This is a genomic window from Streptomyces sp. NPDC007025 (assembly GCF_042869455.1).
Taxonomy (GTDB): domain Bacteria; phylum Actinomycetota; class Actinomycetes; order Streptomycetales; family Streptomycetaceae; genus Streptomyces.
Window position 1 is genome coordinate 165,902 of the sequence record NZ_JBIAFT010000006.1, and the last position, 230,686, is coordinate 396,587.

General features: G+C 72.6%; 190 protein-coding genes, 3 tRNA genes, 2 pseudogenes and 2 riboswitches. Of the genes and pseudogenes, 141 read left to right on the forward strand and 54 right to left on the reverse strand.

Translation table 11 applies throughout. The features are described 5' to 3' along the window. The 10 genes from ACFYMO_RS13730 to ACFYMO_RS13775 form a co-directional block, all read left to right on the forward strand. A partial coding sequence (locus ACFYMO_RS13730) for a hypothetical protein (RefSeq protein ID WP_388546326.1) occupies positions 1–1,039 on the forward strand: 1,039 nt, incomplete at its 5' end. After that, positions 1,039–8,640, forward strand: a complete 7,602-nt coding sequence (locus ACFYMO_RS13735) for an SDR family NAD(P)-dependent oxidoreductase (RefSeq protein ID WP_388546329.1) — start codon at positions 1,039–1,041, stop codon at positions 8,638–8,640. The genes ACFYMO_RS13730 and ACFYMO_RS13735, both read left to right, overlap by 1 nt. Positions 8,641–8,657: 17 nt before the next feature. After that, positions 8,658–12,215 (forward strand): beta-ketoacyl synthase N-terminal-like domain-containing protein, encoded by a 3,558-nt coding sequence (locus ACFYMO_RS13740; RefSeq protein ID WP_388546331.1) that lies wholly within the window; start codon positions 8,658–8,660, stop codon positions 12,213–12,215. Between the two features lie 50 nt (positions 12,216–12,265). Continuing rightward, the gene (locus ACFYMO_RS13745) at positions 12,266–18,286 is read left to right on the forward strand and encodes an amino acid adenylation domain-containing protein (protein ID WP_366770309.1); all 6,021 of its coding nucleotides are present in this window, start codon (positions 12,266–12,268) and stop codon (positions 18,284–18,286) included. Continuing rightward, positions 18,283–21,789, forward strand: a complete 3,507-nt coding sequence (gene fabD / locus ACFYMO_RS13750) for an ACP S-malonyltransferase (RefSeq protein WP_366770308.1) — start codon at positions 18,283–18,285, stop codon at positions 21,787–21,789. Before ACFYMO_RS13745 ends, fabD begins: the two co-directional genes overlap by 4 nt. A 51-nt stretch (positions 21,790–21,840) precedes the next feature. Then, positions 21,841–23,928: an acyltransferase domain-containing protein gene (locus tag ACFYMO_RS13755; protein WP_366770307.1), complete on the forward strand. Its 2,088-nt coding sequence runs from the start codon at positions 21,841–21,843 to the stop codon at positions 23,926–23,928. Positions 23,929–23,990: 62 nt separating this feature from the next. After that, positions 23,991–24,827 (forward strand): 3-hydroxyacyl-CoA dehydrogenase family protein, encoded by an 837-nt coding sequence (locus tag ACFYMO_RS13760; protein ID WP_388546582.1) that lies wholly within the window; start codon positions 23,991–23,993, stop codon positions 24,825–24,827. After that, a complete protein-coding gene (locus ACFYMO_RS13765; protein WP_366770306.1) occupies positions 24,824–25,129 on the forward strand; it encodes an acyl carrier protein in 306 nt (101 codons plus the stop codon). Before ACFYMO_RS13760 ends, ACFYMO_RS13765 begins: the two co-directional genes overlap by 4 nt. After that, positions 25,122–26,273: an acyl-CoA dehydrogenase family protein gene (locus ACFYMO_RS13770; protein ID WP_366770305.1), complete on the forward strand. Its 1,152-nt coding sequence runs from the start codon at positions 25,122–25,124 to the stop codon at positions 26,271–26,273. Before ACFYMO_RS13765 ends, ACFYMO_RS13770 begins: the two co-directional genes overlap by 8 nt. 40 nt (positions 26,274–26,313) lie before the next feature. Then, positions 26,314–27,411, forward strand: a complete 1,098-nt coding sequence (locus tag ACFYMO_RS13775; protein ID WP_388546334.1) for an HAD-IIIC family phosphatase — start codon at positions 26,314–26,316, stop codon at positions 27,409–27,411. 208 nt (positions 27,412–27,619) lie between these two features. On the opposite strand, the gene ACFYMO_RS13780 is transcribed toward ACFYMO_RS13775, so the two are convergent. Further along, positions 27,620–28,288, reverse strand: coding sequence for a class I SAM-dependent methyltransferase (locus tag ACFYMO_RS13780; protein WP_366770303.1), 669 nt, complete (start codon positions 28,286–28,288; stop codon positions 27,620–27,622). 265 nt (positions 28,289–28,553) lie between these two features. Between ACFYMO_RS13780 and ACFYMO_RS13785 the strand changes: the two genes are divergently transcribed. The 3 genes from ACFYMO_RS13785 to ACFYMO_RS13795 all read left to right on the forward strand — a co-directional run bounded on the left by ACFYMO_RS13785 (position 28,554) and on the right by ACFYMO_RS13795 (position 33,117). Further along, positions 28,554–29,405: an ion channel gene (locus tag ACFYMO_RS13785; RefSeq protein ID WP_366770302.1), complete on the forward strand. Its 852-nt coding sequence runs from the start codon at positions 28,554–28,556 to the stop codon at positions 29,403–29,405. A 178-nt stretch (positions 29,406–29,583) separates the two neighbouring features. After that, on the forward strand, positions 29,584–30,669 hold the full coding sequence (locus tag ACFYMO_RS13790) for a cation diffusion facilitator family transporter (RefSeq protein WP_388546336.1): 1,086 nt from the start codon (positions 29,584–29,586) through the stop codon (positions 30,667–30,669). A gap of 171 nt (positions 30,670–30,840) precedes the next feature. Next, positions 30,841–33,117, forward strand: a complete 2,277-nt coding sequence (locus ACFYMO_RS13795) for an MMPL family transporter (RefSeq protein WP_388546339.1) — start codon at positions 30,841–30,843, stop codon at positions 33,115–33,117. A gap of 52 nt (positions 33,118–33,169) precedes the next feature. Here ACFYMO_RS13795 and ACFYMO_RS13800 read toward each other — a convergent pair whose 3' ends face one another. After that, positions 33,170–34,060 (reverse strand): LysR family transcriptional regulator, encoded by an 891-nt coding sequence (locus ACFYMO_RS13800; protein ID WP_366770325.1) that lies wholly within the window; start codon positions 34,058–34,060, stop codon positions 33,170–33,172. 77 nt (positions 34,061–34,137) lie between these two features. On the opposite strand from ACFYMO_RS13800, the gene ACFYMO_RS13805 reads away from it, so the two are divergent. The 3 genes from ACFYMO_RS13805 to ACFYMO_RS13815 all read left to right on the forward strand — a co-directional run bounded on the left by ACFYMO_RS13805 (position 34,138) and on the right by ACFYMO_RS13815 (position 37,599). Then, a complete protein-coding gene (locus tag ACFYMO_RS13805; protein ID WP_366770299.1) occupies positions 34,138–35,172 on the forward strand; it encodes an EamA family transporter in 1,035 nt (344 codons plus the stop codon). After that, on the forward strand, positions 35,169–35,840 hold the full coding sequence (locus ACFYMO_RS13810) for an NAD(P)H-binding protein (RefSeq protein ID WP_366770298.1): 672 nt from the start codon (positions 35,169–35,171) through the stop codon (positions 35,838–35,840). Before ACFYMO_RS13805 ends, ACFYMO_RS13810 begins: the two co-directional genes overlap by 4 nt. 178 nt (positions 35,841–36,018) lie before the next feature. Then, positions 36,019–37,599, forward strand: coding sequence for a sigma-70 family RNA polymerase sigma factor (locus tag ACFYMO_RS13815; protein WP_388546342.1), 1,581 nt, complete (start codon positions 36,019–36,021; stop codon positions 37,597–37,599). 247 nt (positions 37,600–37,846) lie between these two features. On the opposite strand, the gene ACFYMO_RS13820 is transcribed toward ACFYMO_RS13815, so the two are convergent. Beyond that, positions 37,847–38,230, reverse strand: coding sequence for a DNA-binding protein (locus ACFYMO_RS13820; protein ID WP_388546345.1), 384 nt, complete (start codon positions 38,228–38,230; stop codon positions 37,847–37,849). Between ACFYMO_RS13820 and ACFYMO_RS13825 the strand changes: the two genes are divergently transcribed. Further along, entirely contained in the window at positions 38,229–38,999 is a 771-nt protein-coding gene (locus ACFYMO_RS13825; protein WP_388546348.1) for a LysR family transcriptional regulator, read from the forward strand. The two genes, ACFYMO_RS13820 and ACFYMO_RS13825, sit on opposite strands and share 2 nt — an antisense overlap. A 259-nt stretch (positions 39,000–39,258) precedes the next feature. Here ACFYMO_RS13825 and ACFYMO_RS13830 read toward each other — a convergent pair whose 3' ends face one another. The 4 genes from ACFYMO_RS13830 to gcvT form a co-directional block, all read right to left on the reverse strand. Further along, the gene (locus ACFYMO_RS13830; protein ID WP_366770294.1) at positions 39,259–40,641 is read right to left on the reverse strand and encodes an L-serine ammonia-lyase; all 1,383 of its coding nucleotides are present in this window, start codon (positions 40,639–40,641) and stop codon (positions 39,259–39,261) included. A gap of 133 nt (positions 40,642–40,774) precedes the next feature. Beyond that, positions 40,775–42,049 (reverse strand): serine hydroxymethyltransferase, encoded by a 1,275-nt coding sequence (gene glyA / locus ACFYMO_RS13835; RefSeq protein ID WP_388546352.1) that lies wholly within the window; start codon positions 42,047–42,049, stop codon positions 40,775–40,777. Positions 42,050–42,116: 67 nt separating this feature from the next. Next, positions 42,117–42,497, reverse strand: coding sequence for a glycine cleavage system protein GcvH (gene gcvH / locus ACFYMO_RS13840; RefSeq protein WP_388546355.1), 381 nt, complete (start codon positions 42,495–42,497; stop codon positions 42,117–42,119). A gap of 93 nt (positions 42,498–42,590) precedes the next feature. Beyond that, positions 42,591–43,718: a glycine cleavage system aminomethyltransferase GcvT gene (gene gcvT / locus ACFYMO_RS13845; RefSeq protein WP_366770292.1), complete on the reverse strand. Its 1,128-nt coding sequence runs from the start codon at positions 43,716–43,718 to the stop codon at positions 42,591–42,593. 182 nt (positions 43,719–43,900) lie between these two features. Beyond that, positions 43,901–44,012, reverse strand: a riboswitch (glycine riboswitch). A gap of 152 nt (positions 44,013–44,164) precedes the next feature. Here gcvT and ACFYMO_RS13850 point away from each other — a divergent pair. Further along, on the forward strand, positions 44,165–45,004 hold the full coding sequence (locus ACFYMO_RS13850; protein WP_366770291.1) for an AAA family ATPase: 840 nt from the start codon (positions 44,165–44,167) through the stop codon (positions 45,002–45,004). On the opposite strand, the gene ACFYMO_RS13855 is transcribed toward ACFYMO_RS13850, so the two are convergent. Beyond that, positions 44,982–45,527, reverse strand: a complete 546-nt coding sequence (locus tag ACFYMO_RS13855; protein ID WP_366770290.1) for a hypothetical protein — start codon at positions 45,525–45,527, stop codon at positions 44,982–44,984. The genes ACFYMO_RS13850 and ACFYMO_RS13855 overlap by 23 nt on opposite strands. Before the next feature lie 180 nt (positions 45,528–45,707). On the opposite strand from ACFYMO_RS13855, the gene ACFYMO_RS13860 reads away from it, so the two are divergent. The 11 genes from ACFYMO_RS13860 to ACFYMO_RS13910 all read left to right on the forward strand — a co-directional run bounded on the left by ACFYMO_RS13860 (position 45,708) and on the right by ACFYMO_RS13910 (position 57,799). After that, a complete protein-coding gene (locus tag ACFYMO_RS13860; protein ID WP_366770289.1) occupies positions 45,708–46,505 on the forward strand; it encodes an enhanced serine sensitivity protein SseB C-terminal domain-containing protein in 798 nt (265 codons plus the stop codon). Positions 46,506–46,700: 195 nt separating this feature from the next. Beyond that, positions 46,701–47,492, forward strand: coding sequence for an enhanced serine sensitivity protein SseB C-terminal domain-containing protein (locus ACFYMO_RS13865; protein WP_366770288.1), 792 nt, complete (start codon positions 46,701–46,703; stop codon positions 47,490–47,492). Positions 47,493–47,808: 316 nt separating this feature from the next. Next, positions 47,809–48,807 carry an ABC transporter permease gene (locus tag ACFYMO_RS13870; protein ID WP_366770287.1) on the forward strand — a complete coding sequence of 333 codons (999 nt, stop codon included), beginning with the start codon at positions 47,809–47,811 and terminating at the stop codon, positions 48,805–48,807. A gap of 68 nt (positions 48,808–48,875) precedes the next feature. After that, on the forward strand, positions 48,876–50,627 hold the full coding sequence (locus tag ACFYMO_RS13875; RefSeq protein WP_366770286.1) for an ABC transporter substrate-binding protein: 1,752 nt from the start codon (positions 48,876–48,878) through the stop codon (positions 50,625–50,627). Positions 50,628–50,786: 159 nt separating this feature from the next. Beyond that, positions 50,787–51,785 carry an ABC transporter permease gene (locus ACFYMO_RS13880; RefSeq protein ID WP_366770285.1) on the forward strand — a complete coding sequence of 333 codons (999 nt, stop codon included), beginning with the start codon at positions 50,787–50,789 and terminating at the stop codon, positions 51,783–51,785. Further along, positions 51,782–53,005: an ABC transporter ATP-binding protein gene (locus ACFYMO_RS13885; protein ID WP_366770284.1), complete on the forward strand. Its 1,224-nt coding sequence runs from the start codon at positions 51,782–51,784 to the stop codon at positions 53,003–53,005. The genes ACFYMO_RS13880 and ACFYMO_RS13885 overlap by 4 nt, the downstream gene beginning before the upstream one ends. Before the next feature lie 26 nt (positions 53,006–53,031). Next, positions 53,032–54,138: a dipeptide ABC transporter ATP-binding protein gene (locus tag ACFYMO_RS13890; RefSeq protein WP_366770324.1), complete on the forward strand. Its 1,107-nt coding sequence runs from the start codon at positions 53,032–53,034 to the stop codon at positions 54,136–54,138. A 119-nt stretch (positions 54,139–54,257) separates the two neighbouring features. Beyond that, on the forward strand, positions 54,258–54,953 hold the full coding sequence (locus ACFYMO_RS13895) for a trimeric intracellular cation channel family protein (RefSeq protein WP_366770283.1): 696 nt from the start codon (positions 54,258–54,260) through the stop codon (positions 54,951–54,953). Between the two features lie 23 nt (positions 54,954–54,976). After that, on the forward strand, positions 54,977–55,831 hold the full coding sequence (locus ACFYMO_RS13900; RefSeq protein ID WP_366770282.1) for a thioesterase family protein: 855 nt from the start codon (positions 54,977–54,979) through the stop codon (positions 55,829–55,831). 119 nt (positions 55,832–55,950) lie between these two features. After that, the gene (locus ACFYMO_RS13905) at positions 55,951–56,427 is read left to right on the forward strand and encodes a DNA starvation/stationary phase protection protein (protein ID WP_366770281.1); all 477 of its coding nucleotides are present in this window, start codon (positions 55,951–55,953) and stop codon (positions 56,425–56,427) included. A 184-nt stretch (positions 56,428–56,611) separates the two neighbouring features. Continuing rightward, positions 56,612–57,799, forward strand: coding sequence for a cysteine desulfurase family protein (locus tag ACFYMO_RS13910; protein WP_366770280.1), 1,188 nt, complete (start codon positions 56,612–56,614; stop codon positions 57,797–57,799). 49 nt (positions 57,800–57,848) lie between these two features. Here ACFYMO_RS13910 and ACFYMO_RS13915 read toward each other — a convergent pair whose 3' ends face one another. After that, positions 57,849–58,649 carry a peptidoglycan recognition family protein gene (locus tag ACFYMO_RS13915; protein WP_366770279.1) on the reverse strand — a complete coding sequence of 267 codons (801 nt, stop codon included), beginning with the start codon at positions 58,647–58,649 and terminating at the stop codon, positions 57,849–57,851. 55 nt (positions 58,650–58,704) lie between these two features. Here ACFYMO_RS13915 and mnmA point away from each other — a divergent pair, with 55 nt between their 5' ends. Beyond that, positions 58,705–59,847 carry a tRNA 2-thiouridine(34) synthase MnmA gene (gene mnmA / locus ACFYMO_RS13920; RefSeq protein ID WP_366770278.1) on the forward strand — a complete coding sequence of 381 codons (1,143 nt, stop codon included), beginning with the start codon at positions 58,705–58,707 and terminating at the stop codon, positions 59,845–59,847. Positions 59,848–59,931: 84 nt separating this feature from the next. Here mnmA and ACFYMO_RS13925 read toward each other — a convergent pair whose 3' ends face one another. Beyond that, positions 59,932–60,456 carry a TIGR00730 family Rossman fold protein gene (locus tag ACFYMO_RS13925; RefSeq protein ID WP_366770323.1) on the reverse strand — a complete coding sequence of 175 codons (525 nt, stop codon included), beginning with the start codon at positions 60,454–60,456 and terminating at the stop codon, positions 59,932–59,934. Between the two features lie 221 nt (positions 60,457–60,677). Here ACFYMO_RS13925 and ACFYMO_RS13930 point away from each other — a divergent pair, with 221 nt between their 5' ends. After that, entirely contained in the window at positions 60,678–61,073 is a 396-nt protein-coding gene (locus tag ACFYMO_RS13930; RefSeq protein WP_366770277.1) for a hypothetical protein, read from the forward strand. 96 nt (positions 61,074–61,169) lie between these two features. Here ACFYMO_RS13930 and ACFYMO_RS13935 read toward each other — a convergent pair whose 3' ends face one another. After that, positions 61,170–62,681, reverse strand: coding sequence for a methyltransferase domain-containing protein (locus ACFYMO_RS13935; RefSeq protein ID WP_388546367.1), 1,512 nt, complete (start codon positions 62,679–62,681; stop codon positions 61,170–61,172). Positions 62,682–63,171: 490 nt separating this feature from the next. Here ACFYMO_RS13935 and ACFYMO_RS13940 point away from each other — a divergent pair, with 490 nt between their 5' ends. The 5 genes from ACFYMO_RS13940 to ACFYMO_RS13960 all read left to right on the forward strand — a co-directional run bounded on the left by ACFYMO_RS13940 (position 63,172) and on the right by ACFYMO_RS13960 (position 70,825). Then, the gene (locus ACFYMO_RS13940; protein ID WP_276477698.1) at positions 63,172–64,203 is read left to right on the forward strand and encodes a rod shape-determining protein; all 1,032 of its coding nucleotides are present in this window, start codon (positions 63,172–63,174) and stop codon (positions 64,201–64,203) included. Between the two features lie 112 nt (positions 64,204–64,315). Beyond that, positions 64,316–65,005: an SDR family oxidoreductase gene (locus ACFYMO_RS13945; protein WP_366770275.1), complete on the forward strand. Its 690-nt coding sequence runs from the start codon at positions 64,316–64,318 to the stop codon at positions 65,003–65,005. A gap of 79 nt (positions 65,006–65,084) precedes the next feature. Next, a complete protein-coding gene (locus ACFYMO_RS13950) occupies positions 65,085–66,071 on the forward strand; it encodes a methionine synthase (RefSeq protein WP_366770322.1) in 987 nt (328 codons plus the stop codon). 14 nt (positions 66,072–66,085) lie between these two features. Then, positions 66,086–68,293: an NAD-dependent DNA ligase LigA gene (gene ligA, locus ACFYMO_RS13955; RefSeq protein ID WP_366770274.1), complete on the forward strand. Its 2,208-nt coding sequence runs from the start codon at positions 66,086–66,088 to the stop codon at positions 68,291–68,293. A gap of 294 nt (positions 68,294–68,587) precedes the next feature. Next, positions 68,588–70,825 carry a bifunctional diguanylate cyclase/phosphodiesterase gene (locus ACFYMO_RS13960; RefSeq protein ID WP_366770273.1) on the forward strand — a complete coding sequence of 746 codons (2,238 nt, stop codon included), beginning with the start codon at positions 68,588–68,590 and terminating at the stop codon, positions 70,823–70,825. A 19-nt stretch (positions 70,826–70,844) separates the two neighbouring features. On the opposite strand, the gene ACFYMO_RS13965 is transcribed toward ACFYMO_RS13960, so the two are convergent. Genes ACFYMO_RS13965 through ACFYMO_RS13985 form a run of 5 tightly spaced genes read right to left on the reverse strand, consistent with a single transcriptional unit; the run spans position 70,845 to position 74,728 of the window. Next, the gene (locus tag ACFYMO_RS13965; RefSeq protein WP_388546372.1) at positions 70,845–71,933 is read right to left on the reverse strand and encodes a serine hydrolase domain-containing protein; all 1,089 of its coding nucleotides are present in this window, start codon (positions 71,931–71,933) and stop codon (positions 70,845–70,847) included. After that, entirely contained in the window at positions 71,930–72,865 is a 936-nt protein-coding gene (locus ACFYMO_RS13970; protein ID WP_366770271.1) for a DUF6895 family protein, read from the reverse strand. Before ACFYMO_RS13970 ends, ACFYMO_RS13965 begins: the two co-directional genes overlap by 4 nt. After that, positions 72,862–73,824, reverse strand: a complete 963-nt coding sequence (locus ACFYMO_RS13975; RefSeq protein ID WP_388546374.1) for a DUF6895 family protein — start codon at positions 73,822–73,824, stop codon at positions 72,862–72,864. The genes ACFYMO_RS13970 and ACFYMO_RS13975 overlap by 4 nt, the downstream gene beginning before the upstream one ends. After that, the gene (locus ACFYMO_RS13980; protein WP_366770269.1) at positions 73,821–74,525 is read right to left on the reverse strand and encodes a hypothetical protein; all 705 of its coding nucleotides are present in this window, start codon (positions 74,523–74,525) and stop codon (positions 73,821–73,823) included. Before ACFYMO_RS13980 ends, ACFYMO_RS13975 begins: the two co-directional genes overlap by 4 nt. 17 nt (positions 74,526–74,542) lie before the next feature. Next, complete coding sequence (locus ACFYMO_RS13985) at positions 74,543–74,728, reverse strand: hypothetical protein (RefSeq protein WP_366770268.1); 186 nt, start codon at positions 74,726–74,728, stop codon at positions 74,543–74,545. Positions 74,729–74,967: 239 nt separating this feature from the next. Between ACFYMO_RS13985 and gatC the strand changes: the two genes are divergently transcribed. The 4 genes from gatC to gatB are packed head-to-tail and all read left to right on the forward strand — an operon-like array spanning position 74,968 to position 78,542. Continuing rightward, positions 74,968–75,264 (forward strand): Asp-tRNA(Asn)/Glu-tRNA(Gln) amidotransferase subunit GatC, encoded by a 297-nt coding sequence (gene gatC / locus ACFYMO_RS13990; RefSeq protein WP_019355978.1) that lies wholly within the window; start codon positions 74,968–74,970, stop codon positions 75,262–75,264. Positions 75,265–75,269: 5 nt separating this feature from the next. Next, entirely contained in the window at positions 75,270–76,766 is a 1,497-nt protein-coding gene (gene gatA, locus ACFYMO_RS13995) for an Asp-tRNA(Asn)/Glu-tRNA(Gln) amidotransferase subunit GatA (protein ID WP_366770267.1), read from the forward strand. Continuing rightward, positions 76,763–77,008, forward strand: coding sequence for a hypothetical protein (locus tag ACFYMO_RS14000; RefSeq protein ID WP_366770266.1), 246 nt, complete (start codon positions 76,763–76,765; stop codon positions 77,006–77,008). Before gatA ends, ACFYMO_RS14000 begins: the two co-directional genes overlap by 4 nt. Before the next feature lie 25 nt (positions 77,009–77,033). Continuing rightward, entirely contained in the window at positions 77,034–78,542 is a 1,509-nt protein-coding gene (gene gatB, locus ACFYMO_RS14005) for an Asp-tRNA(Asn)/Glu-tRNA(Gln) amidotransferase subunit GatB (protein WP_366770265.1), read from the forward strand. Between the two features lie 106 nt (positions 78,543–78,648). Here the strand turns inward: gatB and ACFYMO_RS14010 are convergent, their stop codons facing one another. Then, on the reverse strand, positions 78,649–79,620 hold the full coding sequence (locus ACFYMO_RS14010) for an MBL fold metallo-hydrolase (RefSeq protein ID WP_366770264.1): 972 nt from the start codon (positions 79,618–79,620) through the stop codon (positions 78,649–78,651). 205 nt (positions 79,621–79,825) lie between these two features. On the opposite strand from ACFYMO_RS14010, the gene ACFYMO_RS14015 reads away from it, so the two are divergent. Next, positions 79,826–80,257, forward strand: coding sequence for a DoxX family protein (locus ACFYMO_RS14015; RefSeq protein WP_366770263.1), 432 nt, complete (start codon positions 79,826–79,828; stop codon positions 80,255–80,257). A gap of 13 nt (positions 80,258–80,270) precedes the next feature. Here the strand turns inward: ACFYMO_RS14015 and ACFYMO_RS14020 are convergent, their stop codons facing one another. Together ACFYMO_RS14020 and ACFYMO_RS14025 are read right to left on the reverse strand one after the other, a co-directional pair. Further along, positions 80,271–80,483, reverse strand: coding sequence for a DUF397 domain-containing protein (locus ACFYMO_RS14020; RefSeq protein ID WP_388546381.1), 213 nt, complete (start codon positions 80,481–80,483; stop codon positions 80,271–80,273). Further along, on the reverse strand, positions 80,480–80,689 hold the full coding sequence (locus tag ACFYMO_RS14025; RefSeq protein ID WP_366770260.1) for a Scr1 family TA system antitoxin-like transcriptional regulator: 210 nt from the start codon (positions 80,687–80,689) through the stop codon (positions 80,480–80,482). The genes ACFYMO_RS14020 and ACFYMO_RS14025 overlap by 4 nt, the downstream gene beginning before the upstream one ends. Positions 80,690–80,708: 19 nt before the next feature. Between ACFYMO_RS14025 and ACFYMO_RS14030 the strand changes: the two genes are divergently transcribed. The 3 genes from ACFYMO_RS14030 to ACFYMO_RS14040 all read left to right on the forward strand — a co-directional run bounded on the left by ACFYMO_RS14030 (position 80,709) and on the right by ACFYMO_RS14040 (position 81,980). Continuing rightward, positions 80,709–81,293 carry an AAA family ATPase gene (locus ACFYMO_RS14030; RefSeq protein ID WP_366770259.1) on the forward strand — a complete coding sequence of 195 codons (585 nt, stop codon included), beginning with the start codon at positions 80,709–80,711 and terminating at the stop codon, positions 81,291–81,293. Between the two features lie 114 nt (positions 81,294–81,407). Further along, positions 81,408–81,596, forward strand: coding sequence for a hypothetical protein (locus ACFYMO_RS14035; RefSeq protein WP_388546384.1), 189 nt, complete (start codon positions 81,408–81,410; stop codon positions 81,594–81,596). A gap of 225 nt (positions 81,597–81,821) precedes the next feature. Beyond that, positions 81,822–81,980: a hypothetical protein gene (locus ACFYMO_RS14040; RefSeq protein WP_366770257.1), complete on the forward strand. Its 159-nt coding sequence runs from the start codon at positions 81,822–81,824 to the stop codon at positions 81,978–81,980. A 24-nt stretch (positions 81,981–82,004) separates the two neighbouring features. Here ACFYMO_RS14040 and ACFYMO_RS14045 read toward each other — a convergent pair whose 3' ends face one another. Genes ACFYMO_RS14045 through ACFYMO_RS14055 form a run of 3 tightly spaced genes read right to left on the reverse strand, consistent with a single transcriptional unit; the run spans position 82,005 to position 85,229 of the window. Further along, positions 82,005–82,757 carry an AIM24 family protein gene (locus ACFYMO_RS14045; RefSeq protein ID WP_366770256.1) on the reverse strand — a complete coding sequence of 251 codons (753 nt, stop codon included), beginning with the start codon at positions 82,755–82,757 and terminating at the stop codon, positions 82,005–82,007. Between the two features lie 18 nt (positions 82,758–82,775). After that, on the reverse strand, positions 82,776–83,462 hold the full coding sequence (locus ACFYMO_RS14050) for an AIM24 family protein (protein ID WP_366770255.1): 687 nt from the start codon (positions 83,460–83,462) through the stop codon (positions 82,776–82,778). A 12-nt stretch (positions 83,463–83,474) separates the two neighbouring features. Further along, the gene (locus tag ACFYMO_RS14055; RefSeq protein ID WP_388546388.1) at positions 83,475–85,229 is read right to left on the reverse strand and encodes a TerD family protein; all 1,755 of its coding nucleotides are present in this window, start codon (positions 85,227–85,229) and stop codon (positions 83,475–83,477) included. A 479-nt stretch (positions 85,230–85,708) separates the two neighbouring features. Here ACFYMO_RS14055 and ACFYMO_RS14060 point away from each other — a divergent pair, with 479 nt between their 5' ends. From ACFYMO_RS14060 to ACFYMO_RS14075, 4 genes are all read left to right on the forward strand, one after another. Next, a complete protein-coding gene (locus tag ACFYMO_RS14060) occupies positions 85,709–87,997 on the forward strand; it encodes an MMPL family transporter (RefSeq protein ID WP_388546391.1) in 2,289 nt (762 codons plus the stop codon). After that, positions 87,954–88,736, forward strand: coding sequence for a hypothetical protein (locus tag ACFYMO_RS14065; protein WP_388546394.1), 783 nt, complete (start codon positions 87,954–87,956; stop codon positions 88,734–88,736). Before ACFYMO_RS14060 ends, ACFYMO_RS14065 begins: the two co-directional genes overlap by 44 nt. Positions 88,737–89,057: 321 nt before the next feature. Further along, positions 89,058–89,252, forward strand: a complete 195-nt coding sequence (locus tag ACFYMO_RS14070) for a hypothetical protein (RefSeq protein ID WP_366770251.1) — start codon at positions 89,058–89,060, stop codon at positions 89,250–89,252. Between the two features lie 148 nt (positions 89,253–89,400). Then, positions 89,401–92,643: an AAA family ATPase gene (locus ACFYMO_RS14075; RefSeq protein ID WP_388546397.1), complete on the forward strand. Its 3,243-nt coding sequence runs from the start codon at positions 89,401–89,403 to the stop codon at positions 92,641–92,643. Positions 92,644–92,698: 55 nt separating this feature from the next. On the opposite strand, the pseudogene ACFYMO_RS14080 reads toward ACFYMO_RS14075, so the two are convergent. The 3 genes and pseudogenes from ACFYMO_RS14080 to ACFYMO_RS14090 form a co-directional block, all read right to left on the reverse strand. Further along, positions 92,699–92,785: pseudogene (locus tag ACFYMO_RS14080) on the reverse strand (DUF6191 domain-containing protein); the annotation flags it as partial. Between the two features lie 10 nt (positions 92,786–92,795). Further along, entirely contained in the window at positions 92,796–93,953 is a 1,158-nt protein-coding gene (locus ACFYMO_RS14085; protein ID WP_388546400.1) for a PQQ-dependent sugar dehydrogenase, read from the reverse strand. 169 nt (positions 93,954–94,122) lie between these two features. Beyond that, positions 94,123–95,118 carry an aldo/keto reductase gene (locus tag ACFYMO_RS14090; RefSeq protein ID WP_366770248.1) on the reverse strand — a complete coding sequence of 332 codons (996 nt, stop codon included), beginning with the start codon at positions 95,116–95,118 and terminating at the stop codon, positions 94,123–94,125. 232 nt (positions 95,119–95,350) lie between these two features. On the opposite strand from ACFYMO_RS14090, the gene ACFYMO_RS14095 reads away from it, so the two are divergent. The 6 genes from ACFYMO_RS14095 to serA all read left to right on the forward strand — a co-directional run bounded on the left by ACFYMO_RS14095 (position 95,351) and on the right by serA (position 105,724). Beyond that, positions 95,351–96,328, forward strand: coding sequence for a 2-hydroxyacid dehydrogenase (locus ACFYMO_RS14095; RefSeq protein WP_366770247.1), 978 nt, complete (start codon positions 95,351–95,353; stop codon positions 96,326–96,328). Between the two features lie 339 nt (positions 96,329–96,667). Continuing rightward, positions 96,668–99,979, forward strand: coding sequence for an EAL domain-containing protein (locus ACFYMO_RS14100; protein ID WP_388546403.1), 3,312 nt, complete (start codon positions 96,668–96,670; stop codon positions 99,977–99,979). Between the two features lie 264 nt (positions 99,980–100,243). Beyond that, entirely contained in the window at positions 100,244–102,106 is a 1,863-nt protein-coding gene (locus ACFYMO_RS14105) for an acetolactate synthase large subunit (protein ID WP_366770245.1), read from the forward strand. Between the two features lie 30 nt (positions 102,107–102,136). Continuing rightward, positions 102,137–102,661, forward strand: coding sequence for an acetolactate synthase small subunit (gene ilvN, locus ACFYMO_RS14110; RefSeq protein ID WP_019355759.1), 525 nt, complete (start codon positions 102,137–102,139; stop codon positions 102,659–102,661). Positions 102,662–102,740: 79 nt separating this feature from the next. After that, positions 102,741–103,739: a ketol-acid reductoisomerase gene (ilvC, locus tag ACFYMO_RS14115; RefSeq protein WP_360690131.1), complete on the forward strand. Its 999-nt coding sequence runs from the start codon at positions 102,741–102,743 to the stop codon at positions 103,737–103,739. A 395-nt stretch (positions 103,740–104,134) separates the two neighbouring features. Further along, complete coding sequence (serA, locus tag ACFYMO_RS14120) at positions 104,135–105,724, forward strand: phosphoglycerate dehydrogenase (protein WP_075002453.1); 1,590 nt, start codon at positions 104,135–104,137, stop codon at positions 105,722–105,724. A gap of 178 nt (positions 105,725–105,902) precedes the next feature. On the opposite strand, the gene ACFYMO_RS14125 is transcribed toward serA, so the two are convergent. Then, positions 105,903–106,082, reverse strand: coding sequence for a hypothetical protein (locus ACFYMO_RS14125; RefSeq protein ID WP_366770244.1), 180 nt, complete (start codon positions 106,080–106,082; stop codon positions 105,903–105,905). A gap of 239 nt (positions 106,083–106,321) precedes the next feature. Here ACFYMO_RS14125 and ACFYMO_RS14130 point away from each other — a divergent pair, with 239 nt between their 5' ends. Beyond that, entirely contained in the window at positions 106,322–106,456 is a 135-nt protein-coding gene (locus tag ACFYMO_RS14130) for a hypothetical protein (RefSeq protein WP_366770243.1), read from the forward strand. A gap of 438 nt (positions 106,457–106,894) precedes the next feature. Here the strand turns inward: ACFYMO_RS14130 and ACFYMO_RS14135 are convergent, their stop codons facing one another. Further along, a complete protein-coding gene (locus tag ACFYMO_RS14135; protein WP_366770242.1) occupies positions 106,895–108,127 on the reverse strand; it encodes a helix-turn-helix domain-containing protein in 1,233 nt (410 codons plus the stop codon). Between the two features lie 252 nt (positions 108,128–108,379). Here ACFYMO_RS14135 and ACFYMO_RS14140 point away from each other — a divergent pair, with 252 nt between their 5' ends. The 3 genes from ACFYMO_RS14140 to ACFYMO_RS14150 all read left to right on the forward strand — a co-directional run bounded on the left by ACFYMO_RS14140 (position 108,380) and on the right by ACFYMO_RS14150 (position 111,493). Beyond that, complete coding sequence (locus tag ACFYMO_RS14140) at positions 108,380–109,306, forward strand: proline dehydrogenase family protein (RefSeq protein ID WP_366770241.1); 927 nt, start codon at positions 108,380–108,382, stop codon at positions 109,304–109,306. A gap of 68 nt (positions 109,307–109,374) precedes the next feature. Continuing rightward, the gene (gene pruA / locus ACFYMO_RS14145) at positions 109,375–111,006 is read left to right on the forward strand and encodes an L-glutamate gamma-semialdehyde dehydrogenase (RefSeq protein WP_366770240.1); all 1,632 of its coding nucleotides are present in this window, start codon (positions 109,375–109,377) and stop codon (positions 111,004–111,006) included. A gap of 358 nt (positions 111,007–111,364) precedes the next feature. Further along, complete coding sequence (locus ACFYMO_RS14150) at positions 111,365–111,493, forward strand: hypothetical protein (RefSeq protein ID WP_019355765.1); 129 nt, start codon at positions 111,365–111,367, stop codon at positions 111,491–111,493. Positions 111,494–111,599: 106 nt separating this feature from the next. Here ACFYMO_RS14150 and ACFYMO_RS14155 read toward each other — a convergent pair whose 3' ends face one another. Next, complete coding sequence (locus ACFYMO_RS14155) at positions 111,600–113,216, reverse strand: purple acid phosphatase family protein (RefSeq protein ID WP_388546409.1); 1,617 nt, start codon at positions 113,214–113,216, stop codon at positions 111,600–111,602. 150 nt (positions 113,217–113,366) lie between these two features. On the opposite strand from ACFYMO_RS14155, the gene ACFYMO_RS14160 reads away from it, so the two are divergent. The 4 genes from ACFYMO_RS14160 to cimA all read left to right on the forward strand — a co-directional run bounded on the left by ACFYMO_RS14160 (position 113,367) and on the right by cimA (position 119,698). Continuing rightward, entirely contained in the window at positions 113,367–114,434 is a 1,068-nt protein-coding gene (locus tag ACFYMO_RS14160) for a 3-isopropylmalate dehydrogenase (protein ID WP_366770238.1), read from the forward strand. A 356-nt stretch (positions 114,435–114,790) separates the two neighbouring features. Continuing rightward, positions 114,791–115,897: a branched-chain amino acid aminotransferase gene (locus ACFYMO_RS14165; RefSeq protein WP_366770237.1), complete on the forward strand. Its 1,107-nt coding sequence runs from the start codon at positions 114,791–114,793 to the stop codon at positions 115,895–115,897. A gap of 166 nt (positions 115,898–116,063) precedes the next feature. Next, complete coding sequence (locus ACFYMO_RS14170) at positions 116,064–117,710, forward strand: alkaline phosphatase D family protein (protein WP_388546412.1); 1,647 nt, start codon at positions 116,064–116,066, stop codon at positions 117,708–117,710. Positions 117,711–118,039: 329 nt separating this feature from the next. Beyond that, on the forward strand, positions 118,040–119,698 hold the full coding sequence (gene cimA / locus ACFYMO_RS14175; RefSeq protein WP_388546415.1) for a citramalate synthase: 1,659 nt from the start codon (positions 118,040–118,042) through the stop codon (positions 119,696–119,698). Positions 119,699–119,717: 19 nt separating this feature from the next. Here cimA and ACFYMO_RS14180 read toward each other — a convergent pair whose 3' ends face one another. From ACFYMO_RS14180 to ureA, 4 genes are all read right to left on the reverse strand, one after another. Then, positions 119,718–120,356 (reverse strand): TetR/AcrR family transcriptional regulator, encoded by a 639-nt coding sequence (locus tag ACFYMO_RS14180; protein ID WP_019355771.1) that lies wholly within the window; start codon positions 120,354–120,356, stop codon positions 119,718–119,720. A 134-nt stretch (positions 120,357–120,490) separates the two neighbouring features. After that, positions 120,491–121,528, reverse strand: a complete 1,038-nt coding sequence (locus tag ACFYMO_RS14185) for an agmatine deiminase family protein (RefSeq protein ID WP_366770234.1) — start codon at positions 121,526–121,528, stop codon at positions 120,491–120,493. Between the two features lie 115 nt (positions 121,529–121,643). Beyond that, on the reverse strand, positions 121,644–123,365 hold the full coding sequence (locus ACFYMO_RS14190) for an urease subunit alpha (RefSeq protein ID WP_388546419.1): 1,722 nt from the start codon (positions 123,363–123,365) through the stop codon (positions 121,644–121,646). Next, a complete protein-coding gene (ureA, locus tag ACFYMO_RS14195) occupies positions 123,362–124,165 on the reverse strand; it encodes an urease subunit gamma (protein WP_366770232.1) in 804 nt (267 codons plus the stop codon). The genes ACFYMO_RS14190 and ureA overlap by 4 nt, the downstream gene beginning before the upstream one ends. Before the next feature lie 182 nt (positions 124,166–124,347). Here ureA and ACFYMO_RS14200 point away from each other — a divergent pair, with 182 nt between their 5' ends. From ACFYMO_RS14200 to ACFYMO_RS14210, 3 genes are all read left to right on the forward strand, one after another. Beyond that, a complete protein-coding gene (locus ACFYMO_RS14200) occupies positions 124,348–125,838 on the forward strand; it encodes a cytosine permease (protein ID WP_388546422.1) in 1,491 nt (496 codons plus the stop codon). A gap of 236 nt (positions 125,839–126,074) precedes the next feature. Then, on the forward strand, positions 126,075–127,697 hold the full coding sequence (locus ACFYMO_RS14205) for an acyl-CoA carboxylase subunit beta (RefSeq protein WP_366770230.1): 1,623 nt from the start codon (positions 126,075–126,077) through the stop codon (positions 127,695–127,697). 74 nt (positions 127,698–127,771) lie between these two features. After that, positions 127,772–128,026: an acyl-CoA carboxylase epsilon subunit gene (locus ACFYMO_RS14210; protein WP_366770229.1), complete on the forward strand. Its 255-nt coding sequence runs from the start codon at positions 127,772–127,774 to the stop codon at positions 128,024–128,026. 138 nt (positions 128,027–128,164) lie between these two features. On the opposite strand, the gene ACFYMO_RS14215 is transcribed toward ACFYMO_RS14210, so the two are convergent. Continuing rightward, positions 128,165–128,380, reverse strand: a complete 216-nt coding sequence (locus ACFYMO_RS14215; RefSeq protein ID WP_366770228.1) for a hypothetical protein — start codon at positions 128,378–128,380, stop codon at positions 128,165–128,167. 564 nt (positions 128,381–128,944) lie between these two features. Here ACFYMO_RS14215 and ACFYMO_RS14220 point away from each other — a divergent pair. From ACFYMO_RS14220 to ACFYMO_RS14280, 13 genes are all read left to right on the forward strand, one after another. After that, the gene (locus tag ACFYMO_RS14220; protein ID WP_388546426.1) at positions 128,945–132,709 is read left to right on the forward strand and encodes a nitrate- and nitrite sensing domain-containing protein; all 3,765 of its coding nucleotides are present in this window, start codon (positions 128,945–128,947) and stop codon (positions 132,707–132,709) included. Positions 132,710–132,718: 9 nt separating this feature from the next. After that, positions 132,719–133,132, forward strand: a complete 414-nt coding sequence (locus ACFYMO_RS14225; RefSeq protein ID WP_026004490.1) for a roadblock/LC7 domain-containing protein — start codon at positions 132,719–132,721, stop codon at positions 133,130–133,132. Positions 133,133–133,199: 67 nt separating this feature from the next. Beyond that, positions 133,200–133,613 (forward strand): DUF742 domain-containing protein, encoded by a 414-nt coding sequence (locus ACFYMO_RS14230; protein ID WP_019355780.1) that lies wholly within the window; start codon positions 133,200–133,202, stop codon positions 133,611–133,613. 49 nt (positions 133,614–133,662) lie between these two features. Further along, positions 133,663–134,265, forward strand: coding sequence for an ATP/GTP-binding protein (locus ACFYMO_RS14235; protein WP_388546429.1), 603 nt, complete (start codon positions 133,663–133,665; stop codon positions 134,263–134,265). A 365-nt stretch (positions 134,266–134,630) separates the two neighbouring features. After that, positions 134,631–137,813 (forward strand): nitrate- and nitrite sensing domain-containing protein, encoded by a 3,183-nt coding sequence (locus ACFYMO_RS14240; RefSeq protein ID WP_388546432.1) that lies wholly within the window; start codon positions 134,631–134,633, stop codon positions 137,811–137,813. 10 nt (positions 137,814–137,823) lie between these two features. Further along, positions 137,824–138,237, forward strand: a complete 414-nt coding sequence (locus tag ACFYMO_RS14245; protein WP_037785233.1) for a roadblock/LC7 domain-containing protein — start codon at positions 137,824–137,826, stop codon at positions 138,235–138,237. 94 nt (positions 138,238–138,331) lie between these two features. Next, entirely contained in the window at positions 138,332–139,051 is a 720-nt protein-coding gene (locus ACFYMO_RS14250) for a DUF742 domain-containing protein (RefSeq protein WP_366770224.1), read from the forward strand. Further along, a complete protein-coding gene (locus ACFYMO_RS14255; protein ID WP_026004493.1) occupies positions 139,032–139,628 on the forward strand; it encodes an ATP/GTP-binding protein in 597 nt (198 codons plus the stop codon). The genes ACFYMO_RS14250 and ACFYMO_RS14255 overlap by 20 nt, the downstream gene beginning before the upstream one ends. Before the next feature lie 211 nt (positions 139,629–139,839). Further along, positions 139,840–140,622: a fumarylacetoacetate hydrolase family protein gene (locus ACFYMO_RS14260; protein WP_366770223.1), complete on the forward strand. Its 783-nt coding sequence runs from the start codon at positions 139,840–139,842 to the stop codon at positions 140,620–140,622. Beyond that, positions 140,615–142,102: a glutamate--tRNA ligase gene (gene gltX, locus ACFYMO_RS14265; RefSeq protein ID WP_366770222.1), complete on the forward strand. Its 1,488-nt coding sequence runs from the start codon at positions 140,615–140,617 to the stop codon at positions 142,100–142,102. The genes ACFYMO_RS14260 and gltX overlap by 8 nt, the downstream gene beginning before the upstream one ends. A gap of 164 nt (positions 142,103–142,266) precedes the next feature. Continuing rightward, positions 142,267–142,338: transfer RNA gene (locus tag ACFYMO_RS14270), tRNA-Gln, on the forward strand. 47 nt (positions 142,339–142,385) lie between these two features. Continuing rightward, positions 142,386–142,458 (forward strand) — tRNA-Glu (locus ACFYMO_RS14275). Positions 142,459–142,504: 46 nt separating this feature from the next. Beyond that, positions 142,505–142,577, forward strand: a tRNA-Glu gene (locus ACFYMO_RS14280). 85 nt (positions 142,578–142,662) lie between these two features. Here the strand turns inward: ACFYMO_RS14280 and ACFYMO_RS14285 are convergent. Next, on the reverse strand, positions 142,663–143,319 hold the full coding sequence (locus tag ACFYMO_RS14285; protein WP_366770221.1) for a MerR family transcriptional regulator: 657 nt from the start codon (positions 143,317–143,319) through the stop codon (positions 142,663–142,665). A 105-nt stretch (positions 143,320–143,424) separates the two neighbouring features. Here ACFYMO_RS14285 and ACFYMO_RS14290 point away from each other — a divergent pair, with 105 nt between their 5' ends. Further along, positions 143,425–143,922, forward strand: a complete 498-nt coding sequence (locus ACFYMO_RS14290) for a DUF4188 domain-containing protein (protein WP_366770220.1) — start codon at positions 143,425–143,427, stop codon at positions 143,920–143,922. 59 nt (positions 143,923–143,981) lie between these two features. Here the strand turns inward: ACFYMO_RS14290 and ndgR are convergent, their stop codons facing one another. After that, positions 143,982–144,704: an IclR family transcriptional regulator NdgR gene (gene ndgR / locus ACFYMO_RS14295; protein ID WP_019355790.1), complete on the reverse strand. Its 723-nt coding sequence runs from the start codon at positions 144,702–144,704 to the stop codon at positions 143,982–143,984. A 166-nt stretch (positions 144,705–144,870) separates the two neighbouring features. Here ndgR and leuC point away from each other — a divergent pair, with 166 nt between their 5' ends. The 4 genes from leuC (at position 144,871) to ACFYMO_RS14315 (ending at position 148,363) form a co-directional block, all read left to right on the forward strand. Further along, positions 144,871–146,295, forward strand: a complete 1,425-nt coding sequence (gene leuC / locus ACFYMO_RS14300) for a 3-isopropylmalate dehydratase large subunit (RefSeq protein WP_366770219.1) — start codon at positions 144,871–144,873, stop codon at positions 146,293–146,295. A 30-nt stretch (positions 146,296–146,325) separates the two neighbouring features. Beyond that, on the forward strand, positions 146,326–146,919 hold the full coding sequence (gene leuD / locus ACFYMO_RS14305) for a 3-isopropylmalate dehydratase small subunit (RefSeq protein ID WP_366770218.1): 594 nt from the start codon (positions 146,326–146,328) through the stop codon (positions 146,917–146,919). Positions 146,920–147,330: 411 nt separating this feature from the next. Next, a complete protein-coding gene (locus tag ACFYMO_RS14310; protein WP_388546439.1) occupies positions 147,331–147,585 on the forward strand; it encodes a hypothetical protein in 255 nt (84 codons plus the stop codon). Positions 147,586–147,709: 124 nt separating this feature from the next. After that, entirely contained in the window at positions 147,710–148,363 is a 654-nt protein-coding gene (locus ACFYMO_RS14315; protein WP_366770216.1) for an HU family DNA-binding protein, read from the forward strand. Between the two features lie 692 nt (positions 148,364–149,055). On the opposite strand, the gene ACFYMO_RS14320 is transcribed toward ACFYMO_RS14315, so the two are convergent. Further along, complete coding sequence (locus tag ACFYMO_RS14320; protein WP_019355795.1) at positions 149,056–149,259, reverse strand: hypothetical protein; 204 nt, start codon at positions 149,257–149,259, stop codon at positions 149,056–149,058. Positions 149,260–149,268: 9 nt separating this feature from the next. Beyond that, entirely contained in the window at positions 149,269–149,940 is a 672-nt protein-coding gene (gene cofC, locus ACFYMO_RS14325; RefSeq protein WP_366770215.1) for a 2-phospho-L-lactate guanylyltransferase, read from the reverse strand. Between the two features lie 250 nt (positions 149,941–150,190). Here cofC and ACFYMO_RS14330 point away from each other — a divergent pair, with 250 nt between their 5' ends. The 3 genes from ACFYMO_RS14330 to ACFYMO_RS14340 all read left to right on the forward strand — a co-directional run bounded on the left by ACFYMO_RS14330 (position 150,191) and on the right by ACFYMO_RS14340 (position 153,307). Next, complete coding sequence (locus ACFYMO_RS14330; RefSeq protein ID WP_366770214.1) at positions 150,191–151,042, forward strand: lysophospholipid acyltransferase family protein; 852 nt, start codon at positions 150,191–150,193, stop codon at positions 151,040–151,042. Continuing rightward, positions 151,039–152,073, forward strand: a complete 1,035-nt coding sequence (locus ACFYMO_RS14335; RefSeq protein WP_366770213.1) for an NAD(P)H-dependent glycerol-3-phosphate dehydrogenase — start codon at positions 151,039–151,041, stop codon at positions 152,071–152,073. Before ACFYMO_RS14330 ends, ACFYMO_RS14335 begins: the two co-directional genes overlap by 4 nt. Before the next feature lie 97 nt (positions 152,074–152,170). After that, positions 152,171–153,307, forward strand: a complete 1,137-nt coding sequence (locus tag ACFYMO_RS14340) for a D-alanine--D-alanine ligase family protein (protein ID WP_366770212.1) — start codon at positions 152,171–152,173, stop codon at positions 153,305–153,307. Between the two features lie 69 nt (positions 153,308–153,376). On the opposite strand, the gene ACFYMO_RS14345 is transcribed toward ACFYMO_RS14340, so the two are convergent. Both ACFYMO_RS14345 and ACFYMO_RS14350 read right to left on the reverse strand, forming a co-directional pair. Continuing rightward, positions 153,377–153,907, reverse strand: coding sequence for a DUF3515 domain-containing protein (locus ACFYMO_RS14345; protein ID WP_366770321.1), 531 nt, complete (start codon positions 153,905–153,907; stop codon positions 153,377–153,379). Between the two features lie 25 nt (positions 153,908–153,932). Then, complete coding sequence (locus tag ACFYMO_RS14350) at positions 153,933–154,166, reverse strand: Lrp/AsnC family transcriptional regulator (RefSeq protein WP_019355801.1); 234 nt, start codon at positions 154,164–154,166, stop codon at positions 153,933–153,935. Between the two features lie 295 nt (positions 154,167–154,461). Here ACFYMO_RS14350 and ACFYMO_RS14355 point away from each other — a divergent pair, with 295 nt between their 5' ends. Together ACFYMO_RS14355 and thiD are read left to right on the forward strand one after the other, a co-directional pair. Then, positions 154,462–155,430 (forward strand): thiamine-phosphate kinase, encoded by a 969-nt coding sequence (locus ACFYMO_RS14355; protein WP_366770320.1) that lies wholly within the window; start codon positions 154,462–154,464, stop codon positions 155,428–155,430. Between the two features lie 13 nt (positions 155,431–155,443). Then, positions 155,444–156,262: a bifunctional hydroxymethylpyrimidine kinase/phosphomethylpyrimidine kinase gene (thiD, locus tag ACFYMO_RS14360; protein WP_388546446.1), complete on the forward strand. Its 819-nt coding sequence runs from the start codon at positions 155,444–155,446 to the stop codon at positions 156,260–156,262. 246 nt (positions 156,263–156,508) lie between these two features. Here the strand turns inward: thiD and rpmB are convergent, their stop codons facing one another. Further along, positions 156,509–156,694: a 50S ribosomal protein L28 gene (gene rpmB / locus ACFYMO_RS14365; RefSeq protein ID WP_016470082.1), complete on the reverse strand. Its 186-nt coding sequence runs from the start codon at positions 156,692–156,694 to the stop codon at positions 156,509–156,511. A 307-nt stretch (positions 156,695–157,001) separates the two neighbouring features. Between rpmB and ACFYMO_RS14370 the strand changes: the two genes are divergently transcribed. The 9 genes from ACFYMO_RS14370 (at position 157,002) to mutM (ending at position 166,333) form a co-directional block, all read left to right on the forward strand. Next, the gene (locus ACFYMO_RS14370) at positions 157,002–158,696 is read left to right on the forward strand and encodes a DAK2 domain-containing protein (protein ID WP_388546450.1); all 1,695 of its coding nucleotides are present in this window, start codon (positions 157,002–157,004) and stop codon (positions 158,694–158,696) included. 147 nt (positions 158,697–158,843) lie between these two features. Then, the gene (gene recG, locus ACFYMO_RS14375) at positions 158,844–161,048 is read left to right on the forward strand and encodes an ATP-dependent DNA helicase RecG (RefSeq protein WP_388546588.1); all 2,205 of its coding nucleotides are present in this window, start codon (positions 158,844–158,846) and stop codon (positions 161,046–161,048) included. A 75-nt stretch (positions 161,049–161,123) separates the two neighbouring features. Beyond that, positions 161,124–161,723 (forward strand): 16S rRNA (guanine(966)-N(2))-methyltransferase RsmD, encoded by a 600-nt coding sequence (gene rsmD / locus ACFYMO_RS14380; protein WP_366770208.1) that lies wholly within the window; start codon positions 161,124–161,126, stop codon positions 161,721–161,723. Between the two features lie 53 nt (positions 161,724–161,776). After that, complete coding sequence (gene coaD / locus ACFYMO_RS14385) at positions 161,777–162,256, forward strand: pantetheine-phosphate adenylyltransferase (protein ID WP_366770207.1); 480 nt, start codon at positions 161,777–161,779, stop codon at positions 162,254–162,256. Positions 162,257–162,403: 147 nt separating this feature from the next. Next, the gene (locus ACFYMO_RS14390) at positions 162,404–163,495 is read left to right on the forward strand and encodes a cell division initiation protein (RefSeq protein ID WP_366770206.1); all 1,092 of its coding nucleotides are present in this window, start codon (positions 162,404–162,406) and stop codon (positions 163,493–163,495) included. Positions 163,496–163,696: 201 nt separating this feature from the next. Beyond that, positions 163,697–164,254 carry a DUF177 domain-containing protein gene (locus ACFYMO_RS14395; protein ID WP_019355810.1) on the forward strand — a complete coding sequence of 186 codons (558 nt, stop codon included), beginning with the start codon at positions 163,697–163,699 and terminating at the stop codon, positions 164,252–164,254. Positions 164,255–164,256: 2 nt separating this feature from the next. Beyond that, on the forward strand, positions 164,257–164,430 hold the full coding sequence (gene rpmF / locus ACFYMO_RS14400; RefSeq protein WP_016470089.1) for a 50S ribosomal protein L32: 174 nt from the start codon (positions 164,257–164,259) through the stop codon (positions 164,428–164,430). Positions 164,431–164,449: 19 nt separating this feature from the next. Continuing rightward, positions 164,450–165,346, forward strand: a complete 897-nt coding sequence (rnc, locus tag ACFYMO_RS14405; RefSeq protein WP_366770319.1) for a ribonuclease III — start codon at positions 164,450–164,452, stop codon at positions 165,344–165,346. 99 nt (positions 165,347–165,445) lie between these two features. Next, positions 165,446–166,333, forward strand: a complete 888-nt coding sequence (mutM, locus tag ACFYMO_RS14410) for a bifunctional DNA-formamidopyrimidine glycosylase/DNA-(apurinic or apyrimidinic site) lyase (RefSeq protein WP_366770205.1) — start codon at positions 165,446–165,448, stop codon at positions 166,331–166,333. A gap of 126 nt (positions 166,334–166,459) precedes the next feature. Here the strand turns inward: mutM and ACFYMO_RS14415 are convergent, their stop codons facing one another. The 3 genes from ACFYMO_RS14415 to ACFYMO_RS14425 form a co-directional block, all read right to left on the reverse strand. After that, positions 166,460–166,792 carry a hypothetical protein gene (locus ACFYMO_RS14415; protein WP_366770204.1) on the reverse strand — a complete coding sequence of 111 codons (333 nt, stop codon included), beginning with the start codon at positions 166,790–166,792 and terminating at the stop codon, positions 166,460–166,462. A gap of 2,049 nt (positions 166,793–168,841) precedes the next feature. Then, positions 168,842–170,089: an XRE family transcriptional regulator gene (locus ACFYMO_RS14420; RefSeq protein WP_388546456.1), complete on the reverse strand. Its 1,248-nt coding sequence runs from the start codon at positions 170,087–170,089 to the stop codon at positions 168,842–168,844. Positions 170,090–170,248: 159 nt separating this feature from the next. Next, positions 170,249–170,584 (reverse strand): GntR family transcriptional regulator, encoded by a 336-nt coding sequence (locus tag ACFYMO_RS14425; RefSeq protein ID WP_388546458.1) that lies wholly within the window; start codon positions 170,582–170,584, stop codon positions 170,249–170,251. 339 nt (positions 170,585–170,923) lie between these two features. Here ACFYMO_RS14425 and ACFYMO_RS14430 point away from each other — a divergent pair, with 339 nt between their 5' ends. The 4 genes from ACFYMO_RS14430 to ACFYMO_RS14445 all read left to right on the forward strand — a co-directional run bounded on the left by ACFYMO_RS14430 (position 170,924) and on the right by ACFYMO_RS14445 (position 174,169). Beyond that, a complete protein-coding gene (locus ACFYMO_RS14430) occupies positions 170,924–171,697 on the forward strand; it encodes a sigma factor-like helix-turn-helix DNA-binding protein (RefSeq protein WP_388546461.1) in 774 nt (257 codons plus the stop codon). After that, on the forward strand, positions 171,694–172,482 hold the full coding sequence (locus tag ACFYMO_RS14435) for a hypothetical protein (protein WP_388546464.1): 789 nt from the start codon (positions 171,694–171,696) through the stop codon (positions 172,480–172,482). Before ACFYMO_RS14430 ends, ACFYMO_RS14435 begins: the two co-directional genes overlap by 4 nt. 133 nt (positions 172,483–172,615) lie before the next feature. Beyond that, a complete protein-coding gene (locus tag ACFYMO_RS14440) occupies positions 172,616–172,840 on the forward strand; it encodes a helix-turn-helix domain-containing protein (protein WP_388546467.1) in 225 nt (74 codons plus the stop codon). A 90-nt stretch (positions 172,841–172,930) separates the two neighbouring features. Then, a complete protein-coding gene (locus ACFYMO_RS14445) occupies positions 172,931–174,169 on the forward strand; it encodes a tyrosine-type recombinase/integrase (RefSeq protein ID WP_388546470.1) in 1,239 nt (412 codons plus the stop codon). 21 nt (positions 174,170–174,190) lie between these two features. Here the strand turns inward: ACFYMO_RS14445 and ACFYMO_RS14450 are convergent, their stop codons facing one another. Next, positions 174,191–174,955: a CAP domain-containing protein gene (locus ACFYMO_RS14450; protein ID WP_366770203.1), complete on the reverse strand. Its 765-nt coding sequence runs from the start codon at positions 174,953–174,955 to the stop codon at positions 174,191–174,193. A gap of 349 nt (positions 174,956–175,304) precedes the next feature. Between ACFYMO_RS14450 and ACFYMO_RS14455 the strand changes: the two genes are divergently transcribed. From ACFYMO_RS14455 to ACFYMO_RS14470, 4 genes are all read left to right on the forward strand, one after another. After that, positions 175,305–175,637, forward strand: coding sequence for an acylphosphatase (locus ACFYMO_RS14455; RefSeq protein ID WP_366770318.1), 333 nt, complete (start codon positions 175,305–175,307; stop codon positions 175,635–175,637). Between the two features lie 311 nt (positions 175,638–175,948). Beyond that, the gene (locus ACFYMO_RS14460) at positions 175,949–176,155 is read left to right on the forward strand and encodes a hypothetical protein (RefSeq protein WP_366770202.1); all 207 of its coding nucleotides are present in this window, start codon (positions 175,949–175,951) and stop codon (positions 176,153–176,155) included. 252 nt (positions 176,156–176,407) lie between these two features. Further along, positions 176,408–179,986 carry a chromosome segregation protein SMC gene (smc, locus tag ACFYMO_RS14465; protein WP_388546473.1) on the forward strand — a complete coding sequence of 1,193 codons (3,579 nt, stop codon included), beginning with the start codon at positions 176,408–176,410 and terminating at the stop codon, positions 179,984–179,986. A gap of 237 nt (positions 179,987–180,223) precedes the next feature. Next, positions 180,224–181,663, forward strand: coding sequence for a sugar porter family MFS transporter (locus ACFYMO_RS14470; protein ID WP_366770200.1), 1,440 nt, complete (start codon positions 180,224–180,226; stop codon positions 181,661–181,663). Here ACFYMO_RS14470 and ACFYMO_RS14475 read toward each other — a convergent pair. Next, entirely contained in the window at positions 181,614–182,054 is a 441-nt protein-coding gene (locus tag ACFYMO_RS14475; protein ID WP_366770199.1) for an LLM class flavin-dependent oxidoreductase, read from the reverse strand. The two genes, ACFYMO_RS14470 and ACFYMO_RS14475, sit on opposite strands and share 50 nt — an antisense overlap. 113 nt (positions 182,055–182,167) lie before the next feature. Between ACFYMO_RS14475 and ftsY the strand changes: the two genes are divergently transcribed. Beyond that, complete coding sequence (gene ftsY / locus ACFYMO_RS14480) at positions 182,168–183,400, forward strand: signal recognition particle-docking protein FtsY (protein WP_388546477.1); 1,233 nt, start codon at positions 182,168–182,170, stop codon at positions 183,398–183,400. Between the two features lie 136 nt (positions 183,401–183,536). Here ftsY and ACFYMO_RS14485 read toward each other — a convergent pair whose 3' ends face one another. Beyond that, complete coding sequence (locus ACFYMO_RS14485; RefSeq protein WP_366770197.1) at positions 183,537–184,268, reverse strand: bifunctional DNA primase/polymerase; 732 nt, start codon at positions 184,266–184,268, stop codon at positions 183,537–183,539. Positions 184,269–184,618: 350 nt separating this feature from the next. Between ACFYMO_RS14485 and ACFYMO_RS14490 the strand changes: the two genes are divergently transcribed. The 22 genes from ACFYMO_RS14490 (at position 184,619) to ACFYMO_RS14595 (ending at position 206,934) form a co-directional block, all read left to right on the forward strand. Further along, positions 184,619–186,187, forward strand: a complete 1,569-nt coding sequence (locus ACFYMO_RS14490) for a hypothetical protein (RefSeq protein ID WP_366770196.1) — start codon at positions 184,619–184,621, stop codon at positions 186,185–186,187. A 260-nt stretch (positions 186,188–186,447) separates the two neighbouring features. After that, positions 186,448–187,773: an ammonium transporter gene (locus ACFYMO_RS14495; protein WP_366770195.1), complete on the forward strand. Its 1,326-nt coding sequence runs from the start codon at positions 186,448–186,450 to the stop codon at positions 187,771–187,773. Beyond that, positions 187,770–188,108: a P-II family nitrogen regulator gene (locus ACFYMO_RS14500; RefSeq protein WP_019355823.1), complete on the forward strand. Its 339-nt coding sequence runs from the start codon at positions 187,770–187,772 to the stop codon at positions 188,106–188,108. Before ACFYMO_RS14495 ends, ACFYMO_RS14500 begins: the two co-directional genes overlap by 4 nt. A gap of 140 nt (positions 188,109–188,248) precedes the next feature. Next, complete coding sequence (locus ACFYMO_RS14505; RefSeq protein WP_388546592.1) at positions 188,249–190,789, forward strand: [protein-PII] uridylyltransferase; 2,541 nt, start codon at positions 188,249–188,251, stop codon at positions 190,787–190,789. Positions 190,790–190,913: 124 nt separating this feature from the next. Then, on the forward strand, positions 190,914–192,464 hold the full coding sequence (gene ffh / locus ACFYMO_RS14510; RefSeq protein ID WP_366770193.1) for a signal recognition particle protein: 1,551 nt from the start codon (positions 190,914–190,916) through the stop codon (positions 192,462–192,464). Positions 192,465–192,496: 32 nt separating this feature from the next. Continuing rightward, a complete protein-coding gene (locus ACFYMO_RS14515; RefSeq protein WP_366770192.1) occupies positions 192,497–193,018 on the forward strand; it encodes a GNAT family N-acetyltransferase in 522 nt (173 codons plus the stop codon). A gap of 198 nt (positions 193,019–193,216) precedes the next feature. Then, positions 193,217–193,885 carry a hypothetical protein gene (locus ACFYMO_RS14520; protein ID WP_366770191.1) on the forward strand — a complete coding sequence of 223 codons (669 nt, stop codon included), beginning with the start codon at positions 193,217–193,219 and terminating at the stop codon, positions 193,883–193,885. A gap of 252 nt (positions 193,886–194,137) precedes the next feature. After that, complete coding sequence (rpsP, locus tag ACFYMO_RS14525; RefSeq protein WP_360297278.1) at positions 194,138–194,590, forward strand: 30S ribosomal protein S16; 453 nt, start codon at positions 194,138–194,140, stop codon at positions 194,588–194,590. A 2-nt stretch (positions 194,591–194,592) separates the two neighbouring features. Further along, complete coding sequence (locus ACFYMO_RS14530; RefSeq protein ID WP_276477624.1) at positions 194,593–194,832, forward strand: RNA-binding protein; 240 nt, start codon at positions 194,593–194,595, stop codon at positions 194,830–194,832. A 142-nt stretch (positions 194,833–194,974) separates the two neighbouring features. Next, entirely contained in the window at positions 194,975–195,598 is a 624-nt protein-coding gene (gene rimM / locus ACFYMO_RS14535) for a ribosome maturation factor RimM (protein WP_366770190.1), read from the forward strand. Next, entirely contained in the window at positions 195,595–196,524 is a 930-nt protein-coding gene (trmD, locus tag ACFYMO_RS14540; RefSeq protein WP_366770189.1) for a tRNA (guanosine(37)-N1)-methyltransferase TrmD, read from the forward strand. The genes rimM and trmD overlap by 4 nt, the downstream gene beginning before the upstream one ends. Before the next feature lie 209 nt (positions 196,525–196,733). Beyond that, entirely contained in the window at positions 196,734–197,084 is a 351-nt protein-coding gene (rplS, locus tag ACFYMO_RS14545; protein WP_075002508.1) for a 50S ribosomal protein L19, read from the forward strand. 44 nt (positions 197,085–197,128) lie between these two features. After that, positions 197,129–197,845, forward strand: a complete 717-nt coding sequence (gene lepB / locus ACFYMO_RS14550) for a signal peptidase I (protein WP_388546488.1) — start codon at positions 197,129–197,131, stop codon at positions 197,843–197,845. Between the two features lie 487 nt (positions 197,846–198,332). Further along, a complete protein-coding gene (lepB, locus tag ACFYMO_RS14555; protein WP_366770317.1) occupies positions 198,333–199,322 on the forward strand; it encodes a signal peptidase I in 990 nt (329 codons plus the stop codon). Then, positions 199,216–200,280 (forward strand): signal peptidase I, encoded by a 1,065-nt coding sequence (lepB, locus tag ACFYMO_RS14560; RefSeq protein ID WP_388546595.1) that lies wholly within the window; start codon positions 199,216–199,218, stop codon positions 200,278–200,280. The genes lepB (ACFYMO_RS14555) and lepB (ACFYMO_RS14560) overlap by 107 nt, the downstream gene beginning before the upstream one ends. A gap of 86 nt (positions 200,281–200,366) precedes the next feature. Continuing rightward, entirely contained in the window at positions 200,367–201,104 is a 738-nt protein-coding gene (gene lepB / locus ACFYMO_RS14565) for a signal peptidase I (protein WP_366770185.1), read from the forward strand. Positions 201,105–201,143: 39 nt separating this feature from the next. Next, complete coding sequence (locus tag ACFYMO_RS14570) at positions 201,144–201,467, forward strand: DUF2469 domain-containing protein (protein WP_019355837.1); 324 nt, start codon at positions 201,144–201,146, stop codon at positions 201,465–201,467. A gap of 352 nt (positions 201,468–201,819) precedes the next feature. Next, on the forward strand, positions 201,820–202,221 hold the full coding sequence (locus tag ACFYMO_RS14575; protein ID WP_366770184.1) for a YraN family protein: 402 nt from the start codon (positions 201,820–201,822) through the stop codon (positions 202,219–202,221). Continuing rightward, positions 202,221–203,834 (forward strand): YifB family Mg chelatase-like AAA ATPase, encoded by a 1,614-nt coding sequence (locus tag ACFYMO_RS14580; RefSeq protein WP_366770182.1) that lies wholly within the window; start codon positions 202,221–202,223, stop codon positions 203,832–203,834. The genes ACFYMO_RS14575 and ACFYMO_RS14580 overlap by 1 nt, the downstream gene beginning before the upstream one ends. After that, complete coding sequence (gene dprA / locus ACFYMO_RS14585) at positions 203,831–205,147, forward strand: DNA-processing protein DprA (protein ID WP_366770181.1); 1,317 nt, start codon at positions 203,831–203,833, stop codon at positions 205,145–205,147. Before ACFYMO_RS14580 ends, dprA begins: the two co-directional genes overlap by 4 nt. 295 nt (positions 205,148–205,442) lie before the next feature. Next, the gene (gene whiG / locus ACFYMO_RS14590; protein WP_388546493.1) at positions 205,443–206,294 is read left to right on the forward strand and encodes an RNA polymerase sigma factor WhiG; all 852 of its coding nucleotides are present in this window, start codon (positions 205,443–205,445) and stop codon (positions 206,292–206,294) included. A 100-nt stretch (positions 206,295–206,394) separates the two neighbouring features. Continuing rightward, on the forward strand, positions 206,395–206,934 hold the full coding sequence (locus ACFYMO_RS14595) for a helix-turn-helix domain-containing protein (RefSeq protein ID WP_366770316.1): 540 nt from the start codon (positions 206,395–206,397) through the stop codon (positions 206,932–206,934). A gap of 385 nt (positions 206,935–207,319) precedes the next feature. Here the strand turns inward: ACFYMO_RS14595 and ACFYMO_RS14600 are convergent. Next, a pseudogene (locus tag ACFYMO_RS14600) lies at positions 207,320–207,961 on the reverse strand (peptidoglycan DD-metalloendopeptidase family protein); the annotation flags it as partial. Between the two features lie 503 nt (positions 207,962–208,464). On the opposite strand from ACFYMO_RS14600, the gene rpsB reads away from it, so the two are divergent. The 9 genes from rpsB to ACFYMO_RS14645 all read left to right on the forward strand — a co-directional run bounded on the left by rpsB (position 208,465) and on the right by ACFYMO_RS14645 (position 218,781). Then, a complete protein-coding gene (rpsB, locus tag ACFYMO_RS14605; RefSeq protein WP_366770179.1) occupies positions 208,465–209,382 on the forward strand; it encodes a 30S ribosomal protein S2 in 918 nt (305 codons plus the stop codon). A gap of 147 nt (positions 209,383–209,529) precedes the next feature. Further along, positions 209,530–210,366, forward strand: coding sequence for a translation elongation factor Ts (tsf, locus tag ACFYMO_RS14610; RefSeq protein WP_366770178.1), 837 nt, complete (start codon positions 209,530–209,532; stop codon positions 210,364–210,366). Between the two features lie 196 nt (positions 210,367–210,562). After that, on the forward strand, positions 210,563–211,318 hold the full coding sequence (gene pyrH / locus ACFYMO_RS14615; RefSeq protein ID WP_366770177.1) for a UMP kinase: 756 nt from the start codon (positions 210,563–210,565) through the stop codon (positions 211,316–211,318). Positions 211,319–211,577: 259 nt separating this feature from the next. Then, entirely contained in the window at positions 211,578–212,135 is a 558-nt protein-coding gene (frr, locus tag ACFYMO_RS14620; protein WP_366770176.1) for a ribosome recycling factor, read from the forward strand. Positions 212,136–212,173: 38 nt separating this feature from the next. Further along, positions 212,174–213,355, forward strand: a complete 1,182-nt coding sequence (locus ACFYMO_RS14625) for a phosphatidate cytidylyltransferase (protein ID WP_388546497.1) — start codon at positions 212,174–212,176, stop codon at positions 213,353–213,355. Positions 213,356–213,564: 209 nt separating this feature from the next. Continuing rightward, positions 213,565–214,671, forward strand: coding sequence for a 23S rRNA (adenine(2503)-C(2))-methyltransferase RlmN (gene rlmN, locus ACFYMO_RS14630; protein WP_366774894.1), 1,107 nt, complete (start codon positions 213,565–213,567; stop codon positions 214,669–214,671). Between the two features lie 51 nt (positions 214,672–214,722). Then, a riboswitch (TPP riboswitch) is annotated at positions 214,723–214,839 on the forward strand. Further along, positions 214,835–215,911, forward strand: a complete 1,077-nt coding sequence (locus tag ACFYMO_RS14635) for a thiamine ABC transporter substrate-binding protein (protein WP_366774893.1) — start codon at positions 214,835–214,837, stop codon at positions 215,909–215,911. (Overlaps the previous riboswitch by 5 nt.) A gap of 140 nt (positions 215,912–216,051) precedes the next feature. Then, positions 216,052–217,662, forward strand: coding sequence for an ABC transporter permease (locus ACFYMO_RS14640; RefSeq protein WP_388546599.1), 1,611 nt, complete (start codon positions 216,052–216,054; stop codon positions 217,660–217,662). Beyond that, positions 217,663–218,781: an ABC transporter ATP-binding protein gene (locus tag ACFYMO_RS14645; RefSeq protein WP_388546501.1), complete on the forward strand. Its 1,119-nt coding sequence runs from the start codon at positions 217,663–217,665 to the stop codon at positions 218,779–218,781. 12 nt (positions 218,782–218,793) lie between these two features. On the opposite strand, the gene ACFYMO_RS14650 is transcribed toward ACFYMO_RS14645, so the two are convergent. The 4 genes from ACFYMO_RS14650 to ACFYMO_RS14665 form a co-directional block, all read right to left on the reverse strand. Continuing rightward, complete coding sequence (locus ACFYMO_RS14650) at positions 218,794–220,032, reverse strand: hypothetical protein (RefSeq protein WP_366774891.1); 1,239 nt, start codon at positions 220,030–220,032, stop codon at positions 218,794–218,796. Further along, entirely contained in the window at positions 220,014–220,793 is a 780-nt protein-coding gene (locus tag ACFYMO_RS14655) for an ATP-binding cassette domain-containing protein (protein ID WP_366774890.1), read from the reverse strand. The genes ACFYMO_RS14650 and ACFYMO_RS14655 overlap by 19 nt, the downstream gene beginning before the upstream one ends. 140 nt (positions 220,794–220,933) lie before the next feature. Further along, complete coding sequence (locus ACFYMO_RS14660) at positions 220,934–222,313, reverse strand: aspartate aminotransferase family protein (protein WP_388546505.1); 1,380 nt, start codon at positions 222,311–222,313, stop codon at positions 220,934–220,936. Continuing rightward, positions 222,298–222,786: an Lrp/AsnC family transcriptional regulator gene (locus ACFYMO_RS14665; RefSeq protein ID WP_086022648.1), complete on the reverse strand. Its 489-nt coding sequence runs from the start codon at positions 222,784–222,786 to the stop codon at positions 222,298–222,300. Before ACFYMO_RS14665 ends, ACFYMO_RS14660 begins: the two co-directional genes overlap by 16 nt. A gap of 171 nt (positions 222,787–222,957) precedes the next feature. Between ACFYMO_RS14665 and ACFYMO_RS14670 the strand changes: the two genes are divergently transcribed. Next, on the forward strand, positions 222,958–224,391 hold the full coding sequence (locus ACFYMO_RS14670) for a gamma-aminobutyraldehyde dehydrogenase (RefSeq protein ID WP_366774888.1): 1,434 nt from the start codon (positions 222,958–222,960) through the stop codon (positions 224,389–224,391). A 127-nt stretch (positions 224,392–224,518) separates the two neighbouring features. Here the strand turns inward: ACFYMO_RS14670 and ACFYMO_RS14675 are convergent, their stop codons facing one another. The 3 genes from ACFYMO_RS14675 to ACFYMO_RS14685 all read right to left on the reverse strand — a co-directional run bounded on the left by ACFYMO_RS14675 (position 224,519) and on the right by ACFYMO_RS14685 (position 226,734). Continuing rightward, complete coding sequence (locus ACFYMO_RS14675) at positions 224,519–224,875, reverse strand: zinc-ribbon domain-containing protein (protein WP_388546508.1); 357 nt, start codon at positions 224,873–224,875, stop codon at positions 224,519–224,521. 72 nt (positions 224,876–224,947) lie between these two features. Then, positions 224,948–225,700 carry a glycerophosphodiester phosphodiesterase gene (locus ACFYMO_RS14680; protein ID WP_366774082.1) on the reverse strand — a complete coding sequence of 251 codons (753 nt, stop codon included), beginning with the start codon at positions 225,698–225,700 and terminating at the stop codon, positions 224,948–224,950. Next, positions 225,697–226,734 (reverse strand): adenosine deaminase, encoded by a 1,038-nt coding sequence (locus ACFYMO_RS14685; RefSeq protein WP_366774081.1) that lies wholly within the window; start codon positions 226,732–226,734, stop codon positions 225,697–225,699. Before ACFYMO_RS14685 ends, ACFYMO_RS14680 begins: the two co-directional genes overlap by 4 nt. A gap of 118 nt (positions 226,735–226,852) precedes the next feature. Here ACFYMO_RS14685 and ACFYMO_RS14690 point away from each other — a divergent pair, with 118 nt between their 5' ends. The 3 genes from ACFYMO_RS14690 to ACFYMO_RS14700 all read left to right on the forward strand — a co-directional run bounded on the left by ACFYMO_RS14690 (position 226,853) and on the right by ACFYMO_RS14700 (position 230,677). After that, positions 226,853–227,512, forward strand: coding sequence for a DUF4190 domain-containing protein (locus ACFYMO_RS14690; protein WP_366774080.1), 660 nt, complete (start codon positions 226,853–226,855; stop codon positions 227,510–227,512). Positions 227,513–227,822: 310 nt separating this feature from the next. Continuing rightward, positions 227,823–229,346 carry an aminobutyraldehyde dehydrogenase gene (locus tag ACFYMO_RS14695; protein WP_388546512.1) on the forward strand — a complete coding sequence of 508 codons (1,524 nt, stop codon included), beginning with the start codon at positions 227,823–227,825 and terminating at the stop codon, positions 229,344–229,346. Positions 229,347–229,435: 89 nt separating this feature from the next. Beyond that, positions 229,436–230,677: a spermidine/putrescine ABC transporter substrate-binding protein gene (locus ACFYMO_RS14700; RefSeq protein ID WP_366774078.1), complete on the forward strand. Its 1,242-nt coding sequence runs from the start codon at positions 229,436–229,438 to the stop codon at positions 230,675–230,677. Positions 230,678–230,686: the final 9 nt, after the last annotated feature.

Below are 230,686 nucleotides of genomic sequence, written 5' to 3' on the forward strand. Positions count from 1 at the left end.
GCGTACGCGGGTGAATCACCGGATCGCGGAGGTGTTTCCGGATGCGTCGCGGACGTTGTTGTTCGAGTTCGGCTGTGTGGCCGAGGTCGCCGAGAGTCTCGCGGCGGACTTCCCCGCCGACAGCAGCGCACTCCCCGGCAGCCCGGCCGGCGTCGCCCCCGCGGTGCCCGGCCCCCCGGCACCGCCCGCCGAGCCGGTACCCGAGTGGCCCGCCGAACCGGCCTGGGCCGCGCCGTTCCCCGCCCGCGAGATCGGGTTCTCCGCCAGCCGGGTGCTGCTCCACCCGGAGGCCGACCCCGACGACACCCAACTGGTCCGCGAGCACCAGGCCGAACTGCTCGACGTACTGCTCCGTGGCGAAGACCTCGACCGGGTAGGCGGCCTGTTCGACCTGCACGGCGCACAGGGCGCCGCCGGACTGCGCCTCGCGGCCCGCCACCCCGCCCTGCGGGTGCACATCCGCACCGCCGACCCGGCGCAGGCCGAGGCCGCGGCCCGGGCGGCCAAGGAGCACGGCCTCGACACGAGGGTCACCGTCGCGCACACCGATCCCGCGACCGGGCACGAGGTGGCGCTGGGCCTCGAGGGCAGCCATCTGGTCGCCGACAAGGCCGGGTACCTGGCCGGGATCGCCGCCGCACTGCCGGAAGGCGGCAGGCTGCTGCTGGCCGATTTCCTGGCCGTCGGCAGCGAGCGGGCCGACCCTGGGCTGGGCATCCGGCTCCCGACCCCGGAGCAGTGGGCCGACCACCTCGCCGACGCCGGGTTCGTGCTCGACGACGCGGTCGACGCGAGCGCCCGCGTCGGGCACTTCCTCGCCGACTTCGACGTCGACCAGCACACCGCCGGTCTCGACCCCCGGGCCAAGGACCGGTGGCGGTTCCACACCGACCTGGCCGTGCCGCTGGAGCGCGGTACGGCGGCGTATCTGCTGCTGCGGCTGCGCAAGGACAGCACGGCCGGACCGGCGGCCGGGCGCGCGGGCAACCGCGCCCGGATCGCCGCGGCCACCCCCTACGCCGAGGCGGTGACCCGTTGATGAATACGCCGACGACGGCAACGACCGAGCAGGGCCGGCGTCCGGCCGAGCACGCGCAGCGGCTGCACACCGCGGCCCGGAACGCGCTCGCCGGAGCCGACCCCGGCGCCGGACTCGCGGTGCAGCGCGGCACCGACGCGCTGACCCTGCTGGCCCGGCGGATGCTGGCCGGGGCACTCCGGCGGATGGGCGCCTTCACCGCGCCGGGCGAGGGCGGCACGCCGGACGAACTGGCCGCGGCGCTCGGGGTGGTCGACCAGCACCGACGGCTGTTCGAGGCGCTGCTGGACATCCTCGTCACGGCCGGCACGCTGCGCAGGGAGGGTGAGCGGCTGGTCGCCGCCTACCCGCTGCGCGAGCTCTCCCACGCCGAGTCGGACGCCATGGTCGCCGGGCTGGTGGCCGAGTTCCCCACCGCGGAGCCCACCGTCCGGCTGCTGCGCAGCTGCCTGGACGCCTACCCGGAGGTGCTGACCGGGCGCCGTCCCGCCGCCGAGGTGCTCTTCCCCGACGGTGCCGGAGCCGAGCCGCCCGGCGCCGCTCCGGGCGGCACCCCGGACAGCGGTGACGTCGTGGCCGCGGTGGCCGCTGAGGCCGTCCGCACCCGGTTGGAGACGGCGACGTCCGTCTCGGTCGTCGAACTGGGCTCCGGCAGCGGTGCGACGGCCGCCCGGACGCTGCCCGCGCTGGCACCCTTCGGCGACCGGCTGCGCTACGCGTACACCGACCCCTCCTCCCGGTTCACCGAGCACGGCAGGCAGCGCTTCGGTCACCAGTACGGCTTCACCGACTTCACCGTCCACGACGTCGCCGTCGCCGCCGCGACCCCGGAACTGCCCGCCGGGGGCGCCGATGTGCTGCTCGCCGCGAACGTGCTGCACGCCGCCGCCGACCCGGACGCGGCCCTGGCCAACGCCGCGGCGCTGCTCCGCCCCGGGGGCGCGCTGGTGCTGACCGAGGCCGTCTCGGCGCCCGAACCCTCGATCATGCTCTTCGGGCTGACCGCCGAGTGGTGGCCGCAACCGGGCGCGCAGCGGGCTCGGCTGCCCCATGCGCCGCTGCTTCCGGCCGACGCCTGGCGCGCCGCGCTGGCCGCGGCCGGGTTCGAGGAGATCCGCGTCCATCCGCTGCCCCCCGGAGTGGACGAGGACGACGCGCCGGAGGCGGTCCTGGTCGCCCTGCGGGGCGCGCCCGCCGCGCCGGCCGCAGCTTCGTCCGCGCCTCCGGCGGCTGCCGCGGCGCCCGCCTCCGCCGCGGGCACGGCGTCCGCCGCGCCCGCTCCCGCGCCGCGGCCCGCCGACGACGCCGGGCCGGCCGAACCGGACACGGCGGAGCCGGTCGCGATCGTCGGACTGAGCGTGCGCTTCCCCGGGGCGCCCGACCTGCGCAGCTACTGGGACCTGGTCACCGCCAACCGCAGCGCCATCGGCGAGATCCCGGCCCGGCGCTGGGACTGGCGGCAGTACTACACCCCCGACCCGCAGGGCATGGAGGTCATCAGCAAGAGCCACTCCAGGTGGGGCGGGTTCCTGGAGGACTTCGACCAGTTCGACGCCGAGTTCTTCGGGATGTCCGAGCAGGAGGCCCGGAACACCGACCCCCAGCAGCGGATCTTCCTCCAGGAGTGCTGGAAGGCGATGGAGGACGCCGGGTACTGCCCGCACGCCCTCGACGCCAAGGTCCGCCGGGCGACCGGGGTGTTCGCGGGCGCCTCCAAGCTGGGCTTCGACCGGCTCGGCGCGGACCGCGGGGTCGACCTGCCGCGCACCTCGTTCGGCGACATGGTCAACCGTGTCTCCTACCAGCTCGATCTCGGCGGGCCCAGCAAACCGGTGGACACCGCGTGCTCCTCGGCGCTGGTCGCGCTGCACGAGGCCGTGCAGAGCCTGCGTACCGGCGAGTGCGCGATGGCCCTGGTCGGCGGTGTGAACCTGTATCTGCACCCCTCCACCTACGCCGAGCTGGGCGCCGTGAAGATGCTGTCGAACCGGCCGGAGTGCCCGGCCTTCGGGATCGGCGGCAACGGCATCGTGCCCGGCGAGGGCGTCGGCGTCGTGGTGCTCAAGCGGCTGGCCGACGCGCGGCGCGACAACGACCATGTGCGCGCGGTCGTCCGCGGCAGCGCGGTCAACCACAACGGGCGCACCGTCGGCTTCACCAGCCCCAGCCCCAAGCGGCAGGCCGATGTCATCACGGCCGCGCTGCGGCGGGCGGGCGTGGACGGCGACACGGTGAGCTACCTGGAGACCACCGTCAACGGCACGGAGATCGGCGACGCGGTCGAGATGACCGCGGTCACCCAGGCGTTCGGCGGCCGGGAGGGGGCCTCGGGCCGCTTCCGGCTCGGCTCGGTCAAGCCCAACATCGGCCACGGCGAAGCATCCTCCGGCATGGCGCAGCTCTCCAAGGTGGTGCTGGCGCTCACCGAGCGCACCCTGCCCCCGACCCGGCTGCCCCAGGAGATCAACCCCGCGATCGACCGCGACAAACTGCCCTTCGAACTGTCGGATCAGCCGGTTCCCTGGGACCCGCCGCAGGTGCACGGCAGGACGCAGGTGCGGCGGGCCGGGATCACCGGGATCGGCGCGGGCGGCGCCAACGCGCACATCGTCGTCGAGGAGGCCCCCGAGGCCGAGGTCCGGCGGAGCGCGGGACCGGCCCTGTTCGTGCTCTCGGCGCGCACCCCGCAGCAGCTCGCCGACTCGGTCGGGAACTGGGCCGGCTTCCTGCGCCGCAACCCGGACCTGGACCTGGCGCGGGTCGCCTGGACCAGCCAGGTCGGCCGGGAGCCGATGCGGTTCCGGCTGGCCGTGGTGGCCGAGGAGCTGACGGAGGTGCTGGACGCGCTGGAGCGGTGGCGTGCGGGCGACACCGCCGCCGTGCTCACCGGGGAGGCCAAGCGCCCCGCGTCCGCCGTCCGCGCCGAGCGCGCCAAGGGCAGGCCGCTGCCGGAGCTGGCCCGGGTGTGGGCCGAAGGCGGCATGCTCGCCTGGAGTTCGCTGTATCCGCAGGGCACGCCGCTGCGGCTGGGCGGGCTGCCCACCTACCCCTTCGCCACCACCGGCTACTGGACCGACCCTCCGGCCGTCGCCGACCCCCCGGCCATCGCCCCGCCTGCCGCTGCCCCGGAGGCCTCCCCGGCGCCGGCACCCGCTGCACCCCCTGCCCCTGCCCCGGCGGCCAGGCCCACGGCCGCACCCCCGGCACCGGCACCGGCACCCGTACCGTCCCCGGTACCGGCAGGAGCCGGTGCCGCCGCCCGGCCCGCGGCACCGGCCCCCGCACCGGTCGGCGCAGCAACCCCCGCACCGGCCGCCGCGCAGGGGGACGCCGCCCGGCACCCGCTGCTCGATCTCGCCGCAGCGGCCACCGGCTCGGACGGCACGCTGACCGTCACCGGCAGCGTCTCCCAGGCCGCCCAGCCATGGCTCGGCGACCATCTCGTCAACGGCCGGGTGCTGCTGGCCGGCACCGCCCTGGTGGACATGGTCGGACGCGCGGGCGAGACCGTGGACACCGCCCGGATCACGGAGCTGACCCTGCACGCACCGCTCGACCTGACCGGCGGGCAGGAGACCGCCGTACGGCTCGTGCTCGCGCCCCCGGCCGCGGACGGCACGCGCACCGTCGAGGTGACCTCGCGGCCCGCGGGCGCCGCCGCGAACCGGCCGTGGTCCCGGCACGCCACCGGCACGCTGGCCCCGCTCCGCGGCACACCCGACTTCGACCTGGTCCAGTGGCCGCCGCCGGGAGCCGAGCCGCTTCCCGTCGCGGACTACTACGCCGCCATGGACGCCGCCGGGTACACCTACGGCCCGGCGTTCCAGAGCCTGCGCGCGGTATGGGCGCGCGGAACCGAGGTGTTCGCCGAGGTCGAACTGCCCGCGGCCGAGGCCGCCGAGGCCGGGCGCTACGGCGTGCACCCGGCGCTCCTGGACTCGGCGCTGCACGCGATGGGCTTCGGCACCTGGACGGAGGGCGGGGGCGGGCTGCTGCCGTTCGCCTGGACGGGGATGTCGGTCCACAGCCCCGGGGCCGGAGGCCGGGCCCGCGCACGGCTGACCGGAGTCGACGGCTCCGGTGTCGCGCTGCAACTCGCCGACGGCGACGGGAAGCCCGTCGCACAGCTCGACTGCCTGGTACTGCGCTCGGCCACCGGCGAGCGCCCCGACCCGGCCCGGGACGCGCTGCTCACCCTCGCATGGGAGCCGCTGCCGCAGACGGCGGCCCCGGCCGCGGGCGGCGGCCCGTCCACCGGCACCTGGTCGCTGCTCGGCCCCGACCCCTACGGCATCGGCCAGGTGGTCCGGACCGCCGAGCGCGGCGAGTTCGCCGTCCTGTCGCTGCAGGGCCCCGGCGACCTGCCGGTCACCGGCGAGGCGCTCGTGCCCGCCGCGCACGAGGCCACCGGCGCACTGCTGGACACCGTCCGGGACTGGCTGACCGACCCGGCCAACCGCGGCCGCCGGCTGGTCGTGCTGACCAGGGGCGCGATCGCCGTCGAGCCGGGGGAGCCGGTGCCCGACCTGGCGAACGCGCCCGCCTGGGGCCTGCTGCGGGCCGCGCAGTCGGAGTTCCAGCGCCGGCTCGTGCTGGTCGACCTGGACCGGTACGCGCCGGTCGCCGACGTCCCCGCGGCGATCGAGACGGCGCTCGCCGCCGACGAGTTCCACCTCGCGCTGCGCGGCGGCCGGGTGCTGGTGCCGCGGCTGGTGCGCGCCGCCGACGACCCGGGCCTGGAGGTGCCCCGCACCCCGGCCTGGCGGCTGGACTCCACGGCGCCCGGCACCCTGGAGAACCTGGCGCTGGTACCCGCCCCGGACGCCGCCCGGCCGCTCGCCGCCGGACAGGTACGGGTCGCCGTCCGCGCCGCCGCGCTCAACTTCCGCGACGTGCTGGGTGCGCTCGGCATGTACCCCGGCGACCTGGTGCTCGGCGCCGAGGGCGCCGGTGTGGTCACCGAGGTCGGCCCCGGCGTCACCGGACTGGCCGTCGGCGACCGGGTGTTCGGGCTGCTGCCCGGCGGCATCGGACCGGTCTGTGTGACCGACGCGCGGACCGTGCGGCACATCCCGGCCGGCTGGACCTGGGCGGAGGCCGCCTCCGCACCCGTGGCGTACCTGACCGCCTACTACGGACTGGTCGAGCTGGCCGGACTGCGGGCCGGTGAGTCGGTGCTGGTGCACGCCGCCGCGGGCGGGGTGGGCAGCGCCGCGGTGCGGCTCGCCGACCATCTGGGCGCCGACGTGTTCGCCACGGCGGCGCCCGCCAAGCACGCCGAGGTGCGGGCCATGGGCGTGCCCGCCTCGCTGATCCGCTCCTCGCGCGACACCGGCTACGCCGCCGCGTTCGCGACCGAGAGCAGCAACCGCGGCGTGGACGTCGTCCTCAACTCGCTGACCGGCGAGCACATCGACGCCTCGCTGCGACTGCTGCCCCGCGGCGGGCGGTTCGTCGAGATGGGCAAGACCGACATCCGGCCCGCCGAGGACGTCGAGTCGAGCCATCCGGGCGTCCGCTACCAGGCGTTCGACCTCGTCGAGGCGGGACCGGAGCGGATCGGCGCCATGTTCGACGCGCTGCTGCCGCTGTTCGAGCGCGGCGTGCTGCCGCCGCCGACCCGCACCGTGCTCGACGTCCGCCGCGCCCGGGACGCGATGCGCACCATGAGCCGGGGCAGGCACATCGGCCGGATCGTGCTCACCATCCCCCGTACCTTCGCACCCGGCGGCACCGTCCTCGTCGCGGGCGGCACCGGCACGCTGGGCTCGGTGATCGCGCGGAATCTGGTCACCGCGCACGGTGTGCGGCACCTGGTGCTCGCCTCCCGGCGCGGCGACGCCGCGCCCGGCGCCCGCGAACTGGCCGCCGAACTCACCGCGCTGGGGGCCGAGGTCCGGCTGGCGCGCTGCGACGCGACCGTCCGGGACCAAGTGGCCGAGGTGCTGGCCGGGATCCCCGCCGAGCACCCGCTCACCGGTGTGGTGCAGGCGGTCGGGGCGCTGGACGACGGCATGCTGGCCGGCCAGACCCGCGCCCGGCTCGCGCCCGTGCTGCGGGCCAAGCTGGACGCGGCCGTCGTGCTGGACGAGCTGACCCGCGCGGCCGACCCGGACGTCTTCGTGACCTTCTCCGGAGCCGCCGGGGTGCTCGGCAACCCGGGGCAGTCCAACTACGCGGCCGCCAACGCGTTCCTGGACGCGCTGGCCCGGCGCCGCCGCACCGACGGGGTGCCGGGACTCTCCGTCGCGTTCGGGCTGTGGGCCAGCGTCAGCGACCTCACCCGGGACCTGCTGGAGGACGAGCGGGCCACCGCCATGATGGTCCGCAGCGGCTTCCGGATGCTGTCCGACCAGGAGGGCGCGACCCTGTTCGACGCGGCCGTGGCCGGGCCGGCGGAGCTGGCCGTGCCGATGCGGCTGGACCTCGCGGCGCTGCGCGCCGCTCCCGTGCACCCGGTGCTGCGCAGCCTGGTACGCCGGGACACCGCGGCCCCGGCCGCCGGCCCCGGGGCGCCCCCCGCCGCCGGTACGGCAACACCCGGGACCGCCGGGACTGAAGGGTCCGCGGGCACGGCACCGCCGCCGAGCGCCGACGATCCGGCGTCCGGCACCGGACCCGCGGCAGGCGCCCCGGCGGCGGACACCGGTGCCGGCAGCCCGGCCGCCACGTCCGGTACCGGCGCCCCCGGACCGCTGCTGGAACAGCTCGCCAACGCCGCGCCGGACCGGCGCCGGGCTCCGCTGCTGGAGCTGGTCGCCCAGGAGGTCGCGGCGGTCCTGCCCGGCTTCGAGCCCGAACACATCGAGGCGGACAGCGGATTCGCCGAGCTCGGATTCGACTCGCTGACCGCGGTGGAGCTGCGCAACCGGCTCGACCAGGCGACGGGTCTGCGGCTGCCGGTGACCCTGGTCTTCGACCAGGCGACGGCGGGCGCCCTGGCCGGCCATCTGCTGGGGCTGCTGGCCGACCGGATACCCGCCACCGCCACCGCCGCCGCCCCGCACTCCGCCCGCGGCACAGCAGAGGCGGGCGGGGACTCCTGGGCCGCGCTGCTGGCCCCGGAGAACCTCGCCGCGGTGGGCGCGATCGCCGACGTGGGCGGCGGCGGAGGCGAACAGCTCGCCGCACTCGCCGCCGAGCAGGGCACGGCGGTGCTGCACTCCGTACCCGCGAGCCCCGATGACGCCCTGCCCGGCACCTACGACCTGGTGGTCGCCCTGGGCCGGCTGGTGACCGTACGCCGCAAGCGGGACCTGCTCGCCCGGATCGACGCCGCACTGATCGACGGCGGCCGGATGCTGCTCGCCGACCACGTCGGCACGCTGCGCGGCGACCTCGACGACCGGTCCGCCGGGGTGCTGGTGCCCAGCATCGACTCGTGGGTGTCGCTGCTGGGCTCGGCCCGCCTGGTCGTCGAGCGGCTCACCGCACCGCCCGCCGTGCTCGACCCGCTGCTGGAGCAGGACGGGCTCGCCGAGCCGTCCCGCCGCGGGTGGACCCGCCCGGTGCTGCTGCGGCTGCGCAAGGCGGCAGCGACGGCCGCGGAGGACAGGGACCGGGCCAACCACCGCGCACTGACCGAGTGGGCAGGCGCCTGAAACCGGGAGGGAGAGACATGTCCGAGATTGTGCGCGTGGTCGAGGAGGCCGCGGCCAAACTGAATCTGACCACCGTCGCGGGACTGGACCTGGCCAGGTCGGTTTCGCTGGTCGAGGCGATCAACACGGAGCTGGGGACGAACCTCTCCAGCGGGGTGGTCGCCGACCACCCCGACATCGGCCGGCTCGCCGCACACGTGGAGTCGGTGCTGGCCGCGCAGGGCCCCAAGGAGGAGGTGGCGATCGTCGGGCTGCACTGCCGGACCGGCGGTGCCGCCGGTCCGGAGGAGTTCTGGGACCTGGTGCGGGAGGGCCGCGACGTCACCCGGGAGATCGACGACCCGGTGGCGGTGCGGATGTTCCAGGAGGCGTTCCCCGGTGCGGCGCTGCCCCGCTACGGAGCGATGCCGGACACCGACGCGTTCGACCCGGGGTTCTTCCGGATCGCGCCCACCGAGGCCGCGGCCATGGACGCGGCCCAGCGCGTGCTGCTGGAGTCCAGCTACCACGCGCTGGAGGACGCCGCGATCGACGCCGCCACCCTGCGCGGGCAGCGGGTGGGCACCGTCGTGGGCACCACCGGGCTGGCGCCGCAGGCCGAGTACAACGCGCACTCCCTGCTCGGCTCCGACACCAGCGTGATGGTCTCCCGGCTGGCCTACCACCTCGATCTGGTCGGCCCGGCCCTGGCGATGGACACCGCGTGCTCCTCGTCGCTGGTGGCCCTGGACCTGGCCGCCCGGCTGCTGCTGTCCGACGAGGCCGACCTGGTACTCGCGGGCGGCGTGTACACGGCCAACCACCCGGGTGTGTTCCTCACCATGCAGAGCCTGGGCACCGTCTCGGGCACCCGCAGGTGCCGGCCCTTCGACGCGGCCGCCGACGGCATGCTGGTCGGGGAGGGCGTGGGCATGCTCGTCCTCAAGCGGCTGTCCGACGCGCTGCGGGACAACGACCGGGTGCACGGCGTGATCCGGGCGAGCGGCACCAACCAGGACGGCCGCACCTCCGGCATCACGGCCCCCAGCACCCAGGCGCAGGCCGGACTGCTGCGCGGGGTGCTGAACCGCAGCGGCGTCGCGGCGGAGGACCTCGGCTACTTCGAGGCGCACGGCACCGGCACCACGCTGGGCGACCCCATCGAGATCGCAGGCATCACCTCCGCCTTCGACGGGCTCACCGACCGCACCGGGTACTGCCCGATCGGCTCGGTGAAGGCCAACATCGGCCACACCATGGGCGCCGCCGGCGTGCTCGGCGTCATTAAGGTGCTGCTGAGCATGCGGGCCGGAGTGGTGCCGCCCGCGGCGAACTTCAGCACACCCAGCCCGCACATCGACTTCTCCGCGGCGCCGGTCCGGGTGGCCACCGAGGAGTCCGGGTGGGCGCCGGGACCGGACGGCCGCCGGCACGCCGCGGTCAGCTCCTTCGGCTACAGCGGCACCAACGCGCACCTGGTCCTCTCCGACCTTCCGGCTCCCGCGCGGCCGCAGGCCACCCGCCCCGGCCGGCATCTGGTGCCGCTCTCGGCGCGCAGCGAGGAGCGGCTGCGGGCCAAGGCCGCCGAGCTGGCCACCGCGCTGCGCGGCCCGCTGGCCGGTGCGGATCTGGCCGATGTGGCCTACACCCTCCAGGTCGGGCGGGAGGCGATGGCGCAACGGGCGGCCGTGGTCGCGGACTCCACCGCCGAGCTGGCCGACCGGCTGGAGGGGATCGCGGCGGGGGAGAGCACCGAACCGCAGGACCCGGCCCCGCCGCTGGCCGAGCCCGCCGCGCAGTGGGCGGCGGGGGAGCCGGTGGCCTGGGCGCGGTTGCACCTGGGCGCGGCGCCGCGCCGGATCGGGCTGCCGGGCTACCCGTTCGAGCGCCTCCGCTACCCGCACGTGTGGGCCGACGGCACCCCCATCGAACGCCCCACCGACGGCTCGGCACCGATGTCCCCGGCCGCCTCGGCCGGCAGCGTCCGCGGCGGGGGTTCCGCGCAGCCCGCCGAATCCGTCGAGGAGACCGCGCCCGGAGTGCCGTCGGTGCTGCCGGAGCTGGACGCCGCGGCGGCCGCGCATCTCGCGGAGCACCCGGACCGCACCAGTCTGCGGGCCGCGCTGGAGGCCGAGGAGCTGGCGGACGAGCTGGCCGCGCTGTGCGAGCAGCTGCTCCTGGCGTCGCTGCGCCGGATGGGGGTCTTCGCCGCGGCGGGGGAGCGGTACACCGTCCAGGAGCTGATCGGGCGGCTCGGCGTGGTGGCCGAGCACCACCGGCAACTCGCCGGGCTGGTGCGGATCCTGGTCGACGCCGGGCACCTCGCCGAGGACGGCGACGGTTTCGTCACCACCGAGCGGTGCGCGGCGACCTCCCTCCAGTGGGAGGAGACCGAGGTGGACCGCCTCACCGGCGGGCTGCTGGAGCGCAGGCCGGAGATGGCGGGCTTCGCCAAGCTGCTCACCACCTGCCTGGACGCCTATCCGGACGTGCTCACCGGCAAGCGCAAGGCGCACGAGGTGCTGTTCCCCGACGGCTCCTTCACCGCGGTCGAGGGCGTCTACCACAGCGACCAGGACGCCAACGCGCTCGTCGCCCGGCTGGTCGCCGACTACACGGCCGCCCGGCTGGAGCGCGACCCCCAGGTGCCGGTGGCGGTCCTGGAGGTGGGGGCGGGCACCGGAGGCACCACGGCCTCGGTGCTGCCCGCGCTGTCCCCGCACCGCGACCGGGTGCGCTACACCTACACCGACATCTCCCGCGGCTTCACCCGCTACGGGGCCGACCGCTACGGCAGCGAGCACGACTTCCTGGACACCGCCGTGCTGGACATCGAACGTCCGGCGGCGGCACAGGGGTTCGCCGGGGGCGAGTACGACGTGGTGCTGGCCACCAACGTCCTGCACGCCACCGCGCGCATCGACCGCACGCTGGCCAACGCGCGGTCCCTGCTGCGGCCCGGCGGCATCCTCATCCTGCTGGAGGTCACCCGGGTGCAGCCGTTCCCGACCCTGACCTTCGGGCTGATGCCGGGCTGGTGGTCGTTCGAGGACACCCGGCTGCCGAACGGGCCGCTGCTCAGCGCCCCGATGTGGCGGCAGGCGCTGGAGCGGGCCGGACTGGGCTCGGTACGGGCCTACTCGCTGCTGGCCACCCGCGAGGACCGGGCGCTGGAGTCGGTGCTGTTGGCCGAGAACGCCGGTGCCACCGACGCCGCCGCACCGGTCGAGGCGGTCGCGCCCGCGGCGGCCGCGTCGGACCGGCGCGCCGCGCCGGTTCCGGCACCGGACGGCGGCGGGGCCGCACCGGCCGGCGCCGAGGGCGGCGCGCTGGAGGCCATGGTGGCCGAGGCGGTCGCCGAGGTGCTCGGACTGGCCTCGGTGGCACCGGCGGACGACTTCCACGAGCTGGGCGGCGACTCGATCCTCGCCACGCAGGTCATCTCGCGGCTGCGGGACCACTTCCCGATCGAACTCGACCTCGGTGGCCTGTTCGAGGCCGGAACCGTCGCCGCGATGGCCCGGCTCGTGGAGACCGAACTGGTCGACCGGATCGACGAACTCCCCGACAGCGTCGTCGCCGACATGCTCGCCTGACCCGCGCCCCGGCCCCCACCCCACCGAACACGGCAGAAGGAGCACTCCCCATGTCATTGGACGAGAAGGCCGGCGCGGGCAGCGATCGGCTGTCGCCGCAGAAGCGGGCGCTGCTGGCCAAGCTGGCCGGGGGCCGTCGGCAGCCGGGGTCCGCGGCGGGCGGCGGCATCCCCCGGCGCGATCCGGGGGTCCGGCCCCCGCTGTCGTTCGCGCAGCGCAGGCTGTGGTTCCTCGACCAGATGGTGCCCGGCAGCCCCGCCTACAACGTGGTGATGACCTTCGCCATCAGCGGCCCGCTGCGCCCGGATCTGATCGGCCGCGCGGTGGACGAGATCGTGCGCCGGCACGAGGCGCTGCGCACCACGCTGCCGGACGAGGACGGCGAGCCGTGGCAGCGGGTGGCCGAGGAGCTGACCGTGCCGGTCGTCACGCACGACCTGCGCGCGGAGCCCGAGCGGCTGGACGACCGGGTCGCCGAACTCGCCCGGGAGCCGTTCGACCTGGCGGAGGGGCCGCTGCTGCGGGTCGTGCTCTTCCGGCTGGCCGAGGAGCGCTGGGTCGTCTTCCTCAACGCCCACCACGTGGTCGTCGACGGATGGTCGCTGGGGCTGTTCTGGGAGGAGCTGCTGACCCTCTACGACGCCTACGACGCGGGCCGGCCGTCCCCTTTCAAGGAACTGCCGATCCAGTACCCGGACTTCGCGCTCTGGCAGCGGGAGCACCTGAGCGGCGAACGGCTGGAGAACCAGCTCTCCTACTGGCGTGAGCGGCTCTCCGGCATCACCGAGCACCTGGAACTGCCCTTCGACCGGCCCCGCCCCGCCGTGCAGAACTTCGAGGGCGGCGACGCCGAACTGGTCTTCCCCGGCACGGTGCGCGACGGGCTCCAGGTGCTGGCCCGCGAGCAGGGCGTCGGCCTGTACACGGTGCTGCTGGCGGCGCTCCAGGCACTGCTGCACCGCTGGACTGGGCAGCACGACATCCCGGTGGGCTCCCCGGTCACCAACCGCACCCACACCGACGTCGAGCCGCTGATCGGGTTCTTCGTCAACACCCTGGTGCACCGCACCCAGGTCAGCGGTGAGCAGACCTTCGCCGATCTGGTGGCCGCGGTGCAGGAGGGCGCATCCGGCGCGCAGCGCAACCAGGAGGTCCCGTTCGAGGCGATCGTGGAGGATCTGCGGCCCGAGCGCTACCTCAGCCAGAACCCGCTCTTCCAGGTCTGCTTCAACTTCCTGCCGGCGCGGCCGCTGCGCTCCCCGGCCGGACTGACCGTGGAGCGCATCTCCGGCGTGCGCAACTCCACCTCCAAGTTCGACCTGTGGATCAGCATCGTCGACCGCAACGACGACCTGCTGGTGGAGGTCGAGTACAACTCCGCGGTGTTCGACCACGACACCGTCGACCGGCTGCTGGCCGCCTACCGCACCGTGCTGGAGGCCGTGGGGCGCGACGCCGGCACCACCATCGCCCGGCTGCCGGTGATGACCGACCAGGAGCGGGCCCGGATCGAGGGCGAGTGGGGCCCGCGGTCCGAGACCGTTCCCGTGCCCGCCGAGCTGGCCCACGAGCAGTTCGCCGAACACGCCCGCCGTACCCCCGAGGCGGTGGCGGTACGGCACGAGGGCACCAGCTTCACCTACCGCGAGATCGACGAGCAGTCCGACGCCCTGGCCCGCGTCCTGCGCGACCGGGGCGTGGGGCGCGGCACGCTGGTGGCGCTGGCCACCGAGCGGTCACCGGAGCTGGTCTCCGGCGTGCTGGGCATCCTCAAGGCGGGCGGCGCCTATGTGCCGATCGATCCGGCCTACCCCGCCGAGCGGATCCGGTATCTGCTCGACGACAGCAAGGCGCGGATCGTGGTCACCCAACGGCATCTGACCGACCGCCTCGCGGCCGGTGGAGCCGCGGTGGTGACCGTCGAGGGCCATCCGCCCGCGGAGGCACCGGGGCGGCTGCCCGGCGCGGGGCCGCAGGATCCGGCGTACGTCATCTACACCTCGGGCTCCACCGGGAGGCCCAAGGGCGTGCAGGTCAGCCACGCCAACCTCACCCGGCTGTTCGCGGCGACCGACCACTGGTTCGGGTTCGGTCCGCAGGACATCTGGTCCCTGTTCCACTCCGCGAGCTTCGACATGTCGGTGTGGGAGCTGTTCGGCGCGCTCACCCACGGCGGCACCCTCGTCGTCGTCCCCTACGCCGTCACCCGCTCGCCGGAGGACTTCCTCCGGCTGCTGCGGGAGGAGCGGGTCACCGTCCTCAACCAGACACCGCTGGCCTTCCGGCACCTGACCGCGGCCGAGGAGGCGGCGCCGCCGGGTGAACTGGCCCTGCGCGTGGTGACCTTCGGCGGCGAGGCGCTGGATGTACCGGGGCTGCGCTCGTGGTTCGACCGGCACGGCGACCGGCAGCCCCGGCTGGTCAACATGTACGGCATCACCGAGACCACCGTGCACGTCACCTACCGCGAGATCACCCGGGCCGACCTGGAGTGGGCCTCGTCCGGGTCGCCCATCGGCGTCCCCATGCCCGACCTGTCGGCGCGGGTGCTGGACGGCTACGGCGAGCCCAGCCCGATCGGGGTGCGCGGCGAGCTGTACGTGGGCGGCAACGGGGTGACCCTGGGCTATCTGGACCGCCCGGAGCTGAACGCCGAGCGGTTCGTCGAGGGCCCCGGCGGGCGCGAGTACCGCTCCGGCGACCTGGTGCGCTGGCTGCCCGGTGGCGAACTGGAGTACATCGGCCGCGCCGACCAGCAGGTCAAGATCCGCGGCCACCGGGTGGAGCTGGGCGAGGTCGGCGCGGCGCTCGCCGAGCACCGTGGAGTGCGGGATGCCGTCGTCCTGCCCGATGCGGACGGCAGCCGGCTGGTCGCCTATGTGATCCCGCAGCGGGACGCCGATGCCGAGGCCGACGCCGACCCCGGCACCGAAGCCGACGGGACCACCGACGCCACCGCCGGGGCCGGCGAACGCGGCGTGGAGTGGCGCGAGGTGTTCGACCGGGTCTACGACGAGGGCCCGGCCGTCGAACCGGGCTTCGACATCCGCGGCTGGACCAGCAGTTACACCGGCGAGCCGCTGTCCCCGATGGACATGTGGGAGTGGACGACCAGCACGGTCGACCGCGTGCTGGAGCTGGGCCCGGAGCGGGTGCTGGAGATCGGCTGCGGTACCGGGCTGCTGCTGTCCCGGATCGCCCCGCACTGTGCCGAGTACCACGGCACCGACATGTCCGCGACGGCCGTCCGGAACCTGCGCGAGACCGTGGTCGAGCCACGGCCCGACCTGTCGGGCGTCGAGCTGCACGTGCTGCCCGCCCACGACCTGACCGCGTTCGCAGCCGGACAGTTCGACACCGTCGTCATCAACTCGGTGGTCCAGTACTTCCCGGACCCGGCCTATCTGCGCGAAGTGATCGCGGGGGCGCTGCGGGTCGTCGCCGACGGCGGCACGGTGTTCGTCGGCGACGTACGCGCGCTCCAGGTGTTCGACACCTTCCACGCCGACGTGGAGCTGCGCCGCGCCGACGCCGCACCCGGCGCCGCCCAGGCGCGGACCCGGATCCGGCACGCCGCCGCGCAGGACCGCGAACTCGTCCTGGACCCGGCCTTCTTCGAACTGCTGCGCCGCGACCATCCCGGGATCAGCCGGGTCGAGACGCAGCTGCGGCGCGGCGAGCGGGACAACGAGATGAACCGCTACCGCTACGACGCCGTCCTGCACACCGGCGCCCCGGTGGCCCAGCAGGTGCCCGACACCGTGCTCGACTGGACGGCGGACGGGACCACCCTCGCCTCCGTCGAGGAGCTGATCCGCACCCGCGACCCGGAGGCGGTCGCGGTGCGCGGCGTGCCCAACGCGCGGCTGGCCGACATCGCCGCGGCGCGGGCCGCGCTCGACCGGGCCGGCCCCGAGGACCCCGCCCCCGCACTGCCCGCCGACGGCGCCGGGCCCGCCGACGGCGACGCGGTGCACCCGGAGCGCTGGTGGCGGCTGGCCGGACGGCTCGGCCGCACCGCCCGGCTCAGCTGGACGCCGGGTGCCGCCGACGGCCGCTACACAGTCCTGCTCGCCACTCCCGGTACGGCCCGGCAGTGGGTCGCCGACCTGCCCGCCGAACACGTCCGCGCGGAGGACACCTCGACGGACCCGGCGTTCGCCAACACCGCCGCGGCGCTCCTGCCGCAACTGCGTGCGCACCTGAAGGACCGGCTGCCCGACTACATGGTGCCCTCGTCGTACGTGCCGCTGACCCGCTTCCCGATCAACGCCAACGGCAAGCTGGACCGTACCGCTCTCCCCGAGCCGCTGCCCGAGCTGGCCGACGACGCCGAGGACGTGGTCGAACCCGCCACCGGGACCGAGCGCGCGCTCGCCGAGATCTGGCAGGAGGTGCTGGGCGCCGGCCGGGTCGGTGCGGGAAGCAACTTCTTCCAGCTGGGCGGCGACTCGATCCACACCATCCGGGTCGTCACGGCCGCCCGCAAGCGCGGCATCGAACTCACCCCGCAGATGCTCTTCCAGCACGGCACCCTGGGCGAACTGGCCGCCGCCGTCAACGCGGACGCCGAACCGGACGGAGCCGAGCCCGCCGGACCGGACCACGTCCCCTCCGCCGGCCGCGACCCGTCCGCCGACGTGCTGGACCGGCTGCGCGCCGATCCCGCCGTCGAGGCCGTCCACCCGCTGGCGCCGTTCCAGTCATGGGCGCTGCGCACCCTGCTCGCCCACCCCACCACCGGCGCCTTCCAGGTGCACCGGCTCACCCCCATGCCGCGCGGCACGGTGGACCCGGAGGTGTTCAGCGCGGCGGCGACCGAACTGGCCCGCGCCCACGAAGCGCTGCGCACCTCCTTCGTCTGGGAGGGCGTCGAGGAGCCGATGCAGGTCGTGCACCGCGAACCCCGGGTCGAGTCCGAGTACGCCGACTGGCGGGGGCTGTCCCCCGGCGAGCAGGACGCGGAGCTGGAGCGCCACCTGGCGGCCGACCGGGAGCGCGGGGTCGACCCCGCGGTACCCGGGGGGCTGCGCTACTTCGTCGCCGACCTCGACGAGGAGCACTGCCTGATGGTGACCAGCCTCAGCTACCTGTGCCTGGACGGCTGGTCCTACGACATCATCGCCCGCCAGTTCGACGCGGTGATCGCCGATCTGACGGCGGGGCGGACCCCGGCACCCGAGACCGGTCTGCGCTTCGCCGACTTCGTCGCCCACACCCGGGAACGCGACCGGGCGGCCGAGGCTGAGCACTGGCGCCGCGCCCTGGCCGGGCTGCGCGAACCGGTCGCGCTGGCGCCCCGCGTCCCCGGCAACCGGGTGGGCGCCGAGGAGGGCTACGGCCGCCAGTGGATCAGCCTTCCCGACGACCTGGCCACCGGACTGCGCGCACTGGTCCCGGAACGGAAGACCACGCTCAACACCCTCTTCCAGGCCGGATGGGCGCTCACCGTCGGCGCCTTCACCGGAGACGGCGACCGGGCCGACGTCGCGCACGGCATGCTGCTCAACGGCCGCTCCGCCGCGCTGGAGGGGCTGGAGACCATGGTCGGTCCCACGCTGAACATCCTGCCGCTGCGCACCCGGATCGACGGAGCCGAACCCCTCCCGGAGCTCCTGCGCCGGGTGATGGCCGACATGGCGGAGGTCGGGGCGCACGAGTACACCGTGCTCGACGAGGCCCTTGCGCACGGCGAACTGCCGCCCGGGCAACTGCCCTGCGAGAGCTACCTGGTCTTCCAGAACGTCGGGATCGACACCTCCGAGCGGTTCCCCCCGGGGTACTACGTGACCCGGATGGGCTTCCCGCTGCGGGTCGACGTCTTCCCGACCAGCACCATGACCCTGCACATGTCCTACTACCGGGATCTGTTCACCGACGAGACCGTTCGCTTCCTCCTGGGTGCCTACGCGGAGGTCATGCGGGCCCTGCTGGACGCCGGGGAAGGCCCGGTGCGCGACCTGCTGGCCGCGGCGCGCCGCGCCACGGCCCCGGCCGGCCCGGTCTCCGGCTTCCGGGAGGGGCGCTTCGTGATCAAGGACGTCCTCGCGCTCGCCGGAGGTGCGCAGTGAGCACCCCGACCGTCTTCATGTTCTCCGGCCAGGGCTCCCAGCACTTCGGGATGGGCGAGAGCCTCTACCACCAGGAGCCGGTCTTCCGCACCGAACTGGACCGGCTCGACACGATGGTCGCCGAACTGCTCGGCCGCTCGGTGGTGGCCCAGCTCTACCACGGCGGCCGGGTGGGGGAGCCGTTCACCGACACCCTGGTCACCCATCCGGCGATCGTGATGATCGAGCTGGCCGCGGTCGAACTGCTGCGCGCCGACGGCATCGTGCCCGATCTGCTCCTCGGGTCGAGCCTGGGCGAGTTCACCTCGGCCGCGGTCTCCGGCGTGCTCACCGTCCCGGAGTGCCTGCGGCTGGTCGTCGAGCAGGCCAGGGCGCTGGAAGGGCTGCCCTCCGGCGGGATGCTCGCCGTGCTCGCCGACCCCGGCCTGCACGCCCGGATGCCCGAACTGCGGGATCACACCGACCTGGCCGCGCGCAACGGTCCCGAGCACTTCGTGGTCTCCGGGGCCGCGGACGGACTGGCCGCGGCCGAGGCGGCGCTGCGCGCGGCGGAGGTCCCCTGCCAGCGCGTCTCGGTCGAGTACGCCTTCCACTCGCGGCTGCTGGACGCCCGCCGGGCCGCCTGCCAGGAGCTGCTGGGAGGCCTGGAGCTGCGGGAGCCGCGCATCCCCCTCGTCTCCTGCGCCACCGGGGAGCCGGTGGCACGCCCGACGGCCGAGCACTACTGGCAGGTGGTGTCCGGTCCGATCGAGTTCGAACGCGCCGTCCGCGGCCTGGAGCGGACCGGCCCGCACCGCTACCTCGACCTGGGCCCCTCCAGCACCCTGCACAACCTGACCACCGCGCTGCTGGGCCCCGCGCGGGGCCGCTCGTATCCGCTGCTGAGCATCTTCGGCCACGACAGCCGGCAACTCGCCAAGGTGCGGGACACCTTCCGGCCCGCGCCCGGCGCCGCGCCGCGGGCCGTCCGGCCCGCCCCGCCCGTCCGGCCCGCCCCGCCTCCGGCGGAAGGAGCTTCCATGCAGGTCGCCAAGGTCTACGGGTTCCCGGGACAGGGCTCCCAGTCCCAGGGCATGGGAGCCGAGCTGTTCGACCGGTTCCCCGCCGAGACCGCCGCCGCCGACGCCGTCCTCGGCTACTCCGTCCGCGAGCTGTGCGAGCACAACCCGCAAGGGCGGCTCCGGCAGACCGAGTACACCCAGCCCGCGCTCTACACCGTCTCGGCGCTCGCCTATCTGGCACGTCTGGCGGACGATCCGGTCCCGCCGGACTACCTGGTGGGGCACAGTCTGGGCGAGTACGCGGCGCTGTTCGCCGCCGGAGTCTTCGACTTCGAGACCGGACTGCGCATGGTCGCCCGCCGCGGGGAGCTGATGGGACAGGTCGCCACCGGCTCGATGGCCGCCGTCGTCGGCTGTGACCTGCCGGCCGTCGAGTCGCTGATCGCCGGGATCGACGACGTCCACATCGCCAACATCAACGCCGCCGACCAGATCGTGCTGGCCGGCTCCGACAGCGGCCTGGACGCCGTCAAGCCGCTGGCCGAGGCGGCCGGGGCGCGCTACGGCAGGCTGCGGGTGGGCGGCGCGCTGCACTCCCCGTTCGTCTCCGAAGCCGCCGAGGAGTTCCGCCGGTTCCTCGCCGGCCTCCCGCTGAGGGAACCGCGGATCCCGGTGATCGCCAACGTCGACGCCCGGCCGCACGACGCGGCGGGACTCGTCCACCGGCTCACCCGGCAGATGGACCACCCCGTCCGCTGGCTCGACTCGGTCCGGTATCTGCGGCAGCGCGGCCCGTTCGAATTCGTCGAGCTGGGCCCGGGCCGGGTGCTGCGCAACCTGGTGGCCCGGATCGAGAAGCAGGCGTCCGCGGAGGCGCCGGGGGCGGATTCGGCCGCGGCCGGTCCGCCCGCGGCTGGTCCCTCCGCGGCGGCGGAGCCCGCCGGTCCCCCGCACGAGCCCGCTCGCGCAGCCCCGGCGGACGGTTCGCGGGACGCCTTCGTGCCCGCCGGGAAGTCCGGGGCCGCTTCGCTCGCCGAGGCGGCGGCTCCGGCACCGGGGCCGGGGCCGGGTGCCCGGGCTCCGCAACCGGCGGCTCCGGCCCTCGCAACGACCGCTCGGGCCCCGGAACCGGCGGGCGCCGGCCCCGGGCCGAGTGGAGCCGGACCGGCGGCCGGTCCGGCGGCGCAGGCCGCGCCGCGGAGCACGGCCGGGTGGGCGGACCCGGACGGGACCGCGGAGTTCACCGGTCTCGGCGCCGCCTCGTTCCGCGAGCGCTACGGACTGCGGCACGCCTGCGTCGCGGGCTCGATGTACGGCGGGGTCTCGGGTCCGGAACTGCTCTCCCGGCTCGCCAAGTCGGGTGGTATGGGCTTCTACGGCGCGGGCGGCCTCACCCCGGCCGAGGTGGAGAGCGGACTCGGCACGGTGGTCGCCGGGCTCGGCCGGGACAACCCCTACGGCGCCGCGCTGCCCTATCAGCAGGCCGACCCCGAGCGGGAGATGGCGCTCGCGGAACTGTATCTGCGGCTGGGGGTACGGGTGGTGGAGGCGTCCGGCCATCTGGAGATCACCCCCGCGCTGGTGAAGTTCCGGCTCAAGGGCGGAGCGGTGCTGGCGAAGGTCAACCGCACCGACCTGGCGGAGCAGTTGCTCTCGCCCGCCCCGGCGGACGTGGTGCGGCACCTGCGCGAGTACGGTCACCTCACCGAGGAGGAGGCGGCCGCTGCGGGCTCGGTCCCCGTCGCGACGGATCTGGTGGTCGAGGCCGGCGCCGGATGGCTGAGCAGCCCGGCGAGCGTGGCCACCGTGCTGCCCTCGGTCCTGCGGCTGCGCGACCGGCTGTCGGCCGGTGCCCGGCAGCGGGTGCATGTGGGCGCGGCAGGCGGGATCGGTACGCCGGAGGCGGCTGCCGCCGCGCTGTTCATGGGCGCGGAGTTCCTGCTGACGGGTTCGGTCAACCAGTGCACCGTCGAGGCGGCCACCAGCCCGCACACCAAGGACATCCTGCAGGGCCTGTCCGTGCACGACGTGGACGACGCGCCCTGGCCCGAGATGTTCGAGCTGGGAGTGCGGAACACCGTCGTCCGCAAGGGGGTGTTCTACCCGGCCAAGGCGGCGAAGCTGCACCAGCTCTGGCGCGCCCACGACCGCTGGCAGGACATCGACTCCGGCACCCGGGACGAGATCGAGCGGCGGTATCTGCGCCGCCCGTTCGCCGAGGTGCTCGCCGAGGTCGGGCCGGGCGGCAGTCCCAAGCAGGACATGGCCGCGGTCTTCCGGAGCTACCTCGTCCAGGGGCTGGCCCTGGCGCGGCAGGGCGACGCCACCCGGAAGGTCGACTACCACATCCCCTGCGGCCCCGCGATGGGTGCCTTCAACGACTGGGTGCGGGGCACCGAACTCGAACCCTGGCAGCGGCGCAACATCGATACGATTACCGAACATCTGCTCGGCGGCACAGCGGAGTTGCTCGACGCGCGACGGCGCGAGCCCGTCCGCTGACCGGCCGCCGGTCCCGGTGCGGCGGTTCCGTTCTCCCGGAGGTTTCCCGTAGTGAGTTTCGTGCTGTCACCCGTACCCGAGGGCACCGCGGAGGGCGGCGACCCGATCGCGGTCCTCGGGGTGTCCGGTGCGCCGGACGCGTTCCGGGGCGCCGTCCCGGCCGCCGCCGGTCCCGGACCCGCGGCGCCGGGCCGACCGGATCCCGGGGCGACCGCGGTGTTCCTGGAGGGGTCGGCCGGCGGCGCCGAGGCGGACCCGGTGCCGGGCGCGCCGGTCGAACGCCTGCCGGCCGGGGATCCCCCGCTGTGCAACGCCGTCGCGGCGGCGCTCTCCTGGCTGCGCGACGGCGCCGCGCGAACCGCCGTGGCCGGTACCGCCGCGCGGCCGGGCGGCCGGCTGCTGCTCAGGCGCCTGGCCGACGCGCGGGCCGCCGGGGAGCCGGTCCTGTGCCTGCTCGAACTCGCCACCGGCAGCGACGCCGGGCCCGGGGTCACCGAACTGCTCGCCGCCGTACGGCGGTTCCAGAAGCCGACGTCGGTCGCCACCACCCGTCTCGCCCCGACCGCGGTTGCGGAGCGGCCGACCGCCGCCCCGGAGCGGACTGCCACCGCCCCGGACCGGCCCGCCCCCGAACCGGGCCAGCCCGCCCGCGTCCGGGACCGGCCCGCGCTGAGTGGTGCGGTGCCCTGGCCGGTGTCCGGCCGCTCGGAGACCGGGATGCGGACCGAGGCGCGGCTGCTCGCCGCGCATCTTCGCGAGCGCCCCGAACTGGACGGCCACGACGTCGCACACGCCCTGGCGACCGGCCGGGGCGCCGCCGGGCACCGCGGGGTCGCGGTGGGCGCGGACCGCGAGGAACTGCTGGCCGGACTCGACGCGCTGGCCGCCGGGCACGACCACCAGGGCGTGGTGTGCGGCACCGCGCGGCCGGCCGGCGGCGTGGTGATGATGTTCCCCGGAGCCGGGGGCCAGTGGCGCGGCATGGGCGGCGGGCTGTGGGACAGCTCCCCGGCGTTCCGGGAGAGTGTCCTGGCCTGCGCGGAGGCGTTCGCACCGTACGTGGACTGGTCCTTGGTCGACGTGGTGCGCGGCCGCCGCGGCGCGGCCTCGCTGAACCGGGTCGAGGTGGTGCAGCCCGCGCTGTTCACCGTCACGGTGTCGCTCGCCGCTGTCTGGCGGTCCTTCGGGGTGGTACCGGCGGCCGTACTGGGGCACTCCCAGGGCGAGATCGCCGCGGCCCATGTCGCGGGCGCGCTCCCGCTGCCGGACGCCGCCCGCGTGGTCGCCGCGCGCAGCCGGCTCATCGCCGGGGCGCTGGCGGGCAAGGGCGCCATGCTGTCCGTGCCGCTGCCCGCCGCGCAGGTCCGCGAACGGCTGGCGGAACTCGGCGGCGGGCTCGCCGTGGCGGCCGTCAACGGACCGGCCACCACCAGCGTGGCCGGCAGTCCGGACGCGATCGAGGAGCTGTTCGCGCGACTCGTGGACGAGGGCGTCCGGGTGGCCCGCATCGTCTCGGACTTCGCCTCCCACTCGGCGCAGGTCGAAGCGATCCACGGCCCCCTGCTCGACGAGGTGGGGCCCCTTCGGCACCACGCCACCGACACCCTGCTCTGCTCGACGGTGACCGGCCGCGTCCTGGACCCCGCCGCGCTCGACACCGAGTACTGGTACCAGAACCTGCGCCGGACGGTGGAGTTCGACAGCGCGGTGCGGACCCTGCTGAGCCTGGGATTCAGCACCTTCGTCGAGCCCTCCGCCCATCCGCTGCTGACCGCCCCGGTGGCGGACATCGCCGCGGACACCGGGACCGATGTCCGGGCCGTCGGCTCGCTGCGGATGGGGGAGAGCACGGCGCAGCGGATGCTCACCTCCCTGGCCGAGGCCCAGGTGGCCGGGGTGCCGGTCGACTGGGGGAGCGCCTGCGCCTCCCGCGGCCGGATCGAGCTGCCCACCGGACCGCTGCCGGCGCCATCCGGGCACCGGACCGCCGCGGACGGAGCGGACGCCGTCCCCGGGGCGGCTGGGCCGGCCGCGCCGGGCGCGGCCGGGGACGGGTTCTGGCGCGCGGTGGACCGCGGGGATCTGGCGGGCGCCCTCGGGGTCGTACTGCCCGCACTGAGCTGGTCGAACGGCTCATGACCGGACCGGATGTGACACTCCATGGAGGTGTGGTGTCGGAAGAACGGACCAACCACAGGCTGATGATCCTGGGAGCCGGGGTGATGGGCGTCGGTATCGCGGCGCTGGGCATCGGCTCCGGACTCCCGGTCACCCTCGTCGACGTCGACGAGGCCCGGCTCGAACAGGCGCGGCGGCGGATCCGCCGGGAACTGAAGCTGGCCCGGCTGATGGGGGCGCTGCCGGATGCCGCCGCACCCGGCGAACTGGCCACCACCACCGCGGCGAAGGACGGCGCGGCGGCCACCGCCGTCATCGAGGCGGTCACCGAACTGGCCGAGGTGAAGGCCGCCGCGCTGGCCGAGGTCTCCGCGCTGGTCGGCCCCGGGACCCCGGTGGTCTCCAACACCTCGTCCATCCCGATCGACGAACTCGCCGCGTCCGTGGCCCGGCCGCAGGAGTTCCTCGGCACCCACTTCATGAACCCGCCCTACCTGATCCCCACCGTCGAGGTGATCCGCGGCGGGCGGACCGGTGACCCGGCCGAAGCGGCGCTCGTCTCGCTGCTGACCGCGCTGGGCCGCACCCCGCTGGTGGTGGCCGACACCCCGGGCTTCGTGACCAGCAGGGTGCTGCACCCCATGATCAACGACGCGATCCGGACGGTACGCGAAGGCACCGCGCCCCCCGAGACGGTGGACGCGCTCTTCGAGAGCGGCCTCGGCCACCGCACCGGGCCGCTGCGCACCGCCGACCTGATCGGTCTGGACAACCTCGCCGACTCGCTGCGAGTCCTCCACGAGAGGACCGGAGACCCGGGCTGCGAGCCGGATCAGCTCCTGCTGGACAAGGTCCGGGCAGGCGACTTCGGCCGGAAGACCGGCCGCGGCTTCTACGACTACGGAGGGAACCCGTCATGACCACCACGCCCGAGCCGACCGCCGACGTCATCGCCGAGCGGATCTCCCGGTTCCTGGAGGAGCGCACCAAGACCTCCTTCGCGGTGGACACCGACGTGTTCGCCTCCGGCGGGGTCAACTCGCTCTTCGCCATGGAACTCGTGGTCTTCCTCGAAGAGGCGTTCGATGTCGAGATCGCGGGCAGCGACCTGCGGCTGGACAACATGCGCACGGTGACGGCCATGACCGCGCTCGTCCAGCGGCTGCGCGCCGAGGACGCAGCGGAGACCGGGGACGCCGGGGACGGAGCGGCGCGTGGCTGACGGAACGGCCGCCGCCGGCCCGGCGACCGGCCCCGCGGCGGAAGCGGACCGGCTCCGGGCCGTCGCCGCCGAACTGGTCGACGACACCTCCGCCGACGCCTGGGACCGGGCCGGACGCATCCCCGAGGAGGTCGTCCGCACAGCCGGCGCGCAGGGGCTGATGTCCGCGCAGATCCCCCGGCGCTACGGCGGCCCCGGGCTGAGCAGCGCCGAGAACGGCGAGCTGACCGCGTTCGTCGGCAGCCGGTGCAGCTCCCTGCGCAGTCTGATGACCTCCCAGGGGATGGCCGCCTGGACCGTCCAGCGGCTCGGCGAACGGCGGCAGCGCGGGGCGCTGCTGCCTCGCCTGGCGGGCGGTGAGCAGGCCGCCGTCGCCTTCAGCGAACCGGAGGCGGGCAGCGACCTGTCCGCCATGGCCACCCGCATCGAACCGGACGGCGACAGCGTGGTGGTGACCGGCGAGAAGGTCTGGATCACCGCTGCCTGCTACGCGGACCTGCTCGTCCTCTTCGGCCGGTACGGCGACGGCGCCGCCGCGGTCGTGGTGCCCGCGACGGCTCCCGGCGTCACGGTGGAACGGGTGCCCGAGCCCATGGGCTGCCGGGCCGCCGGGCACGCCCATCTGCGACTGGACGGGGTGCGGGTGCCCGCGGGCGACGTGCTCGGCGGTGCCGGGCAGTCCACCGAACTGCTGGTCGGCACCGCGCTCTCCTACGGCCGGATGTCCGTCGCCTGGGGCTGCGTCGGCATCCTGCGCGGCTGCCTGGCCGCGGTCGCCCGGCACGCCCGCACCCGGCACCAGTTCGGCAAGCCGCTGGCCGGACACCAACTCGTCGCCCGGCACGTGGCCGAACTGCTGGCCGCCGAGCAGACGGCGACCCGGGCGTGCGCGCACGCCGGCCACTGCTGGGACACCCGCTCCCCGGAGATGGTGTCGGCCACGGTGCTCGCAAAGTACGTGAGCTCCCGGCAGGCGGCGGCAGGCGCCGCCACCGCGGTCCAGGTCCTGGCCTCGGCGGGCGCCCGGGACGGCCATCCGGTCGCCCGGGCCTACCGGGACGCCAAGCTGATGGAGATCATCGAGGGCAGCAGCGAGATCTGCGAACTGCTGCTGGCCGAACACGCGTTGAGCGTCTACACCTGAGGAGCCCGGCTCCCGCAACCACCCGAGAGGACACCGGACGGTGAGCGAACACACGACCACGGTGAAGTGCCTGGTCTGGGATCTGGACAACACGCTGTGGCAGGGCACCCTGTCCGAGGACGCCGAGGTGCGGCTCGCCGAGGAGATCCGCGCGGTCGTCGTCGAACTCGACGCGCGCGGCATCCTGCAGGCCGTGGCCAGCAAGAACGATCACGAACCCGCCTGGGCCAGGCTGGAGGAGCTGGGGGTCGCCGAGTACTTCGTGCTCGCCTCCATCGGCTGGGGACCGAAGTCGGAGTCGGTGCACTCGATCGCCGACCAGCTCAACTTCGCCCCGCGCACCCTCGCCTTCATCGACGACCAGCCCGCCGAACGCGCCGAGGTCGAGTTCCACCTGCCCGAGGTCCGCTGCTACCCGGCCGAGCGGGCCGCCGACCTCCTCTCGCTGCCCGAGTTCACCCCGGCCACCAGGACGGTCGACTCCGGAAAGCGCCGTGCGATGTACCGGGCGAACTTCCGCCGGGACGCCGAACGCGCCGAGTTCACCGGCCCCGACGAGGAGTTCCTGCGCACCCTCGGCCTGGATCTGCAGATCTTCCGCGCGACGCCCGTCGAACTCAGCAGGGTGGAGGAGCTGACCCTGCGCACCAGCCAGATGAACGCCACCGGTGTGCACTACTCCGACGAAGCCCTGCGCGCACTCCTCGCCGACGACGACCACGAGGTGCTCGTCGCCACCCTCTCCGACCGGTTCGGCACCCACGGCGCGATCGGCGTCCTGCTGCTGGAGCGGCACTCGGCGGCCTGGCATCTGAAGCTGCTGGCCACCTCCTGCCGGGTGGTCTCCTTCGGCGTCGGCACGGCGGTGCTGAACTGGCTGGCGACCGAGGCGGCCACCGCGGGGGTCCACCTGCTGGCCGACTTCCGGCGCACCGACCGCAACCGCATGATGGAGGTCGCCTACCGGTTCGCCGGCTTCGACGACCAGGAGTGCGACTGCCGCACCCCGCTGCCCGCCGCCGGAGCCGAGGGAGTGCAGCGGCTCCATCTGGTGGCCGAGCACCGCGACCCGCCGAGCACCATGCGGCTGACCGCACCGTCGCTGGCCGCCCCCGTCCTGGAGCAGGCCGCGGACTGACCCCACGCCCGGGCCGGGAGGCCCGGCCCGGGCGCAGCGTCCACCGCCGAGGTGGAGGCGCGTCACCCGGCGCTCGGGCAGTGGTGGCCCCTCGACCGGCGCGAGCTACCCGGTCGCCGACCGATCCGGGCCGGGTGACCGGGCCTCCTGGGCGGTCGGGGCGCGCCGGCGGGCGGCGAGAGGCCGGCCCCACTCGGCAAACAGCCGCCTAGGCATCCTTCTTGCGGGCCAGGGTGATCCCGTCGGCGACGGGCAGCACGACGGGCTCCACCCGGTCGTCGGAGCGGAGGAGTTCGTTCACCTCGCGGATGGCGACCGTGTCCGGGTCGTCGGCCGCCGGGTCGACGACCCGGCCGAAGAAGAGGGTGTTGTCGAGCACCAGCAGCCCGCCCGGCCGGACCAGTTCGAGGGACGCCTCGTAGTAGGCGGGATAGCTCTTCTTGTCGGCGTCGATGAAGACGAGGTCGATGCTTCCGCCGCCGTCCTCCTGCCGCAGCCGGGCCAGTGTCTCGTGCGCGTCGCCGAGCCGGAGGTCGATCCGGTCGGCCACCCCTGCGCGTTCCCAGAACCCGGCGGCGATGTCCGTCCACTTCCTGTTGACCTCGCACGTGGTCAGCCTGCCCCCCTCGGGGAGGGCGCGCGCCATGCACAGCGTGCTGTACCCGGTGAAGGTGCCGATCTCCAGCACGGTCGACGCACCGGTCAACCGGATCAGCAGCGACAGGAACCGGGCCTCGGCGGCCGGCACCTGCATCGCGGTTCCCCCGGGCAGCTCGGCGGTCAACTCGCGCAGCGCGCCCAGCACCTCGTCCTCGGGGCGGGAGACGGACTCGATGTAGGCGAGCAGTTCCTCGGTGGCAGCTATCTGAGTGGCCATGCCCTCAACGTAGCCTCCCCCGCCCCTCAACACGCCGTACAGCACCCGACTCGCCCCCGCCTCTCCCGCTCTCCCGCCGCCGAGCCGATTCCCGCTCCCGGCCCACCGCGTCCGGCCGCGACGTCCGGCCGCGGGGGGTCGGCCCGCGGGGGCCGACGCTGCGGACGGGGGACCGGACCCCGGAGAGCGACAGGCCGGGGCCGGGCCCCGGGACGGGCGGGCACCAGCCGCCGGCCGCGCTGCGGGCCTGGGTATCGTGCGCGTGATGAACGAGCGCACGGACACCTCGGAGCCGACAGCATTCCCGGCCGACAAGGCTTCCCCGGAGCCCCCGGAGCCGCTGCCGGTGGTCGACGTGCTGCTGATGGGCGTGGTGCTGGTCTTCCTCGCGGCGTACGCGTGGCCGATCCTGCAGCCGGACCTGAGCCCTCGGTGGCGGACCGCCTGCACCTGGGCGAGCTGGATCACCTGGGGCCTCTTCGCCCTCGACTACGTGGTCCGGCTGGTGCGGGCCGTGGACCGCTGGGTCTACTTCAAGCGCAACCTCTTCGCCCTGGCGACGGTGGTCCTGCCGTTCTTCCGGCCGCTGCGGATGCTGCGGCTGCTGACCGTGATGAGCGTGCTCAACCGCCGGGCCTCCGTCTCGCTGCGCGGCCAGGTCACCACCTATGCCGCCGGAGCCACCGGGCTGCTGATGTTCTGCGGGGCGCTGGCCGTGCTGGATGCCGAGCGCGGCGTCGAAGGGGCCACCATCGACAGCTTTCCCGACGCGGTCTGGTGGGCCTTCGCCACCGTGACCACGGTCGGCTACGGGGACTACTCCCCGGTCACCACGACCGGCCGGCTGGTGGCCGTGCTGCTGATGATCGCCGGGATCGCGGTGCTCGGTGTGGTCTCCGCCTCCCTCGCCTCCTGGTTCATCGAACGCGTCTCGTCGGCCGGCACGGAGGAGCGGACCGCGACCCGCCAGGAGATCCACGAGCTGACCGAGGTGATCCGCGCCCAGCAGCGCCAGCTGGAGGAGCAGCGGGCCCTGCTCGGCTCCGTGGGACGGCAGTCCTCGGGGACGGACCCTTCCCCGGCGCAGGACGGGCCGGGAGCGCCCCGGACCGGCTGATCCGTGGCAGGTCCGGGGCGTGCCGGGCCGCCCCGGTCGGCGGAGCGGAAATACCGCGCGGCGGCGGCCGGTGCTGATACTGGTGGGTGGCGCGGAGGCTGTGCCCGGAGCCGCGGGGTCGCCCATCCCGCCCGCTTCCCCGGCTCCGTACCGCGGCGAGCGCTCTGGAGGCACGCGAGTGCAGGACCACGACCCTTCGACTTCCGGCGCGCAGGCCGGCGGCGGACGCCGGGAACCCGGACGCCAGGACCATGGACACCGGGACGACGGACACGCACACGGGGTGCGCGCGGACGCCGATCGCCGCTGGCTGGCGGGCGCGCTGACGCTGATCGTCGTCTTCATGGCCGCCGAGGTCGTCGTCGGTCTCGCGGCCGGTTCGCTGGCGCTGCTCTCCGACGCGGCGCACATGCTCACCGACGCGGCCTCCCTCGTGCTGGCGCTGGTGGCGATGCGGCTGGCCGCCCGGCCCGCACGCGGCGGCTACACCTTCGGTCTGAAACGCGCCGAGATCCTCTCCGCGCAGGCCAACGGCCTCACGCTGGTGCTGCTGGCGGTCTGGCTCGGCTACGAGGCCGTCCGCCGGCTGATCCGGCCGCCGGATGTCGAGGGCGGCTGGGTCCTGGTGACGGCGCTGGCCGGGATCGCGGTCAACGTCGCCGCCACGTGGTGCGTCTCGCGGGCCAACCGGACCTCGCTCAACGTCGAAGGGGCCTTCCAGCACCTCCTCAACGACCTCTACGCGTTCCTCGGCACAGCGGTGGCCGGACTGATCGTGCTGACCACCGGGTTCGCTCGCGCGGACGCGCTGGCCTCCCTGGCGGTGGTCGCGCTGATGCTCCGGGCGGGCGGCGGACTCATCCGCGCCTCCGGGAGGATCTTCCTCGAAGCGGCCCCCGCGGGCATCGACCCGGCCACGGTCGGCGACCGCATGGCGGCGGCCGACCAGGTCGCCGAGGTCCACGACCTGCACATCTGGCAGATCACCTCCAACCGCCCGGCCCTCTCCGCCCACGTCCTGGTCGTCCCGGACGGGGACTGCCACGGGGTGCGCCGCGCCCTCCAGCGGCAGCTGAGCGAGGACTGGGGCATCACGCACACCACGCTGCAGGTGGATCACCTCGGTGAGGGCGACAGCGGCGCACTCCTCCAGATCGACGACTCTCCCGGGGCTCCGCGCGAGGGCGGACACGGCACCGGGGGCGCACCCGGCACCGAGGACGCCCACGGGCCCACCCACCGGACCGGCGAACCCCCGCACTGACCCCGCGCGCCACCGCCCGCGCCCCTCCGCCGTCGCCCCGCCCCGCTCGTCCCGGATCCCCGGCGCGTGTCGCACTGCGGCAGGCCACCCGGTTCGTCCTATGTTCCCAGCAACCAGCAGGCTCGAACTGTCCGCGCCGCCGGGCGGCGGGCGCACCAACCGGGAGCACACATGGTCTCGCCTGGCGGCAAGGGCGGCACGGCACCGGAGGCCGCGGGCGCGGGTCGGCTGCGCAGGCTGGGCGAGTGGTGCGCGCGGCACTGCGTCCTGGTCCTGGTGCTGTGGCTGGCCGCCCTGGGCGGACTGCAAGCTCTGAAGGCCACCGTCGGCGGGACCTACTCGGACGACTTCACGGTCTCCAGCGCGCAGTCGCAGCAGGGGCTCCGGGTACTGGGCAGGGCCGACCCGGGCGCGGCCGGCGTCGCCGCGGACGTCGTGCTGCACTCCACGGGGCCCTCGCTCACCGCCAGTGCGGACGAGATCGACAGCGCGGCCGGCTCGCTCCGGAAGCTGCCGCACGTGCTGTCCGTGCAGAACCCGCTGCCCGCAACCGCGGAGTCGAAGCCCACCGGCGCGCTCTCCTCGAACGGCCGCACCGGCTATCTGACCGTCCGCTTCGACACCAACCCGACCACGCTGGACTCCTCGTACCTCGACGGCGTCGACAGCGCCGTGGCACCGCTGCGGAAGGCGGGTGTCGAGGTCCAGTACGGCGGCCCGCTCGGCGAGCTGGCCCGGCCCCAGGCCGACGACGTCCGCAGCGAGGCCATCGGCTTCGCCGTGGCGGTGGTGGTGCTCCTGGCGGGCTTCGGCAGCGTCCTCGCCGCCGGTGTCCCGCTGGTCGTCGCGCTGGTCGGCGTCCTGGTCGGGCTCGGGTGCCTGGGCCTGGTGGCGCGCGCCGCCGCCTTCGCCGACGTGGCCCCGACGCTGGCGACGATGATCGGCATCGGTGTCGGGATCGACTACGCGCTCTTCCTGCTCACCCGGCACCGGCAGACCCTGCTCGACGGGACCGACCCGGTGCGTGCCGCCGGCCGGGCCGTGGCCACCAGCGGCCACGCGGTGGTGGTCTCGGGCTGCACGGTCGTCGTCGCCCTCGCCGGGCTGTACGCCTCCCGGGTGTCGTTCATCGGGAAGCTCGGGCTGGCGGCCGGGATCACGGTCGTCAGCGCGGTCGCCGGGGCCCTCACCCTGCTGCCGGCGCTGCTCGGCCTGGTCGGCGGCCGCATCGACCGCTACCGGGTGCGCACCCCCGTCGCCGAGGGCAGCGGCGCCCCCGGGGGCGCGGACGGCGCGCGGGCGGCGGGCGGCTGGCACCGGTACGCGCAGCGGGTCGAACGGCGGCCCTGGTGGTTCCTGCTCGGCGGGATCGTGGTCGTCGCGGTGCTGGCGGTCCCGGTGTTCTCGATGCGGCTGTCGCACATCGACGACGGTGCGGACCCGCCAGGGTTCACCGACAAGAAGGCCTACGACCTCCTCTCCTCGGGCTTCGGCCCGGGGGAGAACGGCACGCTGACCGTCGTCGTCGACCAGAGCGCGGTACCCGGCGGCGACCGCGCCGCGCTCTCCGACAGCGTGCGCAAGGCCCTCGACGGCACCTCCGGCACGGCGCGGGTCACCCCGCCGGAGCCCGCCGGGAACGGCGACGCCCTGACCGCCACCGTCGTCCCCCGCGGCGGACCGCAGGACGCCTCCACCACCCGGCTGTTCGACGAGCTGAAGGACGAGGTGCTGCCCCGGGCCGTGCGGGGATATCCCGCGCACACCTACCTGAGCGGTACGACAGCCGCGCAGCTCGACTTCGTCCAGCTCGTCTCCGGCCGGCTCCCGCTCATCATCGGGGTGGTCGTCGCGCTCGCCCTGGTCATCATCCTGATCGTGTTCCGCGGCGTCCTCGTCGCCGTCAAGGCGGCCGTCCTCAACCTGCTGTCGATCGGCGCCTCCTACGGCGTCCTGGTCGCCGTCTTCCAGTGGGGCTGGGGCGGTCCGGCGCTGGGCGTCTCGGGCACGGTCCCCATCGAGAGCTACGTCCCGATGATGATGTTCGCCATCGTCTTCGGGCTGAGCATGGACTACGAGGTCTTCCTGCTCTCCCGGGTGCGGGCCGCGTGGGAGCGCACCGGGGACAGCAGGGGGAGCGTGGCCCACGGGCTGGAGCGCACCGCCCGGGTCATCACCTGCGCCGCACTGATCATGGCCAGCGTGTTCGCCGCGTTCATCCTCACGGACAACATCGTGGTCAAGATGATGGGCCTCGGACTGGCCGTCAGCGTGCTCATCGACGCCACGATCGTGCGGCTGCTGCTCGTACCCGCGGTGCTGACGCTGCTCGGGCGGCGGGCCTGGTGGCTCCCCGCCTGGCTGGACCGGCTGCTGCCGCGGATGGAGCCCGAGGGTGAGCCGGAAGCGGCGCCGGGCCCGGGCTCGCGGGGGAGTGCCGGGTGCTGAACCGCGGATCCCGCGGGTGCGCAGGCCCGTACGGGCGGCTGCCCGCGGACCGTCAGCTCCACGGCCCGGCCCCGAGGACGTCGAGCAGCGCGCGGGTGGCCGGGCTGGGGTTGAACCGGCTCCACGCCAGATACTCGACGCGGCGCGGCCCCTCGACCACGGGGACCAGCGCCAGTTGCGGGTCGTCGGCGACCAGCGGCCGCACGAACGCCGACGGCAGCAGTGCGATCCCGAGCCCGCGGGCGATGAGCTGGGTGATCAGCTCGGCCACGCCCGCCTCGTACGCGATGTCCCGGGCCAGCCCCGCGGCGGCGAACGCCTGGTCGGTCTGGGCGCGGCCGGGCGAGCCGTCCCGGAAGTCCACGAACGTCTCGTCCGCGAGTTCGGGCAGGGTGACGCGGGAGGCGCCCGCCAGCCGGTGCCCGGACGGCAGCACCAGCACGTGTTCGTCGTGGTCGAGCACGAGGGTCTCCACACCGGCCGGCTGTTCGCCCTCCGGCAGGCCGAGGAAGACGATGTCCAGCTCGCCCTTCCGCACCGCGGCCGCCAACTCGTCGCTGCTGCCCGCCTCCAGGCTCACCCGCACCTCCGGATAGCGGGCCCGGTAGCGCTGGAGGAGTTCGGGCACGTCGACGGCGGCGGTGGTCCGGATCATGCCGACCGCGAGACGGCCGCGGACCGACCCGCCCGCCGCGGCGGCGTCGGCGACCGCGCGGTCGGCCGCCGCCAGGCACTCGCGCGCGCCGACGAGGAAGGCCGCCCCGGCACCGGTCAGTTCGGTACGGCGGCTGGACCGGGCGAACAGCGTGACGCCCAGTTCCCGTTCGAGTCCGGCGATCCGGTGGCTGAGTGAGGACTGCACCACACGGCATCGCTCGGCGGCGCGGGTGAAGTTGCGGGTCTCGGCGAGAGCGACGACGTACCGGAGCTGCTGGAGGTCCATTCGGCAATCGTTATGCTTCATGGCTGTCATCGCAACCATGCTTTGGATGCATGACCAGCCGGGTCGACACTCCTCGTATGAACACTCCTGCCGAGGTGTCGCCGGGGGCGCCGCCCCCCTCCGCGCAGCGGGCGGCAACCGTCGCGCTGACCGCGCTCGCCCCCGCTTCCTGGGGCACCACCTACGTCGTGACAACGGAACTGCTGCCCCCCGGCCACCCGTTGTTCGCCGGGCTGCTGCGCGCCCTGCCCGCCGGGCTGCTCGCCCTGGCCCTCACCCGGGTGCTCCCGCGCGGGCACTGGTGGTGGAAGGCCGTCGTCCTCGGCACCCTCAACATCGGCGCCCTGCCGCTGCTGTTCGTGGCGGCCGAACGCCTCCCCGGCGGTGTGGCCGCCACGCTGGGCGCCGCCCAGCCGCTGCTCGTCGCCGCGGCGGGAATCGCCGTGCTCCGCGAACGGCCGACGCTGTGGCGGCTGGCCTGGGGCCTGCTCGGCGTGCTCGGTGTCGCCCTCGTCGTGCTCGGTCCGCAGGCCCGCCTGGACCCCGTCGGAGTGCTCTCCGGGCTCGGACACACCACCGCCATGGCCGGCGGCGTCGTCCTCACCAAACGCTGGGGGCGGCCCCCCGGCGTCGGCCCCATGGCGCTGGCCGGCTGGCAGTTGGCGGTCGGCGGCCTGCTGCTGCTCCCGCTCACCCTCGCCGTCGAGGGGGTGCCCGAGCGGATCGACGCCGGAGCCGTCGCCGGCTACCTGTGGCTCGGCAGCATGGGCGGACTGATCGCCTACGCACTGTGGTTCCGTGGCATCGCCACCCTGCCGGTCAGCGCGTCGGCGCCGCTGGTGCTGCTCTCCCCGCTGGTCGCGACCGTCATCGGCCTGGTGATGGGCGAGTCGCTGAGCCTGCCGCAGACCGGTGGCTTCGTCCTCGCCCTGATCGCTATGCTCGCGGCCCAGTTCGCGCCCGCCGACCTGTTCGGCCGCCGCCCCCGCGGCTCGCCCGCCGCGGTCCCGGTCCGGGAGGAGCGGCCCCGGGCCGCCCCGGTGCACACCGTCCCAGAAGATCCCGTGCAAGCAGTCCGGGAAGACCGGCTGCCGGAAGGACAACCCCGATGACGAAGACGATGACGATCGCCGTGCTCGGCGCCACCGGAATGGTCGGCGGCAGAGTGGCCCGGGAGGCCGCTGCCCGCGGGCACCGGGTGCTCGCCGTCTCCCGGAAGCCCGCGGGCGACGACCCGGACGTGACACCCGTCGCGGTGGACCTGAGCGATGCGCACGCCCTGGGCGAGGTGCTGACCGACCCGCCAGGACCCGGCGCACCGGACGCCGTCGTACTGACCGTACGGACCGAGCCGGCCGACCGGGAGTTCCTGGTCGGCACCACACGCACGGTGCTGGAGATCGCCGGGCGGCGCGGCATCCGCGTCCTCGTCGTCGGCGGTGCCGGGGCGCTGCGCAGCCCGGAGGACGCCGGACTGCTGGTGGCCGACAACCCCCGGTACGTGCCGGACGCGTTGCGGCCCGTCGCCACCGCCGGAGTGGCCCAGATGCGGGCGTGCCAGGAGAGCGCCCACGCCGACTGGGTCTACCTGAGCCCGCCGGGCCTGCTGGAGCCCGGCGACCGCACCGGCCGCTACCGGCGCGGCACCGACACCATGCTGGCCGCCGCCGACGGCCGGCCGTGGATCAGCGCCGAGGACCTGGCAGTGGCCGCGCTCGACGAGTTGGAGTCCCCCGGGCCCGACCGCCACTTCACGATCGTCCACCGCGAAGCGGACTGACCACCACCGGACCGGGGACGACGCTCCCCGGTCCGGTGCCGTCCGCGCGGCCGCTCCCTCCCCTTCCGCCCGTCCTCTCCGGGCCTCGGCGCAGAGATTTCTGTTATAGAAGTCCGATCCGCTCGTCTCCATAGAGGTGGGGACAGATGTCCGAGCCGAGAGGGAGAGTGGAGAGAACGTGAGCAGCAGTGTCATAGACGCCGCCGTGATCGAGGCGGCGCAGGCCGGGGACGAACGGGCACGGGAACTGGTCGCTGCGAAGTCCCTGCCGCTGGTCCACAACATCGTCGGCCGGAGCCTGCCCGGACATGCCGACGTGGACGACGTCACGCAGGAGACCATGCTGCACGCGCTCGCCAAGCTGCACACCCTGCGCGACCCCGGCCGCTTCAGGTCCTGGCTGGCCGCCATCACCATGAACCAGATACGCGGCCACCGGCGGCAGGACCCGGGGGTGCTGCAGGACACCGACGAGATCCGCGGACTCCCCGACCCCCGCGCCGACTTCGTCGACGCGACCATCAACCGGCTCGGACTCTCCGGCCAGTGCCGGGAGGTGGCCGAGGCCACCCGGTGGCTGGAGCCGGACGACCGGACACTGCTGTCCCTGTGGTGGCTGGAGAGCACCGGGGAACTCACCAGGGCGGACGTCGCCGCCGCACTGGAGATCACCCCCCAGCACACCGCCGTACGCGTCCAGCGGATGAAGGCGCAGCTGGAGGTGGGCCGGGTCGTCGTCCGGGCCCTGGCGGCCGAACCCTCGTGCGTGCTGCTCCAGTCGCTCCTCGAAGGGTGGGACGGCGAACCGTCCGGGCTGTGGCGCAAGCGGATCGCCCGGCACGCCCGCGAGTGCACCGTCTGCTCCGGCCACTCGTCCGGACTCGTCCCCGCCGAACGGCTGCTCGTGGGACTCGCACTGGTCCCGCCGTCGGCCGCGCTGTGCGCCCGCTGGGGGCTGGAACACCCAAAGGTGGCGGCCGAGCCGACCGCGGCCGGACACTCCCTGGGCTCCACGCCCGGCCGGGCGTCGGCACGCCGGGCGCAGCAGCGCGGACGGCGCGCCCGACGGCGCACGGCCCTCGCCGTCGCCGCCGTGCTGGCCACGGCGGGCGGCACCGGAGCCTTCCTGCTCATCCCCGACCCGCCCGAGGACCGCGACACCGCTTCGCCGACCCGCTCCGGGGACGGGATACGGTCCCTCTCCCGGCCCAGCCCGTCGGCGAGCCCGTCCCCGAGCTCCTCGTCCGCCTCCCCCTCGCCCTCCGCCTCCCCCCGGTCCACCTCCGCCAGCCCCTCGCCGTCCCGCACCGCGCCCCGCCGCACTCCGCGCCGTAAGCCCGCCACCCCGGCGCCCCCGCCCGCCGACCCGGCCGGCGGGAGCTACGCGCAGCAGGTGACCAGCCTGGTCAACGCGGAACGGGCGAAGAAGGGATGCGGCCCCGTCAGCAGCAACGCGACCCTGGACAAGGCCGCGCTCGGACACTCCCGCGACATGGACGCCCGCGACTACTTCTCCCACCAGAGCCCGGACGGCAAGGGCCCGGGCGACCGCATCACGGCGGCCGGCTACCGCTGGAGCACCGTCGGCGAGAACATAGCCCGCGGCCAGCGCACCCCGGCCCAGGTGATGGAGGGCTGGATGAACAGCCCCGGACACCGGGCCAACATCCTCAACTGCTCCTACAAGGAGATCGGCGTCGGCTACCACGACGCACCGGGCGGCCCCTGGTGGACCCAGGCGTTCGCGGCGAAGGGCTGAGCCCGGCACCACGGCACGCCGGCCGGACTGTCGAGTCCGCCCCGCGAAACCGGGCCCGGCACAGGCCGACGCCGTTGCGGGGCCTGGGCCTCTCGTGCCGGTCACGGCCGGGCGTCTCCTCGTGGGCGGGACCGGTGCCATGGTGGAACCCTCCGCCGACCGACCGCGGGCGGCGCGAGGTGGCGGCTACGACCGGAGGGCCGTGCCGTGTGGGGCCGTGCCGTGTGGGGAGGCACTGCCGGGGAAGTCAGACCTTGACGATCCGGATGCCGGTGCCGCACAGCGTGCGAAGGTCCTCGGGGTCCGACGTCAGGGCGGTCACGGGGGTGGGTGAGGCGAGCGCGTTGGCGGCCACGATGGCGTCGAGGGCGTACTTGTGGCCGTCCAGGTCGGCAGCGGTCAGGAGTCTGCTGGCGGGCCGGGCGATGCGCTCAGTGGGTGGAACGACGTTGACGCGGGAGACGGCGAAGTCGAAGCGGGACTGGTGGATCTTGGGGTGACGGGTTTCGACCAGCGTGACGGAGCTGGTGACCACGCGGATGTCCTCGGCTTCTGCCGCAGCCAGCCATTCGGTGACTTCAGGCGCGCGTCGTACGAGCTTGGAGAGCCCCTCGCAGTCCAGGAATTCCATGCGCGTTCGAACAGCGGCGTTATCCGTTGCCGTGGCCGCACTGCTGACAAAGCGCATCGAGGCCCGGCTGCGCGTCACGCTCTTCGACCGCACCAGCCGCAGCGTCGTACTGACGCCCGCGGGCACGGCCCTGCTGGAGCACGGACGGCATGCGCTGAACGCGATGACGGTTGCCGTGCAGAACACCCAACGCGCCGCCGAAGACGCATCGTTGAGGTTCGTGATCAAACCCGGAGGGGACGCCAACCTGCTCTCCGCGATCCTCGCCGCCTACGCGGAGCGGCCCGGTGCCCGGCGGGTCGACATCCTCTTCAGCGGCGCCACCGACCGTACCGATCACCTGCGCGACGGGCGCGCCGACGTGGGCCTGCTCTACGCCCCGTTCGACGACCTCGGCGGGCTGGCCACCGAGACCCTCCACGTCGAGGACCGGGTGGCCGTCCTCCCCGAGAACCACCGGCTCGCCGGGCGCGACAGTATCTCCCTGGACGACCTCAGTGACGAGGTCTTCCCGCGGTGGCCGGGTGTCCCCGGCGGCGGGAGCGGTCCCGAAGTCGCCGATGCCGGGGAACTCACCGCTCTGGTGAGGATCGGCCGCGTCGTCGCCGTCCTGCCCCGCTCGCTCGTCACGCCCGTGCCGCAGGGCATCGTGTGCATCCCTGTGCCCGACGCCGGGCCGAGTCGGATGGTCATCGCCCGCCGGGACGACGACCAGCGGGAGCACGTCACCGCCCTGATCGCCGCCGCCGTATCGCGGCGGCGCGGCTGAGCCCGCCCCCCCGGTCATCCCCCCTCGCGCAGAGCCTCCCGCCATCGGCGACAGCTCAGCGATTTCGGCGTGGTCGGGAAGCGCGTGTTCCTCGTGGCCCGAAGCCCTGGCCGTGAGCAGGTCACGGGCTGGCCCGGCAGGGACGTTTCAGGGACTTTCAGCTCTGCCACAGGGACTTCCGAGGAACGTTCCGCCGTACGGAAGAGTGCGCCCGTGACAGCGCTGAAAGACGCGGATCACCTGGTCAGGCGTGGTGCGCTCAGCACTCGATGACGTTCACCGCGAGCCCGCCGCGCGCGGTCTCCTTGTACTTGACCTTCATGTCGGCGCCGGTGTCGCGCATGGTCTTGATGGCCTTGTCGAGGGAGACGTGGTGGCGGCCGTCGCCGCGCAGGGACATCCGGGCCGCGGTGACGGCCTTGACCGCGGCCATGCCGTTGCGCTCGATGCAGGGGATCTGGACCAGCCCGCCGACCGGGTCGCAGGTCAGGCCCAGGTTGTGCTCGATACCGATCTCCGCCGCGTTCTCCACCTGCTCCGGGCTGCCGCCGAGGATCTCGGCGAGGCCGCCGGCGGCCATGGAGCAGGCCGAGCCGACCTCGCCCTGGCAGCCGACCTCGGCTCCGGAGATGGAGGCGTTCTGCTTGAAGAGCATGCCGATGGCGCCGGCGGCCAGCAGGAAGCGGACCACGGCGTCGTCGTCCGTACCGGGGACGAAGTGGTGGGCGTAGTGCAGGACGGCGGGGATGATGCCGGCGGCGCCGTTGGTCGGCGCGGTGACGACCCGGCCACCCGCGGCGTTCTCCTCGTTCACGGCCATGGCGTAGAGGGTGGTCCACTCCATGGCGTGCGCCTCGACCTGGCCCTCGGCGCGCAGCTGGCGGGCCGAGGTGGCGGCACGGCGGCGCACCTTGAGGCCGCCGGGCAGGATGCCCTCCTGGGTCAGGCCGCGGGCCACGCAGTCCCGCATGACCTGCCAGATCTCCAGCAGCCCGGCGCGGATCTCTTCCTCGGTGCGCCAGGCCTTCTCGTTCTCCAGCATGAGACGGGAGACCGACAGGCCGGTCTCCCGGGTGAGGCGCAGCAGTTCGTCGCCGGTGCGGAAGGGGTGCCGCAGGACGGTGTCGTCCAGTTTGATGCGGTCCTCGCCCACGGCGTCCTCGTCCACGACGAAGCCGCCGCCCACCGAGTAGTAGGTCTTCTCCAGCAGCGGGGTGCCGGCCTCGTCGTAGGCGAAGAGAGTCATGCCGTTGGCGTGGTACGGGAGAGAGCGGCGCCGGTGCAGTACCAGTTGGGTGCGCTCGTCGAACGGGATCTCGTGCGTGTCGCCTATTTCGGTGGCCAGCAGCCGCAGCCGGCCCTCCGTGCGGATCCGCGCGACGCGGTCGTCGGCGTTCTCCACGTCGACCGTGCGCGGGGACTCGCCCTCCAGGCCCAGCAGGACGGCCTTGGGGGTGCCGTGGCCGTGGCCGGTCGCGCCGAGGGAGCCGAACAGTTCGGCGCGCACGGAGGCGGTGTGCGCCAGCGCGCCCTCGTTCTTCAGCCGGCGCGCGAACATGCGGGCGGCGCGCATCGGGCCCACGGTGTGGGAACTGGAGGGGCCGATGCCGATCGAGAACAGGTCGAAGACCGAGATTGCCATGGTGCGGCTCCAAGCCCTTGGCGGGCCAGCGGGTTGTGTCCTGGTGCGGAGCGGTGGGTGCCGGAGGGGCCGGGTGCGGCCCCTCCGGCGGGAGGGGAGCCCCGCTGGGGGCTCCGGGGAGTCCTGCGGAGGACTACTTGCCCAGCGTGGGGTACAGCGGGTGCTTCTCGGCGAGGGCGGTGACCCGCGCGGCGAGGGCCTTGCCCTTGGTGTCGTCGAAGCCCGGCAGCAGGGCCTCGGCGATGATGTCGGCGACCTCGGCGAAGTCCTCGTCCTGGAAACCGCGGGTCGCCAGCGCCGGCGTCCCGATGCGCAGGCCCGAGGTCACCATCGGGGGCCGCGGGTCGTTGGGGACGGCGTTGCGGTTGACGGTGATGCCGACATCGTGGAGCCGGTCCTCGGCCTGCTGCCCGTCCAGCTCGCTGTTGCGCAGGTCGACCAGGACCAGGTGGACGTCCGTGCCGCCGGAGAGCACCGAGACGCCGGCGCCGACGGTGTCCTCGCGCAGCAGGCGCTCGGCGAGGATCCGTGCGCCGGAGAGGGTGCGCTGCTGGCGGTCCTTGAAGTCGTCGCCGGCGGCGATCTTGAAGGCGACGGCCTTCGCGGCGATCACGTGCTCCAGCGGGCCGCCCTGCTGGCCCGGGAAGACCGCGGAGTTGATCTTCTTGGCGTACTCCTTCTTCGACAGGATCACCCCGCCGCGCGGACCGCCGAGGGTCTTGTGCGTGGTGGTCGTGACGATGTCCGCGTACGGCACCGGGGACGGGTGCAGCCCGGCGGCGACGAGGCCGGCGAAGTGCGCCATGTCCACCATCAGCAGCGCGCCGACCTCGTCGGCGATCCGGCGGAAGGCGGCGAAGTCGAGCTGGCGCGGGTAGGCGGACCAGCCCGCGATGATCAGCTGCGGGCGGTGCTCCTCGGCCAGCCGCTCGACCTCGTCCATGTCGACCCGGCCGGTCTGCTCGTCGACCTTGTAGGCGGCGACGTTGTAGAGCTTGCCGGAGAAGTTGATCTTCATGCCGTGGGTGAGGTGCCCACCGTGCGCCAGATCCAGGCCCAGGATGGTGTCGCCCGGCTTGAGCAGCGCGAACATCGCGGCGGCGTTCGCCTGGGCGCCGGAGTGCGGCTGCACGTTGGCGGCCTCGGCGCCGAACAGCGCCTTGATCCGGTCGCGGGCCAGGTCCTCGATCACGTCGACGTACTCGCAGCCGCCGTAGTAGCGGCGCCCGGGGTAGCCCTCGGCGTACTTGTTCGTGAGGACCGAGCCCTGGGCCTCCATGGAGGCGACCGGAGCGAAGTTCTCCGAGGCGATCATCTCGAGGGTGGACTGCTGGCGGTTGAGTTCGGCGTCGACGGCGGCGGCGACGTCGGGGTCGACCTCGTGGAGAGAGCCGTTCAGAAGCGACATGGAAGAACCGTCCCTGGGAAGTGGCGGCGGGGTGGGCAAGCAGCCTCGGTCCCCCGAGGCGGACGCCTCAGGTGCCCGAGGCGAATGCGGCGTACTCGTCGGCCGAGAGCAGGTCGTCCGGCAGTGCGTCGACCTTCACCTTGAACAGCCAGCCGCCCTCCAGCGGGGCGGAGTTGACCAGCGCCGGGTCGTCCACCACGTCCTGGTTGATCTCGGTGATCTCACCGGAGGCGGGGGAGTAGAGGTCGCTGACGGACTTGGTGGACTCCAACTCGCCGCAGGTCTCGCCCGCGGTCACGGTGTCACCGACCTCGGGGAGCTGGACGAAGACGACGTCGCCCAAGGCGTTGGCGGCGTGCTCGGTGATACCGACCGTCGCGACGCCGTCATCGGCGGCCGACAGCCACTCGTGCTCCTTGCTGTAGCGGAGCTGCTGGGGGTTGCTCATGAGTCTGATTCTCCCGGATGCGAAAGGTGCAGTGAACACGGTCTTGGCAGGTGGAACGGGGGGCGCGGGCCGCCCTTCGGTGGCGGCGGGTGCTCAGGCCCGCTTGTAGAAGGGCAGCGCCACGACCTCGTACGGCTCGTGGGAGCCCCGGATGTCGACCGCGACCCCCTCCGTGCCGGGTTCGGCGTGTGCCGCGTCCACGTACGCCATGGCGATCGGCTTGCCCAGCGTCGGCGACGGCGCCCCGGAGGTGACTTCGCCCACAACCGCACCGTCGGCGACCACCGGGTAACCGGCGCGCGGCACCCGGCGTCCCTCGGACACCAGCCCGACCAGCTTGCGCGGCGGGGCGGTCGCGGCCTTCTCGGCGGCCGCCGCCAGCGCGTCCCGGCCCACGAAGCGTCCCTCGTTCGAGGTCTTCTCGAACTTGACGATCCGGCCCAGCCCCGCGTCGAACGGGGTCAGCGCGGTGGACAGCTCGTGCCCGTACAGCGGCATCCCCGCCTCCAGGCGGAGCGTGTCGCGGCAGCTCAGACCGCACGGGGTCAGCCCGGCCTCCCGGCCCGCCTCGGTCAGCGCCTCCCAGACCGCGACGGCGTCGCCGGGCGAGACGAACAGTTCGAAGCCGTCCTCGCCGGTGTATCCCGTGCGGGCGATCAGCGCCGACTTGCCGGCGACCATGTCGCGCTCACCGGCGTAGTAGCGCAGTCCGTCGACGTCGAAGCCGGTCAGCTGCTTGAGGATGCCCGCGGCCGCCGGGCCCTGCACCGCGATGAGCGCGTAGCCGTCGCGGTCGTCCCGCACCTCGGCACCGAAGCCGTCCTGCCGCGCGACCAGCGCGTCCAGCACCGTCTGCGCGTTGGCGGCGTTGGCCACGACCAGGTACTCCTGGTCGTCCAGCCGGTAGACGATCAGATCGTCGAGGATGCCGCCGTCCTCGTCGCAGATCATGGTGTAGCGGGCGCGGCCGACCGCCAGCTTGGACAGGTTGCCGACCAGCGCGTGGTCCAGCAGCTCGGCGGCCTGCGGCCCGGTCAGGGTGATCTCGCCCATGTGCGAGAGGTCGAAGAGGCCGGCGGTCGAGCGCACGGCCAGATGCTCCTCGCGCTCGCTGCCGTAGCGCAGCGGCATGTCCCAGCCCGCGAAGTCGGTCATGGTGGCGCCCAGCGCGCGGTGCGTGGCGTCCAGCGCGGTCTTGCGAGTGGCCGGTGGCTCAGTCATGCAGGCTCCCAGAGTCCCGATGAGTCCCCATAGGGGGATATGACGTGGATGTCCTCCCCATCTGTCATCGGAACCTGAGAGGTTCGCCGACAGCTCCCGAACGGCTGGAGCCCGGCTTGCACCTTGGGTGGGACCGCCGCTCCGCGCCGGGGCGCGCACAGCGGTCCGCTTTTCAGATCTGCCTAGCCTGCGCGGTAACGGGGCCTGAGAGATTCAAGGGAGGATCTTGCTCCTTCGGCGCCCCGGTGTGCGCGTACTGCACACGCCTGCCGGGGACTCTCCCGCGCGGGTTCGAACGGCCGGTATGCAGTTTGGATGCGCACATCATGGCACGGGTGGGCGGGCCGTGGCTGCCCCCGCGGAGCAGCTGTTCGCCTTGAACCGCATTACTCCTTCTTTACATACTTGGGGCGGCGGCCGAACTGCCGCCAGGGGAGGGAGATCCAGTGGGCAGCCCGTGCCGTGCAGGAGCCGTACCGAGGGGCGCGCGAGCGGGCCCCGCAGCCCGCGCCGCGGTCCGGCACGATCTGCGCCGTACCGGCGGACCGTGGACGCTGCGCTATCCGGCGGGGGACGTGGTGGTGGTCTCCGGGCTGCCGGGCGGCGGCAAGTCCACCCTCATGCGGCGCGCGTTCCCGGGCCGGTCCGACGCGGTGCGCATCGACTCGCAGGACGCCCGCGAGCGCTGGGAGGCGCGGATGCCGCGCTGGCTGCCGTACGGCGCCTACCGGCCCCTGGTACGGCTCGCGCACTACGCGGCGCTGCGCACGGCGCTGGGCTCGGGTGCCGCCGTCGTGGTGCACGACTGCGGCACGCAGAGCTGGGTGCGCCGCTGGCTGGCCCGGGACGCGATACGGCGTGGGCGCTCGCTCCACCTGCTGCTGCTCGACGTCCCCACCGGGGACGCGCTGGCCGGACAGACCGTGCGCGGCAGGCGGGTGACCGGGTACGCCTTCCGGCGGCATCTGCGTGCCGTCGGAAGGCTGCGGGCCGCCGCGGAGGCCGGACGGCTGCCGCGCGGCTGTGTCTCCTCGGTGCTGCTGGACCGGGAGGCGGCCCGGGATGTGCGGTGCGTGCTCTTCGAGCCGCTGCCCGCCGCGGTACCGCTGGTGCTCTCCCCCTGGGCGGGACCGCCGGGCCCGACCGCGCCGCCATCCGTACCGTCGCCCGGAGAGGGGCGGACGCCCGCGGCCCCGGCACCCGCGAGGGGCGCCGGGGCCGCGGACGGGGACACCGGTGACCGGATTCAGGGGGTGACCGGGGTCAGCGGCCCGCTGCCGGGGTGACCGGCTTGCCGGGCTGCTGCGCGGGGGACTGCTGCCCTGCCTGGCCGAGTGCGGGCTTGGCGGGCGCCTGCGGCCGCGGGGGCTGCTGAGCGGTGGGCTTCGCCGGCTTCCCGGGCTTGGCGGGCTTCCCGGGCTCGGCCGGCTTGGCGGGCTGCTGCTCCTGGGCCGGGTCCGACGGTTTCGCGGGCTTCGACGGCTCGGTGGGCTGCTGCTGTTCGGTCGGCTTCTGCTGGCCGGCCGGCTTCTCGCCCGGCTCGGGCGGCTTCGGGAGCTTGTGCTGCGCCGTCGGGTCCTGCTGGGGGGCTGCGGGCTTCTGCTGCGGCGCCGACTGCCCCATGCCCTGGTCGTCCGACGGCTTCGGCTTGGCCTGCTCCGTCCCGGCTTCCGGTCCGGCGGGCTGCTGGATGCCGGGCCGCTGCCCCGGGGCGTGGCCGGCCACCGGCGCGGCGGCGGCCGCACCCGCCGCGCCGAGGGCGAGCGAGCCGGCCAGGGTGACGGTGACGGCGATCCTGTTCACACGCATGTGCTCTCCTCCGATGGGCGTGCCGGTTGGCACGTATGGGGACGCAGTCCACCTTTCGGGCATCCGACGCGGAACGCAACCGGAGCATCGCTGTTCGTGTTCGTCCCGGTTCGTCCAGGGGGCCGTAGCGGTACTCCGGGGTGCCTCCGAGCAGGCGGGGATCATGGATAGGCTTGCCGTATGACAGTTCCCTCGCAGCCCTCGCAGCCGCAGCACTTCGGGCCCGGGCACGGGGGTGGCTGGCCCGGCAACGAGCTGGAGGAAGCCCTGGCCGCCTCGCTCCAGGTGCCGCACGCGGGCGCCCGGCTGCTGGAGGTGCTGGGCCGCAGCAGTGTCTGGGTCCCGCTCCCGGACGGCGGCGACCGGGAGAGCCGGGAACTGGATCTGCCGACCATCGAGTTGGACGGTGCGGTCCATGTGCCGGTCTTCAGTTCCGAGCAGCAGTTCCTGAGCGTCGTCGGCGCCCATGTGTCCTTCACTGTCGCACCGGCCAGGGAATTCGCGCGCGGCCTCCCCGCGGGGGTGGGCATCGCCGTGAACCCGGAGGGGACGGTGGGGGTTCCGCTCTCCGCCGAGGCCGTCGCCGAGCTGTGCGCGAACACCCCCGCCGAGCAGGCCGCCACCGGAGCCGTGCGGGGCGCCCGGGTGCGGCTGTTCGAGCCGGACTGGCAGGACGATCCGCTCGCCTTCCTCGCCGCGGCCTCGGCGGAGTTCGCCGCGCTCGGGGCCGTACGCAGCGCGCGTCGGGGCCTCGCCAGCACCGAGGGTGATCCGCCCGGTCTGTTCGTCGGGATAGAGCTCGACCTCCTCGACCCGGAGGCCCGGCAGGCCGCCCACGACGCGCTCGGCAGGGCGCTGCACGTGGCGCCGGTGCGCTGGCCGGTCCAGATGGTGCTGCTCGACGCGGCGGAGGATCCGGTCGTGGACTGGCTGCGGCAGTGCGTACGCCCGTTCTACGACCGCGAGACCCACCGCTGAGCGTGGTGCGAGGGGCGGCGGTGGACCGCGGTGCCGGTGAGGTGCCCACCGCGACCCGGATGCGGAGCGGCGCGCGCCGGTTGCCGTACCCGAGCTGAGTACGAGTACCGATGTCCCGGTCCGCTCGTAAGCTGGTTGGATGGCGGTGCGGGGCGACGAGCCAGGAACGGCGGCAGAGGTGGAAAGGCGGCCCAGGTGAGCGCGGGTGAGAGCGTCGAGACGCTGCTGCGGCGAGTGGCGCCCGGCGGGCACGGCACCTACGAGAGCTACGAGTCCTTGCTCCAGGCACTCGCCGGCGGTCAGGTGTGGATGCTGCTGTGGAACGGGCAGGCCGGATCCCCCGACGCGCAGTACGGCAACATGGACGTCGCCGGGTACGGCTACGCGCCCTGTGTCACCTCGGCCCAGGAGCTGGCGGCCTCCGGCTGGAACCGCGCCCACGAGGTCGTCGCCGGACGGGAGATCGCCGCCGCCCTCTTCGCCGACCGCTGGGGGATCTGGCTGAATCCGCACGCTCCCGGCGGCGGCGTCGGCATCCCCTGGCTGGACCTGCGGCGGATCGCGGTCGGCCTCGACCAGCTTCCCGCCGGGCCGCTGCGGATCAGCGAGCCGACCCTGGAGATTCCGCAGTTCTATGCGCTGCTGACGCAGAACGCCCACCGGACCCCCGTCGTCCGCTCGCTGCGCCGCGCCTGGGTGCGGCCCGCGCTGGGCGTCCCGTACCTGGCCGTGGGCCTCGACCTGTACGACGGCGCCCCCGCCTCGATCGAGGCGGCCCGCCGGATGATGGCCCAGTCGGTGCTCGCGGTGCCCGACGGGCTCCCTGTCTCCAGCGTCGCGATGGCGGACGACTACGACCCCGTGGCCATGTGGATGCGCAGCCAGTCCCGGCCGTTCTTCGACCGGGACGCACACGCTCCGGCCGGATACGACGCCTCCCGGCCACCGGCTCCCGGCGCCGGTTACGGCTACCCGCGCGCCTTCTGAGCAGGGGCGGAATCCGGACGTATTTCCGGATCCGCAGACGGTCCAGATCAGGACAAAATTCCGACCCCCACACCGCTCAACGTCAATATCCGTCCGCATAACGGAACATGACGCGCCACATCACAGTTGCGCATCCATTCCCCGGCAGGTCTGGCGACTGATCCTGAGCGCGATGAAGACTCCCGAGCCATAAGCCACCGGAAGGCCGCAGCCGGCCTCCCACCCACAACGGCTTTCGAATGTCTTCTGAACTCTGACCGCTACAGCGGTGTGCGTGGACTGGTCAACTGCCGGTCGAGAAGGGGTCCCCAACACGATGACGGCACCACTGCACGAGGAAACGATCGCGGAAACCGCGGCCGTGGAGCCGGCACCCGGCAAGGCCGAGAAGGCGATCGAGGGCCGCTCACTCGGCCGGATCGCCTGGGAGCGGCTCAAGCGGGACAAGGTGGCGCTGCTCGGCGGCACGATCGTGCTGCTGCTGGTGCTGCTCGCGATCTTCGCCCCGGTGCTCGCGGCGCTGACCGGGCAGTCGCCGAACGAGCGCCACGAAGACCTGATCGACCCGCTCTTCAGCACCCCCACGGGCGCGCTGGGCGGGATGTCCGCCGACCACCTGCTCGGCGTGGAGCCGGTCAGCGGCCGCGACATCCTCACCCGGATCGTCTACGGAGCGCGCGTCTCGATCCTCGTCGGCTTCCTCTCGGCCTTCGTCGCCGTCATCTTCGGCACCATCCTGGGCACCCTCGCCGGCTACTTCGGCGGCTGGCTGGACGCGCTGATCAGCCGGGTGATGGACATGCTGCTGGCCTTCCCGCAGCTGCTGTTCATCATCTCCCTGATCTCCGTGATGCCCAACGACCTGCTCGGCCTGACCGGCACGGGCGTGCGGCTGCTGGTGATGATCCTGGTGATCGGCTTCTTCGGCTGGCCCTATATCGGCCGGATCGTGCGCGGCCAGGTGCTCTCGCTGCGCGAGCGGGAGTACATCGAGGCCGCCCGCAGCCTGGGCGCCGGCCGCGGCTACATCATCGGCAAGGAACTGCTGCCCAACCTGGTCGCGCCGATCACCGTCTACATGACGCTCATGATCCCGACCAACATCCTCACCGAGGCGGCGCTCAGCTTCCTGGGTGTGGGCGTCAAGCCGCCGACCGCCTCGTGGGGCTCGATGCTCTCGGACGCGGTGACGTACTACGAGTCCGACCCGATGTACATGATCATTCCCGGCGTCGCCATCTTCATCACGGTGCTCGCCTTCAACCTCTTCGGCGACGGCGTACGCGATGCACTGGACCCGAAGGGCACCCGTTGATCCCCCATCCCAGACCCCGGACCCGCCCAGCTCGTGCGGGCCGTGACCTATCACGGAGGTTGCGAGACGTGAAACCCCTACGCACATCGAGGCGCCGGTTGGCCGCGCTCTCGGCTGTTGCCGCCGCCACGCTGCTGGCCACCTCGGCCTGCGGCGGGGGCGACAGCGACAAGGAGGGCGGCGGCGAGTACAACGCGGGCGTCAACAAGGTCGCCAACGCCTCCAGCAAAAAGGGCGGGACCCTGAAGTTCGTGGGTGTCCAGGACGCCGACTCCTGGGACACCACCCGCATGTACTACGGCTTCGTCTTCGACTTCTCGCGGTTCTACAGCCGCCAGCTCGTGAGCTACAGCCCCAAGCCGGGCAAGAAGAGCCTGGACCTGAAGCCCGACCTGGCCACGGACAACGCGCAGATATCCGAGGACGGCAAGGTCTACAAGTACACCCTGAAGAATGGCCTGAAGTGGGAGGACGGCAAGCCGATCACCTCCCAGGACGTCAAGTACGGCATCGAGCGCCAGTGGGCCCAGAAGACCCTCTCCGGCGGCCCGACCTACATCAAGGACGTCCTCGACCCGGACGGCAAGTGGAAGGGTCCCTACGAGGACAAGGGCGGCTTCGACGCCATCAAGACGCCCGACGACAAGACCATCGAGTTCCACCTGCCGAAGGCCAACGGCGACTTCGAGCAGATGCTGGCGATGCCCACCAACTCGCCGGTGCGCAAGGACAAGGACACCAAGTCCAAGTACACGCTGCGCCCCTTCTCCTCGGGTCCGTACAAGTTCAAGTCGTACACCCCGAACAAGTCGCTGCTCCTGGTCCGCAACAAGAACTGGGACCGCAACAGCGACACGCTGCGCAAGGCGCTGCCGGACAAGGTCAAGGTCACCCTGCTCACCAACCCGGACGAGCGCGACAAGCGCCTGATCAACGGTGACGCGGACCTCGACCTCAACCAGCGCGGCATGGAGGTCCAGGGCCGGCAGACCGCCCTCAAGCAGCACAAGGGCAACGTGGACAACCCGCAGACCGGGTTCATCTCGTACGTGGCCTTCCCGCAGAGCGTGAAGCCCTTCGACAACATCCACTGCCGCAAGGCCGCCATCTACGGCACCAACCACAAGTCGGTGCAGACCGCCCGCGGTGGCCCGACCGCCGGTGGCGAGCTGGCCGTGAACATGCTGCCGCCCACCGTTCCGGGCGCCGACCAGAACGACGACCAGTACGGCATCCGCAAGAACGGCGGAGCCGCCGACGTCGCGAAGGCCAAGGAAGAGCTCGAGAAGTGCGGTAAGCCGGACGGGTTCAAGACCACCCTGGCGGTGCGCAACACCGACAAGGCCGACGTGAAGTCCGCCGAGGCCATCCAGGCGTCGCTGAAGAAGGTCGGCATCAAGGTCGAGCTGGACGAGTTCGACGGCTCGCAGGGTTCCTCGATCGTCGGCAACCAGGCCACGGTCAAGCGCAAGGGCTACGGCATGGTGCTCTACGGCTGGGGCCCCGACTTCCCCAGCGGCCAGGGCTACGGCATCGAGCTGTGGCACAGCTCCAAGATCCGTGACAACGGCAACAACAACTACGCGCTGATCGACGACCCGAAGATCGACAAGGGTCTCGAGGACGCCATCGCCGAGCTCGACCCGGCGAAGGCCGCCGAGAAGTACGCCGAGGTCAACCACCGGGTCATGGAGGGCGGCTACTACCTGCCGCTCACCTACCTGAAGGTCGTCCAGTGGCGCTCCGACCGGCTCACGAACGTCTACGCGGCCGACTCCTTCAGCGGCTGGTACGACTTCGCGTCCCTCGGCGTCAAGTGACCCCGGGGGTCCACGGACCCTCGAAGTTCGCCACCGACATCACCATCTGACGGCGCCACCCGCCGCTGGCACGAAGGGCAGGTGAAGGCCGCTACGGGCGGCCCGGCCGCCGACTCCCGACCGGGAGCGGCCGGGCCGCCGCCGGGCGGCCGGAGAGCAGTGCTCACATACCTCATCAGGCGGCTGTTCGCCGTCGCAGTGATGCTGGTCGTCATCATCCTGGCGGTCTTCTGCATCTTCTTTCTGATCCCCAAGTGGTCGGGGATCGATCCGGCCACCATGTTCGTCGGTAAGCAGGCCGACAAGGAGAGCGTCGAAGCCGTTCGTGAGAAGCTCCAGCTGGACGATCCGGTCCTGGTCCAGCTCTTCGAGTTCTTCAAGGGCATCTTCGCCGGCCGGGACTACACCTCCGGTGGCGACACGACGCACTGCTCCGCCCCCTGCTTCGGGTACTCCTTCCGCACCGAGCAGGAGATCTGGCCGGTGCTGACCGACCGGCTTCCGGTCACCCTCTCCCTGGCGCTGGGCGCTGCCGTCATCTGGCTGATCATCGGCCTGGCCGTCGGCGTGCTCTCCGCGCTCAAGCGGGGCAGCCTCTGGGACCGGCTCGCCATGACCGGCGCGCTGGCCGGCGTCTCGCTGCCCGTCTACTTCACCGGTCTGATCTCGCTGGCCGTGTTCGCCTACCAGCTCGACCTGGTGAGCAACACCTTCACCCCGTTCGGCGACGATCCCGTCAAGTGGTTCAGCGGCATGATCCTGCCCTGGGTCACCCTCGCCTTCCTCTTCGGCGCCATGTACGCCCGGCTGACCCGGGCGACCATGCTGGAGGTGATGGGCGAGGACTACATCCGTACCGCCCGCGCCAAGGGGCTCAAGGAGCCGGTCGTCATCGGCAAGCACGCCATGCGCTCCACCATGACGCCGGTCCTCACGCTCCTGGGCATCGACATCGGCGCCCTGATGGGCGGCGCGATCCTCACCGAGACCACCTTCAGCATCCCCGGACTCGGGCAGGCCGTGCTCAAGGCGATCACCGATCGCGACCTCCCGCTGATCCTGGGCGTCACCCTCATCACCGCAACCGCCGTCGTCATCGCGAATCTCATCGTGGACCTGCTGTACGGCGTGATCGACCCACGAGTGAGGCTGGGATGACCGACCACGAGCACAAGTCCCACAAGGACACCGAGACCGGCCCGGACGCCACCCGCGCGGACGCGCCGCCGGCGGTCGCCGCCTCCGGCGCTGCCGGGGCCGCGATCCCCGAGCAGGGCACGGCAGCGGACCTGACCGGTTCCGGCACCGCGCCCGGCGAACCCGAGCTGGACCAGCGGCCTCCGTCCTCCTTCCTGGAGGTGCGCGACCTGCGGGTGCACTTCCCCACCCAGGACGGCCTGGTCAAGTCCGTCGACGGGCTCACCTTCTCGCTGGAGAAGGGCAAGACCCTCGGCATCGTCGGCGAGTCGGGTTCCGGAAAGTCCGTCACCTCGCTCGGCATCATGGGCCTGCACACGGTCGGCCAGTACGGCAGGCAGCGCCCGCAGCTCTCGGGCGAGATCTGGCTGGACGGCCAGGAGCTGCTCACCGCCGACGCGGAGACGGTGCGCAAGCTGCGCGGCCGCGAGATCTCCATGATCTTCCAGGACCCGCTCTCGGCGCTGCACCCCTTCTTCACGGTCGGCCACCAGATCGTGGAGGCGTACCGCGTCCACCACGACGTGGACAAGAAGACGGCCCGCAGGCGCGCGGTCGAGCTGCTGGACCGGGTGGGCATCCCCGAGCCCGGCAAGCGGGTCGACAGCTACCCGCACGAGTTCTCCGGCGGGATGCGGCAGCGGGCGATGATCGCGATGTCGCTGGTCAACAACCCCGAACTGCTGATCGCCGACGAGCCCACCACGGCGCTCGACGTGACGGTCCAGGCGCAGATCCTGGACCTGATCCGGGACCTGCAGCAGGAGTTCGGCTCGGCCGTCATCATCATCACCCACGACCTGGGCGTCGTCGCCGAGCTCTCGGACGACATCCTGGTGATGTACGGCGGGCGCTGTGTCGAGTACGGCACCGCCGAGCAGGTCTTCTACGAGCCGCAGCACCCCTACACCTGGGGCCTGCTGGGCTCCATGCCGCGCATCGACCGGGACCGGGCCGACCGGCTCATCCCCGTCAAGGGCTCGCCGCCCAGCCTCATCAACGTCCCGTCCGGCTGCGCCTTCAACCCGCGCTGCCCGTATGCGGACGTCCCCGGGGACGACGTCACCCGCACCGTCCGGCCGGAGCTGCGCGAGGTCAAGGACGGGCACCTGGCCGCCTGCCACATGGCGCAGGAGGACCGGGAGCGGATCTGGAACGAAGAGATTGCCCCGAAGCTGTGAGCGGCGTGAGTGAGGACGACGAGCCGATGACGAATCCCGTGAAGTCCCCGGGCTCCGAGCCGACGGCCGACTCCGCGGCAGCGCCGGACCAGGGCGAGACGCTGCTGAGGGTCAGCGGCCTCAAGAAGCACTTCCCCATCCACAAGGGCCTCTTCAAGCGGCAGGTGGGCGCGGTGCAGGCGGTCGACGGCATCGACTTCGAGGTCCGCGCCGGGGAAACCCTGGGCGTCGTGGGCGAGTCGGGTTGCGGCAAGTCGACGATGGGCCGGCTGATCACCCGGCTGCTGGAGCCCACCGCGGGCTCCATCGAGTTCGAGGGCCGCGACATCACCCATCTGGGTGTCAGCGGAATGCGCCCGCTGCGGCGCGACGTGCAGATGATCTTCCAGGACCCGTACTCCTCGCTGAACCCCCGGCACACGGTCGGCGCCATCGTCAGCGCGCCGTTCAAGCTCCAGGGGGTGCAGCCGGAGGGCGGCGTCAAGAAGGAGGTCCAGCGGCTGCTGGGGGTGGTCGGGCTCAGCCCCGAGCACTACAACCGCTACCCGCACGAGTTCTCCGGCGGGCAGCGGCAGCGCATCGGCATCGCCCGTGCCCTGGCGCTCAGCCCGAAGCTGGTGGTGGCCGACGAGCCGGTCTCGGCGCTGGACGTCTCCATCCAGGCGCAGGTCGTCAACCTCCTGGACGATCTGCAGGAGGAGCTCGGCCTCACCTATGTGATCATCGCGCACGACCTGTCCGTCATCCGGCACGTCTCGGACCGGATCGCGGTGATGTACCTCGGCAAGATCGTGGAGCTGACCGACCGGCAGTCGCTCTACAACACGCCGATGCACCCCTACACCAAGGCGCTGATGTCGGCGGTGCCGGTGCCCGACCCGCGGCGCAAGGCGGCGGACAGCCGGGAGCGGATCCTGCTGCAGGGCGATGTGCCCTCGCCGATGAACCCGCCGACCGGCTGCCGCTTCCACACCCGGTGCTGGAAGGCCACGGAGGTCTGCAAGACCAAGGAGCCGCCGTTGATCCCGCTGGCGACGGGCCACAACGTGGCCTGCCACCACCCGGAGAACGCGCCGGACCAGGAGCCGGGAGACACCGCGCTGCTGAGCGGTGCCGCCACCGCCAAGCGCTGACCCGGTACCGGAGGGGCTGGTTCCACGGCCCCTCCGGTGCGGCACCGCGGCCGGCCTTCCTGGCGGCGCAGGCGGGAGCCGGGGAGAGGCTCGGAAAGCGCTCCGGATACAAAGGAGCCGTGGAATCCGTCTTCAGTCCTCCGCTCCAGCACTGGCTGGACATCGCCGGCATCTTCGTCTTCGCCGTCTCCGGGGCGCTGCTGGCTGTCCGCCGCAACTTCGACGTCTTCGGCATCGCCGTCCTCGCCGAGGTCACCGGCCTGGGCGGCGGCCTCTTCCGGGATGTGGTCATCGGTGCCGTCCCTCCGGCGGCCTTCACCGATCTCGGCTACTTCCTCACCCCGCTCGTCTCGGCCGCACTGGTCTTCTTCCTCCACCCGGAGGTGGAGCGGATCAACAAGGCGGTCAATGTCTTCGACGCGGCGGGGCTGGGGCTCTTCTGCGTGACGGGCACGCTCAAGGCCGACGAGTACGGGCTCAGCCTGACCTCCTCGGTCGTGATGGGGCTGGCCACGGCGGCGGGCGGCGGCGTGCTGCGTGACGTGCTGGCGAACGAGGTGCCCTCGCTGCTGCGCTGGGACCGGGAGGTCTACGCGGTCCCCGCGGTCATCGGTTCCAGTGCCGTGGCGTTGCTGATCCACCTGGACGCGGTACGTCCCGCCACGGCGGTGGGCGCGGCGCTGCTGGCCTTCGTGCTGCGGCTGCTGGCCCTGCACTACAACTGGCGGGCGCCGCGGGCGTGGAAGCGCAGCAGCGCGACGGTGGACGCGGAGGCGGCCGGGGGTACTCCGGAACCACCCCCTACCGAGCAGTAACAAATCCGGTGTACCGTCGCCCCATGTCCGACGCACCGTCCTGCACCGCCGTATCCGCCGCTCCCGCCGGCAGCAGCGAGTTCGACCGCGACACCGCGGTCCGCACCCTGCGGCCCGGCGTCCACGAGGCGCAGCTCTCCCCGGGCTGGGCCATCGGCACCGCCCTGAACGGCGGCTACCTGCTGGCCGTGGTGGGCCGCGCCCTGCGCCAGGCCCTCCCGCACCCGGACCCGTTCACCGTCACGGCCCACTACCTCACGGCCACCACCGCGGGTCCCGCCACCGTCCGCACCTCGGTGGCCCGCGGCGGGCGCACCGTCTCCACCGCCTCGGCCGGGCTCTTCCAGCTGGACGAGAGCGGCACGGAAGTGGAGCGCATCCGGGTGCTGGCGACCTACGGCGAACTGGACGCGCTCCGCGGCGAGGTGCGCACCAGCGCCGAGCCGCCCGCGGTCCCGCCGCAGGCGCAGTGCTTCCGGGCCACCGACCACCCCGGCGGCGACGCCGCCGTACCCGAGATGGGGCGCCGGCTCGACCTGCGCCTCGACCCGGAGACCTGCGGATGGGCGCTCGGCGCGCCCAGCATGCGCGGCGAGATCCGCGGCTGGCTCGGGCTCGCCGACGGGCGCGACCCGGACCCGCTCTCGCTGCTGATGGCCGTCGACGCGCTGCCGCCCACCGGCTTCGACCTGGGGCTCACCGGCTGGGTGCCCACCGTCGAGCTCACCGTCCATGTGCGCGCCCGCCCGGCGCCCGGTCCGCTCCGCATCGCCGTCACCACCCGCAACCTGGCAGGCGGATTCCTGGAGGAGGACGCCGAGGTGTGGGACTCCGCCGACCGCCTGGTCGCGCAGTCCCGGCAGCTGGCCCGCGCATAGCGCGGGCGGCGCGGGCGGAGGCGGCCCGGGTGACAGGTGCGGGCGCCTCGATGTCCCTTTTCGTGCGATGTGCTTACGTAGGTCGGGAAAGTTTGCCTGCCCGAGAGAAAGCGACGCACGTGACCTACACAGTGAAGAGCACGCTTCCGGAATCGGACCTCAAGACCGTCGCCGAGGCGCTGCAGGGCACGCTGTTGGACCTCATCGACCTCTCCCTCGCCGCCAAGCAGATCCACTGGAACGTGGTCGGGCCGCGCTTCCGCTCCATCCACCTCCAGCTCGACGAGGTCGTCGACACGGCCCGGCAGTACTCCGACACCGTCGCCGAGCGCGCCTCCGCGCTCGGCGTCAGCCCAGACGGCCGCTCCACCACCGTCGCGCACGGCAGCGCCGTCAACACCGTCAAGGAGGGCTGGCTCCCCGACAACGACGCGGTCCGCCTGATGGTCGAGGCGCTCGGCGCCGTCATCACCAAGGCCCGGGAGCGGATGAAGGCCGTCGGCCCGGTCGATCCGGTCACCGAGGACGTCTTCATCCAGCTCACCGGCGTCCTGGAGAAGGAGCACTGGATGTTCCAGGCGGAGAACCGCGGCTGAGCCGCTCCGGGCCGGTGCCGGTCGGGCCCCGGATCCGCCCGGCGCGCGGGTTCCGGTGTCCGCGGGCCGCGGCGCGGGCGCCCGGGACTCCAGGCCGGCTCCGGACGGGGGCACGTACGACGAGGCGCGTACGCTGCCACGCGCCGGTCGTGCGCCCCGTGGGGAACCGTAGGATTGGGGAACCATGGCTGACTCCGCCCACCCCGTCTATCTCGACCACGCCGCCACCACGCCCATGTGGCCCGAAGCGGTGCGGACGATGACCGAACAGCTCGCGGTCGTCGGCAACGCCTCCTCGCTGCACGGCGCCGGACGGCGGGCCCGGCGCACGGTGGAGGAGGCTCGCGAGTCGCTCGCCCTCTCGCTCGGGGCGCGCCCCAGCGAGGTCGTCTTCACAGCGGGCGGGACCGAGGCGGACAACCTCGCCGTCAAAGGGCTCTACTGGGCCCGCCGGGACGAGGACGCCCGGCGCACCCGGGTGCTGGCCGGGCCGGTGGAGCACCACGCCGTGCTGGACGCCGTCGAGTGGCTGGCCGAGCACGAGGGCGCCCGCCTGGAGTGGCTGCCGGTGGACGCGTACGGCCGGGTGCACCCCGAGGCACTGCGCGAGGCCATCGCACGCGATCCCGCCGACGTCGCGCTGGCCACCGTCATGTGGGCGAACAACGAGATCGGCACGGTCACCCGGATATCGGAACTCGCCGAGGTCGCCGCCGAGTTCGATGTGCCGCTGCACTCGGACGCGGTGCAGGCGTTCGGCCAGCTCGACCTCTCCTTCAGCGGGTCCGGGCTCGCCTCGATGGCCGTCACCGGCCACAAGACCGGCGGCCCCTACGGAATCGGCGCGCTGCTGCTGCGGCGCGAGTACGCCCCGGTGCCGCTGCTGCACGGCGGGGGCCAGGAGCGGCACGTGCGCTCCGGCACGCTGGACACCCCGGCCATCGCCGCGTTCGCCACGGCCGGACGGGTCTCCGTCGAGCGGCGGGCCGACTTCGTCCGCGAGGTGGGCGGACTGCGGGACGCGCTGGTGGCGGCCGTCCGCGACGCCGTGCCGGACGCGGTGCTCAACGGCGACCCGGACCCGGCCGGGCGGCTCGCGGCCAACGCGCACTTCTCCTTCCCGGGCTGCGAGGGGGACTCCCTGCTGTTGCTCCTGGACGCGCAGGGGATCGCGTGTTCGACCGGTTCGGCCTGCACGGCGGGCGTCGCCCAGCCCAGCCATGTGCTGCTGGCCACCGGCACCGAGCCCGACCTCGCCCGGGGCACCCTCCGCTTCTCGCTGGGCCACACCACCACCAAGGCGGACGTGGACGCGCTGGCGCAGGCGATCGGCCCGGTCGTCGAGCGGGCCCGCACCGCGGGGCTGAGCTAGCCACACCGGAGGACGGCCCGGGCGGCACGGCTCCGGCGCCCTCCCTTCGTCACTTGTCCCGGAGCGTGCTCTCCACCCGCATCTCGGTGCGGACCATCCGCAGATACTTGTCCCAGTCCCAGTGCCGCCCCGGATCGGTGTGGTCGGCGCCAGGGACCTCGTTGTGGCCGATGATGTGCCGCCGGTCGGCGGGGAAGCCGTAGCGCGAGCAGATCCCCGCCGTCAGCCGGGCGGAGGAGCGGTACATGGCGTCCGTGAAGTCCTGCGGACGGTCTATCCATCCCTCGTGCTCCACCCCGATGCTGCGCTCGTTGTACTCCTTGTTCGCCGCGTGGAAGGCGACGTCCAGCTCGCGGATCATCTGGATGATCTGCCCGTCCTGGCAGACGATGTAGTGCGCCGCGGCCCGGTGCTCGGGATCCCGGAAGACCTTCACGGCGGCTGCCGCGCTGCCCTGCGTGACATGCACGATCACCCGGTCGATGCCGTAGTCCGCGGGCCGGTCGCTGCGGCGCATGTTGGCGTCGGCGGCGGCCACCCAGCGGGCGCGGGTGTCGTCCACCGCGCCCTCCAGCCGCGGCTTGTCGTTCCCCGGCATCCGCCACCACCAGCGCTTGAGCTCCTGCTGGGTGGCCACCCCGAGCACACCGAGGCCCACCAGGGTGCTGCCGCCGATCAGCAGCCGCCGCCGGGCGACCCCGCGCCCGCGCGCGCCTTCCCGGTCGCCGTCGCCGGAGGTGCCGGCGCCCTCGGCCCGGCCGCCGGGACCGGCATCCCGGCCGTCGCCGGGGCCGGACCCGGAGCCGTCCGCCGGGCCGTCCTCGTGTCCGTCATCCGCCGCTGGTCCCATGCGCTCCCTAACGCGTTCGGGTGGCCGGGAGGTTCCGTCTACCCTGGAGGGCGCTATGACTACTGCATCCTCGCGGGGCACAGCCTCCGCGCGCCCGCTCCGTGTGCTGGCCGCCATGTCCGGCGGAGTCGACTCCGCCGTCGCGGCGGCCCGTGCCGTCGAGGCCGGACACGACGTCACGGGTGTGCATCTGGCTCTGTCCGCCAACCCTAAGTCGTTCCGCACGGGTGCGCGCGGCTGCTGCACCATCGAGGACTCGAACGACGCTCGCCGCGCCGCCGACGTCATCGGCATTCCCTTCTACGTGTGGGACCTGGCCGAGCGCTTCCGCGAGGACGTGGTGGAGGACTTCGTCGCCGAGTACGAGGCGGGCCGCACGCCCAACCCCTGCCTGCGCTGCAACGAGAAGATCAAGTTCGCCGCGCTGCTGGACAAGGCGCTGGCGCTGGGATTCGACGCCGTCTGCACCGGTCATTACGCCACTGTGGTGACGCGTGCGGACGGGCACCGGGAACTGCACCGGGCGAGTGACCAGGCCAAGGACCAGAGCTATGTGCTGGGGGTTCTGGACGAGCGGCAGCTGAGCCACGCACTGTTCCCGCTGGGCGACACCCTCACCACCAAGGAGGAGATCCGCGCCGAGGCCGCGCGCCGCGGCCTGGCCGTGGCGAAGAAGCCCGACAGCCACGACATCTGCTTCATCGCCGACGGGGACACCCAGGGGTTCCTCGCCTCCCGGCTCGGCCGGGCCGAGGGCGACGTGGTCGACGAGTCCGGCGCCAAGGTGGGCAGCCACGACGGCGCCTACGGATTCACCGTCGGCCAGCGCAAGGGCCTGCGGCTGGGGCACCCGGCCCCGGACGGCAAGCCGCGCTACGTGCTGGACATCTCCCCGGTCGACAACACGGTCACCGTCGGCCCCGCGGCCTCCCTCGACGTCGCCGCCCTCACCGCGATCCGCCCCCGCTGGTGCGGTGCGCCCCCGGCGGAGGGCCCCCGCCCCTACACGGCGCAGCTGCGGGCGCACGGCGCCGAGACGCCGGTGGAGGCGGAGCTGGCCGACGGCGAGCTGCGGGTGCGGTTCGCCGCTCCGGAGCGCGGTGTGGCGCCGGGACAGGCGATTGTGCTCTACGACGGCACCCGGGTGGTCGGCTCGGCGACGATCGACCGGACGGAGCGCGCCGTCCCGGCGGCCTGAGCCGCGCAGTGCCGCCCTGGGGCCGGGCCGGAGCCCCACGCCCGCGCGGCGGGCCCGGGGCCGCACAGCCCGGGCGTGCCGGCCTCAGGCGCCGAGCAGCTCCAGTGCCTGCGGGCCGTCGTCGGCGAAGCTGACGAGGTCCGCCAGCGGGACGGGCAGGAAGCCCTCGGCCTCCATCCGTGCCATCTGCTGCTGGAGACCGTTGTAGAAGCCCGCCGTGTTGAGCACCACCACGGGCTTGCTGTGCATGCCGTGCTTGCGCAGTTCCAGGATCTCGGTCGCCTCGTCCAGCGTGCCGGTGCCGCCGACCAGGACCACCACGGCGTCCGCGCGGTCCAGCAGGAGCGCCTTGCGCTCGGCGAGGTCGGCGGCCACGGCCATCTCGTCGGTGTCCGGCCGCGCCACGTCGCGCAGGAACTCCACCGAGACGCCGATCAGCCGGCCGCCCGAGCCCTGTACGCCGTCGGCCACGACCTTCATCAGTCCCGAGTCCGAGCCGCCCCACACGAGACTGTGTCCCCGCTTGCCGAGCAGCTCCGCGAACTCGCGGGCCGCTTCGGTGTAGACGCTGTCGAGCTCGGCGGCCGAGCAGAAGACGCAGATGTTCATGGGGGTCGAGGAGGAGGCCATGCGCCCAGCTTAGAGCCGGCCGCCCGGGGTCCGGGAGGGAGGCGGGCGCCGGCTGCCGGACGGGGACCGGCTGCGGGCTGCGGACCGGGTGACGGAGTGCGTACGCTGTGGCACGCCCCCGGCGTACGCGATGCGGCGCTCGGGGCGGGCGGACCGATTCAGGGCTGCTACAGAGCTGATTCAGGGGTGGGGGAGCGGAGTTGGACGCACGGCAGCGGCGGCGCTGGGCCTGGCTGACCGGGACCTGGGCGGTGCTCGTGGCGACCGGGGGCCTGTTGACGGTGAGCTGGCAGCAGGAGCCCGCTTCCGACGGCGGCGGACCGGGCTGGTACGACGCGGAGGACGCCCGGCGCTCCGGCGGCGGGGACGGCGGCATCTCGGGCAACCCCATGCACGGCAGCGTGCCGGTCACTCCGAAGCCCGAGGAGGGCGGGCGGCACGGCGAACTCCGGCCCTCGATCCGCATCGTGCCCCCGGACCACCAGGCCAGGGACTATGCGACGATCCGTCCCGAGCCGCTGCCCGGCGACGGCCGCCTCGCGGAGGTCCGGCCCCGCGAGTGGCGATCGGCACCCGACCCCGGGACGGGGCACTGACCCGCAGCGACGCGCCCGCCCTCCCCGGCGTGGACCGGGGAGGGCGGGCGACCGTGCGCGGTGCTGGTCACCGCCGCGCCGAGGCGGCGCGGCCGCTCAGCCCTTCGTCAGGGTGAAGCGGAAGATGCCCCAGGTCAGCCGGCGCTTCTCGCCGCCCTCGACCCAGTGCGCGAGCCCCTTCTTCATCTGGCTCAGATAGTCGCTGCTGATCTTCGAGCCGAGCCCTTCGGCCTCCTGCCGCTCGGTCTCCTGCAGCACCCGCCCGTAGTGCCGCACGAGTTGCTCCCGCAGGTCCTCGAACCCTGCGTCCGAGTCCCCGTGCTCGGTCGGGGTGAAGCCGAGCCGGGTGAGCTCCCGCTTGTAGAAGCCGGGGGAGCCCATGTCGTCCAGGTGGATGCGGTCCAGAATGGGCTGAATGGCGCTGAAGTCGGTGTCGTCGGCGGCCATCGGGTCGGTGAAGACCAGCTGTCCGCCCGGCTTCAGGACCCGGCGTACCTCCTCCAGTACCCGCAGCCGGTCCCCGCTGTGCAGGAACGCGTCCTGCGACCAGACCACGTCCACGCTGGAGTCGGGGAACGGCACGCTCTCGAAGGAGCCGTCCACGACCTCGATCCGGTCGGTGAGGCCGCGGATCGCGTTCAGCTCCTTGTGCCGCTGGTTCTCCACCTCGCTGAGGTTGAGCGCCTGGACCGCGCAGCCGAAGGTCTCGGCGAGGTAGCGGGCCGAGCCCCCGAAGCCGGAGCCGAGGTCGAGCACGCGGGAATCCCGGTCGAGGCCGAGCCCGGAAGCCATGCGCTCGACGGTGTGCCGACTGGCCTCCGCGATGGGCTGCTCGGCATCGGCGTAGATGCCGACGTGAATATCCTCGCCACCCCACACGGAGGAATAGAAGGTGTCCGCGTCGGGGGAGTTGTAATAACTCCGCGCGGTACCCACGGCGCCGCCGTAGGCGCCTTCTCCTTCATCCTCCGGGTGATATTCCTTCTCCGCGACATGCACGAAGAAGTCGGGCTGCTCGTCCCGGTAGGTGTGCTGGAAGTCGCCGTACGTCTCGATGCGTTGGAATCCGACGTCCGACATGAGGCGCCGCGTGTAGTCCTTGCGGAGCGGGAACATGTTGAGGTGGTAGTCGGCGCTGCCGGCGAAGCGGTACCGCATGCGGCACAGCCCCTCGTCCACGTATTCCGGCTCGACCGCGACGTCCTCGCCGCAGTAGTAGTACGTGTGCTTGCTGGAGTACCCGCGGTCCAGAATCGCGTCGTAGTTGCGCTGATCCAGGATGAGGATTCCGTCGTGCTTCAGCATCGCGTAGAACTCGGCCAGCGCCTTCCGCCGGTCGCGTTCCGAGAAGAGATGCGTGAAGGAGTTGCCGAGGCACACGATAGCGTCGTACTCACCGTGAACGTCCCGGTTGAGCCAGCGCCAGTCGGCCTGGACGACCCGCAGGATGTGGTCGCCGTGCTTCATTCCGTTTTCGAACGCCATCGCGAGCATGTCGGCACTTCCGTCCGCGCTCACGGTTTCGAATCCGGCCTCCAACAGCCGTACCGAGTGAAACCCGGTCCCTGTCGCCACGTCGAGGACGCTCCGCACTCCTCGCTTACGCAACAGGTCGATGAAGAAATTTCCCTCGCTCTCCGCTCGCTTCTCCCAATCTATGAGAGAATCCCACTTCTCCACGAAGCTGGGGACGTATTCCTCTGTATAGTGTCCGGTTTCCCGGACCTCGACGGGGTTGTCTCCGAATTCCTGAGCCGGTCGCGCGGAAATGACGAAACCTCCAGTGGTAGAGACGGTGGCCCAAGGCGCGGTCCCCGAGGACGCACCAGGCTTCGGGCTCGGTGAACCGCGCGTGGTCTCCGGTGCATAGCTATCCAACCCCCGGAGATCTATGCCACCAACTGGCTGATGCATGCGTGCGATTGTCCGGAAAACGCGCTCCGACCAGCATCTTTCCGATTCCAATTTTTCGGCGGGCCGGTGGGGCCCACCTGCCGCAGCAAACAGGACAGTTGGGTATGCTGCGGCTGGCAGCACCACAATTCAGACGACTCGTGGCATCCTCGTACAACACCGCACCGAGCTTGGGTGAGCACTCATGGCCAACCGCACCTCCTCCGCCCTCTCCTCCGCTTCCTCCTCGTTCCGTGGCCGCGACATCGGTATAGACCTCGGCACGGCCAACACGCTGGTGTACGAACGCGGGCGCGGGGTGGTACTCGACGAGCCCTCCGTCGTCGCGATCGACACCCGTACCGGAAAAGTGCTGGCGGTCGGCGCCCAGGCGCGTCAGGCCGTGGGACGAACCCCCGGAACGATCACCGCGACCCGCCCGCTCAAGGGCGGAGTCATCACCGATTTCGAGGCGACGGAGGGAATGCTGCGGTACTTCATCCGCGCCGCCCGCGACGGCCGGGGGCGCGGCCGGTCGCCCCGGGTGGTGGTGTGCGTACCCAGTGGGGTCACCGGAGTCGAGCGGCGTGCCGTGCTGCAGACCGCCAGCCGGGCGGGCGCCCGGTCCGTGCGGCTGATCGAGGAACCCATAGCTGCGGCGATCGGCGCCGGACTGCCGGTGCACGAGGCACGCGGCTCGATGGTCGTGGACATCGGCGGCGGCAGCACGGAGATCGCCATCATCTCGCTGGGCGGGATGGTCGTCTCCCGGTCGGCCCGGGTCGCGGGCGACGCGCTGGACGCGGCCATCGCCTCCTGGATCGAGCGGGAATACACCATCGCCGTCGGCGAGCGGACCTCCGAGGAGATCAAGATGTCCCTCGGCAGCGGCGAGTTCGTCCCGGTGCGCGGGCGCGACAAGCACACCGGGATGCCCAAGGTGGTCCAACTCTCGCCCGGGGAGATCGTGGAGGCCGTCGAGCGCCCGGTGCGCTCCATCGTGGCCGCCGTCCAGGCGGCGTTCGAGGAGTGCCCGCCCGAGCTGTACGGCGACATCATGGAGCGCGGCCTCGTCCTGACCGGCGGCGGCGCCCTGCTGCACGGCCTCGACGAGCGGCTGATCAAGGAGACCGGGATGCCGGTGACCATCGCCGACGAACCACTGGGGTGCGTGGCCCTGGGCACCGGGCGGTGCCTGGAGGAGTACGACAAACTGGAGTCGATCTTCGCGGCCTGAGGGCGCGCGCCGCCCCGGGCCCGCTCCCGCTCCCGGGCCCCGGCCGCGCGCCGCCCGCCCCTCCGGTGAGCCGCCCCGCGGCCGAACCACCGGGGTGCGGGATCATGGGGGCATGGCAACACATGTGATCACAGGCGCGGGCTCCGGGATCGGCGCCGAGGTGGCCCGCCGCCTCCTGGACCGCGGCGACACCCTCTACCTGCTCGCCCGGAACGCGGGCCGGGCCAAGGAACTGGCCGGCCGGTTCGAGGGCGCCCGCACGCTGGTCGGCGACCTGGCCGAACCGGGCCGCCTTTCCTGGGCGTTCGAGCACCAGGCGCTCCCCGAGGAAGTCGACTCGCTGCTCCACGTCGCCGGAGTCGTCGAACTGGCGACCGTCGGCGAGAGCACCCCCAAGCTGTGGCAGACCACGCTCGCCGCCAACCTGACGGCGCCCGCCGAGCTGACCCGGCTGCTGCTGCCGCAGCTCCGCCGCTCCCGCGGCCACGTCGTCTTCGTCAACTCGGGCGCCGGTCTGCGGGCCAACCCGGAGTGGGGCGCCTACGCGGCCAGCAAGCACGGCCTCAAGGCTCTGGCGGACGCGCTGCGCGGCGAGGAGAGCGGCAACGGGGTGCGGGTCAGCTCCGTCTATCCCGGGCGCACCGCCACTCCCATGCAGGAGAAGGTGCACCGCCAGGAGGGCAAGGAGTACGACCCCGGGCGCTGGATCCCCGCGGAGGCGGTGGCCACCAGCATCCTGACGGCCCTGGACCTGCCCAGGGGCGCGGAGATCACGGACCTTTCCGTGAAGCCCGGAGGCTGACCCGGTGAGCGAGAGCACGCAGACCGGCGGCGGCAGCGCCCTCCCGTGGGGCCCCGCGGCAGCCGGCGGCATCGGATCCATGCCCGGCACGGACGCCCGCGAGGCGGCCAGGACGGTCACCGGCGCGTTCGAGGCGCCGCAGCACCTGCCACACCTGCCGGAGTTGCCGGCCAGGGGGCCGGGCGCCGACATGCTGGGCCGTACCGCGGGCCTGCTGGCCGAGATGTACGTTCGCCTGGAGCCCAGCGGCTGGCGGATCGGCGACCGGCCGGGCCGGGACACCCGCCGGGCCCGCGCCTGGCTGGGCGAAGACCTCGACGCGCTGGAGGAGTTCACCCAGGGGTACGGCGAAGGGGAGGTCGCGCGGGGGCTGAAGGTGTCGGCCGTGGGGCCCTGGACGCTGGCCGCCGGACTGGAGCGGCGCAACGGCGAGGCCATGCTGGGCGACAGCGGAGCCGTCCGGGACCTGGCCGCCTCGCTGGCCGAGGGGCTGGCGGCGCATCTGGCGGACGTGCGGCGCCGGGTGCCGGGCGCCGTGCCCGTGCTGCAGTTGGACGAGCCCTCTCTCACCGCTGTGCTGCGCGGCAGCGTGCGCACGGCCAGCGGGTACCGCACCCACCCGGCCGTGGACCGGGCGGTGGTCGAAGGGGTGCTCCGCGAACTGCTCGCGGTGCACGACGGCCCCACGGTCGTCCACTCGTGCGCGCCGGGTGTGCCGCTCGGGCTGCTGCACCGGGCGGGTGCGGACGCCGTCTCGCTCGACCTCTCGCTGCTCACCGAGCGTGACGACGAGATGGTCGGCGCGGCCGTGGAGGGCGGACTGCGGCTCTTCGCGGGTGTCGTACCGTCCACCGAGCCGGACGGCGGGGCATTGTCAGACCCTGCCGGTAGCGTCAGGGGTGTCAGGTCGTTGTGGCGCAGGCTCGGGCTGTCCCCGGGGCTGCTGGCCGAGTCCGTCGTGGTCACCCCCACCTGCGGGCTGGCGGGGGCCTCGCCCGCGTACGCGCGGCAGGCGCTCGCCCACTGCGTCCGGGCAGCACGAGCACTCGCTGACAACCCTCAGTGACGGGAGGACCCACGGTGGCGGGCGAAGAGGACGGAACGGTCCCCGCGCAGCAGCGGGAGGAGCACCAGCGCCTCGCGGAGCAGATCGAGGAGCACCGCTTCCGGTACTACGTCAAGGACGCGCCGGTCGTCAGCGACGCCGAGTTCGACCGGCTGCTGCGGCGACTGGAGGCGCTGGAGGAGGAGCACCCCGCGCTGCGCACCCCGCAGTCCCCGACCCAGAAGGTCTCCGGGCGGTACGAGACGGAGTTCACGGAGGTCGCCCACCGGGAGCGGATGCTCTCGCTGGACAACGCCTTCGACGACGAGGAACTGGGCGAGTGGGCCGATCGCGTGGCCCGGGAGCTGGAGGGGGTGGACTACCACTTCCTGTGCGAGCTGAAGGTCGACGGCCTCGCGGTGAACCTCACCTACGAGCACGGCCGGCTGGTCCGCGCGGCGACCCGCGGCGACGGCCGCACGGGTGAGGACATCACCCCCAACGTGCGGACGATCTCCGACATCCCCGAGCGGCTGACCGGCGAGGGGCTGCCGGAGCTGGTCGAGGTGCGCGGCGAGGTGTTCTTCCCCATGGAGCGCTTCGAGGAGCTGAACGCCCGGCTGGTCGAGGCGGGTGAGAAGCCCTTCGCGAACCCGCGCAACGCGGCGGCCGGCTCGCTGCGCCAGAAGGACCCGCGGGTGACGGCCACCCGCCCGCTGCACATGGTGGTGCACGGGATCGGCGCCCTGGAGGGCTTCGCCAAGGAGGACTTCGCCCGCCTCTCGAACGTCTACCACCTGCTGCGCGAATGGGGCCTGCCCACCTCGGCACACGCCGAGGTGGTGGACGGGCTGGCGGGCGTACGCCGGTTCATCGCCCACTACGGCGAGCACCGGCACTCGGTGGAGCACGAGATCGACGGCGTCGTCGTCAAGCTGGACGAGATCCGCCTCCAGGGGCGGCTGGGGGCCACCTCGCGCGCGCCGCGCTGGGCCATCGCGTGGAAGTACGCGCCCGAGGAGGTCAACACCGAACTGGTCGACATCCGCGTCGGTGTGGGCCGCACCGGCCGGGTCACCCCGTATGCGGTGGTGGAGCCGATCACGGTGGCCGGTTCCGAGGTGGAGTTCGCCACGCTGCACAACCAGGACGTGGTCAAGGCCAAGGGCGTGCTCATCGGCGACACGGTCGTGCTCCGCAAGGCGGGCGATGTGATCCCCGAGATCCTGGGCCCGGTCGCCGATCTGCGCGACGGCACCGAGCGGGAGTTCGTGATGCCCGCCGAGTGCCCCGAGTGCGGATGGACGCTCCAGCCCATGAAGGAGGGCGATGTCGATCTGCGCTGCCCCAACGCCCGCTCCTGCCCGGCCCAGTTGCGCGAGCGGCTGTTCTATCTGGCGGGCCGCAAGGCGCTGGACATCGAGCACTTCGGCTACGTGGTCGCCAGCGCGCTGACCCAACCGCTGGAGCCGGCGCAGCCGCCGCTGCGCGACGAGGGCGGACTCTTCGACCTGACGGTGGAGGACCTGCTGCCCATCGTGGCCTATGTCCTCGACCCGGACAGTGGGCTGCCCAAGCGGGACCCCGCGAGTGGCGAGGACAAGACGGTCACCCTGTTCGCCAACAAGCAGGGCGAGGCGCGCAAGAACACCCTGGCGATGCTGGAGAACATCCGGGCGGCCAAGGAGCGCCCGCTCGCCCGGATCATCACCGGTCTCTCCATCCGGCACGTCGGCCCGGTGGCCGCCGAGGCGCTGGCCCGCGAGTTCCGCTCGCTGGACCGGATCGCCGGGGCCCAGGAGGAGGAACTGGCCGCCACCGAGGGCGTGGGTCCCACCATCGCCGCCTCGCTCAAGGCGTGGTTCGCCGAGGACTGGCACCGCGAGATCGTGGAACGGTGGAGAGCCGCCGGAGTCCGGATGGAGGCGGAGGACGCCGGGGAGGAGGGCCCGCGTCCGCTGGCGGGGCTGACCACCGTCGTCACCGGCACCCTGGCCTCCTACACCCGGGACGGGGCCAAGGCCGCGCTGCAGGAGCAGGGCGCCAAGGTCACCGGGTCGGTCTCGAAGAAGACCGACTTCGTCATCGTGGGCGAGAACCCTGGCTCGAAATACGACAAGGCGGTGCAGGCGAAGGTGCCGATTCTGGACGACGACGGGCTAGCCGTCCTGTTGGCCGAGGGACCGGAAGCGGCCCGTGCGGCGGCACTGGCGACTGGGGAGGAGGAGGAAGCGGACGTCTGACGGCGGAGCGGGCCACCAGGGGTGAGTCCGGGACATTCCCCAACGCACCGCCCCTGCCGCGCCGTTCACGCACGGGCCACATCCGGCCACCTCCGTCCCGCCCCTCACGTGCGCGGAACTCCGCCGTCCGCCCCCGCCGTCCGCGGGACGCGCCCCGGTCGGGCACGCACCGCGTAGACGCATTCAGGGCAAGACCGGCCGATCGCTGCCCCTCTTCCCAGGCAGCGGCCTACTGTTGACACAGACGCCTGTCGTGGCGAGGGGCAGGCGTGGACGGCTGCGAGAGGGACCAGGATGCTGGATTTCTCCGGGGGATCCAGGCCCCCGTTCTCCCGCCTGCCCTCGGACGGCACCCGGGGCAGGGCGGGACGAGACACCGGGGCGGGCAGGTCCGGGGGTGCGACGGAGAACCGGAAGGCGACGGCCCGCGGGGGTGCGGGCGGCGGGCCGGAGACCGGTGCGGGCGGCGGGGAGGAAGCGCCGTGGCTCCAGCGGCTCGTGGCGCTGCGCCCTCCGCTGCTGCCCGCGCTGGCGGTGGCCGCCGCGGCGCTCGCGCTGGCCGCGGGCGCGGCCCGGGTGCTGTGGCGGGGCGGCATGCTCTTCCCGGACGGCACCCCCGGCTGGTCGTTCGCGGTCCTCACCGGCTGCGTGGTGGCGCATCTGGTCACCATGAGCCGGGACCGCTGGTGGAGCGGCACCGGTTCGGGCCCGGCGCTGACCCTCGCCGTTCTGCTGTTGTACGGCTGGGTGCCCGCACTGCTGGTCAGTCTTGCGGTCGTGGTGCTGGTCGGCGGGGCGCGGCGGCACCGCTGGCGGCAGGCGTTCGTGCACGGGGCCATCGACATCCTCGGCATCGCCGCCGCGGGACTGGCCCTCGCACTGTGCGGGGTGCACCCCTCGGTCGAGGACCCGTGGCAGCCCGACGACTGGTCGCCGGCCGCCGCGGCCGTGATCCCGCTGGCCGCCGCCGGGTATCTGCTGACCACCCGGGGACTGCAGTGGTTCTGCTTCGCCCCGCGCACCCGCGGACTGCCCTCGGCGCTGCGCACCGCCGTGGTGCGGCAGGGCCTGATCGCCGTCGCGCTGCTGGGCATCGCGCCGCTCATCGTCGTCGTAGCGGTGCACAAGTCGCCGCTCCTGCCGCTGTTCGCCGTCCCGCTGATCGCACTCGACTCCACCCTGCGCATCGCCCGCGCCCGCGCCGAGGAGCAGTTGCGCGACCCGCTGACCGGCCTGCCGAACCGGCTGTGGCTGCTGGAGCGCGCCTGGGCCGCCCTGGACGAGGCCGAACGCACTGCCGAACGCGCCGCGCTGGTCCTCATCGACCTCGACCGCTTCCGCTCCGTCAACGACACCCTCGGCCATCTCGCGGGTGACCGGCTGCTGCTGCAGATCGCCGAGCGGCTGCGCGCCGCCCTGCCGCGCGGTGCCGAGGCGGCCCGGCTCGGCGGGGACGAGTTCGCCGTCCTGCTGCCCGTCGCCGACTCCACCACCAGCGCCCAGCGGATCGCCCGGGGCCTGGTCTCGGCACTCAGCTCCCCGCTCGATCTGGACGGGCTCACGCTGGTGCTGGAGGCCAGCGCCGGAGTCGCCGTCTACCCCGAACACGCCACCGAGGCCGAGGGGCTGCTGCGCCGCGCCGACGTGGCGATGTACGAGGCCAAACGCGACCGCACCGCCGTGGAGGTCTACGAGGCCACCCGGGACGGCAACACCCCCGACCGGCTCGGCCTGCTGGCCGATCTGCGGCGCGCGCTGGACGCCGGCGAGGTCGAACTGCACTACCAGCCCAAGGTCGGGTTCGACGGCACCGTCTCCGGGCTGGAGGCGCTGGTGCGGTGGGTGCATCCGGAGCGGGGCCGGGTCCCTCCGGACGAGTTCATCGCCATCGCCGAGACCTCGGGGCTGATGCCGCGGCTGACCGAGTACGTGCTGGAGACCGCGCTCGCCCAGGTGGCCACCTGGCGCAGGGGCGGGCTGACGGTGCCGGTGGCGGTCAACGTCTCGCCGCGCGACGTGCACTCGCCCGGCTTCGCCGGGGCCGTCGCGGCCCGGCTGGCCCGGCACGGGGTGCCGCCCGGCGCGCTCCAGCTGGAGATCACCGAGCATGTGCTGCTGGAGGACCCGCAGCAGGCGGCCGACACCCTGGCGGGGCTGACCGGCCACGGCGTGAAGATGTCGCTGGACGACTTCGGGACGGGCTACTCCTCACTGGTGCATCTGCGGCGGCTGCCGGTGAGCGAGCTGAAGATCGACCGCTCGTTCGTGGCCCGGCTGGCGGTGGACACCGAGGACGCGGAGATCGTGCGGTGCACCGTCGATCTGGCCCACTCCCTGGGGCTGCTGGTGGTCGCCGAGGGCGTGGAGGACGACGAGACCTGGGAGCGGCTGCGCGACCTGGGCTGCGACGCGGTGCAGGGCTGGCTGGTGGCGGCCGCCATGCCGCCCGGCGAGACCACGGCCTGGCTGCGGGCGCGGGAGGTCCCGGCGGACCGCTCCCTTCCCTCCGGACCGCCCGCGCGCACACCGTGACGGGAGCCCGCGGCCCGGTTCACCCGGCCGCGGCCTCCTCCACCAGCGCGTACAGCAGCTCGTAGGCGGTCGGCACCAGCCGGCAGCCGCGGTAGCGGCGGGTGGCCACGGCGGTCAGGCCGGTGCCGGACGCCGGATGGAAGCCGCAGAACGCCTGCTGCCCGAAGGTCGCACCGGCGTGGAAGAGGAGCGGCCCGCCCGGCGCGGGGTGCTGGAACCAGGTCAGGGTGTGGGTCTCACCGCGCTCCCCGCCCCGGTGCAACTGGGGTCGCCGCACCGCGTGCAGCGGGCCGTTCAGCGGGGTGTCCGCGGGGGAGAGGTGGGCCTCCAGGAAGCCGAGCAGATCGTGCGGGGTGGCCCGGACGGCTCCCGCCGCACCGAACCCGCCCAGGTCGGCGCCCGGGACGGGGGTGCGGCCGTCCCTCTGGTGCCCGACCGCGTCCGCGCCGGCGGGGCCCGGCCCCAGCGTGGTCCCGGTCAGCCCGAGGGGCCGCAGCACCCGGGTGCCCAGTACCGCGGGGAAGCTCCCGCCGCCCGCCCGGGAGAGGGCGGGGCCCAGCAGGGCGATCCCGAAGTTGGAGTAGATCCACCTGCGGCCCGCCGGATGCCGCAGCCGGGTGGCGGCGAAGCTGCGCAGCAGCCGCTCGGTGCCGAAGCGGGCGTAGCCGTTGCGGTGCGGCCGCAGCAGTGCGCCCGGGACGAGTGCGTGCGGGACGCGGGGCAGTCCGGAGGTGTGGGTGGCCAGATGGCGCAGCGTGATGCGGTGCGCTTCGGGACGCACGGGCCGGTCCGCGGGCGGCAGGTGGGCCGTGAGCGGATCGTCCTGGTGCAGTACGCCCTCGTCGGCCAGCGTCGCCAGCAGCAGCACGGTGTAGGTCTTGGAGAGCGAGCCCAGTTCGTAGCGCAGCGCCTCGCGCGGAGTGTCCGGCGGCTGTGCCCGGCCGCCGGACACCAGGGTGCGCCGACCGTGCCGGGTGACGCCGAACACCACGTCCGGGGCGTCCACGCGGGCCACTTCGCGGGCCAGCCGGTCGGTGAGCGCGGCCTCGGAGCCGCAGGTGTTCACCCGTGGCTCGGCGAGCGCGGTCCGGGAGCCGCCCGGGCTCACGCGCCGCCGCCCGACAGGGAGCGGGAGGTGGCCATCGCGGAGGCGAACGCGGACACCAGCGTGGGATGGTGCACCAGGTCGAAGACGTCGGACGGATCGCCCTCCGGCATCGGCCCGTGCACCGGCATCGCGCCCGTCGGCGACTGCGCCGCCGCGTACCGCTCCCACAGCGCCCCGTCCAGGGCGGCGCGTGGCAGGCAGGCGTCGACGATGAAGAGTTCGCCCAGCAGGTCCCAGTGCTCCAGTTCGGCCCAGTCCGCCGCCCAGGCGGGCAGATACAGCTCCAGATAGCGGGCCAGCTCCTCGGGGATGCCCTCGGGCTGTTCACCCCAGTTGGTCAAATGGAAGACGGTGTGGGTGATGTCGTAGGCGATGTGCAGCTGCACGGCCCATGGCTCCGGCTGCCGGCCCAGCACGGTGGTGGCGAGGGTCTCGGCGAAGTCGCCGCTCGGCTCCAGCCCCATCCGGCGCTCCGCGTTCAGGACGCCGAGCCGCCGGTTGGGGACCATCTCCAGGGCCTGCCAGGCGCGGGTGGCGCGCGGTGCGCGCAGCGCGGCCTCCAGGCCGGGGTGCCGGTGGCCCAGCTCGTGGAAGACGGCGTAGATCTCCAGCGGTACCGGGGAGAAGGGCTCGTCGTGCTGGAGCGCGGCCAGGACGTTGCCGCCGTCCAGCAGCTCCCGCCAGGCGAAGTCCAGCAGCGAGGTGGCCCGCTCCCGCTGGCGGCCGCCCGCCACACCCTCCCGGGAGAGCATCCGCATGTTGATGGCCAGCTCGCCGATCGGCTTGAGGCGCTCCATCAGCGCGTCGCCGCGTGCCCGGTCCGCCTCCGTGAGCCGGAAGTGGTCGCGGTTGGCGTCGAGCCAGGCCAGCGCGCGGTCGCCCACGCCGTGCAGCAGGGCGGGAGGGGCGGGTGCGGGGGCGGTCGTGGTCATCCGGGAGCCTCGCTGTCCAGGGTCGCGGTCCGGGCCAGGGTGCCGGCGAACGCCAGCACGAGCGTGGAGTGGTAGCAGGCGGTGAAGCACTCAGCAGGGTCGGTGCCGGGCGGCGGCGGGCCGTCCCGCTCGGGCAGGGCGCCGTCGGCGGTGCGTGCCGCGGCCAGCCGCTGCCAGGCCGCCGCGTCGAGCGCGGCGCCCGGCAGGCAGGCGGCGACGGCGAGGAGCTCTCCGGCCAGGTCCCACAGCCGCTCCTCCAGCCAGCTGCCCAGCCATGCCGGGAGCCACAGTCGCAGATACTCGGCCGCGGCGGGGGAGAGCCGGCAGGGGGCGCGGCCCCAGTCGGTCAGGTGGAAGACGTCGTGGGTGAGGCCGTAGGCCGTCCGGCACTCCAGGAACCAGGGCTCGGGCAGCCGCCCCAGCCAGGTGTGGGCCAGCGCGCCGGCGAAGTCCGTGTGGTGCGGCACCCCGATCCTGGCCTCGGCGTTGAGCACGGCCAGGGTGCGGGTGTGGTCCTCGCGGGCCAGTTGCCAGCCGCGCAGCCCGGTGGTGGTCCGCACCAGCTCGTCCACGGCGGCGTCGCGCAGCCCGGCCCGGGCGAAGCTGCCGTACAGCTCCACCGGGTAGGTCGCCTGCGGCTCGCCCCGTACGAGTTCGGCGAACAGCTCGCCATGCCGGGCCTCCTGCCAGGCGTGCGCGAGCAGCCGCCGCGCCCGGTCGCGGAGCTCCGGCAGCGGATGGAGCTCCGCGATCAGGGCCGAGAGCTCGGCGAGTTCACCGAGCGGTTTGAGGGTCAGATTGGGATCGGCGGTGGTCGCCACGTCCGGCGGCAGCCGGAAGTGCGCGCTGTGCCGCTCGATCCAGTCCAGGCCCTCGGCGACCAGGGCGTCGAGGAGTTCGGCGAGTTCCGTGCCGGGGCGGGCGCGCGGCTCCGTGGGAGCCGCGCGGGCGGTGGTCACCGGCCCCGTCCGAAGAAGGTCCGCGCGGCGGTGAGGTGCACGGCGGCCCGCGGGTCGCCGCTCATCTGCTGGACGAAGCGCAGTCCGCTGTCCAGGCCGAGCGACGGCGGGGTCTGCGGCAGTCTGGCCAGCCATCTGCCGAGCCCTGCGGCCTGCTGCCAGTCGCGGCGGCGCACCGCGCGCACGAATCCGCGCGCCAGGTCCTCGGTCCGGCCGGAGAGCCGGTCGGCGAGGGCGCCGGCGAGTCCGGGCAGCGCGAGCGAGGCGAGCTGGGAGACCCGGTGCGAGAGCCGGGGCCAGGGTTCGGTGTCCAGCCAGCCGTCCGCCGGGTCGGGCGCGGGCGGCAGCTGTGCGGCGTGTGCGGGCAGCAGCGCGCGGGTGGCCTCGACCAGTCCGCGGTAGCTCCAGGCGGAGACGGCCGTGGGGTCGTCGCCGGGGGGGAAGGCGATGAGCGCCTGCCGCACCATGGCCGCGTCCGCGCCCCCCGCACCGTCGGCTCCGCGGCCGCCGTCCAGGGCGTACGGGGCGAGGGCGTCGGCCCCCAGCACCCGGACCGCCGCGGGCGAGAGTGCGTCTTCCTGGGGCAGGGTCCTGGTGAGCGCATACGGATCGCCCTCGCCGCGGAGGGCGAGGGCGATCCCGGATGCGGCATCAGCGATGACCGCGTGCAACGCGGCTGCTCCCTGTGCCTGTTCCGTCAAGGTGATCCCCTACCTGGTTACTTCGTCTCCGTCTTGGGACGGGGGGTCGGGGGAGAGATCAGCAGCAGCGCGGCGAGAACCAGTCCACCACCGCACTCCCGCGTGTCACGGAAGACGCCGTCCGGCTCGGGGGCGCTCATCAGGCCTTCCACTTCGGCGGCCAGCGCCGCGGTCTCGGGCTGGGCGGTGCGATCCATAGGCATACGATCACTCCTTTTTCCGTTGAGGACGGTTTCTATGGTGACCTGCGCCTCATAGGTACGCAATTCGGGTAAAAGGTACATCGTTCCGAAGCTCTGACCAGCGGCGACGCGCCCCGCGGCGCACGAACGGCCGCCCCTCCACCACCGGACGGCCCGAGCGGGAAAGCCGTTCTCCGGCAGTCGGGGGCGCCCCATAGGATTGGGGCGGACAATCCGACACTCACCCAGAGGACCGCTGCATGCCTGGCATCTCGCGCGAGGAGGTCGCCCACCTCGCGAAGCTGGCGCGCCTGGAGCTGAAGGACGAAGAGCTCGACCACTTCGCCGGACAGCTCGACGACATCATCGGCGCGGTGGCCGCCGTCTCCGATGTCGCCGACGAGGCCGTACCACCGACCTCCCACCCGCTCCCGCTCACCAACGTCATGCGACCGGACGAGGTCCGTCCGTCGCTGACCCCGCAGCAGGCGCTCTCCGGAGCCCCCGCGCAGGAGCAGCAGCGCTTCAAGGTGCCGCAGATCCTGGGGGAGGAGTGACCGGGATGCCGGAGGAACTGAGCACGCTGACCGCCGCCGAACTGGCGGCGCGGATCGCGAGCGGCGAGGTCACCGCCGTCGAGGCGACCGAGGCCCATCTGGCCCGGATCGGCGCGGTGGACGAGAAGGTCAACGCCTTCCTGCACGTGGACCGCGAGGGTGCGCTCGCCCAGGCCCGCGAGGTCGACGCCAAGCGGGAGCGCGGCGAGAAGCTGGGCCCGCTGGCCGGCGTCCCGCTGGCGCTGAAGGACCTGTTCACCACCGAGGGGGTGCCGACCACCGCGGGGTCGAAGATCCTGGAGGGCTGGATCCCGCCCTACGACGCGACGGTCACCAAGCGCCTCAAGGACGCCGACGTCGTCATCCTCGGCAAGACCAACATGGACGAGTTCGCCATGGGGTCCTCCACCGAGAGCAGCGCCTACGGCCCGACCGCCAACCCCTGGGACCTCACCCGGATCCCGGGCGGCTCCGGCGGCGGCTCGGCCGCCTCGCTCGCCGCGCACATGGCGCCGCTGGCCATCGGCACGGACACCGGCGGCTCGATCCGCCAGCCCGCCGCCGTGACCGGCACGGTCGGCGTCAAGCCCACCTACGGCGGGGTCTCCCGGTACGGGATGATCGCCTTCTCCTCGTCACTGGACCAGGGCGGTCCCTGCGCCCGTACGGTGCTGGACGCGGCGCTGCTGCACAGCGTCATCGCGGGCCACGACGAGCGGGACTCGACCTCCATCGCGCAGCCGGTCCCGGACATCGTGGCGGCGGCCCGCAACGGCTCGGCGAGCGGGATGCGCGTCGGCGTCGTCAAGGAGTTCCGCGGCGAGGGCTACCAGGACGGCGTGATGCAGCGCTTCGACGAGTCCGTCGAACTGCTGCGCGAGCTGGGCGCGGAGATCGTGGAGCTGTCCTGCCCCTCGTTCACCAAGGCCCTGGCGGCCTACTACCTGATCGCCCCGTCCGAGTGCTCCTCCAACCTGGCCCGTTTCGACGCCATGCGCTACGGCCTGCGCAGCGGCGACGACGGCAGCCACTCGGCGGAGGAGGTCACCGCGCTGACCCGGGAGGCCGGCTTCGGCGACGAGGTCAAGCGCCGCGTCATGCTCGGCACCTACGCGCTCAGCTCCGGCTACTACGACGCCTACTACGGCTCGGCGCAGAAGGTCCGCACCCTGATCACCCGCGATTTCGAGAAGGCGTTCGAGCAGGTGGACGTGGTGGTCTCACCGACGTCCCCCACCACCGCCTGGCCGATCGGCGAACGCGTCGACGACCCGATGGCGATGTACCTCGCGGACGTCTGCACACTCCCGTCCAACCTGGCGGGCAACTCCGCCATGTCCATCCCGTGCGGACTCGCACCGGAGGACGGGCTCCCGGTGGGGCTGCAGATCATCGCCCCCGCCATGGCCGATGACAGGCTCTACCGTGTCGGTGCGGCCCTGGAGGCCGCCTTCCAGGCACGTTGGGGGCACCCGCTGCTAGAGGAGGCACCGTCGCTGTGAGTTCGAAGCTGCAGAAGGCCAAAGGTTTCAAGAAGTCCAGGTCCGGGCTGTACTTCTCCATCGCCACCTCGCTGATCGGTGTCCCCGGCACCGTCAAGCGCGCCAAGGAGGCGAAGAAGGAGGGGGACATGCTGCAGCTCGTCGATGTGGCGGTCTCCGCGGCCGGCATCGTCACCGGCGTCGTGCTGCTGGTGCGCGAGCTGCGCCGGCTCGACGTCGTCGACGACATCCTCGACGACTGACGCGGGAGAGAAAGGTACGTTTTCCGTGACCGTCACCGAACTGGTGTCGTACGACGAGGCACTGGCCTCCTACGACCCCGTCATGGGCCTCGAGGTCCACGTCGAGCTCGGCACCAGGACCAAGATGTTCTGCGGCTGCTCGACCGAGCTGGGAGCCGAGGCGAACAGCCAGGTCTGCCCGACCTGCCTGGGACTGCCCGGTGCGCTGCCCGTCGTCAACAAGGTGGGCGTGGAGTCCGCCGTCCGGATCGGCCTCGCGCTGAACTGCCGGATCGCCGACTGGTGCCGCTTCGCCCGGAAGAACTACTTCTATCCGGACATGCCGAAGAACTTCCAGACCTCCCAGTACGACGAGCCGATCGCCTTCGACGGCTATCTGGACGTCCAGCTGGAGGACGGCGAGGTCTTCCGCGTGGAGATCGAACGCGCCCACATGGAGGAGGACACCGGCAAGTCCACCCACGTGGGCGGGGCCACCGGACGCATCCACGGCGCCTCGCACTCGCTGCTGGACTACAACCGGGCCGGCATCCCGCTGATCGAGATCGTCACCAAGCCCATCCAGGGCGCGGGCGAGCGGGCACCGGAGGTCGCCAAGGCGTACGTCGCCGAGCTGCGTGAGCTCATCAAGGCGCTCGGCGTCTCCGAGGCCCGGATGGAGATGGGCCAGATGCGCTGCGACGTCAACCTCTCGCTCCGCCCCAAGGGCACCGAGAAGTTCGGCACCCGCAGCGAGACGAAGAACGTCAACTCGCTGCGCAGCGTCGAGCGCGCCGCCCGGTTCGAGATCCAGCGGCACGCCGCTGTGCTCTCCTCCGGCGGCACCATCATCCAGGAGACCCGGCACTTCCACGAGGAGGACGGGTCCACCACCTCCGGCCGGATCAAGGAGGAGGCGGAGGACTACCGCTACTTCCCCGAGCCCGACCTGGTGCCCGTCGCACCCGCCCGCGAGTGGGTGGAGGAGCTGCGCGGCACCCTGCCGGAGCTGCCCCGGGTGCGGCGGATGCGGCTGCGCGAGGAGTGGGGCATCTCCGAGCACGAGATGCAGTCGGTGCTCAATGCGGGCGCCGTCGACCCGATCGTCGCCACCGTGGACGCCGGCGCCCCCGCCGACCAGGCCCGCAAGTGGTGGATGGGGGAGCTCGCGCGTCGCGCCAACGAGGACGGCGCCGAGCTGACGGCGCTGCCCATCACCCCCGAGCAGGTCGCCCGGCTCTGCGCACTGGTCGCCGAGGGCTCGCTGAACGACAAGCTCGCCCGGCAGACCATCGAGGGCGTGCTGGCCGGTGAAGGCGGTCCGGACGAGGTGGTCGAGAAGCGTGGCCTCAAGGTCGTCTCGGACGAGGGTGCGCTGGGTACCGCCGTCGACGAGGCCATCGCCGGGAACCCGGACATCGCCGAGAAGGTGCGCGGCGGCAAGGTCCAGGCCGCCGGTGCCCTGGTCGGCGCCGTCATGAAGGCCACCCGGGGCCAGGCCGACGCGGGCCGTGCCCGCGAGATGATCCTGGAGAAGCTGGGCGTCGAGGGCTGAGCCCGGCCGACCGGCCGCACGGCGAGGGGTGGGGGCACCGCGACCGGTGCCCCCACCCCTCGCCGTGTCGGTTCCCCCGCGCTGCCGCCGCGTCAGGTCGACAGCCTCAGCGGCCGGGCTGCTCGGCGGCGAAGGCGATCATCTCGGGCAGCACCTCGGCGAGCGGGCCCGGCTCGGTGCCGTCCAGGTGCCGGTACTCGGTTCCGACGGTCACCACCAGCCGCTCCACCAGGCCGAGCTCCGGCCCGAACCCCTCCCCGGCGATGGTGCGCGCCGCCTCGAGCGCCGGCACCCCGCGGGCGTGCAGCGCGTGCGCGCGCTCCCGCAGCCGGTCCAGATAGCCGATGTGGGAGCGCAGCCCGGCCGCGTCGAGCACCGGCCCGTGGCCGGGGACGATGATCCCGGCTCCGGTCTCCAGCACCCGCTCGCAGGCCCCGATGACGTTCTCCAGCGGCCCCGCCCAGTGCACCGGGTGGTCGCCGGGCTCCTGCGGCGTCGAACCGAAGACGACGTCGCCGGTGAAGACGGTGCCGTGGTCCGGCAGGTGCACCAGCAGGTCCCCGGTGGTGTGCGCGGGCGGCAGGCTGGTCAGCAGGACGGGGTGGCCACCGACCGTCAGCTCCAGCTCGCCCTCGAAGACGGTGGTGGGTGCCACGACCCGGGTACCGGACCAGTCGAAGTGCCCGAAGTGCTCCGCAAGATAGCTGCCGACCGGGGACCCCTCGCCCGACGAGTCGATCATCCGGCGCAACTCCGCCGGGCTCGGCTCCAGTTCGAGGTGGTGCCGGGCCTCCCGGGTGGCGATCACCTCGGCAGCCGGCACGACGTCGGCGCCCCACAGATGGTCGCCGTTGGCGTGGGTGACGACGATCCGGGCTATCCCCTGCCCGCCGAGTATCCGCTGGGACTCCGCCAGGAACGCCTCGGCCAGGGGCCGGTCGTAGGGGGTGTCGATCCACAGGGCCTCCTGCGAGGTCGCCAGCAGTCCGCAATTGGCGAGCCCCCAGCCGCGCCGCGGTGGCTTCCAGAGGTACAGATCGTCAGCGAGGGGCAGCAGAGCCGCAGGGGAGAGTGCCATGCGTTTGATTGTGCCGTGGCCCACTGCCGAGGGCCGTTGCCGGGGCGGAGGCGGGAGACGACGACGGGCCGCGGGGCGGCCTGGTGGCAGCGGCGAGCCGGCGCGGGGCCGGTGGCTGCGGCGAGTTCGGGCGGGAGCGATGAGTTCCGGCGGGCGGCACGGTCTGTCCTTTCGAGAGTTGCCCGCACCTTCCCGAGGAGACCCGATGTCCCAGACCGTCAGCGTCCCGTCCGCCGCCGACCGCCAGGATGCGGCCGGCCGCCGCGAGGAGCTCGCCGCGAAGATCCTCACGGTGCTGCTCGCCCTCTTCCTCGGAGCGGCCAGCGGTGCGCCCAAGTTGTTCCGTGCCGAGGCGGCCGTCGATGCCTTCGACCGGATCGGCTGGGGCGACTGGTTCCTTTACACCGTCGGTTCCCTGGAAGTGCTGGGCGCCGTCGCGCTGCTGATCCCGATCCTGTCCGGGGCCGCGGCGCTGGCCTTCATCGGCCTGATGATCGGCGCCACCGTCTTCAACCTGACGGTGCTCGACGCGCCCGAGGCCGTGATCACGACCATCCTCCTGAGCGTCGTGCTCGCCTACATCGCCCGGTCCCGCCGCGCCCACACCGCCCAACTTCTGCGCCGCCTGCGCCGGTGACTCCGTCAGGGTCCTACTTGAGGTGACCGACAAACCGTGCCCACTCCTCGTACCCGTACACGAGCGTGGGCCGGTCCACGTCCAGCCGCTGTTTGGTGTCCCGCACGGGGACGGTGTGGGGGAGGTCGGTCGCGACCTCGACGCAGTCCCCGTTGCCGCCGCTATAGCTGCTGGTCCGCCAGGCCGGCATGCCGGACTGGCGCGGGGCGGCGAACTGGCTTCTCATGGCTTGGTCTTCGTTGCTCCGCGCTTGATGAGTGCTACCGATTCCGTCGGCGACAGAGCTTTGGTGCGCGCGTCGTCGAAGAGATGCTGGTAGCACACGACGTCCGCCTTCCGCTCGACCCACGTGTTGCCGGTCGCTGTTTCCGACAGCACCAGGTCGAGCGACGCTGGCCGCGGAAAGCCGAGTAGCACGTACGGGCTGAGCATACTTGCGTGCGCGCCGCTGGTGAACGGGAGCACCTGGCTGAAGGGGTTCGAGGAAACCGTCTCGAACGATCCGCGGCTCGCACCGAAGGGTCTGTTCCATCGGGGAGGCGCCGAGGGCCGCGCACAGGGTGGCACTTTCACCATCGAGGTCGGGGTGATTGTCCCCAGTCCCGAGGGACCTTTGCCGTTGTGGCTGTGGGTAACCGTGGCGCGCGAGGAGCAAGGACGAGGACGGCCGAAGGTTCCCCTTCTTGTGCGGGGAAGTGCCGTCAAGGTCAGCGGGCTCCAGCCGACGACTGGGCACGGAGAATCGGGCTGGGCGATGACCGTCTGGCGTCGATCCGTCGCCGTCTCTGCGGGCGTGATCGAGGGGCTGTCCGACGTACGGCCATATCTGATCGAACGGCGGGACGAGTTCGACTTCGAGGTCGAGTTCGAGCGCACCGGGTGGATGGTCCCCTCTCTGTTGTCCGACGGGACACTGCGGATGCTGGGGTTGCTTGCGGCCAGTGCCGACCCGTTGCGGCCCGGCACTCTGTGTGTCGAAGAGCTGGAGAGCGGAATGCGTCCAGCACACATTGCCGACTTGGTGCGCAGGTTGTGACCCAGAGTCGGCATCTCTACGGATCGCCATAACGGGCCGTTGCGACCGGGGCTGCTGGTCGAGGGCGACAGTGACAGACGGTATTCGGAAGCGCTGATTCGTAAGCAGCTCGACGTGCTGGTCGAACAGTCGGAGCGGCACGTCGAGGTCAGCTCCTGCGACACCTCACCGGACATCTGGACGAACAAGTCAGCGGCCGACGTGCTCGCCGAAGCGAAATCACTCGCCCGCGACTGCGACGTACTCTTTGTCCACTGCGACTGGGACGCTGCCGACAAGGCGCACGACTACGTCCACATCTGAGGCAATGGGCGCCGAGAGCGAGAAACGCGCAGGGGAGCCCGTAGCCCTCGTACCCGTTCTGATGACCGAGTCCTGGATGCTGGCCGACAAGGCCGCTCTCGCAGCCGTCGTCCCCGGACTGGACATCAGCCGTTACCCCTACAGCACACCTGCCGATGTGGAGAAGCGGGTGACGTCCGCAGAGCAGGGGAAGGGCAAAGGGAAAGTGAAGCTGGGCCCAAGCAGGTGTGGGACCAGCTTCTGAGCCGGAACGCGCACAGCGTGCTCCAGGACGACGCGGACATCCTTGCCCAGCACACCGACCTGAATGTGCTGGACAAGGTGCCGTCCTACCGGGCCTGGCGGGAGACCACCGAAGAGGCGTTGAGGCCCCGGTATCTTTGACCTGAAACCGGCGGGGGCCGGGCCTCAATTGGTGAAGATGTTGCCCTGGTTGTGGCCGCGGGCTCCCTGGGCGCCCATCCCGTACTGGGCGCGCAGTCCGCCGCCGAGCTGTGCGTGCTGCGGCGGGAGCAGCTCGCTGGGCTGGACGAGGGCGTAGCCCTGGCCCATGAAGGAGAGCTCCCAGCCCTCACCGGTGCTGCCGCGGCGCCGCCAGACGCCCTGCGAGGAGGTCTGGGCCTGCATCTGCACCCGCAGCCCGCTGGACCAGGCGACGACCGCGTCCGAGTCGGCGTTGGCGTAGGTGTCCGGGGTGACGTTCAGCAGCAGCGGCTGTCCTGAGGTCATCAGCGCCACCTTGCCCTGCCCGGTGATGTTGAGGTTGTAGGCCCCGGTGCCGGAGATGCCGAACTGGCTGTCCACCGAGATCACCTCGTGGTGCAGCGTGGAGTCCATGGCCAGGACGTAGGCCGCGTCCACGGTCAGCCCGTCCCGGCCGATGTCCACCACATGGACGTACTGCGCCAGGTTGGCCAGGAAGACCGTCCCCTGGCCGGAGCAGCGCATCAGCGGCACCTGCTCGCGGAACGAGCCGCGGTGCCCGCCGCGCGCCTGGTACTCGGCGTCGAACTCCAGCAGCCCCTGGTAGGCGACCATGGCGCCCTTGCGGGCCAGCACGTCGTCATGGCCCCCCAGTTGCACCCGCAGCAACTGCGGGTTCTGCACCGCGTAGCGGTCCTCGGTGGCGACCTCGGCGTATCCGAAGAGCGAACTCTGCACGGCTGTTCTCCTTCCCCCTCAGCCCCGGACCCGGATGCGGTCGGTGCTGTCCTCGCTCGGCTGGACCACCACGAAGCCCTGTCCGGAGAAGGCGATCTGGTACGCCTCGCCGCTGCCCCGGCCGATGAGCGCTCCGGCCTTCATGCTGCGCTTGCTCTTCATCTTCAGCCCGCTGGACCAGGCCACCAGCGCGTCCGGGTCGACGTAGGTCTCGTCCTCGCCGCGCCCGCAGTCCACGACCACGGGGGTGCCGCGCGAGGTGAGGGCCGCCCAGCCGGTGCCCCGGACGGAGACGTTGAACAGCCCCTGGCCGGCGAACTTGGCCAGTCCCTTGACCCGCTCGACGCCCCACTGGAGATGCGCGTCGAAGGCCAGCAGATTGGTGCCGTTGATCGACAGCGCCTCCTCGGCGAGGTTGACGCAGACCACGTCGGCGCCGTAGTCGGCCAGGTAGAGCAGGCCGTCGCCCCGGCAGAGCATCAGCGGGTTCTGCTCGCCGGTCAGCCACTGGGAGGCCAGCTGGCGGACGGCGGGCGGATTGGCCTCGTACTGCACGAATCCCTCGTAGGCGACCATCGAGCCCGGCCGTGCGAACAGGTCCTGGCCCGACTGCATGGCCACCTTGACCATGTGCGAGCCGTGGTTCTCCATGCGTGCTGCCACGGGAGCGGGCGCGAAGCCCGCGAGCGGTGCTGGCTGGTTCATGACGGGCTCCCCCTAGACCTCGTACGGCTGGACGACGATGAAGTTGCCGGGTGCCCCGCGGAACTGGAGGTTCACGGTCTCCCCGCTGTGCCCCGGATAGGCGTTGCGGTGCAGCCGCACCTGGCTGGTGACGATGACCTGTGCCGCCGCCGACCACGCCACGACCGCCTGCGCGTCGGCGAAGGTGGTGGGGGTGACGGGGAGGACGACCGGGGTGCCCCGGGTCTTGACGACCACGGTGCCGGTTCCGCTGAACTGCATCGTGAACAGTGCGCCTCCGGGGATGCCGTGGCCCTCGATCCGGCGCACCTCGTGCTGCAGCGACTCGTCGAAGGCGAGCACGTTCTCGGCCGAGACGCACAGTCCGTCGCCCTGCAGTTCGACGGGGTGGACGTGCGCCGCGTCCTCGGCGAAGAAGACCTGCCCGCGGCCGGTGCAGCGCATCAGCTGCATCTCCTGGCCGGTCGCGTTGCCGACCACGCGCCCGGTGAAGCCGGCGCCCTTGTAGGAGAAGTCGACCTTCCCCTGGTAGAGCACCATGCTGCCCTGTTTGGCGAGCACGGGCCGGCCGTCGACGCCGATGTCCGCACGGACCAGGGAGGGATTCTGCAGGGTCCAACGCTGGCCGTTGGGCGCCTCCTGGAACTTCTGCAGGACCGCGCCGATGCCCGCGGCCGGGCCCTGCGGGACCTGCGGGAACTGCGGTGCGCCGGGACCGCCGGGCTGCTGCTGCGCGAACGGATTGGAGAGCTGCTGCCCGCCCGGCGGCCCCGGCTGCTGCGGGGGCGGCGGCTGGTCCTGCTGGTAGGGGTGAGGTGCCTGTGGTGCCTGTGGCATCCCGCCGGGGGCGAACTGCGCTCCGCCGGGCGGCCCCGGCTGCGGCGGTGGCGGCGGACCGCCGTGCTGCGGCTGGAGCGGACCCACCACGGTCGGGGCGCCGTGGAGATCCGGAGCGGGCGGCGGGGGCGACTGGGGCTGCTGGGGTGGCTGAGGAGGTTGGGGCTGCTGCGGTGCCTGCGGTTGTTGCGGCGGCTGTGGCGCCTGCTGCTGCGGCATCTGCGGCTGCTGCGGGACCGCTTGGGGCTGCGGAGCCTGCGCAGACGCGGGCGCCGGTGCGGGCGCGGAGCTCGCCGGAGGGGCGAACCCAGGAGCGGGCTGCGGCGGCGGAGCGTCTCCGCCCGGTGGCGCGAAGCCCGGCACCGCCCCGGCCCCGGGAGTGCTCTCCTCCTGTTGCTCCTCCAGCACCTCGCCGCCGAAGTGCTTGAGCAGTGCGTCCAGTCCTCCGTCGAACCCCTGACCGATCGCGGCGAACCGCCAGACGTCGTCCTTCCGGTAGATGTCGCCCAGCATCACGGCGCGCTCGGTGCTGAACTCCGAGCCGTCGAAGGGGTAGCGGGCCACCTCCTCGCCGCCCGCCACCAGGCGGACGTAGCCGGGGCCGATCCCGGACATCTGCCCGGCCCCGTCGAGGGACGCCGTGAACGACAGCCGCTGCACCTGCGCGGGAACCCGCTCCAGCGTCACCCGGAAGGACTCGGTGTCCCCGGCCTGCGCACCCAGCAGCTGCAGGGACTCCTCGGGCGAGGCGGGCTGGTTGAAGAAGACGAAGTAGCGGTCGTCCGAGAGCTGCTCCTGCCCGTCCAGCCCGAAGCAGCTGATGTCGAAGGAGAGTCCGGCTCCGGCGATCTGCACTCCCACGTACAGATCCGTACCGGCCGTCAGGTCACTGATCCTGGCCTTGTGGCCGCGTTGGAATTCCCTGGACATACGTAACGACCGTCCCCCATCCCGTGTGGTGCGTGCGCCGGGCCTTCCGGCCTCCTGCGGGCCGCCCGACCTCCACGAGGGGATCGCCGGACGGCTCCCACAGGCTAATGGGTACCGACGACGGCGGTACCGGTCGAGTTCCCCCGGCGCTCTCGGCACGCGGCGCACGCCGGGCTTGCGTGGATTCGCGCCGGGCTCGCCGCACCCCGGACCGGAGCGCCGCAGCGGGGGCGCCGCCCGAGCGGTGAGGACGCGGCTACGGGCTGAGACGCGGAACCGGGCCGCTGTGGGTATCGCCACAAACGCCGCAATCGATCACTGCGGGATGGCACGCTGCAGAGCACGGTCCTTGAGGTGGGGTGTTCCGCACCGCCTCGGACCGCCGCTCCCAGCCGACGGCCGGGAGGCCCGATGCGGCGGACGGGAGTCGACGCACTCCGTTCCCCGCCCGTACGACACCCGGGAGCAGGCGACCGCCCGTGACCGCTCTTGCCCGCTGGTGCCTGAGGCGCCGTCTCCTCGTCCTGCTGCTCTGGCTCGCCGCGCTGGCCGGTGCCGTGACGGCCTCCTCGTTTCTCGGCAGCGCCTACTCCGACGACTACGGTGCCCAGGGCACCGAGTCCGGCCGGGCGGCGGAGCGTATGGAGAGCGCGTTCCCCGACCGGGCCGGTGCCGGTGACACGATCGTGTGGCACTCGGAGCAGGGCACGGTGCGTGCCACGGCGGTCCAGGAGCGGATGACCGAGGCGCTGCACGAGGTCGAGGGCCTGCCCGGCGTCGAGTCCGTGGAGTCGCCCTACGGCGCCGGGGGCGGCGGCGCGATCAGCCCCGACGGGCACACCGCCTTTGCCGCTCTCACCTTCGACGGGCCCACCGACGAGCTGGGCGGGCAGACCGTGCAGCGCGTCCTGGACACCGTCCAGGACGCATCCGGGGACGGTCTGCAGGTCGAGGCGGGCGGCTCCGGCGTGGCGGTCGCCGAGGCGCCCACGGCCCACCTCGCCGAGGCCATCGGACTGGCGGCGGCGGCCGTCGTCCTCTTCCTGGCCTTCGGCTCCCTCGCCGCCACGGCGCTGCCGCTGGTCACCGCAGTCGTCGCCGTGGGCACCGCGACCGCAGGCACCGGGCTGCTCAGCCGGCTGATGACCGTCGCCGACTTCGCGCCCATGCTGGGCATGCTCATCGGACTGGGCGTCGGCATCGACTACGCGCTGTTCATCGTCACGCGGCACCGGCGCGGGCTGCGCGCCGGGCTGCCGGTGGTCGAGGCCGCACGCCGGGCGGTGACGGTGTCCGGACGCGCGGTGGTCTTCGCGGGGGCCACGGTCTGTATCGCCCTGCTGGGCATGTTCATCCTGCGGCTCGGCTTCCTCAACGGAGTGGCGATCGCCGCCTGCCTGACCGTGCTGCTGAGCGTGGCCGCCTCCGTCACCCTGCTGCCCGCCCTGCTCGGTTTCATCGGCATGCGCGCCCTCAGCCGCCGGGAGCGCCGTCAGCTCGTCGAGCGCGGCCCGCGACCGGACCGCCCCACGGGCTTCGCCATGCGTTGGTCCGCCTTCGTGGAACGCCGGCCCAAGCTGCTGGGCGGGGTCGCGGCCCTGCTGATGGCCGTGCTGGCGCTGCCCGCGCTCGGACTGCACCTGGGCACCTCGGACCAGGGCAACGACCCGGCGGCCAGCACCACCCGCAAGGCCTACGACATGCTCGCGGACGGCTTCGGGCCGGGCACCAACGGTCCGCTGAAGCTGGTCGGAGAGCTGGACGGAGCCGGCGACAAACTGGCCTTCGACCACCTGCGCGGCGACATCCAGCACACCCCCGGGGTCGCCCAGGTCAGCGGGCCCGAGTTCAACGGCAGCGGCGACACCGGAGTGATCACGGTGGTGCCCGACAGCTCCCCGCAGTCCCGGTCCACCTCCGACCTGGTGGACCGGCTGCGCGGGGACGTGCTGCCGAAGGCCGAGGAGGGGTCGACGATGGAGGTCCTGGTCGGCGGGTCCACCGCGGGCCACGACGACTTCGCGGACATCATCGTCGGCAAGCTCCCGCTGTTCGGCGGCGTGGTCATCGGCCTCGGCTCGCTGCTGCTGCTGGTGGCCTTCCGGAGCATCGGCATCCCGGTCAAGGCGGCGGTGATGAACATCGCGGCGGTCGCCGGAGCCTTCGGCGTGGTGGTCGCCGTCTTCCAGTGGGGCTGGGGCAGCGAACTGCTCGGGCTGGGCAGCGCGGGCCCCATCGAGCCCTTCCTCCCGGTCATCATGATCTCGGTGCTGTTCGGGCTGTCCATGGACTACCAGGTCTTCCTCGTCAGCCGGATGTACGAGGAATGGCGGCTGACCGGCGACAACCGGCGTGCGGTGCGGGTCGGCCTCTCGGAGACCAGCAAGGTGATCAACTCTGCGGCCGTGATCATGATCTCGGTCTTCGGCGGGTTCGTGCTCAGCGGCGACCGGCTCATCGCCATGTTCGGCATCGCGCTGGCCGCAGCGGTGGCCCTGGACGCGTTCGTCCTGCGCACGCTGCTGGTGCCGGCGCTGATGCACATGCTCGGCGGCGCCAACTGGTGGTTGCCCAAGTGGCTGGACCGGCGGCTGCCGCGACTGAGCATCGAGCCGGGATCCGGTGCCGAGGAGGCAGCGCCGGTGACCACTCCCGTACCGGTGGTCGGACAGCGCCCCGCCTCTCTCATCGGTCTCTCAGAAACCGCCCCTACCGTGGCCGCCCATGGCTACCGAAAGCACCAGGACCACGCAGAACACGACCGTTAGGTCCCCGGACGAGGAACCGGCCGACGAGGCGGCCGCAGCAGCGGAGCAGCGCAGCCCGGCGGCCGAGGAGCAGGCCGGGCGCGGAACGGCCCGGCGCGGCGGCGACGACGGCAAGCACCCGGAGGAGGACGTGGCACGCCCGTCCACCCGGGGCCCCGACTCCCCGGCGGACGCTCCCGACAGCGGGAGCGGCAGCAACCGTGACGAGCCCGGCGCCGACGAGCCCGGCGCCGACGAGGACGGCGGGGACGAGCCCGGCGCCGACGAGGACGGCGGGGACGGCGCCGCCGACGACGGCCCGCGGGCCGCGGACTCCGTGTCCGGCCGGCGCCGGGACTGGGCAGGCGGCGCGGTGGCCGTCCTCAGCGCCGGGCTCGGCCTCGCCTCGCTGACCGGGACCTCCTTCAGCGACATGCTGCGCGAACGCAAGAGCCTCATCGGCCAGATCGAGAGCAGCGCCCAGGGGTCCGGCGGGTCCGCGGCCGACCAGGTCAACTCCCTCTACGGGGCGCCCTGGCACGCGGCGGCCGTGGTCAACGGGATCTTCGCCGCACTGGCCGTCGTGGTCGGCGCCCTGCTGCTGGCGGCACTCACCGGCCGCAGCCGGGCGCGCGGTTGGGTCAAGGCCGTGGCGCTGGGCGGGGTGCTGCTCGGCCTGGTCGGACTCCTCGTCGCCGGGGGCATGTACTTCGACCTGTTCGCCGCGCAGCCCGAGGTACCCGCTGCGCCCGGCCAGTGAGCCCCCGGGGTCCCGCGGCCCCGGCCGGTGAGCACTCCGGTCCCGCGGAGTCCTTCGGCCTCCCGCGGTGCCCCCGGGCTCCCGGCCGGGCCCGGACCCCGTTCCCACCCCGTGCGGTACCGCGGCCCCGGCGCGCCCGGTACCTCCTCCTCAGGTCCTCGGGCCCCCGGGACCAGGGTCCTAAGGCCCCCGGGCCGGCGCCGTCCGGGGTCCTAAGGCACCCGGACCGCCAGGACCGGGCAGTTGCCCGATGTGCCGCACCCCCCTCAGGGAGGACTGTGGAAGCACAGTTCGCAACCACTCCCCGAGGGGGCCGCAGAGATGCTGTACGACCTCGACCACACCCACCACCTGAACCGGATGGACGACCTGCGCCGCGAGGCCGAGCACGAGCGCCTGGTCCGCGCGGCCAAGGCGGCACGCCGGGAGCAGGGCCGCGCGGGCGCGCGCTCCTGGCTCGGCCGCAGGAGCAGGGACCGGGGCGAAGGCGAGCGGGTGTGGGTACCGGCCGCGTGAGCGCGGCGCGTGCCGCCTGCGGCAGGGGCACCGCGGGCGGCCGACCGGCCACCGGGCACGGCGCGGCCGTGCCCGGCGCGCGCGTTCCCGGAGCGGCGGCGCCTCCGGCGGTCGCCGCCGGAGGCGCCGCGCATAAGGCAGATGCCTTATGACGGTGCCGGATGCGATGCTGAGTGACGTGCCCCTGCAAACCGGTGTCAGTCCCGTGTTCGTCGGCCGTACCGCCGAACTGACCGCACTCGCCACTGCCCTCACCCGCGCCGGTACGGGCGCTCCCCAGGCGCTCCTCCTCGGCGGCGAGGCGGGCGTGGGCAAGACCCGGCTGCTGGAGGAGTTCCTCACCCGGGTCCGCGCGGCCGACGGGGTCACCACCCTCGGCGGCTGCCTGGAACTGGGCGCGGACGGCCTCCCCTTCGCGCCCTTCACCACCGCGCTGCGCGGGCTGCGCGGCGCCGTGCCGCCCGCCGCGCTGGCCGCTGCCGCCGAGGGCCGCGAGACCGAACTGGCCCGGCTGCTGCCGGACCTGGCGGCACCCGGAGCACCGGCGCCGCAGCGCGAGGAGTACGACGACGGCGCCGACGGCGGACGCGCCCGGCTCTTCGAGGCCACGGCCCAGTTGCTGGAACGGCTGGCCGCCGACCGCACCCTCGTCGTCGCCCTCGAAGACCTCCAGTGGGCCGACCGCTCCACCAGGGAACTGCTCGGCTACCTCTTCCGCTCCGTACGTACCTGCCGGCTCGTGCTGCTGGCCACCTACCGGACGGACGACATCCACCGCCGCCACCCGCTGCGCCCCTTCCTCGCCGAACAGGACCGGCTGCGCACCGTGCTGCACCTCGAGCTGCCCCGGCTGACCCGCAGCGAGGTGCGCGACCAGATCACCGGCATCAAGGGCACCGAGCCCGCCGGGGAGCTGGCCGAGGAGATCTTCTGCCGCTCCGAGGGCATTCCCTTCTTCGTCGAGGAGCTGACGGCCACCGAGGCCGCCTGCGCCATCAGCAACTCGCTCCGCGACCTGCTGCTCGTCCGGGTCGAGGCGCTGCCCGAACCCGCCCAGCGTGTGGTGCGGCTGGCGGCGGGCGGCGGCTCGGCCGTGGAGCACACCCTGCTGGCCGGGGTCGCCGGACTCACCGAGGACGCGCTGCTGGAGGCGCTGCGCTCGGCGGTCGGCGCCAACGTGCTGCGCCCCACAGCCGACGGCTCCGGCTATCTGTTCCGGCACGCCCTGCTGCGCGAGGCGGTACGGGAGGACCTGCTCCCCGGCGAACTGGCCCGCATCAGCCGCCGCTACGCCGAGACGCTGGAGAGCGACCCGTCCCTGGTCCGGGCCGAGGAGCGGCTGGCCCGCCTGGCGCACTACTGGCACCGCGGCCGGGACGCGGCCAAGGCGCTGCCCGCGGCGCTGTCCGCCGCCTGCGAGGCCCGGGACCGGCACGCGTACGCCGAGGAGCACAGCCTGCTGGAGCGGGTCATCGAACTGTGGGACGAGGTGCCCGAGGAGGACCGGGCCGCACTGCCCGCGCTGCGGATCCCGCGCACCTTCCCGAGCGCCGACGCCCCCGAGGACCCCGACGGCCACCGGGCTCCCGCCTTCCGGCCGCCCGGCTTCCTCGAGGTGCTGGCCGAAGCACTCACCGCCGCCCGCGTCAGCGGTGACGTGGCGCGGGCCAAGGTCCTCGCCCGCCGTGCCCTGGCCCGGCTGGACGAGACGAAGGACCCGCTGACGGCCGCCTGGTTCCAGCTCAAGAGCGGGCTGCTGCTGGAGGACATGGGCAAGGGCGACGGGTGGGCGCAGATCGCCAAGGCCCAGGAACTGGTCCGCGGGCTGCCGCCGTCGGCGGTCCACGCGGAGGTGCTCTCCAGCGCCGCGGGCTGGGGCATGATCCACCGTCCCGGGCGGGAGGCACTGGCGACCGCCGTGCGCGCGGTCGAACTGGCCCGGGTGGTGGGTGCTACCACCATCGAGCTGGACGCCAGGGTCACCCTCGGCACCCTGCTCGCCGAGTCGGGCGACTTGGAGGAGGGGCTCGCCGAACTGGCCCGGGCGCGGGACGAGGCGGACGAGGCCGGCGTCACCAGCGTGATGACCTGCGCCGCCATCAACATCGCCGTGGAACTGGAGGCGGTGGGGCGCTCGGCGGAGGCCGCCGAGGAGGCCGCCGGAGCCGCCCGCGTCGCCCGGGACCGCGGGCGCCCCAACTCCTACGCGGGAGCCCTCGCCGGACAGGCCGAGGCGCTGCTCTCGACGGGGGACTGGCGGCGGGCGGAGGACCTGCTCGAACGGGCCGCCGCGGCGGCCCGCGTGGCCGACGTACGCGCCTGGGTGGCGCTGCTCCGCGCCCGGCTGGCCTGCGACCGGGGAGACCTGGCGGGGCTGGAGTCGGCCGTCGAGGAGGCCGCGGCCACCATGGGATCGTCCCCGGCGGGCGAGCCGCAGCGGATGGTGGCGCTCCGGCTCTTCACGATGGCGCTGGCGGCCGAGCGCGGCGCGGTCGCCGCGGCCCGCCGTGAGCTGAGGACCGCCCTCCAGGAGGGCTTTCCGCCGGGCACCCACCCCTACGCGTGGGCCCTGCTGTACGCGGCCGCGTCCTACGAGGCGGAGCTCCGCGGCCTGCCGGACGCCGAGCGGGGGCGGGACGAGGTACTGGCCGAACTGCGCCGCGCGGCCCGCAGGCTGCCCCGGCCGGCTCCCGTGTGGGAGGCGTACGCGCTGCTGCTGGAGGCCGAGCTGAAGCGGGCGGCGGGGGAGAGCGATCCACAGGGCTGGGAGGCGGCGGTGCGGGCCTGGGTGCCGGTGGACCGCCCCGCGCCGCTGGCCCGCGCCCGGCTGCGCTGGGCCGAGGCGCTGCTGGAGGCGGAAGCGCGGCGCGGTGACTGCCCGGCCCCGCGGGAGCTGCTGGGGCAGGCGCACTCCGCCGCGGCACGACTGGGCGCGGAGCCGCTGCGGGCCGAGGCCGAACAGCTCGCGGCCCGCGCCCGGATCGTGCTCGGCGGTGCCGCGGACTCCGAGCGCCCGGCCGCCGACCGGCCGGTGTCCGCGCCCGCCGACCCGGCGGAGGCGTTCGGACTCACCCGGCGCGAGCGCGGCGTGCTGGAACTGGTCGCCGAGGGCCGCAGCAACCGGCAGATAGCCGAACGCCTCTACATCGCCCCGAAGACGGCGAGCGTGCACGTCTCCAACATCCTCGCCAAGCTGGGCGTGGCCACCCGCGGCGAGGCGGCGGCCATGGCGTTCCGGCTGCGGCTGGTGAGCCCGAAGCGGCTCAGCTCCGCGGCGGTCCCGGACGGGGACGCCACGGCGGACGCCCCGCGGACGGCGGCTGCTCCGGGCGTCGCAGCGTCTCCGACGGCCCCGGCCGCGGCTCGATCCGTTGCTCGGGTGGACGGATGAGCGCCCGGCCGGAGGACAGGTCGATCGGCCCCTTGCCGGGGTCGCCGACGCCCTCCTGGACCCGGGTGTGCTCCAGCCGCTGCTGCTCGTCGTCGGTGTGCTTGCTGCCCGGTGTGAACAGCTCCTGCATCAGGTTGAACATCTGACCATCCTCAATGCACCTCGAGTCGCAGGATGCGGTCGTCCCCCTTCTCGGGCGAGCCGCGTCCGTCCGTCTCGCTCGTGACCAGCCAGAGTCCGTGGCCGCCACCGCTGCTGCGGTCCGCGACCACCGTCCGGAGCCGTCCGTACTTCCCCTTCAGGAACGCCTGGGGGGCGGCGGCGGGTTCCCCGCCGTCGAGCGGGATCCGCCACAGCCGTTCCCCGCGCAGCCCCGCCATCCACACCGATCCCGCGGCGACGGCCAGTCCGCTGGGGGACGCCTCGTCCGTGCGCCACTGCTCGACCGGGTTCTCGAACCTCTTTCCGTCGCTCCTGCCCTCGGCGTCCGGCCAGCCGTAGTTCCCGCCCGGCTCGATCAGGTTGAGTTCGTCCCAGGTGTCCTGCCCGAACTCGGAGGCCCACAGCCGCTTGCCGCGGTCCCAGTCCAGGCCCTGCACATTGCGGTGCCCCCAGGAGTAGACGACCGAGTCCGGGTCGGGGCTGCCGTGCCCCGCGGGTTCGCCCTCGGGCGTCATCCGCAGGATCTTGCCGCCCAGCGACTTCTTGTCCTGCGCGAGTCCGCCGTCGCCGGACTCGCCGGTTCCGGCGTAGAGCATCTTGTCCGGGCCGAACGCGATCCGCCCGCCGTTGTGGATCCGTCCCTTGGGGATGCCCTTGAGGATGGTGTCCGGTGCTCCGAGCTGGTCCCCGGGCTCCTTGGCGGGGTCGTAGAGCATCCGCACGATCCGGTTGTCGGACGCGGAGGTGAAGTAGGCGTAGACCATCTTCCCGGCTTCCGCCCCGTCCGGCGGGACGGCGAGTCCCAGCAGCCCGCCCTCGCCGCCCGGCTCCACTCCGGGAACGGTGCCCACCTCGGTCTTCTTGCCGCTGTCGCCGTCGATGCGCAGGATCTTGCCGGTGTCCCGCGAGGAGACGAGCAGATCCCCACCGGGCAGTGGGGCCAGCCCCCAGGGCGACTCGAGCCCCGTCGTGAGCGTTTTGACCACCTTCACGGAACCCTTGGCGGGGGCGGCGCTCGGCGAAGGCGCCGCGGCGGTGCTGCTCCGCGCCTCCGAGGGCTCGTCCCCGCCGTCGCCCCCGCCGGAACATCCCGCGCTCAGCGCCAGCGCGCAGACCGCGACGATGCGCAAACCTGCCGTACGTCGCACGTTTCGGCTCCTCGTTCTCCATCGGCGTCCCCGACCGGCGTTCCCGGAAGGGTCCTCGGCCAGTGCCCGACAAGCGGACTCCCCAGGGGACCACATCCTCCCCCGGCCGCGCCGCCGAGGCGCGGTCGTCCGCCGGATTCTCCGCCGGGCGCCGGAGCCGCTCGCCGGATCAGTCCCAGGAGCCCTGCGCGGCGGGGAGTCCGTCGACCTCGGCCAGGTCCTCGACGGTGAGCGCCAGTCCGGCGGCGCGGGCGTTCTCGGCGGCCCAGTGCGCCTTCTTGGTGCCCGGCACGGGGATCACGTGCCGGCCCTGCGCGAGCACCCAGGCCAGGCCGACCTGCGCCGGGGTGGCGTTGCCGTGCCGCCGGGCCACCCGGCGCAGCCCGGCCACGATGGGCTGGTTGGCGGCCATCATGTCAGCGGTGAAGCGGGGGTGCCGGGCGCGCACGTCGTCCGGCTCGAAGCCGCCCCCGGTGGTGAGCGCGCCGCTCAGGTAGCCGTTGCCCAGCGGCATGGCGGCCAGGAACCCCACACCGCGCGCCTCGCACCAGGGCAGCAGGGTCTCCAGCGCCTCGCGGGACCAGACCGACAGCTCGGCCTGCACCCCGCTCACCGGGAACACCTGCTGGACGCGCTCGAGCTGCCGTATGGTCCCGTCGTGGATGCCGGCGTCCGCGCGTCGATCGGCGCGGGCGCCCACGGCGCAGAAGCCCAGCGCGCGTACCTTGCCCGCCGTCACCAGCTCGGCCATCGCGCCCCAGGTCTCCTCGATCGGTACCTCGGGGTCGGCCCGGTGCAGCTGGTAGAGGTCGATCACGTCGGTCTGCAGCCTGCGCAGCGAGGAGTCGCAGGCGCGCCGCACATATCCGGGGCGACCGTTCGCGACGATGTGCTGCTCGCCCACGAGCAGTCCGCACTTGGTGGAGACGAACGCCTCCGCGCGCCGCTCCTTCAGTGCGCGCCCGATCAGCAGCTCGTTGGTGAAGGGGCCGTACATGTCGGCCGTGTCCAGCAGCGACATCCCCGCGTCCAGCGCGGTGTGCACCGCGCGCAGCGAGCTGTCGCCGCGCTGCTCGGAAGTGGAATAGGCCCAGCTCATCGGCATGCAGCCGAGGCCGACGGCGCCCACGCCGAGCGCCGCCGCACCGATTGTCCTGCGCTCCACCTGGTACCCGCTCCCTCCCGGACGGCTCCCAACGTAACGGTTGCCTCCGGCGCCACACATGTTCGCTTCCACCACAGCTTCCCCCGAGGTCCGTCCGTTCCGCCCAGTCCGCCGAGTCCGTCCGGTCTCCCGGCGTTCGCCCGGGATTCCCGGCGGTCCCCGGCGGTCCCCGGACTCCGGACGGGGGGGTGCCCCGGATCCGCCGGCGGTGCGGTCCGACTAGTCTCTCCCCATGGCCGATGCGAAGGAGATCTGGCTCGCGCTCCCGCCGGAGAGCGTCGAGGGCCTCCCCGACAACCTGACGTACCGGTACTGGACCGGGGAGCAGGAGTTCCCGGCGGACCCGGCCGACTGCGCCTTCTACGTCGTCCCCTATTCCGTGCGTGCCGAGGTCGCCGTACGGCCGCTCGCGCGGATGACGGGGGTGCGGGTCGTCCAGACCCTCACCGCGGGGATCGACCACATCGCGCCCGCCATCCCGCGCCTCCCCACCGGGACGCGCGTGTGCAACGCCCGCGGCGTGCACGACGCGAGCACCGCCGAGCTGGCCCTCGCACTCACCCTCGGATCCCTGCGCGACCTGCCCGGATCCGTCCGCGCCCAGGACCGCGGCGTCTGGCGGTCCGCCTTCCACCCGGCGCTCGCGGACCGCACGGTACTCATCGTCGGATACGGCGCGGTGGGCGAGGCCGTCGAGCGGCGGCTGCTGCCCTTCGAGGTCGCCGCCGTGCACCGGGTCGCCCGCTCCGCGCGGCAGGCGCCGCTGGGGCCGGTGCGGCCGCTGAGCGAGATCCGCGAACTGCTGCCGCAGGCGGATGTCGTGATATTGGCGACCCCGCTCACCGAGCAGACCCGCGGCCTGGTGGACGCGGACTTCCTCGCCCGGATGAAGGACGGGGCGCTGCTGGTCAACGTCGCGCGCGGGGCCGTGGTGGACACCGCCGCGCTGCTCGCCGAGACCGGGACCCCGGCCTCGGCCCCGGGGGCGGAGGACGGGGTTCCGGGGCGGCTGCGGGCGGCGCTGGACGTGACCGACCCGGAGCCCCTCCCGCGGGACCATCCGCTGTGGCGGGCGCCCGGTGTGCTGATCACTCCGCATCTCGGAGGGCCGACTTCCGCCTACCACCCTCGTGCGAGACGGCTCCTCGCGGCGCAACTGAGGCGCTGGGCGGCCGGTGAGGAGCTGGCGAACACGGTGGCCGTGGCGTAGGTCCCGTAAACCCCCCGAGGCCGCGAGAGGCAACGCTACGGATCCGTACGACTGCACCCTGTACCGAGCTTCCCTCTTATGGTTACGGTCTGTATTGGGACTATGTCCCTGAGTGACGAACCTGGTGTATCGTCCCGATCGGGGGGCGAAACCCGGACACGAGGGGGGCGACGGGCGAATGTGCGATCAACGGACGAACTGCCGTGCGGGCCGCGGGGGCGGCGCCCGCGAACATTCCAACTCTCCAGCGGAAACCCCGCGTTACGGGGCTCCGGCGCAGCTGTCCCGGAACGGCCGGACGGGCGCGGCAACGCGACCCCCGTCTCCACGGGTGGCGCGATGACCACCCATGAAGCGGCCCCCAGGCGGGGCCCGTGCTGGACCGGCACCCAGACCGCCCGCCCCGACGGCACCGCCCGGAGCGAGGCGCCGCAGCGCGCGCCGCACCCCGCGTGTCCGCCGGCCCCGCGCCAGTGGCGGCACACCCGGCCGGCATCGGCAGCCCGCCCGTCGCAGACCGTGCCACGGACCCGGGCGGCGACACCGACGCTGCCGCCCACCGCCCGGCCGCGCGGCGGAGGAGGCTCCGACAGCGGCGGCCGCAGCACCCTGCTGCCGCAGCTCGCCCTCATCGTGGTCTCCGCCGCCTACGCCGTCGGCGCGGCCCTCGGCTGGGGGTCCGAGACGGTCGCCGTCCTCATGGGCGACTTCGGACTCAGCGCCGCCGCGCTGCTGGCCGGCGGCTCGTGCCTGTGGTACGCGCGCATCCAGCGGCAGGAGGCGGCCGGCCATCTGTCGGCCCCCGCCCGCGCCCGCGTGGAGGCCAGCCGCCCGGCCTGGGTGCTCTTCGGCGTCTCCTCGCTGATGGCGGGGTTCGGCAACGCGGTGTGGGGCTGGTACGAACTGGTGCTGCACCAGGCGGTGCCCCGCCCCTCGCTCGCCGACTTCTGCTTCCTGCTGTTCGCCCCGCCGGCGATCGTCGGGCTGCTGGTGCTCGCCAAGCGTCCGGTGACCCGCGCCGGCTGGGTCTGCCTCAGCCTCGACGCCTGGCTCATCGGCGGCTCGCTGCTGACCCTCTCCTGGTCGCTCGCCCTGGCCCACACGGCCTACTGGGAGGGCGACTCGGTGGCCAGGGCAGCGCTCAACCTGGCCTATCCGCTGCTCGACATCGTGCTGGTCAGCATGGTGCTGGCGCTGCACTTCCGGCGCTCCTCGGCGCACCGCAGCGCCATCAACACCGCCATCGGCGCGCTCGCCCTCACGGTGCTGTGCGACGCGCTGTTCACCTCCCCGATGCTGCGTGAGCACTACTCCTCGGGGCAGTTGCTGGACGCCGGGTGGTTCGCCGGCTCGCTGCTCCTGGCCTACGCGCCCTGGGTCGGCCGGGCGCGCAGGAGCGGCGGGGAGGCGGCCTCCACCGCCGGGCAGCAGCCGCTGGCCGCCACCGACCGGCAGGCCGAGGCCCGGGCCACCAACCCGAGCCGCCCCATCTCCGGCTCGCTCAGCGCGCTGACCCCCTACCTGGCGGCGGCCGTGTGCACCCTGGGCATCCTCTACAACTCGGTCGACGGCCGCGACATCGACCGCGTCGTCCTCTACACCGGCTGCACGGTTGTCCTCGCGCTGGTGCTGCGCCAGGGCATCATGCTGCTGGACAACATCACGCTGACGAAGGAACTGGCGCAGAAGGAGAACCACTTCCGCTCCCTGGTCCAGGGCTCCAGCGACGTCATCATGATCACCGCGGCTGCGGGCACGCTCCGCTACGTCTCACCCGCCGCGGCCGGGGTCTACGGGCGCAGCGCCGAGGACATGGTGGGCTGCGAGCTCTCCTCCCTGGTGCACCCCGAGGACCTGGGCCAGGTCAACCACGAGCTGCGGCGCTTCCTGGCGACCTCCGCCGACCGGGAGTCCAGCACCCGCGTCGAGTGCCGGTTCCGGCACGGCGACGGGCACTGGCTCAATGTCGAGTCCACGGTCAACCGCTACCAGGGCGGGCTGATCTTCAACAGCCGGGACGTCACCGAGCGGGTGCGGCTGCAGGCGCAGTTGCAGCACAATGCCTCCCACGACGCCCTCACCGACCTGCCCAACCGGGCGCTGTTCACCGAGCGGGTCCGGCAGGCCATCGGCGGTCGCCGCGGGGGCGACTGCGGTACCGCCGTGCTCTTCATCGACCTGGACGGCTTCAAGGCGGTCAACGACACCGTCGGCCACCAGGCGGGCGACGAACTCCTGGTGCAGGCGGCACGGCGGTTGCACGACTCCGTGCGCTCCGGCGACACCGCGGCCCGGCTGGGCGGCGACGAGTTCGCCGTCCTCATCCGCGGCGACGGCGAGCCGGGGCGGATGCCGGACGCCGAACGCGAGCTGCGCATCCACGACATCGCCGACCGGCTGCGGGTCACGCTCTCCGACCCGTACCGCGTCGAGGGCACGGAGCTGCGGGTTGCCGCCTCCATCGGCATCGCCTTCGCCGAGCCCGGCATCACGCCCGGCTCCCTGATGCGGAACGCCGACCTGGCGATGTACCGCGCAAAGCAGGCGGGCAAGGGCCGGGTGGAGCTGTACGCGCCGCAGATGCAGGCCGAGGTGGTCAAGCGGGCCGAGCTGGCGGCGCGGCTGCGCAGCGCGCTGCACGACGGCGAGTTCGCCCTGCTGCACCAGCCGATCGTCGAGCTGGCCAGCGGCAAGATCACCGCCGTCGCGGCCGAGGCCCGCTGGCGGTCGGCCCAGGGGATCCTGTTCACGCCGGCGGAGTTCCTGCGCACCGAGGGCGCCTCGTCCCGGGAGGCGCGCGGGGCCGGTGGCGAGCGGGCCGCCGAGGTGAGCCGGTGGCTGCTGGAGGAAGCGGTGCAGCAGGCCGCCGCCCGCCAGCGCGCCGGGTACGGCGCCCCGGTGACCGTGCGGCTGCCCGCGCGGCGGCTGACCGAGCCGGGCATGGAGCCGCGCAGCGTCGGCGCCCTGCTGGCAAGGCACGGCCTCGCGGCGGCACCGGGCCCCACCGGCGGTACCGCCCTGGGCGCCCCTGCGGCCAACGCTGGGGTGCCGGGGGCGCCGGGTGCGCTGATCCTGGAGCTGTCGGACAGCGATCCGCGGATCCCGCTGGACGAGCTGGAGCGGCGGCTGACGGCGCTGCGCCGGCTCGGGGTGCTGATCTCGCTGGACGGCTTCGGCAGCGGCTATGCGGCGATCTCCGCGCTGCGCAGGCTGCCGGTGGACATCCTGCGGCTGGACCGGGGACTGACGGACGGGATCCTGGAGTCCACCCGGCAGCGCAAGATCACCTCCGGGCTGCTGCGGATCGCCGGGGACCTGGGGCTGACCACCGTCGCGGAGGCGGTCGACCTGCCGGAGCAGGCCACGCTGCTGCGTGAGATGGGCTGCACCCACGGGCAGGGGGCGGTCTTCTCCGGTCCGCTGGACGAGCACCGGCTGCGCACCGCGCTGGCCCGCGGGGTCTACGCGGTGCCGGAGTCCACCCGCAGCGGCGGGGCCTCCGGGTACGGCGAGGAGCATCCGGAGGGCCGGGACGCGGCATTCACCGTGCCGACGACGGTGCCCCTGGCACGCGGCGCGGGGGCGCTGCCGGTGGGGCAGGAGGGTGCGGCGGATCCGCTGACGCACTCGCCCGCCTCGCCCAAATGCTGAGACGGCCGTCCCACTCACTTGACACTCGGGGCTTGACGGGGAGAGGGTCAGTGCCATGCGCACCCGAATTCTCGTACTTGGACAGCGCGTCGGCTGACCGCGGGACCCATCCGATCCCGCGTCCACCAGCGGCGCGCTCCCCTCGCTTGCCTCACGGCACGGGGGGTTTTTTGTTGCACCAGCACCTGAGCACGAACCAGCGGTGAACCGAAGAAACCGCCCAAAACGAGCGTCAACCCTCACTCTCCGAGAAGAGATAAGCCGATGACCGATCAGGCCACCGGGGCCCCGAAACCGCAGCCGCGGGCCCGCAACAGCGGACAGTCCAACTCCGTGCCGGCCCAGGCAGCCCCCCGCATCACGGGCGCCCAGTCCCTCATCCGTGCTCTCGAGGAAGTCGGCGCCGACACCGTATTCGGCATCCCCGGCGGCGCCATCCTGCCCGCCTACGACCCGATGATGGACTCCTCCCGGGTCCAGCACGTCCTGGTCCGGCACGAGCAGGGGGCCGGGCACGCCGCCACCGGCTATGCGCAGGCCACCGGCAAGGTCGGCGTCTGCATGGCCACCTCGGGGCCCGGGGCCACCAACCTGGTCACCCCGCTCGCCGACGCCCACATGGACTCCGTGCCGCTGGTCGCCATCACGGGGCAGGTCGCCACCTCCCTGATCGGTACGGACGGCTTCCAAGAGGCCGACATCTGCGGCATCTCGATGCCGGTCACCAAGCACAACTTCCTGGTCAAGGACCCCGACGACATCCCCAGGACGATCGCCGAGGCGTTCCACATCGCCGCCACCGGCCGTCCGGGCCCGGTGCTGGTCGACATCGCCAAGGACGCGCTCCAGGGGGAGACCGCCTTCCAGTGGCCGCCCACCACCGAGCTGCCCGGCTACCGGCCGGTCACCAAGCCGCACGGCAAGCAGATCCGGGAGGCCGCCAAACTGCTGGCCGAGGCCCGCCGCCCGGTGCTCTACGTCGGCGGCGGCGTCCTGAAGGCCGGTGCCACGGCGGAGCTGAAGGTGCTCGCCGAGCTCACCGGCACCCCGGTCACCACCACGCTGATGGGCATCGGCGCCTTCCCCGACAGCCACCCCCAGCACCTGGGGATGCCGGGGATGCACGGCACCGTCGCGGCGGTCACGGCGCTGCAGAAGGCCGACCTGATCATCGCGCTCGGCGCCCGCTTCGACGACCGGGTCACCGGGAAGCTGGACTCCTTCGCCCCGCACGCCAAGATCGTCCACGCGGACATCGACCCCGCCGAGATCGGCAAGAACCGCGCGGCGGACGTGCCGATCGTCGGGGACGCCCGCGAGGTGCTGGCCGACCTCGTCGTCGCCCTCCAGGCCGAGGCGGCCGAGCACCCCGACCGGCACGGCGACCGCTATGCCGACTGGTGGACCCTGCTGGACCGCTGGCGCACGACCTACCCGCTGGGCTACGACCTGCCCGAGGACGGTTCGCTGGCTCCGCAGCAGGTCATCCAGCGGATCGGGGAACTGGCACCCGAGGGCACCATCTTCGCCGCGGGCGTCGGCCAGCACCAGATGTGGGCGGCCCACTTCGTCACCTACGACCGGCCCGCCACCTGGCTCAACTCGGGCGGACTGGGCACCATGGGGTACGCGGTCCCGGCGGCGCTGGGCGCCAAGGTCGGGATGCCCGACCGCGCGGTGTGGGCGATCGACGGCGACGGCTGCTTCCAGATGACCAACCAGGAGTTGGTCACCGCCGCCCTCAACGGCGCGCCGATCAAGGTCGCGATCATCAACAACGGAGCGCTGGGCATGGTCCGCCAGTGGCAGACCCTCTTCTACAACCAGCGGTACTCCAACACCGTCCTGCACAGCGGCGAGGAGGGCGAGCCCGGCCGGGGCACACGCGTGCCCGACTTCGTGAAGCTCGCCGAGGCCATGGGCTGCGTCGGCATCCGCTGCGAGGACCCCGCGCAGCTCGATGCGGTCATCGAGAAGGCCAACGCCATCAACGACCGGCCCGTCGTCGTGGACTTCATCGTCCACGAGGACGCCATGGTCTGGCCGATGGTGGCGGCGGGCACCTCCAACGACGAGGTCATGGCGGCCCGCGGGGTCCGCCCCGACTTCGGCGACAGCGACGACTGACCGGGAACAGGAAACGGAAGGCTCCGAACGATGTCCAAGCACACGCTCTCCGTGCTGGTGGAGAACACCCCCGGCATCCTGGCCAGGATCGCCTCGCTCTTCTCCCGTCGCGGCTTCAACATCGACTCGCTCGCGGTGGGCGTCACCGAGCACCCCGACATCTCGCGCATCACCATCGTGGTGAACGTCGAGGACCTGCCGCTGGAGCAGGTCACCAAGCAGCTCAACAAGCTGGTCAACGTCCTCAAGATCGTCGAGCTGGAACCCGCCTCCGCGGTACAGCGCGAACTCGTCCTGGTGAAGGTCCGCGCGGAGGGCGAGACCCGCTCCCAGATCGTGGAGATCGTCCAGCTGTTCCGCGCCAAGACCGTCGACGTCTCCCCGGAGGCCGTCACCATCGAGGCCACCGGCAGCGCCGACAAGCTGGAGGCGATGCTGAGGATGCTGGAGCCGTACGGCATCAAGGAACTGGTGCAGTCCGGCACCATCGCCATAGGGCGCGGCGCCCGCTCCATCACCGACCGGAGCCTGCGTGCGCTGGAGCGCACCGCCTGACCCCCGCCCCCGAACCCTCCGCCCGCCCGGCCGTCATAGGTTGGGCAGCACCCATCATCAGCACAAGGAGAAACCCCAAGTGGCCGAGCTGTTCTACGACGACGACGCCGATCTGTCCATCATCCAGGGCCGCAAGGTCGCGGTCCTCGGATACGGCAGCCAGGGCCACGCCCACGCGCTGTCCCTGCGCGACTCGGGCGTCGACGTCCGGGTCGGCCTGCACGAGGGCTCGAAGTCCCGTGCCAGGGCCGAGGAGCAGGGCCTGCGGGTGACCACGCCGGACGAGGCCGTCCGGGAAGCGAACGTGGTCATGGTCCTGGTCCCGGACCCGCTCCAGGCCAAGGTCTACGAGGAGTCCATCGCCCCCCACCTCGAGGACGGCGACGCGCTCTTCTTCGGCCACGGCCTGAACATCCGCTACGACTTCATCAAGCCCCCGGCCTCGGTGGACGTCTGCATGGTCGCCCCGAAGGGCCCGGGCCACCTGGTCCGCCGCCAGTACGAGGAGGGCCGCGGCGTGCCGTGCATCGCGGCCGTGGAGCAGGACGCGAGCGGCGGCGCCTTCGCGCTGGCGCTGTCCTACGCCAAGGCCATCGGCGGCACCCGCGCGGGCGTCATCAAGACCACCTTCACCGAGGAGACCGAGACCGATCTCTTCGGCGAGCAGGCCGTGCTCTGCGGCGGTACGGCCGCGCTGGTCAAGGCGGGCTTCGACACCCTGGTCGAGGCCGGCTACCAGCCGGAGATCGCCTACTTCGAGTGCCTCCACGAGCTGAAGCTGATCGTGGACCTCATGTACGAGGGCGGCCTGGAGAAGATGCGCTGGTCCGTCTCCGAGACCGCCGAGTGGGGCGACTACGTCTCGGGTCCGCGGGTGATCAACGACCAGACGCGGGCCGAGATGAAGAAGATCCTCGGCGACATCCAGGACGGCTCCTTCGCGAAGAACTGGATGGCCGAGTACAACGCCGGTCTGCCCCGGTACAACGAGTACAAGAAGGCCGACGAGGACAGCCTGCTGGCCACCACGGGCAAGAACCTGCGCTCCCTGATGAGCTGGGTCGACGAGGAGAAGTGACCCTCGTCCGGCGGTGAGCAGCCGTCCCGGCCGCGCCCGCGCCTCCGCGGAACCGGAGCGCACCCGCGGCCGGGGCGGGCACGTCCGCGCCCGGGGTTCCGCACGGCCCCCCGGGCGCGGACGCGCAGCGCGACGGGCGGGCGCCGGGTGCGCCCGCCTGGAGCGGAATCCCCCGGAATCCACCCGAACCCGCCCCGCCCCACGCGCCGGGTGTTCCGTTCCGCGGCCCCGAGGGCACGATCAGGGGCGGAGGCCCGCCCCACAGGCGGTGTGGACCGATCGGCCACATCGGGGCGGTGCCCTCGATAGACTGCGGGTCCACAGGCTCACAGCGTCGTGCGTCTGCTCCTCCCGCCCCGCAGGGAAACGCGCCGTCCCAAGAATTTGGAGACCACGTGAGCAAGCCCGTAGTACTCATCGCCGAAGAGCTGTCGCCCGCGACCGTCGAAGCGTTGGGGCCGGATTTCGAGATCCGGCAGTGTGACGGCGCCGACCGGGGCGAACTCCTCCCCGCTCTCGCCGATGTGGACGCCGTTCTCGTCCGCTCCGCCACCAAGATCGACGCCGAGGCCGTGGCCGCGGCGCACAAGCTCAAGGTGGTCGCCCGCGCCGGGGTCGGACTCGACAACGTGGACGTGCCCGCCGCCACCAAGGCGGGCGTGATGGTGGTCAACGCCCCCACCTCCAACATCGTCACCGCGGCCGAACTGGCCTGCGGCCTGCTGATCGCCACGGCCCGGAACATTCCGCAGGCCAACACGGCGCTCAAGAACGGCGAGTGGAAGCGCAGCAAGTACACCGGAGTGGAGCTGAGCGAGAAGACGCTCGGCGTGGTCGGCCTGGGCCGGATCGGTGTGCTGGTGGCCCAGCGGATGTCGGCGTTCGGGATGAAGGTCGTCGCCTACGACCCGTTCGTGCAGCCGGCCCGGGCCGCGCAGATGGGCGTCAAGCTGCTCTCGCTGGACGAGCTGCTGGCCGTCTCGGACTTCATCACCGTGCACCTGCCCAAGACCCCGGAGACCCTCGGACTCATCGGGGACGAGGCGCTGCACAAGGTCAAGCCGAACGTGCGTGTGGTCAACGCGGCGCGCGGCGGCATCGTCGACGAGGAGGCGCTGGCGGCGGCGATCAAGGAGGGCCGGGTCGCGGGCGCAGGGCTGGACGTGTACGCCTCCGAGCCGTGCACCGACTCCCCGCTCTTCGCCTTCGACCAGGTCGTGTGCACCCCGCACCTGGGGGCCTCCACCGGTGAGGCGCAGGAGAAGGCCGGTATCGCGGTCGCCAAGTCGGTGCGGCTGGCCCTGGCGGGTGAGCTGGTGCCGGACGCGGTCAACGTGCAGGGCGGGGTGATCGCCGAGGACGTGCGCCCGGCGCTGCCGCTCGCCGAGAACCTGGGCCGCATCTTCACCGCGCTGGCCGGCGAGGTCGCCGTCCGGCTGGATGTGGAGGTGTACGGCGAGATCACCCAGCACGATGTCAAGGTGCTGGAGCTGTCCGCGCTCAAGGGCGTGTTCGAGGACGTGGTGGACGACACGGTCAGCTACGTCAACGCTCCGCTGTTCGCCCAGGAGCGCGGGGTCGAGGTGCGGCTGACCACCTCCAGCGAGTCCGCCGAGCACCGCAACGTGGTGACCGTGCGGGGCACCCTCGCCGGCGGCGAGGAGGTCTCGGCGTCCGGCACGCTGTCCGGCCCCAAGCACCTCCAGAAGCTCGTCGCCATCAACGAGCACGGCGTGGACCTCGCGGTCGCCGACCACATGGCGTTCCTGCGCTACAGCGACCGGCCCGGCGTCGTCGGCACCGTCGGCCGCGTCCTGGGCGAGGCCGGTGTCAACATCGCGGGCATGCAGGTCTCCCGGGCCGAGGAAGGCGGCGAGGCGCTCGTCGCGCTGACCGTCGACGGCACCATCGGCGCCGCGGCCCTCTCCGAGATCGCCGACGAGGTGGGCGCCACCCACGCCCGGGCGGTCAACCTGACCGAGTGACGCGGGGCCCCGCGAGGGGCCCGCGCCGGCAGTATGGAAGGGGCCGCACGGAGACCGCGTGCGGCCCTCCGCCGTCCGGACCGCGCTCTGTTCCCGGCGCCGGATCCGCCACCGCGCCCGGCCGTGCAGTCGACCTCCGGGACGTCGCCCTCCGGACGGCTGCCGTCGGCGACTGGGTTCAGTTGCTTGCCCGGTAGCAGTTCATGAACCAGTGGGCGTCGAAATAGCGGGCCATCGTGCACGGGTGGTTCGGGTCGACGAGGATGCGGCAGACCGACTCGGCTGCCCGGCAGTCGGAGACGAGATCCTCGCCGTCGACGGACCGGACCACGACGGGCCGACGGGTCGGGGTCGTCACCGTCGGTCCTCCAGCAGTACAGCTCCTCGTGCTCCGTGCCCGCCCAGATGAGCAGCCCGTCCTCCCTGAGAGCCGTCCACGGCTCAGGGTTCAGGCTCAGGAAACCGTCGAAGGCGCCTTCGCCGAACGTCTCGACCATGCGCTTGTAGTCGCTCGGCACCGCGGTGCCCAGGCGCGACTCCACCTCCGCCCGGTCCACGTCCGGCCGCTGCGCGTGCCGGGTCCAGCCGGTGATCCGTATGAGCCGCCGCATCCAGTCGACGTCCTCGCCCGGAGCGACCGCCGAGGGTGCGGGCACCTCCCTGCGAGCGACCACCAGCACCGGCCGCTCGACCCCCGCCGTGTCCACCGCCGTACCCGCGCCGACCCACTGATCCCCGTACGCCCACGCCCGTATCGTCACGCCCCGGTTCCCGAAGGGGACGAGGAGAGCCGCGCCCCCGGACTCGTCGACCGCCGGATCGGTGAAGCCGTCGAGGACGAGGGTGCGCGGCGCGCCGTACCTGCTGCCGAGCAGGTCGGTCAGGTCCTGCGGATCCAGGTCGCCGGGCAGGTACGGACAGCCGTCCCGCGGGCCGTGCCGGGCCGGCGTGTCGTCGAGGGCCGATTGCGTGAGCTCCATGGAGGACAGTGAAGCGCACCGCACCGACAGCGGGCGTGGTCACAGATGTGTCCGACGGCGAACCGGCAGGTGCCGGACCCGACCCGTGGAGACCGCCACCGGAGGTGGCCGTTGTCGGCGGGACCGCGGATCCGGTCATCGGCTGCCGGCGAGCCGCTTCCCTCGGCGAAGCCGCGGATCCTGGTGGCGGTCACAGCCGGGCGGCCTTGAGCGCCATGTGCAGCAGCAGGCGGTCCTCGCCCTCGTCCAGATCCAGGCCGGTGAGGCGCTCGACCCGGGAGAGGCGGTAGTAGAGGGTCTGCCGGTGGATGCCGAGCGCGGCGGCGGCGCGGCCCGCCTGGCCCGCGCAGTCGAGGTAGACCTCGGCGGTGCGGGCCAGCTCGTGGTGGGTGGCGCGGAGGAGGTCCTGCACAGCGGGATCGGGTGCGGTGCCCGCGGTGCGGGGGATGCCGGTGAGCATCCGGTAGGGCCCGATGCCGTCCCACTCGGCCAGTGCGCCCGGCCGGGGTTCGGCCGCCGCGGTCCGGGCCGCGGCGCGGGCCTCGTACCAGGCCGCCGACAGGTCCGACAGTCCGCTGCGCGGGCTGCTCAGTCCGGCGGTCGGAGCCGGAGCCCCGCTCGCCGGGGCCGCGCTCCCGGTCCGGCCCGGCGCGCGCAGCAGCCGGTCGGCCGCCGACCGGGCCGCCTCCAGGCCGTGCGGGGTGCGCAGCCGTACGAGCGCGGCCAGCGTCCCGTCCCGCACGCACTGGGCCGCGAGCCGGGGGAGGGCGGCCGGGAGCGGGCCGCGGACCGCGGTCGCGTCCTCCTCCGGCCAGGGCAGCACCGCCACCAGCACCAGTGGCCCGTACGCGGTCTCGCCCAGTGCCGTCCGCAGCCCGGCGACCGCCTCGTCCCGTGCGGCCCCGCCGCGCTCGGCCAAGGCGGCGTGCAGCAGTTCCCCGGTCTGCTCCTCGGCGCGGGAGTCGGCGGCCAGCTGGGCGCCGGTGCGCTCGGCGACCGCCATCGCCGCGGCCAGCCGCGGGTCGGAGAGCTCCAGCGCCCCGTCGTCCAGCAGCCAGATGTAGCCGTGCACGACGCCCCGGTCGCGCACCGGCAGGCAGATGCGGCCGTGCACCAGGCCCGTTGCCGGGTCCGGCGGCACCTCCTGGCCGGAGACCGGGGGAGGGATGCGCACCGGGCCGCTCGCCCGGGCGATGCCGTAACTCTCGAAGAAGGCGCGCACGGCGGGGGTGGAGCGGCGCTGGAGGATGGTGCGGGTGCGCACCGGGTCCAGCGCGGGGCCGCCCTCCTGCCCCTCGTCGCCGTCGGCACCGCCCTCGTGCGCCCCGAAGGCGATCAGTGAGAAGTCCCGGCTCTCCAGCGTGGCCGGGGTGCCCAGCAACTGCGAGACCTCGTCGATCAGCGCCTGGTAGTCCTCGCGCATGCCGTGGCCTCCTGTGCCTCGCGCCGTGCCGTCTGTCACTCGCGGCCGTGCCGTACGGCGCTCGCCGCGGCGGTCCGCGTGCCCGCCGTTCCATTCTCATACATCTGTCTGAGAGCCGGACCACGGACGCGTGACACCTGTCGATGGCCCCCGTGGTGGCGCGATCCTTAACTTCTAGGTGGCTTCCGCGTCACGCCTCCGCTGCGCGTGCGCCATCGAGCCACCCGCAAGAAGACTCCGTGGAGGTGCCCCGTGCTGGGACCCGTGCTCCTCGCCGCCGCGCGCAGCGACAGCATCCGCCGCCTCGTCTCGGCCGCTCCGGTGACCCGCCCGATGGTGGACCGGTTCGTGGCAGGCGAGCGGCTCGATCCGTGTCTGGACTCCGTCGCGGCGCTGGCCGCGCGCGGCATGCAGGTGACCATCGACCACCTGGGCGAGGACATCACCGAACGGTCGGAAGCTCTCCGTAACCGCGACGCCTACCTCGCGCTGACCGACGCGCTGGCCGCCGCCGGGCTCGCGGAGCAGGCCGAGATGTCGGTCAAGCTCTCCGCCTTCGGCCAGGCGCTCCCGGGCGGGCACGACCTGGCGCACGACAACGTGCTGCCTGTCGTCGAGGCCGCTGCCGCCGCCGGGACGACCGTCACCCTCGACATGGAGGACCACACCACCGTCGACTCGACGCTCGCGATCCTCTCGCAGCTGCGCGAACGCTTCCCCGCTACCGGTGCCGTGGTCCAGTCGTACCTCTTCCGTACCGAGGAGGACTGCCACGCGCTCGCGGGCGAGGGCTCCCGGGTGCGGCTGGTCAAGGGCGCCTACAAGGAGCCCGCGGAGGTCGCCTTCCAGGACAAGCACGAGGTCGACCGGGCGTACGTGCGCTGTCTGAAGATCCTGATGGCCGGTGAGGGCTACCCGATGGTGGGCTCCCACGATCCCCGCATGGTGGCCATCGCCCAGAACCTGGCCGAGCGTTACGGTCGAAAGCGGGACGAGTACGAGTTCCAGATGCTCTACGGCATCCGCGCGGCCGAGCAGGAGCGGCTGGTCGCGGACGGGCACCGGATGCGCGTCTACGTTCCGTACGGCACCGACTGGTACGGATACTTCATGCGGCGGCTGGCGGAGCGCCCCGCGAACATGGGCTTCTTCCTGCGCTCGCTCGTCACCCGCAACTGAGAACACCGCATCCGGGCACCCGACCGGCGCCCCCACCGACCGTCCGAACCACGACCCGAGGAGCAACCGTGGACGCTGTGACCCAGGTCCCCGCCCCGTACAACGAGCCGGTGCACACCTACGCGCCCGGCAGCCCCGAGCGCGCGCGCCTGGAGGCCAAACTCAAGGAGCTTGGCGACAGCCCGCGCGAGCTGCCGATGACGATCGACGGCGTCAAGCGGATGGGCGGCGGCGAGCGTGTCGACGTGGTCCAGCCGCACAACCACCGGAAGGTCCTGGGCACCTACGCGACCGCCACCCGGCAGGACGCGCAGGACGCCGTCGACGCGGCGCTCGCCGCGGCCCCGGCCTGGCGCGCACTGTCCTTCGACGACCGGGCCGCGATCATCCTCAAGGCCGCCGAGCTGCTCTCCGGCCCCTGGCGCGAGACGATCGCCGCTTCCACCATGCTGGGCCAGTCCAAGACCGCGCAGCAGGCCGAGATCGACGCGCCCTGCGAGCTGATCGACTTCTGGCGCTTCAACGTGCACTTCGCCCGTGAGCTGATGACCGAGCAGCCGCTGGTCCAGCCCAACGGGATCTGGAACCGCATGGACCACCGCCCGCTGGAGGGCTTCGTCTACGCGATCACGCCGTTCAACTTCACCGCCATCGCGGGCAACCTGCCCACGGCCCCGGCGCTGATGGGCAACGTGGTCGTCTGGAAGCCGTCCCCCACCCAGACGCACTCCGCCGTGCTGCTCATGGAGCTGCTGGAGGAGGCCGGGCTGCCCAAGGGCGTCATCAACCTGGTGACCGGCGACGGCAAGGAGGTGTCCGAGGTCGCACTGCCGCACCCGGACCTGGCCGGCGTCCACTTCACCGGATCGACCGCCACCTTCCAGCACCTGTGGAAGTCCGTGGGCGAGAACATCACGAACTACAAGTCCTACCCGCGCATCGTCGGTGAGACCGGCGGCAAGGACTTCATCGTCGCCCACTCCTCGGCCGACCCGGCGGTGCTCAAGACCGCCATCACCCGGGGCGCTTTCGAGTACCAGGGCCAGAAGTGCTCCGCCGCCTCCCGCGCCTACCTGCCCCGCTCCCTGTGGGAGAGCGGCTTCAAGGACGACCTGGCCACCGAGGTGCGGGGGCTGTCCATGGGCGATGTGACGGACCTGTCGCACTTCATCGGCGCCGTCATCGACGACCGGGCCTTCGCCAAGAACAAGGCCGCCATCGACCGCGCCGCGGCCGATCCGTCCTGCGAGATCCTGGTCGGCGGCACCTGCGACGACAGCACCGGCTACTTCGTCTCGCCGACCGTCATCGTCTGCTCCGACCCGGAGAACGAGGTCTTCAAGGCCGAGTACTTCGGCCCGATCATCGCGGTCCACGTCTACGAGGACGAGAACTGGGACGCGATGCTGGACCAGATGGAGTCGGCCTCGGCCTACGCGCTGACCGGCGCCGTCCTGGCCAAGGACCGCGCGGTGCTGGCCGCCGCCTCGGAGAAGCTGCGGTTCGCCGCGGGCAACTTCTACCTCAACGACCGGCCCACCGGGTCCATCGTCGGCCAGCAGCCCTTCGGCGGTGCGCGGGCCTCGGGCACCAACGACAAGGCCGGCTCGAAGTTCAACCTGATCCGCTGGTCCTCGCCGCGCGCGATCAAGGAGACCCACGTCGCGCCGACCGACTACCGGTACCCGCACATGGGCTGACGCCCCCGTGGCCCCTGTGCGATGAGGGCCCGGCCCCCTTCTCCGCCCGTACGGAGGGGGCCGGGCCCGGCTCCTTTTCCGCTCGTCCCCCGGCTTTCCCCGGCCCGCAGCGACGGGTCCGGTGTGGGGCTCGTCTCAGATAGTAGGAAGCCCAACTATTTGGCGAGACATCACGGGCTCCGGCTCCTATCGTTGTAGGAAGCCGATCGTCCCGCTCGACCGAGCGCCTCGTGGGTGCGACACCGTGCGTCTCCGGCAGGTGATCCCTGCCGCACCGGTTGTCCCCGCGCCGTTGGCTGTCCGGCAGATCTCTCCTCGCGTCTTGCGTTCCACGCCGTGCAGAAGGAGTTGCATTCCCATGGCCACGCCCACAGCCACTCACGTCCCCGCCTCCCGCGTCCGCCGCTCCCGTGCCGCGGCCCGCCTCCGCGAGGAGGACCGCCGCAAGGCAGCCGAGGCCCTCCAGCGCGCCTTCGACCGCCGCTGAGCGACTGCCGCCGAGCGGCACGGGCCGGCGCTGCCGTGTCGCCGTCCGGCCGGGTCCGTGCTCCGCGGCCCTCCGCGGAGACGGTTCCCGGCCGCGGCGGGGAGCCTCAGCGGCGGCGCACCGCGAAATGGTCGATGCGCCGCCCCGTCTGCGCCCACGCCGTCACCGAGAGTGCCGGCCGAGGCCCGGGGCGGGACTCCACCGCGAGGAAGGAGAACCCGGTGTAGCGGACCCGGGACCACTCCACGCGGTCCCGCTCGGCGGTCCGCTCCCCGATCCAGCGGATTCCCGGGACGCTGTCACGCTCCCGGACGTGCCCCTCGTGGCTGTCCGGTGCCCGGAAGTCGTACAGCTCGCGCCCGCCCCCGCCCGCCGTGACGTACACGGTCCCGTCCGCGACCGGGTCGGTGGTCCCGCCGCTCCGCAGCGCGCGAGTGGGTCCGCCGCCGCGCAGCGGGTCGGTGCGCTCGTAGACATGGTTGTGTCCGTTGACCACGAGGTCGACGTGGTGCCGTTCGAAGAGCGTCGCCCATCTCTCCCGTACCCCGCCGTCCGAGCCGTGGGTGGCGGTCGAGTACGCGCAGTGGTGGAAGAAGACGACCACGAAGTCGACGCCCCGGCGGGCGCGCAGCCGCTCCAGGGTCCGCTCCAGCCACCGCGTCTGCGCTCCGCCGGTGCAGCCGCGGTTGGCCGGGATCTCGTAGGAGACGTCGTTGGCGTCCAGGGCCACCACGCCGACGTTCCCGTACACGAACGAGTAGATACCGGGCGCCCGCTCCGGGTCGGGCCCGTCGCCGGGCAGCGACCAGCGCGCGGTCTGGCCGCCGTAGCCGTCGGGCGAGTACCAGGCCTCCATGTCGTGGTTCCCGGTGGTCACCATCCACGGCACCCGGCGGGCCACCGGTTCGATCTGGGCGAGGAAGCGGTCCCACGTCCGCGCGTCGTAGCGGTCGGAGTCCTCGCCGTGCCCGGTCCCGTCGGCGTAGCAGATGTCGCCCGCGTGCAGATGGAAGGCCGGGTCCCGGTCGAGCAGGAGCCGGCCGGCGGTGCGTGCCTGGGGGCTGACGCCCTGGTCGCCGAAGGCGGTGAAGACGAAGGGCCGGGTGCCGCCGGCGGGGGCTGTGGTGAAGGAGTCCACGGCGTGTGACCGCGCGGGCGCCGCGGGGTCGAAGCCGTCGTGGCCGACGCCGTAGTAGTACGTCGTGCCCGGGCGCAGCCCCTCCAGGCCGACGTGCAGATAGAGCTGCTCGACACTCGGCAGCGCGCTGCTCAGCGCGGGGGTGTGCAGCGCGCGTACCTCCGCCGCCACCCTGCCGCCCAGGTCCCATGGTGTGGTGCCCACCCGCAGGTAGGGGCGCCGTACCGGGAGTGGTACCTGCCAGGAGATCCGCATCTGCGAGGCCGGGTCGGCGCCGAAGGCCAGGTGGCGGCCGAACGGCGCGACCAGCGCGCCGTCCACGGCGGTCCGGGGCGGCAGCGCCGCGCTGCCGCCGGGAGTGCTCCCGCCGTCGCGGAGCACCCCGGCGTCCGCGCGCAGCGCCGCGGCGCCCGCTGCCAGCAGTCCGCCGCCGCGCAGCGCCCCGCGCCTGGTCGGGCCGTTCGGCAGCACGGGACGGGCGCGGCGGCCGAGCTTCTCGCGCAGATAGGCGTGCTGCTCGGCCATGCTCATGCGGGCGGCGAGCCGAGCGGGCACGCCCAGGTCGGGCAGGTCGTTCGCGGCCATGGTGCCAAGGTCCCCACGGGGGCCAACTGGCGGGCGACAGCGGCGGATACGTCTGCTGAACAGTGTGCGTCAGTCGGTGCGGCCGCGGAGGTGGTCCGTCATGCGGACAGCCTTATGTCACAGCCTGGGACGGGGAGTAGTGTCTGGCGCATGTCTTCAGGAACGGCCTCCCGCACGGATCGCACCATCGACCTCGCAGTGATCTCCGGAGACGGAATCGGCCCGGAGGTCGTCGCCCAGGGCCTCAAGGTCCTCACCGCCGTCCTCCCGCCGGACGTCGCCCTGGAGACGCACGAATACGATCTCGGCGCCAAACGCTGGCATGCCACCGGGGAGACCCTCACCGACGAGGAGCTGGAGCGGCTCGCGGGGCACGACGCGATCCTGCTCGGCGCCATCGGCGACCCCGGCGTCCCCTCCGGGGTGCTGGAGCGCGGGCTGCTGCTCAAGCTGCGCTTCGCCTTCGACCACTTCGTCAACCTGCGTCCCTCCACGCTCTTCCCGAACACCGAGTCCCCGCTGGCGGGCCGCCCGGAGATCGACTTCGTCGTCGTCCGCGAGGGCACCGAGGGGCCTTACGTGGGCAACGGCGGCAGCATCCGCAAGGGCACCCCGCACGAGGTCGCCAACGAGGTCAGCGTCAACACCGCGTTCGGTGTGGAGCGGGTCGTGCGCGACGCGTTCGCCCGGGCGCAGGCGCGCCCGCGGAAGAAGCTCACCCTGGTGCACAAGAACAACGTGCTGGTGCACGCCGGCCACCTGTGGAAGGACACCTTCGACCGGGTCGGGCGCGAGTACCCCGAGGTGACGACCGACTATCTGCACGTCGACGCCGCCACGATCTTCATGGTGACCGACCCCGCGCGGTTCGACGTGATCGTCACCGACAACCTCTTCGGCGACATCATCACCGACCTCGCCGCCGCCGTCAGCGGCGGTATCGGGCTCGCGGCCTCGGGGAACATCAACCCCACCCGGCAGTTCCCGTCCATGTTCGAGCCTGTGCACGGGTCGGCGCCCGACATCGCGGGCAGCGGAAAGGCCGACCCGACCGCCACCGTGCTGTCCGTCGCCCTGCTGCTGCGCCACCTCGGCCACGAGGCCGAGGCCGCCCGTGTCGAGGCGGCCGTCACCGCGGATCTCGCCGAGCGGGACGCCGCTCCGGTCCGCACCACCGACGAGATCGGCGACGCGCTCGCGGCCCGCGTGGCCGGCTGAATCCGTCCGCGGAGCTCCGGCGGCGCCCCGGCACCGCCGGTCCCCGGGTTCCGGCCACACGCTGCCGGAGGCCGTCACTTCCCTGATCCGGCCCGTCCCGCCGTCGCGGCGGGACGGGCCGCCCTTGCATGCTCTCGCACCCCTGTCCGAAGGTGTTCGACCGGCGCGCGATAATCGGAGTGTGGACCACCCCGGGAGGCAGCTCCCGAGCCCCGGTACCGCGCTGTGGAGCGCGGTGGTGCCGGGGCGGCGGCGCGCTCGGAGCGACTGCGCCGCGAGGGCAGCCGCACCGGAGGCCCGTACCGGTGGGGAGCCCGGCCGCAGGGTCCGCAACGACACGAGCTAAGGACGCGGACATGACGACCCCCCGTATCGCATTCGACCTCGAACCGACCGCCGAGCCGCTCGGCGCCGCCGAGCGGGAGGCGGTGCTGGCGAACCCTGGTTTCGGGCGGTACTTCACCGACCACATGGTGACCATCCAGTGGACCGAGGGCCGCGGTTGGCACGACGCGCGGCTGCAGCCCTACGCTCCGCTGGAGATCGACCCGGCGAACATGACGCTGCACTACGCGCAGTCGATCTTCGAGGGGCTGAAGGCGTACCGGCAGCCCGACGGCTCGGTGAAGGTCTTCCGGCCGGACGCCAACGCCCGCCGCTTCCAGCGCAGTGCCCGCCGGCTGGCGATGCCCCAACTGCCCGTGGAGACCTTCGTCGAGGCGTGCGACCTGCTCGTGGGGCAGGACAGCGCGTGGGTGCCAGGCGGGGGCGAGGCGTCGCTGTATCTGCGGCCGTTCCTGTTCGCCACCGAGGTCGGGCTGGGAGTGCGGCCCGCGAACCGGTACACGTTCATGGTCATCGCGTCCCCGGCGGGCGCCTACTTCCCCGGCGGCGTCGAGCCCGTCTCGGTGTGGCTCTCCGAGGAGTACGTGCGCGCGGCGCCGGGCGGGACGGGTGAGGCCAAGTGCGCGGGCAACTACGCCGCCTCGCTGGTCGCCCAGGCGGAGGCCGCCGAGCACGGCTGCGACCAGGTGGTCTGGCTGGACGCGGTGGAGCGCCGCTACGTCGAGGAGATGGGGGGCATGAACCTCTACTTCGTCCAGGGCTCCGGCGCCGGCGCGCGGATCGTGACCCCGGAACTGACCGGGACGCTGCTCCCGGGCATCACCCGCGACTCGCTGCTGCAGATCGCCGCCGACCTCGGGTACGCGACGGGGGAGGTGCGGCTGACGACGGACGAATGGCGCGCGGGCAACGCCGACGGCTCGATCAGCGAGGTGTTCGCCTGCGGGACCGCCGCGGTGATCACGCCGGTCGGTCAGGTGAAGTCGGCGCGCGGTGAGTGGAAGGTCGGCGACGGCGGCGCCGGGGAGATCACGATGCGGCTCCGGGAGGCGCTGCTGGCGGTCCAGACCGGCCAGGCGGAGGACACGCACGGCTGGATGCACACCCTCGGTTCCTGACGGGTAGGTCCTCGCGGACATCGTGGGGCGTGTCACGGCAGGCCCGGAACCGACCTGACGTACATGTACCTGACATGCAGGGGTCGAACTTCCGTAGCCGAAGGGCCTTCTGGCAGCGCTGTCATGACGATGTCATCGACCGCCTCCCGGGAGGGCCGAGATCCAGATGCCGCGTCCCCAGCCGACCCAGCAGGATCAGGACAGCCAGCAGGAGATCAGACGGGCGGCGGCGGCACTGGGCCGCCGCCGCCTGCTGACCGTCACGGGCGCCGCCGCGGTGCTCGCCTTCACCACCGACCTGCCCGGCAGCGCACAGGCGGCCGAGGCGGACGCACGGACCGCCGTCCGCGCCGACCCCTTCACCCTGGGCGTCGCCTCCGGTGACCCGCAGCCCGGCTCCGTCGTGCTGTGGACGCGCCTCGCGCCTGAGCCCTACGAGCCCGGCAGCGGCCTGCCGAAGGCGCGGATCCCCGTCCGCTGGGAGCTGGCGCACGACCGCCGCTTCCGCCGCGTCGTGCGCCGCGGCACGGCCCTCGCACACCCCGAGCTGAACCATGCCGTGCATGTGGAGGCCGAGGGCCTGGGCGCCGACCGCGTGTACTACTACCGCTTTCGGGCGGGGAAGTGGCACAGCCCGGTGGGCCGCACCCGCACGGCACCGGCTCCCGGCGCCGACATCGGCGAGCTCCGGCTGGCCGCCGTCTCCTGCCAGGCGTACCACCACGGCTACTTCACCGCCCACCGGCACCTCGCCGAGGAGGACGTGGACCTGGTCCTCCACCTCGGCGACTACCTGTACGAGTACGCCGTCGACGCGCACGGCGGCGCCCGCGGGTACACCGACCGGGAGCTGCCCTCCCGCTTCGACCGGGAGACGGTCTCGCTGGAGGAGTACCGGCTGCGGTACGCGCTCTACAAGTCGGACCCCGATCTGCAGGCGGCGCACGCGGCGCACCCGTTCGTGGTCACCTGGGACGACCACGAGACGGAGAACAACTACGCGGACGACGTCCCCGAGGACGGCGGCTCCTCGGAGGACTTCCTGGTGCGCCGGGCGGCCGCCTACCGCGCGTACTGGGAGAACCTGCCGCTGCGCCGCCCCCAGCGGCCCAGGGGCCCGGACATGCGGCTCTACCGCAGGCTGCGGTTCGGCAGGCTGGCCCAGTTCGACATCCTCGACACCCGGCAGTACCGCTCGGACCAGGCGTACGGCGACGGCTGGCACCACCCGGGCCCGGAGTCGACGGACCCGGCCCGCACCATGGTCGGCGCCGCGCAGGAGCGCTGGCTGATCGACGGGTGGCGCGGCTCGGACGCCGTCTGGAACCTCGTTCCGCAGCAGGTCACCTTCTCCGAGCGGCGCAGCAACAGCACGTCCGCCTACAAGGTCAGCATGGACGCCTGGGACGGCGCCCCGGCCTCCCGCGACCGGCTGCTGGCGGGCGCCGAGGCGGCCGGGGTGGAGAATCTGATGGTGCTCACCGGAGACGTGCACAAGGGGTACGCCTACGACATCAAGCGGGACTTCGGCGACCAGGGCTCCCGCACCGTGGGGACCGAGATCGTGGCCACCTCCGTCACCAGCGGCAAGGACGGCGAGGACCGGCCCTCCAACTGGGAGGCCTATCTGGCGGCCAACCCGCACATGAAGTTCTACAACGGGCACCGGGGCTATGTGACCGTGCGGCTGGACAAGCGGCAGGCGCGGGCGGACTTCCGCACGGTCGCCGTCGTCACCGAGCCGGGAGCACCGGTGCGCACCGCCGCGTCCTTCGCCACCCGGGTCGGCGAGCAGGGCCTGCACGAGGTGTGAGCGGACTGGAGCCGACCGTCTGAGCGGCGGGTTTTCGCATCGTGAGACGGAAGGGGGCGCGGGGGGCGGGTTGTGCGAGACTTCCCCCGTGCCCTCGTTCGTCATGATTATTGGCAGCAGGCGCGCCGGTCCGCAGTGACCGACTGCCGTGGACGACCCGTACGGCAGCGGACACCGTGCCCCAGACCCGCGCGCAGACCTCTCGCACCCGCGAGGGGTTTTTTCGTTTTCCGGCCCACCTCAGCCGGAGCGGACGGCGCGAGGGATGATGGGGGCAAGTGGAGCGCTTCCTTCCGGAACCACTGAACCCAGCCCAGGAGCCACCAGCCATGACCTCCGACGCGGCAGGCGCCGCAGCAGCCACCGGCAGTCCGACGGGACCGCAGGCCCCCGACGACGGTTTCCACGTCTTCGACACCACTCTGCGCGACGGGGCGCAGCGCGAGGGCATCAACCTGACCGTCGCCGACAAGCTGACCATCGCCCGCCACCTCGACGAGTACGGGGTCGGCTTCATCGAGGGCGGCTGGCCGGGCGCCAACCCGCGCGACACCGAGTTCTTCGCCCGCGCCCCCCAGGAGATCGACTTCCGGCACGCACAGCTCGTCGCCTTCGGCTCCACCCGCAGGGCCGGCGTCCCCGCGCAGATCGACCCGCAGGTCCAGGCACTGCTGGACGCGAAGGCGCCGGTGGTCACGCTCGTCGCCAAGGCTCACGACCGCCACGTGGAGCTGGCGCTGCGCACCACGCTGGAGGAGAACCTGTCGATGATCGCCGAGACGGTCGGCCATCTGCGGGACCACGGCCGCCGGGTCTTCGTCGACTGCGAGCACTTCTTCGACGGCTACCAGGCCAACCCCCGCTACGCCGAGCAGGTCGTGCGCACCGCGCACGAGGCGGGCGCCGAAGTGGTCGTCCTCTGCGACACCAACGGCGGGATGATCCCCGCCCGGATCCAGGCCGTCGTCCGCACCGTGGCGGCCGACACCGGGGCCCGGCTGGGCATCCACGCGCAGGACGACACCGGATGCGCGGTCGCCAACACCCTGGCCGCCGTCGACGGCGGTGCCACCCACGTCCAGTGCACCGCCAACGGCTACGGCGAACGCGTCGGCAACGCCAACCTCTTCCCCGTCGTCGCCGCACTGGAGCTCAAGTACGGCAGGCGCGTGCTGCCCGAGGGCGCGCTCGCCGAGACCACCCGCATCTCGCACGCCATCGCCGAGGTCGTCAACCTGACCCCCGCCACCCACCAGCCCTACGTCGGCACCTCCGCCTTCGCCCACAAGGGCGGACTGCACGCCTCCGCGATCAAGATCGATCCGGACCTCTACCAGCACATCGACCCCGAACTCGTCGGCAACACCATGCGGATGCTCGTCTCCGACATGGCCGGGCGCGCCTCCGTCGAGCTCAAGGGCAAGGAGCTGGGCTACGACCTGAGCGGCGACCGGGAACTGGTCGGCCGGGTGGTCGAGCGGGTCAAGGAGCAGGAACTCAAGGGCTACACCTACGAAGCCGCCGACGCCTCCTTCGAACTGCTGCTCAGGGACGAGGTGCACGGCGGCGCCGCGGGAACCGCGCCGCGGTTCTTCCGGGCCGAGTCCTGGCGGGCCATCGTCGAGCAGCGGCCGGACGGCATGCAGGTCAACGAGGCAACGGTGAAGCTGTGGGCCAAGGGCGAGCGCATCGTCGTCACCGGGGAGGGCAACGGGCCCGTGGACGCGCTGGACCGGGCTCTGCGGGCCGGACTGGAGCGCATCCACCCCGCACTGGCCCGGCTGAACCTGGTCGACTACAAGGTCCGTATCCTGGAGGGCGCGCACGGCACCTCCTCCACCACCCGGGTGCTGCTGTCGATGAGCGACGGCAGCGGGGAGTGGACGACGGTCGGCGTGGGCGACAACGTCATCGCCGCCTCCTGGCAGGCGCTGGACGACGGCTACACCTACGGGCTGCTGCGCGCCGGGGCCGAGGCGCACGACTGACCGCGCCCGGCACCGACGGTCAGCCCGCCGCGGGGGCCAGGGACTGGTCGAAGTGGTCGCGGACGTGGCCCAGGACCAGCTCCCTGTCCACCCCCGGCAGGCCCACCACCAGGTGGGTGCCGAAGCCGTCCAGGAGGGCCCGGGTGCGGGTGGCGAAGCGGTCCGCGTCCACCGCGGCGAACTCGCCCCGGCCCGCGCCCTCCACCAGCAGCGCCACCAGGTCCCGGTGCCAGCTCAGCTCCAGTTCGAGCTGCCGGGCGCGCATCTCGTCGTCACCGGACTGGGACCGGTTCCACACCTCCAGCCACAGCGCCCAGTGCGGGTCGCGGTGGCCCTCCGGCAGATAGAGCGCCACCAGCGCGTCCAGCCGCTCGCGCGCGGGCACCCGGCGGGCGAGGGCGGCCCGCCGCGCCGAGCCCAGCTGCTCCTCGCTCCACTGCAGGGTCTGCAGCAGCAACTCGTCCTTGGTCTTGAAGTAGTAGACGAGATGGCCGCTGCTCATACCGACCTCGCGGCCGAGCGCCGCCATCGTCAGCCGGTCCAGGCCGCGTTCGGCGATCATCTCCATGGCGGTGGCCAGCAGCTGCTCCCGGGGCTGGGCAGCCCGCCGCCTGCCCCCGTCGGGGCGCTCGCGGTTGCCTCCGGTCCGTGCGACCACCGCCGTGCTCCTCCCTCGGACTGTGCGCCCGGCGGCGCCGGGCGGTGCCGCCGGCGCCCTCGGCTGCCGGCCGTTCAGCCTAACCGGGCCCGGCCGCACCGGTGCCGGGTCCCGGACTCCGGTCGCCGGCCGGGTCAGACCCGCGGCTGCTGCTGGGTGATGCAGTGGATGCCGCCCCCCGCGGCGAAGACGGTGCGCGCGTCCACCAGCGTGACCGTGCGCCGCGGGAAGAGCCGGCGGAAGATCCCGGCGGCGTGCTCGTCGCGCGGATCGCCGAACCCGCACAGCACGACCCCGCCGTTGCACAGGTAGTGGTTGACGTAGCTGTAGTCGACCGGTTCGCCGTCCGCCGTGTGTGTCACCGTCGGCGCGGGCAGCTCGACGACCTCCAGCCGCCTGCCCCGCGCGTCGGTGGCCGACCGCAGCAGCTTGACCGTCTCGGCGCACAGTTCGTGGTCGGGGTGCGCGGGGTCGGGCTGGGTGTGGGCCACCACCACGCCCGGGGCGGCGAAGGCGGCCACCAGGTCGACATGTCCGCGGGTGCCGTAGGTGCCGTAGTCGGCGGTCAGTCCGCGGGGCAGCCAGACCGCCTTGCGGGTGCCCAGCCGCGCGTGCACCTCCGCCTCGACCTCCTCGTGCGTCCAGCCCGGATTGCGCTCGGGGCCCAGCTGGACGGTCTCGGTGAGCAGCACCGTCCCCGCGCCGTCCACATGGATGCCGCCGCCCTCGTTCACCAGCCGCGAGGTGTGCACCGCGGCGCCCGAGCGTTCGGCCACGGCCGCGCCGATCTGCGCGTCCCGCTCCCACCGGGCCCAGGACTGGGCGCCCCAGCCGTTGAACGTCCAGTCCACGGCTGCCAGCCGGCCGCCCTGGGTGACGAACGTCGGCCCGATGTCCCGCATCCAGGCGTCGTCCAGCGGCTCGGCGACCACCTCGATGTCCGGGCCGAGCTGCTGCCGGGCGGCTGCCGCGTCGGTGGGCGAGGCGACCATCGTGACCGGCTCGAAGCGGCGCACGGCGCGGGCCACCGACGCCCAGGCAGCGCGTGCCCCGGCCAGCACCGCCGGGTCCTCGAACGTCGGGTTGGCGCCCGGCCAGGCCATCCAGGTGCGCTCGTGCGGCGCCCACTCGGGCGGCATGACAGGGGCAGCAGCGGACGTGGAGGTGCTCATGGAGGCGGCTTCCTTGCGGTGGTCGGCGGTCGATCGTGCCGCGGGTGCGGCCAGAGCGGTCGGGGCGGTCGGGGGTGCTGTCGGAGGAGGGCCGGACGAAGGACCGGAGGGAGGGTCAGAGGAAGTAGAGGCGGTTGAGCGAGACCCGCTCGGCCGGGTCGGAGCGCAGCGGCTCACCGTCCAGCGTCACCAGCCCGCTGTGCTGGTCGACCTCGACCGAGCCCAGCCGGGCGTTGTGCACCAGGTCGGCCGGACCGATTCCGCGGGTGCCCCGCACGGCGACCCGGCGACGGCGGGTCGGCAGGGTGTCCGCGCCGCGTTCGGCCGCGGCCGCGGAGACGAAGGCGACGGACAACTCGGCGGGCGCCGCCCCGTGCGCCCCGAACTGCGGTCCCAGCACCAGCGGTTCGCTGGTGTCGGTCGCCGCGTTGGGGTCGCCGGTGACACCCCAGGCGGGAAAGCCGGACTTGAGGACGAGCTGCGGCTTGGCACCGAAGTAGGCGGGGTGCCACAGCACGATGTCCGCCATCTTGCCCGGCTCCAGCGAGCCGATCTCGTGCGCGAGGCCGTGCGCCAGGGCCGGGTTGAGGGTGAGCTTGGCGATGTAGCGCAGCACGCGTGCGTTGTCATCGGCGTCATCGGCGTCCCCGGTACCGGCGCCGGGGACCGTCGCGCAGTCCGCCAGCGGTCCGCGTTCGGCCTTGAGCTTGGCCGCCATCTGGAAGGTGCGCCGCACGGTCTCGCCCGCGCGTCCCATGCCCTGCGCATCGGAGGAGGTGACGCCGATGGCGCCCAGGTCGTGCAGGACGTCCTCGGCGCCCATGGTGCCCGCGCGGATCCGGTCGCGGGCCATGGCCGCGTCGCCGGGCAGGTCCGTCTTCAGGTCGTGCACCGAGACGATCATGCCGTAGTGCTCGGCGACCGCGTCCCGGCCGAAGGGCAGTGTGGGATTGGTCGAGGAGCCGATGACGTTGGGCACGCCCGCCATCCGCAGCACGTTCGGGACGTGGCCGCCGCCGCAGCCCTCGATGTGGAACGCGTGGATGGTGCGCCCTTCCAGCACGGCGAGGGTGTCCTCGACGGCCAGCGCCTCGTTCAGCCCGTCGCTGTGCAGCGCGACCTGGACGTCGTACTCCTCGGCCACCCGCAGCGCGGTGTCCAGCGCCCGATGGTGCGCCCCCATGTCCTCGTGCACCTTGAAGCCGCAGGCACCGCCCTCGGCGAGCGCCTCCACCAGCGGCGCGGGATGCGAGGAGGAGCCGCGGCCCAGAAAGCCGATGTTGACCGGCCAGGCGTCGAACGCGGAGAAGGCGTGCCGCAGCGCCCAGGGCGAGTTGACCCCCACCCCCCACACCGGGCCGAACTCCTGGCCGATGATCGTCGTGGTGCCGGACGACAGGGACGCCTCCATGATGCGCGGGGAGAGCAGGTGGACATGGGTGTCCACGGCGCCGGCGGTGGCGATCAGCCCCTCGCCGGAGACGATCGAGGTGCCGGTGCCCACGACGACGTCCACACCGTCGACGGTGTCCGGGTTGCCCGCGCGTCCGATCGCGTGGATCCGGCCCTCCCGGATCCCGATCGACACCTTCCGGATGCCCTGCACGGCGTCGATCACCAGCACGTTGCTGATCACCACGTCGCACGTCTCGCGGACGGCGGCCGCCTTGAGATGCAGCCCGTCCCGGGCCGTCTTGCCGAACCCGGCCAGGAATTCGTCCCCCGGCTGCTGGGAGTCGGACTCGACCCGGACGACGAGTCCGGTGTCGCCCAGCCGCACCCGGTCGCCCTGCCGCGGTCCGTGCACCGCCGCGTACTCGCGTGCGTCCCCGCTCATGCCTCTCCCTCCTCGCGGCGCGCCTCGGAGTCGGCCGCGCCCAGATATCCGCAGGCCGCCGCGCGCCGCAGCGCCTCAGCGCGGGCCCCGGGCGCGTCCAGCGGCCCGTCCACCAGGCCGGCGAAACCGATGGCGATCCGGTCGCCACCCAGCGGCACCAGCTCCACCGTGCGGATACCGCCCGGATCGAAGCGCACCGAGGAACCGGCCGGGACCGCGAGCCGCATGCCGTAGGCGGTGGCACGGTCGAACTCCAGCCGCGGATTGGCTTCGAAGAAGTGGAAGTGCGAGGTCACGCTGACCGGTACCGCCGCGGTGTTGCGCACGGTCAGCGACAGCGCGGCCGGTCGCGGCGCGTAGGCGGCGTCGGTGCCCTCGTCCGGCCCGGCGGGCAGCACGGCGCCGGGGGCCGCGTCCGCGCCCGCTCCGTCCGGGGCTCCGGTGCGGTGCCCGGCCGGGGCGCCGGTGCCGGTGGAGTCACCGGCACCGGCGCCGGGGGAGCGGAGCGGGAAGGGGAGCACGGCCAGCCGGGAGCCGTCCTCGAAGACGGCCTCCACCTGGATCTCGGTCAGCATGTCGGCCACGCCGGGCAGCACGTCCTCGGGGCCCAGCGCGGCGCGGCCGGCCGCGATGGCCTCGGCGAGCCGGAGCCCGTCGCGGGCCGCCTCGCAGACGGTGTCGGCGATCAGCGCCGTGGCCTCCGGCACGTTCAGCCGCAGCCCTCGGGCCCGCCTGGCCCGCGCCAGCTCGGCCGTGCCGAATATCAGCAGGCGGTCTCGTTCGGTCGGACCCAGCCGCACGCTCTCCCCACCTTCCGGTCGTGGTGCATGACGCCGGCCGTGCCGGACGTCACCTGTATCCGGCCAGCATTTAGAGCAGCACTCAAATAGTCAAGTCTCTGCATCGATCATTGACCGGGTGGCTTGGGATGTATCAGATTGAGCGTTGCTCAAACCAATGCCAGGACCCTCCAGGGAGCACCATGCAGATCGAGCAGCACGGCGTCGATGTCATCCCCGAAGCGGAACGCACCAGCAGTCCCCGCGACATCGTGAGCTTCCTCATCGGATCGAATCTGGCGCTCGGCGTCGTCATCTTCGGCTGGCTGCCGGTCTCCTTCGGACTCGGCTTCTGGCCCGCCGTCACCTCGCTGGTGGCCGGAACCCTGGTCGGCACGGTGCTCGTCGCCCCGCTCGCGCTGGTCTCGCTGCGCACCGCGACCAACCTCTCGACCAGCAGTGGCGCCCAGTTCGGAGTGCGCGGCAGGCTGCTGGGCTCCGCGATCGGGCTGCTGCTCTCGCTCGGCTACACCGCGCTCACCCTGTGGGTCGGCGGCGACGCCATGGTCGGCTCACTCGCCCGGCTCTTCGGCCTGCCGGACTCGGCGGCCGGATACGCGCTCGTCTACGCAGTGCTCGCCGTGTGCACCGCCGGGTGCGCCGTCTACGGCTACAAGCTGCTGCTGCGGCTGAGCCGCGTCCTCGCCCTCGGCATGACCGCGCTGCTGATCGTCGGGGTGTTCGCCTACGCGCCGCACTTCACCACCCAGGCGCCCGTCGGCACCTCGTACCTGCTCGGCGACTTCTGGACGACCTGGCTGCTGTCGGTCGTGGCGGCCGGACTCAGCGGTCCGATCGCCTTCATCACCCTGCTGGGCGACTACACCCGCTACATGTCACCGGCCCGCCACTCCTCCCGCCGGGTCTACCTCACCACCTGCGTCGGACTCGTGGCCGGGCTGCTGATCCCCCAGCTCTTCGGCACGTTCACCGCGGTCGCCGTCGGTGCGGCCACCGACTACGCGGGACCGCTCGTGCGGGAGGCGCCGTTCTGGTTCCTGGTGCCGCTGCTGCTCGCGGCCTCGTTCGGCTCCGTCGGCAACGCCGGACTGATGCTCTACTCGATGGGGCTCGACCTGGACGCCATCCTCCCCCGCACCACCCGCACCCGGGCCACCTACACCGTGGCGGCCCTGGCGACCGCCCTCGTCTTCCTCGGCCACTTCGTCTGGGACGCGCAGGACGCGATGACCTCGTTCGTGCTGCTGCTCACCGCCGTGGGGACCCCCTGGGCGGTGATCGTCCTGATCGGGCACGCGCGCTGCCGGGGGAGCTACGACGCGGAGGCGCTGCAGGTCCTCAACCGACGCTCGGTGGGCGGCCGCTACTGGTACACCGCGGGCTGGCACCTGCGAGCCGCGCTGGCCTGGGCCGTCGGTTCCGCTGTCGGACTGCTGGCCGTCGACACGCCTCTCTACACCGGCCCGCTCGTCCCGCACCTGGGCGGGTTCGACCTCAGCTTCCTCCTCTCGGCCGCCGTGTCGGCCACTGCGTTCCTCCTCCTGGCGGAGGGCCGGGCGGCGGCCGGCCTGGGCGCCGCCGCCCCCGGCGGGCCGTCCACGGCGGATGCGCCGGATGCGCCGGGAGCGACGGCGCGCGACCGGGGCCCGGCAGCGGTCGCGCCGCGGCCCTGACCCCGTTCCGCCGGGCGCGCCGGGCGCGCCGGGCGCCCGGCGGCCCCGGCCGGGCGGCAGAACCGCCGGTCGGGAAGCTGTGGGGACTCCACAGCACGCCAGTCCGGGCATGGGAGAGTTCCCTGCTCACCGGCCGCGCTACGGCAAGGTTCTGTCCAGCGCTGCCATGAAAACGCCACGGAGACTGTACGAATCTGACGACGGTGATCGGCGCCCGGGTTTCGTAGGGTCTATACATGACCGATCTGTCCCAGCCGTCGCCCCAGGCCGAGCAGGCCCCGCCCGGTTCGCCCGGTTCCGTTCCGGCGCAGGACACGCGCGGCCGTGTCGCCGAACTGCACGCGATCCGTGCGCAGGCGCACCGAGGCCCCAGCGGGCGGGCGACCGAGGCCCAGCACGCGAAAGGCAAGCTGACCGCCCGCGAGCGGATCGAACTGCTCCTGGACGAGGGCAGCTTCCGCGAGATCGAGCCGCTGCGCCGGCACCGCGCCACGGGCTTCGGCCTGGAGGAGAAGAAGCCCTACACCGACGGTGTGATCACCGGCTGGGGCACCGTGCACGGCCGGACCGTCTTCGTCTACGCGCACGACTTCCGGATCTTCGGCGGCGCGCTGGGCGAGGCCCACGCCACCAAGATCCACAAGCTGATGGACAAGGCCATCGCGGCAGGTGCCCCGCTGGTCTCCCTCAACGACGGCGCCGGCGCCCGCATCCAGGAGGGTGTCGCGGCGCTGGCCGGCTACGGCGGCATCTTCCAGCGCAACACCAAGGCGTCCGGGGTCATCCCGCAGATCAGCGTGATGCTCGGCCCGTGCGCGGGCGGCGCCGCCTACAGCCCGGCGCTGACCGACTTCGTCTTCATGGTCCGCGACACCTCGCAGATGTTCATCACCGGGCCCGACGTGGTCCAGGCGGTGACCGGGGCCGAGGTGAGCCAGGACGGTCTGGGCGGCGCCGATGTGCACGCGGCGACCTCCGGCGTGGCGCACTTCGCCTACGACGACGAGGAGACCTGCCTGGAGGAGGTGCGCTACCTCCTCTCGCTGCTGCCGCAGAACAACCGGGAGAACCCGCCCTCCGAGCCCACGGACGACCCGGCCGACCGGCGCGGTGAAGCCCTGCTGGACCTGGTGCCCGCCGACGGCAACCGCCCGTACGACATGCGCAAGGTGATCGAGGAACTCGTCGACGACGGCGACTTCCTGGAGGTGCACGAGCGCTGGGCGACCAACATCATCTGCACCCTGGCACGGATGGACGGCGAGGTCGTCGGCATCGTCGCCAACCAGCCGCAGTCGCTCGCCGGCGTGCTGGACATCGAGGCCAGCGAGAAGGCGGCCCGCTTCGTGCAGATGTGCGACGCTTTCAACATCCCGATCCTCACCCTGCTGGACGTCCCCGGCTTCCTCCCCGGCGTCGACCAGGAGCACGGCGGCATCATCCGGCACGGCGCCAAGCTGCTGTACGCCTACTGCAACGCCACCGTGCCGCGTATCTCCGTCGTCCTGCGCAAGGCGTACGGCGGGGCCTACATCGTGATGGACAGCCAGTCCATCGGCGCCGACCTGACGTTCGCCTGGCCGACCAACGAGATCGCGGTGATGGGCGCCGAGGGCGCCGCCAACGTCATCTTCCGCAAGCAGATCGCCGCGGCCGACGACCCCGAGGCCATGCGCACCCGCATGGTCAAGGAGTACAAGGCCGAGCTGATGCACCCCTACTACGCCGCCGAGCGCGGCCTGGTGGACGACGTCATCGACCCGGTCGAGACCCGCGAGGTGCTCGTACGGTCCCTGGCGATGCTGCGCAGCAAGCACGCAGACCTGCCGTCACGCAAGCACGGCAACCCCCCGCAGTGACCCAGCGGGCGCCGGTGCACACCGCGGCGGCGCCCTGGGAACCGCACAGCAATCCGGCAGTGATGGGAGCACAGATGAACGAGAGCCTGAAGGAGCCTGGCAGTACGGGTCCGCTGACCGCCGAGGCGAACAGCGTCGTGCGGGTGGAGAAGGGGCGGGCCAACGCGGAGGAACTGGCCGCGGTCACCGCGCTGCTGCTCGCCCGCGCCGCCTCGACCCGCGCCGGGGAGCCGCAGTTCGCCGCCCGCCGCGGCCGCCCGAGCAAGGCGGGATGGCGCCGGCTGGAGCGCCAGCACGGCTTCCGCGCCCCGCACAGCTGGCAGGGCTAGTCGTCGTTCCACGCGCTGCTCCGTGAGCAGCCGCCACGCGGGGACGACGACGGCGCGTGCCGGAATCCCGGGACAGGATTCCGGCACGCGCCGTCGTGCGGTTGCGCAGTTCTTCGTGCGGGTGCGCGGGGCGGCGGATCAGCCCGCCGGGGCGTCCACCAGGGTGGTGCGGCGGGGATTGGCGGTCCGCTCCGGCAGTGCGGCTGCCGCTTCGTGCGCCTCCGGGGTCTCGGCGGGTCCGCCCACCGAGCCGTCGAGGGTGCCGGCGTCGCCGACCGGGTCGGCGTCCTTCAGGTGTGCCAGGGTGGTGCGCCGCGGGTTCGCTATGTTCCGCATGGTCGCTGTGGACTTCACTGGGGCCCTTACCTCGCTCGGCTTGTCATTTCAACGTGGTATGTAAACGCCGAGGGTAGGCCCGCCATTCCCCACTGGAACGTGATCTAGGCAACGTCCGGCCTGTGATTTTCCTCACGGGTCTGTGACCAAAACGGACATAAGTAGTCGTTGAATCCGGATGCGTAATCGGACACAGGTGGGCCAAGGGGGCAATGTGCCCGTAGGTCCGAGCGCACGGGCGTGTTGTGCTCGCACCGGAACCGGTGGGTCCGATCCGCAGAAATCCGGCATTTCGCGGCGTGGATATCGCGTTCAGTACCGGGTCGAACGCACGCCGTAATCGACACCCAAGGGTTATCCACAGACCTTGTTGGAGATCCTGCACTGTGCTGGAATTCCACGGACCGCCGTAGGACGAAACAGACCGGAGCGCGTCGGGCGCACACGCAGCGGCGCCGCGCGACGGTGATGAGGGGACGCGCCGGTCATCACGACCGCCATGGGGGCCTCGGACCCCCACGACTCGATACCGTCCCGCCCGTCGCGAGCGGGGGGACGCCTGGTCCAGAGGTTGCGACGCTAGTGCAGGGACGTTTCAAGAGGGATGGCAGCGCTGAGGGAGCCCCGGAGGCGCACGGCTCGGCCGACCACGGGTCCCGGACGCAGCGCGCCGAGGACGGCGGGACCGCGGGCGGTGAGCAGGGCGCGCCCGTCGGCGGGCGGGTGAGCACCGCCAAGGGAGCCGGGAAGAAGGGGAAGACCGGCAAGGCGCCCAAGGGCGGCAAGCCGGCCAAGGGCGACAGCGGAAACGTCGGAGACGCCGAGAGCGGCGGGAACGCCGGGAACCAGGCCCAGGGCCCCGTCGAGGGCGGTCCCGACCTCGGCCCCCGGGTCGCCCTGCGCAACTGGCGCATCAGCACCCGCCTGGTCTCCCTCCTCGCGCTCCCCGTCATCGCCGCCACCACGCTCGGCGGGATGCGGATCTCCAGCTCGCTGCAGAACGTCGACCAGCTCGACAACATGAAGCTCCTCACCGAGATGACGGAGCAGGCCACCAACCTGGCGGCGAAGCTCCAGGACGAGCGGGACAAGTCCGCCGGTCCGCTGGTGAGCACCGGTGACGAGAAGGACGACAATGTCGTCGCCCCCCGGGAGCAGACCGACAAGGCGTTCCGCTCCTTCCAGAAGGCCACTGCCGACATCGACGGCAGCGACGAGGCGATGGCGGGCATCCAGTCCACCGTCCTGGACATCGTCCGCCAGCTCCAGGCGATCAACACGATCCGCGAACGCGCCTACGAGAACCCCGACAACGTCTCCCAGACGGTCAACGCCTACAACCAGGTGATCGACTCGCTGCTCTCCCTCTCCCAGGACATGGCGCAGGCGACGAGCAATTCGGAGATGATCCGCAGCACCCGCGCGCTGGCCGCCTTCTCCAGCGCCAAGGAGTACGCCTCCATGCAGCGTGCGATCATCTCCGCCGGACTGGCACATCAGCCCAGCCCCAAGCTCTCCGAGAACGACCGGCTCTACGCCCGGACCGCGACCGACAGTGAGGACGCCGAGCTGGACAGCTTCGGCAAGGTCTACGGCGACAAGGCCGCCGACACCCTCCTCAAGCCGATCAGCGGCGGCGACGTCAACGTCCGGCTGGCCGACAACTACCGCGACCGGATGCTGCACAGCCCGGATGCGATCAGGAAGCAGAAGCGCACCTACGTCGACTGGATGGACCAGGACGCTTCCAAGATCGTCAGCATGGAGAAGATCGAACGCACGCTGCTGGAGAAGATGGAGCAGCAGGCGCGCGAGCTGCGCTCCGAAGCCCAGCGCGAGGCGTTCATCAGCGGTGCGCTCATCCTGCTCGTGCTGGGCATCTCGCTGGTAGGCGCGTTCGTCGTCGCCCGCTCCATGGTCCGCTCGCTGCGCCGCCTCCAGGACACCGCCCAGGACGTGGCCCGCAAGCGGCTGCCCGAGCTGGTCAAGCAGATGTCCGAGGCCGAGCCGCAGGACGTGGACACCTCCGTCGAGTCCGTCGGCGTGCACAGCCGGGACGAGATCGGCAAGGTGGCCGCGGCCTTCGACGACGTCCACCGGGAGGCCGTCCGCCTCGCCGGTGAGCAGGCGCTGCTGCGGGGGAACGTCAACGCGATGTTCACCAACCTCTCGCGGCGCAGCCAGAGCCTGATCCAGCGCCAGCTCTCGCTCATCTCCGAACTGGAGTCCCGCGAGGCCGACCCGGACCAGCTCTCCTCGCTCTTCAAGCTCGACCACCTCGCCACCCGCATGCGGCGCAACGGCGAGAACCTGCTGGTGCTCGCCGGCGAGGAGCCGGGCCGCCGCTGGACCCGCCCCGTGCCGCTGGTCGACGTGCTCCGCGCGGCCGCCTCGGAGGTGGAGCAGTACGAACGCATCGAGCTGAACGCGGTCCCCGCCACCGAGGTCGCCGGCCGGGTCGTCAACGACCTCGTCCACCTGCTCGCCGAGCTGCTGGAGAACGCCACCTCGTTCTCCTCCCCGCAGACCAAGGTCAAGGTCACCGGTCACGCACTGCCCGACGGCCGCGTCCTCGTCGAGATCCATGACACCGGCATCGGACTGTCGCCCGAGGATCTGTCCGCGATCAATGAGCGGCTGGCCAATCCGCCGACGGTGGACGTCTCCGTCTCCCGCCGGATGGGTCTGTTCGTGGTCGGCCGGCTGTCCCTGCGGCACGGCATCCGCATCCAGCTGCGGCCCTCCGACTCCGGGGGCACGACCGCGCTGGTCATGCTCCCCGTCGACGTCGCGCAGGGCGGTGGCCAGGGCGCCAAGGGCCGTCCGGGAGTCGGCATGCCCGGCGGCCAGGGAGGTCCGCCGCCTCCGCAGACCCGGGGCGGCAGCAAGGGCGGCAACCTCGCGGCGGCGCTCCAGCGCGGGCCGCAGAGCGGTGCCCCCGGTGGCCCGGGTGCTCCCGGCCTCGGCCAGGGCCCCGGCCCCGGTCCGGCCCTCGGCACCGGTGAGCCGGCCCGGATGGACGCGCTGCCGCCGCGCGGTCAGGACACCGGCGGTGCCCGGCCCGCACTCCCCGCCCGGGACGCCAACCGTCCCCAGCCCGGCTCCGGCGGCAGCGCCGTCGACTTCTTCGGCGCTCCGCCCGACCCGGGCCGTCCCGGGCAGGCCCCGGCCGGCCCGGACCGCGGCGCCACGCCGTCCGCACCCCGGGACGACCAGGGCGGCCCCGCCGCCGAACTCCCCGGCGGCCCCGCGGGCCCCTCGGCCGCGCAGGGACCGGGTACCGGGCAGTTCGCGCTGCCGCAGTCGGGAAGTCCCGCCGACACGGGCGGGTTCGCGCGTCCGGGGGGTCCGCAGGACGGTCCGGGGAGCACGAGCGAGATTCCGCGGATCGCGCCGGACGGTCCCGCCGACACCGGTCAGTTCCCGCAGCCCGGCGGCCCCCAGGCGGGTCCCGGCAGCACGGGCCAGTTCCCGCAGATCGGCGGCCCCGACGGCCTGGGCCACACCGGCCAGTTCGCCCGCCCCGGCGGCGGTTCCGGTGGCCCGGCCGCGTTCCCGCAGGCGCCCTTCGGGGACGCCCCGGGCGAGCGTCCCTCGGACTTCGAGCAGAACCGCCCGAGCTGGGCACGGCCCGAGCAGGGGCCAGGAGACGAGGACACCCCGCGCGGCCACGACGAGCCCGAGGGCACCGGCGAGTACGCCCGCCCGGGATACCCCGGAGCCGCTCCGGGCCCGGCGGGCCAGGGCATCCCCCACGGGCAGCCCGGAGCCGCGTCCGGCGACGGCATACCCTCCGGCCCTCCGGCCCCCGCGGACGCCCCGACGCCGATTTTTGCGTCCATGGAGTCCAACTGGTTCCGCGGCCCCGGCCAGTCCGCGCCGCAGCAGCCGATGCCCCAGCAGGCGCCCGGCGCCGGCCCGGCCGACGGCACCGGCCAGTGGCCGGCCCAGCAGCAGGGCCCCGCGCAGCCCGCCCCGGCGGAATCCCCGCTGCCCCAGCGCCAGGCCGCCCCGGGCGCCCCCGGCGGCGCGGGCCAGGGCGGCCCGGCCGCCGACGAAAGCTGGGGTGCCTCACCCAACGACGAGCGCTGGCGGCGTGCCGAACAGCTCCGCCAGCCCGCAGCCGGCGGGGTCACCACCTCGGGTCTGCCGCGTCGTGTGCCCCGCGCCAACCTGGTCGCGGGCACCGCGCAGCAGCAGTCCTCGGCACAGGCCGGTCCCCAGGTCTCCCGCGCGCCGGACGACGTGCGCGGTCGGCTGACCAATCTCCGCCGCGGTATCCAGCAGGGCCGACAGGCCGGCACGGACACCCGTGGCGCAGGTCCCACCTATCAGCAGGAGCGCTAGTTGAGTCCGATGAGCCAGGCTGCGCAGAATCTGAACTGGTTGATCACCAACTTCGTGGAGAACACCCCAGGGGTGTCGCACACGGTGGTGGTCTCCGCCGACGGCCTGCTTCTGGCCATGTCGGAGGGCTTCCCACGGGATCGTGCCGATCAGTTGGCGGCGGTCGCGTCGGGACTCACCTCGCTGACGGCAGGTGCCTCGCGCATCTTCGAGGGCGGCAGCGTCAACCAGACGGTTGTGGAGATGGAGAAGGGTTTCCTCTTCATCATGTCCATCTCCGACGGCTCTTCACTGGCCGTCCTCGCCCACCCGGAGGCAGACATCGGCCTCATCGGCTACGAGATGGCTCTCTTGGTGGACCGTGCTGGAAGCGTACTCACTCCTGACGTGCGCGCGGAACTCCAGGGAAGCATTCTCAACTGATCATCACGCTCCCCCCACCTGAGCACCACAGTCCGTTCGCCGACCCCATGCCTCGCTCGGAGGAGCCATGACCCCGCCGCCCGCTTCGCACGATCCGTACGGTGCGCACAACGCGCATGCGCCGTACGGAGGAGAGGGCGACCAGCCTCTGGTGCGTCCGTACGCCATGACGGGCGGCCGTACCCGGCCGCGCTACCAGCTCGCCATCGAGGCGCTGGTGAGCAGCACCGCGGATCCGATGCAGCTGCAGGGGCTGCTCCCCGAGCACCAGCGGATCTGCCACCTGTGCCGGGAGGTCAAGTCGGTCGCGGAGATCTCCGCGCTGCTCGCCATCCCGCTGGGGGTGGCCCGCATTCTCGTCGCCGACCTCGCCGAGGCCGGGATGGTGGCCATCCACCAGCCCGGCAGCTCCTCGGACCCGGGCGGTGCCCCCGATGTGACGTTGCTGGAAAGGGTGCTCAGTGGACTTCGTAAGCTCTAGCCCGCAGATGGACCCCGCCGGGCGGCAGCCGGCCCCGCCGGTCGGGCCGATGGGTTCCATGGGACAGGCCGGCCAGCAGGGGTACGGGACGCCCGCCTCCGGGCGGTCGACGACCTCCGCGAAGATCGTGGTGGCCGGCGGTTTCGGCGTGGGCAAGACGACCTTCGTCGGTGCGGTCTCGGAGATCAACCCGCTGCGCACCGAGGCTGTGATGACCTCTGCCTCGGCCGGTATCGACGATCTGACCCACACCGGGGGGAAGACCACCACGACGGTGGCGATGGACTTCGGCCGGATCACCCTGGACGACGACCTGATCCTGTATCTGTTCGGTACGCCGGGTCAGGACCGGTTCTGGTTCATGTGGGACGACCTGGTGCGGGGTGCGATCGGCGCGGTGGTGCTGGTGGACACCCGCCGGCTGGCGGACTGCTTCCCGGCGGTGGACTACTTCGAGAACAGCGGACTGCCGTTCGTGATCGCGCTCAACGGGTTCGACGGGCACCAGCCCTACGCGCCCGAAGAGGTCCGCGAAGCCCTCCAGATCGGCCCCGACACCCCGATCATCACCACCGACGCGCGGCACCGCGCCGAGGCGAAGAGCGGGCTGATCACCCTGGTGGAGCACGCGCTGCTCGCCCGCCTCAAGTAGCGCGCCGCGCCCGCCCGATCGGGGTGGGGCATCGTACGACCGGTATCCCGGGAAGGCTGTGTTTTTCGCCATGCCCGGGAACCGTGACGGCCTCACGTTCATAACGTTTCGACAGAGAATTACGGCCGTGTGAACACGCCGGGCGCGCGGAGCGTCTCACTCTGCGCACGAATCCCGGGCCATTTGGCGCTGCACGGCCCCAATGCCCGTTTTTCCGCGGGCCGCAATCCGCGTTCTCCCTCGCCCTCCGTAATGCGCCAACTGTTTGGAGGGAGCGGTCGTGACGTGCTGGAATTCCCTGAACTCAGCAGTAGCGCTGGCGCAGGCTGTCAGGGGGCGCCGCGCACCGAGAGGTGAGAAGTCGAGTGAGGCGAACGACCAGGGGTACGTCGGGACCGGCACAGGGTTCCGCACGGCAGGGCACTGCGGAATCGCGGGGTAACTTCACTCCGCCGCAGCGCTCCGCCACGTCGCGCGGCCCGGATGCCTCGGCCTCCCAGCCGCCGCCCGCAACCGGGAGCGGCGGCAGATGGCAGGCGCGGAACTGGCGCGTTCCCACCCGGCTGAACGCGATCCTGCTCATACCCGTGCTCGTGGCCCTCGTCTTCGGCGGCTTCAAGGTCGAATCCGACATCTCCGCCTGGCAGGACGCCAAGGAGGCCCAGCGTACGGCGGAACTGGTGGAAGCGGCGGCGAATTACGGCAACGCCCTCATCGACGAGCGGGACCGCACCGCCGAGCCCTTGCTGCGGGGGGACCGGGACGACCCCGCGGTCCGCAAGGCCCGCGCCGCGACCGACCGGGCCGCCGAGGAGTTCAAGAAGGCGGCCTCGCACCTCCCGGACAATCCGGGTCTCAAGCGCCGGCTCGCCGCGTTCGAGAAGGTGGAGCCGCGGCTGCCGGTGCTGCGCGAGACCGCGTACTCCGAGGACATGAGCGGCGTGGAGACCGAAGAGGGCTACGTCACCATCCAGCACCCCCTGATGGAGTTCGCCAACGAACTGGGGCTGGGCACCGGCAACGTCACCTCCTTCGGCCGGACGGTCTACGCCATCTCGCTGGCCAAGGCTGCCGAGTCGCTGCAGCGCGGCCTGGGCACCCATCTGATGGTCGAGCCGGGTCCCACCCGCGCGGACAAGGAGGCCCAGACGACCGCGCTGGCCTCGTACCACTACCTGGAGCGCATCGCGCTGGGTGAGTACACCTCCGGTGGCCGCCCCGAGGACGTGAAGCTGCTCAAGCAGGAGTCCGCCAAGGCCGAGGAGGCGGGCCGCCGGCAGGTGGAGGCGGCGCGTGAGCACGCCGCGGCCAAGGGCGAGAAGTTCGTGGCCCCGCCCTCCATGGCCAAGATGGTCAAGGCCATCGGCTCCGGTGCCGGGCCGCGTGAGCTGCGCGCCAAGGGCATCACCACCGAGAGCTATTTCGAGACCGCCACCGGCACCTTCGACGCCTACCGCGCGGTCGAGTCGAAGCTGACCCGGGACGCGGTCGCCGACACCGAGGAGATCGCCTCCGACGCGCGTCGGAACGCGCTGGTGAACTCGGCGATCGTGCTGGTCGCCCTGCTGTTCGCGTTCATCATCGCCGGGCGGATGGCCCGCTCGATGAGCCAGAGCATGCGCGCGCTGCGCACCGCGGCCTTCGACGTCGCCCAGCAGCGGCTGCCGATGCTGGTCGACCAGCTCTCGCGCACCGAACCCGGCCGCGTGGACACCCGCGTGCAGCCGATTCCGATCACCAGCCGCGACGAGATCGGCGAGGTGGCCCGCGCCTTCGACCAGGTGCACCGGGAGGCCGTGCGGCTGGCCGCCGAGCAGGCACTGCTGCGCGGCAACGTCAACGCGATCTTCACCAACCTCTCCCGCCGCAACCAGGGCCTCATCGAACGCCAGCTCGAGCTGGTGACGGAGATGGAGAACAGCGAGGCGGACCCGGACCAGCTCGAGAAGCTGTTCCGGATGGACCACCTGTCCACCCGTATGCGGCGCAACGGCGAGAACCTGCTGGTGCTCGCCGGTGAGGAGCCCGGCCGCCGGTGGACGGAGCCGGTGCCGCTGGTCGACATCCTGCGTGCCGCCTCCTCCGAGGTGGAGCACTACGAACGTATCGAGATCAGCGGCATCCCGGAGACGGAGATCCACGGGCAGGTCGTCAACGACCTGGTCCACCTGCTCGCCGAGCTGTTGGAGAACGCCGCGTCGTTCTCCTCGCCGCAGAGCAAGGTGCGGGTGACCGCCACCCGGCTGCCGGACGGCCGGATGATGATCGAGATCCACGACAAGGGCATCGGTCTGACCGCCGAGGACTTCGCGGATCTCAACCACAAGCTGGCCAATCCGCCGACGGTCGACGCCGCCGTCTCCCAGCGCATGGGTCTGTTCGTGGTCGGCCGCCTCGCGGACCGGCACGGTATCCGCGTCCAGCTGCGCCCCTCCGGCGAGCAGGCGGGCACCACCTCGCTGGTGATGCTTCCCGACGCCATCACCCATGGCGGTGGCGGCGAGGAGGGTCCCGAGGAGGACTTCACCGTCTCCCGGATCGTCCCCGAGCATCCGCGCGGCCCGAACAGCGTGGAGGGCGCCCGCTCGGCCGCCGAGCTCGGCTTCGACGATTCGCGCTACGGCTCCGGGAACCAGGCACGGCTGCCGGGCTCCGACGACCGTTCCGGGCTCCACGAGCAGCGCCGGCCGGCCATCGAGGCGCCGCAGCAGCCCGAGCAGCCCCGGCAGGACGTCTATCCGCAGGGGCAGCCCGGTGGCCAGGGGCAGTACGCCCCCTATCAGCAGCAGGACGGCGCACCGTACCGGCCCGGGTACGAGCAGAGCGGCGAGATCGCCGCCCAGCAGTACACCGGCGGCTACCCGGAGGCGTACGACCAGGGCTACGTGCAGCCCTACGCGCCGCCTGCCGCCGGGCGTCCCCACGAGTCCGCGCAGGACGGCACCGGAGCCTATGCGGATCAGCAGCTTCCGGCCCAACAGCCAGGCCACGACGGCCAGTACCTCTCCCGCTGGCCGGAAGCGGAATCCGCACCTGGCGTTCCCCACGGGGATGCTGACCGTGTAGGTTTCGACCGTCCGGTTTCCCTCCCCGACAACTGGAGCACCACGACCGACGCGGGCCTCCCGCGCCGGGACGCGGAGCGGCAGCAGGACGGAGCACCGGCGGCCCAGCAGCAGGCTCCGGCCCAGGGCTGGGAAGCCCCGGCCGAGGAGTCGGCCGGGCAGCCGTCGCAGGAGGGATCCGGAACCCACCGGTGGAGCGAGAACGACGAACGCTGGAGCAGGGCGGGCCAGTTGCGCGCCCCGCAGTCCGGCGGCGTCACCTCGTCCGGACTGCCGCGCAGGGTGCCCAGGGCCAACCTGGTCGCGGGCGCGGCGGAGGAGAACTCGCAGGGTACTCCCGCGGTCTCCCGGGCGCCCGAGGACGTGCGCGGAAGACTGAGCAACCTGCACCGCGGCGTCCGTCAGGGACGTACCGCGGGCGACGGCAACCAGAATGACCGACAGGGCTTCGGCCCCGGCAGCACCTACGATCAGGAGCGTTAGTGTGAGCCCGATGAGCCAGGCGGCGCAGAACCTGAACTGGTTGATCACCAACTTCGTGGACAACACCCCCGGGGTGTCCCACACGGTGGTGGTCTCCGCCGACGGACTCCTGCTCGCGATGTCCGAGGGCTTCCCGCGCGACCGCGCCGACCAGTTGGCGGCGGTCGCATCGGGGCTCACCTCGCTGACCGCGGGCGCGTCCCGGATCTTCGAGGGCGGTGGGGTCAACCAGACGGTTGTGGAGATGGAGCGGGGATTCCTGTTCATCATGTCCATCTCCGACGGTTCCTCGCTGGCCGTCCTCGCCCATCCCGAGGCCGACATCGGTCTGGTGGGGTACGAGATGGCACTGCTGGTCGACCGGGCCGGCGGGGTCCTCACCCCGGATCTGCGCGCGGAGCTGCAGGGCAGTCTTCTCAACTAGGGCACAACTGGCCCACGGCAGTGCGGAACGCCGCCGGGCGCCATAAGGTGCCGTGAGCGCAACGGTCGTATGTCCGTGAGTCGGAGGAGGAATCGTGGCAACGCCCCCAGGAGGTCCGTCGTCGTACGGCAGTGGTCGTTCCGATCAGCCGGAGGACGTCCGATCGGCCGCGGCCCCGGGCGGGGACGCGCCCTTCCTCAACCGTTTCAACTTCCCCTCCGCGCCCAGCGAGTACGTCCAGCGGCCGGACGGCCGGCCGCAGCCGCCCCAGGGCGGACAGCCGCCGCAGCACGGCCGGCCGCCGCAGCACGCGGGGCAGTCGCCCTACGGCGCGCAGCCCCCGCAGCGGCACCCGCAGCAGCAGGAACCGCAGCGGCAGAACCCGCAGACCCGTATCCAGCCGGTGCAGCCCGGTCACGCGGACAGGACGGCCGGCACCCAGCGCGCCGCCGAACAGCCACCGCCGCCGCAGCAGCCGCTGGTGCGCCCCTACGCGATGACGGGGGGCCGGACCCGTCCCCGCTACCAGCTCGCCATCGAGGCGCTGGTGCACACCACGGCGGAGAACGCTCAGCTCCAGGGCCAGCTCCCGGAGCACCAGCGGATCTGCCGCCTGTGCTACGAGATCAAGTCGGTCGCCGAGATCTCAGCACTTCTGACCATTCCGCTCGGCGTCGCCCGGATCCTCGTCGCCGACCTGGCCGAGGCCGGACTCGTCGCCATCCACCAGCCGGGCGGTGACGAGACCACCGCCGACGGTCAACCAGACGTGACACTGCTCGAAAGGGTGCTCAGTGGACTTCGGAAGCTCTAGCGCCGGGCCCGTCGGGGGTACGACAGCCCGCTCGACGACCTCCGCGAAGATCGTGGTGGCCGGCGGTTTCGGCGTGGGCAAGACGACCTTCGTCGGTGCGGTCTCGGAGATCAACCCGCTGCGCACCGAGGCTGTGATGACCTCTGCCTCGGCCGGTATCGACGATCTGACCCACACGGCGGACAAGACCACCACGACGGTGGCGATGGACTTCGGCCGGATCACCCTGGACCAGGACCTGATCCTCTACCTGTTCGGTACGCCGGGTCAGGACCGGTTCTGGTTCATGTGGGACGACCTGGTGCGGGGTGCGATCGGCGCGGTGGTGCTGGTGGACACCCGCCGGCTGGCGGACTGCTTCCCGGCGGTGGACTACTTCGAGAACAGCGGACTGCCGTTCGTGATCGCGCTCAACGGGTTCGACGGGCACCAGCCCTACGCGCCCGAAGAGGTCCGCGAAGCCCTCCAGATCGGCCCCGACGCGCCCATCATCACCACCGACGCGCGGCACCGCGCGGACGCCAAGAGCGCGCTGATCACCTTGGTGGAGCATGCCCTGATGGCGCGCCTGCGCTGAGCACCGCGCTCCGCGGCGTGCTGCGCCCGGCGGGACGCGGTGGCGTCCCGGCGGGCCGGTCCCTCCGGCGGAGCCCTCCGGTGCCGGGCGGCGGCGGCCCCGCGGGCCGGAGCCGAGGTCGGCCGGGAGCCGGGAGAACCCGTCCCCGGGCCCCGCGACCGGTGGAATACGCTGGGGGTCTCAGCCATCGGACCCGCAGCGAAGGACCTCTGTGCGCATCGCAAGATTCTCCCTGGACGGAACCGTAGGGTTCGGCGTCGTCGAGGGCGAGCCCTCCAGCCCGGAGGGCCCCGTCCTGGACATCATCAAGGGCCACCCCTTCGCCGAGTTCGAGCGCACGGGTCAGAAGCTGCCCCTGAGCAAGGTCCGGATCCTCCCGCCGACCCTGCCCAACAAGGTCGTCGCGATCGGCAGGAACTACGCCGAGCACGCGAAGGAACTGGGCAACGAGGTCCCCGAGGTCCCGGTCACCTTCCTCAAGCCGTCCACGTCGGTGATCGGCCCGAACGACCCCATCGGCTACCCGTCCTTCTCGAACGAGGTGCACCACGAGGCGGAGCTGGCGGTGGTCATCGGCCGACTGTGCAAGGACGTGCCACGCGAGCGGGCAAAGGACGTCATCCTCGGCTACACCTGCGCCAACGACATCACCGCGCGTGACGTGCAGCGCACGGAGAAGCAGTGGGCCCGCGCCAAGGGCTTCGACGGCTCCTGCCCGCTGGGCCCCTGGACGGAGACCGAGCTGGACGCCGCCGACGTCGGCATCATGTGCACCGTCAACGGCGAGCAGCGCCAGCTGGGCCGTACCAGCGAGATGATCAGGCCCGTCGAGGATCTGATCGTCCACATCACCCAGGCCATGACCCTGCTGCCGGGCGATGTCATCCTCACCGGCACCCCCGCGGGGGTCGGCCCCGTGAACGTCGGCGACGAGGTCGCCGTCACCATCGAAGGAATCGGCACTCTCACCAATAAGGTGATCAAGCGTGACTAACGCGACCGCGGGCACGGACGTCCGCGTACGTTTCTGTCCCTCCCCGACCGGTAACCCCCACGTGGGTCTGGTCCGTACCGCCCTTTTCAACTGGGCGTACGCCCGGCACACCGGCGGCACCCTGGTCTTCCGCATCGAGGACACCGACGCGGCGCGGGACTCCGAGGAGTCCTACGAGCAGCTCCTGGACGCGATGCGCTGGCTGGGCCTCGACTGGGACGAGGGCCCGGAGGTCGGCGGCCCGCACGGCCCCTACCGGCAGTCCCAGCGGACGGACAGCTATGCGGACATCGCGCGCAAGCTGCTGGAGGGCGGCTACGCCTACCCGTGCTACTGCACGGCGGAGGAGCTCGACCAGCGCCGCGAGCAGGCCCGCAAGGACGGGCGCCCCTCCGGGTACGACGGCCGCTGCCGCGAGCTGACCGGCGAGCAGATCGCCGGCTACGAGGCCGAGGGGCGCAGCCACGTCGTCCGCTTCCGGATGCCGGACGAGCCGATCACCTTCACGGACCTGGTCCGCGGCGAGATCACCTTCCAGCCGGAGAACGTCACCGACTACGGCATCCTGCGCGCCAACGGCGCGCCGCTGTACACGCTGGTCAACCCGGTCGACGACGCCCTGATGGACATCACGCACGTGCTGCGCGGCGAGGACCTGCTCTCCTCCACGCCCCGGCAGATCGCGCTCTACCGGGCCCTGATGGAGCTGGGCGTGGCGCGGCGCGTCCCGGAGTTCGGGCACCTTCCGTACGTGATGGGCGAGGGCAACAAGAAGCTCTCCAAGCGCGACCCGCAGTCCTCTCTCAACCTCTACCGCGAGCGCGGGTTCCTGCGCGAGGGGCTGCTCAACTACCTCTCCCTCCTCGGCTGGTCGATCTCCGAGGATCGGGACATCTTCTCGATGGAGGAGATGGTCGCCGCCTTCGACATCCGGGACGTCAATGCCAACCCGGCGCGCTTCGACCTGAAGAAGTGCGAGGCCATCAACGCCACGCACCTGCGGGAGATGCCGCTGAAGGACTTCATCGCCGCCTGCGAGCCCTGGCTGAAGGCCCCGCACGCGCCCTGGGACGAGGCGGACTTCTCCCAGCAGGCCTTCGAGGAACTGGCCCCGCTGGCCCAGACCCGGCTGACGGTCCTCTCGGACATCACCGACAACGTCGACTTCCTCTTCCTGGAGCAGCCGGTCGAGGACGAGAAGTCCTGGCAGAAGGCGATGAAGGAGGGCTCGGCCGACCTGCTGCGCACGGCCCGTGCCCGGCTGGACACCGCCGACTGGCGGTCCGCCGAGTCGCTCAAGGAGGCCGTCCTGGCCGCGGGGGAGGCGCACGGGCTGAAACTGGGCAAGGCCCAGGCCCCGGTGCGAGTGGCCGTCACCGGCCGAACCGTCGGCCTGCCGCTGTTCGAGTCCCTCCAGGTGCTCGGCAAGGACCGCACCCTGGAGCGCGTCGACGCGGCCCTGGCCAAGCTCGGTTCGTAGCAGCCGAGGTGGGGACGGTGCCCCGGAACGGGCGCCGGGAACTCGTTTTGGAGCACCGTCCTCGATCAGGTAATGTTCTGTCTGTCGCCGAACGGGGCAGGCCGAAAGGGCCGGAACCGCACGGCGGTCACCCAGACAAAATCCCCCAGGGGGTTGCGTTTCGGTGGGCTATGGTGTAATTGGCAGCACGACTGATTCTGGTTCAGTTAGTCTAGGTTCGAGTCCTGGTAGCCCAGCAAGATCCGCGTTCTGTTCGGAAGCGTTCACGTTCTGCGAGATCGAGGCCCCCGTTGTGTAGCGGCCTAGCACGCCGCCCTCTCAAGGCGGTAGCGCCGGTTCGAATCCGGTCGGGGGTACGGATTCCGTCCGAAGTCGGCTGACCCGGGTGGGATCACAGATAGGGCCCCCGTTGTGTAGCGGCCTAGCACGCCGCCCTCTCAAGGCGGTAGCGCCGGTTCGAATCCGGTCGGGGGTACTCGATCACGAAGAAGGCCCCGCACCCAGGTGCGGGGCCTTCTTCGTGCCGCCTCCGCTCCGCCCCCGAGCCCTCCCTGAGCCGGTCAGTCCGTGGCCCCGAACCGGCGCGCTGACTCCTCCACGTGCGCGAGCCGCCGCAGACTCAGCAGCACCGGTTCGTAGAGCACGGTCAGCGCCACGCTCGCCTCCACCTGTGCCTCCTGGTCCGGAAAACTCTCCAGCAAATCCAGTTCCGCCCCCGCCGTGCGCTCGGCTGCCCGTGCGAACAGTGCCAGATGCGTTGCGGTGCACGGATAGCCGAGCCGGGTCAGCGCGGCCACGGCCTCGATGAGCGCCTGTCCGGGTGGGGAGTCGGGGCCGGCCTGCTGCCAGCCGAGTCCGTCGAGCAGCGCGGTCACCTCGCGCCGCGCCGCGGCTGCGTCACCGGCGTCCCCGGCTCCGGTGTCGGCCTGTCGCGGCGGTACGGGCCGGGGGAGCGCCCAGGCGGCCGTGCCCAGCCGCTCGTGCTGGGAGAGCGATGCGTCGTCCACGGCGGCCAGCACCTCGCGGGCGGTCGTCACCGGCATCCGGCCCACCTGGATCAGCGCCCGCACCAGCCGCAGCCGGCGCACATGGTCCTCGCCGTACTCGGCCTGGGTGGCGTTGACCCGGTGTCCACGGGGGAGCAGCCCTTCCCGCAGGTAGTACTTGATCGTCGCGGTCGGTACCCCGCTGCGTTCGCTCAACTCCGCCATGCGCATGGGCTCTGGTCCTCGATTCCGGCTGGCGCTGTTGATTGGAGAGTGGCACTATCTAATCATCCGGGGCGTTCGCCCGCGGAGGCTTTCACGACGTCTGGGGATGAGATGACGAGTCGGGTACAGCACGGGCGCCGCACCACCGGCACCGAGGGTGGCGTGACCGTCTTCCTCATCGGCATGCGGATCAACCGCTTCCGGGCACTGCGCCATTGGCTCCCGGTGTTCACGGCGATGCCGCGGATGCTGCGCGAGCTGCGAGCCGATCCGGCCGCCGGACTGCTCGCGAGCAGGGTCGTCACCAGCGGGCCGCGCGAGTTCGCGGTGATCCAGTACTGGGAGTCGACGGATAAGCTGCTGGCCTACGCCGCCGACTCCACACGTGCGCACAGACCCGCCTGGGCCGCCTTCAACCGCCGGGCCCGGGAGGGCAGGGGAGCGGTCGGGAGCTGGCACGAGACGTATGCCGTCCCGGCCGGGGCGCACGAGAGCATTTACTTCGACATGCCGCTCTACGGGCTGGCCGCCGCCCACGGCAGCGCGCCCGTCACACCGCAGCGGGACCGCGCGGCCCAGCGGCTGTCGGCCGCATCCCGCGAGGCCTGACCCGCCGGAAGGCCGGGCGGGGAGCGGCGGACCGGGGTACGGCGCGGTGCTGGGGCGGTTCAGATCGCGCCCGGCCGCCGCAGCGACTCGCTGAGCCGGGTCGCCGCGTCCACGATGGCCTGGGCGTGCATCCGGCCGGGGTGGCGGGTGAGCCGCTCGATGGGCCCGGAGACGGAGACCGCGGCCACCACACGGTTCGACGGGCCGCGCACGGGCGCCGAGACGGACGCCACACCCGGCTCCCGCTCGCCGATCGACTGGGCCCAGCCCCGGCGCCGCACACCGGACAGCGCGGTGGCGGTGAAGCGCGCGCCCTGCAGCCCGCGGTGCAGCCGCTCGGGCTCCTCCCAGGCCATCAGGATCTGCGCGGCCGAGCCCGCCTTCATGGGCAGGGTGGAGCCGACCGGCACGGTGTCCCGCAGTCCGGAGAGGCGTTCCGCCGCGGCCACGCAGATGCGCATGTCGCCTTGGCGGCGGTAGAGCTGCGCGCTCTCGCCGGTCACATCGCGCAGGTGGGTGAGCACCGGGCCCGCCGCCGCCAGGAGCCGGTCCTCGCCCGCCGCCGCGGCCAGCTCGCCCAGCCGGGGACCGAGGATGAACCGGCCCTGCATGTCGCGGGCCACCATGCGGTGGTGTTCGAGAGCCACCGCGAGCCGGTGCGCCGTGGGGCGCGCGAGACCGGTCGCGGAGACCAGCCCGGCGAGGGTGGCCGGACCGGACTCCAGAGCGCTCAGTACCAGAGCTGCCTTGTCGAGAACGCCGACGCCGCTAGAGTTGTCCATGCGTCGATACTCACGTCTCAAACTGTGAAACGCAAGTTCAATTTTCCCGGCGAACCGCCAATCTTGAGGGACGGGCCGCCGCTGCGCGGGGGTCCCCCGGCCGCAGGCCGGGGGAGGTACTGATCTCGACATGTGGTCGGCGGCGCTGCCGACCGGAGGGAATGCGATGGGACGCACACTCGCGGAGAAGGTCTGGGACGACCATGTCGTCAGGCGAGCGGAAGGCGAGCCGGACCTTCTCTTCATCGATCTGCACCTGCTCCACGAGGTGACCAGCCCGCAGGCCTTCGACGGACTCCGCAAGGCGGGCCGTGCCGTGCGGCGCACGGATCTGACCATCGCGACCGAGGACCACAACACCCCCACCCTCGACATCGACAAGCCGATCGCCGACCCGGTCTCCCGGGTCCAGTTGGAGACCCTGCGGAAGAACTGCGCGGACTTCGGGGTGCGGCTGCACCCGCTGGGCGACGTCGAACAGGGCGTCGTGCACGTGGTCGGGCCGCAGCTCGGCCTGACCCAGCCCGGCACGACCGTGGTCTGCGGGGACAGCCACACCTCGACCCACGGCGCGTTCGGCGCGCTGGCCTTCGGTATCGGCACCTCCCAGGTCGAGCACGTGCTCGCGACCCAGACGCTGCCCATGGCGCCGTTCCGCACCATGGCGGTCACCGTGAACGGTGAGCTGCCCGAGGACGTCACCGCCAAGGACCTGATCCTGGCCGTCATCGCCAGGATCGGCACCGGCGGGGGACAGGGGTATGTGATCGAGTACCGGGGTGAGGCCATCGAGAAGCTGTCGATGGAAGCCCGCATGACCATCTGCAACATGTCCATCGAGGCGGGCGCCCGGGCCGGGATGATCGCCCCGGACGAGACCACCTTCGCCTACGTCCAGGACCGGGAGCACGCCCCCCGCGGCGCGGACTGGGACGAGGCGGTCGCCTACTGGAAGACGCTGCGCACCGACCAGGACGCGGTCTTCGACCACGAGGTCGTCATCGAGGCGTCCGAGCTCGCGCCGTTCGTCACCTGGGGCACCAATCCCGGACAGGGCGCGCCGCTGTCGCACGCGGTGCCGGACCCGGCCTCCTTCGAGGACCCCAGCGAGCGCTACGCGGCGGAGAAGGCCCTGGACTACATGGGGCTGAGCGCCGGGCAGCCGCTGCGCGAGGTCGCCGTCGACACCGTCTTCGTCGGCTCGTGCACCAACGGCCGGATCGAGGACCTGCGTTCGGCCGCCGCGGTGCTGCAGGGGCGCACGGTGGCCGACGGTGTCCGGATGCTGGTCGTGCCCGGCTCCGTGCGGGTCGCGCTGCAGGCCGTCGAGGAGGGGCTGGACGCGGTGTTCACCGCCGCCGGAGCCGAGTGGCGGCACGCGGGGTGTTCGATGTGTCTGGGGATGAACCCCGACCAGCTCCAGCCCGGTGAGCGCGCCGCCTCCACCTCGAACCGCAACTTCGAAGGCCGCCAGGGCAAGGGCGGACGCACCCATCTGGTCTCACCCCAGGTGGCGGCGGCGACGGCGGTGCTGGGCCACCTGGCCTCGCCCGCCGACCTGGCCGATGTACGCGAGCCGGCCGCGGTCTGACGGTCCGGGAAGCTCAAGGGAGACGCACTGATGGAAGCCTTCACCACACACACCGGCCGGGCCGTCCCGCTGCGCCGCAGCAATGTCGACACCGACCAGATCATCCCGGCCCACTGGCTCAAGAAGGTCACCCGCGACGGCTTCGAGGACGGCCTCTTCGAGGCCTGGCGCAAGGACCCGGAGTTCGTCCTCAACCAGCCCGCTCACCGGGGCGGCACGGTGCTCGTCGCCGGCCCCGACTTCGGTACCGGATCCTCCCGGGAGCACGCGGTCTGGGCGCTGCAGAACTACGGCTTCAAGGCCGTCGTCTCCTCCCGGTTCGCCGACATCTTCCGGGGCAACTCGCTCAAGAACGGCCTGCTCACGGTGGTGCTGCCGCAGGCGACGGTGGAGGAACTGTGGCGGCTGGCGGAGGCGGATCCGGCCACCGAGGTGACCGTGGACCTGGTCCGGCGCAAGGTGCTGGCGCCCGGCGTCGACGCGGACTTCGAACTGGACGAGAACGCCCGCTGGCGTCTGCTGGAGGGGCTGGACGACATCAGTCTCACCCTGAAGAACGAAGAGGCCATCGCGGAGTTCGAGAGCTCCCGGGCGGCCTTCAAGCCGCGCACGACGGCTGCCTGACCTGCCCGCGCCCGTGTCGGGCGCCGCAGGGCTGAGCCCCCCTCAAAAAGCGCTCTCCGCGCCCCCGCCGCACCCGGCGGGGGCGCGCTGCTGTTGCGTGGCGGGCCTGCGGCGGATCGGCGGAGGGAAGGGGTACCAGCCGCTCCACCGGGGGGGCGCGGCGGCCCCGGGGCGGCGCCGCGCCGGGGCCACGTGTGCGCACACACGTGCGCTGACGAATGACGTGAATTAGTCTTGACGCAGGCTCCTGTCGCACTGAGACACAGTGCTGTTCGCGACTCGCCCGCACGTTTCGCCGGGAGGTGCCAACACGGCTCCTTCCCGGCGGAGTTGGGGCCCACACCTGGTACGTCCCCGCCGCACGCTGACCCGCTGGAAGCGACAACTCACCCCCAATGGCACAATCACCGCATGGAACGCGACGGTCAACTGGAGCTCTACGACCGACTCGCCGCCCGACTGAAGGAGGCGCATTCGCGGGTGCGCTCCCCGCACATCCCGCAGAGCGCACGGGTGCCACTGACCCGGAGGCTGCTCGTCATCACCGCGGCTTCCAAGCACGATCTCGCCGGTGCCGAACGGCGTCTGGAGCGCCTGATGGCCGACATCGACGAGGGGCGGTTCAGCGCCGCGGCAGGGGGCGTACGCATGGACGGAACTCCGTGACGGGCGAGTTCGTTGCGGCACAAGGGTGATTCGCCCGTTTCGTGTTTGATTTGCGGTATATATCTGCCTAGCGTGCGAAAAAGCTGAACACATTCGTTCCGGCAATGTCTCCGAAGGGGAAGACGTGAACAAGGCGCAGCTCGTTGAAGCTATCCAAGATGATCTCGGTGGACGCCAGCAGGCCGCGGACGCGGTCGATGTGGTCCTGGACGCGATCGTTCGTGCGGTCGTCGCCGGTGAGCGAGTTTCGGTCACCGGCTTCGGCTCTTTCGAGAAGGTCGACCGCCCGGCCCGGTACGCCCGCAACCCGCAGACCGGAGAACGTGTCCGGGTGAAGAAGACCTCCGTACCGCGCTTCCGCGCCGGTGCCGGATTCAAGGACCTGGTGAGCGGCGCGAAGAAGCTCCCCAAGAACGATGTCGCGGTCAAGAAGGCTCCCAAGGGCAGCCTCTCCGGCGGCACGGCCACCAAGAAGGCCACGGCCAAGAAGGCGGGTGCCAAGAAGGCGGCGGCGAAGAAGGCCACCACGGCCAAGAAGGCCACGCCGGCGAAGAAGGCGGCACCGGCGAAGAAGGCCGCCACGGCCAAGAAGGCGGCGGCGAAGAAGGCCCCGGCGAAGACCGCCGCGGCCAAGAAGACCACCGCCAAGAAGGCCCCGGCCAAGGCCGCCACGGCCAAGAAGGCCCCGGCGCGCAAGAGCACCGCCAAGAAGGCTCCCGCGCGCAAGACCGCCGCCCGCAAGACCACGGCCAAGAAGACCACCTCGCGTCGGCGGTGAGCCGCGTACCGCGGCTCGTCCGTACGCGACTCGCCCCCCGCGGTTGAGCGGGGAAACGATCCCTCCCGCCGGCGGCGCACGCCACCAGCGGCGAGCGGACCACGCGGCATCACGCCGCGACGCCAGCGCCGGGCCGGGCTCCCTCGGGGGAGCCCGGCCCGCGGCATGTCCACGGCCTGCCGGCCCCCGGCCTGCCCGTTCCCGGCTCCGGCTCCTGGCCTGTCCGTTCCCGGCTCCTCGCTTCTGCCCGTTCTCAGCGCCGGGTCCGCCGTCGCCCGTCGTCGGCCCGGCCGTTCCGGCTGCGGGCCCTGGCCTGCCGGTCTCCGCTCCCCGGCCCCCGCCCTCCCGGCTCCGGTCCACGGCACTCGGGGGCAGGCCCTGTTCTGCTTCCCGGGAGCCATGACACACGGCCTCCGGCTTCTCGGGCCCTGCCCCGACAGCGGCGGGCGGCGACCGGATGGCGAGCGGTCCCGGGCGACGGAGACGCGCACGCTCGGAGGCGCGCCCCGGGCTCCGAGGGCGCTCGCCGCAGCGCACCGGGGCGTACGAGAGCGCCGCGGTGCCGGCGAGCACCCCGCGTGGGCAACCCCGGCATCCCACCGCGGGGCGGCGCCCGCTGCGGCGTTCACGGGACGCAGCGCCCCGCGCGCACTCGGCGCGGCACCACGGCATCCGCTGCCGGGCAGCGCCGGCTACAGGGTCTGCAGCGTCACCACGGTGATCCGGCGTGCCTCGCCCTCGCCCTCCGTCTCGATCCGCACCCGCTGTCCGGGGCGGAGCAGCAGCAGCCCGCCCGCGTCGAACGCGGGAGCCTCGAAGGGGAGCGGTGTGCCGTCGTCCAGCAGCACACTGCCGGATCGGGACGCCGGATCGTAGGTGTACGCCGTGGCCTGCATACCCGCAGCCTAGCGGCCCGGGTCCGGGACGGGGCCGGCGAGCAGCGCGGTGGTGAAGCCGCCCATGCCCAGCGCGTTCGCCGCGGCCAGGTCCGCGGGCGTGTCCACGTCCTGCCGCACGCTGGGCACCCCCGCCACCGGCAGTTCCGCCGCCCCCGAGGCCCGGTGCCGGGCCCGGGAGAGGCCGCCGAAAGCCGGGGAAAGTGTGGTGCGGGGGAGGGCGGTGAGCAGCGTGGTGCCGATTTCCGCGGCGTCGGGAAGAAAAGCGCGCGGAAATCCGGCGGCCGTATTCAGGGCCCGCTCCAATTCCGCGGGCCGCAGTGCCGGCAGGTCGGCGTTGAGCGCGGCGACGGCGGCACCGGGGTCTGCGGCGCGGGCCGCGGACGCTCCGTGCGCGAGCGCGGCGTTCAGCCCTCCGCCCGGCGGGTCCGGCACCGCGCAGGCGCCCAGGGAGCGCAGCTCGTCGGCGGCCAGCGGATCGTCCGTGACAACCACCACACCGCTCACCGCGCGGCAGGCGAGCGCTGCCGTGACCGTGTCCTGCGCGAACGCCAGCGCGAGCGCGGGCAGGGCCGGGCCGCTCCGGGCGCCCGCCAGCCGGCTCTTGGCCCGGGGGAGAGGCTTCAGCGGCACCACCAGCGTCCACGTCACGGGCGTCACATGTGGCTTCATCGACCCCATTCTCACCTGCTGCCCGAGCGGCCCGGCGAGGGCGGGGTTACCGTGTGCCCTGCGGTCGGGCACGGACAGTGTGCTCGACAGCGAGGCAGTCCGCGGCGACACTTGTGCGGTTGTCGATGTGCCCCCAGAGGATGGGCCCCACAAGGAGCCCCCTAAGGAGATGGTGTCCGGGTGTCCCGCCAAACCGTGTCCGCGCCGGGAGCGACCCCGCGACCACCTGCCGGAGAGGCCGGGCCGAAGGGGGCGCGCAGTGCCGGGGAGTGACGGCAAACCCAGAAAGATCGGATTCTGGTACCGGCTGGCCGCGGTTCTGGCGAAACCGCCGCTCATCCTGCTCTTCAAACGGGACTGGCGCGGAATGGAGCACATTCCGCAGGACGGCGGCTTCATCACCGTCGTCAACCACAACTCGTACCTCGACCCGCTCTCCTACGCGCACTACCAGTACAACACCGGCCGGGTCCCCCGGTTCCTGGCCAAGGTGGGCCTGTTCAAGGGCGGCTTCGTGGGCGCCGTGATGCGCGGAACCGGGCAGATCCCCGTCTACCGCGAGTCCGCGGACGCGGTGGGCGCCTTCCGGGCCGCCGTGGAGGCCATCGAGAAGGGCGAGTGCGTGGCCTTCTACCCCGAGGGCACCCTCACCCGCGATCCGGATATGTGGCCGATGGCCGGCAAGACCGGCGCCGCCAGGGTCGCGCTGCTGACCAGGGCGCCTGTCGTCCCGGTCGCACAGTGGGGCGCCAACCTCGCGATGCCGCCGTACGCCAAGGAGAAGAAGCTGCGGCTCTTCCCCCGCAAGACGCTCACCGTGCAGGCGGGCCCGCCGCTGGACCTCTCGGCGTTCTACGACCGGGAGCCCACCGCCGAGGTGCTCCGCGAGGTCACCGACGTCATGATGGACGCGGTCAGCGAGCAGCTCGCCGTCGTCCGCGGCGAGCCCGCGCCCGCCGAGCGGTACGACATGCGCAAGGCGGCGGCCCGCCGGCGCGAGCAGCGCGCCGTCCGGAAGGACGGGCAGGAGGCGCACACCGACGGACAGCACGAACCGGCCGGTGGAGCACCGGCCGCGGCCGAGGCGGCAGAGGGAGAGACGAACGCGTGAGCCGGCACGACGGGCCGCAGCAGGAACGCCGGAGGAAGGCCGCCGTGTTCGGCACCGGCTCCTGGGGGACCGCCTTCGCGATGGTGCTCGCCGACGCCGGGGTCGAGGTGGCCCTGTGGGGACGCCGGCCCGAGGTCGTCGAGGCGATCAACACCACGCGCCGCAACCCCGGGTACCACCCCGGGACGGAACTGCCCGCCGGAGTGCGGGCCACCACCGACCCGGCCGAGGCCGCCAGGGACGCGGAGTTCACCGTCCTGTCCGTCCCCGCCCAGACGCTCCGCGCCAACCTGGAGTCCTGGCGGGAACTGCTGCACCCCGGCACCGTACTCGTCTCGCTGATGAAGGGAGTCGAACTCGGCACCGCCAAGCGGATGAGCGAGGTCGTCCAGGAGGTCGCCGACGTCCCCGCCGAACGGGTCGCCGTGCTCACCGGTCCCAACCTCGCCCGGGAGATCGCCGCCCGGCAGCCGGCGGCCGCCGTCGCGGCCTGCGCGGACGAGGAGGCTGCGCGGGCCCTGCAGAGCGCCTGCCACACCCCGTACTTCCGGCCCTACACCAGCACCGACGTGGTCGGCTGCGAGCTGGGCGGGGCCGTCAAGAACGTCATCGCGCTGGCCGTGGGCATCGCCGACGGGATGGGCCTGGGGGACAACTCCAAGGCGTCGTTGATCACCCGGGGCCTGGCCGAGACCACCCGGCTCGGCCTGGCGATGGGCGCCGAGGCGCACACCTTCGCCGGCCTCGCGGGCATGGGCGACCTGGTGGCCACCTGCTCCTCGCCGCTGTCGCGCAACCACACCTTCGGCACCAACCTCGGCCGCGGCATGACCCTCCAGGAGACCATCGCGGTCACCGAGCAGACCGCTGAGGGCGTCAAGTCCTGCCAGTCCGTGCTGGACCTCGCCCGGCGGCACGGCGTGGAGATGCCGATCACCGAGACGGTCGTGGAGATCGTCCACGAGGGCAAGCCCCCGCACGTGGCGCTCAAGGAGCTGATGTCCCGCAGCGCCAAGGCCGAACGGAGCTGACCGCACCGAAGCGGTCCCGCGCGGGCAGGTCCGGCGCCCGGCGCCACGAGGGGCCACCGCCTCGGCGCCGGGGGTACGACGCGGTAAAGTCCCAGCGATGAGCAGCCAGAGCCCCGCCCCCAAGCCCCGAGTCGCCGTCGTCTTCGGCGGACGCAACTCAGAGCACCAGATCTCCGTCCTCACGGCCGGCGCGGTGCTCGACGCCATCGACCGCGACAAGTACGAGGTGCTGCCCATCGGCATCACCGCGGACGGCCGCTGGGCCCTGGCGGCAGACGACCCGGCCCGGATGGCCGTCGAGGGCCGCGAGCTGCCCACCGTGGAGCGGGTCGCCGACTCGGACACCGGCGCCGTGCTGCTGCCGGTCTCGCCCGGCAGCCGGGAGGTCGTGCACACCGAGCCCGGACAGGTGCCCAAGGCCCTGGGCGAGATCGACGTCGTCTTCCCGGTCCTGCACGGTCCCTACGGCGAGGACGGCACCCTGCAGGGGATGCTGGAGCTGGCGGGGGTGCCCTATGTCGGCTCCGGCGTGCTGTCCTCCGCCGTCGGCATGGACAAGGACTACATGAAGCGGATCTTCGCCTCCTTCGGGCTGCCGGTGGGCCCCTACGTCACCGTCCGGCCCCGGGAGTGGGAGCGCGACCCCGCCGCGGCGCGCAAGAAGATCGTCGACTTCGCCTCCGAACAGGGCTGGCCGGTCTTCGTCAAGCCCGCGCGGGCCGGCTCGTCCATGGGCATCACCAAGGTCTCCGACCTGGGAGGACTGGACGAGGCCGTGGAGACCGCCCGGCGCCACGACCCGAAGATCATCGTGGAGTCGCTGCTGCGCGGCCGCGAGATCGAGTGCGGTGTCCTGGAGTTCGAGGACGGTCCGCGGGCCAGTGTCCCGGCCGAGATCCCGCCGGTCAGCAACCACGACTTCTACGACTTCGAGGCCAAGTACATCGACTCCGCCTCCGGCATCGTCCCCGCCCCGCTGAGCGCGGAGGAGACCGAGCGGGTGCGGGAGCTGGCCGTCCTGGCCTTCGAGGCCGCCTCCTGCGAGGGGCTGGTGCGGGCCGACTTCTTCCTGCGCGAGGACGGCGAGTTCGTCATCAACGAGATCAACACCATGCCGGGCTTCACCCCCATCTCGATGTACCCCCGGATGTGGCAGGAGGCCGGGGTCAGCTATCCCGAGCTGGTCGACCGCCTCATCCAGGGCGCCCTCGACCGTCCCACCGGCCTGCGCTAGCCGCCCGGCGCGCCCGCAACCCGGGCGGGCGTGCAGGAGAGACCTTCGGGGGGCCGGGCCTCCGGGTGGTCAGTTCCCGGCGCCGTCCGCCGCGTCCCGCGCCGTGGGCACCGTGCGCTTGACGGCGTCCGCCAGGTCGGGGAGCACCTCGGCCTCGGGCCCGTAGTCGCCGGGCACCGTCAACTCGACGTAGGCGACGCGGCCCGTCGTGACGAAGCGGTAGCCGTCGTCCCGCTTCTCCAGCAGCCAGGAGACCCCGTTCACCTCGGCCACCTCGGCGGTGGGGTTGTACTCTTCGGTGCCGGGGGTGAGCACGGGAGGTTCGGGCACTCCGCAGCGCAGCGCGATGGCCGGATCGCCCCAGACGGCTGTGAAGTCGGAGACCTGGTCGGCCCGGCCGCGTCGCTGGTCGTGAACCCTTTCCGGCAGCGCGCCGTGCAGTGACCGGCACGCCTTCGCCGCCTTGCCGGACGGGCTGGGCGGGGTGGGGCCCGCCTCGCCGGTGCCCGAGCAGGCTGCCGTGACCAGGGACGCCAGCGCGGCCACCGCCGCGAGCGGGGCGGTGGAGAAGGAACGAGAGGAAGCAGTCCGGCGTCGCATACTCACCGGGCGAGCATACGGGGGACTAGAGATGGACGATGGGGCAGGTCAGGGTGCGGGTGATGCCCTCAACCTGCTGGACCTTCGCGACCACCATGCGTCCGAGGTCGTCCATCGTCTCCGCGCGGGCACGCACGATCACGTCGTACGGACCCGTTACATCCTCGGCCTGGATCACGCCCGGGATCTTGGAGACGATCTCTGCGACGGTCGAAGCCTTGCCGACCTCGGTCTGGATCAAGACGTACGCCTGTACCACGGAACCTCCTCGGGGGCTACGAGGATCATGCGGGGCGAGAGAGACGCCACCGTACCGCGTCACCTGCCCCGCCGGGAGACCACCGGGCCGCCCTCGTGGCGCCGGGTACCCGGGTACCCGGCGGAACGCGCCGCGGCGCACCAGGAGACACGCACCCCGGGCGGGTGGGCGAGACACGGGAGTGCACGATGAGCGATGTGAGTGAAGGGGCAGGACAATGCGGGATGTGAACGGCAGTACCGCGTCGGAACCCACACCCGCGGTGGAGGCCCCCCACGGCCCCGCGCGGGGGCGGATGCCGGGCACGGTGGGCGCACTGGGGGAGTTCGGGCTGATCCGGGAGCTGACATCCCGGCTGACCACCACCCCCGCTGTCCGGATCGGCCCCGGGGACGACGCCGCCGTGGTGGCCGCGCCGGACCGGCGGGTCGTGGCCAGCACCGACATCCTGCTGGAGGGGCGGCACTTCCGGCGCGACTGGTCGACGGCGTACGACGTGGGCCGCAAGGCCGCAGCGCAGAATCTCGCCGACATCGCCGCCATGGGCGCCGTCCCCACCGCGCTGCTGCTCGGGCTGATCGTCCCCGTGGACCTCCCGGCCAACTGGCCCACCGAACTGATGGACGGCATCCGCGACGAGGCCCAGGTCGCCGCCTCCGCCGTGGTCGGCGGCGACGTGGTGCGCGGCGACAGTATCGCCGTCTCCATCACCGCGCTGGGCGACCTGCGCAACCGGGAGCCGGTCACCCGCGCCGGGGCCCGGGCCGGAGACGTCGTCGCCGTCACCGGATGGCTGGGCTGGTCCGCCGCCGGGCACGCGGTGCTCTCCCGGGGCTTCCGCTCCCCCCGGGCTTTCGTGGAGGCGCACCGCAGGCCCGAGCCGCCCTACCACGCGGGGCCCGCGGCCGCCGGCCTCGGCGCGACCGCGATGACCGACGTCAGCGACGGCCTGGTGGCCGACCTCGGGCACATCGCCGAGGCCAGCAAGGTGCGCATCGACATCCGCTCGGCCGACCTGGACGTCCCCGCGCAGATGGCCGACATCGGGCAGGCCGTCGGCGTCGACCCGCTCCAGTGGGTGCTCACCGGAGGAGAGGACCACGCCATCGTCGCGACCTTCCCGCGCGATCAGAAGCTCCCCGCGCGCTGGCGGGTCATCGGCGCGGTCCAGGGCGCCTCCGCGCGGCCCCGGGTCACCGTGGACGGCGCCCCCTGGGCGAAGGCGGGCGGCTGGGACCACTTCTCGCCCGACGCGGACCGCTGAGTACCGTCGCACCATGGACGATGTGAATCCCACCGGTGCCGCGCCGCCCCGGGTGCTGACCGTCGCCGGGTCCGACTCCGGCGGCGGTGCCGGTATCCAGGCCGACCTGAAGACGATGCTGGCGCTCGGTACCCACGGTATGAGTGTGATCGCCGCCGTCACCGCGCAGAACTCGCTCGGCGTGCAGGGAAGTTGGGAGCTGCCCCTGGAGGCGGTACGGGCCCAGTACCGCAGCGTGGCCGAAGACATCGGGGTGCAGGCGGTCAAGACCGGCATGCTGGCCTCGGCGCCCCTCGTGGAGACCGTCGCCGCACTGCTGGCCGACGCCGCGGCGCCGGTCGTCGTCGACCCGGTGGGCGTCTCCAAGCACGGGGACCCGCTGCTGGCCGCGGATGCGGTGGGGGCACTGCGCGGCAGGCTGCTGCCCGTCGCCACCGTCGTCACGCCCAACCTGGACGAGGTCGCGCAGTTGACGGGCATCGAGGTCACCGGCGAGGCGGGGCTGCGCGACGCCGCGGCCGCCCTGCTGGAGCACGGACCGCGCTGGGCGCTGATCAAGGGCGGTCATCTGCCCGGCGAAGCCGTCGACCTGCTGACCGACGGCACCGAGGAGCACTGGCTGCGCGCCCCCCGGTACGACAACCGGCACACGCACGGCACCGGCTGCACGCTGGCCAGCGCGCTCGCCTCCTACCTGGCCCGGGGGCTGCCGGTGCCGGAGGCCGCACGGGCCGCCAAGGAGTACACGACCGGCGCCATCGCGGCGGGCTTCGCGCTGGGCGCCGGACTGGGACCGGTGGACCACGGATGGCGGCTGCGCGGACGGGACTGAGCCGCCGGCGCCGCCCGGCATCCGGCACCCTCCCCGTGCCGCACCCCCGGCCCGTCCGGTGTGACGCGGGGAGCCCGGAGCCGATGCCGGGAGCCGGCCCCGGCGCCCCGGTCCCGGAATCGATGCCGGAACCCGGACCGGACGCCCGGAACACAACCGGAACGCACAAGGAACCGGCCCGCACGAGGCGGGCCGGCTCCTGTTTTCGGCTGTCGGCGTGAGCCGCGCTGCGTTACGTCGAAGACGTCAGCGCGACACCTTGCCGGCCTTGATGCACGAGGTGCAGGCGTTGAGGCGCTTCGGCGTCCCGCCGACCACGGCACGCACGCGCTGGATGTTCGGGTTCCAGCGACGGCGGGTGCGGCGGTGCGAGTGGGAGATGTTGTTGCCGAACTCCGGCCCCTTGCCGCAGACGTCGCAGTTCGCAGCCACGGGTCACTCCAAAGACTTCAGATGCACGTACGGTGAATCCCGGCGACGCAGACCAAGATGACCGGCTGTGCCAGGGGGATCGTCGCCCGTCGGAGAGAAACGTCCGGAACAGGCAACCGGAGCAGCATACAACGGCCGGTCTCGAACAGCGAAACCCAGGCCCCCGCTCCGGTCCCGACCTGGGATTCCGTCCGGACTCCCACTAGCCTTCCGGCAGCGCCGCCGCCCGGCGGACCGGCGCCGGACACCGGCCGCCCGGCCCCGGCCGAAGCACCCCGGCCGCAGCACTCTGGAGGAGGTCCCGCACGTGCCGCAACCGCTCGCCGCCGCCGCGGTCCGCCGCTGGTGCGCCCTGGGCCGGGAGGCGCTGCGCGCCCACTGCGCGCGGATGGACGCCATCAACGTCTTCCCGGTCGCGGACGGCGACACCGGCACCAACCTGTGCCTCACCTTCGAAGCGGCCTGCGAGGCGCTCCCCGCCCGCGACGCGGACGAGGACCCGGGCGCCGGAGCCGCACTGCACGCCATGGCGCGGGCCGCGCTCCTGGCCGCGAGGGGCAACTCCGGGTCGATCCTCGCCGAGTACCTGCGCGGCATGGCACGGGGACTCGACGAGAGGGCCGGCGCCCCCGCCGAGCGGCTGTCCGGGGCGCTCCGGGGCGGCGCGTCCGCCGCGTACGCCGCCGTCGCGCACCCCGTGGAAGGGACGATGCTGACGGTGGCGGAGGCCGCCGCCGCGGCGGCCGAGGCCGGGGAGGACCCCGCGGCCGCGGCGCGCCGCACGCTGGACGCCACCCCCGGCCGGCTGGCGGCGCTGGCCCGGGCCGGTGTGGTGGACGCGGGCGGACTCGGGCTCACCGTGCTGCTGACCGCGCTGTGGGCGGCACTGGGCGAGCAGGTACCCGGCGAGGAACCCGCAGCGGCCGCCGGAGCGGCGTTCACGGCTGCTGCGGAACCGGCGGCTCCGGCAGCCTCTCCGGCCGCGCCTGCGGCCCTGCCCGCCGACGGCATGCCGCAGGCGCCCTGCCGCCCCGAGTTCGAGGTGATGTACCTGCTGGCGGCCGAGGACCCCGCGGCCGTCGACGCGCTCCGGGCCCGGCTGGACCCGCTCGGCGACTCCCTGGTCGTCGGCGGCGGGGAGGGGCTGTGGAGCGTCCACGTCCACGTCGCCGACGCCGGGGCCGCCGTGGAGGCGGGCCTGGCCGCGGGGCGTCCGCACCGCATCCGGATCACCCACCTGCCGACGGCCGGGGACGCGGCGGGGCACGGCGTACCCGGCGGTCCGCAGTGCGCCGCGGACGGGACCGGGCAGGCGCCCGGTTCCGGGGCGCGGGTCGTCGTCGCCGTCGTGCCGGGAGAGGGGCTGGCCGCGCTCTGCCGGCAGGCCGGCGCCGTGGTGCTGTCCGCCGCCGAGGACGACGCCGAAGCCGTTGCCGGCCTCGACGAGGGAGCACTGGTGGCCGCGGTGCGGGCGACCGGAGCGGGCGAGGTCGCCCTGCTGCCCAACGACAGCGGACTCCACCCCATGGCCGCCCGTGCCGCCGACGCCGTACGCGCTGCCGGTATCCGGTGCGCCGTCATCCCCACCCGCGCCGCCGTCCAGGGCCTGGCGGCGCTGGCCGTGCACCAGCCGGACCGCCGCTTCGACGAGGACGTCGTCACCATGACCTCGGCCGCCGGAGCCACCCGCTACGGGGAGGTGACCGTCGCCGAACGCCGCTCGTGGACCAGCGCCGGGATCTGCCGCCGGGGCGACGTGCTCGGCCTGGTGGACGGCGACGTCGCGCTGATCGGGAGCGGGACCGGACAGGTCGCCACCGAGGTGCTCGACCGGATGCTGGCGGCGGGCGGCGAGCTGGTCACCCTCGTTCTCGGCGCGGACGCCCCCGCGGGGCTCGCCGCGGCGCTGGAGCGCCGGGTACGCGAGCGCCACCTGGCCGTCGACACCGTCGTCCACGAGGGCCGCCAGCACGAGGCGCAGCTGCTCATCGGGGTCGAATAGCCGCCGCCGTCCGTGCGCCTGGCGCGTGGCACCGGCCCTGTCACCCCCGTCCGGCAGGATGGAGCCGTGCCCTCGACAGAAACCAGGCGAAGCGAACCCCTCCAGGAGCCGCTGAAGGCGCTGCTCGGCGGAAACACCGCGAAGGCGATGGCCGAGCACCTCGGGCTGCGCACGGTCGGCGACCTGCTGCACCACTACCCGCGCCGGTACGCCGAGCGCGGCGAGCTGACGCGGCTGTCCGAGCTGCCGCTGGACGAGCACGTCACCGTCGTCGCCCGGATCCACGACGCCCGCGTGCACAAGTTCAACCACGGCCGGGGCCAGCGCCTGGAGGTCACACTGACCGACGGCAGCGGCCGGCTCCAGCTCGTCTTCTTCGGCCGCTCGGTCCACTACCACCAGCGGCAGCTGCTGCCCGGCAAGCGCGGCCTGTTCGCCGGCAAGGTCGGGGTCTTCAACCGCAAGCTCCAGCTCTCCCATCCGGACTACAAGCTCCTGGACGAGGAGAGCGACGAGCAGGCCGTCGCCCGGTTCGCGGGCGCCGTGCTGCCGCTGTATCCGGCGTGCAAGCAGCTCTCCTCCTGGAACATCGAGCAGTCCGTCGGCACCGTCCTCGACGCACTGGAGGCCACCTCCTGGCAGGGCCTGGCCGACCCGCTGCCCGAGCCGCTGCGTGCGCAGCGCGGCCTCGTCCCGCTCCCCGAGGCGCTGGAGAAGATCCACCGGCCGCGGGGCCGGACGGACATCGCCGAGGCCCGCTCCCGGCTCAAGTGGGACGAGGCGTTCGTCCTGCAGGTCGCCCTCGCCCGGCGCCGTGCCAAGGAGACCGAACTGCCCGCCGTGCCGCGCCGGCCGGCCGCCGGCGGGCTGCTGGACGCCTTCGACGCGCGGCTGCCGTTCACGCTCACCGACGGGCAGCACGAGGTCAGCCGGGAGATCTTCGCCGATCTGGCCACCGTGCACCCCATGCACCGGCTCCTGCAGGGCGAGGTCGGCTCCGGCAAGACGCTGGTGGCGCTGCGGGCGATGCTCGCCACCGTCGACGCGGGCGGCCAGGCGGCGATGCTGGCGCCCACCGAGGTGCTGGCCCAGCAGCACCACCGGTCCATCACCGAGATGATGGGCGAACTCGCGGAGGGCGGCATGCTCGGCGGCGCCGAGCAGGGCACCAAGGTGGTGCTGCTGACCGGCTCGATGGGCGCCGCGGCCCGGCGCCGGGCCCTGCTGGACCTGACGACCGGCGAGGCGGGCATCGTGGTGGGCACCCACGCGCTGATCGAGGACAAGGTCGCCTTCCACGACCTGGGGTTGGTGGTCGTGGACGAGCAGCACCGCTTCGGCGTCGAACAGCGGGACGCGTTGCGCTCCAAGGGCGGCCGGGCCCAGGGGGAGAAGCGCACTCCGCATCTGCTGGTCATGACGGCGACCCCCATCCCGCGGACCGTCGCGATGACCGTCTTCGGCGATCTGGAGACCTCCGTACTGGACCAACTCCCCGCCGGGCGGTCCCCGATCGCCACCCACGTCGTCCCGGTCAGGGACAAGCCGCACTTCCTCGCCCGCGCCTGGGAGCGGGTGCGCGAGGAGGCGGAGGCGGGTCACCAGGCCTATGTGGTCTGCCCCCGGATCGGTGACGACGAGGACGCGGGAGGCAAGGGGGGCGGCCGCAAGCGGGCCGCCGACGAGGAGGAGCCGGGCGGTTCCGCGGAGGACGAGGGCGCCGACAGCGAGGAGAAGCGTCCGCCGCTGGCCGTCCTGGACGTCGCCGAGCAGCTCGCCTCCGGTCCGCTGGCCGGGCTGGGGGTGGCGGCCCTGCACGGGCGGATGCAGCCGGAGGCCAAGGACGAGGTGATGCGCCGGTTCGCCGCGGGCGAGGTCGACGTGCTGGTCGCCACCACCGTCATCGAGGTCGGGGTGAACGTGCCCAACGCGACCGGCATGGTGGTCATGGACGCCGACCGGTTCGGCGTCTCGCAACTGCACCAGCTGCGCGGCCGGGTCGGCCGGGGCACCGCGCCGGGGCTGTGTCTGCTGGTGACGGACATGCCGCAGGAGTCCCCCGCGCGGACCCGGCTGGAGGCCGTCGCGGCCACCCTCGACGGTTTCGAGCTCTCCCGTATCGACCTCGAACAGCGCCGCGAGGGCGATGTCCTGGGCCAGGCGCAGTCCGGCGTGCGCTCCTCGCTGCGGATGCTCGCCGTCATCGACGACGAGGACATCATCGCCGCGGCCCGCGACGAGGCCACCGCGCTGGTCGCGGCCGACCCGGAGCTGGCGGACCACCCCGAGCTGCGCACCGCGCTGGACGCGCTGCTGGACGAGGAGCGGGAGGAGTTCCTCGACAAGGGCTGACCGAGGCCACGCGGTGCCGGACCCCGCATGGGATCCTGATGCCGAGCACGCACCCCACACAGAGGATCCGCACCCATGACCCGCGTCATCGCCGGAGCCGCAGGCGGGCGACGGCTGGCCGTCCCGCCGGGCACCGGTACCCGCCCGACCTCCGACCGGGCCCGCGAAGGCCTGTTCTCCAGTTGGGAGTCCCAGCTGGGCGGCGCCGCGGGCTGGCAGGGCCTGCGGGTGCTGGACCTGTTCGCCGGCTCGGGTGCCGTCGGCCTGGAGGCGCTGTCCCGGGGAGCCGGGCAGGTGCTGCTCGTCGAGGCGGATCCGCGTGCGGTGCGCACCGTCAGGGAGAACGTGCACGCGCTGGGACTGCCCGGGGCCGAGGTGCGCTCCGGCAAGGCGGCCCAGGTGCTCGCGGGTGAACCGCCCTCGACCCCGTTCGACCTGGTCTTTCTCGATCCGCCGTATGCGATGGCCGACGACGAGCTGCGGGAGACACTCCTCACACTCCGGGTCAGGGGCTGGCTGGCGCCCGCCGCGCTGGCCACCGTGGAGCGCAGCACCAGGGGCGGCGATTTCCGCTGGCCGGAGGGTTTCGAGGGACTCAGATCCCGTCGCTACGGTGAGGGAACGCTTTGGTACGGTCGCGCCGCCGCGCGGGAAGTTACTCCCGCGTCATGCTGAGATCACCTGAGGCAGGGCCCCGCGCCCGCCGTGAGGAGAGCGAGGAAGTGCCAGTGCGCCGCGCAGTCTGCCCGGGGTCGTTCGACCCCATCACCAATGGCCACCTCGACATCATCGAGCGCGCTTCCCGGCTGTACGACACGGTGCACGTCGCCGTGATGATCAACAAATCCAAGAAGGGGCTCTTCGCGGTCGACGAGCGTATCGATCTGATCCGCCAGGTCACCGAGGCCTTCGGGAACGTCGAGGTCGAGGCGTTCCACGGGCTGCTGGTCGACTTCTGCAAGGAGCGGGACATCCCCGCCATCGTCAAGGGGCTGCGCGCGGTCAGCGACTTCGACTACGAACTGCAGATGGCCCAGATGAACAACGGCCTCTCCGGGGTCGAGACGCTCTTCGTCCCGACCAACCCCACCTACAGCTTCCTCTCCTCCAGCCTCGTCAAGGAGGTCGCCACCTGGGGCGGCGACGTCTCCCACCTGGTTCCGGAGGCCGTCGACCGGGCGCTGGCCGAACGCCTCACCCAGCCCTGACGCGGTCCGGGCCCGCGACCCCGGCCGCGGCCCCGCGACCCCGGCCGGGAGCGGACGGTCCCGGCCGGACGGCGCTGACCTGCCCGGACCGGCCGGCTTCCGGGAAGGAGTAACAGGCCCGCGCCCACGGGTCGTACAGTCACCTGCGTGGACGTACAGCAGAAACTCGACGAGATCGTGGCGACCGTCGACGGCGCGCGCTCGATGCCCATGTCCGCCTCCTGCGTGGTCAACCGGGCCGAGTTGCTCGCCATGCTCGAGGAGGTGCGCCAGGCGCTGCCCGGCTCCCTGGCCGAGGCACGCGAGGTGATCGGCGGCCGCGAGCAGGTGGTGGCCGAGGCCCACCAGGAGGCCCAGCGCGTCATCGAGGCGGCCCAGGGCGAGCGCGCGGCGCTGGTGGCCGGTACGGAAGTGGCCCGGCGCGCGCAGGAGGAGGCCGACCGCATCCTGGCCGAGGCCCGCCGGGAGGCGGGCGAGATCCGGGTCGAGGCCGACGACTACGTCGACAGCAAGCTCGCCAACTTCGAAGCCGTGCTCTCCAAGACCATCGGTTCCGTCGAGCGCGGCCGGGAGAAGCTGCTGGGCAGCGGGCCCGGTGCCGAGGAGTGGCACGAGGAGTACGCGCACGAGGCGCCCGAGCGCACCGGCGACCCCCGCGAGCTGCAGCGCCGGGCCGACAGCTATGTCGAGGCGCGGCTCGGGTCGGTCTCGGCGGTGCTCACCAAGACGCTGGAGGCCGTGGGGCGCGGCCGGCTCAAGCTGCACGGCCATGAGCCCATCGACGAGCTGGCCGCGCACATGGCGGCGCAGGACGGTGCCGAGGGCTTCGTGCGGCACACCAGTGACGCCGACTATCTGGCCGGGCTCGCGCACACCGAGCCGGCGGCGGCGCAGGAGGAGCAGCCCCGGCCGCCGCAGCCCGTGCAGCCGCCCCAGCCCCCCTACAGCCCGGCGCAGCCGCAGGATCCCTACTACGCGCAGCAGCAGATGCCCTACGACGGCGGGCAGCAGCACGATCCCTACGCCTACGCCCAGCAGGTGCCGCAGGACCCCTACTACGCGCAGCAGCACGACCCCTACGGCTACGCACAGCAGCAGGACGGCTACTACCAGCAGCCCCAGCAGTACTACCAGCAGCAGCCGCAACAGCAGCTCGACGAGACCAGCCTCTTCGACACCAGCATGATCGACATCGATCAGGTGCGGGCCTACGAGCAGCGCCACGGCCACGGGGGCTGATCCCCGCGGCCCGCGGAACGCGGCGTCACCGGGACGCGGATTGGGCCATGGGGGAGCCGTCACGTATCCTGTCTCTTCGGCCGTGAGTACGTGCGCGGCCCCAGCCCCACCCGTAGAAAGCAGGAAGCCCTGAACTCCCCCCTCGACCACCGCGCGCCCCTCGTGTTCGACACACGCGAGCTGGGGCGGCGACCTGGTGCCATGAAGCGGCTCTCCCGCGAGGTGGAGTCCCCCGGCGACCTGGGTGTCGAGTTCATCAAGGTTCCCGACGGGGCGACGATCGAGCTGGACCTCCGCCTGGAGTCGGTCATGGAGGGGGTACTCGTCACGGGTACCGCCCGTGCGCCGCTGACAGGGGAGTGCGTAAAGTGTCTGGAGCCGCTCGACCAACGGGTCGAAGCGGACTTCCAGGAGATGTTCTCCTATCCCGACGCCGACGACCGGGGCCGCCCCGTTGCGGAGCCCGGCGAGGACGAGGAGGACGAGGACACACTCTTCCTCGAGGGCGATCTGTTCGACCTCGAACCCGTGCTGCGGGACGCGGTGGTGCTCGCACTGCCGCTGCAGCCGGTGTGCCGCGAGGACTGCCCCGGCCTGTGCCCCGAATGCGGGGCCCGGCTGGCGGATGACCCCGACCACAGGCACGAAGAAGCCGTCGACATCAGGTGGGCGGCACTGCAGGGACTCGCCGAGACCATGCCGGACGGCGAGAAGGACAACGAGCCCCGCACCGACGGGGACGACTCACAGGAGAAGTAGCCGTGGCTGTTCCGAAGCGGAAGATGTCGCGCAGCAACACGCGCCACCGCCGGTCGCAGTGGAAGGCTGCGGTCCCCACCCTGGTGAAGTGCGAGCGCTGCCGCGAGCCCAAGCAGCAGCACATCGCGTGCCCGAGCTGCGGCACCTACAACAAGCGTCAGGTCCTCGAGGTCTGATCGGCGGGTGACAGGCTCCATGTCCGACGCCGGAACTCCGCAGAGTCCCGTCCCCGGGAAGGGGGGAGACTCCGCGGAGCTGGTGGACTCGGCCTCGTCGCACGCGATTCTGGAAGGGCGGCTCGGTTACCGACTGGAGTCCGCCCTTCTGGTGCGTGCGCTGACGCACCGCAGCTACGCCTACGAGAACGGCGGGCTGCCCACCAACGAGCGCTTGGAATTCCTCGGTGACTCCGTCCTCGGACTCGTGGTCACCGACACCCTCTACCGGATGCATCCGGACCTGCCGGAGGGCCAGCTCGCCAAGCTGCGGGCCGCGGTGGTCAACTCGCGTGCCCTCGCGGGTGTCGCCCGCGGGCTCGACCTGGGCGCCTTCATCCGCCTCGGCAGAGGCGAGGAGGGCACCGGCGGCCGGGACAAGGCGTCGATCCTCGCGGACACGCTGGAAGCGGTCATCGGCGCCGTCTATCTCGACCAGGAGCTGGAAGCGGCTTCCGAACTGGTGCACCGCCTCTTCGATCCGCTCATCGAGCGGTCCTCCAACCTGGGCGCCGGTCTCGACTGGAAGACCAGCCTGCAGGAGCTGACGGCCGCCGAGGGACTCGGCGTCCCGGAGTACCTGGTCTCCGAGACGGGTCCCGACCACGAGAAGACCTTCACGGCTGCTGCCCGCGTCGGTGGTGTCGCGTACGGCACCGGCACAGGACGCAGCAAGAAGGAGGCCGAGCAGCAGGCCGCCGAGGCCGCCTGGCGCGCCATCTCGGCCCGCGCCGAAGCCGCCGCTGAAGCCGACGGTGACAGCCGTCGGACTGGCAAGGCCGCAGCGGTCGGCAAGGGCGCCGCGGCGCCGTCCGTCCCGGAGGGCCAGCGCAGTGAGCCCACCGAGCCGACCGAGGACAGCGCCGCGTCGCGCTGACCCCGCGCACACCGCACCGTCTGTCACGGCCGCCCTCCTCGGGGCGGCCGTGGTGCTTCCGGCCCCGGGCAGGCGGGGCCCTGTTCCCTGAGGAGTCCCGTGCCCGAGCTGCCGGAAGTCGAGGTCGTCCGCCGCGGTCTGGAACGCTGGACGGGCGGCCGCACCATCAGCACCACCGAGGTGCTGCACCCGCGGGCCGTCCGCCGCCACCTGGCCGGTGCGCCGGACTTCATCGCGCGGCTGGCCGGCCGGCGCCTCGGACCGGCGCAGCGCCGGGGCAAATACCTGTGGCTGCCCGTCGAGGACGGTTCCCACGCGCTCCTGGCCCACCTGGGGATGAGCGGCCAGCTCCTCATCCAGCCGTCCGGCACCCCCGACGAGCGGCATCTGCGGGTCCGCTTCACCTTCGCGGACACCGCGGGCGGTGAGCTGCGCTTCGTCGACCAGCGCACCTTCGGCGGGCTCTCGCTCCACGCGACCGCCGAGGACGGGCTGCCCGACGTGATCGCGCACATCGCCCGCGACCCGCTGGACCCCGCCTTCGACGAGACGGCCCTGCACGCGGCCCTGCGCCGCCGCCGTACCACCGTCAAGCGCGCCCTGCTGGACCAGTCGCTGATCAGCGGCGTCGGCAACATCTACGCCGACGAGGCGCTGTGGCGCTCCCGGCTGCACTACGACCGTCCCACGGCCACCCTGACCCGGGCGCAGACCGCGGAGCTGGTCGGACATGTGCGGGAGGTGATGCGGGCCGCGCTGGCCCAGGGCGGCACCAGCTTCGACAGCCTCTATGTGAACGTCAACGGCGAGTCCGGCTACTTCGACCGTTCGCTGGACGCCTACGGCCGCGAGGACGAGCCCTGCCGCCGCTGCGGCACCCCGATGCGGCGCAGCGCCTGGATGAACCGCTCCAGCTACTTCTGCCCCCGCTGCCAGCGGCCGCCGCGCCCGCGCGCCGACGGCCGCCCGCGTCCGGCACGGGCCTAGGTGTACTGGCCTGGAGCGCTGTGCCCGCGGGTGGTCGGGAGGCCTACGAGTGCGGAGTGGCAGCGGCCCACCCCGGCCCACCCCACCCCACCCCGGCCCAGCACGGGATCGGCGCCCCGGGGATGGCTAGTCGCCCATGAACCACAGGTAGCTGCCCGGCGTCGCCGCGCATGCCTCCAGCAACTCGGCGAGGTCCAGCAGGGCCGCCCTCTGCCGCTCGTCGGGACACCGCTCGGTCAGAGCGGTGATCTCCTGGCGGGCGATGTGGGCTTCCTGTTCGTTGAACAGCGTGTCGCCGTACGGATCCACCCAGCCGAGCTTGCCGGACCCGGACCGGTCGAGCGTGCGCAGCGCCCTGGCCAAGGCTTCACCGTGTTTGTGGGACTCCCGCAGCAAGGTCTCCCGGGACGCCTTCCTGAGCGGAGGCCGCCGCGAGTGCAGCTCCAGTTCGATTCCCATGTCTCTCCTGTGCCTCGGACACCGAAGCATCGCAGAACTCATTCGTCGGACCCCCTGCGAAGAGTCTTCCGCGAACCGGGTCGCCCCCTGTCGGGCCCGGACAGGGCGGCTATCCAGGCGCCGGGTCCACACGGGGCGGGCTCAGAAGCCGAAGAACTGATGTCGCGCGGTTGGGGTCTGCGGTTTCATGTCTCAGCCTTCCACCGACCTGCGGATTGGTGGCCGTTGTGGGGCGTTGCTGGTCGTTGTTGGTCGCCCTCGGACGGCCCACAGACGGCCCCGGTTGACGGTCCGGCGGCACCGAAGGCGGGTGGGCGCCCCGCCGTTCCACGTTTGGCTCCTGCCTGCCAGCGCGGTTGAACTGGTCAGCCCAGCACTGGCCGGACGCTGCAGGCGGCCTTCTGAGGACCTGGCGTTCCCTCCGGTGGTCCCCCGGGCCCCAGAGGGCTGCGAGGCCGTGAGAGGCCCCGTAGCGGCGCCGTGTGAGGGCGGTTTCCGGCCTCGCGCGCACGCGCGTGCGCGTAGAGCCCCCTCCCCAGGAACGGGCTCAACCTGCAACTTCGCAGGTCAGAAGCGGTTGCAGGGGGTCAACCGCTCATCGGGGCGCAACCGGTGGGCGCAACCAGCAACGAAGACGGGCCGAAGCTCCGCACCGTAGAGGCCACCCTGCTACCTGGCACCGTGCTCAGGTTCGGTGCCGTGGGGGTCTGCCGGTGTTCTTCACGTAGCGGGGGGTCGCTACCTCGGTAGTACCCCCGGTAGAGGCAACTGACCTGCGCGGTAGCGGCGGTAGAGGGGTGGTGGCGCCGTCCGGATGCGGAGTCAATCCGCCTTGATGGCGCGTCCGTGAGGCGTTCCGCTTCCGCAGGGAGGCGCCCGGGGAGGTGCCAGGGAGGCAGGGAGTTCTCCCTCACTGCCTCCCCCACCCCTTCCTCCCCCACCTGATTAGTGGATATGGCCCCTCGGGGAGGCAGGGAGGCGCGCAGGCCAACCCGCTCGAAACCCTCTCCAGGCGCATTCCGGGAGGGGGACCTCTGCCTCCCTGCGGCGCAGCGCCCGGCTTCCACTTGTCGCCCGGAAGGACAAGAAGGAGCGGCCTTCGGCCGCACGTCCCTCGGGCGCCTACGCTCCGGCCGGCGCCGGGCCGCCGTGGCGAGTGCGGCGCCGTGGCGCAAGCAAGAAGAGCACGCTGCCCGCGGTGCTCTTCTTGCTCTTCGGTGGCAACGCCACCGCCCTATGGTCGTGCCGCGAAGCGGCTCCTTCTTCGAGCTCTTGACCAACGCGTAGTACTACAGGCTCCCCCTCTTTTTCCTAAGTAGGAAATCCTGCGTCACCTGCGTCACCCGAGGGGCAAAAAGCCCCGGTGACCTGCGCATACGGCGGTGACGCAGAGGCTGTTTTCTGCGTCACCGCTGCGTCACCTGCGTCACCGATGACGAAGGGTCTGCGTCACCGGTGACGCACCCCGCAGGCTCTGCGTCATCCCAAAACCGCAGGTCAGAGGGCATGCATGACGCAGGTGACGCGGTGACGCAGAAATCCGAGCCTCGGACAGGCGCGACCCCTGCCGACACCCCCGGCTTGACGAAGGGCCGCGCGAGGGCACTGGCGAGCGTGACGGAACGCGTCACGCGGGCGAGCCCGAGTTGAGAGCTCCCGGCGTGGGCCTGGCGGAGCCGGTGACGCTGGAGCGCGCCGGGGGAGACACCGAGGTGAGACGCGCCTACCCCTTCCCCCTGAGTCGGAGACAGCATCACCCCGGCTCACAGGCGGGGAACAGCCGGTGTCCACCTCACAGGACACCGCCCCCGAGGTGGACAAGGAGGGGGACAGCTCCGCTGACCGCCCCTCCGCCTTCGTAGCATGGGCCGACGCCAGCAGGGGCGCTAGACCTAGCAGCCCGTGGTGCTAGGTCTAGCACGTTCGCTAGCGGCTGGAAGGGGCGCTGACCAGGCCCCTAGCGTCTAGCAGTCCCGCACGGGCGTTTGCCGTTCCCGGGGCGCTGGGCGTCGTCCTTGGGGCCGCTGCACGTGCTAGGCAGGGCCTGCGTCACTGCGGCAGAAAGCCGGGGGTTCCCTCCCCCAGCTCGCGCAGGTGCGCGAGGTAGTCCTGAGCGGCAGGCTCAGACGCGTACCGGCGCCTCATCTCAGCGGCGAGTTCGCGACTCGTCATGATGAGCGACGGGACCGACTTACGTTCACCTTCGAGGGCGCGTTCCCCCATGATGAGGGCCTGTTCAAGGTCGCCCTCCCGGGCAGCCGTCACGCCCAGCGTGACGCGTGCTTCCGCGTTGCGCATGGGCGCGCGCTCCGTGCCGTCGAAGTCTGTGCCCGCTCGAAGGACTTCCTCAGCAAGCGTTCGAGCCAGTCTGTCCTCTCCCACCAGGCGGTAGCAGTCCATCGCATAGAAGTCGAACTTTGCAGGGTCCACCACGAAGTGGTTATCAAGGTTCTCGGGGTGCGGCATGCCTTCGAGCAGGTTGCGACCTCGGTCAAGTGCCACTTCCACTCGGCGCCGGTCCCCCAGCCGAGCCCACGCCTTGGCCTCCTGCGCGGCAAGCTGCACGGCTACGCCCTTGTGGGTGGCTACCTCGGTTCCAGCTTCCGCTGCCGCGATGACCCCTCGATAGTCCCCAGTCGTGAGCGCAAACCATGCCCGCATCTCGTGAGCCCATCCGGCAACTTCCGCGTGCTCCGATTCGGTCGCCAGCGACATGGCCGCCTGGCGCGTTGACTCGGCAGTGTGTCGGGCTCCGGTGTCGTACTCCACGCACCCCACGAGAAGCGCGAGCCAGCCGGAGAGGGCCAGCACCTCCCGGTGCTGCGAAAGCGTGAGACTCTTTGTGTGGAGCTCCACAACACGGCGTAGCCACTGGCGCCCCTCAATGAGGAGCTGTTCGCTCGGCATGAATGGGTACTCCGAGCAGAGCCGGTCAGTGGTGATTCGCAGGGCATCGAGCGTCGATGCATCCACGTCGGACCGATTGAGACGGCTCACGATCTCCAGCGTCTCCATGCCGCTCGCCGCCAGGATCTCCCTGTCCCCGTCCCGGCGGGCCGGCGCGGGGAAGAGCGCATGCGTCACGGTGCCGAATACCGCCGCAATGAGCGGTCGATAGAACTCGTTGGGGATTTGCCCAGCTTCCCACCGCTTCCATTGCCGAATCAGGCTGTCATCTGCGGGAAGCTCCTCCTTCGCGTGTGCCCGGAGAGCCTTCACTGCCTCTCGCTGGGACCAGTCGCGAGCGGCCCGCTCAGCCGCGATGCGCCGCGCCCATGCGGGCCTGTCGTCGCCCATACGCCCTCCTCCGAATGCCTACCTGTCGAGTCTGGCCCTTCGCCCCGGGGGACAGGGAAGGGGACAGCGAGGTGACACCAGACATGTCCCTACCTCGCGCTTTCGCCCCCTCGGTGTCACTTACGCCGCAAGTCCCGTTCCTCGCATGCTGATTGCAGGTCACGCGCCATCCGGAGCGGAGCGCTCTTCGAGCGCTTCCACTCGCTCAGCCAGCGACTGAACTAGGGAGCGGATTTCTTTGATCTCGTCGCGTACGTCGCCCTCCGAGACGGTCCCGTCACCGACGAAGTTGCCGAGGTTGCCGGCCGACACAACCAGACCTTCGGATCGCAGCATGGCCAACCCGTTCTGGATGGTCTGGCTCGCGAACCCGAAGCGCTCGATCAGTTCCCGCTGTGACGGGAGCTTGTCGCCGGGCTTCATTCTCTTGATGTCCTCGCGAAGTGCATCTGCTACCTGCACTGCTTTGGGCTTGGGCCCTCCCGTGACAGTCATTCCTTGAGCGTACCCACCACAGCGAACTAGTGCACACCACTTCGCAAGGGTTGTGCACCACAGCAGACTAGTGCAAGCTAGTCAATGAGCGGTCGCCCCAACGGGGCGTGATTCCCGCATGAAAGCCCTGGTCAAGCCAGGAGAAGCAAGGAGCGGCGCACCTACCGCCAAGCAGTCACGCCGCTCCCTGACCCTCGAAGGGGCACTTCCATGATGCCTGGAACCACCGCAACGCGACGTGTCGGGCGATCCACGAGTCAGGCCAGCAGGGCCGCCTACCGCCGTTCGGAGAGCGGAGAGGTTGTCCGGCTGACACCCGCCCAGTCGGAGCGCCTGGCCGTGCTGTACGAGAAGTTCGGGGGCCGCCTGGTGCGCTACGCGTACTCGCGGCTTGCCCGCACTGGCCGCCCGGCGGGTGAGGCGTGGGTACTGGCGGAGGACATCGTTCAGTCGATGTGGCTCTCGGTAGCCCGGTACGGCGCGGCCGATCTCCTGCGAGAAGAGCCGTGGGAAGAGGATGAGGCGCTGCACCTGCTGTTCATCCGGGTGAAGCGAGCGATGAGCGAGCACTTCAAGGTCATGCGTTCATCGGAAGAACCGGTTGACTGGCAGGACCCGGTGACGTGCAACACTCTGTGCCCACTGATGCCGAGCGGCTGTGTACTGGCTGAGCTTCCCGACTACCTGACCAAGCTGGTTGCACGACTGCCGCAGCGGGAGCGGGAAGCGCTGATGCTGCGGCTGGACGGCATCCCGTTCGTGCAGATGGGTGAGCGGCTTGGGTGCAGCACCTCGACTGCGGACCGTCTCACCAAGACCGCCGTGCTACTGCTTCAGATCGATAATCCCGAGCTGTCCGGTCCGATGACCGCGCTGGAGAGCCTGCCCGAGTGGGAACAGTGCGCACTGGCTGACGTTAGTGACGCGAAGCGACAGGTGCTGTTGCGTATGCCCCCGGAGGACCGGCAGACGATCCTGCTCAAGGACCAAGGACTGGACAACCGGACCATCGCTAAGCGACTGGGAATCGACCGCGGCCGCGTGGGGGCGGCAGCCCAGTGCACGCCAGTGCTGAACGCGCTGCCCAATGCGGACGTGGCGGTGGCGGCATGAGTTCAGCACCCGACCCCACCCCCGACTTCCTGTCGGAGTTGGCCGACTCGACTGCGGGCCGACTGCTGGCGGCCGATCGCCGACCGGTCGGCCAACCGTGGCCGACCGTTCCCGTACCCGACTGCCCGGAAGGTGTCACCCAACTCGACTACGTACAGACCGCGTGCGCGCTGTTCGAGATGTGCACCGACCAACTCGACTCCCCGCCCGAACTGCTGGCGACCGACACTCTGACCGCTGCACTGATCGGCGCCGTGCGGGCCCTGGGAGTCGACGGGCTCAACCAGGAGACCGCCCGGTTCAAGGAGCTGGACGAAGAGGAGTTCCCGGAAGTGGGCGCGTGCCGGTGGCTGGCACACCGGCTCGCCCTCACGTTCTGGTACGACGGGGCCCGCTCACGGCCGATGACCACCGGGGAAGTCGCCGCCTGCCTGTACGCCTCCGGCCGCCGCTTCCCGGACTGCCGGGCCCTCACTCCCGGGGAGCTGTTCACGGCCGTTCATGCGGGCGCTGACAAGCTCACCGGCCCGGAGGTGGTCACCGCGGGGCGGTGCCTCTCCCGCGACTCCGCTCCCGGCTCCTCCCGGCCGGCCAGTCGCGAACAGCGCAGGTGCCTGCACCTGGCACGGAGCCACACCTCCCATCTGGCCACCCCGCTCGTTGTCGAGCCCGATCCCGACTCACCCCTGCACCAGCCGGGACCGGACGGTGCGGTGCTGCTCGGTGCGAGCGTCCGAGCGCCGCTCACGCCCGAGGCCACACGCCCTCTGTGCTGGCACTGGTGAACACCGGCTCGGGGCCCGTGAACACCCGGACCCGAGCCGTGAACGCCCCACGCCTCCCGTGAACGCCCCGGGGCCAGCCCCGGTGAACACACCACCCCCACGGCCGTACGGCCGCCCTGAGGAGACGAATGCCATGACCGCGACCCCCGTCAACGCCCGTGCCGACCTTCCCGCCCACTACCTGACCCCGCACGATGTCGCGGAGCTCCTGCGCGTGCCGCTGGAGACGGTCTACGGGTGGCGCAAGAAGCGCATCGGCCCCCCGGCCTTCCGCGTCGGCAAGCACCTGCGCTACGACCCCGCGGCCGTGCGCACCTACCTCCGCGACCTGGCCCAGCAGCAGAACCCCGCCGCCTGACACCTGCCGGGGCTGGCCTGCGTGACGCGCTCCGTCACGGGCCAGCCCCGGCCCCGGTTCGCCATCCACCCACGCAAGGGAGCAACCCCTGTGGCCGGCCACATCCAAGACCGCTGGTACAAGACCGAGACCACCGACAACGGCACCACCCGGCGCGTCAAGACCGACCGCCACGGCACCGGCAAGCGCTACCGCGCCCGCTACGTCGGCCCCGACGGCACCGAGAAATCCAAGAGCTTTCCCGACGGCCAGAAGCGCCGCGCGGAGAAGTGGCTGTCCAAGACCGAGGCCGACATGGACAGCGGCTCCTACGTGGACCCGACGGCCGGTCGCATCACGTTCGAACGGTTCGCTGTTGACGTCTGGATGCCCACGCAGACGACCGACCCCGCAACGCGGGAGTCCGTAGAGATGCGGCTTCGACTTCACGCATTCCCCCACATCGGCAGCAGGGCCATGGACGCGTTCAGGTCCTCGCACCTCAAGCTGTGGATGCGTGGCCTGGAACAGGCGGGGCTGTCGGCCGCCTACCGCCGCGGCATCTTCGCCCACGTCTCCACGGTCTTCAGCGCCGCCGTGGAGGAACGCATCATCCGTGAGAATCCGTGCAGTGCGCGCTCTGTGAAGCCTCCCAAGCGGGACCCCCGAAGGGTGCGGCCTTGGTCAGTCGAGCGGGTCACTGTTGTACGCCAGGCGCTCCCCGCCACCTACCGAGCGATGATCGAGCTGGCTGCCGGTTGCGGCATGCGGCAAGGGGAGATCTTCGGGCTGAGTGTCGAGGACCTGGACACTCTCGGGGGCGCTGTGCGCGTGGTCCGGCAGGTCAAGCTCTTGCGTGGGGGAGCGGTCTTCGCCCCGCCGAAGGGCGGCAAGGAGCGCGACGTTCCGCTGCCGGACGCTGTGAGTGCTGCCCTGGCTGGGCATATGGCTAGCAGCAACCCCGTCGCCGTCACCCTGCCGTGGGGGAGTGTCGACGGGCCGCCCGTGACGGCCTCGCTCATCTTCACGAGCCCGGAACGACTCCCCTTGAACAGGAACCGATTCAACGACCGCGTCTGGCGGCCAGCTCTGCGCTCCGCGGGTGTGCCGGCGGGACGTGAGAACGGGATGCACGCCTTGCGGCACTTCTACGCCTCGGTACTGCTGGATGCAGGGGAAAGCATCAAGGCTCTGAGCGAGTACCTCGGTCACCACGACCCCGGCTTCACGCTGCGGACGTACACGCACCTGATGCCCACGAGCGAGTCGCGGACTCGGGCCGCCGTCGACCGCGCATTGGGTCCCGCTTCAGGCTCCGACGGCCCAGAGACGGCCCACCATCCCGATTAGGGGCTCTGACCTGCGAACTTCCTAGAAGCCGAAGTCCTGGGTCCACCAGGGGCCGCCCTCGGCGAAGTGCGCGCCGACGCCCAGGGTGCGGTAGTCGCAGTTGAGGATGTTGGCCCGGTGGCCGGGGCTGTTCATCCAGGAGTCCATCACGGAGCGGGCGTTGGCCTGGCCGCGGGCGATGTTCTCGCCGCCCAGGTCGTTGACCCCGGCGGCCTCGGCGCGGTCCCAGGGGCTCTTGCCGTCGGGCGAGGTGTGCGAGAAGAACCCGCGCCGCGCCATGTCCTCGCTGTAGTCCCCGGCCAGGGCGGCCAGCTTCGCGTCCGCCGTCAGCGGCTTGCAGCCCGCCTTGGCCCGCTCCTGGTTGACCAGCGAGAGGACCTCGCTCTCCGCGGCGGACTCCTGGTCGGCCGCTGCGGTGCTGCCGCCGCCCGACCCTCCGGGGTCCGGCCTGGAGCTGCCGGTGCGGGAGCCGTGCTCCTCCTCGCGGGTGGGCTCCGGGGTCTTCGACGCCCGCTTCGAGGGTGAGGCGTGCGGCGTCTCGGTGGGGCGCTCGCTCTTCCGCGAGGGAGTGGGGGTGGGGCTGGGGCTGGCGCTCTGGTCCCTGTCGGCGGGGGGCGCCGTGGAGTCGCGGTCGGTGGGGTCGGCGGAGACCGGTGGGACCGCCGGGCCGGTGCCGTCGGCCTGCACCCGGCTCTCCCGTGGCCCGCCGAGCCCGCCCGGCGCGGGTATCAGACCGGATGCCACGGCGACGGTGCCCATCGCGAGTGCGGCGGAGGCGCCCAGCACCCCGGTCCGGACGGGGGTGGCTGCACGTCTGCGGCGCCTGCCGCCCCGGTGGGGGTGTACGGCCGGCGGCTCGGAGGACTCCGGCGGGACGGCTGGAGTGGGGGTAGCGCGTCGATGGCGGCCCATCTGTGCTGTCCTCACATTGCTCGGCGATACGGCGTCAAGGTTCCGTCTCCCGCTCACTCCCGGGTGTGAGCGGGAAGTGAAGAGAGTTGCCGGGCAATGTACGGCATCCCCACGGGGGCTGATGTATCCGCTCGGGAATTGTCCGGATAGCGTGCACCCCATGGCTGCCATCAATCCGACCGACGACGCGGACGGAACGTCGCGCGAACAGCTGAGTGAACAGATGAGCGAGCAGTTCGCCGAGCAGTTCGCCGAAGAGCCCGATCGGGCACGCCCAGAGGAGCCCGCGCGGCTGACCGCCTGGGTGCGCGGGGAGGTGCAGGGTGTCGGCTTCCGCTGGTTCACCCGCGCGGCGGCGCTGCGGATCGGCCGGCTCGTCGGTTTCGCGCTGAACCTCGGCGACGGCCGGGTGCAGATCGTCGCGGAGGGCACCCGCGCCGACTGCGGACACCTGCTGGAGTGGCTGCGGAGCGGGGACACGCCCGGGCACGTCGACGGTGTCACCGAGATCTGGGACACACCCCGCGGGGGGTACCGCGGCTTCGCGATCCGGTGATCCACAACAGTTGCCAATCGCGCCCCACCATGCAAAGCTTCCGCAACGAGTGAGCGACGTGGATCTTCCATCCGCCCCCGCGGACAGCCGCCTCCGGCGCCGGACGCCGTCGAGCCGAAGCAGGCCCGGGGGTAGCTACGTGTGATCGTGTTGACCGTCAAACCATTTGGTGAGATCCTGAAACCCCGCGCACCTGAGCTGTTTGATCCAGAGAACCTTTAGCAAAAGTCCAGAGCAGACCCTCAACGGTGCGATTCCCTCACGACCCACCACATCCACGGTCGGTCACTCAGTGTGGAGGACCATCCATCATGGCAAAGGCGCTTCTCGGTCACGTCGGCGGCTACGACCCCCGGGTGCTCGCCGAGATGCGACGGCTGCAGCAGCGTGTCCAGGACCTGGAATCCGAGCTCGTTCGGATGCAGGCTGAGAACGACGCTCTGTCCGCCGCCGCCCGGCACCACGACTCGGTGTTCGAAGACCTCGACGTGCAGACGGCCGAGCCTGCGCTGACCTGATCCTCGCCCGCCGGGCAGGACGGGCTGAGCAGGACAGCCGTAGTAGGAATTCTCAAGGGACGCTTCGGCGTCCCTTAGTTTTTGTCTCCTGATGGTCCGCTGGTGTGTGGGGTGTGTGCTCATCGTGGCGCGATGCGTTACGTCTGATCTGCCCCCGCCCCCTCCAGGTGAAACCCCCGCGCGAAACCCTTCCCGTCGCTTCGGCGCCGTCGGCGCGACATCTCCCGGCCTCCCTCGGTAAGGTCCGGACGCGTGCACCTCAAGAGCCTGACACTGCGGGGGTTCAAGTCCTTCGCCTCCGCCACGACGCTGCGCTTCGAGCCCGGCATCACCTGCGTCGTCGGCCCCAACGGCTCGGGCAAGTCCAACGTGGTCGACGCCCTCTCCTGGGTGATGGGGGAACAGGGCGCCAAGTCGCTGCGCGGCGGCAAGATGGAGGATGTCATCTTCGCCGGGACCACGGGCCGCCCCCCACTGGGCCGTGCCGAGGTCTCGCTGACCATCGACAACGCCGACGGCGCGCTGCCCATCGACTACTCCGAAGTCACTCTCACCCGGATCATGTTCCGCAACGGGGGCAGCGAATACCAGATCAACGGTGACACCTGCCGGCTGCTGGACATGCAGGAGCTGCTCTCCGACTCCGGCATCGGCCGCGAGATGCACGTCATCGTCGGCCAGGGCCAGCTCGACGGGGTACTGCACGCCGACCCGACCGGGCGGCGCGCCTTCATCGAGGAGGCGGCTGGCGTCCTCAAGCACCGCAAGCGCAAGGAGAAGGCGCTGCGGAAGCTGGACGCCATGCAGGCGAACCTCTCCCGCGTCCAGGACCTCACCGACGAGCTGCGCCGCCAGCTCAAGCCGCTCGGACGGCAGGCGGCGGTGGCCCGCAGAGCCCAGGTCATCCAGGCGGATCTGCGCGACGCACGGCTGCGCCTGCTGGCCGACGACCTGGTCGCGCTGCGCGAGGCGCTGCGGACGGAGGTCGCCGACGAGGCGGAGCTCAAGCAGCGCAAGCAGGCCGCGGAGGCCGAGCTGCGGGAGGCCCAGCGCCGCGAGGCCGACCTGGAGCAGCAGGTCCGCACCCTGGCGCCCCGGCTGGAGCGGGCCCAGCAGACCTGGTACGAACTCTCCCGGCTGGCCGAGCGGGTACGGGGCACCATCGGCCTGGCCGAGCAGCGCGTCCAGCACGCGGCCGCGCCCCAGGCGGAGGAGCGCCGGGGCCGGGACCCGGAGGAGATGGAGCGCGAGGCGGCCCGGATCCGGGAGCAGGAGGCCGAGCTGGAGGCCGCGTTGGAGGCCGCGAGCAGCGCGCTGGAGGACACGGTCGCGCACCGGGCTGAGCTGGAGCGGCGGCTGGAGCAGGAGGAGCGTCGGCTCCGGGACGCGGCACGCGCGCTCGCCGACCGCCGGGAGGGCCTCGAGCGGCTGCGCGGGAAGACGGGTGCCGCGCGCAGTCGCGCCGCCTCGGCCGAGTCCGAGATCGAGCGCCTCGCCGCCGCCCGCGACGAGGCCCTCCACCGAGCCGAGCAGGCCCGGACCGCATACGAGGAGCTGCGCGGCGAGGCCGACGGTCTCGACGAGGGTGACGTGCGGCTGGCGGACCGGCACGAGGAGGCCAAGCGCGAACTGGCCGAGGCCGAGCGGGTCCTCGGCTCGGCCCGCGACGCGCTGACCGCGGCGGAGCGGGAACGCGCCGCGACCTCCGCCCGGCACGACACGCTGGCGCTGAATCTGCGCCGCAAGGACGGCACCGCGGGGCTGCTGGCGGCCAAGGACCGGCTCACCGGTCTGCTGGGCCCGGCGGCCGAGCTGCTGACCGTGACCACGGGTCACGAGTTGCCGATAGCGGCCGCCCTCGGCGCGGCCGCCGACGCGGTGGCCGTGGCGGACGTGTCGACGGCGGCCGAGGCGCTGCGGCTGCTGCGCAAGGAGGACGCCGGTCGTGCGGCGCTGCTGGTGGCCGGCGACCGGGGGACGGGCGCCGGGGAGACCCGCGCAGATCCCGGCGCCCCCTCCGCGGGCACCCCGGCCGTCTCCCTGGTGACCTCGCCGGAGCGGCTCCGCCCGGCCGTGGAGCAACTCCTCGACCGCACTGTGGTGGTCGAGACCCTGGAGGCGGCGGAGGCGGTCGTCCGGGCGCACCCGGACCACACCGCGGTCACCGCGCAGGGCGACCTCCTCTCCGCCCACCGCGCCGGCGGGGGATCGGAGGGCGCACCCTCCCTGCTGGAGGCCCAGGCGGCGGTGGACGAGGCGGCCGTGCAGCTCACCGAGCTCGAGGAGCGCTGCGAGCGGCTCGCCGGGGAGCAGGACGCCGCCGCCGCTGAGCGCCGGGCGCGCGCAGCGGAACTGGAGGAGATCGCGACCCGCAGGAGCAGCGCGGAGCGGGAGAAGTCCCGGGTCGCCGGCCGGGTGGGCACCCTCGCGGGGCAGGCCCGGGCGGCTGAGGGCGAGGCCGAGCGCGCAGCGGCCGCGGTGGCCAAGGCGCAGGAATCGCTGGCCGCGGCCCGGCAGGAGGCCGAGGAGCTGGCCGAGAGTCTGGCCTCGGCCGAGGAGGCGCAGGAGGCGGAGGGCGCCGAGGACCCCGACACCTCGGTCCGCGACCGGCTCGCGGCCGACGGCGCCAATGCGCGCCAGACCGAGATGGAGGCCCGCCTCCAGGTCCGTACGCACGAGGAGCGGGTCAAGGCGATCGCCGGCCGGGCCGACTCGCTGGACCGGGGCGCCCGTGCCGAGCGCGAGGCCCGGGCCCGGGCCGAGGAGCGCCGGGCGCGGCTGCGTCACGAGGCGGAGGTCGCGCGGGCTGTCGCGGACGGGGCCCGGCAGCTGCTCGCCCATGTCGAGGCGTCGCTGGAGCGGGCCGGACAGGAGCGCGAGGAGGTCGAGCGGACCAAGGCGGAGCGCGAACGGACGCTGACCGAGGAGCGGGGCCGGGGCCGGGAGCTCAAGGAGGAGTTGGACAAGCTCACCGACTCGGTGCACCGCGGCGAGGTGCTCGGCGCCGAGAAGCGGATGCGGATCGAGCAGCTGGAGACCAAGGCGCTGGAGGAGCTGGGCGTCGAGCCGGCGGGGCTGGTCCGCGACTACGGCCCCGACCAGCCGGTGCCGCCGTCCCCGCCCGCGGAGGGCGAGGAGCTGCCCGAGGATCCGGAGCATCCGCGGAACACGCCGGTGCCGTTCGTCCGGGCCGAGCAGGAGAAGCGGCTCAAGGCGGCCGAGCGGGCCTACCAGAAGCTGGGGAAGGTCAACCCGCTGGCGCTGGAGGAGTTCGCGGCGCTCGAGGAGCGGCACCAGTTCCTGAGCGAGCAGTTGGAGGACCTGAAGAAGACGCGCGCGGATCTGCTGCAGGTGGTCAAGGAGGTGGACGAGCGGGTCGAACAGGTCTTCACGGAGGCGTATCACGACACCGCGCGCGAGTTCGAAGGTGTCTTCGCGCGGCTGTTTCCCGGCGGCGAGGGCCGGCTGGTGCTCACCGACCCGGGCGACATGCTGTCCACGGGGGTGGACGTGGAGGCCCGGCCGCCCGGCAAGAAGGTCAAGAGGCTCTCGCTGCTCTCGGGCGGCGAGCGGTCCCTGACGGCGGTCGCGCTGCTGGTGTCGATCTTCAAGGCCCGGCCCAGCCCGTTCTATGTGATGGACGAGGTCGAGGCGGCGCTGGACGACACCAATCTGCAGCGGCTGATCAGGATCATGGAAGAGCTCAAGGACAGCTCCCAGCTGATCGTGATCACCCATCAGAAGCGCACGATGGAGGTCGCCGACGCGCTCTACGGGGTCTCCATGCAGGGCGACGGCGTCTCCAAGGTGATCAGCCAGCGGCTGTCCTGACCGGACGGTGCGGCGACCGGAGGCAACTTCTTCTCTTCATAAGTCGAACGATGATCTCGCTTCATGTGCTCTGAGTCGCAGAAGCTGACCTATTGACTTCATGAATTGAACATTTACAGTCTGAGAAGCCGCCGTTAAGCCGGAGGTCGGCGCGATTCCCCGCGCAGGCCCGTCTTCGTTCCTTGCACGGTGGTGTGCCCACCCGGCACCGGCGCCGGGGAACCTCAGGAGAAGAACGTGACCAGCACAGCGCAGGAAGCGCAGACGCCGCAGCCGCGGCCAGGCACCGGAGCGCACACCGCGCCCCTCGGCCGTGTCGTCTTCATCACCGCAGCAGCCGCCATGGGCGGCTTCCTCTTCGGCTACGACAGCTCAGTGATCAACGGGGCGGTGGAGGCGATCCGCGGCCGCTTCGACGTCGGCTCCGCGATGCTGGCGCAGGTCATCGCCGCCGCCCTGATCGGCAGCGCGATCGGCGCCGCCGTCGCCGGACGGGCCGCCGACCGAATAGGCCGCATCAAGGTCATGCGGCTGGCCGCCGTCCTCTTCGTCGTCAGCGCCGTCGGCTCGGCGCTGCCCTTCGCCCTGTGGGACCTGGCCATGTGGCGGGTGCTGGGCGGCATCGCCATCGGTATGGCCTCCGTCATCGGGCCCGCGTACATCGCAGAGGTCTCCCCGCCCGCCTACCGCGGCCGCCTCGCCTCCTTCCAGCAGGGCGCGATCGTGCTCGGCATCGCCGTGTCGCAACTCATCAACTGGGGCATCCTCAACCTCGCCGACGGCAAGCAGCGCGGTGACGTCGCCGGGCTGGAAGCCTGGCAGTGGATGCTCGGCATCATGGTGATCCCCGCGATCGGCTACTTCCTGCTCTCCTTCGCCATCCCGGAGTCCCCGCGCTTCCTGATCTCCGCCGGCCGCCGGGACAAGGCCCGCGAGGTGCTGGCCGACGTCGAGGGTGAGCACGGCGGCCTCGACACCCGGATCGGCGAGATCGAGACCGCGATGCGCAGCGAGCACAAGTCCACCTTCCGGGACCTGCTCGGCGGGCGCTTCGGCCTGCTGCCCATCGTCTGGGTCGGCATCGGACTCTCCGTCTTCCAGCAGCTCGTCGGCATCAACGTCGTCTTCTACTACTCCTCGACGCTGTGGCAGTCGGTGGGCATCAACCCCGAGAGCTCGTTCTTCTACTCCTTCACGACCTCGATCGTGAACATCATCGGCACCGCCATCGCCATGGTCTTCGTCGACCGGGTCGGCCGGAAGCCGCTCGCCCTGATCGGCTCCGTCGGCATGGCCCTCTCCCTGGGCTCGGTCGCCTGGGCGTTCTCCGCCAAGACCGGCTCCGGCGACAACGTCTCGCTGCCGGACGCGCAGGGCGTCGTCGCACTGGTCGGCGCGCACACCTTCACCCTGTTCTTCGCCCTCTCCTGGGGCGTGGTCGTCTGGGTGCTGCTCGGCGAGATCTTCCCGAACAAGATCCGCGCGGCCGCGCTCGGTGTCGCAGCGTCCGCGCAGTGGGTGGCCAACTGGGCCATCACCGCGAGCTTCCCGAGCCTCTCGGAGTGGAACCTGTCCGCCACCTACGTCGGCTACACGGTCTTCGCCCTGCTCTCGATCCCGTTCATCCTCAAGTGGGTGCCGGAGCCGAAGGGCAAGGCGTTGGAGGAGATGGGCTAGCCACCCCGCCACCCACTCCTCGCACGGCGCTGCCCCGGTTCCTTCGCCAGGAGCCGGGGCAGCGGGCTGTCCGCCGCCGACGAGGTCGAGCTCCCGCGATGTCCTCCGCCGGCCGCAGCGGACCGTACAGCGGTGCCAGGATCGCGCAGGCCGGCAGCGGCGTCCGCCGCGTACGCCCCAGAAACGCGCCCGCCAGGGCGAGCGGCGCCGGGAGCCGGCCGTCCGGTCGGCCGTGGTGCCTCTGGACGATGAGAGAGGTCACACCGTGCGGGTCGGCATAGCCGGCCCTCTCCGGCGCGGCCCGGTAGCGGTCCCCGGGCCGCCCGCCCGCCGCCCCTCCGCCCGGGGGCTGTTCGGGCTGGAGGAGAGTGAAAGGCGCGCTGGTCGCCACGGTCTCGGCGCACCCCAGCCGGTGGACGGCGGTGCGGGTGCTGGACCGTGGTGGAGCACGCGCGAAGAGGAAAGGGCCGTGCAGCCCTGCCGGTGGTCGATACTGGAGCCGCTATGGAAATCGTCATCCTTGTAGTAGTCATCGCCGTGGTCGCGCTCGTCGCGATCAGCGGGCTCGTGGTCAGCGGCCGGAGGAAGAAGGCGGCCGGGGCCCAGCAGCCCGACACCGCCGGGAGCACCACCGAGACCCCCGCCCGCACAGCCGAGCCCAAGGTCGGAGAGGAGGCGGAGGCCCCGCCCGAAGGCACCCGCCGCACCGTCGAGGAGGTCGGCCTTCCCGAGGCCGAGGAGGCGGCGGCCGAGGCGCCCGCGACCGCCGCCGAGGCCGCCGCCGCGCCCGAGGTCGAGACCCCGGCGCCGACAGCCGGACGGCTGGTACGACTGCGCGACCGGCTCTCCCGCTCCCAGAACTCCCTCGGCAAGGGGCTGCTGACCCTGCTGTCCCGGGAGCACCTGGACGAGGAGACCTGGGAGGAGGTCGAGGACACCCTGCTGACCGCGGATGTCGGGGTCGGCCCCACCCAGGAGCTGGTCGAGCGGCTGCGGGAACGCGTCAAGGTGCTCGGCACCCGCACCCCCGACGAACTGCGCGGCCTGCTGCGCGAGGAGCTCCTCGCGCTGGTCGGCACCGAACTGGACCGCACGGTGCACACGGAGGTGGAGGGCGCCGTCGACCGCCCGGGCGTGGTGCTCGTCGTCGGCGTCAACGGCACCGGCAAGACCACCACCACCGGGAAGCTCGCCCGGGTGCTGGTGGCGGACGGCAAGTCGGTGGTGCTCGGCGCGGCCGACACCTTCCGCGCAGCGGCGGCGGACCAGCTCGAGACCTGGGGCACCCGGGTGGGCGCCCGTACGGTCCGGGGCCCGGAGGGCGGCGACCCCGCCTCGGTCGCGTTCGACGCGGTCAAGCAGGGCACCGAGGCGAGCGCCGACGTGGTGCTGATCGACACGGCGGGCCGGCTGCACACCAAGACGGGGCTCATGGACGAGCTCGGCAAGGTCAAGCGCGTCGTGGAGAAGCAGGCCCCGGTGGACGAGGTGCTGCTGGTGCTGGACGCCACCACGGGCCAGAACGGCCTGGTGCAGGCACGGGTGTTCGCCGAGGTCGTGGACATCACCGGCATCGTCCTCACCAAGCTGGACGGTACGGCCAAGGGCGGCATCGTGGTGGCGGTCCAGCGCGAGCTGGGCGTCCCGGTCAAGCTCGTCGGCCTCGGCGAGGGCGCGGACGACCTGGCGCCCTTCGAGCCGGAGGCGTTCGTGGACGCCCTGGTCCGGGAGGGCTGACCGGCCGGTACCAGGGTGCGCACCGCCGGGCGGCGCCGCCGCGACGTCCTCCCGAGACGTCGCGGCGGCGCCGTCCGCATTCCTGGGGGCCGCCGCCCGCGTCAGGCGCCGCCCTGGTGCGTCGCGAGCGGGCCGGCTAGCGCACCGCCGCGGGCCCGTCCGGGGTGCGCGGCCGTACCACGGACGAGCGATGGCAGACGTAGGCGAGGGTGCCCAGCAGCAGACGCGCCTGCGGCGGACGGCCGGCGCGTTCCAGGGCGGGCGGCCGGAGCCAGCGGACGGGGCCGCGGCCGGCCAGATCGGAGGGCGGCGCCGTGATGTGCTGGCCCTCCCCTCTGCCGCGCAGGTCGAGGTCGGCGTCGTCCCAGCCCATCCGGTAGAGCAGTTCGGGCAGTTCGGCGGCCGCGCCCGGCGCGACCAGGAACCAGGCGCGTCCGGCCGGGGTCGCGGCCACCGGACCCAGCGGTACGCCCATCCGCTCCAGCCGCGCCAGTGCGCACAGCGCGGCGTGCTCGGCGACCTCGATCACGTCGAAGGCGCGGCCCGTCGGCAGCAGCATGGCGGCGCCCGGTACCGCAGCCCAGGCGCGGGTCGCCTCTTCCACGGTGGCGCCGGCCGGTACCTCCAGCGAGGCGTCGAGCGGATGGTCGCCGGGGGAGGGGCAGGCCCGCGCGCCGCAGGAGCAGACGACCCGGCCGCCCGAGCGGGTGGCGCGGGCGCCGGGGATCAGGTCCCAGCCCCACAGGCTCGCGTACTCCGCGACACGGGTGCACAGCTGGGCGCGTTCGCGCCGGCGTGCGCCGGGCCGCAGTTCGCGGAACTCGCGGATGCCGCTGAGACCGCTGATGGCACCGATCGTGAAGCCCATGCTCACTCCAACGGTTCCCGAATGCTTATGGTTACGAATACATTGCACACAGTGACGGCAGGACTCCTGGGGTCTTCTGAGGCGAGGACAGGGTGCGGTGGGGGCGGCTTCCCGTGGAGCTGTTTCCCTGGTGTCAAGTCAAGCGCCTCCGTGTGCCTCAGAGTTCATTCGAAGGGGTGGCGAATGGTGGCGATTCTGCAATTACACTCGCCCCGCTCGTGATCGTAGGATTACTTTCGGTACACACAGTGGAGAGCGCGGCGACCGACTATGCCGGAGGCATGGCGGGGTCGAGGGCGCGGCGGGCGCGGAGGAGCGCGAACCGGTCCGGAGCGCGTCACCGAAGCGGGATGGGGGCGTTACCAGTGGCTGAGCGAGGCCAGACGGGCAAGAGCCCGAACGAGCGGCTGGGCTCGTGGTTCATGCGCAGCGGCTGGTCCAAGGGCGAACTGGCACGCCAGGTCAACCGCCGCGCACGGCGGATGGGCGCACACCACATCAGCACCGACACCTCCCGGGTGCGCCGGTGGCTGGACGGCGAGCAGCCCCGCGAGCCCATCCCCCGCATCCTCTCCGAACTGTTCTCCGAGCGGTTCGGCTGCGTCGTGGCGGTCGAGGACCTCGGGCTGCGCCCCGCCCGGCAGTCCCCCGCGGCCTCCGGCGTGGACCTGCCCTGGGCCGGACCCCAGACCGTGGCGCTGATCAGCGACTTCACCCGCAGCGACCTGATGCTGGCCCACCGCGGCTTCCTAGGTGCCTCACTCTCCGTGTCCGCGGGCCCCGCGCTGATCGAGCCCATGCAGCGCTGGCTGGTGCCAGGCACCGGCGCCGAGACCGGACCCCCGGGAGAGCAGCCGACGGTCCCCGGGCTCACCGTCCCCGCCCCCCGCGACGGGCAGCGCCGCGGGGCAGGCCACGGCGAGGACGGCGCGCCGCGGCGCGGGCCGCAGCTGTCCGCACCCGAACTGGAGCTGCTGGAGCAGACGACCGAGATGTTCCGCGGCTGGGACGCCCAGTGCGGCGGAGGGCTCCGCCGCAAGGCCGTCGTCGGCCAGCTCCACGAGGTCACCGACCTGCTCCAGGAGCGGCACTCCGAGGCTGTCCGCCGCCGGCTCTTCCGCGTCACCGCCGAACTGTCCGAGCTCGCCGGCTGGATGAGCTACGACGTCGGGCTCCAGCCCACCGCGCAGAAGTACTTCGTGCTGGCGCTGCACGCGGCCAAGGAGTCCGGTGACCGGCCCCTGGGGTCCTACATCCTGAGCAAGATGAGCCGCCAGATGATCCATCTGGGCCGTCCGGCGGACGCGCTGGAGCTGGTGCACCTGGCGCAGTACGGCAGCCGGGAGGGCGCCACCGCCCGCACCCAGGCCATGCTGCACGCCATGGAGGCCCGCGCCTACGCGAACATGGGGCAGCCCGGCAAGTGCAAGCGTGCGGTACGGATGGCGGAAGAAACGTTCACCGACATCGACCGCTCGGACCCGGACCCCGACTGGATCCGGTTCTTCTCCGAGGCCGAGCTGTGCGCGGAGACCGCGCACTCCTTCCGGGACCTGGCCTACTCCTCCGGCCGCAGCCCCACCTACGCCTCGCTCGCACGCCCCGCGATGGAGCGGGCCGTCGAACTGTTCGCCAGGGAGGCCCGGGAGACGCAGGGCGGCGGCCACCGGCGCTCCTACGCGCTCAACCTGATCGGCATGGCGAGTGTGCACCTGCTCCAGCGGGAGCCCGAAGGCTGTGTGGCCCGGGCCAGCGAGGCCCTCGGCGTCGCCAAGCGGCTGCGCTCGGAGCGGGTCAACAACCGGCTGCGCCGCACCACGGCCGGCGCCGTCCGCGAGTTCGGGGAACTCGCGGACGTGGTGCAGCTCAGCGAGCGGCTCCAGGCGGAGCTGGCCGAGAGCGAGGCCGCCGCGGGCTGACCCTCCCGGGCGGCGGCGGGCACCCCCGGCGGACAGCCGCCGGGGAGCGCAGCGTACGCGCGTTCCCGCACGGAAAGCCGCGCTTCATCTCCTCGTAACAGCGGCGGGCCGGTTTTCACGGTCTGGAAACACCCGGGGGCGACGGCGGAAACCGGGCTTCGGAAACCTGGAATTCAGTCCGCCTTCCCTTCCTTCTTCGGCCGGGAGGCGCCCCTACGATCCGGCCCCCGCAGGACCGCGACCCCGAGGAGACGCCCACAGTGAACGGCGCGGATACCACTTTCGTCTTGGTCAGTGCGTTTCTGGTGATGGTGATGACGCCTGGCCTCGCCTTCTTCTACGGCGGCATGGTCCGGGTGAAGAGCGCCCTGAACATGCTGATGATGTCCTTCATCTCGCTGGCGATCGTCAGCGTGCTGTGGGTGCTCTACGGCTACTCGCTGGCTTTCGGCCCGGACACCGGCGGAGTCGTCGGCAATCTGGACTTCGTCGGCCTCAAGGGCATCTCCGCCGACTCCCTCACCGGGAAAGGCGGCATTCCGGTCTTCGCCTTCGTCCTCTTCCAGATGATGTTCGCGATCATCACACCCGCACTGATGAGCGGCGCCCTCGCGGACCGGGTGAAATTCAGCGCCTGGGCGGTGTTCCTCACCCTCTGGGTCACGGTCGTCTACTTCCCCGTCGCACACTGGGTGTGGGCCGAGGGCGGCTGGCTCTACGACCTCGAGGTCATCGACTTCGCGGGCGGCACCGCCGTGCACATCAACGCCGGTGTCGGAGCGCTGGCCGCCGTACTCGTCGTCGGCAAGCGCATCGGCTTCAAGAAGGACCCGATGCGTCCGCACAGCCTGCCGCTGGTGATGCTCGGTGCCGCACTGCTGTGGTTCGGCTGGTTCGGCTTCAACGCCGGCTCGGAACTCGCCGCAGACGGCACCGCCGCCAACATGGCGCTCAACACCCAGCTCGCCACCGCGGCCGCCATGCTCGGCTGGCTGGTCTACGAGCGGGTCAAGCACGGCGCGTTCACCACGCTGGGCGCCGCCTCCGGTGCCGTGGCCGGGCTGGTGGCGATCACCCCCTCCGGCGCCGCGGTCAACGCCATGGGCGCGCTGCTGATCGGTGTCGTCGCGGGCGCGGTCTGCTCGTGGGCGGTCAGCCTCAAGTACAAGCTCGGCTTCGACGACTCGCTGGACGTGGTCGGCGTGCACCTGGTCGGCGGCGTCATCGGCACCCTGCTGGTCGGCTTCCTGGCCGTGGACGGCGTGGGCGGCCTCACCCAGTTCGGCAAGCAGGCGCTCGGCGCCGGCTCGGTGATGGCCTTCTCCTTCGTGGTCTCCTGGCTGCTGGCCAAGCTCGTGCACGCCACGATGGGCTTCCGCGCCGACCCGGACGACGAGGCGGCCGGGGTCGACCAGGCGTTCCACGCCGAGACCGCGTACGACTTCAGCGCCGTCGGCGGCTCCTCGGTCCGCGACCGGGGCGGCCCCGCGGCCGCCGGATCCGCCGCCGCGGGGAGCGCGGGCGCGCAGGCCCCGCGTGCGGAAAGCGCCCGTCACGACAGCCACGACAGCAAGGTGGACGCATGAAGCTCATCACCGCCGTGATCAAGCCCTACCAGCTCGACGAGGTGAAGGAGGCGCTGCGGGCCTTCGGCGTCCAGGGCCTCACCGTCACCGAGGCCAGCGGCTACGGGCGGCAACGCGGGCACACCGAGGTCTACCGGGGCGCCGAGTACACCGTCGACCTCGTGCCCAAGGTGCGCATCGAGGTCCTGGCGGAGGACGAGGAGGCCGAACAGCTCCTGGAGATCGTCGTCAAGGCCGCACGCACCGGCAAGATCGGCGACGGGAAGGTGTGGACGGTTCCCGTCGAGACCGCAGTCCGGGTGCGCACCGGCGAGCGGGGACCGGACGCGCTGTGAGGGACGCGGCGACGGCCCCGACGGCGGGAGCACCGGCAGCGGACGGCACCGGACGACCCGCGGGTGACGGCTTCCCGGGCACGCGCGCCTGCCCGGGAGCCGGCCCCCGCGACGCGGACGCGGGCTACGCGGCCGCCCGGGTGCGGCTCCTGCAGGACGCCGAACTCTCCGGGCCCGAGCGGCGCCGGGCCCTGTCCGCACTGACCGACCAGTGGCTCGCCGGGCTCTTCGGTCCCGACGCGCCCGCCGGGACCGCGCTGGTGGCCGTCGGCGGATACGGACACGGCGAGCTCTCCCCGCGCAGCGACCTCGATCTGCTCCTGCTGCACGACGGCAGCACCGACGCCGTCGGCCTGGCCGCCCTCGCCGACCGCCTCTGGTACCCCGTCTGGGACCTCGGCCTCGCCCTCGACCACTCCGTCCGCACCCCGGACGAGGCGCGCACCGCATCGGCCGGCGACCTCAAGGTGCAGCTCGGCCTGCTGGAGGCCCGCCACCTGGCCGGGGACGCGGACCTCACGGCACAGCTGCGCACCGCCGCGCTCGGCAGATGGCGCGCCCGGGCCCGCACCAGGCTGCCGGAGCTGCGTGAGTACGCCACCGAGCGGGCCCGGCGCCACGGCGAGCTGCGGTTCCTGCTGGAGCCCGACCTGAAGGAGGCGCGCGGCGGACTGCGGGACCTCACCGCACTGCGTGCCGTGGCCGCCTCCTGGCTCGCCGACGCCCCGCGGGAGGGGCTCCAGCAGGCCCGGGACACCCTCCTCGACGCCCGTGACGCGCTGCATCTGACCACCGGCCGGGCCACCGACCGGCTCGCGCTCCAGGACCAGGACCAGGTGGCCGAGGCGCTCGGCCTGCTGGACGCCGACACGCTGCTGCGCCGTGTCTACGAGGCGGCGGGCGCGGTCGCCTACGCGAGCGACGTCACCTGGCGCGAGGTCGAGCGTGTCCTGCGGCCGGGCACCGCCTCCCCGCGCGGTGCCCGGCTGCGCGGGCTGCTGGGCGGCGGCAGGCGCTCCGCGGTGCGTCCCTCGGGCGCACCCGTGCCGGAGCGGACCCCGCTGGCCGAGGGCGTCGTGGAGCACGAGGGCGAGGCGGCGCTGGCCCTGCACGCGCGGCCCGACCGCGATCCCGTGCTGCCGCTGCGTGCCGCAGCGGCAGCGGCGCAGGCCGGCCTCCCGCTCGCACTGCCCGCGGTCCGCAAGCTCGCGCGCACCGCACCGGACCTTCCCGTGCCGTGGCCCGCCGAGGCCCGCGAGGAGTTCGTCACCCTGCTCGGCGCCGGGGAGGCCACCGTCCCGGTGTGGGAGGCCATGGACGCGGCCGGTCTCATCGCCCGCCTGCTGCCCGACTGGGAGCGGGTCCGCTGCCGCCCCCAGCGCAACCCCGTGCACCGCTACACCGTCGACCGGCACCTGGTCGAGACCGCCGTACGGGCGGCGGCGCTCACCCGCCGCGTGCACCGCCCCGATCTGCTGCTGACCGGTGCGCTGCTGCACGACATCGGCAAGGGATGGCCCGGCGACCACTCGGTCACCGGTGAGACCATCGCCCGCGACCTGGCGGCCCGCGTCGGCTTCGACGAAGCCGACACCCGGACGCTGGCCGCTCTGGTCCGCCACCATCTGCTGCTCGTCGAGACGGCGACCCGGCGCAACCTGGACGACCCGGTCACCATCCGGTCCGTCGCCGACGCCGTGGGCTCCCACGGCACCCTGGAGCTGCTGCACGCCCTGACGGAGGCCGACGCGCTGGCCACCGGCCCGGCCGCCTGGTCCGCCTGGCGCGCGGCGCTCGTCGACGACCTGGTCTCCCGGGTGGCGGCGGTGCTCTCCGGCGGCGCCGTCGCCGACCAGACCGGCGGGCAGGAGCTGACGGCTGAAGGGGAGCGCCTGGCGATGGAGGCCTGGCGCACCGGCGGTCCCGTCCTCGCGCTGCGGCCCCAGCAGGGGGCCGGCTCCGGCGGCGGCCGGGTGGCGGCGGAACCCCGTACGGACGGGGAAGCGGCCTCCGGCGGTACCGGACCCGAACCCGTCGGCGTGGAGCTGCGCGTGGCGCTGCCCGAGCAGCCGGGGGTGCTGCCCGCGGTCGCCGGGGTGCTGGCGCTGCACAAGCTCACCGTCCGGGCCGCCGATCTGCGGCTGGTGGAACTGTCGGCCCTGGTCGACTGCGCACCGCGGCGGCCCGCGGACAGCCCGGACGAGCGCGGCCTGACGGCGCCGACCGGTGCTACCGCCTCCGGGGAGACCCCGCGGGTCCTGCTGCTCACCTGGCGCGTCGCCGCGCAGTACGGCTCGCTGCCGCAGCCGGCCAGACTGCGCGAGGACCTGGTGCGGGCGCTCGACGGCTCCCTGCGGCTGGCCGCCCGGCTGGCCGAGCGGGAGGCCGCCTACCGGCCGCGCCGCAGCGCCGCGGCGCAGCCCCCGCCGCGCGCCACCGTGGCCGCGGGCGACTCCGCGGCCGCCACCGTCCTGGAGGTCCGGGCCCAGGACGCCCCCGGCCTGCTGCACCGCATCGGCAGAGGGTTGGAGGAGGCCGGGGTGCGGGTCAGCAGTGCCCATGTGAGCACCCTGGGCGCCAATGCCGTCGACGCGTTCTACGTGACGGACGCCGCCGGATCCCCGCTCTCCGAGGTCGCGGCCGCCCGGCTCGCCGAGCGGCTGGAGGCCGAGCTGCGCTGAGCCCGAGCGCCCCGCGCGGGCCGGGAGGAGTGCCGGATCCGGACAGGCGGGCCGGTCCCGTCCGCGAGGCGGCTACCCTTGGCAGAGATTGCCTCCGCCACCGACCCGAGGACCGACGAGCGCTGTGTTCGATACCCTTTCCGACCGCCTGAGTGCGACGTTCAAGAACCTCCGGGGCAAAGGGCGCCTCAGCGAGGCGGACATCGACGCCACCGCCCGCGAGATCCGTATCGCCCTGCTCGAGGCGGATGTCGCGCTCACCGTGGTGCGCGCCTTCATCAAGCAGGTCAAGGAACGCGCGCTGGGGGCCGAGGTCTCCCAGGCGCTGAATCCCGCCCAGCAGGTCATCAAGATCGTCAACGAGGAGCTGATCGGCGTCCTCGGCGGCGAGACGCGCCGGCTGAGGTTCGCCAAGAACCCGCCGACCGTCATCATGCTCGCCGGTCTCCAGGGCGCGGGGAAGACCACCCTGGCGGGCAAGCTGGGCCGCTGGCTGCAGCAGCAGGGGCACACGCCGATGCTCGTCGCGGCCGACCTCCAGCGCCCCAACGCGGTCAACCAGCTCTCCGTCGTCGCCGAACGCGCGGGCGTGGCCGTCTTCGCGCCCGAGCCGGGCAACGGTGTCGGCGACCCGGTCAAGGTCGCCAAGGACTCGATCACCTACGCGCGTGACAAGCAGCACGATGTGGTCATCGTGGACACCGCCGGGCGCCTGGGCATCGACCAGGAGCTGATGCAGCAGGCGGCCGACATCCGGGACGCGGTCAGCCCGGACGAGGTCCTCTTCGTCGTCGACGCGATGATCGGTCAGGACGCGGTCACCACGGCGGAGGCGTTCCAGGAGGGCGTCGGCTTCGACGGCGTCGTGCTCTCCAAGCTGGACGGCGACGCGCGCGGCGGTGCGGCCCTCTCGGTCGCCAAGGTGACCGGCAAGCAGATCATGTTCGCCTCGAACGGCGAGAAGCTCGACGACTTCGACGCCTTCCATCCCGACCGGATGGCCTCCCGCATCCTCGGCATGGGCGACATGCTCACGCTGATCGAGAAGGCGGAGCAGACCTTCAGCCAGCAAGAGGCCGAGAAGATGGCCGCCAAGCTGGCGAAGGGGCCCAAGGAGTTCACGCTCGACGACTTCCTGGCCCAGATGGAGCAGGTCCGCAAGATGGGCTCCATCTCCAAGCTGCTCGGCATGATGCCGGGCATGGGCCAGATGAAGGACCAGATCAACAACCTGGACGAGCGGGAGGTGGACCGCACCGCCGCCATCATCAAGTCGATGACCCCGGCGGAGCGGGCCGAGCCGACGATCATCAACGGCTCACGGCGGGCCCGTATCGCACGGGGCTCCGGAGTGGACGTCAGCGCGGTCAAGGGTCTGGTGGAGCGCTTCTTCGACGCCCGCAAGATGATGTCCCGCATGGCCCAGGGCGGAGGTATGCCGGGTATGCCGGGTATGCCCGGCGGCGGCGGAGGAAAGAAGAAGGGCAAGCAGAAGAAGGTCAAGGGCAAGCGCCAGTCGGGCAACCCGATGAAGCGCCAGCAAGAAGAGCAGGCAGCCGCCGCGCGCCGTGCCCAGGGCGGCCAGGGCGGCGCCCTCGGCATCCCGGGCCCCGGCCAGGACCCAGGCGACTTCGAGCTCCCGCAGGAGTTCAAGGACATGCTGCCCCCGAAGTGAGCCTGCCGCGGCAAAGGCGGATGATGTCGTCCATGCGCGTATACATCCGCCCGCCGCGGCCCGCCGACGAGCAGCTCTACAGCGAGGCCGTCGTCCGCTCGGCAGACCACCTCCACCCGTGGAACCCCGTCGAGCCGGACGGCTTCCCCGACCTGCTCCGCCGTCAGGGGCCCGCGCTGCGCACCTTCCTCATCCTCGACCGCGAGGACGAGGGGCTCGTCGGCCGGGTGAACGTGGCCAACATCGTCCGCGCGCGCTTCCGCAACGGCTCCCTCGGCTACGACAGTTACGTCCCCTACGCGGGTACCGGCCGGATGACCGAGGGCATGCGGCTGGTCGTGGACCGCTGCTTCCAGTCGGGCCCCGACGGGCTCGGGCTGCACCGGCTGGAGATCAACGTCCAGCCGGAGAACGACCGCTCCCTGGCCCTGGCCAAGCGGCTCGGCTTCCGGCACGAGGGCTTCTCGCCGCGGATGCTCTACATCGACGACGCCTGGCGGGATCATGAGCGCTTCGCGCTCACCGTCGAGGAGTGGCCCGGCCTGGAGAGCTGATACGTCCGGGCCGGCGCGGCCGAAGGCCCCGGGGCGGGGCGGGTGCCTCACGCCGGGACACGGGGCGGCAGCCGGCTGCGGATCTCCGGTGATACGTCCGGCTTGCGGTGGGTGCGCGGCTTGGGCGTACATCTGCGTACCCGCACCCATCTCCCCGGGCATCACCGAGAACTGACTGGTACGTGCAAAATATTTGCGATGCCCCGTAATCGGAACACCAGGGCACTCCCGCTCGTTGGGCACGACGTGAGCACGACACCACCAGTTCTCGCCGCCGAGCTGGCAGCCGCCTGGGCCGACATTCAACGGCACCACCCCGAGCTGCCGGATCTGGCCGCGCCCGAATCACTCATCGGAGAATCCTCGTCCGCCTGCGGTACCGGGCTCTCCTTCGAACGGCTGCTCCACGAGGCGGTCCACGGCATCGCGGCGGCCCGCGGTGTCCGGGACACCTCACGGGCCGGCCGCTACCACAACCGCCGCTTCCTGGCGATCGCCGTGGAGCTCGGTCTCGACCACCCCGAGGAACCGCATCCCAGCAGCGGCTTCTCCCTCGTGGTGCTCACGCCCGAGACACGGCGGCGCTACCGCCCCACCGCCGACCGTCTCCAGCGGGCGCTGAAGGCCTACAGCGTGGCCACCGAGACGGACACCGGACGCAGCTTCCGCGGTCCGGCGGCCCGGCACGGCTCCTCCGGGGGCGGGGTCCGCGTCAAGGCCGTCTGCGACTGCGGGCGCAACGTCCGGGTCGTCCCCTCCGTGCTGGCGCAGGCGCCGATCATGTGCGGGGCCTGCGGCAAGCAGTTCCGCATCCCCGTCGACCCGGCGCCGGTCCCGGAGCCGGAGCAGATGGCGGCCGTGGGCTGACCGCCCGCGGTGCCGCGCCACACCGCCCCCGTCCCGGCCGCGGGCCCGAGGGCGGCCCGCGGCCGGGACGGGGGCGGGACGGGGGCGGTTTCTGCCGGGCTCCGCGGTGTGGCATCATGGTCGGCTGAACTCGACAGCCGCACAGGACCCCTCTCTCCTCCGGCTGACGCGTCCATTCGGATACCCGGCGCTACAACCCCACGTGGCAGTCCGCCGTGTCCACCCACGTCAAGACCAGGAGACACCACACCCGTGGCAGTCAAGATCAAGCTGAAGCGTCTGGGCAAGATCCGTTCGCCTCACTACCGCATCATCGTCGCCGACTCCCGTACCCGCCGCGACGGCCGGGCCATCGAGGAGATCGGCCTGTACCACCCGGTGCAGAATCCCTCGCGCATCGAGGTCGACTCGGAGCGTGCGCAGTACTGGCTCAGCGTCGGCGCCCAGCCGACCGAGCCCGTCGAGGCCATCCTCAAGGTCACCGGCGACTGGCAGAAGTTCAAGGGGCTGCCCGCCCCGGAGCCGATGAAGGTCGCCGAGCCCAAGGCCGACAAGCGCGCCCTGTTCGAGGCCGCCGCCAAGGAGTCCGCCGACGAGCCCAAGGGTGAGGCCATCACCCCCAAGGCCAAGAAGGCTGACAAGGCCGACAAGAAGGCGGACGGGGCCGACACCTCGGCCACCGCCACCGAGTCGACCGAGGCCTGAGGATGCTCGAGGAGGCCCTCGAGCACCTGGTGAAGGGCATCGTCGACCACCCCGACGAGGTGCAGATCGCGTCCCGCAACCTCCGTCGCGGACGTGTGCTCGAGGTCCGGGTGCACCCCGACGATCTCGGCAAGGTGATCGGCCGCAACGGCCGCACCGCGCGTGCTCTGCGCACCGTCGTGGGAGCGCTCGGCGGCCGGGGTATCCGCGTCGACCTCGTCGACGTGGACCAGGTCCACTGAAGCGCAGCATGCAGCACCGGCACGGGCCGGGGACGGCAGCCAAGCCGTCCCCGGCCCGTTGTCGCGCCCGGACCCCCGGTCCGCGGACCGTCCCGGGGCCGCGGACACCCACCGAGTACGGAACCGAGCACGGAGAAGCACAGTGCAGCTAGTCGTCGCGCGGATCGGCCGCGCCCACGGCATCAAGGGCGAGGTCACGGTCGAGGTCAGGACCGACGAGCCGGAACTGCGGCTCGGCCCCGGCGCAGTGCTGGCCACCGAACCGGCCGCCGCCGGGCCGCTGACCGTGGCCGCCGGGCGGGTGCACAGCGGACGGCTGCTGCTGCGTTTCGAGGGCGTGGCGGACCGCACCGCCGCCGAGGCCCTGCGCAACACGCTGCTCGTCGCCGAGGTCGACCCGGACGAGACCCCCGAGGACCCGGAGGAGTTCTACGACCACCAGCTGGCCGACCTGGAGGTCGTCACGGTGGACGGGGCGGTCGTCGGGCGGATCGAGAGCGTCGCGCACCTGCCGGCCCAGGACCTGCTCGTGGTGCGGCGCGCGGACGGCGGCGAGGCCCTGATCCCGTTCGTCGCCGAGATCGTCCCGGAGATCGACCTGGAGGCCCAGCGCGCCCTTGTCGACCCGCCCCCCGGGCTGCTCGGCGAGGAGCCCGGGGACGCGGGGCCGGAGGACGGGGAGCCCGCGTCCGGGGAGCCGTCCGGCGGTCCGGCCACGCGCCCGGCACCGGACGCCGAGGACCCCGGCCAGGGGAGCCCCCGGTGAGACTCGACGTCGTCACGATCTTCCCCGAGTACCTGGAGCCACTGGACGTCTCGCTGGTCGGCAAGGCGCGGGCGCGCGGAGTGCTGGACGTCCGCGTCCACGATCTGCGCGCCTGGACGCACGACCGGCACCACACCGTCGACGACACCCCCTACGGCGGCGGCCCCGGCATGGTCATGAAGCCCGAGCCCTGGGGCGAGGCGCTGGACGAGGTGCTAACCACGGGTGAGCCGGGCCACGACTCCCCGGTGCTGGTCGTCCCCACCCCCAGCGGACAGCCGTTCACCCAGGAGCTGGCGGTCGAGCTGGCGGGCAAGCCGTGGCTCGTCTTCACGCCCGCGCGGTACGAGGGCATCGACCGCCGCGTCATCGAGGAGTACGCGGAACGGCTCGACGTGCGCGAGGTCTCCATCGGCGACTACGTCCTCGCCGGCGGCGAGGCACCCGTCCTGGTCATGGTCGAGGCCGTCGCGCGGTTGCTGCCCGGCGTGCTCGGCAACGCCGCCTCCCACCAGGACGACTCCTTCGCGCCCGGCACCATGGCGAATCTGCTGGAGGGCCCCGTCTACACCAAGCCGCCCGAGTGGCGCGGGCGGGGCATCCCGGAGGTGCTGCTGAGCGGCCACCACGGCAGGATCGCCCGCTGGCGCCGCGACCAGGCGTTCGCGCGGACGGTCGGCAACCGCCCCGAGCTGGTCGAGCGCTGCGCCCCCGAAGCCCTCGACAAGCACGACAGGGCCGCCCTGGCGGCTCTGGGCTGGGAGCCGGGCGCGGACGGCCACTGGCGGCCGGGCCCCGGTGCGGCGCCGAGCGACGGCGCCCGGCAGTGCGGCGGCACCGAGGAACAAGCCGACCCCGGCCGGCCGCACGGCCCCCAGCGGCACGGCCGCGAGCAGGACGGTCCCGGGCCGTGGTCCGGGCCGTAGGGCCCGGATACGGAGCGGGGCCGATTTGGGCCGGGCGGGGAGCCCGTGGAAGAATGGGCCGACCCCGGCCTCCGGCTGGGATCTTCCGCTTCGTCACCGGCGCGCGACCCTGCCACAGGGGGACCGACGCCCGCCGAGGACGCGGCCCTTCGGACCATCACCACGATTCCGCTGATGACCTGTGGCATCGGCGAAGAAAGCAGACGGACATGTCCCACCTCCTCGACAGTGTCGACTCCGCCTCCCTGCGTACGGACGTACCGGCCTTCCGCCCCGGCGACACGGTCAACGTGCACGTCCGCGTCATCGAGGGCAACCGCTCCCGTGTCCAGCAGTTCAAGGGCGTCTGCATCCGCCGCCAGGGCTCGGGCGTGCGGGAGACCTTCACCGTCCGCAAGGTCAGCTTCAGCGTCGGCGTCGAGCGCACCTTCCCGGTGCACACCCCGATCGTCGAGAAGATCGAGGTCGTGACCCGCGGTGATGTCCGCCGCGCCAAGCTGTACTACCTGCGCGAGCTGCGCGGCAAGGCCGCCAAGATCAAGGAGAAGCGCGCGAGCTGAGCGCGCGTCCTCGGCGCCCGGCGGGCCGGTTAGGCTTCCGCTCGATGGAGACCGAGGAACAGCACGAACCACCGGAGCGCGACCGCTCTTCGGTTCCCGGACAGGGGACGAAGGGCAGGTCGCGCTCCGTGCGTCTGGGCCTGGCCGCGGTATCGGTCCTGGCGGTGCTCTTGCTGACAAGTGCGTTCATCGTGCAACCTTTTCTGATTCCGAGTTCCTCGATGGATCCGACCCTGCGCGTCGGGGACCGGGTGCTGGTGGCCAAGCTGGTCTATCGTTTCGGAGACGGTCCGCGACGCGGGGACGTCGTGGTCTTCGACGGCACCGACTCCTTCTCGGGGGAGGCCGATCCCGACGCGAACCCGGTGGTGGCCGCGCTGCGCGAGGCGGGCGCTGCGACCGGACTGGCGCGGCCCGCCGAGACGGACTACGTGAAGCGGGTGATCGGGGTCGGCGGCGATCGGGTGCGCTGCTGCGACAGGCGGGGGAGGATCGAGGTGAACGGCCGGCCCGTGGATGAGGAGTATCTGCACTCCGGAAACGCCCCTTCCTCCGTCCCCTTCGACATCCGGGTGCCCGAGGGGCGCCTGTGGGTGATGGGGGACTACCGCTCCCGGTCCAGCGACTCCCGCGACCACCTCGGCGAACCCGGTGGCGGCACCGTTCCGGTCGAGCGCGTGATCGGGCGGGCCGACTGGATCGGCTGGCCGCCGAGCCGCATCGCCTCGGTGCCGTCCGGCGCGGGCAGCGGCCATGACTGATCCCGAGGGCTTCCCGGGCGACCCCGTACCCGGCGCGCCGGGCCCCGGAGCGCGCGGCGCCTGCGGCGGTCACGACGGTCCCCCCGGCCATGGCGGTCACACCGGGCCCGCCGATCGCCGCGAACCCGGTGGCCACGGTGCGTACGCCGGACCCGGCGGATACGGCGAAAGGCAGGGCCGGCCCCCCGTCCCGGGCCCCGGAGCCGGCGACGGCGCGTCCCCGCCCGGCGCCGACTACCCGTACACGGAGCCCTACGACTACTCGGCGCCCGGTGACCGGTCGGAGCCCTGGGGCCGCTCCGGGCCCTTCGGCGTCCCCGGCTCCGCCGCACCGTCCGAGCCGCCGGCCGGCCAGGGCCTGCCCGGTGGGCCGGTGCCCGGGGCCCGGTACGGGAGCGCCGATGCCGAGGGGCCCGCCGACGCCGCATTCCGCGAAGAGCCCGCTGACGCCGCCGAGCCGGCGGATCCGGCACAGGAGGCGCCGCCGCTGCGCCGCCCCGGACAGGGCAGGGCCGACCGCAGACGCGCCGCCAAGCGCATCCAGCGCCGACGCAGGCTCTCCGCGACCAAGGAACTCCCGATCCTCGTCTGCGTCGCACTGCTGATCGCGTGGGTACTCAAGACCTTTCTCGTGCAGGCGTTCGTGATTCCGTCGGGCTCCATGGAGCAGACCATCCGGATCGGGGACCGCGTGCTGGTGGACAAGTTCACACCGTGGTTCGGTGCCGAGCCGCATCGCGGGGACGTGGTCGTCTTCCAGGACCCGGGCGGCTGGCTGGAGAACGAGAAGAAGGAGCCCGACAACGCCCCCGTGGGGATCAAGCAGGGTGAGGAACTGCTCACGTTCATCGGACTGCTGCCCTCTGACGACGAACAGGATCTGATCAAACGGGTCGTCGCCGTCGGTGGGGACACCGTGCGCTGCTGCGACAAGCAGGGGCGCATCACCGTCAACGGCACGCCGCTGAACGAGCCCTATCTGCACCCGGGCAACAAACCCTCCCGGATGAAGTTCACGGTCAACGTTCCCGCGGGACGCGTCTTCGTGATGGGCGATCATCGGGCCAACTCCGCCGACTCGCGCTATCACTTGAAAGATCCGAATCGAGGAACGATCGGGGAAGACCGAATCGTTGGTAAAGCTGTCGTCATTGCTTGGCCGTTCGACCACTGGAGGCGGCTCGAGGAGCCGGGAGTGTACGCCTCCGTCCCCGATCCCGGCGGCGGAGCCGTCTCCCTGCGAATGAACCGGGACAATCGGGTGGCGCAACTGCCGTTCTCCGCGGAACTTCCGCTCGTTATGGGATTGGTGGGCCTGTACCGCTGGCGGGACAGGCGAATGCGCGGCGTGAGGAGTGGATGTGGGGGACTTGGCGGTCGGTACGCGGTCCGGTTCCGGGTACCCGGAGGACGGAGGCCCGGGTACGGACGGCAGGACAGGCGAAGCAGAACCACCGGCCGTGGAAAGAGGGAGTGACAGCGTGACGGCGGAGACCGACGGGACGGCAGCCGGCTCAGGGGCGGACGGGGACGGCCCGTGGACCTCCGGGGCGAAGCCGCAGCACGAGGCACCGGGCCCGGACGGGGCGGCCGAGGCGGCGAACCCGGACGGGGGAGCCGGGGAGCCGGACGACAAGAAGGCGGCGAAGAAGCAGCGCCCGTTCTGGAAAGAGCTGCCGATGCTCATCGGCATCGCGCTGATCCTCGCCCTGATCATCAAGACGTTCCTGGTCCAGGCCTTCTCCATCCCCTCCGACTCGATGCAGGACACGCTCCAGCGCGGTGACCGGGTACTGGTGGACAAGCTGACGCCGTGGTTCGGGGCGACCCCGGAGCGCGGCGAGGTCGTCGTCTTCCACGACCCGGGCGGCTGGCTCCCCGAGGCGCACGTCGAGGAGAACTTCCTGCAGACCGCGCTCAGCTTCATCGGACTGATGCCGTCGGCCAACGAGAAGGACCTGATCAAGCGGGTCATCGCGGTCGGCGGGGACACGGTGGAGTGCAAGAAGGGCGGCAAGATCCAGGTCAACGGCACGGCGCTGGACGAGTCCTCGTACATCTACCCGGGCAACACCCCGTGCGACGACAAGCCGTTCGGGCCGCTCAAGGTCCCCAAGGGCAAGCTGTGGGTGATGGGCGACCACCGTCAGGACTCCCTCGACTCCCGCTACCACCAGAACCAGCCCGGTGACGGCTTCGTCCCGGAGAAGCAGGTGGTGGGACGGGCCATCGTCAAGGCGTGGCCGATCGACCGCTGGGGCACGCTGCCGGTCCCCGAGACCTATGGCCAGAAGGGTGTGCGGTCGCGTGCGCTGAGCGCCGCTCCGGGTGCCGTCGGGCTCGCGGGCGCCGTTCCGCTGGTGCTCTGGCGACGCCGGCGGAGGCAGCCGCAGCAGGCGCGCCCTGTCGCGCAGTCCGCATCCCACGAGGGCTGACGGCTTCGAGTACCGCCCGGTAGGGTCAGCGGTCTGCGCCGACGCAGGCTGTCGGGTCCGTTGCGCAAGAGCCGGGGAGTACGGAAGTGAGCAAGGCAGAACGTACCGACGAGGGCCGCCGCCGCCTGGGTGACCGAATCTCCGGAGTGGCTGTGGCCCTCGGGTGTGTGCTCTTCCTCGGCGGCTTCGTCTGGGGCGCCGTGCTCTACAAGCCCTACACGGTGCCCACCGACTCCATGGACCCCACGGTGCAGGCCGGCGCCCGGGTGCTGGCCGAGCGGGTGGACGGCGACGAGGTGCGGCGGGGCGACGTCGTCGTCTTCCAGGACTCGGTATGGGGCACCGTGCCCATGGTCAAGCGGGTCGTGGGCGTCGGCGGGGACAAAGTCGCGTGCTGCGACCGGGAGGGCCGGCTCACTGTCGACGGCCGGCCCGTCGACGAGCCGTACCTCCATGCCCGGGGTGACGACTCGCAGCGGGCCTTCGAAGCCACCCGGGTGCCCGCGGGGAAGCTCTTCCTGCTGGGGGACAACCGGCAGGCCTCCCTCGACTCCCGGGTGCATCTGGAGGACGCCGACCACGGTGCCGTGCCGCGTTCCGCCGTCCAGGCCCGGGTCGCTGCCATAGCCTGGCCCAGCAGCGCGGCCGGAATGCTTCCGGAGCCGAGCGGCTTCGCCGACATGCCCGGCGGAACCTCCGATCGCGGGCCGCTCCCGCTGGCGCTGACCGCCGTGCTCGTGGGGGCCGTCCTGGTGCTGGGCGGGGCGGCGTACGGACCGCTCGCGCGGCGTCGCGCGACTTCGGCCCGACGCCGCGCGGGGTGACGCACAATAGGGGGACGCACGGCTGAAGGGGAACATGCCATGAGCGCCGAGGACCTCGAGAAGTACGAGACCGAGATGGAGCTCAAGCTCTACAGGGAGTACAGAGACGTCGTCGGACTGTTCAAATACGTGATCGAAACCGACCGGCGCTTCTACCTCACCAACGACTACGAGATGCAGGTTCACTCGGTGCAGGGTGAGGTCTTCTTCGAGGTGTCGATGGCGGATGCCTGGGTCTGGGACATGTACAGACCGGCCCGGTTCGTCAAGCAGGTACGCGTCCTGACGTTCAAGGACGTGAACATCGAGGAGCTCAACAAGAGCGAACTCGATCTTCCGGAGGACTCCGGCTTCAAGAGCTGAACCGCCGCGTGCCCCCGCAGCACAGCGGCCCGGCGACGCGTCTTGGCGTTCCATGACGTCCCCGTGGCACCGGGTTCGGTGCCACGGGGACGCTCTGCTGAGGACTCAGCTGAAGGCCCTGCTGAAGACTCACTCGAGCAGGTGACGGAGATATCCACAATCGCCAGGTTCTCCACAGAGAACGAGCAAGATCCCCGAACTGCCTCAGCAGCCGTCACAGTCGGTGTCCGGAGGTGGTGCCGTGATGAACACCGGCGAGACACACAGCGGAGCTGACACCGCGCATTCCCGTACCCGGCGGACGGCCGGGGACCGTCCGGGCGGTCCGAGCGCGCGGGGAGGCCCGGATCCCGTGCGGCGTGACGCCCAGCGGAGGGCTGCCTGCGCGCGGGGCGCCCTGGGCCGGTACGGAGAGGACCTGGCGGCGCGCCGGTTGCGCGAAGCGGGCATGGCGGTCCTGGAACGCAACTGGCGCTGCGCCGAGGGCGAGATCGACATCGTCGCGCGGGATGCCGACGCCGTCGTGATCTGCGAGGTCAAGACCCGCAGGGCCGTCCCGTTCCAGACTCCCATGGGCAGCCTGCCACCGGTGCGGACGGCCCGGCTGCGGCGGCTGGCGGGCCGCTGGCTCACCGAGCGCTGGATCGCGCGCTACGGGCGCCCGCCCACCGGCGGAGTGCGCCTCGACCTCGTCGGCATCGTCCTCCCCGGCCGGGGCGCGCCCGTGGTGGAGCACATCCGGGGGATCGGCTGATGGCCTTCGCCCGTACCTGCGCGGTCGCGCTCGTGGGGGTCGAGGGTGTGCTGGTCGAGGTCCAGGCCGATCTGGAACCGGGCGTCGCGGCCTTCACCCTGGTGGGACTCCCAGACAAGAGCCTCACCGAGAGCCGGGACCGGGTCCGGGCCGCGGTGGTGAACTCCGGGGTGCCCTGGCCGCAGAAGAAGCTCACCGTCGGCCTCAGCCCCGCCTCGGTACCCAAGGGCGGCAGCGGCTTCGACATCGCCGTCGCCTGCGCCGTCCTCGCCGCGGCTGAACGCCTCGACCCGCGCCAGACCGCCGAGGTCGTGATGATCGGGGAACTGGGTCTCGACGGCCGGGTGCTGCCGGTCCGCGGAGTCCTCCCCGCCGTGCTCGCCGCCGCCGACGCGGGGTACCGGCAGGTGGTCGTGGCCGAGCAGAACGCGGCGGAGGCCGCGCTGGTCCCCGACGTCTCCGTGCTCGGGGTGCGCAGCCTGCGCCGACTCATCGCCGTGCTGGCCGACGAGCCGGTCCCCGAGGAACCGGACGGCACCGACGGAGGACCGCCCGGCGCCGCCCGCGCCGGGCTCACCGGACTCCCCTCGGCCCCGGGACTCACCGGCCTGCTCGGCGAAGAGCGACCCGTGGACCTCGCCGACGTGGCGGGGCAGCACCGTGCCCGGCGAGCCCTGGAGATCTCCGCCGCAGGCCGGCACCACCTCTACTTCAAGGGCCCGCCCGGCGCCGGGAAGACGATGCTGGCAGAGCGGCTGCCCGGCCTGCTGCCTCCGCTCAGCAGAAAGGAGTCGCTCGAGGTCACCGCCGTGCACTCGGTCGCGGGCGCCCTGCCCGGTGGCCAACCGCTGGTCGCCAGACCGCCCTACTGCGCCCCGCACCACTCGGCGACCATGGCCGCGCTCGTCGGCGGCGGCTCCGGCCTGCCCCGTCCCGGCGCGGTCTCCCTCGCCCACAATGGAGTACTTTTTCTGGACGAAGCAGCTGAATGCGGGTCACAGGTCCTGGATGCTCTGCGGCAGCCGCTGGAGTCGGGGCACGTCGTAGTGGCCCGGGCCGCCGGGATGATGCGGATGCCGGCCCGCTTCCTGCTGGCGCTGGCCGCCAACCCGTGTCCCTGCGGGCGGCACGGCAGCACCGGCGGCGGATGCGAGTGCAGGCCCTCCGCGGTACGTCGCTACCGGGCACGGCTCTCCGGGCCACTGCTGGACCGCGTCGACCTGCGGGTCGCCGTGGCGCCGCTGGCCCGCTCCGAGTTGGCCGCGGTGGACGGCCGCGCGGAGTCCACCCGCGTGGTGGCGGCCCGGGTCCGGGAAGCGCGGGAGCGCGCCGCGATGCGGTACGCGGAGACGCCATGGCAGACCAACAGCGAGGTCCCCGGGCACGAGTTGCGCACCCGCCATCCAGCGCTGCCCGGAGCGCTCGCCGACGCCGAGGACGATCTGGAGCGCGGACTGCTCACCGCGCGCGGCCTCGACCGGGTGCTGCGGGTCGCCTGGACCGTCGCCGACCTCGCGGGACACCCCCGGCCCACCCGTGACGACGTGCACGCCGCCCTGGAGCTGAGGACCGGCATCTGCCGGGGCTCCCCGACCGCGGAGGTACCCGTATGACCGCCGAGCACCCGCAGCCGGGAACAAAGCGCGCCGGCCCCGGTGGCACCCCGCCCCCGCCACCGGCCGTCCCGGAAGACGGGCAGCCCGCCGGGCCGGACTGCCGCGCGACGCCCCACGCGGCCGGAACGGCCTCCCGGGGAGCCACCGGGCAGCCCGGTCCGGCCCGGTCGGGGCAGGCGCCCGAGGAGTCCGAGCGCCTCGCACGGGCGGCCCTCACCCGCATCGCGGAGCCGGGCGACGAACTCGTCGGAAGATGGCTGGCCGCGCACGGAGCATGCACAATCGTGACAGCGCTGAACGGGAGCGGGCCGGCCCTCGACGGTACGGGAGAGCGGCGATGGGCGGGGCTGAAGCTGCGGGCCGCCCGGGCGCGGCCGCACGCGGATCTGGCTGCCATCGCAGCGGGCGGCGGCCGATTCGTCTGCCCGGGGGACTCCGAATGGCCCCGCCAGCTGGACGACTTGGGCCACGCCGCACCGTTCGGGCTGTGGCTGAGGGGCGAGCCCTCCCTCCGGTTGTGGGCGCTGCGCTCGGTGGCCGTCGTCGGCGCCCGCGCGTGTACCGAGTACGGCGCGCACTGCGCCGCCGCGCTCGGTGCGGGACTCGCCGAACGCGGATGGACCGTGGTGTCGGGTGCCGCCTATGGCGTCGACGCCGCTGCTCATCGCGGGGCTCTTGCCGCCCGGGGACCTACCGCGGGGGTTCTGGCCTGCGGCGCCGATGTCGCCTACCCGCCGGGCAACCAGGAGTTGATCCGCGCGGTGGGTGAGCGCGGTCTGCTGATCGCGGAGCTGCCGCCCGGGGACCACCCCACCCGCAGCAGATTCGTGCTGCGGAACCGGGTGATCGCCGCGCTCACCCGCGGAACGGTCGTGGTGGAGGCGGCCCTGCGCAGCGGAGCGCTGGTCACGGCCCGCCGCGCCCTGGTACTGGGACGGCAACTGATGGGCGTGCCCGGCCCGGTCACCTCCGGGCTGTCCCAGGGTGTCCACGAACTCCTGCGCGGCGAGGCCACCGTGGTCACCGACGCCGACGAAGTGATCGAACAGGTCGGGATGGTCGGTGAGCTGGCTCCCGAGCGCCGGGCGCCGGCCGTGCCGAGGGACGCGTTGAGTCCCGGCGCGGCGCGGGTCCTGGAGGCGCTCCCCGGCCGGGGAACGGGCGAGCTCGCCCGGATCGCGTGTTCCGCGGGTGTCCCACCGGGTGAGGTGCTGGCACGCCTCCACGAACTGCGGGCGCTGGGCTTCGTCGAACGAGCCGGTGAATGCTGGCAGTTGACCGCGCTGGGCAAGGGACACCCCATCGGGTGATGAGGCGGTCCTTGACCTGGGGCTATCGGGTGAAAGGGTGAGCTGTGCGCGCTCGCCGGGGCGGTGCGGGTCCCGCAGGGCAGGCCACCCCGGCCCCGTGCCCGGTAATCCGGGCCGCGCCCGTCTCCAGCACCGCCGGACAACCGCGGAAGGGAGCATGCCGGCGCGGGGAGGAAAACAGGGCGTCGCTTACCGCAATGCTCCGGTCACGCTACGCTCACATCATCTCGCAACCAGACCCACGCTTCCGGACCGACAGACCACCACTACCCAGCAGAACGGCTCAAGGCGACGTATGCCTCAGCACATCTCCGGGCCCGACCGCACCGCAGCGGCCGCCGCAGCCGCGCGCATCGTGGTCGACGACGATACGCCCAGGACTGCGCCCAGCTCGCTGGATGAACTCTGGCGGTCCTACAAGGCCACAGCGGACAGTGGGCTGCGCGAACAGCTCATCCTGCACTATTCGCCACTGGTCAAGTACGTCGCGGGCAGGGTCAGCGTCGGCCTGCCGTCCAATGTCGAGCAGGCCGACTTCGTGTCCTCCGGGGTCTTCGGACTCATCGACGCCATCGAGAAGTTCGACCCCTCCCGGTCCATCAAGTTCGAGACCTACGCCATCACCCGCATCCGGGGCGCGATGATCGACGAACTGCGGGCGCTGGACTGGATCCCCCGGTCGGTGCGGCAGAAGGCCCGCGCCGTGGAGCGTGCCTACGCCACGCTCGAGGCCCGGCTCCGGCGCAGCCCCTCCGAGTCGGAAGTCGCCGAGGAGATGGGCATCGAGACGGAGGAACTGCACGGCGTCTTCAGCCAGTTGTCCCTGGCCAACGTGGTGGCTCTGGAAGAGCTGCTGCACGTCGGAGGCGACGGCGGCGACCGGCTGAGTCTGGTGGACACGCTGGAGGACACGGCGGCCGACAACCCCGTCGAGGTCGCCGAGGACCGGGAGCTGCGGCGGCTTCTGGCGCGGGCCATCAACACCCTCCCCGAACGGGAGAAGACGGTGGTGACCCTCTACTACTACGAAGGTCTCACCCTCGCCGAGATCGGCCAGGTGCTCGGGGTGACGGAGAGCAGAGTCAGCCAGATCCACACCAAATCGGTTCTGCAACTCCGTGCCAAGCTCGCCGACGCGGGGCGCTGAACCAGCCGGTCGCGCGGGACCCGTGCAACTTTCGACCGTCCCTCCGTAAGCTGGGGACGTGCCCAGGATTCGAGCGGCCTCCGTGGCCGAGCACCGGACGATGCAGCGCGCGGCCCTGCTGGACGCCGCCAGGTCACTGCTGTCCGAGGGCGGTACGGAAGCCCTGACCTTCCCCGCCCTCGCGCAGCGCACCGGCTTGGCTCGCTCCTCCGTCTACGAGTACTTCCGCTCCCGCGCCGCCGTCGTCGAAGAGCTGTGCGCTGCCGACTTCCCGGTGTGGGCAGCCGAGGTCGAGTCGGCCATGCAAGCCGCACCGACGCCCGAGGGCAAGGTCGAGGCATACGTCCGCAGGCAGTTGGCCCTGGTCGGGGACCGCCGCCACCGTGCCGTCGTCGCGATCTCCGCGGGCGAACTGGACGCGGGGGCGCGCGAGCGGATCCGCGCCGCACACGGCGGGCTGATCTCGATGATCGTCGAGACGCTCGGCGAGCTCGGCCACGCCCAGCCCCGTCTCCTCGCCGTGCTGCTGCAGGGCGTCGTGGACGCGGGGGTGCGCCGTGTCGAGCTCGGAGCGGCCGAGGACCCGGAGCAGATCGCCGAGGCCGCCGTCTCCATGGCGCTGCACGGCGTCCGGGGCTGACCGCGGACAGGCCCTCGGCGGCGGCCGGACGTGCCGCCTTCCGGCAGCGGGCCGATCGGCCGCCACCGCCCGCGGGACGTGGCGTGGCCCCGGGGCCGCCGTTCAGCCGCCGGTGCGCCCACAGCGCGCCCAATGCGAGAGCCGAGGCGCCGAGTCCTGCGGCCGGGCCGCCTCCGCCTGCCGCGGCAGCCTGCGGCACCCGGCCCGCTCCGCTGTCCGCCGTCTTCCGCCGCTGCGGTGTGCTGTCCTCGCCCGGCACCGGCACCCCGCGGACCGGCAGCAGCCGGGAGGGTCCGCCCAGGAGCGCGGAGGGCAGCAGGGAGAGCGGGTCGAGGTAGTGCTTGCCCCGCAGCAGCCCCCAGTGCAGGCAGGTGCGTGGGCAGTGAGTGCCGCGCAGGAGCGTGCCCACGCGCTGGCCTGCCCGCACCCGCTCGCCCTTGCGCACGGAGGGCCGCACCGGCTGGTACGTCGTCCGCAGCGGAGGCCGTCCCGAGCCGCTGAGCTGGATGGACACCACCCACCGTCCCGCGACCCGGCCGGCGAACGACACCCGGCCCGTCGCCACCGCGCGTACCGGCTGCCCGGCACCGGAGGCGAGGTCGACCCCGCGGTGGCCGGCCGCCCATGGTTCCGGCGGTGGATCCCAGCCGCGCAGCACCCACGGCCGCCGGGCCCCGCTTCTTCCCCGGACCGGCCAGACCCGCCCGGCCGCCGGGAGATCCGCTTCCCGGCCCGGGGGATCGCCGTCCCCGGAGGCGTGGCTCGGCGCGCTCCCCACTCTGGTGGGCTCATGGGTGTCCTCGGCCGCGGACAGCTCCACCGGGTGGGCCGCGGCGGGTGCGGGCGCCGTGCCCACGTGGGGAAGGGAGCTCAGCCAGACCAGCAGTCCCAGCAGCACGACGGCTCGCTCCGCCGCACACGCGGCGGAGCGAGCCGCTCTCCGCTGCCGCGGAGCGCGGGAACGGGAAGGCCGGGAGGTGGGGAGAGCGCGGCGCGAGGGGTCGCCCGGGGAGGGACGCTGTTCCATGGGAGAACGGTGGCCCGGTTCGCCGTCGCGCGGGGATCATGGTCCGGAGCTGTGGACAACCGGCTGGCTGTGGACAGCTCCGTCACCCGGACGAGGGGATCCGGGCCGTACAGGAGATGAGGGGATCCGGCGGCACGGGAGCGGCTGCGATGCCGTTCCACGCTCGTCAGCGTGCGAGGGGCCCGGTCCGGGCGGCATTCGGCTTCCGCACGGACTCCGCTCCCCGCACCCCCGCGGAGTTCCGGTGCCCGGGGCCCGCGGTGCGGCTCCCGCCCCCGGCGGGCGCGGTGCCCCTCCGCGGTCCCGTACACTGCTGATGCGGCCCGGGTGACCGGGCTGACTTCGCACGCCCCGCCACCCTCACCCGGTGGCCGCGCATCTCGGTCCCAGGAACGGTCCCGGTCTCCACACCGGAACCCCCCGGGCGGCGCGTCGGGGGCGTCAGGCAAGCGGAGGCGTCCGGCCTCCGCTGACGACAACCGAGTACACCAAGGAGAACGGCCATGGCCGTCGTCACGATGCGGGAGCTGCTGGAGAGCGGCGTCCACTTCGGGCACCAGACCCGCCGCTGGAACCCGAAGATGAAGCGCTTCATCTTCACCGAGCGCAACGGCATCTACATCATCGACCTGCTCCAGTCGCTGTCCTACATCGACCGCGCCTACGAGTTCGTCAAGGAGACCGTCGCCCACGGCGGCTCCATCATGTTCGTCGGCACCAAGAAGCAGGCCCAGGAGGCCATCGCCGAGCAGGCCACCCGCGTGGGCATGCCCTACGTGAACCAGCGCTGGCTCGGCGGCATGCTCACCAACTTCTCGACGGTCTACAAGCGGCTGCAGCGCCTCAAGGAGCTGGAGCAGATCGACTTCGAGGACGTGGCCGCCTCCGGCCTCACCAAGAAGGAGCTGCTGGTCCTCTCCCGCGAGAAGGCCAAGCTGGAGAAGACCCTCGGTGGTATCCGCGAGATGCAGAAGGTGCCCAGCGCCGTCTGGATCGTGGACACCAAGAAGGAGCACATCGCCGTCGGCGAGGCGCGCAAGCTGAACATCCCGGTGGTGGCGATCCTCGACACCAACTGCGACCCCGACGAGGTCGACTACAAGATCCCGGGCAACGACGACGCGATCCGCTCCGTCACCCTGCTGACCCGCGTGATCGCCGACGCCGTGGCCGAGGGGCTCATCGCCCGTTCGTCCGGCGGTTCCGGCGAGGGCAAGGCTGAGAAGGCCGCCGGTGAGCCGCTGGCCGAGTGGGAGCGCGACCTCCTCGAGGGCGAGAAGGCCACCGAGAAGCCCGCCGAGGCCGAGAAGCCCGCCGAGGCCGAGGCCGAGGTCGAGGCCGAAGCGCAGCCCGCCGCCGAGGCTGCCGGCACCGCCGCCGAGGGCGAGCAGGCGGCGGCCCCCGCCGAGCAGCAGGGCTGACCCACGGCCCACGTGGAGGACGTGGGCTCGCAGGTCCGCGGTGGGACGGCGGGGGCCGGGTGCCCCCGCCGTCCAGCCGTGAGCTGAGCCGGTCCCGTGTGACTCCGAACCAACCTCACCGACTTTCCGAGAAGAGATTCACAGACCATGGCGAACTACACCGCCGCCGACGTCAAGAAGCTCCGGGAGCTGACCGGCGCCGGCATGATGGACTGCAAGAAGGCGCTGGACGAGGCCGAGGGCAACGTCGACAAGGCTGTCGAGGTGCTGCGCGTCAAGGGCCAGAAGGGCGTGGCCAAGCGCGAGAGCCGCACGGCCGAGAACGGCGCGGTCATCACCCGCATCGCCGCCGACAACGCCACCGGTGTGCTGGTCGAGCTGAAGTGTGAGACGGACTTCGTCGCCAAGGGGGACAAGTTCCTCGCCGCCGCCGAGGCCATCGCCGCGCACATCGAGGCCACCTCCCCGGCCGACATCGACGCGCTGCTCGCCTCCGAGATCGAGTCCGGCAAGACCGTCCAGGCGTACGTCGACGAGGCCAACGCCGGCCTCGGCGAGAAGATCGTGCTGGACCGCTTCGCGCAGTTCTCCGGCGCCTTCGTCGGCTCCTACCTGCACCGCACCAGCCCGGACCTGCCCCCGCAGGTCGGCGTGCTGGTCGAGCTGGACGCCGCGAACGAGGAGATCGCCAAGGACGTCGCGCAGCACATCGCCGCCTTCGCCCCGGCCTACCTGACCCGCGAGGACATCCCGGAGGAGACGGTCGCCAACGAGCGCCGCATCGCCGAGGAGACCGCCCGCGAGGAGGGCAAGCCCGAGGCCGCCCTGCCGAAGATCATCGAAGGCCGCGTCAACGGCTTCTTCAAGGAGAACACCCTCCTGGACCAGCCCTTCGCCAAGGACAACAAGAAGTCCGTGCAGAAGGTCCTGGAAGAGGCCGGTGTCTCGCTGAAGCGCTTCGCCCGCTTCCGCGTCGGCGCCTGAGGACCCGTTCCCGACGCACCCCGCAGGCCGGTTCTACTCGCTCGGGGGTGGGGCACACCGGGTAGCGCGCACGGAGCCGGCACGGGCCCGATAAGGTCGGGCACAGGGCAGTTGTGACGAGGAGGCCATTGCCGCAGAGGGAACCGCGAGGATCCGACGGCAATGGCCTCTTTCGTATGTGCACGAGGAGATCTCCATGAGCAGCAATGACACCGACAACGACGGCGACGGCCGACGGCGCTTCCTGCTGAAGCTCTCCGGCGAGGCGTTCGCCGGTGGCGGCGGACTCGGTGTCGATCCCGACGTCGTGCACAAGATGGCCCGGGAGATCGCCTCGGTGGTCCAGGACGGGGCTGAGATGGCCGTCGTCATCGGCGGCGGCAATTTCTTCCGGGGCGCCGAGCTCCAGCAGCGCGGCATGGACCGCGCGCGCTCGGACTACATGGGCATGCTCGGCACCGTGATGAACTGCCTGGCACTCCAGGACTTCCTGGAGAAGGAGGGCATCGACTCGCGGGTGCAGACCGCCATCACGATGGGGCAGGTCGCCGAGCCCTACATCCCGCTCCGCGCCATCCGGCACCTGGAGAAGGGCCGCGTCGTCATCTTCGGCGCCGGTATGGGGATGCCCTACTTCTCCACCGACACCACGGCGGCCCAGCGTGCTCTGGAGATCAACGCCGAGGTGATGCTCATGGGCAAGAACGGCGTGGACGGCGTCTACGATTCCGACCCGGCGCGCAACCCCGCGGCGGTGAAGTTCGACGCGCTCGAGTACGGCGAGGTCATCACCCGTGATCTCAAGGTCGCCGACATGACCGCGATCACGCTCTGCAGGGACAACAAGCTGCCGATCCTCGTCTTCGAGCTGCTGGCCGAAGGCAATATCGGCCGCGCCGTCAAGGGTGAGAAGATCGGCACCCTGGTCAGCAACCAGGGCACCCGGCCCTGACCGGCTCCGACCCCGGGCCCGGCACCGGCCCCGCCGGCGGATCCGCGGGTCCGGCCGGGCGACCGGCCGCCGGCCGGGAGGTGCCGACGGCAACACCGTCGCGCCGGAACGGCCCGGTACGGGGATGGACAACAGCCTGCCGGTCGGACACCGTGCAGGCAGCAGAGCATCGCGGGGGCCGGGGCGGCCCGCGGGGCGGCCGTCAGCTCACAGCCCCGGATGAAGCAGTCAGGCTCATTCATCGAACCAGGAGCACGTGGTGATCGAAGAGACCCTCCTCGAAGCCGAGGAAAAGATGGAGAAGGCGGTCGTCGTCGCCAAGGAGGACTTCGCCGCTATCCGCACCGGCCGTGCGCACCCGGCGATGTTCAACAAGATCGTGGCCGAGTACTACGGCACGATGACGCCGATCAACCAGCTCGCGTCGTTCTCCGTACCGGAGCCCCGGATGGCGGTGGTCACCCCGTTCGACAAGAGCTCGCTGCGCAACATCGAACAGGCCATCCGCGACTCGGACCTGGGCGTCAACCCGTCGAACGACGGCCATATCATCCGGGTGACATTCCCCGAGCTCACCGAAGAGCGCCGCCGGGAGTACATCAAGGTCGCCAAGACCAAGGGCGAGGACGCCAAGATCTCCATCCGGAGCATCCGGCGCAAGGCCAAGGAGGCCATGGACAAGGCCATCAAGGACGGCGAGGTCGGTGAGGACGAGGGCCGCAGGGGCGAGAAGGAACTCGACGACACCACCTCCAAGTACGTTGCACAGGTGGACGAGCTGCTCAAGCACAAGGAGTCCGAGCTGCTCGAAGTCTGAGCCCACCGTCCAAGGTCCGAGGTCGAAGGCTGCTATCTGTGAACGACTCATCCTGGGGAGCGCCGCAACCGGATGCGGGCTACTGGGGCCCTCCCGAGCAGGGGTCCGCCGCTCCCGCGGCGATGCCCCGCCCGGGCGATGGTCCGGTGTCCGCCCACGACGTGAGCGTCCCCGTGCACGATGTGGGCGGTGACGCGTCGCAGACTCGGCGTATGCCCATTGCACCCGACCCCGGGAGCCACGGTGACGCCGGAGACGGCCGTGCCGGTCGGCCCGGCCCCGATGGCCCCGGACCCACAGACCCCGCCAGTCCCTCCGGCAGCGCGCAGCGCGGCCAGGACGGGCCGGAACCGCCGCACACCCCCAGGCAGCCCGAAGCACCCGCAGTCGCGGAAGGCGGCAGGAAGCGCGCCGGGCGCGACCTGCCCGCGGCGATAGGGGTCGGTCTGGGCCTCGGCGTCGTCATCCTCGCCGCGCTGTTCCTCTACAAGCCGGCCTTCCTCGGCGTCATCGTGCTGGCGGTCGTCGTCGGACTCTGGGAACTGACCTCGCGGCTGCGGGAGCGCAAGGAGATCCAGGTCCCGCTGGTGCCGCTGGCGCTCGGCGGTGCGGCCATGACGGTCGCCGGCTACCTGCGGGGCGCGGAGGGCGCCTGGATCGCCATGGCGCTCACGGCGCTGGCCGTGCTGGCCTGGCGCATGACGCAGTCAGCGGCCGACTACCTGCGGGATGTGACTGCGGCCCTCTTCGCCGCCATCTACGTGCCCTTCCTCGCCACTTTCGTCGCCCTGATGCTGGCGGCGGACGACGGACCCTGGCGGGTGCTGACGTTCCTGATCCTCACCGTGGTCAGCGACACCGGCGCCTACGCGGTGGGCTGGCGGTTCGGGCGGCACAAGCTGGCCCCCCGGATCAGCCCCGGGAAGACCCGGGAGGGACTGGTCGGCGCGGTGGCCTTCGCCATGGCGGCGGGCGCCCTGTGCACGCAGTTCCTGATCGACGACGGGCGCTGGTGGCAGGGCCTGCTGCTGGGGCTCGCGGTCGCGGTCAGCGCCACCCTGGGCGATCTGGGCGAGTCGATGATGAAGCGCGACCTGGGTATCAAGGACATGGGAACCCTGTTGCCCGGGCACGGCGGCATCATGGACCGGCTCGACTCGCTGCTGCCGACCGCGCCGGTCGTCTGGCTGCTGCTGGTGGTCTTCGTCGGCGCGGGCTGAGCCCGCCCCGCCCGATCCGGACCGCGTGGCGGCAGGGCCCCGGGGCCCTCGGCTTCTTTCGCCGGCCCCCGGCCTCCACCGCCCCCGCACCCTGCGGGGGTGGTCCTCGGGCACGGCGGGGCCGACCGACGGGGGCGGACGACCGGGGACTGCCGCCCTGCCCGGCTGATCAGCGGCCCGCCAAAATGATCTGCGACACTGGTACGGCTATGCCTGCACCCGGAGAACTCACGTTCGTCGCCCCGCGCGGCGCCAAGAAGCCGCCCCGCCATCTTGCCGACCTCGCTCCCGAGGAGCGCCGTGCGGCGGTCGCGGATCTCGGCGAGAAGCCCTTCCGTGCCAAGCAGCTCTCGCAGCACTACTTCGCGCGGCTGGCCCACGACCCGCAGCAGTGGACCGACATCCCGGCCGCTGCCCGCGAGAAGCTGGCGTCCGGGCTGCTGCCCGACCTGATGAGTGTGGTGCGGCACATCAGCTGCGACGACGACGCCACACGCAAGACGCTGTGGCGGCTGCACGACGGGACGCTCGTGGAGTCCGTCCTGATGCGGTACCCGGACCGGGTCACCATGTGCATCAGCTCGCAGGCGGGCTGCGGGATGAACTGCCCGTTCTGCGCCACGGGCCAGGCCGGTCTGGACCGGAATCTGAGCACCGCGGAGATCGTCCACCAGATCGTCGACGGGATGCGGGCCCTGCGGGACGGCGAGGTGCCCGGCGGGCCGGCGCGGCTGTCGAACATCGTCTTCATGGGGATGGGCGAGCCGCTGGCCAACTACAAGCGGGTGGTCGGCGCCATCCGGCGGCTGACCGACCCCGAGCCGGACGGCCTCGGACTGTCCCAGCGGGGTATCACCGTCTCCACGGTCGGGCTCGTGCCCGCGATGCTGCGATTCGCCGACGAGGGTTTCACATGCCGGCTGGCGCTCTCGCTGCACGCGCCCGACGACGAACTGCGGGACACTCTGGTGCCGGTCAACACCCGGTGGAAGGTACGCGAGGTGCTCGACGCCGCCTGGGAGTACGCGGCCAGGTCCGGGCGCCGGGTCTCCATCGAGTACGCGTTGATCAAGGACATCAACGACCAGGCGTGGCGTGCCGATCTGCTGGGCCGGCTGCTCAAGGGCAAGCGGGTGCACGTCAATCTCATCCCGCTCAACCCGACGCCCGGCTCCAAGTGGACCGCCTCGCGGCCCGAGGACGAGGCCGCGTTCGTGCGGACGCTGGAGTCGCACGGTGTACCCGTGACCGTACGGGACACCCGGGGTCAGGAGATCGACGGTGCGTGCGGCCAGCTCGCGGCAACCGAACGCTGACGCCTGACTGGTAGTGTTCGAACGGGTCGCCCGGTGCGGCCCGCACAACCGAACAGCCGACAGGGGAGCGCTCACAGCGCTGAGAGTGCGGCCGTACGCCCCGTACGTGCCGCAGACCCTCGAACCTCGCCCGGGTCATGCCGGGTAGGAAGTCGATGCACTGATGAAGAAGCACGCACGGCGGGCTGCCGCCGCAACCACCGCTGTCCTCACCCTCGCAGTTCTGGCCACGGCATGCGGCGGCTCGGACGACAGCGCGGACTCCAAGACGGTCACTCTCGTCACCCACGACTCGTTCGCCGTCTCGAAGCCCGTGCTGAAGGATTTCGAGAAGCGCAGCGGCTACAAGGTCGAGGTGCTGCGCGGCGGCGACGCGGGTGCCGCCGTGAACCAGGCGGTGCTCAACAAGGGCAACCCGCAGGGCGACGTCTTCTTCGGAGTCGACAACACGCTCCTCTCCCGCCCGCTGGACAAGGACGTCTTCGCCCCCTACGAGGCCGAGGGCCTCTCGAAGGTGCCCGAGCGGCTGCAGGCGGATCCGGAGAAGCACCGGGTCACCCCGGTGGACACGGGCGACGTGTGCGTCAACTACGACCGCCGGTGGTTCGCCGACAAGAAGATCGACCCGCCGCGTACTCTGCAGGACCTGGCGAAGCCCCGCTACAAGGACCTGCTGGTGACCGAGGACGCCGCCAACTCCTCTCCCGGTCTGGCGTTCCTGCTGGCGAGCGTCGCCGAGTTCGGCGAGGACGGCTGGCAGGACTACTGGAAGAAGCTGCGTGCCAACGGGGCCGAGGTCGCCGGGAGCTGGGAGCAGGCCTACAACGACCGCTTCAGCGGCTCCCGCCAGGGCAAGGGCAAGGGCGACAAGCCGCTGGTCGTCTCCTACGCCTCCAGCCCGCCCGCCGAGGTCATGGGTGAGAAGAACCCGCCCGAGCAGGCGCCGACCGGCGTGGCCAAGGGAACCTGCTTCCGGCAGACCGAGTACGCCGGGCTGCTCCGCGGCGCGAAGAACACCGAGGGCGGACAGGCGCTGCTGGACTTCCTGCTCAGCAAGCGGTTCCAGGAGGACCTGCCGCTGAAGATGTTCGTCAACCCGGTCCGCGAGGACGCCCGGCTGCCGGAGTTGTTCACCAAGTACGGCGAGACCGTGGACGACCCCGCCACAGTCGCCCCGCGGAAGATCGCGGAACACCGTGAGCAGTGGATCAAGACGTGGACGTCGCTCGCCGTGAAGTAGCCGCCCGCGACGCCGTGGCCCGGGCTCTCCCGGACTCTCCGGAGGGGCCGGTGCCTCCCGGCGCCCCGGACGGCCCCACCGCGCGACCGTCCGCCGCCGCGAACCGCCGCGGCGGCGGCACGGGCGTGCGGCTCGCGCTGATGGCCGTCCCGGCGGCGTTCTTCGCGCTCTTCTTCGGCTACCCGGTGACCGCGATCGTCTTCCGGGGGCTGCACGAGGGAGGCAGCTGGCAGTCCGGCCGGATCGCCCAGGTGCTCGGCGATCCCGACATCCTCCAGGTGCTCTGGTTCACGCTGTGGCAGGCCGCGGCCTCCACCGCGCTCACTCTCGCGCTCGCCCTTCCCGGCGCCTACGTGTTCGCACGGTTCGACTTTCCCGGCAAGCGGATGCTGCGCGCCGTGGTGACGGTGCCGTTCGTGCTGCCGACAGTGGTCGTCGGCTCCGCCTTCCTCGCGCTGGCCGGGCGCGGGGGAGCGCTGGACGTCTGGTTCGGGGTACGGCTGGACACCAGCGTGTGGGCGATCCTGCTGGCGCACGTCTTCTTCAACTACGCGGTTGTCGTGCGCACCGTCGGCAGCCTGTGGTCGCAGCTCGACCCGCGCCAGGAGGAGGCCGCACGCGTCCTGGGCGCCGGCCGGTTCACCGCCTGGCGGCGGGTCACCCTGCCCGCGCTGGCGCCGTCCGTGGCGGCCGCCGCACTGATCGTCTTTCTGTTCACCTTCACCAGCTTCGGCGTCATCCAGGTCCTGGGAGGGCCGCGGTACGCCACGCTGGAGGTCGAGATCTACCGGCAGACCGCCACCCTGCTGGACCTGCCGACCGCCGCCGTGCTGACGCTCACCCAACTCGCCGCCGTCGCCGCGCTGCTGGCCGTGCACGCCTGGGCACTGCGCAAGCGGGAGAGCGCGCTCAGCCTGGTACCCGCGGAGCACACCGCCCGCCGTCCGGCAGGACCCGGCCAGTGGACGACGGTGGGCGCCGTGCTGGGGGTGATGCTCGTGCTGACGGTCGTACCGCTGCTCGTGCTGGTCCAGCGGGCACTCGACGGGCCCGACGGATACGGCCTCGCCTTCTTCCGTGCGCTGGGCGCCCGCTCCGACAGCGCGACCTTCGTCGTCGCGCCCGTCGAGGCCATCGGCAACTCACTGACCTACGCCGCCGTGGCGACAGCCATCGCGCTGGTGGTGGGCGGGCTGGCCGCCGCCGCCCTCACTCGCCGGGCCGGTCGGCTGGTGCGGGGATTCGACGCGCTGCTGATGCTCCCGCTGGGCACCTCCGCCGTCACCGTCGGTTTCGGCTTCCTCGTCGCGCTGGACGAGCCGCCGCTGGATCTGCGGTCGAGCTGGATCCTGGTGCCGCTGGCCCAGGCGCTGGTCGGCGTGCCCTTCGTCATCCGCACCATGCTGCCGGTGCTGCGTGCCGTGGACGTGCGGCTGCGCGAGACCGCGGCCGTGCTGGGCGCCTCCCCGCTGCGGGCCTGGCGGGAGGTCGACTTCCCGCTGGTGCGCCGCGCGCTGCTGGTGGCCGCCGGGTTCGCCTTCACCGTCTCGCTGGGCGAGTTCGGCGCGACCGTGTTCATCGCCCGGCCTGACGCGCCCACCCTGCCGGTCGCGGTGGCCCGGATGCTGGGGCGGGCCGGGGAGGCACACTACGGGCAGGCCATGGCCCTGAGCACGCTTCTCATGCTCGTCTGCGCGGGGGTACTGCTCGCGCTGGAGCGGGTGCGAACCGACGGCCGGAGGGAGTTGTAGATGCTGCGGCTGGACGGAGTGACCGTGAGCTTCGGCGAGCGGACCGCGCTGGACGCGGTCGACCTGGAGGTGGCCGCGCACGAGACGGTCTGCGTCCTGGGGCCCAGCGGCAGCGGCAAGTCCACCCTGCTGCGCGTCGTCGCGGGGCTGCAGGAGGTCCGCAGCGGCCGGGTGCTCCTCTCGGGGCAGGACCAGACCGGCGTGCCGCCGCACCGGCGGGGCGTCGGCCTGATGTTCCAGGACCACCAGCTCTTCCCGCAGCGCGACGTCGCCGGAAACGTCGGCTTCGGACCGCGCATGCACGGCATGAGGCGGGCCGAGGCCGACCGCCGGGTCGCCGGGCTGTTGGACCTGGTGGGGCTGCCGGGCGCGGGGCGGCGGGCGGTGACCGCGCTGTCCGGCGGCGAGCAGCAGCGTGTCGCGCTGGCCCGCGCGCTGGCCCCGGAGCCGAGGCTGCTGATGCTGGACGAGCCGCTGGGCCAGCTCGACCGCGGACTGCGCGAGCGGCTGGTCGTCGAGCTGCGCGGCCTGTTCCGCAGGCTGGGTACGACGGTGCTCGCCGTCACCCACGACCACGGGGAGGCGTTCGCGCTCGCCGACCGGGTCGTGGTGATGGAGCGCGGCCGCATCGCCCAGGCGGGCACCCCGCTGGAGGTCTGGCAGCGCCCCGCCTCCGAGTTCGTCGCCCGCTTCCTGGGATTCGACAACATCACCCCGGCCACCGTCGACGGCGGGATCGCGGACACCGTCTGGGGGGAGCTGCCCGTGCCGGACGGCACCCCGCGCGGCGGCGGCCAGGTGCTGGTGCGCCCCGGCGGTGTGCTGCTGCGGGAGCCTGGGGAGGGGCTGCGCTGCACGGTGGAGGCGCGTACGTTCCGCGGCGGGGACGCCTCCACGGTCACCGTGCTGCTGCGTCCGGATGCGGGACCGCCCCTGGAGGCGGCCTGCACGCTGCGGGACGCGCCGTGGGAGGGCGCCGAGGTGGGGGTCGTCTTCGACCCGCGGGAGGTGGTCGCCCTGGGTGCCCCGCACGGCGCACCGAAGGCACCCGGCACCCCCGCGCCGCGGGAGGCCGGCTCTGGTCATGGCTCTCCGTCCGGCTCGGGCCGGGTCCGGTAGCCGCAGGAGCGGTCAACCCGTGGGCAGTGCCGTCAACAGTCCGGCGGCCGCCACGAGCGGCGCGCACACCGCCGTGGCGGTGGCGGCCCGCAGCAGCGCCACCCCCCGGCCCAGCTGCCGCGGCGCCCCGAGGCGGTCAAGCAGCTCCCGGACGGGGGCACGGGCGCGCCGGACCCGGGCGAGCACCGCCAGCCCGGCCGCGGCAGCGCAGCATCCGGTCAGGGCAGCGGCGAGTCCCACCAGCGGACCCGGAGCGGGCAGCCCGGCCCCGGTCAGGTGGGTCCGGATGACCGCCACCAGTGCCGCCCCCACCGCGCTCAGCGCACCCAGCGGACGCCCGGCGACGGCCGCTTCGCGGACGAGTGAGCGCCCGGCCAGCAGTCGCACCGGGCCCGGACGCGCGGCCCCCAGCAGACGCCCGCTCAACGCCACCAGTCCGGGGCCGGCCACCATCAGGCCCACTCCGATGAGCGTCCACCCGGCGGCGAACGGCCAGCCCGCCACGGCCCCGGGGCGTTCTGCCGGGTTCCAGGCGCCGGTGCCGCGCGCCGCATGCGCTGCCAGCAGCAGGCCCGCCGTTCCGGCCAGCAGGCCGGAGACTGCTTGCAGGGCGCTGCGCAGCAGTCCGGCGCGGCACGAGGTGCTCGTACCGTCCCGCCGCCGGGCCGGGTCCACAGCGCGGCGGCTGTCCGCGAACCGCCCGGAGTCGGGCGGCGCGGGTGCCGCGGCGCCGGGCCGGGTACCCCAGGCGGCCGCGAGGGCGGCCACCAGCGGCAGCGCGCTCAGCAGCGTCACGGCGGCCGGGACGGGGAGCGGGGGACCCTGCAGCGGCAGCAGGGCCGGCGGGCGGGGCAGGTTCAGTACCGACAGCGAGCCGCCCGCGCTCTCGACGCCTCCCCGTACGGTCAGCAGAAGCGTCAGCGCGCTGCCCGCCAGGCCGGGTACCGCGGCGGTGCGTGCGGCCAGCAGCGGCAGCCGGGCGGGTCCAAGCCCGGCTGCGTGCAGGCCGAGCCGGGCCTCGGTCCGGGGTTCGGTGCGCCCGAGGACCGCGGCCAGGTGGGCGGTGGCGGCGAGCGGGATCAGGCACCACAGCAGCCGCGTCAGGACGGCCGCCCGGTGGCCGGGGTGCTCCAGGGCGTAGGACAGGGCGGCGAGCAGCAGCAGGCCGCCGCTCGCGGAGGCGCACAGCAGCAACAGGCGGAGCAGCAGCGCCGCTGGTGTCGCGGTGAGCGTCAGACGGAGAGTGAGCACGCTGCCGCGCCTTCCGGTCCTGCGGACACCGCGGCCGGGGCGCCGGGCGCGGGGGTGCGCGCCCGGCGGCCGTCGGTGAGGGCGACGATGCGGTCGGCGAGCGCGGCACCGGTCGCCTCCGCGGTGCGTGCCGCCTGGTCGAGTGCGAAGTCGTGCCCGGCGAGGAGGACCGTGATGCCCTGCGAGCGGGCCGCGGCGCTGAGCGCCCGCAGCACTTGGGCGCGGTCGGTCTGGTGGAGCGGTGCCGTGGGCTCGTCGGCGAAGAGCACCGTGGGGGAGTGGACCAGTGCTCGGGCCACGGCGACGCGCTGGCGCTGGGCCTGCCGGAGTGCGGGCGGCCGCTTTCCGGCGCAGTCCGCGACATCCAGCCGCTCCAGCCAGGAGCAGGCCGTGCTGCGGGCCGTGCGGTATCCGTCCCCCTGTAGCAGGAGGGGGAGCGCGGCGTTCTCCCAGGCGGTCAGTTCGGGGACGAGGCGCGGGGTGCTGTCGATCCAGCCGAAGCGGTGCAGCCGCAGCCGTTCGCGCGCTGTCCGGCCGAGGGTGTGCACGGGGGCGCTGTTGAACCACACCTCGCCCTGGTCCGGCAGTACCTGCCCGGACATGCAGCGCAGCAGTGTGGTCTTTCCGCTGCCCCGCGGCCCTGTGACGGCGAGGATCTCGCCTTCCCGGACGCCGAGCGAGACGCCTTGCAGCGCGGGTGAGCCGTCGTGGGCGTAGTGCAGTCCTCGCGCCCAGAGCACGTCGTCCGGCGGGGCGGCCATGGGGCACCTCCACTCAACATCGCGAGCCGTCATTCCCTCTGGAGGGTGAAACGAGGGGCGGGGGCATCGGTCACTGGATCGATGCCCCCGCCCCTCGTGCGGCCCTGTGCGGGTCGGGTGTCCGTGCTTCGCGGTGCGGCTCAGAGCTTCGTCCACGCCTCCGTGAGGACGGAGCGGAGGATCTGCTCGGCCTCGTCGAAGACCTTCTGGTCGGAGATCAGCGGCGGGGCGAGCTGGACGACCGGGTCGCCCCGGTCGTCGGCGCGGCAGTAGAGGCCGTTCTCGAAGAGCGCCTTGGACAGGAAGCCGTACAGGACGCGCTCGGACTCCTCCTCGGTGAACGTCTCCTTGGTGGCCTTGTCCTTGACGAGTTCGATGCCGTAGAAGAACCCGTTGCCGCGCACGTCGCCGACTATGGGCAGGTCGTGCAGCTTCTGCAGGGTGCTGAAGAAGCCGGCTTCGTTGTCGAGCACGTGCTGGTTGAGGCCCTCGCGCTCGAAGATGTCGAGGTTGGCCAGCGCGACGGCGGCGGAGACGGGGTGGCCGCCGAAGGTGTACCCGTGCAGGAACGTGCTGTCACCGTGGTAGAAGGGCTCGGCGATCCGGTCGGAGATGACCGCGGCCCCTATGGGCGAGTAGCCGGAGGTCATGCCCTTGGCGCAGGTGATGATGTCGGGTACGTAACCGAACTTGTCGCAGGCGAAGACGGTGCCCAGCCGCCCGAAGGCGCAGATCACCTCGTCCGACACGAGCAGCACGTCGTACTGGTCGCAGATCTCCCGGACCCGCTGGAAGTAGCCGGGCGGCGGCGGGAAGCAGCCGCCCGCGTTCTGGACGGGCTCCAGGAAGACCGCGGCCACGGTCTCCGGGCCCTCGAAGAGGATCTGCTGCTCGATCTGGTCGGCGGCCCAGCGGCCGAACGACTCGGGGTCGTCGCCGTGGATCGGGGCGCGGTAGATGTTGGTGTTGGGCACCTTGTGCGCGCCGGGGACCAGCGGCTCGTAGGGGGCCTTGAGCGCGGGCAGCCCGGTGATGGCCAGGGCGCCCTGCGGGGTGCCGTGGTAGGCGACGGCGCGGGAGATGACCTTGTGCTTGAGCGGGTTGCCGGTCAGCTTGTGGTACTGCTTGGCCAGCTTCCACGCCGTCTCGACGGCCTCGCCGCCGCCGGTGGTGAAGAAGACCTTGTTCAGGTCGCCCGGGGCGTGCTGCGCGAGGCGCTCGGCCAGCTCGACGGCCTTGGGGTGCGCATAGGACCAGATGGGGAAGTAGGCGAGGTCCTGGGCCTGCTTGTTGGCGGCCTCGGCCAACTCGGCGCGGCCGTGCCCCGCCTGTACGACGAACAGGCCCGCCAGACCGTCGAGGTAGCGCTTGCCGTCGGTGTCGTAGATGTAGACGCCCTCGCCGCGGGCGATCGTCGGAACCGGCGCGTTCTGGTACGACGACATGCGGGTGAAGTGCATCCACAGGTGGTCGTTGGCGGTGCGGGAGAGGTCCTTGCTCACTGTTATCGCGTTCCCCATGTGTAGGTCTGCTTGCGCAGCTTGAGGTAGACGAAGCTCTCCGTCGAGCGCACGCCCGGCAGGGTCCGGATGCGTTTGTTGATCAGTTCGAGGAGATGGTCGTCGTCGTGGCACACGATCTCGACGAGCAGATCGAACGAGCCCGCCGCGATGACGACGTAGTCGACCTCGTCGAGCCCGGCGAGCGCATCGGCGACCGGTTCGACGTCCCCGTCGACCGTGACGCCGAGCATCGCCTGGCGCATGAAGCCGACGGTGAGCGGATCGGTCACGGCGACGATCTGCATGACGCCCTGCTCCTGGAGTTTCTGGACGCGCTGCCGCACGGCCGCCTCGGAAAGCCCGACGGCTTTGCCGATGGCGGCGTACGGGCGCCGTCCGTCCTCCTGGAGCTGTTCGATGATTGCCAGGGACACGGCATCCAGGGACGAGGAGCCTGCTGTCTTCTTCGAGTCGCGAGCCACGGGTGCCACTGTGCATGAGACATCCGCTGTCCCGCAACCCTTGAGCGATGTAATCCGCAGCCAATTGGCTGACTCAACACTGATTCCGTTGTTCAGCGGCGGTGGGCGTATCGAAAACGTTGCTCGGCCGGTTAGGGTGGCGGTCTCACCCATTGGACAACGGAGCAGGAGGGGTGCGAAGTGACCACCGAGCTGCGTCGACTGCGCAACTACATCGACGGGGAGTTCAGGGACGCCGCGGACGGCCGGACCACCGAGGTGGTCAACCCGGCGACGGGTGAGGCGTACGCCACGGCGCCGCTGTCCGGCGCCGCCGACGTCGACGCCGCGATGGCCGCTGCCGAGGCCGCCTTCCCCGCCTGGCGGGACGCCACGCCCGGCACCCGGCAGCAGGCCATCCTCAAGATCGCCGACGCGCTGGAGGCGCGCGCCGACGAGTTCCTCGCCGCCGAGTGCGAGAACTGCGGCAAGCCGCTGGAGCTGACCCGGCAGGAGGAGCTGCCGATGATGCTCGACCAGATCCGCTTCTTCGCGGGTGCCGCCCGGATGCTCGACGGCAAGGCGGCGGGCGAGTACATGGAGGGCCTGACCTCGTTCGTGCGGCGCGAGCCGATCGGCGTGTGCGCCCAGGTCGCCCCGTGGAACTACCCGGCGATGATGGCCGTGTGGAAGTTCGCCCCGGCTCTCGCGGCGGGCAACACGGTCGTGCTCAAGCCCTCCGACACCACCCCGGCCTCCACGGTCTTCCTGGCCGAGCTGATGGGCGCGATCCTGCCCAAGGGCGTCTTCAACGTGGTGTGCGGCGACCGGGACACCGGGCGGCTGCTCGTCGAGCACAAGACCCCGGCGATGGCCTCCATCACCGGCTCGGTGCGGGCCGGCATGGAGGTTGCCGCCAGCGGCGCCAAGGACCTCAAGCGCGTGCACCTGGAGCTGGGCGGCAAGGCCCCCTGCGTCGTCTTCGACGACGCGGACATCCCGGCGGCCGTCGAGGGTATCCGCGACGGCGGCTTCTTCAACGCCGGCCAGGACTGCACCGCGGCCACCCGGGTGCTCGTCCAGGAAGGCGTCCACGACGAGTTCGTGCAGGCCCTGGCCAAGGCCGCCGCCGAGGTGAAGACCGGCGACCTCAGCGACGAGGACTGCTTCTACGGCCCGCTGAACAACCCGACCCACCTGGAGAAGGTGGCGGGCTTCATCGACCGCCTCCCCGCGCACGCCAAGGTCGAGGCGGGCGGCGAGCGGGTCGGCGACAAGGGCTACTTCTACGCCCCCACCGTCGTCTCAGGGCTCAAGCAGGACGACGAGATCATCCAGAACGAGGTCTTCGGACCGGTGATCACCGTCCAGAAGTTCACCGACGAGGCGCAAGCGGTCGAGTGGGCCAACGACGTCGAGTACGCGCTGGCCTCCTCGGTGTGGACCACCGACCACGGCACCGCCATGCGGATGTCCAGGGTCCTGGACTTCGGCTGCGTGTGGATCAACACCCACATCCCGCTCGTCGCCGAGATGCCGCACGGCGGCTTCAAGAAGTCCGGCTACGGCAAGGACCTGTCGATGTACGGGCTGGAGGACTACACGCGGGTCAAGCACGTCATGACGGCGCTGTGAGCCGACCCGGCGGTGGGGGCGGCCGCCCCCACCGCCGGGTCGCGGCCACATCAGCGGTAGGCCCGCACCCCGACCGGGGCGCGGGCCTGCTCCCGCCGGAGCGGGCCGGGCCCGGGCTCAGAGGGCTTCAGGACTGGTACGGGTTCTGCGGCCCGCGGTCGGCGAAGGGGTTCTGGCCCTGCGCGCCCGGCTGCTGCGGAACACCGGCCACGGCCTGCGGAGCCGCGCCCGCTGCCGGAGCCGCGCCCTGGGCCTGGCCGAGCAGCTGCTCGGCGCTCTCCTTGGAGATCTCGGTGTGCGCGCCGCAGAAGGTGCACTGCAGTGAGTGCTTCGCGGGTGCGATCGGGAACAGCGGGATGAAGAAGAGCGAGAACTTCGTCACCCGCTTGCGCAGCGCGTGCGCGGCCGGGTTGCCGCAGAACCCGCAGAGCAGGTTGAGCATGGCGAGCTGCATCAGCTTGCTGCTGGTACCGAAGATGATCACGGTGGTTCCATTCACGAGTGCGTAGCGAGCGGATATGAGCCAATCACCCGCCGACGTCCTCCGGAAGCCGGTTCATGTAACAGGCGTGCGCCAACTCCGTGCGCGCCGCGGGCTGTCCAGTGCGCGCACCAGCCGCGCGACATGGTTGGTGGTGATCCCGTCCACCCCCAACGCGGCGAGCCTGCGCATGGTGCGAACCCGGTCGGCCGTCCACGCGGAGACCAGCCGCCCGTCCGCGTGTGCGCGGGCGACCAGTTCCGGGGTGAGCAGCCCGAAGCGGTAGTTGAGCCAGCGCGGCCGCAGCTCCGCGAGCAGGGTCGGCCGCACCGGCGCCGCGCGCTCCCAGGTGAGCGCCAGCTCGGCGCCCGGCGACACGGCGCGCACCCGCCGCATCGCCTCCGGACCGCCGCAGTAGTAGACACGGTCGGCCGCGTCCGCGGCCCGCACGGCCGCGACAGCGGCCGCCACCGCGCCGGGATCGGGCAGATCGACCAGGGTGCGGACCCCGCGGGTGGCCGCGAGCGCGTCGGCGAGCGCGGGCACGCCAGGAGCCAGCGCCGTCAGCCGCTCACGGCTGACCGTCGCCACGGCGGCATCGTGCCCCCACAGCCGCTCCAGGGTGCGGTCGTGCAGCACCACGGGCACCCCGTCCCGGGTGAGCCGCACATCCAGCTCCACGGCGTCGGCCCCCGTGGCCACGGCGGCGCGGAAGGACGGCAGTGTGTTCTCGCGCGCGGCCCAGGGCGCGCCCCGGTGCGCCACCGCGGCCGGCCTGCGGCCGGGGGGAGCTGCGGGCCGGTCCGCTCCGGCCGGCTCTGCGGTCACCCCGTACGCTGCCAGGCTGCCAGGTGGGCGTCGATCTCCTCGCACAGCCGGGCCTTGCCGCCCTCGTCCAGGAAGGACACCCGCACCGCGTTCCTCGCCAGCGCGGCCACTCCCGCCGCGTCCAGGCCCAACAGCTTCGCCGCGATGCCGTACTCGGTATTGAGGTCGGTGCCGAACATCGGCGGGTCGTCGCTGTTGATGGTGACCAGCACCCCTGCCTTGACCATCTCGGCGACGGGATGGTCGGTGAGGGACTCCACCGCGCGGGTCGCGATGTTCGAGGTCGGACAGACCTCCAGCGGGATCCCGCGCTCGGCCAGGTGCTCCAGCAGCCGCGGGTCCTGGACGGCGCTCGTGCCGTGGCCGATGCGCTCGGCCCGCAGCGAGGTGAGCGCGTCCCAGATCGTGCCCGGACCCGTCGTCTCCCCCGCGTGCGGGACGCTGTGCAGCCCGGTGGCCAGCGCCCGGTCGAAGTAGGGCTTGAACTGCGGGCGGGGCACCCCGATCTCCGGACCGCCGAGCCCGAAGGAGACCAGCCCGTCCGGTGCCAGCGCGGTGGCGATCCGCGTCGTCTCCTCGGCCGCCTCCAGTCCCGCCTCGCCCGGGATGTCGAAGGTCCAGCGCAGCACCACGCCCAGTTCCCGCTCGGCGCAGCGGCGGGCGTCCTCGATGGCCTCCAGGAAGGCGCCGTCGGGGATGCCGCGGCTCACGGAGCTGTAGGGCGTCACGGTCAGTTCCGCGTACCGGATCGACTGCCGCGCCATGTCGCGGGCGATCTCGTAGGTCAGCAGGCGCACGTCCTCGGCGTCCCGGACCAGGTCCACGACCGAGAGGTAGACCTGGATGAAGTGCGCGAAGTCGGTGAACGTGAAGTAGTCGGCGAGGGCCTGGGGGTCCGCCGGCACGCCCGCCTCCGGATGGCGGGCCGCGAGTTCGGCCACGATCCGCGGCGAGGCGGAGCCGACATGGTGCACATGCAGCTCTGCCTTGGGCAGCCCTGCGATGAAGGCGGCCAGATCTGAGGATTCGGACAAGGGATGCCTCCGGCTCCGTTGCGGGTCCGGTCATCGTAGGCGCCCCGGCGCCGGAAGTGGTGTCCGAGCAGCCGCATAGCATGAGGTGAAGGGACCATGTGGAAGGAGAGGGGACGCGATGGACGAGGGGGCGGGACCGCTGCCGCCTGCCGGAGCGCCCGGGCAGCCGAGCGGGGGGAGCGACGACGGTCAGGGGAGCGGGAAGCCGCCTCCGATACCCCCGGCGCCGGATGGCCCGGGCCGCTCCTACGGCGTACCGCCCGCGGCGGGGTATCCGCAGGGCGGGCCCGCGGCGTCGGGGCCGCAGGGCGGCTACGGCGCCGGGCCGCCGGGGTACGGCGCGGCGGGCGGATATCCGGGCTACGCAGCTCAGCCCGGCGCCGGCTACGGCTCAGGAACGTACGCACCGTACGGCTGGTACGGGCCGCCGCCGCCGGTCGGCAAGTCCGTGGCCGCCATGGTGGTCGGTATCGGCAGCGTGGTGCTGGTTCTCACCTGCTGGGGGAGTTTCCTCGCCGTCCTCTCCTCCCCGGTCGCGCTGGTCCTGGGCGTCAGCGCGCGGCGCGCGGTGGCCAGGGGGGAGCAGGGCGGTGGCGGGCAGGCGACGGCGGGGTTCGTCCTCGGCATCGTCGGACTGGTGCTGGCGGTGCTCGTCAGCACGTTCCTGATCCTCGGCCTGACAATCTGGTCGGACGATTTCGGCGGCGGGCCGGGGGGTGGCGACGGCGACTCCTTCGACGCGCGGGGCACCCGTGCGCCAGTCGTGGCGGTGCGCTGAGCGGACTTCCCGAACAGCACGGCAACGGGCGGCCTTCCGCGGAGTGCGGAAGGCCGCCCCTTGCCGTGCTCTGCCCTTTCCCGCCGTTCGGGAGCGGGCGGCCGCGGACGGCCGCAGTGGTAGGCGGAGGCCCGGTGTGAGTATCGATTCCGTGGCTTAATCAAAAGATAACTACGGAATCCCTTGTTGGATGCGTGAAGCCCTGCCAGGATCGGCTGCCAACAGCGGCCTGGGCCACGGTGCCGCATCATGCGAACCGTGTCGCGGAGCCGCCGGAGCACGCCGCACCCCGCAGTGGTCAGGAGTCCCGATGGTCCAGCGCTTCGATGTGTCCGAACGGTTCGCCGCGGGCGTCCAGTACGTCGCCGGCAGGCTCTGCCCCGGTACCTCCGGCCGTTCGCACGCCATCGTCGACCCCGCGACCGGTGCGGAGGTCCACCGGTTCGAGCTGGCCGGCGGGGCCGACATCGACGCCGCGGTCCGCGCCGCCCGTGCGGCCCTCCCCGGCTGGGCGGGCGCCACGCCCGCCGAGCGCTCGGCGGCCATGCACCGCTGGGCCGCCCGGCTCGCCGGACTGGCCGACGAGTTCGTGTACGCCGAGTCGCTGCAGTGCGGCAAACCGCTCAAGCTCTCCGCCGAGTTCGACGTCCCGGGCTCCTTCGACAACGTCGCCTTCTTCGCGGGAGCCGCCCGGCACCTCGCCGGTGCGGCGGCCGCCGAGTACAGCGGGGAGCACACCTCCTCCGTCCGGCGGGAGCCGCTGGGCGTCATCGGGTCCATCGCGCCGTGGAACTACCCGCTCCAGATGGCGGCCTGGAAGATCCTCCCGGCCGTCGCGGCGGGCAACACCATCGTCCTCAAGCCCTCCGAGCTCACGCCGCTCACCTCCGTAATGTTCGCGCAGGCCGCGGAGGAGGCAGGGGTCCCGGCCGGAGTGATCAACATCGTCACCGGCGCCGGGCCGGACGCGGGCGAGGCGCTCGTCGCCCACCCCGGGGTGGCCATGACCTCCTTCACCGGTTCCACGGCCGTCGGCAGGCGGGTGGCCGAGATCGCCACCACGGCCTCCCGTCCCGCCAAGCGCCTGCACCTCGAACTCGGCGGCAAGGCGCCGTTCCTGGTGTTCGACGACGCGGACCCGGCCGCGGCGGCACACGGCGCGGTCGCGGGTGCTCTGATCAACAGCGGTCAGGACTGCACAGCGGCGACCCGCGCCTACGTCCAGCGCCCGCTCTACGACGCCTTCGTGGATGCTGTCGCCGAACTGATGAACGCGGTACGGGTCGGCGACCCGTTCGCGGCGGACACGGACCTGGGCCCGCTGATCTCCCATGCGCATCGCGACCGGGTGGCCGGCTTCGTCGACCGGGCGCGCTCCTACGCCACCGTCGTCACCGGGGGCGAGGCCCCGGGCGGAGAACTCGCCCGGGGCGCCTACTACCGCCCGACGCTCCTCACCGACGCCCCGCAGGACAGCGAGGCCGTCCAGCACGAGATCTTCGGCCCGGTGCTCGTCGTCCTGCCCTTCGACACCGATGACGAGGGGATCGCACTGGCCAACGACACGCCCTATGGGCTTGCCGCCTCCGCCTGGAGCCGGTCGGTCTTCCGCACCGGGCGCGCCGCGCGTGAGCTCCAGGCCGGCTGCGTGTGGCTCAACGACCACATCCCGATCATCAGCGAGATGCCGCACGGCGGATACAAGGCGTCCGGCTACGGCAAGGACATGTCCGCCTTCTCGTTCGAGGAGTACACCCAGATCAAGCACGTGATGGCCGAGACGACCGGCACCGTGCGCAAGGACTGGCACCGTACGGTCTTCGGCGACCGCTGACGACCCGGACCTGAGCTGACAGCCCCCCCGCCGCCCCGGGGTGCCCGACCCCGATCCCGCCCCGCCCCCTCCCAGGAAGGCGGTCCCCCATGGACCTGTTCGAAGGACTGCCGGAGCCCGTCGCCAAGGCGTGGGAACGCAGTCTGACCGGTGGCCGCGCCGCGATGTCCCGGCGCCGGCTGCTGCGCGCCGCTTCTCTCGCGGCGGCCGGCTCCACCCTCGCCGCGTGCGGAATCCCGCCCGCGGCCGGCGACAAGGGCGACAACGCGCCCGAGGACGCCCCCGACCACTCCCGCGAGGAGAAGGTCCTCAACTTCGCCAACTGGCCCCTTTACATCGATGTCGACGAGAAGAACAAGAAGAAGCGTCCCACTCTCGACCGCTTCCAGCGCGAGAGCGGGATCAAGGTGAAGTACATCGAGGACATCAACGACAACAACGAGTTCTACGGCAAGATCAAGCCGCAGCTCGCCGCAGGTCAGGACACCGGCCGCGACCTGGTGTGCCTCACCGACTGGATGGCCGGCCGCATCATCCGGCAGGGCTGGGCGCAGCGCCTGGACCCGGCGAACCTGCCGCACGCCGTCACCAACTTGGAGGACCGTTTCCGCGCGGCCGCCCACGACCCCGGACGGCAGTACAGCTACCCCTGGGCGGGCACGGCCTGCGTGGTCGCCTACAACAAGAAGGCCACCAAGGGGAAGCAGGTCACCAGCGTCACCCAACTGCTGGAGGACGATTCCCTCAAGGGCCGGATATCCATGCTGACGGAGATGACCGACACCATCGGGCTGACCATGCTCGACATGGGCGTCGATTCCGAGCACTTCTCCGCGGACGACTTCGACGCCGCCGTCGCCCGCATCCAGAAGGCCGTCGACCGCAGACAGCTGCGGCGCTTCAGCGGCAACGACTACATGGACGAGCTCAACTCCGGTGACATCGCCGCCTGCCTGGCGTGGGCCGGGGACGTCGTTCAGCTCCAGCTCGACAACCCGGACGTGGAGTTCGCCGTCCCCGACAAGGGATACCTCTTCGGCACGGACGACCTGCTCGTCCCCGCCAGGGCCCGGCACCGCGGCAACGCCGAGGCGCTGATCGACTACTACTACCAGCCCAGGGAGGCCGCCGAGCTGGCCGCCTGGGTCAACTACATCTGCCCGGTCACCGGCGCCCAGGCCGAGATGGAGAAGATCGACAAGGAGCTGGCCGACGCACCGCTGATCTTCCCCGACGCGCGAATGATCGCCAGGGGAAAGAACTTCCGGCCGATGAGCGCCAAGGAAGAAGCCCGCTACGAGGAGAAGTTCTCCAAGCTCATCGGAGCCTGAGCCGCCCGC

What these genes read in the sequence shown, in the direction of transcription:
- ACFYMO_RS13735 (WP_388546329.1), top strand. Translation starts at nt 1,039, where the DNA reads ATGAATACGCCGACGACGGCAACGACCGAGCAGGGCCGGCGTCCGGCC.
- ACFYMO_RS13740 (WP_388546331.1), top strand. Translation starts at nt 8,658, where the DNA reads ATGTCCGAGATTGTGCGCGTGGTCGAGGAGGCCGCGGCCAAACTGAAT.
- ACFYMO_RS13745 (WP_366770309.1), top strand. Translation starts at nt 12,266, where the DNA reads ATGTCATTGGACGAGAAGGCCGGCGCGGGCAGCGATCGGCTGTCGCCG.
- ACFYMO_RS13760 (WP_388546582.1), top strand. Translation starts at nt 23,991, where the DNA reads ATGATCCTGGGAGCCGGGGTGATGGGCGTCGGTATCGCGGCGCTGGGC.
- ACFYMO_RS13765 (WP_366770306.1), top strand. Translation starts at nt 24,824, where the DNA reads ATGACCACCACGCCCGAGCCGACCGCCGACGTCATCGCCGAGCGGATC.
- ACFYMO_RS13780 (WP_366770303.1), bottom strand. Translation starts at nt 28,288, where the DNA reads ATGGCCACTCAGATAGCTGCCACCGAGGAACTGCTCGCCTACATCGAG.
- ACFYMO_RS13785 (WP_366770302.1), top strand. Translation starts at nt 28,554, where the DNA reads ATGAACGAGCGCACGGACACCTCGGAGCCGACAGCATTCCCGGCCGAC.
- ACFYMO_RS13795 (WP_388546339.1), top strand. Translation starts at nt 30,841, where the DNA reads ATGGTCTCGCCTGGCGGCAAGGGCGGCACGGCACCGGAGGCCGCGGGC.
- ACFYMO_RS13800 (WP_366770325.1), bottom strand. Translation starts at nt 34,060, where the DNA reads ATGGACCTCCAGCAGCTCCGGTACGTCGTCGCTCTCGCCGAGACCCGC.
- ACFYMO_RS13805 (WP_366770299.1), top strand. Translation starts at nt 34,138, where the DNA reads ATGAACACTCCTGCCGAGGTGTCGCCGGGGGCGCCGCCCCCCTCCGCG.
- ACFYMO_RS13810 (WP_366770298.1), top strand. Translation starts at nt 35,169, where the DNA reads ATGACGAAGACGATGACGATCGCCGTGCTCGGCGCCACCGGAATGGTC.
- ACFYMO_RS13825 (WP_388546348.1), top strand. Translation starts at nt 38,229, where the DNA reads ATGCGCGTTCGAACAGCGGCGTTATCCGTTGCCGTGGCCGCACTGCTG.
- ACFYMO_RS13820 (WP_388546345.1), bottom strand. Translation starts at nt 38,230, where the DNA reads ATGGAATTCCTGGACTGCGAGGGGCTCTCCAAGCTCGTACGACGCGCG.
- ACFYMO_RS13830 (WP_366770294.1), bottom strand. Translation starts at nt 40,641, where the DNA reads ATGGCAATCTCGGTCTTCGACCTGTTCTCGATCGGCATCGGCCCCTCC.
- glyA (WP_388546352.1), bottom strand. Translation starts at nt 42,049, where the DNA reads ATGTCGCTTCTGAACGGCTCTCTCCACGAGGTCGACCCCGACGTCGCC.
- gcvH (WP_388546355.1), bottom strand. Translation starts at nt 42,497, where the DNA reads ATGAGCAACCCCCAGCAGCTCCGCTACAGCAAGGAGCACGAGTGGCTG.
- gcvT (WP_366770292.1), bottom strand. Translation starts at nt 43,718, where the DNA reads ATGACTGAGCCACCGGCCACTCGCAAGACCGCGCTGGACGCCACGCAC.
- ACFYMO_RS13855 (WP_366770290.1), bottom strand. Translation starts at nt 45,527, where the DNA reads ATGCGTGTGAACAGGATCGCCGTCACCGTCACCCTGGCCGGCTCGCTC.
- ACFYMO_RS13860 (WP_366770289.1), top strand. Translation starts at nt 45,708, where the DNA reads ATGACAGTTCCCTCGCAGCCCTCGCAGCCGCAGCACTTCGGGCCCGGG.
- ACFYMO_RS13870 (WP_366770287.1), top strand. Translation starts at nt 47,809, where the DNA reads ATGACGGCACCACTGCACGAGGAAACGATCGCGGAAACCGCGGCCGTG.
- ACFYMO_RS13885 (WP_366770284.1), top strand. Translation starts at nt 51,782, where the DNA reads ATGACCGACCACGAGCACAAGTCCCACAAGGACACCGAGACCGGCCCG.
- ACFYMO_RS13890 (WP_366770324.1), top strand. Translation starts at nt 53,032, where the DNA reads ATGACGAATCCCGTGAAGTCCCCGGGCTCCGAGCCGACGGCCGACTCC.
- ACFYMO_RS13900 (WP_366770282.1), top strand. Translation starts at nt 54,977, where the DNA reads ATGTCCGACGCACCGTCCTGCACCGCCGTATCCGCCGCTCCCGCCGGC.
- ACFYMO_RS13910 (WP_366770280.1), top strand. Translation starts at nt 56,612, where the DNA reads ATGGCTGACTCCGCCCACCCCGTCTATCTCGACCACGCCGCCACCACG.
- ACFYMO_RS13915 (WP_366770279.1), bottom strand. Translation starts at nt 58,649, where the DNA reads ATGGGACCAGCGGCGGATGACGGACACGAGGACGGCCCGGCGGACGGC.
- mnmA (WP_366770278.1), top strand. Translation starts at nt 58,705, where the DNA reads ATGACTACTGCATCCTCGCGGGGCACAGCCTCCGCGCGCCCGCTCCGT.
- ACFYMO_RS13925 (WP_366770323.1), bottom strand. Translation starts at nt 60,456, where the DNA reads ATGAACATCTGCGTCTTCTGCTCGGCCGCCGAGCTCGACAGCGTCTAC.
- ACFYMO_RS13940 (WP_276477698.1), top strand. Translation starts at nt 63,172, where the DNA reads ATGGCCAACCGCACCTCCTCCGCCCTCTCCTCCGCTTCCTCCTCGTTC.
- ACFYMO_RS13945 (WP_366770275.1), top strand. Translation starts at nt 64,316, where the DNA reads ATGGCAACACATGTGATCACAGGCGCGGGCTCCGGGATCGGCGCCGAG.
- ACFYMO_RS13950 (WP_366770322.1), top strand. Translation starts at nt 65,085, where the DNA reads ATGCCCGGCACGGACGCCCGCGAGGCGGCCAGGACGGTCACCGGCGCG.
- ACFYMO_RS13960 (WP_366770273.1), top strand. Translation starts at nt 68,588, where the DNA reads ATGCTGGATTTCTCCGGGGGATCCAGGCCCCCGTTCTCCCGCCTGCCC.
- ACFYMO_RS13970 (WP_366770271.1), bottom strand. Translation starts at nt 72,865, where the DNA reads ATGACCACGACCGCCCCCGCACCCGCCCCTCCCGCCCTGCTGCACGGC.
- ACFYMO_RS13985 (WP_366770268.1), bottom strand. Translation starts at nt 74,728, where the DNA reads ATGCCTATGGATCGCACCGCCCAGCCCGAGACCGCGGCGCTGGCCGCC.
- gatC (WP_019355978.1), top strand. Translation starts at nt 74,968, where the DNA reads ATGCCTGGCATCTCGCGCGAGGAGGTCGCCCACCTCGCGAAGCTGGCG.
- gatA (WP_366770267.1), top strand. Translation starts at nt 75,270, where the DNA reads ATGCCGGAGGAACTGAGCACGCTGACCGCCGCCGAACTGGCGGCGCGG.
- ACFYMO_RS14010 (WP_366770264.1), bottom strand. Translation starts at nt 79,620, where the DNA reads ATGGCACTCTCCCCTGCGGCTCTGCTGCCCCTCGCTGACGATCTGTAC.
- ACFYMO_RS14015 (WP_366770263.1), top strand. Translation starts at nt 79,826, where the DNA reads ATGTCCCAGACCGTCAGCGTCCCGTCCGCCGCCGACCGCCAGGATGCG.
- ACFYMO_RS14020 (WP_388546381.1), bottom strand. Translation starts at nt 80,483, where the DNA reads ATGAGAAGCCAGTTCGCCGCCCCGCGCCAGTCCGGCATGCCGGCCTGG.
- ACFYMO_RS14025 (WP_366770260.1), bottom strand. Translation starts at nt 80,689, where the DNA reads ATGCTCAGCCCGTACGTGCTACTCGGCTTTCCGCGGCCAGCGTCGCTC.
- ACFYMO_RS14050 (WP_366770255.1), bottom strand. Translation starts at nt 83,462, where the DNA reads ATGAACCAGCCAGCACCGCTCGCGGGCTTCGCGCCCGCTCCCGTGGCA.
- ACFYMO_RS14055 (WP_388546388.1), bottom strand. Translation starts at nt 85,229, where the DNA reads ATGTCCAGGGAATTCCAACGCGGCCACAAGGCCAGGATCAGTGACCTG.
- ACFYMO_RS14065 (WP_388546394.1), top strand. Translation starts at nt 87,954, where the DNA reads ATGGCTACCGAAAGCACCAGGACCACGCAGAACACGACCGTTAGGTCC.
- ACFYMO_RS14070 (WP_366770251.1), top strand. Translation starts at nt 89,058, where the DNA reads ATGCTGTACGACCTCGACCACACCCACCACCTGAACCGGATGGACGAC.
- ACFYMO_RS14075 (WP_388546397.1), top strand. Translation starts at nt 89,401, where the DNA reads ATGACGGTGCCGGATGCGATGCTGAGTGACGTGCCCCTGCAAACCGGT.
- ACFYMO_RS14095 (WP_366770247.1), top strand. Translation starts at nt 95,351, where the DNA reads ATGGCCGATGCGAAGGAGATCTGGCTCGCGCTCCCGCCGGAGAGCGTC.
- ACFYMO_RS14100 (WP_388546403.1), top strand. Translation starts at nt 96,668, where the DNA reads ATGACCACCCATGAAGCGGCCCCCAGGCGGGGCCCGTGCTGGACCGGC.
- ACFYMO_RS14105 (WP_366770245.1), top strand. Translation starts at nt 100,244, where the DNA reads ATGACCGATCAGGCCACCGGGGCCCCGAAACCGCAGCCGCGGGCCCGC.
- ilvN (WP_019355759.1), top strand. Translation starts at nt 102,137, where the DNA reads ATGTCCAAGCACACGCTCTCCGTGCTGGTGGAGAACACCCCCGGCATC.
- ACFYMO_RS14130 (WP_366770243.1), top strand. Translation starts at nt 106,322, where the DNA reads ATGAGCCGCCGCATCCAGTCGACGTCCTCGCCCGGAGCGACCGCCGAG.
- ACFYMO_RS14135 (WP_366770242.1), bottom strand. Translation starts at nt 108,127, where the DNA reads ATGCGCGAGGACTACCAGGCGCTGATCGACGAGGTCTCGCAGTTGCTG.
- ACFYMO_RS14150 (WP_019355765.1), top strand. Translation starts at nt 111,365, where the DNA reads ATGGCCACGCCCACAGCCACTCACGTCCCCGCCTCCCGCGTCCGCCGC.
- ACFYMO_RS14155 (WP_388546409.1), bottom strand. Translation starts at nt 113,216, where the DNA reads ATGGCCGCGAACGACCTGCCCGACCTGGGCGTGCCCGCTCGGCTCGCC.
- ACFYMO_RS14160 (WP_366770238.1), top strand. Translation starts at nt 113,367, where the DNA reads ATGTCTTCAGGAACGGCCTCCCGCACGGATCGCACCATCGACCTCGCA.
- ACFYMO_RS14165 (WP_366770237.1), top strand. Translation starts at nt 114,791, where the DNA reads ATGACGACCCCCCGTATCGCATTCGACCTCGAACCGACCGCCGAGCCG.
- ACFYMO_RS14170 (WP_388546412.1), top strand. Translation starts at nt 116,064, where the DNA reads ATGCCGCGTCCCCAGCCGACCCAGCAGGATCAGGACAGCCAGCAGGAG.
- cimA (WP_388546415.1), top strand. Translation starts at nt 118,040, where the DNA reads ATGACCTCCGACGCGGCAGGCGCCGCAGCAGCCACCGGCAGTCCGACG.
- ACFYMO_RS14185 (WP_366770234.1), bottom strand. Translation starts at nt 121,528, where the DNA reads ATGAGCACCTCCACGTCCGCTGCTGCCCCTGTCATGCCGCCCGAGTGG.
- ACFYMO_RS14190 (WP_388546419.1), bottom strand. Translation starts at nt 123,365, where the DNA reads ATGAGCGGGGACGCACGCGAGTACGCGGCGGTGCACGGACCGCGGCAG.
- ACFYMO_RS14200 (WP_388546422.1), top strand. Translation starts at nt 124,348, where the DNA reads ATGCAGATCGAGCAGCACGGCGTCGATGTCATCCCCGAAGCGGAACGC.
- ACFYMO_RS14205 (WP_366770230.1), top strand. Translation starts at nt 126,075, where the DNA reads ATGACCGATCTGTCCCAGCCGTCGCCCCAGGCCGAGCAGGCCCCGCCC.
- ACFYMO_RS14210 (WP_366770229.1), top strand. Translation starts at nt 127,772, where the DNA reads ATGAACGAGAGCCTGAAGGAGCCTGGCAGTACGGGTCCGCTGACCGCC.
- ACFYMO_RS14225 (WP_026004490.1), top strand. Translation starts at nt 132,719, where the DNA reads ATGAGCCAGGCTGCGCAGAATCTGAACTGGTTGATCACCAACTTCGTG.
- ACFYMO_RS14230 (WP_019355780.1), top strand. Translation starts at nt 133,200, where the DNA reads ATGACCCCGCCGCCCGCTTCGCACGATCCGTACGGTGCGCACAACGCG.
- ACFYMO_RS14235 (WP_388546429.1), top strand. Translation starts at nt 133,663, where the DNA reads ATGGGTTCCATGGGACAGGCCGGCCAGCAGGGGTACGGGACGCCCGCC.
- ACFYMO_RS14245 (WP_037785233.1), top strand. Translation starts at nt 137,824, where the DNA reads ATGAGCCAGGCGGCGCAGAACCTGAACTGGTTGATCACCAACTTCGTG.
- ACFYMO_RS14285 (WP_366770221.1), bottom strand. Translation starts at nt 143,319, where the DNA reads ATGCGCATGGCGGAGTTGAGCGAACGCAGCGGGGTACCGACCGCGACG.
- ACFYMO_RS14290 (WP_366770220.1), top strand. Translation starts at nt 143,425, where the DNA reads ATGACGAGTCGGGTACAGCACGGGCGCCGCACCACCGGCACCGAGGGT.
- ndgR (WP_019355790.1), bottom strand. Translation starts at nt 144,704, where the DNA reads ATGGACAACTCTAGCGGCGTCGGCGTTCTCGACAAGGCAGCTCTGGTA.
- leuC (WP_366770219.1), top strand. Translation starts at nt 144,871, where the DNA reads ATGGGACGCACACTCGCGGAGAAGGTCTGGGACGACCATGTCGTCAGG.
- leuD (WP_366770218.1), top strand. Translation starts at nt 146,326, where the DNA reads ATGGAAGCCTTCACCACACACACCGGCCGGGCCGTCCCGCTGCGCCGC.
- ACFYMO_RS14310 (WP_388546439.1), top strand. Translation starts at nt 147,331, where the DNA reads ATGGAACGCGACGGTCAACTGGAGCTCTACGACCGACTCGCCGCCCGA.
- ACFYMO_RS14320 (WP_019355795.1), bottom strand. Translation starts at nt 149,259, where the DNA reads ATGCAGGCCACGGCGTACACCTACGATCCGGCGTCCCGATCCGGCAGT.
- cofC (WP_366770215.1), bottom strand. Translation starts at nt 149,940, where the DNA reads ATGGGGTCGATGAAGCCACATGTGACGCCCGTGACGTGGACGCTGGTG.
- ACFYMO_RS14340 (WP_366770212.1), top strand. Translation starts at nt 152,171, where the DNA reads ATGAGCAGCCAGAGCCCCGCCCCCAAGCCCCGAGTCGCCGTCGTCTTC.
- ACFYMO_RS14345 (WP_366770321.1), bottom strand. Translation starts at nt 153,907, where the DNA reads ATGCGACGCCGGACTGCTTCCTCTCGTTCCTTCTCCACCGCCCCGCTC.
- ACFYMO_RS14355 (WP_366770320.1), top strand. Translation starts at nt 154,462, where the DNA reads ATGCCGGGCACGGTGGGCGCACTGGGGGAGTTCGGGCTGATCCGGGAG.
- thiD (WP_388546446.1), top strand. Translation starts at nt 155,444, where the DNA reads ATGGACGATGTGAATCCCACCGGTGCCGCGCCGCCCCGGGTGCTGACC.
- recG (WP_388546588.1), top strand. Translation starts at nt 158,844, where the DNA reads ATGGCCGAGCACCTCGGGCTGCGCACGGTCGGCGACCTGCTGCACCAC.
- rsmD (WP_366770208.1), top strand. Translation starts at nt 161,124, where the DNA reads ATGACCCGCGTCATCGCCGGAGCCGCAGGCGGGCGACGGCTGGCCGTC.
- ACFYMO_RS14395 (WP_019355810.1), top strand. Translation starts at nt 163,697, where the DNA reads ATGAAGCGGCTCTCCCGCGAGGTGGAGTCCCCCGGCGACCTGGGTGTC.
- rnc (WP_366770319.1), top strand. Translation starts at nt 164,450, where the DNA reads ATGTCCGACGCCGGAACTCCGCAGAGTCCCGTCCCCGGGAAGGGGGGA.
- ACFYMO_RS14415 (WP_366770204.1), bottom strand. Translation starts at nt 166,792, where the DNA reads ATGGGAATCGAACTGGAGCTGCACTCGCGGCGGCCTCCGCTCAGGAAG.
- ACFYMO_RS14420 (WP_388546456.1), bottom strand. Translation starts at nt 170,089, where the DNA reads ATGGGCGACGACAGGCCCGCATGGGCGCGGCGCATCGCGGCTGAGCGG.
- ACFYMO_RS14425 (WP_388546458.1), bottom strand. Translation starts at nt 170,584, where the DNA reads ATGACTGTCACGGGAGGGCCCAAGCCCAAAGCAGTGCAGGTAGCAGAT.
- ACFYMO_RS14435 (WP_388546464.1), top strand. Translation starts at nt 171,694, where the DNA reads ATGAGTTCAGCACCCGACCCCACCCCCGACTTCCTGTCGGAGTTGGCC.
- ACFYMO_RS14440 (WP_388546467.1), top strand. Translation starts at nt 172,616, where the DNA reads ATGACCGCGACCCCCGTCAACGCCCGTGCCGACCTTCCCGCCCACTAC.
- ACFYMO_RS14455 (WP_366770318.1), top strand. Translation starts at nt 175,305, where the DNA reads ATGAGCGAGCAGTTCGCCGAGCAGTTCGCCGAAGAGCCCGATCGGGCA.
- ACFYMO_RS14460 (WP_366770202.1), top strand. Translation starts at nt 175,949, where the DNA reads ATGGCAAAGGCGCTTCTCGGTCACGTCGGCGGCTACGACCCCCGGGTG.
- ftsY (WP_388546477.1), top strand. Translation starts at nt 182,168, where the DNA reads ATGGAAATCGTCATCCTTGTAGTAGTCATCGCCGTGGTCGCGCTCGTC.
- ACFYMO_RS14485 (WP_366770197.1), bottom strand. Translation starts at nt 184,268, where the DNA reads ATGGGCTTCACGATCGGTGCCATCAGCGGTCTCAGCGGCATCCGCGAG.
- ACFYMO_RS14490 (WP_366770196.1), top strand. Translation starts at nt 184,619, where the DNA reads ATGGGGGCGTTACCAGTGGCTGAGCGAGGCCAGACGGGCAAGAGCCCG.
- ACFYMO_RS14500 (WP_019355823.1), top strand. Translation starts at nt 187,770, where the DNA reads ATGAAGCTCATCACCGCCGTGATCAAGCCCTACCAGCTCGACGAGGTG.
- ACFYMO_RS14515 (WP_366770192.1), top strand. Translation starts at nt 192,497, where the DNA reads ATGCGCGTATACATCCGCCCGCCGCGGCCCGCCGACGAGCAGCTCTAC.
- ACFYMO_RS14520 (WP_366770191.1), top strand. Translation starts at nt 193,217, where the DNA reads ATGCCCCGTAATCGGAACACCAGGGCACTCCCGCTCGTTGGGCACGAC.
- ACFYMO_RS14530 (WP_276477624.1), top strand. Translation starts at nt 194,593, where the DNA reads ATGCTCGAGGAGGCCCTCGAGCACCTGGTGAAGGGCATCGTCGACCAC.
- rplS (WP_075002508.1), top strand. Translation starts at nt 196,734, where the DNA reads ATGTCCCACCTCCTCGACAGTGTCGACTCCGCCTCCCTGCGTACGGAC.
- lepB (WP_388546488.1), top strand. Translation starts at nt 197,129, where the DNA reads ATGGAGACCGAGGAACAGCACGAACCACCGGAGCGCGACCGCTCTTCG.
- ACFYMO_RS14570 (WP_019355837.1), top strand. Translation starts at nt 201,144, where the DNA reads ATGAGCGCCGAGGACCTCGAGAAGTACGAGACCGAGATGGAGCTCAAG.
- ACFYMO_RS14580 (WP_366770182.1), top strand. Translation starts at nt 202,221, where the DNA reads ATGGCCTTCGCCCGTACCTGCGCGGTCGCGCTCGTGGGGGTCGAGGGT.
- dprA (WP_366770181.1), top strand. Translation starts at nt 203,831, where the DNA reads ATGACCGCCGAGCACCCGCAGCCGGGAACAAAGCGCGCCGGCCCCGGT.
- whiG (WP_388546493.1), top strand. Translation starts at nt 205,443, where the DNA reads ATGCCTCAGCACATCTCCGGGCCCGACCGCACCGCAGCGGCCGCCGCA.
- ACFYMO_RS14595 (WP_366770316.1), top strand. Translation starts at nt 206,395, where the DNA reads ATGCAGCGCGCGGCCCTGCTGGACGCCGCCAGGTCACTGCTGTCCGAG.
- rpsB (WP_366770179.1), top strand. Translation starts at nt 208,465, where the DNA reads ATGGCCGTCGTCACGATGCGGGAGCTGCTGGAGAGCGGCGTCCACTTC.
- tsf (WP_366770178.1), top strand. Translation starts at nt 209,530, where the DNA reads ATGGCGAACTACACCGCCGCCGACGTCAAGAAGCTCCGGGAGCTGACC.
- pyrH (WP_366770177.1), top strand. Translation starts at nt 210,563, where the DNA reads ATGAGCAGCAATGACACCGACAACGACGGCGACGGCCGACGGCGCTTC.
- rlmN (WP_366774894.1), top strand. Translation starts at nt 213,565, where the DNA reads ATGCCTGCACCCGGAGAACTCACGTTCGTCGCCCCGCGCGGCGCCAAG.
- ACFYMO_RS14635 (WP_366774893.1), top strand. Translation starts at nt 214,835, where the DNA reads ATGAAGAAGCACGCACGGCGGGCTGCCGCCGCAACCACCGCTGTCCTC.
- ACFYMO_RS14640 (WP_388546599.1), top strand. Translation starts at nt 216,052, where the DNA reads ATGGCCGTCCCGGCGGCGTTCTTCGCGCTCTTCTTCGGCTACCCGGTG.
- ACFYMO_RS14645 (WP_388546501.1), top strand. Translation starts at nt 217,663, where the DNA reads ATGCTGCGGCTGGACGGAGTGACCGTGAGCTTCGGCGAGCGGACCGCG.
- ACFYMO_RS14655 (WP_366774890.1), bottom strand. Translation starts at nt 220,793, where the DNA reads ATGGCCGCCCCGCCGGACGACGTGCTCTGGGCGCGAGGACTGCACTAC.
- ACFYMO_RS14660 (WP_388546505.1), bottom strand. Translation starts at nt 222,313, where the DNA reads ATGGGGAACGCGATAACAGTGAGCAAGGACCTCTCCCGCACCGCCAAC.
- ACFYMO_RS14690 (WP_366774080.1), top strand. Translation starts at nt 226,853, where the DNA reads ATGGACGAGGGGGCGGGACCGCTGCCGCCTGCCGGAGCGCCCGGGCAG.
- ACFYMO_RS14695 (WP_388546512.1), top strand. Translation starts at nt 227,823, where the DNA reads ATGGTCCAGCGCTTCGATGTGTCCGAACGGTTCGCCGCGGGCGTCCAG.
- ACFYMO_RS14700 (WP_366774078.1), top strand. Translation starts at nt 229,436, where the DNA reads ATGGACCTGTTCGAAGGACTGCCGGAGCCCGTCGCCAAGGCGTGGGAA.